180 protein-coding genes, 3 pseudogenes and 1 riboswitch (2 of these 184 cut by a window edge) are annotated in these 230,686 nt (G+C 70.7%); of the genes and pseudogenes, 93 read left to right on the top strand and 90 right to left on the bottom strand.

Features of this window, described 5'->3' with window-relative positions; genetic code table 11:
* The 4 genes from ACFYNL_RS34655 to ACFYNL_RS34640 all read left to right on the top strand — a co-directional run.
* Positions 1–800, top strand: the 3' portion of a protein-coding gene (locus tag ACFYNL_RS34655) for a diaminobutyrate--2-oxoglutarate transaminase family protein (RefSeq protein ID WP_388810760.1). It extends 952 nt beyond the left edge of the window; the window shows 800 of its 1,752 coding nt (coding positions 953–1,752); the start codon falls outside the window, past its left edge; the stop codon is at positions 798–800.
* A 308-nt stretch (positions 801–1,108) separates the two neighbouring features.
* On the top strand, positions 1,109–3,394 hold the full coding sequence (locus ACFYNL_RS34650; protein ID WP_388810757.1) for an IucA/IucC family protein: 2,286 nt from the start codon (positions 1,109–1,111) through the stop codon (positions 3,392–3,394).
* Between the two features lie 109 nt (positions 3,395–3,503).
* Positions 3,504–4,361 (top strand): GNAT family N-acetyltransferase, encoded by an 858-nt coding sequence (locus ACFYNL_RS34645; protein ID WP_388810755.1) that lies wholly within the window; start codon positions 3,504–3,506, stop codon positions 4,359–4,361.
* Between the two features lie 609 nt (positions 4,362–4,970).
* Positions 4,971–6,947 (top strand): ATP-dependent DNA helicase, encoded by a 1,977-nt coding sequence (locus tag ACFYNL_RS34640; protein WP_388810752.1) that lies wholly within the window; start codon positions 4,971–4,973, stop codon positions 6,945–6,947.
* Positions 6,948–7,204: 257 nt separating this feature from the next.
* On the opposite strand, the gene lexA is transcribed toward ACFYNL_RS34640, so the two are convergent.
* Positions 7,205–7,984: a transcriptional repressor LexA gene (lexA, locus tag ACFYNL_RS34635; RefSeq protein WP_059198553.1), complete on the bottom strand. Its 780-nt coding sequence runs from the start codon at positions 7,982–7,984 to the stop codon at positions 7,205–7,207.
* A 562-nt stretch (positions 7,985–8,546) separates the two neighbouring features.
* On the opposite strand from lexA, the gene nrdR reads away from it, so the two are divergent.
* Both nrdR and ACFYNL_RS34625 read left to right on the top strand, forming a co-directional pair.
* Positions 8,547–9,116 (top strand): transcriptional regulator NrdR, encoded by a 570-nt coding sequence (nrdR, locus tag ACFYNL_RS34630; RefSeq protein WP_388810750.1) that lies wholly within the window; start codon positions 8,547–8,549, stop codon positions 9,114–9,116.
* A 163-nt stretch (positions 9,117–9,279) separates the two neighbouring features.
* Positions 9,280–12,174: a vitamin B12-dependent ribonucleotide reductase gene (locus ACFYNL_RS34625; protein WP_388810748.1), complete on the top strand. Its 2,895-nt coding sequence runs from the start codon at positions 9,280–9,282 to the stop codon at positions 12,172–12,174.
* Positions 12,175–12,275: 101 nt separating this feature from the next.
* On the opposite strand, the gene ACFYNL_RS34620 is transcribed toward ACFYNL_RS34625, so the two are convergent.
* Entirely contained in the window at positions 12,276–13,460 is a 1,185-nt protein-coding gene (locus ACFYNL_RS34620) for a hypothetical protein (protein WP_388810745.1), read from the bottom strand.
* 496 nt (positions 13,461–13,956) lie between these two features.
* Positions 13,957–14,490, bottom strand: coding sequence for a TerD family protein (locus ACFYNL_RS34615; RefSeq protein WP_388810742.1), 534 nt, complete (start codon positions 14,488–14,490; stop codon positions 13,957–13,959).
* A 155-nt stretch (positions 14,491–14,645) separates the two neighbouring features.
* Here ACFYNL_RS34615 and ACFYNL_RS34610 point away from each other — a divergent pair, with 155 nt between their 5' ends.
* From ACFYNL_RS34610 to ACFYNL_RS34600, 3 genes are all read left to right on the top strand, one after another.
* The gene (locus ACFYNL_RS34610) at positions 14,646–15,251 is read left to right on the top strand and encodes a YdbC family protein (RefSeq protein ID WP_388810739.1); all 606 of its coding nucleotides are present in this window, start codon (positions 14,646–14,648) and stop codon (positions 15,249–15,251) included.
* Positions 15,252–15,368: 117 nt separating this feature from the next.
* Positions 15,369–16,028 (top strand): histidine phosphatase family protein, encoded by a 660-nt coding sequence (locus ACFYNL_RS34605; protein ID WP_388810736.1) that lies wholly within the window; start codon positions 15,369–15,371, stop codon positions 16,026–16,028.
* A 12-nt stretch (positions 16,029–16,040) separates the two neighbouring features.
* Positions 16,041–16,946: an ADP-ribosylglycohydrolase family protein gene (locus tag ACFYNL_RS34600; protein WP_388810734.1), complete on the top strand. Its 906-nt coding sequence runs from the start codon at positions 16,041–16,043 to the stop codon at positions 16,944–16,946.
* Positions 16,947–17,299: 353 nt separating this feature from the next.
* Here ACFYNL_RS34600 and ACFYNL_RS34595 read toward each other — a convergent pair whose 3' ends face one another.
* Positions 17,300–18,847: an MFS transporter gene (locus ACFYNL_RS34595; RefSeq protein WP_388810731.1), complete on the bottom strand. Its 1,548-nt coding sequence runs from the start codon at positions 18,845–18,847 to the stop codon at positions 17,300–17,302.
* Between the two features lie 193 nt (positions 18,848–19,040).
* Here ACFYNL_RS34595 and ACFYNL_RS34590 point away from each other — a divergent pair, with 193 nt between their 5' ends.
* The 3 genes from ACFYNL_RS34590 to ACFYNL_RS34580 all read left to right on the top strand — a co-directional run bounded on the left by ACFYNL_RS34590 (position 19,041) and on the right by ACFYNL_RS34580 (position 21,158).
* On the top strand, positions 19,041–19,664 hold the full coding sequence (locus ACFYNL_RS34590; RefSeq protein ID WP_388810730.1) for a TetR/AcrR family transcriptional regulator: 624 nt from the start codon (positions 19,041–19,043) through the stop codon (positions 19,662–19,664).
* 82 nt (positions 19,665–19,746) lie between these two features.
* Positions 19,747–20,448: a ribonuclease HII gene (locus tag ACFYNL_RS34585; protein ID WP_388810727.1), complete on the top strand. Its 702-nt coding sequence runs from the start codon at positions 19,747–19,749 to the stop codon at positions 20,446–20,448.
* Between the two features lie 68 nt (positions 20,449–20,516).
* A complete protein-coding gene (locus ACFYNL_RS34580) occupies positions 20,517–21,158 on the top strand; it encodes a hypothetical protein (RefSeq protein WP_388810724.1) in 642 nt (213 codons plus the stop codon).
* Between the two features lie 347 nt (positions 21,159–21,505).
* Here ACFYNL_RS34580 and ACFYNL_RS34575 read toward each other — a convergent pair whose 3' ends face one another.
* Entirely contained in the window at positions 21,506–22,141 is a 636-nt protein-coding gene (locus ACFYNL_RS34575; RefSeq protein ID WP_388810722.1) for a hypothetical protein, read from the bottom strand.
* Between the two features lie 415 nt (positions 22,142–22,556).
* Between ACFYNL_RS34575 and ACFYNL_RS34570 the strand changes: the two genes are divergently transcribed.
* The 8 genes from ACFYNL_RS34570 (at position 22,557) to ACFYNL_RS34535 (ending at position 37,410) form a co-directional block, all read left to right on the top strand.
* The gene (locus tag ACFYNL_RS34570; RefSeq protein WP_388810720.1) at positions 22,557–24,716 is read left to right on the top strand and encodes a RecQ family ATP-dependent DNA helicase; all 2,160 of its coding nucleotides are present in this window, start codon (positions 22,557–22,559) and stop codon (positions 24,714–24,716) included.
* A gap of 507 nt (positions 24,717–25,223) precedes the next feature.
* Positions 25,224–27,086, top strand: a complete 1,863-nt coding sequence (locus ACFYNL_RS34565; RefSeq protein ID WP_388810717.1) for a DUF4192 domain-containing protein — start codon at positions 25,224–25,226, stop codon at positions 27,084–27,086.
* 1,181 nt (positions 27,087–28,267) lie between these two features.
* Positions 28,268–30,187 (top strand): glycogen debranching N-terminal domain-containing protein, encoded by a 1,920-nt coding sequence (locus ACFYNL_RS34560; protein ID WP_388810715.1) that lies wholly within the window; start codon positions 28,268–28,270, stop codon positions 30,185–30,187.
* 129 nt (positions 30,188–30,316) lie between these two features.
* The gene (locus ACFYNL_RS34555; protein WP_388810712.1) at positions 30,317–31,075 is read left to right on the top strand and encodes an NUDIX domain-containing protein; all 759 of its coding nucleotides are present in this window, start codon (positions 30,317–30,319) and stop codon (positions 31,073–31,075) included.
* A gap of 175 nt (positions 31,076–31,250) precedes the next feature.
* On the top strand, positions 31,251–33,194 hold the full coding sequence (locus tag ACFYNL_RS34550) for an ATP-binding cassette domain-containing protein (RefSeq protein ID WP_388810710.1): 1,944 nt from the start codon (positions 31,251–31,253) through the stop codon (positions 33,192–33,194).
* A 163-nt stretch (positions 33,195–33,357) separates the two neighbouring features.
* Positions 33,358–34,245: a FadR/GntR family transcriptional regulator gene (locus ACFYNL_RS34545; RefSeq protein WP_388810707.1), complete on the top strand. Its 888-nt coding sequence runs from the start codon at positions 33,358–33,360 to the stop codon at positions 34,243–34,245.
* Between the two features lie 427 nt (positions 34,246–34,672).
* The gene (locus tag ACFYNL_RS34540; protein WP_388810704.1) at positions 34,673–36,205 is read left to right on the top strand and encodes an RNA polymerase sigma factor; all 1,533 of its coding nucleotides are present in this window, start codon (positions 34,673–34,675) and stop codon (positions 36,203–36,205) included.
* 827 nt (positions 36,206–37,032) lie between these two features.
* Positions 37,033–37,410 (top strand): hypothetical protein, encoded by a 378-nt coding sequence (locus tag ACFYNL_RS34535; protein WP_388810702.1) that lies wholly within the window; start codon positions 37,033–37,035, stop codon positions 37,408–37,410.
* 171 nt (positions 37,411–37,581) lie between these two features.
* On the opposite strand, the gene ACFYNL_RS34530 is transcribed toward ACFYNL_RS34535, so the two are convergent.
* From ACFYNL_RS34530 to ACFYNL_RS34515, 4 genes are all read right to left on the bottom strand, one after another.
* Positions 37,582–38,193 carry a hypothetical protein gene (locus tag ACFYNL_RS34530; RefSeq protein WP_388810699.1) on the bottom strand — a complete coding sequence of 204 codons (612 nt, stop codon included), beginning with the start codon at positions 38,191–38,193 and terminating at the stop codon, positions 37,582–37,584.
* Entirely contained in the window at positions 38,190–40,082 is a 1,893-nt protein-coding gene (locus ACFYNL_RS34525; protein WP_388810697.1) for an alpha/beta fold hydrolase, read from the bottom strand. The genes ACFYNL_RS34530 and ACFYNL_RS34525 overlap by 4 nt, the downstream gene beginning before the upstream one ends.
* Positions 40,083–40,161: 79 nt before the next feature.
* Entirely contained in the window at positions 40,162–40,338 is a 177-nt protein-coding gene (locus tag ACFYNL_RS34520) for a hypothetical protein (protein WP_388810694.1), read from the bottom strand.
* 224 nt (positions 40,339–40,562) lie between these two features.
* The gene (locus ACFYNL_RS34515; protein WP_388810691.1) at positions 40,563–41,756 is read right to left on the bottom strand and encodes a Glu/Leu/Phe/Val dehydrogenase dimerization domain-containing protein; all 1,194 of its coding nucleotides are present in this window, start codon (positions 41,754–41,756) and stop codon (positions 40,563–40,565) included.
* Here ACFYNL_RS34515 and ACFYNL_RS34510 point away from each other — a divergent pair.
* Together ACFYNL_RS34510 and ACFYNL_RS34505 are read left to right on the top strand one after the other, a co-directional pair.
* The gene (locus tag ACFYNL_RS34510; RefSeq protein WP_388810689.1) at positions 41,755–42,084 is read left to right on the top strand and encodes a hypothetical protein; all 330 of its coding nucleotides are present in this window, start codon (positions 41,755–41,757) and stop codon (positions 42,082–42,084) included. The two genes, ACFYNL_RS34515 and ACFYNL_RS34510, sit on opposite strands and share 2 nt — an antisense overlap.
* A 156-nt stretch (positions 42,085–42,240) precedes the next feature.
* Positions 42,241–43,014, top strand: a complete 774-nt coding sequence (locus ACFYNL_RS34505; protein WP_388810686.1) for a LuxR C-terminal-related transcriptional regulator — start codon at positions 42,241–42,243, stop codon at positions 43,012–43,014.
* 7 nt (positions 43,015–43,021) lie between these two features.
* Here the strand turns inward: ACFYNL_RS34505 and ACFYNL_RS34500 are convergent, their stop codons facing one another.
* The 7 genes from ACFYNL_RS34500 to ACFYNL_RS34470 all read right to left on the bottom strand — a co-directional run bounded on the left by ACFYNL_RS34500 (position 43,022) and on the right by ACFYNL_RS34470 (position 51,023).
* Positions 43,022–44,491, bottom strand: a complete 1,470-nt coding sequence (locus ACFYNL_RS34500) for a phytoene desaturase family protein (protein ID WP_388810683.1) — start codon at positions 44,489–44,491, stop codon at positions 43,022–43,024.
* Positions 44,488–46,275 (bottom strand): ABC transporter ATP-binding protein, encoded by a 1,788-nt coding sequence (locus ACFYNL_RS34495; protein WP_388810680.1) that lies wholly within the window; start codon positions 46,273–46,275, stop codon positions 44,488–44,490. The genes ACFYNL_RS34500 and ACFYNL_RS34495 overlap by 4 nt, the downstream gene beginning before the upstream one ends.
* The gene (locus ACFYNL_RS34490) at positions 46,272–47,036 is read right to left on the bottom strand and encodes a class I SAM-dependent methyltransferase (protein ID WP_388810677.1); all 765 of its coding nucleotides are present in this window, start codon (positions 47,034–47,036) and stop codon (positions 46,272–46,274) included. Before ACFYNL_RS34490 ends, ACFYNL_RS34495 begins: the two co-directional genes overlap by 4 nt.
* A 14-nt stretch (positions 47,037–47,050) precedes the next feature.
* Positions 47,051–47,644, bottom strand: coding sequence for a hypothetical protein (locus tag ACFYNL_RS34485; RefSeq protein WP_388810675.1), 594 nt, complete (start codon positions 47,642–47,644; stop codon positions 47,051–47,053).
* Complete coding sequence (locus tag ACFYNL_RS34480) at positions 47,641–49,515, bottom strand: alpha/beta fold hydrolase (protein ID WP_388810674.1); 1,875 nt, start codon at positions 49,513–49,515, stop codon at positions 47,641–47,643. The genes ACFYNL_RS34485 and ACFYNL_RS34480 overlap by 4 nt, the downstream gene beginning before the upstream one ends.
* 268 nt (positions 49,516–49,783) lie before the next feature.
* Positions 49,784–49,954 (bottom strand): hypothetical protein, encoded by a 171-nt coding sequence (locus ACFYNL_RS34475; RefSeq protein WP_158751434.1) that lies wholly within the window; start codon positions 49,952–49,954, stop codon positions 49,784–49,786.
* Between the two features lie 115 nt (positions 49,955–50,069).
* Entirely contained in the window at positions 50,070–51,023 is a 954-nt protein-coding gene (locus ACFYNL_RS34470; protein ID WP_388810670.1) for an acyl-ACP desaturase, read from the bottom strand.
* Positions 51,024–51,263: 240 nt separating this feature from the next.
* Between ACFYNL_RS34470 and ACFYNL_RS34465 the strand changes: the two genes are divergently transcribed.
* Positions 51,264–51,917: a flavoprotein gene (locus ACFYNL_RS34465; RefSeq protein ID WP_388810667.1), complete on the top strand. Its 654-nt coding sequence runs from the start codon at positions 51,264–51,266 to the stop codon at positions 51,915–51,917.
* A gap of 870 nt (positions 51,918–52,787) precedes the next feature.
* Here ACFYNL_RS34465 and ACFYNL_RS34460 read toward each other — a convergent pair.
* Both ACFYNL_RS34460 and ACFYNL_RS34455 read right to left on the bottom strand, forming a co-directional pair.
* The gene (locus tag ACFYNL_RS34460) at positions 52,788–53,054 is read right to left on the bottom strand and encodes an acyl carrier protein (protein WP_388810665.1); all 267 of its coding nucleotides are present in this window, start codon (positions 53,052–53,054) and stop codon (positions 52,788–52,790) included.
* 57 nt (positions 53,055–53,111) lie between these two features.
* Positions 53,112–53,774, bottom strand: coding sequence for a LuxR C-terminal-related transcriptional regulator (locus ACFYNL_RS34455; RefSeq protein ID WP_388810662.1), 663 nt, complete (start codon positions 53,772–53,774; stop codon positions 53,112–53,114).
* A 265-nt stretch (positions 53,775–54,039) separates the two neighbouring features.
* On the opposite strand from ACFYNL_RS34455, the gene lanKC reads away from it, so the two are divergent.
* The 14 genes from lanKC (at position 54,040) to ACFYNL_RS34385 (ending at position 72,364) form a co-directional block, all read left to right on the top strand.
* On the top strand, positions 54,040–56,691 hold the full coding sequence (lanKC, locus tag ACFYNL_RS34450; protein WP_388810659.1) for a class III lanthionine synthetase LanKC: 2,652 nt from the start codon (positions 54,040–54,042) through the stop codon (positions 56,689–56,691).
* A 79-nt stretch (positions 56,692–56,770) separates the two neighbouring features.
* Entirely contained in the window at positions 56,771–56,863 is a 93-nt protein-coding gene (locus tag ACFYNL_RS34445; RefSeq protein ID WP_019757305.1) for a class III lanthipeptide, read from the top strand.
* A 204-nt stretch (positions 56,864–57,067) separates the two neighbouring features.
* Positions 57,068–57,160: a class III lanthipeptide gene (locus ACFYNL_RS34440; protein WP_388810657.1), complete on the top strand. Its 93-nt coding sequence runs from the start codon at positions 57,068–57,070 to the stop codon at positions 57,158–57,160.
* A gap of 148 nt (positions 57,161–57,308) precedes the next feature.
* Entirely contained in the window at positions 57,309–58,802 is a 1,494-nt protein-coding gene (locus ACFYNL_RS34435; protein WP_388810654.1) for a class I adenylate-forming enzyme family protein, read from the top strand.
* Complete coding sequence (gene fabF, locus ACFYNL_RS34430; protein ID WP_388810651.1) at positions 58,786–60,048, top strand: beta-ketoacyl-ACP synthase II; 1,263 nt, start codon at positions 58,786–58,788, stop codon at positions 60,046–60,048. The genes ACFYNL_RS34435 and fabF overlap by 17 nt, the downstream gene beginning before the upstream one ends.
* Positions 60,048–60,686: a GNAT family N-acetyltransferase gene (locus ACFYNL_RS34425; protein WP_388810648.1), complete on the top strand. Its 639-nt coding sequence runs from the start codon at positions 60,048–60,050 to the stop codon at positions 60,684–60,686. Before fabF ends, ACFYNL_RS34425 begins: the two co-directional genes overlap by 1 nt.
* A gap of 54 nt (positions 60,687–60,740) precedes the next feature.
* Positions 60,741–62,516, top strand: coding sequence for a fatty acyl-AMP ligase (locus tag ACFYNL_RS34420; protein ID WP_388810646.1), 1,776 nt, complete (start codon positions 60,741–60,743; stop codon positions 62,514–62,516).
* Positions 62,513–68,149 (top strand): SDR family NAD(P)-dependent oxidoreductase, encoded by a 5,637-nt coding sequence (locus ACFYNL_RS34415; protein WP_388810644.1) that lies wholly within the window; start codon positions 62,513–62,515, stop codon positions 68,147–68,149. Before ACFYNL_RS34420 ends, ACFYNL_RS34415 begins: the two co-directional genes overlap by 4 nt.
* Positions 68,150–68,233: 84 nt before the next feature.
* Positions 68,234–68,695, top strand: a complete 462-nt coding sequence (locus ACFYNL_RS34410; RefSeq protein WP_388810641.1) for an SET domain-containing protein-lysine N-methyltransferase — start codon at positions 68,234–68,236, stop codon at positions 68,693–68,695.
* A complete protein-coding gene (gene fabG / locus ACFYNL_RS34405) occupies positions 68,695–69,399 on the top strand; it encodes a 3-oxoacyl-ACP reductase FabG (protein ID WP_388810639.1) in 705 nt (234 codons plus the stop codon). The genes ACFYNL_RS34410 and fabG overlap by 1 nt, the downstream gene beginning before the upstream one ends.
* Before the next feature lie 39 nt (positions 69,400–69,438).
* Positions 69,439–70,200 carry an enoyl-ACP reductase FabI gene (gene fabI / locus ACFYNL_RS34400; protein WP_388810637.1) on the top strand — a complete coding sequence of 254 codons (762 nt, stop codon included), beginning with the start codon at positions 69,439–69,441 and terminating at the stop codon, positions 70,198–70,200.
* 5 nt (positions 70,201–70,205) lie between these two features.
* Entirely contained in the window at positions 70,206–70,661 is a 456-nt protein-coding gene (locus tag ACFYNL_RS34395) for a MaoC family dehydratase N-terminal domain-containing protein (protein WP_388810635.1), read from the top strand.
* 117 nt (positions 70,662–70,778) lie between these two features.
* Positions 70,779–71,327, top strand: a complete 549-nt coding sequence (locus ACFYNL_RS34390; protein ID WP_388810632.1) for a hypothetical protein — start codon at positions 70,779–70,781, stop codon at positions 71,325–71,327.
* A 191-nt stretch (positions 71,328–71,518) separates the two neighbouring features.
* Complete coding sequence (locus ACFYNL_RS34385; protein WP_388810630.1) at positions 71,519–72,364, top strand: serine protease; 846 nt, start codon at positions 71,519–71,521, stop codon at positions 72,362–72,364.
* Between the two features lie 108 nt (positions 72,365–72,472).
* Here the strand turns inward: ACFYNL_RS34385 and ACFYNL_RS34380 are convergent, their stop codons facing one another.
* Complete coding sequence (locus tag ACFYNL_RS34380; RefSeq protein ID WP_301996277.1) at positions 72,473–72,703, bottom strand: hypothetical protein; 231 nt, start codon at positions 72,701–72,703, stop codon at positions 72,473–72,475.
* A gap of 444 nt (positions 72,704–73,147) precedes the next feature.
* On the opposite strand from ACFYNL_RS34380, the gene ACFYNL_RS34375 reads away from it, so the two are divergent.
* The 3 genes from ACFYNL_RS34375 (at position 73,148) to ACFYNL_RS34365 (ending at position 77,587) form a co-directional block, all read left to right on the top strand.
* Positions 73,148–75,271, top strand: coding sequence for a type IIA DNA topoisomerase subunit B (locus ACFYNL_RS34375; protein ID WP_388810627.1), 2,124 nt, complete (start codon positions 73,148–73,150; stop codon positions 75,269–75,271).
* Positions 75,272–75,533: 262 nt separating this feature from the next.
* Positions 75,534–75,995 carry a DUF485 domain-containing protein gene (locus tag ACFYNL_RS34370; RefSeq protein WP_388810877.1) on the top strand — a complete coding sequence of 154 codons (462 nt, stop codon included), beginning with the start codon at positions 75,534–75,536 and terminating at the stop codon, positions 75,993–75,995.
* Positions 75,992–77,587 carry a cation acetate symporter gene (locus ACFYNL_RS34365; RefSeq protein WP_388810625.1) on the top strand — a complete coding sequence of 532 codons (1,596 nt, stop codon included), beginning with the start codon at positions 75,992–75,994 and terminating at the stop codon, positions 77,585–77,587. Before ACFYNL_RS34370 ends, ACFYNL_RS34365 begins: the two co-directional genes overlap by 4 nt.
* 106 nt (positions 77,588–77,693) lie before the next feature.
* Here the strand turns inward: ACFYNL_RS34365 and ACFYNL_RS34360 are convergent, their stop codons facing one another.
* The 6 genes from ACFYNL_RS34360 to ACFYNL_RS34335 form a co-directional block, all read right to left on the bottom strand.
* Positions 77,694–78,374: a response regulator gene (locus ACFYNL_RS34360; protein ID WP_388810623.1), complete on the bottom strand. Its 681-nt coding sequence runs from the start codon at positions 78,372–78,374 to the stop codon at positions 77,694–77,696.
* On the bottom strand, positions 78,371–80,047 hold the full coding sequence (locus ACFYNL_RS34355; protein ID WP_388810620.1) for an ATP-binding protein: 1,677 nt from the start codon (positions 80,045–80,047) through the stop codon (positions 78,371–78,373). Before ACFYNL_RS34355 ends, ACFYNL_RS34360 begins: the two co-directional genes overlap by 4 nt.
* Positions 80,048–80,147: 100 nt before the next feature.
* Positions 80,148–81,095, bottom strand: coding sequence for a sucrase ferredoxin (locus ACFYNL_RS34350; RefSeq protein WP_388810617.1), 948 nt, complete (start codon positions 81,093–81,095; stop codon positions 80,148–80,150).
* Between the two features lie 215 nt (positions 81,096–81,310).
* Positions 81,311–81,544 (bottom strand): hypothetical protein, encoded by a 234-nt coding sequence (locus ACFYNL_RS34345; protein ID WP_388810614.1) that lies wholly within the window; start codon positions 81,542–81,544, stop codon positions 81,311–81,313.
* Between the two features lie 309 nt (positions 81,545–81,853).
* A complete protein-coding gene (locus ACFYNL_RS34340; RefSeq protein ID WP_388810612.1) occupies positions 81,854–82,090 on the bottom strand; it encodes a hypothetical protein in 237 nt (78 codons plus the stop codon).
* 144 nt (positions 82,091–82,234) lie between these two features.
* A complete protein-coding gene (locus tag ACFYNL_RS34335) occupies positions 82,235–82,786 on the bottom strand; it encodes a DUF6082 family protein (protein ID WP_388810609.1) in 552 nt (183 codons plus the stop codon).
* Between the two features lie 321 nt (positions 82,787–83,107).
* On the opposite strand from ACFYNL_RS34335, the gene ACFYNL_RS34330 reads away from it, so the two are divergent.
* Positions 83,108–84,190, top strand: coding sequence for a CobW family GTP-binding protein (locus ACFYNL_RS34330; RefSeq protein WP_388810606.1), 1,083 nt, complete (start codon positions 83,108–83,110; stop codon positions 84,188–84,190).
* Here ACFYNL_RS34330 and ACFYNL_RS34325 read toward each other — a convergent pair.
* Positions 84,187–86,643 (bottom strand): DNA topoisomerase (ATP-hydrolyzing) subunit A, encoded by a 2,457-nt coding sequence (locus ACFYNL_RS34325; RefSeq protein ID WP_388810603.1) that lies wholly within the window; start codon positions 86,641–86,643, stop codon positions 84,187–84,189. The genes ACFYNL_RS34330 and ACFYNL_RS34325 overlap by 4 nt on opposite strands.
* Positions 86,644–87,166: 523 nt before the next feature.
* Here ACFYNL_RS34325 and ACFYNL_RS34320 point away from each other — a divergent pair.
* The 4 genes from ACFYNL_RS34320 (at position 87,167) to ACFYNL_RS34305 (ending at position 91,988) form a co-directional block, all read left to right on the top strand.
* Positions 87,167–88,546 (top strand): M16 family metallopeptidase, encoded by a 1,380-nt coding sequence (locus tag ACFYNL_RS34320; protein WP_388810600.1) that lies wholly within the window; start codon positions 87,167–87,169, stop codon positions 88,544–88,546.
* On the top strand, positions 88,543–89,931 hold the full coding sequence (locus ACFYNL_RS34315) for a M16 family metallopeptidase (RefSeq protein WP_388810598.1): 1,389 nt from the start codon (positions 88,543–88,545) through the stop codon (positions 89,929–89,931). Before ACFYNL_RS34320 ends, ACFYNL_RS34315 begins: the two co-directional genes overlap by 4 nt.
* A gap of 212 nt (positions 89,932–90,143) precedes the next feature.
* Positions 90,144–90,306: riboswitch (cyclic di-AMP (ydaO/yuaA leader) on the top strand.
* A 12-nt stretch (positions 90,307–90,318) separates the two neighbouring features.
* Positions 90,319–91,104, top strand: coding sequence for a M23 family metallopeptidase (locus ACFYNL_RS34310; protein WP_388810596.1), 786 nt, complete (start codon positions 90,319–90,321; stop codon positions 91,102–91,104).
* A gap of 188 nt (positions 91,105–91,292) precedes the next feature.
* On the top strand, positions 91,293–91,988 hold the full coding sequence (locus tag ACFYNL_RS34305) for a GntR family transcriptional regulator (protein ID WP_388810593.1): 696 nt from the start codon (positions 91,293–91,295) through the stop codon (positions 91,986–91,988).
* 331 nt (positions 91,989–92,319) lie between these two features.
* On the opposite strand, the gene ACFYNL_RS34300 is transcribed toward ACFYNL_RS34305, so the two are convergent.
* A complete protein-coding gene (locus tag ACFYNL_RS34300) occupies positions 92,320–92,601 on the bottom strand; it encodes an HPr family phosphocarrier protein (RefSeq protein WP_388810591.1) in 282 nt (93 codons plus the stop codon).
* Positions 92,602–92,780: 179 nt separating this feature from the next.
* On the opposite strand from ACFYNL_RS34300, the gene ACFYNL_RS34295 reads away from it, so the two are divergent.
* From ACFYNL_RS34295 to ACFYNL_RS34280, 4 genes are all read left to right on the top strand, one after another.
* Positions 92,781–95,627, top strand: coding sequence for a GNAT family N-acetyltransferase (locus ACFYNL_RS34295; RefSeq protein ID WP_388810589.1), 2,847 nt, complete (start codon positions 92,781–92,783; stop codon positions 95,625–95,627).
* Positions 95,628–95,670: 43 nt separating this feature from the next.
* Positions 95,671–96,267 (top strand): DUF5998 family protein, encoded by a 597-nt coding sequence (locus ACFYNL_RS34290; protein ID WP_388810875.1) that lies wholly within the window; start codon positions 95,671–95,673, stop codon positions 96,265–96,267.
* On the top strand, positions 96,267–97,514 hold the full coding sequence (locus ACFYNL_RS34285) for an alkaline phosphatase family protein (protein WP_388810586.1): 1,248 nt from the start codon (positions 96,267–96,269) through the stop codon (positions 97,512–97,514). Before ACFYNL_RS34290 ends, ACFYNL_RS34285 begins: the two co-directional genes overlap by 1 nt.
* A gap of 65 nt (positions 97,515–97,579) precedes the next feature.
* Complete coding sequence (locus tag ACFYNL_RS34280; protein WP_388810584.1) at positions 97,580–98,230, top strand: thymidine kinase; 651 nt, start codon at positions 97,580–97,582, stop codon at positions 98,228–98,230.
* Between the two features lie 178 nt (positions 98,231–98,408).
* Here the strand turns inward: ACFYNL_RS34280 and ACFYNL_RS34275 are convergent, their stop codons facing one another.
* Positions 98,409–99,212: a VOC family protein gene (locus ACFYNL_RS34275; RefSeq protein WP_388810582.1), complete on the bottom strand. Its 804-nt coding sequence runs from the start codon at positions 99,210–99,212 to the stop codon at positions 98,409–98,411.
* Between the two features lie 296 nt (positions 99,213–99,508).
* Between ACFYNL_RS34275 and ACFYNL_RS34270 the strand changes: the two genes are divergently transcribed.
* Positions 99,509–100,360, top strand: coding sequence for a sulfurtransferase (locus ACFYNL_RS34270; protein ID WP_388810579.1), 852 nt, complete (start codon positions 99,509–99,511; stop codon positions 100,358–100,360).
* Positions 100,361–100,469: 109 nt separating this feature from the next.
* Here ACFYNL_RS34270 and sepH read toward each other — a convergent pair whose 3' ends face one another.
* From sepH to ACFYNL_RS34255, 3 genes are all read right to left on the bottom strand, one after another.
* Positions 100,470–101,498, bottom strand: a complete 1,029-nt coding sequence (gene sepH, locus ACFYNL_RS34265; protein ID WP_388810577.1) for a septation protein SepH — start codon at positions 101,496–101,498, stop codon at positions 100,470–100,472.
* Between the two features lie 424 nt (positions 101,499–101,922).
* Positions 101,923–103,242, bottom strand: coding sequence for a D-arabinono-1,4-lactone oxidase (locus ACFYNL_RS34260; protein ID WP_388810574.1), 1,320 nt, complete (start codon positions 103,240–103,242; stop codon positions 101,923–101,925).
* The gene (locus ACFYNL_RS34255; protein WP_388810572.1) at positions 103,202–104,440 is read right to left on the bottom strand and encodes an MFS transporter; all 1,239 of its coding nucleotides are present in this window, start codon (positions 104,438–104,440) and stop codon (positions 103,202–103,204) included. Before ACFYNL_RS34255 ends, ACFYNL_RS34260 begins: the two co-directional genes overlap by 41 nt.
* 279 nt (positions 104,441–104,719) lie before the next feature.
* Here ACFYNL_RS34255 and ACFYNL_RS34250 point away from each other — a divergent pair, with 279 nt between their 5' ends.
* Together ACFYNL_RS34250 and ACFYNL_RS34245 are read left to right on the top strand one after the other, a co-directional pair.
* Positions 104,720–105,847 (top strand): ferrochelatase, encoded by a 1,128-nt coding sequence (locus tag ACFYNL_RS34250; protein WP_388810569.1) that lies wholly within the window; start codon positions 104,720–104,722, stop codon positions 105,845–105,847.
* Positions 105,848–105,855: 8 nt separating this feature from the next.
* Positions 105,856–106,671 (top strand): inositol monophosphatase family protein, encoded by an 816-nt coding sequence (locus tag ACFYNL_RS34245; RefSeq protein WP_388810567.1) that lies wholly within the window; start codon positions 105,856–105,858, stop codon positions 106,669–106,671.
* A 102-nt stretch (positions 106,672–106,773) separates the two neighbouring features.
* On the opposite strand, the gene ACFYNL_RS34240 is transcribed toward ACFYNL_RS34245, so the two are convergent.
* Positions 106,774–106,947: a hypothetical protein gene (locus tag ACFYNL_RS34240; RefSeq protein ID WP_167348321.1), complete on the bottom strand. Its 174-nt coding sequence runs from the start codon at positions 106,945–106,947 to the stop codon at positions 106,774–106,776.
* Positions 106,948–107,364: 417 nt separating this feature from the next.
* Here ACFYNL_RS34240 and ACFYNL_RS34235 point away from each other — a divergent pair, with 417 nt between their 5' ends.
* From ACFYNL_RS34235 to ACFYNL_RS34220, 4 genes are all read left to right on the top strand, one after another.
* Complete coding sequence (locus ACFYNL_RS34235; RefSeq protein ID WP_007385219.1) at positions 107,365–108,018, top strand: response regulator transcription factor; 654 nt, start codon at positions 107,365–107,367, stop codon at positions 108,016–108,018.
* Positions 108,019–108,024: 6 nt separating this feature from the next.
* The gene (locus ACFYNL_RS34230; RefSeq protein WP_388810564.1) at positions 108,025–109,278 is read left to right on the top strand and encodes a sensor histidine kinase; all 1,254 of its coding nucleotides are present in this window, start codon (positions 108,025–108,027) and stop codon (positions 109,276–109,278) included.
* 405 nt (positions 109,279–109,683) lie between these two features.
* Positions 109,684–109,980 carry a DUF4193 domain-containing protein gene (locus ACFYNL_RS34225; RefSeq protein WP_005481602.1) on the top strand — a complete coding sequence of 99 codons (297 nt, stop codon included), beginning with the start codon at positions 109,684–109,686 and terminating at the stop codon, positions 109,978–109,980.
* Positions 109,981–109,993: 13 nt separating this feature from the next.
* Complete coding sequence (locus ACFYNL_RS34220; protein WP_388810562.1) at positions 109,994–110,920, top strand: hypothetical protein; 927 nt, start codon at positions 109,994–109,996, stop codon at positions 110,918–110,920.
* Between the two features lie 152 nt (positions 110,921–111,072).
* Here ACFYNL_RS34220 and ACFYNL_RS34215 read toward each other — a convergent pair whose 3' ends face one another.
* Entirely contained in the window at positions 111,073–111,534 is a 462-nt protein-coding gene (locus ACFYNL_RS34215; protein WP_388810560.1) for a DUF3093 domain-containing protein, read from the bottom strand.
* Between the two features lie 58 nt (positions 111,535–111,592).
* On the opposite strand from ACFYNL_RS34215, the gene ACFYNL_RS34210 reads away from it, so the two are divergent.
* The 6 genes from ACFYNL_RS34210 to ACFYNL_RS34185 all read left to right on the top strand — a co-directional run bounded on the left by ACFYNL_RS34210 (position 111,593) and on the right by ACFYNL_RS34185 (position 116,220).
* Positions 111,593–112,177: a PaaI family thioesterase gene (locus ACFYNL_RS34210; protein ID WP_388810558.1), complete on the top strand. Its 585-nt coding sequence runs from the start codon at positions 111,593–111,595 to the stop codon at positions 112,175–112,177.
* Positions 112,174–112,725, top strand: a complete 552-nt coding sequence (gene dut, locus ACFYNL_RS34205; protein ID WP_388810555.1) for a dUTP diphosphatase — start codon at positions 112,174–112,176, stop codon at positions 112,723–112,725. The genes ACFYNL_RS34210 and dut overlap by 4 nt, the downstream gene beginning before the upstream one ends.
* 1 nt (position 112,726) lies before the next feature.
* Complete coding sequence (locus tag ACFYNL_RS34200) at positions 112,727–113,485, top strand: DUF3710 domain-containing protein (RefSeq protein WP_388810552.1); 759 nt, start codon at positions 112,727–112,729, stop codon at positions 113,483–113,485.
* 160 nt (positions 113,486–113,645) lie between these two features.
* Entirely contained in the window at positions 113,646–114,812 is a 1,167-nt protein-coding gene (locus ACFYNL_RS34195) for an alginate lyase family protein (protein ID WP_388810551.1), read from the top strand.
* 211 nt (positions 114,813–115,023) lie between these two features.
* Positions 115,024–115,422 carry an OB-fold nucleic acid binding domain-containing protein gene (locus ACFYNL_RS34190; protein WP_388810548.1) on the top strand — a complete coding sequence of 133 codons (399 nt, stop codon included), beginning with the start codon at positions 115,024–115,026 and terminating at the stop codon, positions 115,420–115,422.
* Between the two features lie 3 nt (positions 115,423–115,425).
* Positions 115,426–116,220: a DUF3159 domain-containing protein gene (locus tag ACFYNL_RS34185; protein WP_388810546.1), complete on the top strand. Its 795-nt coding sequence runs from the start codon at positions 115,426–115,428 to the stop codon at positions 116,218–116,220.
* Between the two features lie 71 nt (positions 116,221–116,291).
* Here the strand turns inward: ACFYNL_RS34185 and ACFYNL_RS34180 are convergent, their stop codons facing one another.
* Both ACFYNL_RS34180 and ACFYNL_RS34175 read right to left on the bottom strand, forming a co-directional pair.
* Positions 116,292–116,969 carry a potassium channel family protein gene (locus ACFYNL_RS34180; RefSeq protein WP_388810543.1) on the bottom strand — a complete coding sequence of 226 codons (678 nt, stop codon included), beginning with the start codon at positions 116,967–116,969 and terminating at the stop codon, positions 116,292–116,294.
* On the bottom strand, positions 116,969–117,640 hold the full coding sequence (locus ACFYNL_RS34175) for a potassium channel family protein (protein WP_388810540.1): 672 nt from the start codon (positions 117,638–117,640) through the stop codon (positions 116,969–116,971). Before ACFYNL_RS34175 ends, ACFYNL_RS34180 begins: the two co-directional genes overlap by 1 nt.
* 882 nt (positions 117,641–118,522) lie before the next feature.
* Between ACFYNL_RS34175 and ACFYNL_RS34170 the strand changes: the two genes are divergently transcribed.
* Both ACFYNL_RS34170 and ACFYNL_RS34165 read left to right on the top strand, forming a co-directional pair.
* Positions 118,523–120,571, top strand: coding sequence for an APC family permease (locus tag ACFYNL_RS34170; RefSeq protein ID WP_388810538.1), 2,049 nt, complete (start codon positions 118,523–118,525; stop codon positions 120,569–120,571).
* A 121-nt stretch (positions 120,572–120,692) separates the two neighbouring features.
* On the top strand, positions 120,693–122,021 hold the full coding sequence (locus ACFYNL_RS34165) for a class I SAM-dependent RNA methyltransferase (RefSeq protein WP_388810535.1): 1,329 nt from the start codon (positions 120,693–120,695) through the stop codon (positions 122,019–122,021).
* Between the two features lie 481 nt (positions 122,022–122,502).
* On the opposite strand, the pseudogene ACFYNL_RS34160 reads toward ACFYNL_RS34165, so the two are convergent.
* The 3 genes and pseudogenes from ACFYNL_RS34160 to ACFYNL_RS34150 form a co-directional block, all read right to left on the bottom strand.
* A pseudogene (locus ACFYNL_RS34160) lies at positions 122,503–122,627 on the bottom strand (sugar hydrolase); the annotation flags it as partial.
* Positions 122,628–122,717: 90 nt separating this feature from the next.
* Positions 122,718–126,062 carry a glycosyl hydrolase gene (locus ACFYNL_RS34155; RefSeq protein WP_388810532.1) on the bottom strand — a complete coding sequence of 1,115 codons (3,345 nt, stop codon included), beginning with the start codon at positions 126,060–126,062 and terminating at the stop codon, positions 122,718–122,720.
* A gap of 383 nt (positions 126,063–126,445) precedes the next feature.
* A pseudogene (locus ACFYNL_RS34150) lies at positions 126,446–126,864 on the bottom strand (nucleotidyl transferase AbiEii/AbiGii toxin family protein); the annotation flags it as partial.
* 820 nt (positions 126,865–127,684) lie between these two features.
* Here ACFYNL_RS34150 and ACFYNL_RS34145 point away from each other — a divergent pair.
* Positions 127,685–128,131 (top strand): alpha/beta hydrolase, encoded by a 447-nt coding sequence (locus tag ACFYNL_RS34145; protein WP_388810529.1) that lies wholly within the window; start codon positions 127,685–127,687, stop codon positions 128,129–128,131.
* Between the two features lie 110 nt (positions 128,132–128,241).
* Here the strand turns inward: ACFYNL_RS34145 and ACFYNL_RS34140 are convergent, their stop codons facing one another.
* The 4 genes from ACFYNL_RS34140 to ACFYNL_RS34125 all read right to left on the bottom strand — a co-directional run bounded on the left by ACFYNL_RS34140 (position 128,242) and on the right by ACFYNL_RS34125 (position 132,431).
* Positions 128,242–129,264 (bottom strand): LacI family DNA-binding transcriptional regulator, encoded by a 1,023-nt coding sequence (locus ACFYNL_RS34140; RefSeq protein WP_388810527.1) that lies wholly within the window; start codon positions 129,262–129,264, stop codon positions 128,242–128,244.
* A gap of 63 nt (positions 129,265–129,327) precedes the next feature.
* Positions 129,328–130,164: an ATP-binding cassette domain-containing protein gene (locus ACFYNL_RS34135; protein WP_388810524.1), complete on the bottom strand. Its 837-nt coding sequence runs from the start codon at positions 130,162–130,164 to the stop codon at positions 129,328–129,330.
* Positions 130,161–131,183, bottom strand: coding sequence for an ABC transporter permease (locus ACFYNL_RS34130; protein ID WP_388810522.1), 1,023 nt, complete (start codon positions 131,181–131,183; stop codon positions 130,161–130,163). Before ACFYNL_RS34130 ends, ACFYNL_RS34135 begins: the two co-directional genes overlap by 4 nt.
* Before the next feature lie 231 nt (positions 131,184–131,414).
* Positions 131,415–132,431 (bottom strand): sugar ABC transporter substrate-binding protein, encoded by a 1,017-nt coding sequence (locus ACFYNL_RS34125; protein ID WP_388810519.1) that lies wholly within the window; start codon positions 132,429–132,431, stop codon positions 131,415–131,417.
* 245 nt (positions 132,432–132,676) lie between these two features.
* On the opposite strand from ACFYNL_RS34125, the gene ACFYNL_RS34120 reads away from it, so the two are divergent.
* Positions 132,677–133,639 carry a carbohydrate kinase gene (locus ACFYNL_RS34120; RefSeq protein WP_388810517.1) on the top strand — a complete coding sequence of 321 codons (963 nt, stop codon included), beginning with the start codon at positions 132,677–132,679 and terminating at the stop codon, positions 133,637–133,639.
* A gap of 52 nt (positions 133,640–133,691) precedes the next feature.
* Positions 133,692–133,994 carry a putative quinol monooxygenase gene (locus ACFYNL_RS34115; protein WP_388810515.1) on the top strand — a complete coding sequence of 101 codons (303 nt, stop codon included), beginning with the start codon at positions 133,692–133,694 and terminating at the stop codon, positions 133,992–133,994.
* 6 nt (positions 133,995–134,000) lie between these two features.
* On the opposite strand, the gene ACFYNL_RS34110 is transcribed toward ACFYNL_RS34115, so the two are convergent.
* Entirely contained in the window at positions 134,001–136,565 is a 2,565-nt protein-coding gene (locus ACFYNL_RS34110; protein WP_388810512.1) for a GH32 C-terminal domain-containing protein, read from the bottom strand.
* A gap of 308 nt (positions 136,566–136,873) precedes the next feature.
* Entirely contained in the window at positions 136,874–138,142 is a 1,269-nt protein-coding gene (locus ACFYNL_RS34105; RefSeq protein ID WP_388810509.1) for a DUF418 domain-containing protein, read from the bottom strand.
* 214 nt (positions 138,143–138,356) lie between these two features.
* Here ACFYNL_RS34105 and ACFYNL_RS34100 point away from each other — a divergent pair, with 214 nt between their 5' ends.
* Together ACFYNL_RS34100 and ACFYNL_RS34095 are read left to right on the top strand one after the other, a co-directional pair.
* A complete protein-coding gene (locus tag ACFYNL_RS34100) occupies positions 138,357–138,560 on the top strand; it encodes a hypothetical protein (RefSeq protein WP_388810507.1) in 204 nt (67 codons plus the stop codon).
* Between the two features lie 75 nt (positions 138,561–138,635).
* Positions 138,636–140,411 carry an ABC transporter ATP-binding protein gene (locus ACFYNL_RS34095; RefSeq protein WP_388810504.1) on the top strand — a complete coding sequence of 592 codons (1,776 nt, stop codon included), beginning with the start codon at positions 138,636–138,638 and terminating at the stop codon, positions 140,409–140,411.
* Between the two features lie 67 nt (positions 140,412–140,478).
* Here the strand turns inward: ACFYNL_RS34095 and ACFYNL_RS34090 are convergent, their stop codons facing one another.
* The 4 genes from ACFYNL_RS34090 to ACFYNL_RS34075 form a co-directional block, all read right to left on the bottom strand.
* On the bottom strand, positions 140,479–141,597 hold the full coding sequence (locus ACFYNL_RS34090) for a sensor histidine kinase (protein ID WP_388810502.1): 1,119 nt from the start codon (positions 141,595–141,597) through the stop codon (positions 140,479–140,481).
* Positions 141,594–142,253, bottom strand: coding sequence for a response regulator (locus tag ACFYNL_RS34085; RefSeq protein ID WP_388810872.1), 660 nt, complete (start codon positions 142,251–142,253; stop codon positions 141,594–141,596). Before ACFYNL_RS34085 ends, ACFYNL_RS34090 begins: the two co-directional genes overlap by 4 nt.
* A 324-nt stretch (positions 142,254–142,577) precedes the next feature.
* Positions 142,578–143,879, bottom strand: coding sequence for an RICIN domain-containing protein (locus ACFYNL_RS34080; protein ID WP_388810869.1), 1,302 nt, complete (start codon positions 143,877–143,879; stop codon positions 142,578–142,580).
* Positions 143,880–143,979: 100 nt separating this feature from the next.
* On the bottom strand, positions 143,980–145,410 hold the full coding sequence (locus ACFYNL_RS34075) for an endo-1,4-beta-xylanase (RefSeq protein WP_388810500.1): 1,431 nt from the start codon (positions 145,408–145,410) through the stop codon (positions 143,980–143,982).
* Between the two features lie 1,245 nt (positions 145,411–146,655).
* Here ACFYNL_RS34075 and ACFYNL_RS34070 point away from each other — a divergent pair.
* The gene (locus ACFYNL_RS34070; RefSeq protein ID WP_388810498.1) at positions 146,656–148,083 is read left to right on the top strand and encodes a non-reducing end alpha-L-arabinofuranosidase family hydrolase; all 1,428 of its coding nucleotides are present in this window, start codon (positions 146,656–146,658) and stop codon (positions 148,081–148,083) included.
* Between the two features lie 62 nt (positions 148,084–148,145).
* Here ACFYNL_RS34070 and ACFYNL_RS34065 read toward each other — a convergent pair whose 3' ends face one another.
* The 8 genes from ACFYNL_RS34065 to prcB form a co-directional block, all read right to left on the bottom strand.
* Positions 148,146–149,003 carry a PhzF family phenazine biosynthesis protein gene (locus tag ACFYNL_RS34065; protein ID WP_388810495.1) on the bottom strand — a complete coding sequence of 286 codons (858 nt, stop codon included), beginning with the start codon at positions 149,001–149,003 and terminating at the stop codon, positions 148,146–148,148.
* Positions 149,000–149,287, bottom strand: a complete 288-nt coding sequence (locus ACFYNL_RS34060; protein ID WP_388810492.1) for a DUF1330 domain-containing protein — start codon at positions 149,285–149,287, stop codon at positions 149,000–149,002. Before ACFYNL_RS34060 ends, ACFYNL_RS34065 begins: the two co-directional genes overlap by 4 nt.
* 26 nt (positions 149,288–149,313) lie before the next feature.
* On the bottom strand, positions 149,314–150,303 hold the full coding sequence (locus ACFYNL_RS34055; RefSeq protein WP_388810490.1) for an ornithine cyclodeaminase family protein: 990 nt from the start codon (positions 150,301–150,303) through the stop codon (positions 149,314–149,316).
* A gap of 37 nt (positions 150,304–150,340) precedes the next feature.
* Positions 150,341–150,940 carry a hypothetical protein gene (locus ACFYNL_RS34050; RefSeq protein WP_388810487.1) on the bottom strand — a complete coding sequence of 200 codons (600 nt, stop codon included), beginning with the start codon at positions 150,938–150,940 and terminating at the stop codon, positions 150,341–150,343.
* Positions 150,937–151,983 carry an aminotransferase class IV gene (locus ACFYNL_RS34045; protein ID WP_388810484.1) on the bottom strand — a complete coding sequence of 349 codons (1,047 nt, stop codon included), beginning with the start codon at positions 151,981–151,983 and terminating at the stop codon, positions 150,937–150,939. Before ACFYNL_RS34045 ends, ACFYNL_RS34050 begins: the two co-directional genes overlap by 4 nt.
* On the bottom strand, positions 151,980–153,401 hold the full coding sequence (locus ACFYNL_RS34040; RefSeq protein ID WP_388810481.1) for a phenylacetate--CoA ligase family protein: 1,422 nt from the start codon (positions 153,399–153,401) through the stop codon (positions 151,980–151,982). The genes ACFYNL_RS34045 and ACFYNL_RS34040 overlap by 4 nt, the downstream gene beginning before the upstream one ends.
* 35 nt (positions 153,402–153,436) lie before the next feature.
* Positions 153,437–153,733: a Dabb family protein gene (locus ACFYNL_RS34035; RefSeq protein WP_388810479.1), complete on the bottom strand. Its 297-nt coding sequence runs from the start codon at positions 153,731–153,733 to the stop codon at positions 153,437–153,439.
* A 776-nt stretch (positions 153,734–154,509) separates the two neighbouring features.
* Positions 154,510–155,361 (bottom strand): proteasome subunit beta, encoded by an 852-nt coding sequence (gene prcB / locus ACFYNL_RS34030; RefSeq protein ID WP_388810477.1) that lies wholly within the window; start codon positions 155,359–155,361, stop codon positions 154,510–154,512.
* Positions 155,362–156,154: 793 nt separating this feature from the next.
* On the opposite strand from prcB, the gene ACFYNL_RS34025 reads away from it, so the two are divergent.
* The 6 genes from ACFYNL_RS34025 (at position 156,155) to ACFYNL_RS34000 (ending at position 168,927) form a co-directional block, all read left to right on the top strand.
* Positions 156,155–158,032 carry a non-ribosomal peptide synthetase gene (locus ACFYNL_RS34025; protein WP_388810475.1) on the top strand — a complete coding sequence of 626 codons (1,878 nt, stop codon included), beginning with the start codon at positions 156,155–156,157 and terminating at the stop codon, positions 158,030–158,032.
* A gap of 275 nt (positions 158,033–158,307) precedes the next feature.
* A complete protein-coding gene (locus ACFYNL_RS34020) occupies positions 158,308–159,609 on the top strand; it encodes a cytochrome P450 (protein WP_388810473.1) in 1,302 nt (433 codons plus the stop codon).
* Positions 159,609–159,818 (top strand): MbtH family protein, encoded by a 210-nt coding sequence (locus tag ACFYNL_RS34015; RefSeq protein ID WP_388810471.1) that lies wholly within the window; start codon positions 159,609–159,611, stop codon positions 159,816–159,818. The genes ACFYNL_RS34020 and ACFYNL_RS34015 overlap by 1 nt, the downstream gene beginning before the upstream one ends.
* Before the next feature lie 38 nt (positions 159,819–159,856).
* Positions 159,857–165,856 (top strand): acyltransferase domain-containing protein, encoded by a 6,000-nt coding sequence (locus ACFYNL_RS34010; RefSeq protein WP_388810468.1) that lies wholly within the window; start codon positions 159,857–159,859, stop codon positions 165,854–165,856.
* A 72-nt stretch (positions 165,857–165,928) separates the two neighbouring features.
* A complete protein-coding gene (locus tag ACFYNL_RS34005) occupies positions 165,929–167,713 on the top strand; it encodes a beta-ketoacyl synthase N-terminal-like domain-containing protein (RefSeq protein WP_388810465.1) in 1,785 nt (594 codons plus the stop codon).
* 518 nt (positions 167,714–168,231) lie between these two features.
* Positions 168,232–168,927 carry a formyltransferase family protein gene (locus ACFYNL_RS34000; protein ID WP_388810463.1) on the top strand — a complete coding sequence of 232 codons (696 nt, stop codon included), beginning with the start codon at positions 168,232–168,234 and terminating at the stop codon, positions 168,925–168,927.
* A gap of 50 nt (positions 168,928–168,977) precedes the next feature.
* Here ACFYNL_RS34000 and ACFYNL_RS33995 read toward each other — a convergent pair whose 3' ends face one another.
* From ACFYNL_RS33995 to ACFYNL_RS33950, 10 genes are all read right to left on the bottom strand, one after another.
* Positions 168,978–169,910, bottom strand: a complete 933-nt coding sequence (locus ACFYNL_RS33995; RefSeq protein ID WP_388810460.1) for a LysR family transcriptional regulator — start codon at positions 169,908–169,910, stop codon at positions 168,978–168,980.
* A gap of 375 nt (positions 169,911–170,285) precedes the next feature.
* The gene (locus ACFYNL_RS33990) at positions 170,286–171,542 is read right to left on the bottom strand and encodes a pyridoxal phosphate-dependent aminotransferase (protein ID WP_388810458.1); all 1,257 of its coding nucleotides are present in this window, start codon (positions 171,540–171,542) and stop codon (positions 170,286–170,288) included.
* Entirely contained in the window at positions 171,539–172,402 is an 864-nt protein-coding gene (locus ACFYNL_RS33985) for a class I SAM-dependent methyltransferase (protein ID WP_388810456.1), read from the bottom strand. Before ACFYNL_RS33985 ends, ACFYNL_RS33990 begins: the two co-directional genes overlap by 4 nt.
* A 16-nt stretch (positions 172,403–172,418) precedes the next feature.
* The gene (locus tag ACFYNL_RS33980; protein WP_388810453.1) at positions 172,419–173,459 is read right to left on the bottom strand and encodes a hypothetical protein; all 1,041 of its coding nucleotides are present in this window, start codon (positions 173,457–173,459) and stop codon (positions 172,419–172,421) included.
* Positions 173,460–173,461: 2 nt separating this feature from the next.
* On the bottom strand, positions 173,462–174,718 hold the full coding sequence (locus ACFYNL_RS33975; RefSeq protein ID WP_388810451.1) for an MFS transporter: 1,257 nt from the start codon (positions 174,716–174,718) through the stop codon (positions 173,462–173,464).
* The gene (locus tag ACFYNL_RS33970) at positions 174,715–175,881 is read right to left on the bottom strand and encodes a hypothetical protein (protein WP_388810448.1); all 1,167 of its coding nucleotides are present in this window, start codon (positions 175,879–175,881) and stop codon (positions 174,715–174,717) included. Before ACFYNL_RS33970 ends, ACFYNL_RS33975 begins: the two co-directional genes overlap by 4 nt.
* Positions 175,871–176,365, bottom strand: a complete 495-nt coding sequence (locus ACFYNL_RS33965) for a hypothetical protein (RefSeq protein WP_388810446.1) — start codon at positions 176,363–176,365, stop codon at positions 175,871–175,873. Before ACFYNL_RS33965 ends, ACFYNL_RS33970 begins: the two co-directional genes overlap by 11 nt.
* A gap of 37 nt (positions 176,366–176,402) precedes the next feature.
* Entirely contained in the window at positions 176,403–177,434 is a 1,032-nt protein-coding gene (locus tag ACFYNL_RS33960; RefSeq protein ID WP_388810443.1) for an LD-carboxypeptidase, read from the bottom strand.
* Positions 177,431–178,444, bottom strand: a complete 1,014-nt coding sequence (locus ACFYNL_RS33955; protein WP_388810440.1) for an asparagine synthetase A — start codon at positions 178,442–178,444, stop codon at positions 177,431–177,433. Before ACFYNL_RS33955 ends, ACFYNL_RS33960 begins: the two co-directional genes overlap by 4 nt.
* Before the next feature lie 57 nt (positions 178,445–178,501).
* Positions 178,502–179,995, bottom strand: coding sequence for an ATP-grasp domain-containing protein (locus ACFYNL_RS33950; protein WP_388810437.1), 1,494 nt, complete (start codon positions 179,993–179,995; stop codon positions 178,502–178,504).
* 262 nt (positions 179,996–180,257) lie between these two features.
* Here ACFYNL_RS33950 and ACFYNL_RS33945 point away from each other — a divergent pair, with 262 nt between their 5' ends.
* The 10 genes from ACFYNL_RS33945 to ACFYNL_RS33900 all read left to right on the top strand — a co-directional run bounded on the left by ACFYNL_RS33945 (position 180,258) and on the right by ACFYNL_RS33900 (position 192,198).
* The gene (locus ACFYNL_RS33945) at positions 180,258–181,046 is read left to right on the top strand and encodes an ABC transporter ATP-binding protein (RefSeq protein ID WP_388810435.1); all 789 of its coding nucleotides are present in this window, start codon (positions 180,258–180,260) and stop codon (positions 181,044–181,046) included.
* Between the two features lie 32 nt (positions 181,047–181,078).
* A complete protein-coding gene (locus tag ACFYNL_RS33940) occupies positions 181,079–181,792 on the top strand; it encodes an ABC transporter permease (protein WP_388810434.1) in 714 nt (237 codons plus the stop codon).
* Positions 181,789–182,535, top strand: a complete 747-nt coding sequence (locus tag ACFYNL_RS33935) for an ABC transporter permease (RefSeq protein WP_388810431.1) — start codon at positions 181,789–181,791, stop codon at positions 182,533–182,535. The genes ACFYNL_RS33940 and ACFYNL_RS33935 overlap by 4 nt, the downstream gene beginning before the upstream one ends.
* Positions 182,536–182,567: 32 nt before the next feature.
* Positions 182,568–183,641: an ABC transporter substrate-binding protein gene (locus ACFYNL_RS33930; protein WP_388810429.1), complete on the top strand. Its 1,074-nt coding sequence runs from the start codon at positions 182,568–182,570 to the stop codon at positions 183,639–183,641.
* Positions 183,642–183,710: 69 nt separating this feature from the next.
* A complete protein-coding gene (locus ACFYNL_RS33925; protein WP_388810427.1) occupies positions 183,711–184,742 on the top strand; it encodes an iron-containing redox enzyme family protein in 1,032 nt (343 codons plus the stop codon).
* Positions 184,743–184,752: 10 nt separating this feature from the next.
* A complete protein-coding gene (locus tag ACFYNL_RS33920; protein ID WP_388810425.1) occupies positions 184,753–185,430 on the top strand; it encodes a 2OG-Fe dioxygenase family protein in 678 nt (225 codons plus the stop codon).
* Positions 185,420–187,447, top strand: coding sequence for a radical SAM protein (locus ACFYNL_RS33915; protein ID WP_388810422.1), 2,028 nt, complete (start codon positions 185,420–185,422; stop codon positions 187,445–187,447). The genes ACFYNL_RS33920 and ACFYNL_RS33915 overlap by 11 nt, the downstream gene beginning before the upstream one ends.
* 93 nt (positions 187,448–187,540) lie before the next feature.
* Entirely contained in the window at positions 187,541–190,006 is a 2,466-nt protein-coding gene (gene leuS / locus ACFYNL_RS33910) for a leucine--tRNA ligase (protein WP_388810419.1), read from the top strand.
* A 93-nt stretch (positions 190,007–190,099) separates the two neighbouring features.
* Entirely contained in the window at positions 190,100–190,936 is an 837-nt protein-coding gene (dapF, locus tag ACFYNL_RS33905) for a diaminopimelate epimerase (RefSeq protein WP_388810867.1), read from the top strand.
* 68 nt (positions 190,937–191,004) lie between these two features.
* Positions 191,005–192,198: a cytochrome P450 gene (locus tag ACFYNL_RS33900; RefSeq protein WP_388810416.1), complete on the top strand. Its 1,194-nt coding sequence runs from the start codon at positions 191,005–191,007 to the stop codon at positions 192,196–192,198.
* A gap of 78 nt (positions 192,199–192,276) precedes the next feature.
* Here the strand turns inward: ACFYNL_RS33900 and ACFYNL_RS33895 are convergent, their stop codons facing one another.
* Positions 192,277–193,047: a thioesterase II family protein gene (locus ACFYNL_RS33895; RefSeq protein WP_388810414.1), complete on the bottom strand. Its 771-nt coding sequence runs from the start codon at positions 193,045–193,047 to the stop codon at positions 192,277–192,279.
* A 666-nt stretch (positions 193,048–193,713) separates the two neighbouring features.
* On the opposite strand from ACFYNL_RS33895, the gene ACFYNL_RS33890 reads away from it, so the two are divergent.
* The 3 genes and pseudogenes from ACFYNL_RS33890 to ACFYNL_RS33880 form a co-directional block, all read left to right on the top strand.
* Positions 193,714–195,072 (top strand): MFS transporter, encoded by a 1,359-nt coding sequence (locus tag ACFYNL_RS33890; protein ID WP_388810411.1) that lies wholly within the window; start codon positions 193,714–193,716, stop codon positions 195,070–195,072.
* A gap of 141 nt (positions 195,073–195,213) precedes the next feature.
* Entirely contained in the window at positions 195,214–195,639 is a 426-nt protein-coding gene (locus ACFYNL_RS33885; protein WP_388810408.1) for a hypothetical protein, read from the top strand.
* 162 nt (positions 195,640–195,801) lie between these two features.
* Positions 195,802–196,461 (top strand): annotated as a pseudogene (locus ACFYNL_RS33880) (phosphatase PAP2 family protein); the annotation flags it as partial.
* A 94-nt stretch (positions 196,462–196,555) separates the two neighbouring features.
* Here ACFYNL_RS33880 and ACFYNL_RS33875 read toward each other — a convergent pair.
* The 23 genes from ACFYNL_RS33875 to ACFYNL_RS33765 form a co-directional block, all read right to left on the bottom strand.
* Positions 196,556–197,875 (bottom strand): glutamate-1-semialdehyde 2,1-aminomutase, encoded by a 1,320-nt coding sequence (locus ACFYNL_RS33875; protein ID WP_388810405.1) that lies wholly within the window; start codon positions 197,873–197,875, stop codon positions 196,556–196,558.
* A gap of 7 nt (positions 197,876–197,882) precedes the next feature.
* Positions 197,883–198,434, bottom strand: coding sequence for a dTDP-4-dehydrorhamnose 3,5-epimerase (rfbC, locus tag ACFYNL_RS33870; RefSeq protein ID WP_388810403.1), 552 nt, complete (start codon positions 198,432–198,434; stop codon positions 197,883–197,885).
* The gene (locus tag ACFYNL_RS33865; protein ID WP_388810401.1) at positions 198,431–199,678 is read right to left on the bottom strand and encodes a polysaccharide pyruvyl transferase family protein; all 1,248 of its coding nucleotides are present in this window, start codon (positions 199,676–199,678) and stop codon (positions 198,431–198,433) included. The genes rfbC and ACFYNL_RS33865 overlap by 4 nt, the downstream gene beginning before the upstream one ends.
* Positions 199,675–200,622 carry a glycosyltransferase family 2 protein gene (locus ACFYNL_RS33860; RefSeq protein WP_388810398.1) on the bottom strand — a complete coding sequence of 316 codons (948 nt, stop codon included), beginning with the start codon at positions 200,620–200,622 and terminating at the stop codon, positions 199,675–199,677. Before ACFYNL_RS33860 ends, ACFYNL_RS33865 begins: the two co-directional genes overlap by 4 nt.
* Positions 200,619–201,917 (bottom strand): hypothetical protein, encoded by a 1,299-nt coding sequence (locus ACFYNL_RS33855; protein ID WP_388810396.1) that lies wholly within the window; start codon positions 201,915–201,917, stop codon positions 200,619–200,621. The genes ACFYNL_RS33860 and ACFYNL_RS33855 overlap by 4 nt, the downstream gene beginning before the upstream one ends.
* Positions 201,914–203,221 (bottom strand): DUF4910 domain-containing protein, encoded by a 1,308-nt coding sequence (locus ACFYNL_RS33850; protein ID WP_388810394.1) that lies wholly within the window; start codon positions 203,219–203,221, stop codon positions 201,914–201,916. Before ACFYNL_RS33850 ends, ACFYNL_RS33855 begins: the two co-directional genes overlap by 4 nt.
* On the bottom strand, positions 203,209–204,234 hold the full coding sequence (locus ACFYNL_RS33845; RefSeq protein ID WP_388810391.1) for an NAD-dependent epimerase/dehydratase family protein: 1,026 nt from the start codon (positions 204,232–204,234) through the stop codon (positions 203,209–203,211). Before ACFYNL_RS33845 ends, ACFYNL_RS33850 begins: the two co-directional genes overlap by 13 nt.
* A gap of 3 nt (positions 204,235–204,237) precedes the next feature.
* Positions 204,238–204,885, bottom strand: coding sequence for a PIG-L deacetylase family protein (locus ACFYNL_RS33840; protein WP_388810388.1), 648 nt, complete (start codon positions 204,883–204,885; stop codon positions 204,238–204,240).
* Positions 204,882–205,676 (bottom strand): glucose-1-phosphate cytidylyltransferase, encoded by a 795-nt coding sequence (locus ACFYNL_RS33835; RefSeq protein WP_388810386.1) that lies wholly within the window; start codon positions 205,674–205,676, stop codon positions 204,882–204,884. Before ACFYNL_RS33835 ends, ACFYNL_RS33840 begins: the two co-directional genes overlap by 4 nt.
* Positions 205,673–206,923 carry a class I SAM-dependent methyltransferase gene (locus ACFYNL_RS33830; RefSeq protein ID WP_388810383.1) on the bottom strand — a complete coding sequence of 417 codons (1,251 nt, stop codon included), beginning with the start codon at positions 206,921–206,923 and terminating at the stop codon, positions 205,673–205,675. The genes ACFYNL_RS33835 and ACFYNL_RS33830 overlap by 4 nt, the downstream gene beginning before the upstream one ends.
* Entirely contained in the window at positions 206,920–208,131 is a 1,212-nt protein-coding gene (locus ACFYNL_RS33825) for a glycosyltransferase (protein WP_388810380.1), read from the bottom strand. Before ACFYNL_RS33825 ends, ACFYNL_RS33830 begins: the two co-directional genes overlap by 4 nt.
* A gap of 2 nt (positions 208,132–208,133) precedes the next feature.
* Positions 208,134–209,366 carry an O-antigen ligase domain-containing protein gene (locus tag ACFYNL_RS33820; RefSeq protein ID WP_388810378.1) on the bottom strand — a complete coding sequence of 411 codons (1,233 nt, stop codon included), beginning with the start codon at positions 209,364–209,366 and terminating at the stop codon, positions 208,134–208,136.
* Between the two features lies 1 nt (position 209,367).
* The gene (locus tag ACFYNL_RS33815; protein ID WP_388810375.1) at positions 209,368–210,891 is read right to left on the bottom strand and encodes a right-handed parallel beta-helix repeat-containing protein; all 1,524 of its coding nucleotides are present in this window, start codon (positions 210,889–210,891) and stop codon (positions 209,368–209,370) included.
* Positions 210,882–212,870, bottom strand: a complete 1,989-nt coding sequence (locus ACFYNL_RS33810) for an alginate lyase family protein (protein ID WP_388810372.1) — start codon at positions 212,868–212,870, stop codon at positions 210,882–210,884. The genes ACFYNL_RS33815 and ACFYNL_RS33810 overlap by 10 nt, the downstream gene beginning before the upstream one ends.
* Positions 212,867–215,053, bottom strand: a complete 2,187-nt coding sequence (locus ACFYNL_RS33805; protein ID WP_388810370.1) for a bi-domain-containing oxidoreductase — start codon at positions 215,051–215,053, stop codon at positions 212,867–212,869. Before ACFYNL_RS33805 ends, ACFYNL_RS33810 begins: the two co-directional genes overlap by 4 nt.
* An 18-nt stretch (positions 215,054–215,071) precedes the next feature.
* Positions 215,072–217,006 carry an asparagine synthase (glutamine-hydrolyzing) gene (gene asnB, locus ACFYNL_RS33800; protein WP_388810367.1) on the bottom strand — a complete coding sequence of 645 codons (1,935 nt, stop codon included), beginning with the start codon at positions 217,004–217,006 and terminating at the stop codon, positions 215,072–215,074.
* Positions 217,007–217,009: 3 nt separating this feature from the next.
* Positions 217,010–218,527: a Wzz/FepE/Etk N-terminal domain-containing protein gene (locus ACFYNL_RS33795; protein WP_388810365.1), complete on the bottom strand. Its 1,518-nt coding sequence runs from the start codon at positions 218,525–218,527 to the stop codon at positions 217,010–217,012.
* Entirely contained in the window at positions 218,524–219,894 is a 1,371-nt protein-coding gene (locus ACFYNL_RS33790) for a Wzz/FepE/Etk N-terminal domain-containing protein (protein ID WP_388810362.1), read from the bottom strand. Before ACFYNL_RS33790 ends, ACFYNL_RS33795 begins: the two co-directional genes overlap by 4 nt.
* Complete coding sequence (locus ACFYNL_RS33785) at positions 219,891–221,171, bottom strand: glycosyltransferase family 4 protein (RefSeq protein ID WP_388810359.1); 1,281 nt, start codon at positions 221,169–221,171, stop codon at positions 219,891–219,893. The genes ACFYNL_RS33790 and ACFYNL_RS33785 overlap by 4 nt, the downstream gene beginning before the upstream one ends.
* Entirely contained in the window at positions 221,161–222,486 is a 1,326-nt protein-coding gene (locus ACFYNL_RS33780) for a nucleotide sugar dehydrogenase (protein WP_388810357.1), read from the bottom strand. The genes ACFYNL_RS33785 and ACFYNL_RS33780 overlap by 11 nt, the downstream gene beginning before the upstream one ends.
* A gap of 73 nt (positions 222,487–222,559) precedes the next feature.
* Positions 222,560–224,038 carry a sugar transferase gene (locus ACFYNL_RS33775; protein WP_388810355.1) on the bottom strand — a complete coding sequence of 493 codons (1,479 nt, stop codon included), beginning with the start codon at positions 224,036–224,038 and terminating at the stop codon, positions 222,560–222,562.
* 646 nt (positions 224,039–224,684) lie between these two features.
* Positions 224,685–225,302, bottom strand: a complete 618-nt coding sequence (locus ACFYNL_RS33770; RefSeq protein ID WP_388810352.1) for a hypothetical protein — start codon at positions 225,300–225,302, stop codon at positions 224,685–224,687.
* Between the two features lie 1,045 nt (positions 225,303–226,347).
* Positions 226,348–226,578, bottom strand: a complete 231-nt coding sequence (locus ACFYNL_RS33765) for a twin-arginine translocase TatA/TatE family subunit (protein WP_388810349.1) — start codon at positions 226,576–226,578, stop codon at positions 226,348–226,350.
* A 198-nt stretch (positions 226,579–226,776) separates the two neighbouring features.
* On the opposite strand from ACFYNL_RS33765, the gene ACFYNL_RS33760 reads away from it, so the two are divergent.
* The 4 genes from ACFYNL_RS33760 to ACFYNL_RS33745 form a co-directional block, all read left to right on the top strand.
* Complete coding sequence (locus tag ACFYNL_RS33760) at positions 226,777–227,166, top strand: BlaI/MecI/CopY family transcriptional regulator (protein ID WP_388810346.1); 390 nt, start codon at positions 226,777–226,779, stop codon at positions 227,164–227,166.
* A gap of 319 nt (positions 227,167–227,485) precedes the next feature.
* The gene (locus tag ACFYNL_RS33755) at positions 227,486–228,892 is read left to right on the top strand and encodes an LCP family protein (RefSeq protein ID WP_388810343.1); all 1,407 of its coding nucleotides are present in this window, start codon (positions 227,486–227,488) and stop codon (positions 228,890–228,892) included.
* A 238-nt stretch (positions 228,893–229,130) separates the two neighbouring features.
* Entirely contained in the window at positions 229,131–230,468 is a 1,338-nt protein-coding gene (locus tag ACFYNL_RS33750; protein ID WP_388810340.1) for a hemolysin family protein, read from the top strand.
* Positions 230,465–230,686, top strand: the beginning of a protein-coding gene (locus ACFYNL_RS33745; protein WP_388810337.1) for a hemolysin family protein. Its footprint extends 798 nt past the window's final position; the window shows 222 of its 1,020 coding nt (coding positions 1–222); its start codon is at positions 230,465–230,467; the stop codon falls past the right edge of the window. The genes ACFYNL_RS33750 and ACFYNL_RS33745 overlap by 4 nt, the downstream gene beginning before the upstream one ends.

Here is a 230,686-nt window from a genome sequence, read left to right as displayed (position 1 = left end):
TCCGCGGCAACCAACTCGCCATGGCCGCAGGCACGGCCACACTCGCCTACGTCCGCGAGAACCGGCTCGCCGAGCGGGCGGCCGAACTGGGCTCGCAGATGCTGCGCCAACTCTCCGCACTGGCAACGGACTTCGCGTGCATCGGCGATGTACGTGGCAGGGGGCTGATGATCGGGGTCGAGGTGGTGAAGCCGGAGGGCGGTCCCGCACGTGCGGACGAGCTGCCTGCGGCCTTCGCTGCCATCGAGGACACCGGCGAGGGCATGACCGAAGGCCAGGGGGTGCGTGGCGCTCGTGAAGGGAGCGGGGGTGTCCCCGACCTGCAGGGCCGGGGTGCCGCCGGAGCCGGGTGGGCCGAGGGCGAGAGGGGCGTGTCGGCAGGGCTCGACCCCGACGGGAACGCGCACGGCCTGTCGACGGACCTTCCTGCCGCCCCGCGACAAGCAGGCACGGCGGATGGGCGGGGCCCGGAACATCGCCCTCGTCCGGCAGCACCCGAACTTGCGGCTGCCATCCAACAGGAGTGCCTGCGACGTGGCCTGATCGTCGAGCTCGGAGGCCGCCACTCCAGCGTCATCAGGCTGCTGCCACCCCTGACCATCAGCGACGAACAGGCCGCCGCGGTACTGGACCGGCTCGCCGACGCGGTGGACGCGGTGTCCCGCGCCCACGCAGGTCCGGACAGGACGCTCCAGCCAAGCCGACACCGACCGCGGCACGGTGACCGGGTGGACGGAGGGGACCCGGCGGATGGGTCGGGTCGGGCGGGCCGGGCGGTCCGGGCGGATCGGGCGGGGTAGCACGGCGGCTGCCGGGGGCGCCAGCGTGCGCGTACCGGCCGACGCCCTTGTATCGGTGCTGATGGCCTCAGTCTCACGTCGGGCGAGGTCAAGTGACACTCGGCCAATGGATGCGAGGAGGTCAGGTGACCGAGGTCTGAGTGACGGGAGGCCCTGGGACGGATGGCTGCGGGAGGCCATGGGACAGAGGCTGAGTGACTTGGGCCCGAGGCACAGCTTCATCCAGATGACACCGCACCACCCTCCCCACCACCGTCTCGACCTGACACACCTCTCCAACTGCTCTCCCCATAAAGCGCGCAAGGCCCATGCCCGCCCACCTCCAGAAACCACCGCCGCACGAGCCGAACCACCTCAGAGGACCAGCCTTGATCACCAGCCCTGTATCCGACGGACAAGCCGACCTCCGCGCACGAGGTTCCTCCGAGGCACACGCCCCTCAGCAGGAGCCGCCCGTATCGACGATCGCGTCGGCTGCACCCGGTCAGGGAGCCGGTCACGGAAACGCTCAGGCGGGGTCCTCCGTCCCTGCGGGTACGCCTGTACCCGCACAGCCGGCCGCAGGCGTGCAGCCTCGCGCGCACCCGCCGACAGACACTCCGGCGCCAGTGGGAGGCGCGCAGCAGCGAAGCGTCCCTGAGCAGGGGACTGTCGGGGGGCAGTCGCCGGTCCGAACGTCGGCGCAGGCCTGTGCCCCGGCCAGCGAGCACGCCGCCCTGCACGGTGACCCCGCCGACCTTCTGGAGCATCCGGACCCGAACACCGCAGCCCAGGCCGCCGCCATGGAGAACCTGCTGCGCTGCTGGGTCCGGGAGACCAACGCGTCGGCCCCTGAGGACGGGCTCCTCCGCATCCCCACTCCTGCCACCGGCACGGCCCTGCTGGTCCCGGTCCACTACTGGTCCCCGACAGGGTGGCATCGGTTCGGCCTCCCGCGACTGGCCAATGCCGCCGACCACACGCCGCCGATCGACGCAGTCACGCTCACAGCACTGCTGGCCCGGGAGAGCCTTGTCGAGTGCGCCGAAAGGGACGCGGGCGTCCGCGCGGGATCAGGTGCGGAGACAAAGGCGGTCACGGACGCGGCACCAAGGCCTGACGCGGAAGCGAAGGCCACGTCCGCCACTACCGACCTCGTCGTACGCGTCGCCGACTCCCTCCGACGAACCGTCATTTTCCTCACCGAGCGCCGGAACGACCCCGACGAAGGCGCCGACCTCTTCCTCACGGCCGAGCAGGCGCTCATGCTCGGACACCCGTTCCACCCCACCCCGAAGAGCCGCGAGGGACTCTCCGAGGTCGAAGCACAGCTGTACTCACCTGAGTTGCGCGGCTCCTTCCCTTTGCACTGGCTCGCTGTCGCTCCTTCCCTTCTCGCCACCGACTCGGCATGGACCGAGCACGGGCGCGTCGTGCCCGCGGTCCAGCTCACGGCCCGACTGGCATCGCATGACCTGCCGTTGCCCGACGGGTACGCCGCACTGCCTCTGCATCCCTGGCAGGCACGCGAGGTCCGCCAACGTCCCGAAGTCGCGGCGCTGCTCGAAGCCGGACTGCTCCGAGATCTCGGCTCCCACGGTGCCCCGTGGCATCCCACCTCCTCCGTGCGTACCGTTCATCGGTCCGACGCCGCCGCCATGCTCAAACTGTCGCTGGGCCTGCGCATCACCAACTCCCGACGGGAGAACCTGCGCAAGGAGTTGCACCGTGGCGTCGAGGTCCATCGACTTCTGCGCAGCGGCCTCTCGGCCGAGTGGCAGGCCGCCCACCCGGCATTCGACATCGTTCGTGACCCGGCCTGGCTCGCCGTTGACGCGCCGGAGGGTGCCCCAGTGGCCGGCCTCGACGTGATGATCCGGCACAACCCTTTCCGGTCGAGCGACGACGTGTCATGTGTCGCCGGACTCGTCTCGCCCCGTCCTCAGACGCATACCGGAGGAGCCCCGGACGAGCCTGGGTCGGACAGCCGGCCCCTGCGGTCCCGTCTTGCCGACGTGATCAAGGGGCTTGCCGCCAGGACGGGACGCCCGCGTGGAGCGGTCACCGCGGAGTGGTTCCTGCGCTACCTCGAACACGTAGTCCGGCCGGTGCTCTGGCTGGACGCCGAAGCGGGCGTTGCGTTGGAGGCACATCAGCAGAACACCCTGCTTCTCCTGGACAGCGACGGCTGGCCCTCGGGCGGCCGGTACCGAGACAACCAGGGCTACTACTTCCGTGAATCCCGGCGAGCGGAACTCGAAGCCCGGATGCCCGGAATCGGCAGGGCCAGCGACACCTTCGTCTCGGACGAGGTCACCGACGAGCGCTTCGCGTACTACCTCGCGATCAACAACGTGCTCGGTCTCATCGGCGCGTTCGGCTCCCAGCGACTCGCCGACGAACGGCTGCTGCTCGCCGCATTCCGCCGATTCCTGGGAGAGGTGGCCTCCGGTCCCGCCCGTCTGCGCACGTCCTTGCCTGCCCTCCTGCTCGACTCACCGGTCCTGCGCTGCAAGGCCAACCTGCTGACGCGCTTGTACGGCCTCGACGAACTCGTCGGCCCGGTAGACACCCAGTCCGTCTACGTCACCATTGCCAACCCCCTGCATTCCTGACCGTGCGTCCCTGACCGTCACTGCCTCGCTTCACCAACCGCTCTCCACCGACCCACGAAGTCGCCGAGGAACATGCCCCGCGCGCCCACCGCCCGAGAGGACTGCCGCCGTGCCGCCGACCGACTCGACGAGTGCTGATACCGGTACCGCCCCCGTCACCGATATCGGCGGCGTCACGACAGCGGGTGATCTCGGGTCCCCCGTCGACAAGACGGACGACACGGATGCGGACACCGAGGACACGCTGGATCTGGGGTTGCCCGAAGAACTTCTCGCGCTCCTTGCGGAGACCTCCGACGCCGACGGGGGGCGGAACCCAGGCTATTCAAACGAGGCCGCACCCTCATCCGCCCTTCGGCACTCCGCCCTCCGGCCCTCTGCCCTTCGGTACACCGACGATCTACTCGACACCGTGGCCGACTGGGGGCCGATCAGCACACCGGCGGGGCTGCTTCACCTGGTCCCTGTCGGCCTCGTCAGCGATCTCCCGCTCGTCAGCCGATGGATGAACGACCCTGCGGTCGCGGCGTTCTGGGGGCTTGCCGGCCCGCCGAACGTGACCGAGGCTCATCTGCGGTCCCAGCTCGCCGGCGACGGCCGCAGCGTTCCGTGTCTCGGCATGCTGGAGGGCACGCCGATGAGCTACTGGGAGATCTACCGAGCCGACCTGGACCCCCTGGCCCGGCACTACCCGGCACGTCCCCATGACACCGGTCTCCATGTCCTCATCGGTGCCGTAGGCGATCGGGGACGAGGGCTCGGGGGAACCCTGCTGCGAGCCGTCGCCGATCTCGTACTCGACAGGCGGCCCGCCTGTGCTCGCGTTGTTGCCGAACCGGACATGCGCAACACCCCTTCCGTCGCCGCGTTCCTCAGCGCCGGCTTCCGGTTTTCTGCCGAGATCGAGCTGCCCGCCAAGCGAGCCGCTCTCATGGTCAGAGACCGGACCCTGCGCCATCTGCTGTGACGCCAAGTCGCAGCAGCATCACTTTTGGTACACCGCTCGCGTCGATCCGGTTCCCGTCATCGACGAACCAAATTCGAGTCAAGCCATCTCGGTGGTGACCAGGGTGTTCCGCTGGCCGAGTCGAGCAGCCGACTCGGAACCAGCCGAAACTGGCCGCGCGCCTTCTTCCCGGACCCGTTCCCCTCTGCCCACGGCCGACCTCCTCCGCAAGTGCCAGCCCTACGAGCGGGCCCTGACCGCACCCCCCACTGCCTCCTAGGCCGGCCAAAGTCCGCGCCGCACTGCCCCGCACGGACCCGGACAGGACCGGCCCGGCACGCCCGGCTCGGCACGAACGAGGCCCGGCCCGGCGCGAACTTGGTCGACCCCGTGCGAACCCGAGCTGACCCCTCACGACCCGAACCGACCCCGTACCAAACCGAACCGGCCCCGCCACCAACCCGAACTTGCTCGGCACTCACCCGACCCAGCCGCGCGCCCGCCCGAACCGATCCCACTCACATCCGAACCACTCCGATCTCCACTCAAGGAACCCCCGGTCTTGATCCCACCCCCCGTCCCCACCGCGATCACCCGTTTGTCAGTGCAGAGCCGTAGGGTGGTCGCGCTATGACAAAGCCCTCACTCCCCGAACTCCTGCATGCTGCCGTCGCTGCCGTCGGCGGCACGGAGCGCCCTGGCCAGGTGACCATGGCCGAATCCGTCGCTGAGGCGATCGACGGCGGCTCCCATCTACTGGTCCAGGCGGGCACCGGCACCGGAAAGTCGCTCGGCTACCTGGTGCCGGCGCTCGCGCACGGGGAGCGCGTCGTCGTGGCGACGGCCACCCTGGCTCTGCAGCGCCAGCTCGTGGAGCGGGACCTGCCTCGCACCGTCGAGGCACTGCATCCCCTGCTACGCCGCCGCCCCGAGTTCGCGATGCTCAAGGGCAGGTCGAACTACCTGTGTCTGCACCGTCTGCATGAAGGCGTGCCACAGGACGAGGAGGAGGGACTCTTCGATCAGTTCGAGGCGGCCGCGCCCACCAGCAAGCTGGGGCAGGATCTGCTGCGGGTGCGCGACTGGACGGACGAGACCGAGACGGGTGACCGTGACGACCTGACGCCCGGAGTGTCCGACCGCGCCTGGGCTCAGGTCTCGGTTTCGTCCCGGGAGTGCCTCGGAGCCTCGAAATGCGCGTACGGCGCCGAGTGCTTCGCCGAGATGGCTCGGGAGCGTGCCAAGCTCTCGGAGGTGGTCGTCACCAACCACGCGCTGCTCGCGATCGACGCAATCGAGGGCGCGCCCGTCCTCCCTCAGCACGAGGTGCTGATCGTCGACGAGGCACACGAGCTCGTCTCACGGGTCACCGGAGTCGCCACCGGCGAACTCACTCCGGGCCAGGTCAACCGGGCGGTGCGCCGCGCCGCGAAGCTCGTCAACGAGAAGGCCGCGGACCAGCTCCAGACCGCTGCCGAGGGCTTCGAACGGCTGATGGAGCTGGCTCTGCCGGGCCGCCTGGAGGAGATCCCCGAGGACCTCGCCTACGCGCTCATGGCACTGCGGGATGCCTGCCGCACGGTCATCTCCGCGATCGGCGCCACCCGCGACAAGTCCGTGCAGGACGAGGACGCGGTCCGCAAGCAGGCGCTGGCCTCGGTGGAGACGGTCCACGACGTGGCGGAGCGGATCACCAACGGTTCCGAGTGGGACGTCGTCTGGTACGAGCGTCACGACCGGTTCGGTGCGTCGCTGCGGGTGGCTCCCATGTCCGTGTCCGGGCTCCTGCGGGAGAAGCTTTTCGCGGACCGTTCCGTCGTGCTGACCTCCGCGACCTTGAAGCTGGGCGGAGACTTCAACGGCGTCGGCGCGTCCCTGGGCCTCGCCCCCGAGGGCACGGAGGGTGACGATCTTCCTCAGTGGAAGGGCGTGGACGTCGGCTCGCCCTTCGAGTACCGCAAGCAGGGCATCCTCTACGTAGCCAAGCACCTTTCCCGCCCCGCGCGGGACGGCGATCGCGCCGACATGCTCGACGAGCTGACCGAACTGATCCAGGCAGCGGGTGGCCGCACGCTCGGCCTGTTCTCGTCGATGCGGGCCGCCCAGCTGGCGGCCGAGGAGCTTCGTTCCCGCATCCCGGAGTACCCGATCCTGCTTCAGGGCGAGGAGACGCTCGGTGAGCTGATCAAGAACTTCGCTGCAGATCCCGAGACGTGTCTCTTCGGCACGCTGTCTCTCTGGCAGGGCGTCGACGTCCCCGGTCCCAGTTGCCAGCTGGTCGTCATAGACAAAATTCCGTTCCCACGACCGGACGACCCTCTGATGAGCGCTCGACAGAAGGCCGTGGAGGACGCGGGCGGCAACGGCTTCATGGCAGTCGCCGCCACTCACGCCGCGCTTCTCATGGCCCAGGGCGCCGGCCGGCTCGTACGGGCGTCGGGGGACCGCGGCGTGGTCGCCGTGCTGGACCAGCGGCTGGCGACGGCCCGGTACGGGAGCTACCTGAAAGCGTCACTGCCCGACTTCTGGTACACGACGGACCGTAACCAGGTGCGTAAGTCGCTGGCGGCCATCGACGCCGCGGCGAAGCAAGCGGAGGCGGAGTAGGCGAAGTGAGCGAGGGTGGGTCCGGCGGACGGCAGCCGGGCCGGCCCTCGATCACGTTCCACTGACGTGGGTCCTTGTCCCACGGCGTGTCACATGTCATCGAACGGGGCCGAGACCCAGGGAAGCGGGACCGGGACACAAGGAACGGGGCCAGGACCCAACGAACGGACCCGGACAGCACAGGGCCCCGGAACCGGCGCAGGGGTCCCGGGGCCCGGTTCAGGGAGCGACGCCTTCGGCTTCGCTCGCCGCGGCCGTCAGACGCGGCGCAGCACTGCCACCACCTTGCCCAGGATGGTCGCGTCGTCGCCCGGGATGGGCTCGTACGCAGCGTTGTGCGGGAGGAGCCAGACGTGGCCGTCCTCGCGCTTGAAGCGCTTGACCGTGGCCTCACCGTCGAGCATCGCGGCGACGATGTCGCCGTTCTCGGCGACCGGCTGGCGGCGGACCGTGACCCAGTCGCCGTCACAGATCGCGGCCTCGATCATCGAGTCTCCGACGACCTTCAGGACGAACAGCTCGCCGTCGCCGACCAGCTGCCGGGGGAGGGGGAAGACGTCCTCGACGGACTCCTCCGCGAGGATCGGGCCACCGGCGGCGATGCGGCCGACCAGCGGGACGTACGACGCGGCGGGCTTGCCGGCGGTGTCCGTGGGCTGCACGGAGGCGGCCTGGTCCGAGCCGCGGACCTCGTAGGCGCGCGGGCGGTGCGGGTCACGGCGAAGGAAGCCCTTGCGCTCCAGTGCCATCAGCTGGTGTGCGACCGAGGACGTGCTGGACAGGCCGACGGCCTGACCGATCTCCCGCATCGACGGCGGGTAGCCACGCCGCTGCACGGAATCCCTGATGACTTCGATCACTCGGCGCTGCCGGTCGGTGAGTCCCGAGCTGTCCGCCCGGATGCCGGGAGGTCGGCCTGGGAGGGAGCGCTTGTGTCCCTCGGGATTCACGGCTTCGTTCATCGCATGCACCGGCTCGAGTCGGCCCTGGGAGCGGTCCTGGGCGGTGATGGTGGCACTGTCTGCGGTGGTGGTCACGTCGGCCCCTCTCGATGGTCTCCCTGCTGCACAACGGTAGTTGCTTTCGAAAGGTTGCGCCAAACACACGTTCGAGTGAAATTTCGCGAATCGGCTGACGCGATCATGTGTCTGGGTGTATGGCTGACGCGCAGTCCGGCAGGCAAAAGGGTCGATTGTTGTACTCTTCACCGTCGGTGTGCGGCCTCGTGGGCCGTCGCCTCAGTCTGCCATCCGTCGGTGGATCGACCGCGATCCGACCCTCCATCTGTGCGGGAGTCCCACGTCGCCTTCGTGTGGCGCTCGCGGTATCTCCCTATGTGGCGCAGTGGTGCGGCCGTGCCTTCATGAGGTCCGCGTGCCGGGCGGGTTCTGTGGAGCGCTGCGTCCGAACGCGACACGCGCGTACTGCCTGTGTGTATGAGCCAATCCCCACATGTAGTGGTTGGATTGCGGCAGCAGCCCAGAAGTTGTGGTCCCCCGGGTCTTCGGGCGTTCGGAGATCGCCTATGCTTGGGGCTGCTTCGCGGGGCCCATGAGGCCGGCGAGGCTATTGAGTCTGCTGTGAGGAGGGTTGGGAGTTATGCACTGCCCCTTCTGCAGGCACCCCGACAGCCGTGTCGTCGACAGCCGTACGACCGACGACGGCACGTCGATCCGCAGGCGCCGCCAGTGTCCTGACTGCTCCCGTCGTTTCACGACCGTGGAGACTTGCTCACTGATGGTGATCAAGCGGTCCGGAGTCACCGAGCCGTTCAGTCGTACCAAGGTCATCAACGGTGTGCGCAAGGCGTGCCAGGGGCGACCTGTCACCGAGGACGCTCTGGCCCAGCTCGGCCAACGGGTCGAGGAGGCGGTGCGGGCCACCGGAAGCGCCGAGCTGACCACCCACGACGTGGGACTGGCCATACTCGGCCCGCTGCAGGAGCTCGATCTCGTCGCCTTTTTGCGGTTCGCCTCCGTCTATCGGGCGTTCGACTCGCTCGAGGACTTCGAGGCCGCGATCGCGGAACTCAGGGAGGCGACCGGACGCCCCGCCGCGGACGACGACGACCGCGGAGACGACGCAGGAGCTGTGGCGGGGGGCCGGGAAGACGACCGCGGGTCCGGAGGGGCTGCACAGGTCCCCGTGCCCGCAAGCGCCGCCGACTGAGGCGAGCCGGATCCGTTCTCGGAGTGCGGATCCGGACGTGAGGCGGCGGCACAAGACCTGTTGCGGGTGGCGATCAGAGGGTGCCCGCAACACCAGACAGAACACCGTGCCACGGGGAACATCGGGGCACTTCAGGGCGTTTTAGCCCGAACAGGGAGGCGGCATGACAGAGACGGCGAGCGGTCCGGCACGGAGTTCCCGCGCCAAGGGCACCAAGGCGACCAAGGGGCTGCGCATCGAGCGCATCCACACCACCCCCGGCGTGCACCCGTACGACGAGGTGGCCTGGGAGAGCCGTGACGTCGTCATGACCAACTGGCGCGACGGCTCGGTCAACTTCGAGCAGCGCGGCGTCGAGTTCCCCGACTTCTGGTCGGTGAACGCGGTCAACATCGTCACCAGCAAGTACTTCCGCGGTGCGGTCGGCACCCCGCAGCGCGAGGTGAGCCTGAAGCAGCTCATCGACCGCATCGTGAAGACGTATCGGAAGGCCGGCGAGGACTACAAGTACTTCGCCTCGCCCGCCGACGCCGAGATCTTCGAGCACGAACTGGCCTACGCCCTCCTGCACCAGATCTTCAGCTTCAACAGCCCTGTCTGGTTCAACGTCGGTACGCCCCAGCCGCAGCAGGTCTCCGCCTGCTTCATCCTGTCCGTCGACGACTCCATGGAGTCGATCCTCGACTGGTACAAGGAAGAGGGCATGATCTTCAAGGGCGGCTCCGGCGCCGGCCTGAACCTCTCCCGCATCCGTTCCTCCAAGGAACTGCTGTCCTCCGGCGGCAACGCCTCCGGTCCCGTCTCCTTCATGCGCGGTGCCGACGCCTCCGCAGGAACGATCAAGTCGGGCGGTGCCACCCGCCGTGCCGCCAAGATGGTCATCCTCGACGTCGACCACCCCGACATCGAGGACTTCATCGAGACCAAGGTCAAGGAAGAGGAGAAGATCCGCGCCCTGCGTGACGCGGGCTTCGACATGGACCTGGGCGGCGAGGACATCACCTCGGTCCAGTACCAGAACGCGAACAACTCGGTCCGCGTGAACGACGAGTTCATGAAGGCCGTCGAGCAGGGGGGCAAGTTCGGCCTGCGCGCGCGGATGACCGGCGAGGTCATCGAAGAGGTCGACGCCAAGTCCCTGTTCCGGAAGATGGCCGAGGCCGCCTGGGCCTGCGCCGACCCGGGCATCCAGTACGACGACACCATCAACCACTGGCACACCTGCCCGGAGTCCGGCCGTATCAACGGTTCGAACCCCTGCAGCGAGTACATGCACCTGGACAACACGTCCTGCAACCTCGCCTCGCTGAACCTGATGAAGTTCCTGAAGGACGACGGCAAGGGCAACCAGTCCTTCGACGTCGAGCGCTTCGCGAAGGTCGTCGAGCTCGTCATCACCGCGATGGACATCTCCATCTGCTTCGCGGACTTCCCGACGCAGAAGATCGGTGAGAACACGCGCGCGTTCCGCCAGCTCGGCATCGGCTACGCCAACCTCGGCGCCCTGCTGATGGCGACCGGACACGCGTACGACTCCGACGGCGGCCGCGCCCTCGCCGGCGCCATCACCTCCCTGATGACCGGCACGTCGTACCGGCGCTCCGCGGAGCTCGCCGCGGTCGTCGGCGCGTACGACGGCTACGCCCGCAACGCACAGCCGCACCTGCGCGTCATGAAGCAGCACGCCGACGCCAACGCCGAGGCCGTCCGCATGGACGACCTGGACACGCCGGTGTGGGCCGCCGCGACGGAGGCATGGCAGGACGTGCTGCGCCTCGGTGAGAAGAACGGTTTCCGTAACTCCCAGGCGTCCGTCATCGCCCCGACCGGCACCATCGGTCTCGCGATGTCCTGCGACACCACCGGCCTTGAGCCCGACCTCGCACTGGTCAAGTTCAAGAAGCTGGTCGGCGGCGGTTCGATGCAGATCGTCAACGGCACCGTCCCGCAGGCCCTGCGCCGCCTGGGCTACCAGGAGGAGCAGATCGAGGCGATCGTCGCCCACATCGCCGAGCACGGCAATGTGATCGACGCCCCGGGCCTCAAGCACGAGCACTACGAGGTGTTCGACTGCGCCATGGGCGAGCGCGCCATCTCCCCGATGGGCCACGTCCGCATGATGGCCGCGATCCAGCCGTGGATCTCCGGTGCCCTGTCCAAGACGGTCAACATGCCGGAGTCGGCGACCGTCGAGGAGGTCGAGGAGATCTACTTCGAGGCATGGAAGCTGGGCGTCAAGGCGCTCGCCATCTACCGCGACAACTGCAAGGTCGGCCAGCCGCTCTCCGCGAAGACCAAGGAGAAGGAGAAGGCCGAGATCACGGAGAAGGCCGAGGCCACCATCCGTGAGACGGTCGAGAAGGTCGTCGAGTACCGCCCGGTCCGCAAGCGCCTCCCGAAGGGCCGCCCCGGCATCACGACGTCCTTCACGGTCGGTGGCGCCGAGGGCTACATGACCGCCAACTCCTACCCGGACGACGGTCTCGGCGAGGTCTTCCTGAAGATGTCCAAGCAGGGCTCGACGCTCGCGGGCATGATGGACGCCTTCTCGATCGCCGTCTCGGTGGGTCTGCAGTACGGCGTGCCGCTGGAGACGTACGTCTCGAAGTTCACGAACATGCGCTTCGAGCCGGCCGGTATGACGGACGACCCGGACGTGCGGATGGCGCAGTCGATCGTCGACTACATCTTCCGCCGCCTGGCGCTCGACTTCCTGCCCTTCGAGACGCGCTCCGCCCTCGGCATCCACTCCGCCGAGGAGCGCCAGCGTCACCTGGAGACGGGTTCGTACGAGCCCGCCGACGACGAGGTCGATGTCGAGGGTCTGGCCCAGTCGGCGCCCCGCGCCCAGGAGCTGAAGGCCGTCGCCACCCCGAAGGCCGAGGCGTCGGTGGCCACGCCCGCTCCGCAGCAGGCCCACACCAGCGCCGAGCTGGTGGAGATGCAGTTGGGCATCCAGGCCGATGCTCCGCTGTGCTTCTCCTGCGGTACGAAGATGCAGCGGGCCGGCTCCTGCTACATCTGCGAGGGTTGCGGCTCGACCAGCGGCTGCAGCTGATCCCGGGCGCCTTGAGCGCCAGTGCGTGACGTGATGCGGGGAAACCTCTCGGAGGTTTCCCCGCATCACGCGGCTTTCGGTTCGTGGCGCATTGTGCGGTTTCACAGGCGCCGGGCCGTCTGCACCATTTCCTCACTCAGCTCGGGAACGGGCTCTCTTGCCGCGGCGGCAAGGAGGATCTGGCGCGCGGCAGAGGGAAGGGATTCGGCAGGCCATGCCCTGAGCGCTCGGAGCGCCATACGGCGGTTCCTGGTCGTCCGGTTGTGGAGCGCTGTTTCGATCAGTTCCCAGCCGTGGCCGGGATGCTTTTCCAACCGACTCACGATGAAGTCGAGGATGCGGTCGACCTCGAACTCCGTTCCGAGACCCAGTTCGGCTGTCGGACCGGTGCGCAGATCCTGAAGGGGCAGCAGGCGTACCGCCGCGTCGACGACAGCCGCGATGTGCTCACTCGGACAGCCGTCGATGAGCAGGAACCAGCTGGTGCTGTCGCAAGGGTCGGCCTCCACCCTTCGCAGCAGCGCTGGGCGGGCGTCGATGTCCATGAGCCCAGCCGCCCAAGCCGCTGGACGGAACGTCGCCGGGTCCTCGTCGGTGAGGCCGGCGAGCACGACTACCCGTGAGGCCGGATCGGCGACCAGATTCCTGTATCGGTCTCGAATGCGCTGCCACTCCGGATCTTCCCGCCGTGGCCCGCTCATACAGAGGTCGTTCAGACATCGGCTGATCGACAGGAGAGTCCAAAGCCGCCGCACAGTGAGGGCGCCTGCCGTCCAGTGGAACAGAAATCCGTCCAGAGCAGGTACCGCGTCGGTGTACGACGCCAGCGCCGGGCCCGGCCCGTCGACATCGGTGAGCGCTTCGAGGAGTCTTGCCGCGCCGCCGAGAGTTTCCTCGTCCAGCGTTTCGCAGGCCAGGGCACCGGCTAGATCACCGACTTCGGCGGCCGTCAGCGCGAAGTAGCTGTCCAACACGTCGCCCGTGCACGACTCACGAATCAACCACCTGCTGATCCTGGGGTCCGACGCACCTTTGAGCAGTCCGATGGCGTCGACGCGGGCCCACCCTTCCGCCCGCCGGGCCACTTCGAACACAGCCTGATGAGGGTGGGTGTGGGACCGTACCAGGGCATGACAGGCCTCACTGGAGAACATCGAGAAGGTGCCCAGCGTCATCAGGACGTCACTGTCTTCGTCGGTTCCGGTCATGCCCAGCAGCAGGATGCCGAACTGAACGGCGTTGGGGTGCTCGCCGTGCGTCGCGAACCACCGGCCCAACTGGCGCATCCCGTCGGAAGGGAGAAGGCGCCTTCGAAGTTGTGCTTCGAGGGCACGCTCATGGTCCCGCCACACAATGCGCCGAAGCTGTCTGTCCAGGACGGACGCTGTCGAGCGGTCGGTACGAGAACGGATCAGACGTGAGGTGGTGGCGGCTATCCGCGCGGCCGCGTCCTTCGAACGGTTGGCGCGGCGGCTGGTCTGCGGCCACGTCCGAGGGAGCCGCCGGCACTCGGGCTGCCCTGGAGGCTGTTGCTCGACTGCGAGGGCGTGGCTGTAGAGGGAGGGCTGACCACTGAGAGTGCCGCCCAGGTCCCAGGTCTGGGGGAGGCTCACCGGACGGGGGCCCGGGTGTCCTTTCGCTTCGTCATGCGCTGATCTTCGCGCATGGGCTCGGCGCGGGCAAGAGTCGTACCGCCGGTGCACACGTCGCCCATGAGGAGGGGCGCCGACCACATGTCGGCGCCCCCGACTGCCGTACGGCCCGCGAGCGTGCGGGCGATCCTCAGTGCGGCTGTGGCCTTCCCATGGCGGACGTGAACGTCGCCGGGTCGTCCTCGAAGCCGTGAACTCCGGGGTGGAAGACCCACGTACTCGATCCTTCGCGCACGAACTCCGCGACCGTCGCCGCCGTCGATCCCAGAACGCCGCCGAAGTCGTCCTCGGCCAGCACGGTGTAGCCCTCGCGGATACGCAGGGCGGGCTGGACCACGCTGACGAAGGTGCGCTCAGCGGGACGCTGCTGGATGACGACTCCGACGACCACGCGCGCGTACCGGCTGTCGAGCCTGTCGAGTTCCACGGTCAGGACCTCGTCCCAGCCGAAGCCCTTGCCGTCCTTGCTGTCCCGGTTCAGAGTGATGGTCCCGTCCGGAGAGCGGCTGTCGAAGTGCACCACGTAGGCCGGATCACCGTACGGATCGTCGGTCAGGTAGGTCGCGGCGATCAGGTCCAGATCGGTGGGTGGCTGCCCGGCGGGACTCGGGTCCCACTTGACCGAGATCTCGACTTTCCGGATCCCTTTGTTGATGGCGTTCACCAGGCGTCCCCTTCCCCGTTCCGCGAATGCCGTCGGCCCGAACTGCCCAGCAGACGAGACCGGTTGCCCATCCTGCCATGCATGCGGGGGCGTGCGCCGGTGAGCTCTGCGCCCGACAGTGACCGGCGCCACGCTGGTGGCCTTACCATGGCGCGGTGCTGGTCAAGTGGATTCGCTGCACCGTGGTGGACCGCCGCGGCTTCGAGCGCGGGCAGCGAAAATGGGCGGGGCTTCTGGGGGAGCCGGGGTTTCGGGGGCAGGGTGGTGGGTGGAGTCGGGGGCGGCAAGGGGTGGTGCACATCTTCTCGTTCTGGGAGAGCCGTTCCTTCTACGACTCCTTCATGGCCCGCTCCCACGGCAGGCTGGCGGCGGCCCAGTCGGGCACCTTCAAGGACCTCCAGGCGAAACTCTTCGACTACCGCTTCGACGTGAAGACCGGCTTCGAACCGCGCTTCACCGACGCCGACCTCGTCAGGGTGGCTCACTGCCGTGTGCACGAGGACCGCGCCGAGCACTTCACGCTGATGCAGGAGAAGGTGTGGAACCCGGCCATGGCGGGTTCTCCCGGCATGATCCGCGGCCTGTTCGGTGAGGCGCCAGGTCATGAGTTCCTGGTGCTGTCGATGTGGCGGTCCGCCGCGGAGCACGGCAAGTACCGCACCGAGCGCGTGGAGCGACTGGCCCTGCGGGCTCAGACGGAGGCGGACATCGCGGCCCTCACGGGTGACATCGTGGAGCTCGAACCCACCTGGATAGTTTGAATTTCAAACCGTCGTTGGTGTGGCTGGTGTGCCCAATGGTGCAGGAAATGTGTGACCTACGCCGTATAGCGTCCACACGAGTGCTCGAAGAGCCGTCACCCGATCTAGGGTTTTGGCATGGCACGACCACGGCGCATCGTCCTTGTCCGGCACGGGGAGTCAACGGGCAATGTTGATGACACCGTCTACGAGCGTGTGCCCGACCACGCACTGGCCCTGACCGAGCGGGGCCGGCAGCAGGCCGAGGAGACGGGCAAACGGCTGCGGGAGGTGTTCGGCCGTGAGCGCGTCAGCGTGTACGTCTCTCCCTACCGTCGCACGCACGAGACGCTGCGTGCCTTCCACCTCGACCCCGATCTCGTACGGGTGCGCGAGGAGCCCCGCCTGCGTGAGCAGGACTGGGGAAACTGGCAGGACTGCGACGACGTACGCCTCCAGAAGTCCTACCGGGACGCCTACGGCCACTTCTTCTACCGCTTCGCCCAGGGCGAGTCCGGCGCCGACGTGTACGACCGGGTCGGCGGCTTCCTGGAGAGCCTGTTCCGCAGCTTCGAGGCGCCCGACCACCCGCCGAACGTGCTGCTGGTGACCCACGGCCTGGCCATGCGGCTGTTCTGTATGCGCTGGTTCCACTGGACGGTCGCGGAATTCGAGTCACTGGCGAACCCCGGGAACGCGGAGATGCGGATGCTCGTTCTCGGGGACGACGGCAAGTACACGCTTGACCGGCCGTTCGAACGCTGGCGAGATCCGGAGCCGTACGGGGTCACCGGATAGAGTGGCAGGGCGATGACCGCTGATTTCTCTCTCGAAGGGCGCTTGGACCGCGCCCTCGCCAGCCTGCGTGGACTCGCGGTGGGGGACGCGCTGGGTTCGCAGTTCTTCGTGCCGGTGAACTATCCGCTGTTGAAGCGCCAAGAGCTGCCGTCCGGGCCTTGGCAGTGGACGGACGACACGGAGATGGCCTGTTCCGTGGTGGCCGTCCTCGCGGCCCACCACCGCATCGACCAGGACGCTCTGGCCCGCTCCTTCGCCGAACACCACGACTTCGACCGGGGCTACGGTCCGGCGGTCAACCGGTTGCTGCGGCTGGTCCGCGAGGGGGGCGACTGGCGCGAACTCTCCGCCGCACTCTTCAAGGGGCAGGGCTCCTGGGGCAACGGCGCGGCGATGCGTATCGCGCCCCTCGGCGCCTGGTACGCGGGCGACCCCGAGCAGGCGACCCACCAGGCCGAGATCTCGGCCTATCCCACGCACCAGCACCGTGAGGCCGTGGTCGGAGCCATGGCCGTCGCCGCGGCCGCCGCGCTCGCCGCAGCGCCCGGGGGAGCGCCGAGCCCTGAGGTACTTCTCGACGAGGTCATCGCCCTCGTCCCCAAGAGTGCGGTGGGGGCCGGCCTGCGACGGGCTCGGGACATGCTGGACTACGGTGACGCGGCCACCGTCGCGGCCGTGCTCGGCTGCGGGCGGCGTACGACGGCTCACGACACCGTGCCCTTCGCGTTGTGGTCGGCGGCGCGGGGTCTGGGTGACTACGAGCATGCCTTCTGGACGACGGCGCAGGTCGGCGGCGACGTCGACACCACGTGCGCCATCGTGGGCGGGGTGATCGGTGCCGGGAAGGCCGGGGCGGTGCCGGTCGAGTGGTCGGAGAGGACCGAGGCTCTCCCGGAGTGGGTGCCGACGTCCGTGTAGGCCCGATTCCGGCGGCAACTGGAACCGTCGATGACTTTCTGCACCTGTTTGGGAACTCTGCGTAACCGGCCGTCCGTTGTCATGGCAGTCGAGGTGCGGCCGCCGAGGCCGGACGCTCAGGTGATACACGAGGGGTGCGGGGGTGTGCAGCCATGGGGCTCATGTCGGTGCTGGGTGCACTGATCGTCCTCGCGGCATCAGCCTGGAGAGGATCACGACGAGCCTGTCCCCGCGTTGCCCGGGTCTCCCCGAGGCCGGTGGTGTCGGGAGCGGTGCGGATGGCCGGCTCGTCGTACTCACCGGGTGTCCTCCAGACGCGATCCGGCCATCCACTGCCCTTCGAGGTCTTGGCCTCAGCCGGCCATGGGGCCCGCCGTCCCGGCCAGAGCCTCCAGGTCGCTCTTGCGGACCCGGATCACCAACCATGCGGTGGCCAGGGCGAGCACGGCCATCGCGGCGGCCGCCACGAAGCCCATCGAAATGCCCTGGGTGAGCACCTCATGCCCCCACGGGCCGGGCAACTGCTGGGTCCTGGCGAATTCCGCCTTCTGTTCCGCCGATGCCTCAGCCATGAAGGCCGGCACCTGCTTCTCCGCCTCGTCCTTGCTCGCCGAGCCGAACACGGTCGTCAGGATGGACAGGCCGAGCGAGCCGCCCACCTGCTGGGTCGCGTTGAGCAGTCCGGACGCGGCGCCGGCCTCGTGCTGGGCCACTCCGGAGACCGCTGTGATCGTCAACGTCACGAAATTCAGGCCCATACCGAAGCCGAACAGCAGCATCGGCCCGAGAACTCCGCCCGCGTACGAGCTGTCGGCGCTGATGAGGCTCTGCCAGGCCAGACCGATCATGGTGAGCGCGGAGCCCACGAGCATGAAGGGCTTGGGGCCCAGAGTGGGCAGGAACCGCTGCGACAAGCCCGCGCCGAGCGCGATCACGACCGTCACCGGCAGGAAGGCCAGACCGGCTTCGATCGGGCTGTACTCCAGCACGTTCTGCACGAACAGCACGATGTAGAAGAACATGCCGAACATGGCCGCGGCCAGGCTGAGCATGATCACATAGGTGCCCGAGCGGTTGCGGTCGGCGAACATCCTGAGCGGGGTGATGGGCTCCTTGGCCCGCGACTCGATGAGCGCGAAGGCCAGCAACAGGACCACCGCAGCGACGAAGGACCCGATGGTCAGGTTGTCCCGCCAGCCCTCGTCCGCCGCGCGGATGAAGCCGTAGACAAGGGACGCCATGCCCACGGTGGAGGTCAGGGCACCCGCTATGTCGAAGCGGCCGGAATGTCGTTCGGACTCGGTGATGAAAAGCGGGGTGAGCACGGCGATCACGATGCCGATGGGGACGTTGACGAAGAGCACCCACCGCCAGTCGAGCCACTCGGTCAGCATGCCGCCCGCGAGCAGGCCGATGGCGCCTCCTCCGGCGGAGACGGCGGCGAAGACGCCGAACGCCCGGTTGCGTTCCGGACCTTCGGGAAACGTCGTGGTGATGAGCGCCAGCGAGGTCGGCGACGCGATCGCGCCGCCGACGCCCTGCAGGATGCGCGCGGCCAGCAACTGCCACGGTTCCTGGGCGAGTCCGCCGAGCAGCGACGCGAGGGTGAAGAGCAGGATGCCGGTCATGAAGACTCGGCGTCGGCCCAGGATGTCACCGGCACGGCCGCCGAGAAGCAGCAGGCCGCCGAAGGTGAGCGTGTAGGAGCTCACGACCCAGGTGAGGTCGGTGGTGCTGAACTTGAGTGCGTCTTGAATGTGCGGGAGCGCGATGTTCACAATCGTCGCGTCGAGTACCACCATGAGTTGGCAGGCCGCGATGACGGCGAGCGCGATGCCGGGATGCCCCTCCCGGCGAGCCGCACCTGGTTTGTGATCCTTGGTCAACTGAGAGGTTGTCACTATGGGTCCCCCACAAGAGCGTTAGTGAACGCTCGCGTTCACTGTCGCGTCAACCGTAGTGAATCGCCGGTAGTGAACGCAAGCGTTCACTCACGTTCTTGCCCTGCGGTGAGCCCTGTCCCCGTCGGTCGCCGCACGGTGTTCCCCGGTCCCCGTAATTCGCCCGCTTCACCTGCCCGTTGGAGACGTACAGATGGTTACCTCGCGCTGGACGGCCACCCCTGCTCGGACGGCCTCCCCTCGCCGGCGCGGCGCCGTGCTCGAACGCGCGATCCTCGACGCCGCGCTCGAGCAGCTCAGTACCGTCGGCTGGAGCGGCCTCACCATGGAGGGCGTCGCCACCGGCGCCCAGACCGGGAAGGCTGCCGTCTATCGCCGTTGGCCCTCCAAGGAGGACCTCGTCGCCGACGCCCTGCGTGCGGGGCTGCCGCGCTTCGAGGCGGCTCCCGATCATGGAAGTGTGCGCGAGGATCTGCTCGACCTGTGTCGGCAAGTGCGCGAGGCGATGTTCTCGCGCTCGGGTTTCGCGCTGCGGTCGGTGATTCACGAGTGCGACAGTCTGCAGGCCGAGCGCTTTCACGGTGTGATCTTCAAGGGGGTCGTCGAGCCGACGATCAAGCTGCTCCAGGAGGTCATCACACGAGGAATCGAGCGGGGAGAGGTGCGGACCGACGCGGCGAACGGTTACGTTTTCGACGCCGTTCCAGCGATGATGATGTACCGATCAAAGATGTGCGCGAGCGAATGGAGCGATCATGAGCTGGAGGAGATGATCGACCAGTTGATGGTCCCGTTGCTGCGTCCGACCGGCATGTGAATCATGCCTCTGCCGGGCCGGTCGCCGGTTCGGTGAACCGGGGTGTCGAAGCGGGTTCCCGGCGGCGTACGCTAAGGGCGCCATGCCGTACGAACCGCCTACCCACACCGTCGAGCGCTCCCTGCGAGCCACGACCGGAGCGAAGATCATTGCCGGTGTCGACGAGGTGGGGCGCGGCGCCTGGGCCGGCCCCGTCACTGTCTGTGCGGCGATCACCGGACTGCGCCGGCCTCCCACGGGTCTCACCGACTCCAAACTGCTCACCGTCAAGCGGCGCACCGCGCTCGCCGAGGAACTGCGGACGTGGGTGACGTCGTACGCCCTGGGGCACGCCTCCCCGGAGGAGATCGACGAACTGGGGATGACGGCCTCGTTGCGGCTTGCCGCCGTGCGGGCCCTGGAAGGTCTGCCGGTCCGCCCCGACGCGGTGATCCTCGACGGGAAGCACGACTACCTCGGGGCCCCCTGGCGGGTCCGGACCGTGATCAAGGGCGACCAGTCGTGCGTGGCGGTCGCGGCGGCCTCGGTGATCGCCAAGGTTCAGCGCGACAAAATGATGGCCGAACTGGGTATCGACCATGCAGACTTCGGTTTTGCGGACAACGCCGGGTATCCATCGCCCGTGCACAAGGCCGCGCTGGCGGAGCGGGGGCCCACCCCGCTCCACCGGTTGTCGTGGGCGTATCTTGATGCGCTGCCCCAGTGGCGGCACCTCAAGAAGGTCCGCACTTGGATGGAAGGAAGCGTTCCGGAGGTCGAAGGGCAGCTCGGCTTCGATTTCTGACGATTCCACTCGCACTTGTGTGCCACCCGCTGGCGCGAGCCGCACCAGCGTTTGATAAACATCAGCTCATGCCTCTCATTCCCGAGGAGCCTCAGATTCACGAGAGTGCCCAGGGTCCCCGCGCCACTCCGGCCAGCGGCCGTACCGCGCCGACCCCCCGTCCCGTACCCGGCCCCCGCCCCGCGGCTCCGTCGCGCCCCGGCCGACCCGGGCCCCCGCGGCCCGCGCCGCCGGTGCAACGTACGCCGCGTGACACGGCCCTGGCCAAGCCCGGTCCTGCCGGCCCGGCTACGCCTGCCGCCTCTGCCGAAGCCGTGGCGACTCCGCAGATCCAGCTGATCCCGGCCTCACCCGAGGGCGCGCTCGACGCTGCCGAGGAGGCCGTCGACCTGCTCCTGGATTCGGGACGAGCCCCCGGCGACGTATTGGTGATCACCACCGGTGAACAGCACCCGTGGGCCGCCCACGAGCTGTCCTTCGGCGAAGCCGCCTACTGGGCGCAGCACGACGCCGGCGACGACGTCTTCTACGCCGACGCCTCCGCCGCGGCACGCTCCACTGGGCGCCCGGTCGTCGTCGTGGCGGTCAACGGCGGATCCGACACCACCGCGGCCACCGTGCTGCCTCTGGCCCTCAGCCAGGCACGTGCCCTGCTGATCGTCTGCGGTGATCCGCAGCGGATCAACTCGGTGCTCGGCGCAGGCGTTTGAGCCCTACCGCTTGTCCCGGGGCACGCGCCGCGGGACGGTGGGGGGGGCAGGACGCCACCGTAGTGGCATCTGCACGGAGAAGCCTTCGCCGTGCGCGGATACGTGGGGAAGTACGACGTGCCCGGCCCGGTTCACCGAGTGAGCTGATCGAGCCCTGGCGCGTCGCCTCGCCTCACGTCGTGCAGCTCCGGCGGGCGCGCTGCGGGCCGGTTCGACGGCGCGATGCCCCCGGCGGGCGGTAAGGCAGCGCTGTCGGCCGCGCTCGGCGTCGTACGCGGATGCCAGACCACCGTGGCGCATGGGCGCTCCCGCGCGAGGCCGCCGGGCCGCTGATCCCGACGGCGTCCTCAGCGGGCGGCCGCGCGTCGCATGACCTCCGACGCCGCGCCGCCGGTGCGGGGTATCGGAAGTGGTGCCTCGGAGGTGGCGAAGGGCTCCGGCGATGAGTCGGCGTTGGGGCGGCGGCCGCCGCGGTTCTCGCCGAGGACCTGCCAGCCGTCGCGTGTCAGCGTGATGTACGCACCGCAGCGCAGACCGTGCAAGGTGCACGCGTCACGCAGCCCCCACATCCACGCACCGTCCTCTTCCGTCCAACGACCGTCGCCCTCACGGCAGTAGAGCAGCACCGCGGTGCGAACCGGGGTGCGGCGCCGCAGGTCGTGCGGGATGACGCGACGCAGCTGCGCGAGCAGCGCGTTGCGGAACGTCCAGCCATCGGCCGGAGCCGGGCGGCGAGTGAACGATGCGCTGGCCCGCAGCCGCTCGTCAGGGTCGAGTACGGCCACGATCGCGGTCGCCGGTCTGGGGCGGTGCCGTGAGTGCAGACCGCTGACGACCTCGCGTGGGTTGCGCAGCAGGGGGATTCCCGCAGCGGCCCACTCGGCGGGTTCGAGCATGCGGGCCAGGGGGTTGGCGGACGCGGCGGGCAGGTCGACTGAGGTCGACATGGATGCCGCGGAGGACGGAGCGAATCCGAAGGTCACGGTCCTCCCTTCGGCTACGCGCCCACACTGCGGGGCGGGGTCGGAATCGGGGGAGCGCGCACCGCAACAGAGCCCTACCGGATCACGAGTGGGCCGTGCGGGGAGCGGACTTCAATTCTTCCTGTCGAACCTGGTTGCGGCAACGAGCAATTGGGCCCGCCGCCCGATATCTGATGCTGTGCGGGTTATATCCCTACCCAGTGCGTCACGGTGCGATGCACGGGACGGCCTCGGCCGGTGCCCCGCGACCTTCCCCGTACGGGGTGCCCGTGCCGGACGCGCCCAATCGGCAGCCTCGCCGGCCGGCCCCTGACCTGGGCGAACGCCTGGATCATGAGGCCTGGTGGGGGAGCACTTCGCCCAGGACGAGGGCCGTGAGTGGGCGATTGTCAGTGCCGTCGGGTTGCATGGGGGTATGGACGTTACGGAGCTGCGTGCCGAAGCCGATGCCATCCTCGCCGAGCTCGTCGGTGCCCCCGGCGGTCCTGCGCGGTTGCGGGAGGACCAGTGGCAGGCGGTCGCGGCTCTGGTGGAGGAGCGCCGACGTGCGCTGGTCGTGCAGCGCACCGGCTGGGGAAAGTCGGCGGTGTACTTCGTCGCCACCGCGCTGCTGCGCCGACGTGGCTCCGGGCCCACGGTGATCGTCTCGCCGCTGCTCGCGCTGATGCGCAACCAGGTCGAGTCCGCGGCGCGGGCCGGTATCCGCGCACGCACCATCAACTCCGCCAATCCGGAGGAGTGGAAGGTCATCTACGACGAGGTCGAGCGCGGCGAGACCGACGTCCTCCTCGTCAGCCCGGAACGCCTCAACGCCGTCGACTTCCGCGAGCAGGTACTGCCCAAGCTGGCGGCCACGACAGGCCTGCTGGTGGTCGACGAGGCGCACTGCATCTCCGACTGGGGCCATGACTTCCGCCCGGACTACCGGCGGCTGCGGGCGATGCTCGCCGAGTTGCCCACCGGTGTGCCGGTCCTGGCCACCACCGCGACCGCCAACGCGCGGGTCACCGCGGATGTGGCCGAGCAGCTCGGGACCGGTGGCGGCGAGGCTCTGGTGCTGCGCGGACCGCTGGACAGGGAGAGCCTGCGGCTGGGCGTGGTCCGGCTGCCGGATGCCGCGCATCGTCTGGCCTGGCTCGCGGAGCACCTGGACGAGCTGCAGGGCTCGGGCATCATCTACGCCCTCACGGTGGCCGCGGCCGAGGAGGCCACTGCCTTTCTGCGGCAGCGTGGCTTCAGGGTGGCCTCCTACACGGGGCGCACAGAGAACGCCGACCGACTGCAGGCCGAAACCGATCTGCAGGAGAACCGGGTCAAAGCCCTGGTCGCGACGTCGGCGCTGGGCATGGGATTCGACAAACCGGACCTGGGCTTCGTCGTGCACCTCGGCTCACCGTCCTCGCCGATCGCCTACTACCAGCAGGTGGGGCGTGCGGGGCGCGGCGTAGAGCACGCCGATGTGCTGCTCCTGCCGGGCAAGGAGGACGAGGCCATCTGGCGATACTTCGCCGAGACGGCCTTCCCTCCCGAAACGCAGGTGCGCGAGACCCTGTCGGCCCTCGCCGACGCGGGACGGCCACTGTCCGTGCCGGCCCTCGAAGCCCTGGTCGACCTCCGACGCACCCGGTTGGAGAGCATGCTCAAAGTGCTCGACGTGGACGGGGCCGTGAAACGGGTGAAGGGCGGCTGGATCTCCACCGGCGCGCAGTGGGTCTACGACTCCGAGCGGTACGGCTGGGTCGCCCGGCAGCGGACGGCGGAGCAGCAGGCCATGCGCGACTACGTGAGTACGTCCCAGTGCCGGATGGAGTTCCTGCGTCGGCAGCTGGACGACGAAGGGGCGGCCCCGTGCGGCCGGTGCGACAACTGCGCGGGGGCGTGGGTCGAATCCCATGTCTCGGCGGAGACGCTGAGCGGGGCGGAGAAGGAGCTGGATCGCCCAGGGGTGGAGATCGAGCCGCGCCGGATGTGGCCCACGGGAATGCCCGCGCTGGGCATCGAACTCAAGGGCCGTATCCCGGCCGACGAGCAGTGCTCCACCGGGCGGGCCCTGGGCAGGCTCTCCGACATCGGCTGGGGCAACCGCCTGCGCCCGCTGCTGGCCGACAACGCGCCCGACGGGCCTGTCCCCGACGACGTCCTGCGGGCCGCGGTCGCGGTCCTCGCCGACTGGGCCCGCTCGCCGGGTGGTTGGGCGCCGAACGTCCCGGACGCCTCCGCCCGGCCGGTGGGGGTCGTCGCCGTACCCTCCATGACCCGCCCGCAGTTGGTCGGCTCGCTGGCGGAGGGCATCGCGTCCATCGGCCGCCTGCCTTTCCTGGGCACCCTGACGTACAGCGGAACGAGCGGCGCCCACGCGGCACGTCGCAGCAACAGCGCCCAACGCCTCCGCGGGCTCTTCGGCGCCTTCACCGTTTCCGAGGAGCTGTCCGAGGCTCTGGCCCTATCCGGTGGTCCGGTCCTGCTCGTGGACGACTACACCGAAACCGGCTGGACACTCGCGGTCGCAGCGCGACTGCTGCGACAGGCCGGCAGTGAACGGGTGCTCCCGCTGGTACTGGCAGCCGCGGGCTGACCTACGAGGAGTCCTGAAGGCGGCCACCGCTGTCTGGCGCCCCGACTGTTGTTTCGGTCGGCGGTCTGGTGGGCGACACCCTTAGTCATCCAGGGCAGGAGGGGCGGCCTGAGGGTGGCCTGAGGGCGGTCTCGGAGTGTGCGCTCCTTGAGCGTCGCGAAGTCCCCGCAACCCGCCGCCACCATGCGTCGAGTCGGTGAGGATGTCGAAGATCACCGATCGGTCAGAGACATCCAATGAGGTGGCGCTCGCTGAAGGGGTCGAGGGACGAGGCCGTAGCCAGTGGGCCGGCGCGGTTCCGGTGCGCACGCGTCATGTCCAGATCGAACCTGTCGGAACCAGCGTGCATGCCCCGGCCCGGTCCTTCCGTTCGGCTTTTACTGAACTGGCCTCTGTTCGCGGGAAGTTGCTCACTGCCGTGCCTGTGGATCACAGGGTTGTCGTGTCCCTGGTCGGACTTATCCACAGGGGAAAGCGGAGCCTCGCGATCCGCGAGATCGTCGGTGCATGACGAAGCACAGCGAAACGACCGGATCTTCTGAGAACGAGGACATCGTGGACTCTGAACGGCAGTCCGCCACGGGGGCGGCCGATCGGGACCGCGCGCATGAGGAGGTGGGTCAGCGCTCTGAGGACGCGTCCGCTGGAGCGCTCGACGGGCATGAGCCGAGTAAGTTCCACGAGGGCGAGGGGCATGAGCCCAATGAGGGCAATGAGGCGCAGGGTTGTGACAAGTCCCCCGGGTGCTCCCGACCAGCCGAGCAGCCCGACGTGGCCGCATTCGGCGAACACCCGGCGGAGCATCAAGTCACCCTGCGCACCCCGGACGAACTGGCCGACGCGCTGCCGTATCTCCTCGGATACCGCCCCGAGGACAGCATCGTGCTCGTCGCCCTGCACGAGCGGGACGGCCGCGGCCGGTTCGGCGGTCGCGCCCGGCTCGGCATCCCCGCGAACGCGGACGACTGGGAGTCTGCTGCCCGGCAGTTGGTTCACGGACTGATGAGGGGAAGCGAGCGCAGAGGAGCCCGACCTGAGCAGATGGTCGCCTTCCTGTGTCAGGAACCACCGCAGGGCCGAACCGGCCGACAGGTCATGGAGCGGCTGCGCCCGTTGGCCCAGCAGATGCGCATCGCGTGCGGCAGCCTTGATGTTCCGGTGATCGAGGCGCTGTGCATCTCGGACGGCCGTTTCTGGTCCTACTGCTGCGACAAGGTCGAGTGCTGCCCGCCCGAGGGGCGGCCGATGGGCCTACCCGGTACGTCCGTGCTGGCCGCCGCAGCCACATACGCCGGACTTCAGGTGCGGGGTACATTGCGCGAGTTGCGGGCCAGGCTGATGCCCTGGGAGACCGCTGCCGCCCTGGAACAGGAAGTCGCCCTCGACGCTGCGGGCATGGCGCTGGTCCCCAGGATCCTCGATGACTTCGCACGGATGGGTGTGGCGGAGGAGACGCTGAGTCTGGCCGAGCGGCTCATGAGCCGGTTTGCCGCGGCCACGCCCGTCTCGGGGACCCTCGCCGCTGATCTGCGCGACGACGAACTACTCACGCACGACGAAGCCGCGAGGCTCATTCTGGGCCTGCAGGATCGTACGACCCGCGACCGCGCGGCCGAGTGGATGGAGGGCGACGAGGCCGGGCCGGCCCTGCGACTCTGGCGGGCCCTTGCGCGCCGTTGTGTCGGACCGTACAGCGAGCACGCAGCGCCGCCACTGACGCTCGCGGGCTGGGTCGCCTGGTCCACCGGTGACGAACTGGAGGCCAGGGAAGCCCTTGCCATGGCGCTCGGCGCCGACTCCGAATACCTCTTCGCCCGCCTCCTGCACCAGGCCTGCAACGAGGGGCTCGATCCGGAGTCGATCCGCCGCTGCCTGCGCAGGGAACGCCTGAGCCGCGAGGGGAACGAGCCGGCTCAGCGGACGGACGCCGGGCGTACGACCGCGGAGTCGACGACTGTGGTGGCAGCGCGTGCGGGGCGGACCGAAGCCGAGCGACCGGACGCTCAGCCGGCGGGTGAGAGGCGGCTCGATGAGGTGGAGGACGCCGAAGAGCCCGTACGGGGCCGGGCAGTGAAGGCCACGCCCGCACCGTGCGAGGAGAGTGGTCGTCCACGGTCCGTGCAGCTCTCGGCCTCGACCGGCGGTTCCCCTCGCCCCGCCGGGGCAGCCGGGCGGGCGCGGGCCGCGGGTGTCACTCGCACGCGTGCCTCGGGTACGCGTCTCGGAGCACAACGGCCGGGTGCCGGCACCGCTCCACGCGCTTCCAAGAACCCGGCTCAGCGTAGCCCGAAGAAGGGGCCCGAGCGCCGGCGTCAGGCGCGATCCGAGGTCATCCGTCCCGAAGCGCTCAGCGACGAGGGGGAGACGTGAGTCGGTATGAGCGGACAGTTGACGAACTTCCGCGCCATGACGTCTGCCGCAGGCGGTGGCTTGGTCGGTACCTCACCCGGTGGGGCGGCCGACACACCCTGCGGCAGCCTGGTCGACACCGCACGCGGCGGCCCGATCGACAGCACACGTGGCGACTTGACTCAAACCGCACGTGGTGGCTGTGGGGCGACGCGTCGGCGCGGGCCGAGAAGCGGCGGCCGTTGTTCCGGCTTGTGCAAGGAGCCCTCCTCGTGGAGCGGCTCCGGCACGGCGTCCGCTCTCCCGGGCGCCACGGCCAGCTGCGTGCGCAGGGGTCACTCCGTCCCGCCCGTGACCTGGAGGAGTTCCTCCCCGTTCACCTGAGTGGCGGAACGCCCGGACCGGCCGTGCCGCCTCACAGCCCCTGTCACTCCGGATCCCCCAGCCGGCGCCGCGGACGCCCGAGGCGCGACGAGCGCAGAGGAAGCCGCCCCATGCCACAGCCGACTCCCGCCTCCCCTGCCGCCGACGATCGCGAGACGACCGGCGGATCGATGACCCCCCGCAGGCTGGATACGGGGCACCTTTCGGCCGGGGGCTCCCCAGCGACGCTCCCGCCCAGGTCGCCGAGCGAGCCGTCGCAGGGTTCGGCGCCGAACGGCCGGGGCTGGTCCCTTCAGGCTTCGGCGGCGCACGGGCAGCGACCTGATGAGGAAACCGAGGAGCCACGGTGGCTCGCGGCCGGATCGACGGAACCAACGCCCTCTACGGTCTGGCGTCCGTCGGCCGGTCAGGACGCTCGCCCATACTCGCGGCAGGGGCGCGCCACGCTGCCGCTGCAGCCGACAAGGCCCACAAGCCCGGCGAGGTCGCCAACATCAATTACCGCGGTCTCTCCAACCCCTCATGCCTCTCAAGCTCCTCCTGCCTTTCCAAGCGCCGCGGCCTCTCCAGCCCCTCCTGCCATCTCAGCGACCTCGCCCAACCCCGCCACCCTCCCGGCCCCGAGTCCCCCTCCGAGCCCCCCGTGCCCCCCGAGCCTTCCGAAGCCCCCGACACCCCGCTCATCCCCGAGCCAGGGCGACACATCACCACCGCAGGCCCGCTACGACTGGGGCTCCTCCCCACCGACAAGCGCGCCCTCGCCTCGTCCACCGTCGAGCTTTCGGCGACCCGCTTCCTTGCCCTCAACCCACGACGCGATGATCTGCGTCGCCCTACCGGGTCTCGCCATCTCCACGCATTCGGGGCAGTTGACCGGACACGGGTTGGACGGGTTCTATCGCGCGGGGCGTCGCGTTCTCTCGCGCTGCCGGGTCCGGGTGGCCGGGCGAGAACCACTCCCGGTGCAGGCACGGATGATGTCGGCCGACTGCGCCAGATTCGTGGGCACCTTGAGCGTTTCTCCGCAGGCCGGACCCGACCCGGACGTCGTCGTCGAGCGAACCCGACACGCCGACGGCAGCGAGCGAATCGTGCTGCACAGTACGGGCCTGCGTCCGCTGCGCGTGCCGGTAGAGATCTCCCTCGGCACGGACCTGGCCGATCTGGGCGCGATCGCCTGCGGCAACACGGGGCCGGAACTGGCCGCCACCGTCCATGACTCCGGTCTGCGCTGGACGTCCTCGGTGGGCTGCGCGGCGGTGACGGCCGACCCGCCCCCCACCGACGCGCTGGCCTCCGCGGGGCTGCTGCGCTGGGAGTTGGCCCTGACCCCGGGCGGCAGCGCGACCATCGAGCTGCGCGTTCGCCAGGACGGGGCGGGCCCCGTGCGGGCTGTGGGCCGGGCGGCGACCAGCCCGCTGGCGCCCGCGCGGGCCACCGGTGACGACCCCAGGGTGGAGGCACTCCTGCGGACGAGTATCGAGGACCTCCAGGCCCTTCTGCTGCGCGACCCCGCGCACCCCGCCGACATGCATCTGGCCGCCGGGGTGCCCTGGCGCTGCGGCATGGCTCCGGCTGAGGCCCTCGCCGCGGCCCGGGTGGCCCTGCCCCTGGGTACCCGGCTTGCGGTGGGCACGCTGCGCACCCTCGCCCGCAGCCAACACCGAACGCAGGGGCGCAAGTTCGGGATGATTCCCGGCCCGATACGGGACGCCGGCACGCATCTGCCGCCGAGCTGCACGGGTACGGAGGCCACGCTGCTCTTTCCCACGCTGCTCGCGGAGGCCCGACGCTGGGGCATGTCCGACGCCGACACCGAGGAGCTCCTCCCCGTGGCCGAGCGATGCCTGAGCTGGCTGCGGACGACCACGGGCGACGGCACGTATCTGCGCGACCCGCACCCCGATGGTCCCGTCCGCTGCGAGACCCAGGCCCACGCCCACCGTGCGGCCCTGCTCGGTGCCGACCTCCTCGACGCCTGCGGAAGACCGGGCGGTGCCGAGCTGCGCGCCTGGGCAGGTGCGCTGCGGTCGGCGTTCCGCGAGGACTTCTGGATCGACGACGTGGGCGGCGGGCGCCCCGCGGCTGCCCGAACCCCCGACGGACGCCTCGTCCCGCATCTGGGCGCTGCCGCCGCCCATCTCCTCGACACCGGTCTGCTGGGCGGGGGAGAGCAGGCGCCCGGCTTGCTCGACAGGGTGCGGACGGAACAGCTCGCCCGGCTGCTCGGCGGTCCGGCCATGGATTCGGGTTGGGGCCTGCGCGGACTGGGTGCCAAGGAGCCGGGCCACAACCCGTTCGGTCATCGCACCGGTGCGGTGCGGGTCCACGAGACGGCCCTCGCCGTGGCGGGCCTGGCCGCCGCCGACTACGAGAAGGAGGCGAGCGCACTGCTGCGAGGGGTGCTGGCGGCGGCGGAGTCGTTCGACCACCGGTTGCCCGAGATGTACGCGGGGGAGCAGCGCACCGACGGGAGTGCCCCGCTCCCGCATCCCGCGGCCTGTCGTCCTGCGGCCACGGCGGCGGCAGCCGGGGTGCTGCTGCTGATGACGCTCGCGGGCATCCGCCCGGACGTCCCCGGGGGGACGGTGACGTTGCGGCCGATGCGCAGCGCGCCTGTAGGGGAGATCGTCCTGACGGGCTTGCGGGTGGCCGGTGCGCCCTTCGCCGTACGCGTCAGCAGGCTGGGTCTCGCCATGGTCGAGGAGGCGGCCGACGGGCTGCAACTGCGGGTCTGACCTCGGACGACACCACACAGCGCAGCACAGGACGAGAGGGCGGGGCGCATACCGGACGGAAATGGATCAGCCGCCGCTGAGGCCAGTGAAGGGAGTGTTTATCGTCAAGCAGACGACTATGATCGCGGCATGCCCTACGACCCGTCAGCCTTTCCGCCCTTTGCCGTCACCGTGGACCTGGTCGTGCTGACCGTGCGCCGCCATGCTCTGTGCGCGTTGGCGGTACGCAGGGGCGAACCGCCGTTCCAGGGGCGCTGGGCACTGCCCGGCGGGTTCGTGAGGGCCGACGAGGATCTGGCGCAGGCGGCGGCGCGCGAGTTGGCCGAGGAGACCGGGCTGCGCGCCCACGACCCTTCCGTCCCCGTGCAGGACAACGGCGCCCACCTGGAGCAGCTGGCGACCTACGGTGACCCCAAGCGGGACCCGCGGATGCGTGTGGTCAGCGTCGCCCACCTCGCGCTCGCGCCAGACCTGCCCGCTCCCCGGGCGGGAGGCGACGCCAGCAATGCCCGCTGGGCGCCCGTGGACGAGTTGTTGCAGCAGGGCGGTTACGGCCGCGACGGCGAACCGGTCGCGCCGCTCGCCTTCGACCACGCCCAGATCCTGGCCGACGGGGTGGAGCGAGCCCGCTCGAAGATCGAGTACTCGTCGCTGGCCACTGCGTTCTGCCCCGCCGAGTTCACCGTGGGGGAGCTGCGCCGGGTCTACGAAGCGGTGTGGGGTGTGGCCCTTGACCCCCGCAACTTCCACCGCAAGGTGACCGGCACGCCGGGCTTCCTCGTCCCCACCGGAGGTACGACCACGCGCCAGGGCGGCCGCCCCGCCCAGCTCTTCCGGGCCGGTGGAGCGACGCTGCTCAACCCGCCGATGCTGCGCCCCGAGGTCTGACACCGCAGCCCAGAACCCACGCCGGGCCGGATGGAAGAGTGCCGATCCGGGCCCGCGAAGGGCGTCGTCGGGGGCGAACAAGGCCGGGCAGGGATCCGGCCGGACAGACCTGCCGTCCGGGTAGCGGGCCTTGCGCTGCCCGGAAAAACGGACATAACGCGCTATCTTGCTGAGGGTGATCCAGGCCATCGGGTTGACCAGCGACCCTCGCAAGGAGCTTCCTCCCGCCGTCGACGACGTCTCCTTCGAGGCGCGCGCGGGGCATGTCACCGCGCTGCTCGGGGCGTCGGGTGCGGGTAAGTCGACGGCGCTCAGACTCATGCTCGAACTTCAACGGGGCCGTGGGATCACCTACTTCAGGGGGCGCCCCTTGCACCGCATCGCCCATCCGTCGCGTGAGGTCGGCGTACTGCTGGGGGACGTCCCCGGCCACCCGGCCCGCACGGTCCGCGGCCATCTGCGCATGCTGTGTGCCGCCGCGGGCGTTCCGGCACGCCGCGCCGACGAAGTCCTGGAGGTGGTCGGTCTCGTCAGTCTGCGGGACGAGCGCCTCGGGACCCTCTCGCGCGGCATGGACCGCCGGCTGGGCCTGGCCTGCGCCCTGCTGGCAGACCCGCACACCCTCGTCCTCGACGCCCCCGCGGACGGGCTCTCGACACGTGAGAGCCGTTGGTTGTACGGCATGCTGCGGGCGCACGCGACCCAGGGCGGCACGGTCCTGCTGACCACTACCGACCCCAAGGAGGCCGCACGCACCGCCGACCGGGTCGTCACGCTGGAACGGGGCAGACTCGTCGCCGACCAGGAGGCCGCCGACTTCGCGCGAACCCGGCTGCGCCCCCGTGTCGCCGTCCGCACCCCGCATGCCTCCCGCCTCGCCGCCCTGCTCACCAAGGAGGCACGCGCTGCACGGCGCAGCGTCGAGGTGGTGCGCGAGGGCGGCAACCGGCTCTCCGTGTACGGCAGTACCTGCGCCGCCATCGGGGAGATCGCGTTTCGGCACGGAGTGCTCGTGCATCAACTGGCGGACGAGATCGGCGACATGGGGCCGAGCCGCCCGGCGGACGCCCCCACGGAGGCCGGGGTCGACGAGCTCACGGCCACAGCGACGGCCACGGTCAAGGCCGACCCGATCCCCGCCAAGGCCGAGCCGATCCCCGCCAAGGCCGAGCCGATCCCCGGCGAGACCGAGTCGACTCCGGACGAGTCGGCGACCGATGCGGGGACGGACACGGCGGGACGCTGCGCAACAGGCACCGCGACAAAGACCCAGACCTCCGGCTCACGCTCGTCGACCTCCTCCGCCGACCGCCTTCCCGATCTGCCGCCTCCCATCTCCGTCCGCTCCGCCCCCAGCCCCCTGCGACCCCTGCGCTACGAGATCCGTCGCGCCGCCGGTGTCGGTACGGGTTTTCTCACCTGTGCCGCCGTGCTCGTGGTGTCCGCCGTCACCGCCGTCCTGCTGGCCCGGGTCGGACACACTCCGCGGCCGCGGCTGTACGTGGCGTGGCCGCAGGAGCTGCCGTTGCCGCCCGCGGCGCTCGGGGCCGGGCTGCTCGGTGCGATCGCGTTCGGCGACGAGTTCCGCCACCCCGCCCTGGCCGCGGATCGCGGCACCGTGCCCCGCCGCCTGGGGTTGCTCGTCGCCAAGCTGCTCGTCACCTCCGTCGCCGCGCTGGTGCTGGCCGTCCTCACCGTGGGCTGCGACATCGAGATGCTCTACCTCGTCTACGGACGGGAGCTCGCGGAGGTTCCCGCGGACTGGCTTTCGCTGAGCGTCAGTTGGATCGGGCTCATGGTCGGCTGCGCGTGGGCCGGCGTGCTGGCGGCGGGCCTCTTCCGCTCGACCACGGCCGGGCTCGCCGCGGTGGTCTCCGTGCCCGTCCTCCTCGTACCCCTGGTGCAGAAGATCATGGAAGGGCCGTCCGTGCGGACGGCGGCGGGGTTCCCGCTGCGGGTGCGAGAGGTGCTGCTCTCCCAGTGGCCCTTCGGGGGCGAGCGCTACCTGGCCGCCGTCGCACGCGTGATCGCCCAACCCGTCGGTGGTGCGCTGACGTTGTCGCTGGCCGCCCTGCTCAGTGCCTATCTGCTCACGACCCTGCGGAGCAGGGTCCGATGACGACCGTCCCCGCCCCTGCCTGATTCCGTCCTGCGCACAACTCCCCGGGAAAGCCCAATTCTTTCCGATAAGGCGTCAATTGCGACGGGGTGAGCGATCACCCTTTCGTGTGCTTTTCACCAAAGACCTCAAGGGAGTTGGAGACGGCGCCGACAAAGGATCCGTGAGTACCCTTGCGCACACCATGATGACCGCCGCCCGCGCCACCGACTCCGGTCTTGCCGGCCCGGGCGATCTCGACCGCTACCCCTACGCCGAGGCATCCGTCGCCGACCGCGTCGGAGCATCCGCCTGGGAGAGCGCGGACCCGGAGCTGGGCCGTGTCGGCCGGCGTGCCGCGGGCAGCCGCGGACGCGGGCTGCACGGCCAACTCGTTCAGCAGCTCGGCCAGATGATCGTTTCCGGCGACCTCGGTGCCGACCGTCCGCTCGTGCCCGAGGAGATCGGGCAGCGATTCGAGGTCTCCCGCACCGTCGTCCGCGAGTCGCTCCGCGTCCTGGAGGCCAAGGGCCTGGTCAGCGCCCGGCCGAACGTCGGCACGCGCGTGCGCCCCGTCAGTGACTGGAACCTCCTCGACCCGGACATCATCGAGTGGCGGGCCTTCGGGCCGCAGCGAGACGACCAGCGCCGGGAGCTGAGCGAGCTGCGCTGGACGATCGAGCCGCTGGCCGCCCGCCTCGCCGCCGGGCACGGGCGCGACGACGTCCAGCAGCGGCTGGGCGACATGGTCGAGATCATGGGTCACGCGATGGGGCAGGGTGACGTCCTCACCTTCTCCCGCGCCGACGCCGAGTTCCATTCGCTGCTCATCCAGGTGGCGGGCAACCGCATGCTGGAGCACCTGTCGGGAATCGTCTCGGCCGCCCTCCAGGTCTCCGGCGGCCCTGTCACGGGCTGCGACCGGCCGAACGAGACCTCGCTGGCGCTGCACGGCAGGATCGTCGACGCCCTCGCCACCGGCGACGGAGCGGCCGCCGAGACCGCCATGCGTCAGCTGCTCACGGTCCACCCCGAGGTCGAGCGCGTGGTGCCCGCACCCCGTGAGCACTGACCTCACCCCCGGGGTGCGCGACTGAAGGACGCCTCCCCCCTCCTGGGGTGTCGATCGGTTTGCGTACCCTCTCCCGTCGGACCCGCAGGATCCAGCACGGATCCTGCGGGTCCGACGGCGCGACGAGGCGGTGGATCGCCGTACAGTGCATGGGGCAAACTGTGAATGACCGGGTATGTCTACGTCTGATCGTTTTTGATCGGTTACGGGATGTGACTCGGGCCACGCAGATTGGGCGTAACGCTCGGGGAAACAACGCGATGACCTAAGAGGTGACAGCCGAGGAGGGAATACGGACGCCGCTCAAGGCGCTGTGCATCTTCCCGGCCCCCGCCCGCGCCGTCGGCCCATCCCCAGGTCGGTGGTCGGCTCCTGTCCATCGTGGACGGGGCCGGAAGCCGTTTTCCAACGTTCCGAGAGGTTGTTCGTGTCGGCCAGCACATCCCGTACGCTCCCGCCGGAGATCGCCGAGTCCGTCTCTGTCATGGCTCTGATCGAGCGGGGAAAGGCTGAGGGGCAGATCGCCGGCGACGATGTGCGTCGGGCCTTCGAAGCCGACCAGATTCCGGCCACTCAGTGGAAGAACGTACTGCGCAGCCTCAACCAGATCCTCGAGGAAGAGGGTGTGACGCTGATGGTCAGTGCCGCGGAACCAAAGCGCACACGAAAGAGCGTCGCAGCGAAGAGTCCGGCCAAGCGCACCGCCACCAAGACGGTCGCGGCCAAGACGGTGACCACCAAGAAGGCCACCGCCGCCGCCACCCCTGCGGCGCCCGCCGCCGAAACCGCCGCCGAGGACGAGACCCCGGCCAAGAAGGCCGCCGCCAAGAAGACGACCGCCAAGAAGGCGGCCACGAAGAAGACGACGGCCGCGAAGAAGACGGCGGCCAAGAAGACCACCGCCAAGAAGGACGACGTCGAGCTGATCGAGGACGAGGTCCTCGAGGACGCCAAGCCCGGCGAGGAGCCCGAGGGCACCGAGAGTGCCGGTTTCGTGCTCTCCGACGAGGACGAGGACGACGCGCCCGCGCAGCAGGTCGCCGCGGCCGGCGCCACCGCCGACCCGGTCAAGGACTACCTCAAGCAGATCGGCAAGGTCCCGCTGCTCAACGCCGAGCAGGAGGTCGAGCTCGCCAAGCGCATCGAGGCGGGTCTGTTCGCCGAGGACAAGCTGTCCAACGCCGACAAGCTGGCCCCCAAGCTCAAGCGCGAGCTGGAGATCATCGCCGAGGACGGCCGCCGCGCCAAGAACCACCTCCTGGAGGCCAACCTCCGTCTGGTGGTCTCCCTGGCCAAGCGCTACACCGGCCGCGGCATGCTCTTCCTGGACCTCATCCAGGAGGGCAACCTCGGTCTGATCCGCGCGGTCGAGAAGTTCGACTACACCAAGGGCTACAAGTTCTCCACGTACGCCACCTGGTGGATCCGCCAGGCGATCACCCGCGCGATGGCCGACCAGGCCCGCACCATCCGTATCCCGGTGCACATGGTCGAGGTCATCAACAAGCTCGCGCGCGTGCAGCGCCAGATGCTCCAGGACCTGGGTCGCGAGCCCACCCCGGAGGAGCTGGCCAAGGAACTCGACATGACCCCCGAGAAGGTCATCGAGGTCCAGAAGTACGGCCGCGAGCCCATCTCGCTGCACACCCCGCTGGGTGAGGACGGCGACAGCGAGTTCGGTGACCTCATCGAGGACTCCGAGGCCGTCGTCCCGGCCGACGCGGTCAGCTTCACGCTCCTCCAGGAGCAGCTGCACTCGGTCCTCGACACCCTGTCCGAGCGCGAGGCGGGCGTCGTCTCGATGCGCTTCGGTCTCACCGACGGTCAGCCGAAGACCCTCGACGAGATCGGCAAGGTGTACGGCGTCACGCGTGAGCGCATCCGCCAGATCGAGTCCAAGACCATGTCGAAGCTGCGCCACCCGTCGCGGTCGCAGGTACTGCGCGATTACCTGGACTGAGCCAGATTCGCTCCGGCGCCCCTGACCTGCTGCTTTGCGGGTCGGGGGCGCTTTGCTGTGCCAGCACGGCGCTGCCACTCCCGATATCAGCCCTGGCATGCTTGCGGTGCGTTCGTATATCCGGATAGAGCCTCACGCCTCGACTTCTGGCCACGTCACCTCGCCGCTGAGCGGAAGAGTGCGCAGACCCTGAGGGTCTACGGGCGACGGGGTGCGTGCCTTCCTGTGGTGGTGCGAGGAGGCAGAGGCAGACCGCGCCCGGTTCGCGAGCGGCCAACGGCCAGCGTCTTCGCGACAGCGACCAGCTCCTGAACCTGAAGCCGCCCGAGCTCGATCACAAGGCGATCCCAGAGCTGGATGGTGACCAGCTTCGAGGGCTGATCAAGGCATGCAAAGACGCCTAAATCCTGGCGATCTGCAAGAGGCGGCCTGCCGGCTCGGAAAGAGGAACACGACGCCTTCCGCCGGCAATGCTCGGCATCGCGCGCCTGCGCAACCTCACCCTCACCGGGTGACGGAGAATCCAGCAGGTGATGCGGTACGTCAGAGATCATTTTCGGGACGACGCTCAGGGACGATACGGCTGTCTCAAAGCAGCTTGTGTCTGCAGCAGATTCAGATGCTCGCCGATCCTGTCGTTGGTCGTCGGTCTGCTCGTGGTGCCTGAGGTGCGAGAAGTCGATCTCGCCCGCCGATGTCCCAAGCGTCGCTGTTCTGCCCTTAGTTGACAGGCCGTCAAGGGCGCGGCTTAGATCATTTCGATAGTGATGAGCTGCCATGAAAAAGGGGAACATTTCGTGACGCGCAGCATGTGGGCAAAGGTTGGTATGAGTATCGCGGCGAGCGTCGTCATCGCCGTCGGAACGACGGGCTCGGCCTACGCGGACGGGCCCGATGTGACCGCCACCGCCAGCTGGGGCACGGCAACCTTCAAGACCCATGGCGACTATCTGTGGGTGAAGGACAAGAGTGCGGACGGCTACTCCGTGAAGGCCACGCTCTGGCGGGACCTCCCTGGGGAGGGGTCTCGGGATGACATCCGGACCTGCTCGGACTCGACCACCACGCAGGACACGTCTGACGGCTACTCGATCTGCAACTTCGACGTGTCGGAGGACTACTGGGTTTCGGTCACCATCCAGCGTTACAAGAACGGCATCCCCTACGGGAGCCTGGTCGCCAGCGGCTACTCTTCGCAGGCCTGATCCCGTCGCGCCTACGGGACTGAGCCAGACCCCACTCAGCGCCCCTGACCTGCTCCTTTGCAGGACGGGGGCGCTTTGGCGTCGCGTCGCGGTCGCAGTAGCTGCGCCCAGGGCCCCTACGCCCTGGGCGGCGTGTTCATCGGGCCCGGTGGTCGGGCCGACAGGCGGTGCTCAGGTGTACGCGCGGTCCTTCGGGGGTGCCGACGCGGCGCCGGCCGGGTCGGGGCTCGTCTCCAGGTACGGGGAGACGAAGATGATCTCCGGTTCGTGTCCGGTGTCGAAGCCGGTGGCCTGGGTGAGCGCGAACTGGAATCCCTTGGCCGCGGGTGTCCCGTCGGCGCGGATCCACCTGCGCAGGTAGGCCACGAGCACCTGGTAGGCGGGCGCCTTGCTCAGCTGTGTGAAGCCCTGGTCCAGTACGGGCAGCAGTTCGCTGCAGAGGTCGAACACCGCCTTCTCGGGGCGGCGGCCGGGGAACCAGACGATCTGGTGCAGCTTCCGTCCCTCGATGACGTCCACCGACTTCCACGACGACGTCCGGCCCTGCAGGTCCAGCGTCCGGTAGAGGAGGTGGAAGTCGTGCATCGCGGGGGTCGGTGCGAAGAAGCGCCAGTTCGGGAGCAGCGAGAACCTGTCCCGCAGGATGACGCGGCTGAAGGCGGAGTTGGGGTGCTGTACGGCGAGGGTTGCGACCAGCGCCGCGGCGCCGACCGCCCGCGCGACACCGCCAGGGGTGGCGAACGCGGTCCGGGCCAGGGACCTGAGCGTACGAGGCTGTTTCATGGCCGGGGCTCCTTCTCCGCGTCCGTGCCGGCGTGGTGGGGCGACGGGGCCGTGCTGTTGAGGAAATCGACCACGTGGCGGCCCGCCTCGGTGGCGAACCTGCCGTGCGTCAGCATCGAGTCGTGGGTCGCCCCCTCCAGGACGACGGTCCGGGCGTGGCGGCCCTCACCGCTGTGCGCCCCGGCCAGCTCGTGGTGCATCAGCAACTGTTCCGGATCCCGGTCCACCGTCTGCTGGGCGGAGATCACCAGGGCGTGCACCGGCGTGGGTCCGACGGGACCGGTGAAGCCGCGGAAGTCCTCCTCCACGGCACGCCACTCGCGTCGGCCCGCCTCCCACAGACGGCTGTCGGCGTACTGGTCGAAGACACGTCGCCGGCACCTCGGCGGCAGGTCCTGGAGCCACTGCGGGCGCGACAGGAGCACACCGAGCCCGCAGCGCAGCGACCAGATCATCAGGGACAGCGAGGCACCGAAGCTGCGGGCCGTCGCGCTCTGCTGCGCCGAGCGGTTCAGCTGGTCCGGGTGGGAGGGGTCCAGGTAGACGATGCCGTGCAGTCGATCGCCGAGCTGGACGGCGGCACGCCGGGCGAGTTCCCCGCCGAGCGAATGACCGACGAGGACGACCTTGCGGTGCGGGGGCACCGCGCTTCGTACGAGGTCGACGAGATCGTCGACCGACTCGCTCAGCCGGAAGGGGGTCGTGGCGCCGCGTCTGCTTCCGGCGTACCCGGCGCGGGCGTAGGTGACGGCCTCGCAGTCGACCTCCGCGACGATCTTCTCCACGAGCCATGCGAAGTGCTCCGGCGTCGAGGCCATGCCCGCGGCGAAGACCAGGACGGGACGCTCCTGGTTCGCCTCGCCGCCCACGGACTCGTACTGCAGCCGGTTGCCGTGACGCGTCGTGACATGGCGGGAGGAGCCGGACCCGGCGACCACGCGCAGGCGCCGATGCACACCGACGGCGACGGCCCCCGCGGTCGCTCCCGCCATCAGCAGGGCGTTGGCGAGCATCGCGCGGTCGTCGCGGCCGGCGACGGCCGGGTGGTCCTTCGGAGCCGAGGTGTAGGCCACCGCAGGGTGCATCGACAGGAACGACGTGACGAAGCGGCCCAGTCCCATCACGAAGCCGTTGGTGACGTGGAACGCGGCCGCGCCGCCGATCACCGGCCGGGCGAGCCGGCCGCCCCCCAGGTAGGCCAGCGGGAACAGGCACTCCAGCGCGAGTACGCCGTGGGTGAGCGCCTTCGACGCGCGCGGGTACCTGCGGGTGAGCCGGTAGGACGGCTCGTGTCCGTACGTCCTGGTCCGCAGGATCCCGGGCAGGGCCGAGCCGTCCCGCCAGGACTCGCCCACGAGCTTGAGCCACCCCGCGACCACGTACGACAGGTTCGACTGGGCCGCCAGATACCAGAGCAGGGCGTCCTGGGTCTGCGGGGATCGGGAGGTCCGGGCCAGGCCGGTGCACAGCTGGGTGAGGATCGCCACCTGGTCGGAGCCGTCCGTGCCGTACCGGTGCCGGGGGTACAGCGCGACCGAACTCAGGCCGAGGAAGAGGTTGCCCGCACCGCGCCAGCGGCTGTTGCCGGGGTGCAGGAGGAGACCCGCGCTGACCGCGGTGCGCGCCAGGTGCAGGGCGGTCGTCGTGCGAGGCGAGGCGACCAGGTCCAGCAGCCGACGTGTGATCGGCGAGGACTCGGCGTTCACCTGCCGTATGACGTCCCAGTGGTTGAGCCCACCCTCACGTATCTCTTCGCGCTGCGCCAGGAATTCGACCGACGACGTGAGAGTGGTGGCCGCGGCGAGCCGTTCGGAGATGCTGATGGCGCGGTCACGCGACACCGGGATCGGCCCGAGAAGCAGTGAGCCGAGTCTTTTTACGAGTTTCACGGAATTCTCCCCGGCCCGTCGGGCCGGAAGCCTTTTCCGCTTCCGGCCCGACGGATTGTTCATGAGCGGACGCCGCCTGCTAGCCGATGTGGTTCCTGGTGACGGTGTACGCGGCGACGGTCGCCAGGACGGTCCGCGCGACGACGGCCGGGGTGGCCAGGACCGGCAGCATCTCGGTGCGGACGGCACCGTCGGCGTCGACGATGTCGCCCTGGAGGTCGGGGTGGTTGTTCATGTACTCGGCTATGTCCTGCATGAGCGCATGGTTCCTTTCTCGCACTGTGTCGTGTCCTTTGGGTGCGGTGCCGGGATCTTCATCCGTGGGGCCGCGCCCGGGAATTGTCGTCCGGCTCTCCGGAGAAAGCCGAAGGCTTAGACGAGGACGCGGCAACGCTATCCGTCTCGTGATTGCGACGTCAGTGCTGCGGAGAGAGATCGTAAAGAGGTGTGAGTGGTCCTGGTTCTAAAGTTGACCCGGAATTACCCGTCGAGCGGATCGGCCGGTTCCAGGGCCCGCAGGGCGGCGTCACGCTCCTCGGCGAGGGCCGTGGCGGCCTGGCGGGCGGTGAGGCCGGTGGTACGCACGACCGAGAACACCTCGTGCGCGAGCCGGTGCATCGTCGACTCGATCTTGGCCAGGGCCTGGTCGGGGTCGGCGGACACGTCACCGAACAGCGTCCACCACCACCAGCTGTTCGCCGCCGAGTTGGCCAGGAAGTCCGGTACGACCGTCACCCCACGCGCGGTGATGGCGGCCTCCGCCTCGGGCACCACGGACACGTTGGCGGCCTCCACGAGGTAGCGGCAGGTGAGACTGTGGTGGTTGGAGGCATCCACGGCGTACGACGTCGCGGCGGTGACCAGGATGTCGCTGGGCACCGCGGTCCAGTGATCGAGCGGCAGGGTGGAGGAGCCTGCGGGCAGCGCCGTACGGGGAATGACACCGTCCGGGGTGCGGACGGCCAGCAGCCGCTCGACGTCCAGCCCCCGGTCGTCGTGTACGACACCCAGCCGGTCGACCACCGCGCCGACCCTGACCCCGGCACGCGCGAGATGGCGTGCGGCGGCGCCTCCCATGGATCCGAAGCCGTGGACGGTCGCCGTCTGGCGACCCGGGTCCGCCCCGTACTCGGCGAGCGTGGCGAGGGTCGCCTGGGCCACGCCGTAGCCACCGACCGTGTCGCCGAGCCCCAGGCCGTCCACCTGGGCGGCGAAGGCGTCCTCCACCCTGCGCAGAGCGATGTCCGGGCCGTCCGGTACGAGGGGCAGGACGGCCTGCACACAGGAGCGCAGACCGACCGCCGTCACGGCCTTGTCGATCTGCGACTGCCGGGTCCCCAGGTCCTCTCCGGTGGCCCAGTGACTCTCCACCAACGGGCGTACCGCCCGCAGGAACCGGCGCAGGACTCCCTCGGCGGCCGGATCGGCGGGGTCGAAGTCGATCCCGCCCTTCGCGCCGCCGAACGGGCGGTAGCGGTCGTCCGGGTGGTGGACGAGAGCCTCCTTGAGGCTCATGGTGGCCGCTAGATCGCTCACCTCGGCAAGGGTGCACCCCGGGCGCATCCGCAGCCCGCCACTGGCGCGGCCGCGTCGAAGGCGGTCGATGACGAGCCAGCCCCGAGCACCCGTGACCGCGTCCGACCACTGGACGGTCAGATGGTGGGCACGTGTCATGCCAACTCCCTTGCGCATCGTGTACCGGCCCGACCGCAGCCGGTTCGAGGTGCTCGAGCCGTCGCACGGACGTCGACAGACGACGGGCGTGGCGCAGGCACGGGCGGCCGCGGCCGACGGGGCGATCACTGGCCGACGGAGGCGTGCGGAGCGAAACGTACGCGTGGGGCGAGCGCCCCCTCTCACCGGCGTGCGCGCCCTGCCCTCCTGCTTCCCCCCGGATCCGGTCGAAGTGCCGCAGCACGGTCCGGACGTACGGGCCGCCACCCTCTTCGTCGACCTCAGCCTCTCGGCACGGGACGGCCGCCGGCATCCCTCCGACCAGTGAACTTTTCTAATTCTTTGGATTACCCGGGGGGTCATCCTCAAGGTGGATCACGCGGGCACCGGGGCGTGTTGGGATGAACATCGCACAGTGCGGAACGGCCGCGGCGAGTGACCATCGCCTCCAGGCGCGAACCTACATCTGACAGGTCAACGGGGTATGACAATCCAAGTGCTGGTCGCGTGCGCCGGAGGCCTCGCGCGAGCCGGAATCGTGCGGATACTCGACAGCGCGGCGGACCTCTCGGTGATCGGCCAGGCCGCTCATGCCGCACAGGCGGCCCGACTGAGCCGACAGCTCGCACCGCAGGTCGTCGTCTTGGAGGGCACGAGCGCGGAGCTCGAACAGCCCGCCGTGGTCCGGTCGATCACCGAACCCGCGTCGACGGACGTACTCCTGCTGACGCCCGCCGACGCCGACAGTGCCACCCTGTGGCGTGCCCTCTCCGTCGGCGTCGTGGGCCTTCTCCCGATGGACGCGGCGGCCGACCAACTCCTGCACGCCGTCCGGCTGATCGCCCAGGGCGGCGGCTTCCTCGACTCGACCGTGGTCCGGCCACTGGTCCGGGCCGCGGCTCGGCACACCCCGCCCCGGGCGGACTCCCTCGGCGAAGAGTTCACCGGGGTGCTGACGCCTCGGGAACAACAGGTCCTCGTGTGCGTCGGGCAAGGGATGTCGAACATGGACATCGCCAAGAAACTGCTGGTCTCCGAGAACACCGTCAAGACCCACGTGAGCCGCATGCTCACCAAACTCGGCCTGCGCAGCCGCGTCGAGGCCGCGCTCACCATCCGCGGCACCTGGTCCGCTCAGGTACCCCCCTTCCGCGCCCGGCTCGACCAGGAGCTCCAGGCCGCCCCGGCCCGCCGCGCGCCGGAACCTCTCCGGCACGGTCGCCGCGCCGCTCACCGCCCCTGCCCCGGGTCCCACTGAGGTCCTCTCACCGGTCCGCGGGCGGCACAGGCGCCAGCGAGGGCCGCCGGCGTACACCGTGGGTGCGGCGCAGGGCGGACAGGGCTGCCAGATGGCCGCTCATCCCGTGCACCCCGGGCCCCGGTGGCGTGGAGGCGGAGCAGAGGTACACACCCGGCAGAGGCGTGCGGTAGGGGTCGAGCCGGGCCGTGGGACGCAGCAGGCTCTGTCGTACGGTCATGGCTCCCGCGCCGATGTCCCCGCCGACGTAGTTCGGGTTGTAGGCCTCGAACTGCCGGCCGGTGACCGCTCGACGCGCGATCACGGTGTCGCCGAACCCCGGGGCGTAACGCTCGATCCGCCGTGTGACGAGCGTCGTCGGATCCCGGTCGTCGCCGTGGGGGACGTGCGCGTACGCCCAGACCGGGTACTTCCCGGGCCGGGCACGGCCGGGGTCGGTGGCCGCGGGCTCCACGACGAGGACGAACGGACGATCGGTGGGGGTGCCGCGGGCGGTGAGCGTCTCCTGGCGGTCCATCTCGGCGCGCGTACCCCCGAGATGGACGGTGCCGGCCCGGCCGACCTCCCGGTCCCGCCACGGAACGGGCCGCGAGACCAGGAAGTCCACCTTGGCCGCCGCCGGTCCGTACCGGAACGACCGGAGCCCTCGGACATAGCCCGGCGGCAGCCGGTCACCTGCGATGCGCAGGAATTCCTTCGGGCTCGTGTCCAGCAGCACCAAGGGCACGGCGCCCAGGTCCCGCAGGTCGTCGACGCGTGTGCCGGTGTGCAGGACGCCGCCGTGCGCCCGTACGTCGGCCGCGAGGGCGCGGGCGATCGACGCGCTGCCGCCGCGTGGGAGGGGCCAGCCCGAGCTGTGGGCCAGATGACCGAGCAGCATCGCGACGCCCGCCGAGGAGGGACTGGGCAGGGGGCCGACGGCGTGCGCGGCCACCCCGGTGAGCAGGGCCGCGGCCCGCTCGGTGGTGAACCCGTCCGGGACGAACCGCGTCGCGTGCGCGAGGACCCGGGTGAGCAGCCTGGCCGCGGCGACCGGATCGCCCGGCAGCGCGCGGCCCCCCGCCAGGACCAGGTCGACAACGGCGGTTCCGCGCTCCACCAGCGGTGCCATGAGCCGGTGCCAGCGCTTCCCGTCGGGGCCAAGACCCGCGCAGGTGCGCGCCAGGTCGCGGTGGGCGATCCCGGGCGGACCGTCCGGCAGGGGATGGGCGTAGGAGATGTCCGGCCGCAGCAGTTCGACGTCACGAGCGGCGAGGTCGAACTCGCGGAAGAACCGCGAGGCGAGGGCCATCGCGTGGACGGCGGAGCAGATGTCGTGCACGACGTCCGAGTCGAAGAGCGGGCGCGTCCGCAGACCGCCGCCGATCTCGTCGGCCCCCTCGTACATCTCCACCCGCAGCCCGGCACGGGCCAGCGTCACCGCGGCGGCCAGCCCGTTGGGACCCGTGCCCACGATCGCGGCGTCCACGGCGCTCACCGGACCGCCTCCGCGACGGCAGCCCCGGCGCCGGCGGCCGGGTCGTCACCGCCGACGGCGAGCCGCGTCCCGGCCAGACGGCGGTACAGCGGGTCGTCGGCCATGAGTGCGCCGTGCACGCCGACCGCCCGGACCCGGCCACCCTCCAACAGGACGATCTGGTCGGCGTCGGTCACACTCGACAGGCGGTGGGAGATCGTGACGACCGCGCAGTGCCGGGCGAGTTCGGCGACGGCCCGGCGCAGCGACTCCTCCGTCTCCCCGTCGAGGTGGGCGGAGGCCTCGTCCAGCAGGACGACCGAGGGCTGCTGCAGCAGCGTCCGGGCGATGGCGAGCCGCTGACGCTGCCCCCCGGACAGTCCGGTGCCGCGGTCGCCGAGTTCGGTGTCGAGCCCGTCGGGCAGCCGCGCGACGAGCTCGGTGAGCCCGGCCCGGTCCAGGGCCAGGGCGATCGCGGCGTCGTCGGCGTCGGGTGCGGCGTAGCGCAGGTTCTCGCGGATGGTGCCGCTGAGCAGGGCATGCTCCTGCTCCACGTAGCCGACCGTGCCGCGCAGGGTGTCCAGGGGCAGGGTGGACACGTCCGCGCCGCCGACGCGCACCGTGCCGGCATCGGGCTGGTGGAAGCGCTCGATCAACTGGAAGACGGTGGTCTTCCCCGCGCCCGACGGGCCCACCAGCGCGGTCAGTCCGCGTGCGGGCACCGAGAACGACACCTCGTGCAGCACGGGTTCGGCGCCGTACCCGAAGGTGACGCCGTCGAACTCGACCGCCGAAACCTCCGAGTCGGCGGGCGGCGCGGGCGCGCCGCCCCGGTCCGTCGGATCCGGGTGGCTTCCGTGCCGCGGATCCTCCTCCTGTTCGATCTCCGCCAGTTCCGTGAGCCGGTCGACGGCCGCCCGCCCCTGCTGGAACTGCCCGATGGCCATGAACAGGGTGACCAGCGGGGAGATCAGGTAGAAGAGGTACATCATGAACGCGGTGAGGTCGGCCGTGGACAGGTGTCCGGCGGCGACCCGTGTCATGCCCCAGCCGATCACGGCGGTCAGGGCCACCTGGGTACCGACGTTCATGGCAGGGGTGAGCAGCGCGGAGTACGCGCTGACCCGTACGCCGGACCGGTGTGCGTCGCGGGCCAGGCCGGCGATGCGCTCGGTCTCCCGTTCCTCGGCGCGTGACGCCTTCACGGTGGTCAGGGCGCCGAGCGCCCGCTGCAGTGCGGAGCCGAACCGTGAGGTGTCCTCCCGGTTGTCGGTCGCGGCGACCCGGACCCGGCGGGCCAGCAGCAGTGAGACGGCGGCCGCCGCACCGAGGCACAGCAGGGTCAGCAGCAGCAGGGGAAGGTCGATCCACCCCATCAGCACGATGCCGCCCACGACCATGAAGGCGTTGGTGGTGATCTGGGACAGCGACTGGGTGATCGCGATCCTGGCGAGGGCGGTGTCCGCCACCATGCGGGTGAAGACGTCGCCGGGGTCGAAGCGCCGGTAGTCGGACAGGGTCGCCCGCAGCAGCCGCGCCGTCAGCGTGCGGCGTATCACGAGGACCGTGTTCTCGCCCGCCCGGCCCACCAGGTACGCCTCCAGCGCGGCCAGGGCGGCGTCGGCGCAGAACAGGGCGGCGACCAGGGCGATCACCGGGGCGAGGGGCCTGCCTCCGCCCGCGGCGTCGATCAGGTCGCTGATGACCAGCGGCTGCGCCAGCGAGGCGGCGGTCCCGAGCAGGCCGACGGCGACCCCGAGAGCCAGCAGGCGCCCGTGCCGTCGGGCGAGGGCCCACCCGCTCATGCCGGGCGCTCGTAGACGTTGACGAACAGGGCGCCGCCCCCGTCCCAGGGTGTCCCCAGCCAGTCGGACCACCGGTGGGCCGGGCGGAGCCCGGCGGCCGTCGCGTACGCGTCGACCTCGTCCGGAGTCGTCAGCCGGCTCGCCTCGGTGCCCACCCGGGTGGTGCCGTCCTTCTCGTGCCAGATGTGGGAGACGTGCCACAGGCCGGCGTCGGGGACCAGAGTCGAGTAGGTCTGCAGACCGGTGCCCGGCTCCGGGTACGGGACGAAGTAGCTGATGTTGCGCTGTCCTTCGTGCAGGTCGGCGACGGCGGCCGGGTTGTGCGTCTCGATCACCAGCCGGCCGCCCGGGGCCAGCCGGGCGGCGGCGTGCCCGACCGCGGCCCGCTGTTCCTCCGCGGTCAGCAGCATCGAGAGGGTCGCGCAGACGCAGTACACCAGCCCGTACGTGTCGTCACCGGTCGGCCTGCGGATGTCGCCGACGACACCCGTCACCGCGGCGCCGGCTCTTTCGGCCTCCCGGGCCAGGACGGCGAGCATCTCGGGGGAGGAGTCCACGCCGGTCACCGGCCCGGCGAGTCCTGCCAGCGGGATGGCGATCCGGCCCGTGCCGACACCGAGTTCGAGACAGGCCGCGCCGGGCTCCGGGTGCAGCTCGGCCAGGCGCTGTGCCGTCAGCCGGGCCGACTCGTCGCGCGGGAAGATCCGGTCGTACCAGCCGCTGAACTGCCGGCCGTAGCCGATGTCGTCGATGGTGCTCAAGGCGTGCTTCCCTCTCAGGCGTGCGCGGCGGGGGCTTCGGGGCGCACGCGCGGGGGTGTGGGGCGGGGGTCCATGGGGGTGAACGGCGATACGAAGATCGTCTCCGGCTCCGTCTCGGCGAATCCGGCGGCGCGGGCCAGGCCGAACTGGAAGCCCTGGACGCTGTCCGGGGCGTTCTCGGCGCGGATCCGCTCCCGCAGGTGGGCGACGAGCACGGCGTAGCCGGTGGTCTCGGTCATCGCGTCGATGCCCGCGTTCATGGGCCCGAGCAGTTCGGAGCAGATGTCGAAGACGGCCTTCTCCGGCCGCCGCCCGGGGAACCAGAAGATCTGGTGCATCTTGCGGCCCTCGATCACGTCGACCGTGCGCCACTCGGACGTCGTACCGGAGGAGTCCTGGGTGCGGTAGAAGAAGTGGTAGTCGTACGTCGCCGGATTGGGCGCGAAGAAGCGCCAGTTGGGCAGGAGGGAGAACCGGTCCCTGGCCTCCAGGCGGTTGAAGGCCGAGTTGGGGTGCTGGATCGCCACGGTTCCGAGCAGCAGCGCGGTCCCGGCGATACGAGCCGCCGCACCAGGGCCGCGGAAAGCGTCGACGAGGATCCTTTTCATGCGGTCTGCTCCTTCCTCTCGGAGGTCTTCGCCGGTTCGGCCGTGCGCGTCACGAAGTCCAGGAGGAGACGGCCGACCTCCACGCCGTACCGGCCGTCGGTCAGCAGGGAGTCGTGGTCGGCCCCTTCCAGCACGACGGTTTCGACCGTGCGCCCGGCACCGCGGTGCGCGTCGGCGATCTCGTGATGCATGAGCAGATGCTCGGGATCCTTGTCGACGGTCCGCTGCGCCGAGACCACCAGGGCGTGGCTGGTCACGGCAGCCAGTTCGCCTGTGTGGGCCCGGAACTCGCTTTCCACGGCCTTCCATTCGCGGTGTCCGGCCACCCACATCCGGGCGTCCGCGTACTGGTCGAAGACCCGCTTGCGGAACATGGCGGGGAGGGCCTCCAGCCACCCGGGCCGGGCCAGCAGCACGCCCGCGCCGCACCGCAGGGACCACACCATGAGGGAGAGGGAGGCACCCAGCGGCTTCGCCGACGCGCTCTGCTGCTGCGAGCGGTTGAGCTCACCCGGGTGAGAGGAGTCCAGGTAGACCACCGCCCGCACCCGCTCGCCGAGCCGGGCGGCGGCGCGCCGCGCCAGTTCGCCGCCCAGGGAGTGGCCGACCAGCACCACGTCGCGGTCGGCCGGGACGGCGGCGCCGACCAGGTCGACCAGGTCGTCCACCGCTTCGGCGAGTCGGTAGGGGGCCTTGCTCCGGTACCGGCTGCCCGCGTACCCGGCGCGGGCGTAGGTCAGGAACCCGAACCTGCCGTCGTGACGGATGGTGTCCGTGATCCAGCCGAAGTGCTCGGAGGTCGAGAGCATGCCGGTGGCGAACACCAGGACCGGCCGGTCCGGCTCCCCGGGGTTCATCTCGTACTGGAGCTCGTTGCCGTGCCGGGTGGTCGCGCGAAGGGAACGCGGCCAGCCCTCGATCGCCCGCAGCCGCCGGTGCACGGCGACGGCTCCGGCCGCGGACACGGCCGAGGCGAACACCACGGCCGCGGTCTTCAGGACCCGGTCGTCGCGGCCGGCGACGGACGGATGGTCCTTCGGCGCCGACGTGTAGGCGATCGCCGGGTGCATCGCGACGAACGCGGTGACGAAGCGGCCGAGCCCCATGACGAAGCCGTTCGCCAGGTGGAAGCCGGCCGCCGCGCCGATCACCGGCTTCGCGAGTCGGCCACCGGCGAGGTAGGCGACCGGGAAGAGGCACTCCAGGGCGAGCACCCCGTGGGTGAGGTACTTCGCGGCTCGGGGGTGCTTCTGCGTGAGCGCGTACGTCGGGCCGTGCCCGTACGTACGGGTGCGCATGATGCCGCCCAGGGCGGTGCCGTCCCGCCAGGACGTGCCGAGCAGCTTGGCCCAGCCGGCGACGACGTAGGAGAGGTTCCCCTGCAGGGCGACGTACCACATCAGGGCGTCCTGCGTGGTCGGGGAGCGGGACAGCCGGGCGGCGCCCATGGCGGTCTGCACCAGCGTCGAGACCTGGTCCGAGCCGTCGGTGCCGTAGCGGTGCCGGGGGTACAGGGCCAGGGCCGTCGCGCCGAGGAAGAGACTGCCCGCGCCGCGGAGCCGGCTGTCGCCCGGCAGCAGCAGGCCGGCGCTCACCGCCACCCTGGCCATGTGCAGGGCGGTGGTGGTCCGTTCGCCGCTGACGAGGTCCAGCAGCTTGCGGGTGACGGGGGACGAGTCGGCGTGGGCCCGGCGGGCCACGGACCAGTCGTTGAATCCTCCCTTGCGGATCTGCCTGCGCTGGGAGAGGTACTCCAGGGAGGAGGTGAGGGCCGTCGCGGCGGCCAGCCGTTCCGAGGTGCCCAGTGCGCGGCCCCGGGACACGGGTATCGGCCCGAGGAACGCCGAGGCGATCTTTCTGGCAATGCTCACAGGGTGGCCTCCGGAACCACGAGCGGTGAAAAGGGGAAACGAGGGGCCGCACGCGTTGCCCCGCCCCGCCGGGCCGGACCAGTGGCCCGGCCCGGCGGGGTTCACCCGCGGTGGAGGCCGCGGGCGAGGTCAGCCGATCGCCTGGGACCCCCGGGGAGCGGTGCGCACACCGGCCCCGGCCGCCACGGCGACCCGCACGGTGACCGACGGCTCGGCGAGCGGCGGGTCCACGGGGCGGCCCATCGAGGTCGTTCGTCGAGCGACGGGCTCAGCGGCGTGCCGTGTAGACGAGGGCCGTGGCCACGGCGACACGGGCGGCCATGATGAGGGTGGGAGTGGCGAGCACCGGCTCCTGGCGGCTGAAGACCACGCCCTCCTCGTCGTCGATGGCCACGCTGCGGAGTTCGGCCTGCTTGTTCAGTTGGGTGGCTACGTCCACGGATATCTCCTCGGAGTCGGATGCGGATATGTGTGAGAACGGCGTGCAGTACGTCGCCGTGCGCACGGTGAACACGTGACATGGGGATCTCGCATTCACGTCTGAAAGTGCCGGCCTACCGGCCCTGCTTTTCCCGGTCCGCCATGCGGGCCAGCACGGTGGCCCGCTTTTCGTCGAAGCGGATCGCCTGCGCGTCCACCGCCTCCAGATGTCGGCCCAGTTCGTCCTGGAATCGCCGGCCCTCGGCACCGAGTCCATGGCGGTCGAGTACGTTCAGATGGCGCAGGACCGGCTGAAGCACCTCATCGTGGTGGATCCGGATGTTGTAGATGTCTCCCACGGCCATGCGCGCCGCGGCCCGGGTGAATCCCGGAATGCCGGCTCCCGGCATGGCGAAGGACGACACCACGTTGGTGATCGCTCGCATGGTCTCGTCCGGAGCGAGATCCAGCGCCGCCGCCAGGACGTTGCGGTAGAAGACCATGTGCAGGTTCTCGTCCATGGCGACCCGGGCGAGCATCCGCTCGCAGACCGGATCACCCGACACCCGGCCGGTGTTGCGGTGCGAGATCCTGGTGGCCAGCTCCTGGAAGGCGACGTAGGCGACGTTCTCCAGCACTCCGACGTCGTTGCTGGGCGGGGCGGTGGACATGTGCGCCATGCGGGCCCGCTCCAGGTCGACCGGGTCGAGGGCGCGTGAGGTGAGCAGGTAGTCGCGGATCACCACCGAGTGCCTGGCCTCCTCGGCCGTCCATCGGTGCACCCAGGTGCCCCAGGCGCCGTCCTCCCCGAAGAGCGTCGCGAACTGGTGGTGGTACGTCGGAAGGTTGTCCTCGGTCAGCAGGTTCACCTTGAGGGCGACGGCGGCCAGTTCACCGACCGGGGACTGCTCCGCAGACCATGGCTCGCCGCCGGGCAGGCTGTCGAAATCACGGCCGCGACTCCATGGAACGTACTCGTGCGGAAACCATTCCCGGGTCGCCGAAAGGTGCCGGTTGAGCTCCTTCTCGACGACCTCCTCAAGCTCCCATAAGATTCGGGAATCCCCTGCGGAATCAATGGAATTCATTGGTGACCGGTCTCATTCCTGACATGTGCTGAACGGATTCATCTGGCCCGGTGCACTCGAACACTAGGCCGGTCGGCGCGCAACGGGCAAGCCGTCCCCCGGTCTTCGGCGACGAATCATAGAAAGGTTGGCGACAGGTAGTTCCAAAGGTGACGCCGGAGTCATGCGTGCGAGGGATCCGGGGATTATCTGCCTTTCGATGGAATGGGGCGGAACAATCAGGGAGTCCCGAGGAGTGACATGGCCGCAGAACCGGAAAAGAGCCGCGCCGGCACCGTGAAGGCGGGTCCTCCCGTCATCGACCTGCCCCGCTCACGGCTCCTGCTCGTGGGCTGTGGAGCGTTCGGGGTCACGGCTCTGCCGAGCTGGGCGGTGCTGATGAGGATGTGGTACGGCTGGGACATCCGGGCCTGCCTCACGCATGCCGCGTCCCAACTGGTGTCCTCGCAGGCCCTGGCCGCCGCCACGCAGGCTCCGGTCGAGGGCCCCGACTGGGACACCGCCCGTGGCGTGACACCGCACCAGGAACTGGCGGAGTGGGCCGACCTCGTGATCGTAGCCCCGGCCACGACCAACTTCGTCGCCAAGTGCGCGCTCGGCATGCCGGACAGCCTCGCCCTGAGCACCGTACTGTCCACGCGGGCGCCCGTGGTGCTGGCGCCCAGCATCCCCGAAGGCGCCTTCGAGCGGCCGTCCGTGCAGCGCAACCTCAGCCGGCTGGCGGAGGACGGCTTCCATGTGGCCCCCATGCAGCCGGGCGTCTCCGTCCACAAGGCCAAGGTGGGGGTGGCCGCAGGTATGCCGGACATCAACACCACGCTGCGTTTCGCCGCCGCCGTTCTGCGGCCCGATGCTGCGGCGGCGCGCGGCGCGGATCCCTCCGTATTGGCCTAGGTGCGCTGTTGGGGCAGCCCTGTGCGATGACCGCGGTGTCCGGCGCGTGCTTTGGGGTGCCCCGCCGAAGGCCCTCGCACCGGACGTACGCGCTGTTTCGGCCGGTGCGGCCAGAGGGCGTGCCGGGCGCCGTGCGTGCTGAGCGGGAACTTCGAGACACCCCCTGGACCGGCCCACAGGCAGGGTGCGGGCCCGGTCGAGGGCGCCGGGCCCCCGAGCCGATGGTCGGTCGGTTCGGGGGCCGGGTTCGAAGTGCAGACGTGCCCGGGTTTCAAGTGCAGGCGTGCCCGGGTTCAAAGTCCGGGCGTGCCCGGGTTCGAAGTCAGGGCGTGCCCGGACCCGAAGTGCAGGCGTCCGTGCTCGGGTTCGAAGTCCAGGCGTCCGTGCCACGCCACGTGCCGGGCGAGGTGGCCGCCGCGGTGCGCTGCCTTGCCGTGGCGTGCCGTGGGCTGCGGTCCGGGGAGGTGCGAGGTTCCCCACGCCTCCCATGGGCCGGCCGGTCCCGTGGCGTCGGCGTCGTGCGGGCCGCCCCCCGTCGAGCGGGTGGGACGGCCGTGTCACGGAGGTCGGCCGGCGTTGCGCAGGCGAGGCGGTGCCGGTCGGTCGGCGCGGTCTGCGTCAAGGAGGTCGCGCCCGACGGCCGCGGTGGTGGCAGCTGTACGGACGCCTCGCCGGCGAACTCGTCGACAGCGGGCGTCAGTACCGCGCGGCGCACCTCGTGGCGTGACCGCCCGGCGGGCACTCGGATCCGCGGGCGCCTGCCGGGCGGACACCCGCGGAGACCGTGGCAACCCCGGCCGGGCGGACACCCGCGGACCGTGGCGACCCTGGCCGGGCAGACACCCGTGGACCGCGGCAACCCCGGCCGGGTCAGGCGGACTTGTGCCGCTGGACGAAGGCGACGAGTTCACCGACGGTGTGCAGCTGGGTGAACTCCTCGTCGGGGATGGCCACTCCGAAGCGGTCCTCGATGGACACGCCGAACTCCACCATCAGCAGGGAGTCGACGTCGAGGTCGTCACGGAAGCGGGCCTCGGGCGTGATGTCCCCGGCGGGGATCTCGGCTATCTCCACGAGAAGGTCGGCGACGGCACCGAACAGTTCCTGGTCGAGGGTCTCGGTGGACTGAGTGGTCATGTTTTCGTTCCCATCTTTTCGTGCGTCGGTTGGGGCGCTGAGGTTCCTGCGGGGTGGTCAGCTGGCCCGCTGTCTCACCCAGCTGTCACGAACGCTGAGTGCCGCCTCCACCCGGCTGCGCAGGCCGAGCTTTCCCAGGACGCGGCTGACATGGGTCTTGACCGTGTTCTCGGACACGGTCAGGAGGGCGGCGATCTCAAGATTGGAAAGGCCCTGGCTCACGTAGGCGAGTACCTGTTGCTCGCGTGGGGTCAGCACGCGGGCGAACCGGTCGTCCAGCGTGACCAGGTCCTCGGGTCCCACGTTGGCCGCGGCGTTCACCAGGGCCCTGATGACTGTGGGATCCATGAAGCCCAGTCCGTCGGCGATGAGCCGGATGACGTGGATCAACTGCTGGGCGTCGGTGTCCATCGGCAGGAAACCGACGGCACCGGCGCTCAGTGACTGGAGGATGGCGCCGTCCACCTGGTTCGGTGTCAGCACCAGGACATCGGTGGTACCGAGGTCGGCGATGTCTCTGATCACGTCCGGGCTGCCGAGTCCCAGCCGGCCGCCGTCGATGATGGCGATGTCCGGTCGAAGACGTCGAGTGAGGTGCACTGCCTGGCTGCCCGACGCGGCCTCGGCCACGACGCTTATTTCCTCGTCGCTGTGGAGGATCCGGACGATGCCGGCTCTGGCGAGTCCTTCTGTGTGCGCCACGAGTATGCGAATGGTCATGTACTGAACTAACCCCCGAGTCGAGGGCCCACCGTGAAGCCCCGTGTGGGGTGGAGGGGTCCGGTGCGCCCATCTCTGATCATCACAACATGATCTTTCGGTGAAGGGATCCTCCTTCCGGGTGACCCGGAATGTAAACCTAAGAACTAGCCGACTTCACTGGCCGGAATGACGCGCCCAGCCCCCGCGAAACTGCAGGCTATGTCTGCCTGGAAAACAGAGGCGCCGGAACGCGGTCCCCATCGCGCAGCCGGGGGAATGCGTCATGGACCTGTCAGGAGGCCAAGTGATCGAGCAGCGCCAGCTGTACGGCTGGGCGGACCTCGTCTTCTATGAGACGCCCGCTCAATGGGCTGCTGACCAGGACCGATTCGCTGCGGCTGACCGTGAGCCGCCGGCCGGTTGGGCCCGCACCGGGCAGGACGTCTGGGTGTCCCTCAAGCCGGAGGGTGTCGAGCTTCCCGCGCAGGGATGGAAAATTCACATCTCCGCGGTGGCGGCCGATGCCGAACGGATAGTGGAAACGACCTGGTCCTATTGCGTCGAGCGGGAAATACCCTTCAAATTCCTGCGCGACCGACACCTGTTTCGGATGTACAACTCGAAGTACATGCCGCGCCAGGCGAGCGGGAAACTCGTCACTATTTACCCTGCGGACGACGAACAGCTCCGGCGCACGCTGGAAGAGCTGGCGTCATTGCTCCAGGGCACCTCTGGACCTTACATCCTGAGCGACCTGCGCTGGGGAGAGGGCCCGCTTCATGTCCGGTACGGAGGGTTTCGCACGCGTTTCTGTACCGATGCCAAGGGCGATCGGGTCCTCGCCATCGAGGACGCCGACGGAACGCTGGTACCGGACGAACGCCGCCCCGGGCACTACGCCCCACCGTGGGTGGAGGTCCCCGACTTCCTCCGTCCCCACCTGGAGCGCCGCAGGTCCGGCAGCGGCAGCTTCCCCTACCGGGTGCTGCGCGCCCTGCACTTCTCCAACGGCGGCGGCGTCTACCTCGCCGAGCGGCTGTCGGACAACCGGCAGGTCGTGCTCAAGGAGGCGCGCCCCGGGGCCGGCCTGGACATGTCCGGACGGGACGCCGTCGAGCGGCTGGAGCGCGAGCGCTGGGCCCTCGAACGACTCGCCGGCATCCCCGGCATCCCGCGGCTCCACGACAGCTTCCAGGCCGACGGCCACCATTTCCTCGCCATGGAACACATGGCGGGCGACGTGCTGTGGCTGTGGCTGGCCACCTACCACCCCATGGTCCACTTCGGGACCGGGCGTGCGGAGGAGGCCGCGTACACGGCCAGGGCGGTGGACGTCGCGGACCGCCTCGAAGCGCTCCTCGCCGCCGCCCACGAGCGCGGCGTGGTCTTCGGGGACCTGCACCCGGGCAACGTCCTGATCACCCCCGACGGTGAGCTGTCCCTCATCGACTTCGAGGCGGCCTTCGAGGCGTCCGAGGAGTCCGCACGCCCCGCGCTCGGCGCCCAGGGCTTCCTGGCGCCCCCCGGCGTCACCGGAACCGCTGTGGACCGCTACGCCCTCGCCATGCTGCGGCTGTGGCTGTTCCTCCCGGTCAACCGCCTCTTCCCGCTGTCGCGGACCAAGCTGGCGGAGACCATCGACACCGTCGAGCGACGCTTCGCCGACCTGCCGGACGGCTTCATCGCCCGGCTGCGCGAGGACACCGCCGTACCCGCCCGACCCGGCACGGCCCCGGCAGCCTCACCACTGCCCGCCGCCCTGGTGCGACGCCGCAGCGAGCTGCTCGACGCACCGCTCGACGTGGATCTCGACGCCCCCGAGCCGGACTGGGACGCCGTCGGCAGGTCATTGACCGAGGCCATCCTGCTCAGCGCGACGCCGGAGCGGACGGACCGGCTGTTCCCGGGCGACGTCCAACAGTTCCTGCACGACGGGCTCAACCTCGCGCACGGCGCGGCCGGAGTGCTCTGGGCCCTGCACGCCACCGGAGCGGGACGGTTCCCCGAGCACGAGCGCTGGCTCCTGGACGCCCTCGCCCGGGGACCGGTACTGCGGCGCGGGTTCTACAGCGGCCGGTACGGCATCGCCTACGTCCTGGACCAGCTCGGGCATGCCGACGAGGCGGCCAAGCTGCTCGCCGACGCCGGCGACGCCCCGCCCACCGTCGACGCCGGACTGTACGGCGGCACGGCCGGAGAGGGCCTGACCCATCTGTACTTCGCCGACCGGTACGACGACGCCGGGCACCTGGAACAGGCCCGGCTCCGCGCCGGGCGGATCGAGCGCCTGCTGAACGAGCCCGGCCATCCCGCCGCTCCCACGGCGGCCCGAGCGGGACTGATGCACGGCTGGTCCGGCTGCGCACTGTTCCTGCAGCGCATGTACGAGGCCGACGGCGATCCCCGCCACCTCGACCTGGCGTTCCAGGCGCTGCACCGCGACCTGGAGGTGTGCGTCACCCGGTCCAACGGCAGCGTGCAGGTGGCCGACCGCGGGATCCGCACGCTGGCGTACCTGGAGGTGGGCAGCGGCGGCATCGCCCTGGTGGCGGACGAACTGCTCACCGCGCGGCCCGACCCCGGCATCGAGGAACTTCTCCCCGCCGTCCGGCGCGCCTGCCAGACCGAGTACGTGGCCGAGCCGCACCTGCTCAACGGCCGCAGCGGGCTGATGGCGACCGCCGCACGGCTGGCACACCGGGACCCCGGCACCGAGGCGCGGGACGCGGTGCGCCGCCACCTCAAGGCGCTCACCTGGCACAAGCTCGCCTACCGGGGGCGGCTCGCCTTTCCCGGCGACCAGACGTACCGCCTCTCGATGGACCTGGCGACCGGGAACGCGGGAGTGCTCCTCGGTGTCCGGGCCGCGGTGGACGGCACCGGCCCCTTCCTGCCCTTCTTCACTCCCCGCCCGGTGGTGGACGGGTCCGCGTGAGGGCCCCGTCCACCGACCGCCCACAGACCTGCCGCGCCGGCCGGCTCGGCACCCATCGGCATGCGAAAGGAGGTGTGACATGACCGAGTCCGTTCTCGACCTTCAGGAGCTGGAGACCTCCGAGGAGGAGACCGCCCTGATGGCGGCCAGCGCGTCCAGCTGGCACTGCTGAGTCGCCGCGGTGACCCACCGCGGCGGCACGGCCCCGGAGGGAGGCGCACGACCGTGACCGAGCCCGTTCTCGACCTTCAGGAGCCGGCGACCTCTGACGAGGAGACCGCCCTGACCACGGCCGACGCCACCAGCCGGGAGTGCTGAGGCAGGCCGGGCCGCCCGCCCGGCACGGACCACCGAGACCCGTGAGGAGGTGTGTGACATGACCGAGTCGATTCTCGACCTTCAGGAGCTGGAGACCTCCGAGGAGGAGACCGCCCTGATGGCGGCCAGCGCGTCCAGCTGGCACTGCTGAGCGACAGCTCACTAGCAGGACCGCGGGATGGCGTGAGCCGGCTGCACTTCGGCTCACGCCATCCCTACAGGGCGGGATACCCGCCCGCCCCTTCAGCATCCCCGTCATCCGGCCACGTACCACCCAGGAAGCAGGAAGCGACCGCCCCATGGCCACCACCAGGATCGTCGATCCCCTCGCGCCCCACGCAAGCGTCGACGCCGAGGCGTACGCCGCGGCCGTGGCGCGGGCTCTGCGCGACCGGGGTGTGCGGCGCGGCGACCGGGTCCTGGTCAAGGCCGGCAACTCCGCCCTGTACCCGGCACTGCTGTTCGCGCTGATCCACCTCGACACCTCGGTCGTCCTCCTCGACGGCCAGCAGACCCCGCAGGCCACGGAGCGATTCGCCGCCCTGGCCCGGGTCCGGCACGCCGTCCTCGACTGCACGGACCCGGCACCCGCGGGCGTCACCGCCGTGTCGACGGCGCAGCTGGCGGCCGACGCCGCGGCGCGCCTGCCCTCCGCCCCCGTGACAGCGCTGTCGGACAGCGACTGGCGGACGCGCGAGGACGCCCTCGTCCTGTGGTCCTCCGGATCCACGGGCGAGCCCAAGGGCATCGTCAAGTCCGGCCGGGCCGTCCTGGAGAACCTGGAACGCACCCGGCGCCTGATGGGCTACGGGCCGCAGGACGCCTTCCTGCCGCTGCTGCCCTTCTCGCACCAGTACGGGCTGTCCCTGCTCCTGCTCGCCCGCATGGCCGGCGCCGACCTGCTGATCACCCCCTACACCCGTCTCGACCGGGCGCTCCGGCTCGGCGCCGAGCACGGGGCCACCGTCGTCGACGCCACCCCGGCCACCTACCTCAGCATGCTCAACCTCGACGACCGCCGGCCCGGTCTCCTCGCCGCGCTGGACCGGGTCCGGCTCTGGTGCACCGGCGGCGCTCCGATGGACGGCGGCCTCGGGAGGCGTTTCGCGGCCACCGTCGGCGCGCCCCTGCTCGACGGCTACGGCAGCACGGAGGCCGGCAACGTGGCCTTCGCGACGCCCGGTAACCCGGTCGGCTGCGGGCGCGTGCTGGACGGCGTCCAGGTGCTCGTCACCGGCGAGGACGGCACCCCGCTGCCGCCCGGCGAGATCGGGGAGATCAGGCTGCGCACCCCGGACCTGATGGCCGGCTACCTGACCACGGCGGGAACCCTCGACCCGCCCGCGGCCGGGCCGTACCGGACCGGCGACCTCGGCCGGCTGGACGCGGACGGCAACCTCTTCGTCCTGGGCCGCGCGTCCGCCGTCCACCGGCTCGGCCACACCCTGTACCCCGAGGTACTGGAGCACCGCGCCGCCGCCTGCGGACGGCCCGTGAAGATCATCCCGCTGGAGGACGCACGGCGCGGGCACGAGCTGGTCTTCGTCGTCGCGGATCCCGCGGGCGGGGACGCCCGGCACTGGCGGGAACGCATCTGCGCCCTTCTGGCCCCCTTCGAGCAGCCCAACCACCTCCTGGTGGTGGACAGCTTCCCCGTCACCCACCGCGGCAAGGTCGACGTGCCCGCCCTGACCGCCCGCGTCGTCGGAACCCTGGAACAGCGGATCCGGGTGCCGGCGGCCCGTCCGGACCGGAACGAACGAAATGGAAGGTCCCATGTCACGCAACGCTGAGGGTGTGCCGCGCCGGCGCGTCGTCATCACCGGCGCGGGAGCGGTCACGGCGACCGGCTCCACCGTCGACGAGTACTGGTCGGCGCTGGTCGACGGGCGCAGCGGCGTCGGGCCGATCACCGCATTCGACGCCTCGGACCTGCCCACGCGCATCGCCGCCGAAGTGACGGGCTTCGACCCCACCCGGTACATGACCGGGATCGCCGCCCGGCGCATGGACCGCTTCGCCTGGTTCGCCGTCGCCGCCACCGCGGAGGCCATGGAACAGTCCAAGCTCACCGCGGAACACGGCCTCGGCCCCCGGATCGGCGCCCTCGTCGGCTCCGGGTACGGGGCGAACATCGCCGGCATCGACGCGGTCGACCGCCTGCGCGAGCGAGGCCCCCGCGGTGTGCCCACCGGCTACGCCATCGGAGGCTCCCCGGACAACCCGTCCGCCGAGATCGCCATGCGGTACGGCGTCGAGGGCCCGACCGGTGCCATCATCACCGCCTGCGCCACCGGCACCACCTGTGTCGGCGAGGCCGTGGACATGATCCGCTCGGGCCGGGTCGACGCCGTCATCGCCGGCGGCACCGACGACCCGATCACCCGCCTCGACGTCGCGGCCATGTCCAACGTGCGCGCCCTGTCGCGGCGCAACGACGAACCCACCCGCGCCAGCCGCCCCTTCGACCGGGGCCGGGACGGGTTCGTCTTCGGGGCCGGCGCGGGGATCGTCGTCGTGGAGGAGGCCGAACACGCCGTCCGACGCGGCGCGCCGATCCTCGGCGAGATCATCGGCTACGGCGCCACCACCGACGCCTACCACGCCACCGCCCCGCACCCCGAGGGCCTCGGCGCCCAGCGCGCCCTGCGGATGGCGCTGGACGACGCGGGGATCGGGCCCGCGGACGTCGACTACATCAACGCCCACGGCACCGGCACCGCGCTCAACGACGCCACCGAAATATCCGCCGTACGGGGCGTGTTCGGCGACCACGCCCCGCGCATCCCGATCAGCTCGCAGAAGTCGATGATCGGTCACCTCATCGGCGGGGCCGGCGCGGTGGAGCTCATCGCGACGCTGCGCACCCTGGCCACCGGGATCGTGCCGCCCACCCTCAACTGCGACGACCCCGAGGACCCGGAACTCAACTTCGTGCCCAACGAGGCGCAGCGGCACGACGTACGCACGGCGCTGACCAACTCGTTCGGGTTCGGGGGCCACAACGCCGTACTCGCCGTGCGCCGCTGGGAGCCGTGATGCGCGGCGACCTCGTCTCGCTGGAGGCGTGCACCGGCGACGACTTCCAGCTCATCGCGGACTGGTCCGCGAGCACGGTGAGCACCTACTCCTCGGGGTCACCGCAGTTCCTCTCCGCCGACCAGCTGCGCCAGGCCGTCCAACAGGGCGGCATGCACTACCTGATGATCGCCACCCTCGACGGCACCCGGGTCGGCGCGGTCAACTGGGGCCCCCTCGCCTACGAGGGCAGCTACACCATCGGCTCCGCGATCGGCGCCAGCGGGCTGTGGACGCAGGGCCACGGCGTCGAGGCCAACGTCCTGCTGCTCAACTACCTGTTCCACGCGAAGAACGCGCACCGCGTCCAGCTCACCCTGGGACTGCACAACCGGCAGATGGTGCAGATCATCGCGCACGGCGGCTTCACCCTCGAAGGGGTGCTCAGGGACTACTTCTTCCTCGACGGCCGGTACTGGGACGCCGTCGTCTGCTCCCTGCTGCGCGACGAGTTCTACGCCCTGGCCCGCACCTCCGAACTCGGCCTGGCCGCCGACGTGGTGCCGGCCGACGAGAAGGACGAGGCCCGGCGGCTCTTCCTGGAGCACCTCGACCGTACCGAAGCCCGATACCTGCGCGACGTCTTCGAACGCCGCTGAGCCGCGCCGGAACGGGCGCGCACCGCAGCATCCCGGATGAAAGAGGCCCCACCCATGCCCTCCCACGCACCGGTGACCGCCGTCCGCGGCACCGGGTTCCACGACCTGCCACGCGCCGTCCGGCACTGGGCGTGCGACCGAGGTGCGGCCCCGGCGCTGACGTTCGTCGACCACGGAACCGACCGCAGGGGCGTGGCCACCACCCTGACCTACGCCGAGCTAGACCGGCGGGCGTCCGCCGTCGCGGCGGCCCTCGCCGTGCACTGCCGCCCCGGCGACCGGGTCGCGCTGACGGCACCGCACGGCCTGGACTACGTGGTCGGCTTCCTCGGCTGCCTGTACGCCCGTACGGTCGCCGTGCCGCTCTACGCCCCGGAACTGTTCCGCAGCAACGACCGGCTGGAGGCCGTGCTGCGGGACGCCGGACCGTCCTGCGTGCTCACCACCCGGGCAGCCGCCGACGGGGTCACCGCGCTGACCCGCACCACCTGCGGCGAGGCCACGACCGTACTGCTCCTGGACGACCTGGGGACGGCCGACGGCCGGGCCGCCGAGGCCGCCGGGCCGACCGGCCCCTTCGACATCGCCTACCTGCAGTACACCTCCGGATCCACCCAGTCCCCGCGCGGCGTGCTCATCGGCAACGACAACCTCGTGGCGGCGGCCCGGCAGAGCGCCGAGCAGTCGAGCCTGACGGAACAGGACGTCATCGTCTCCTGGCTGCCGTACTTCCACGACATGGGCCTGATCACCGGCATCGCGATGCCCCTGCTCGCGGGCGCCCGTGCCGTGCACCTGACGCCGATGGCCTTCGTGCAGCAGCCGTACCGCTGGCTCCGCCTGATCAGCGACTACGGCGGCACCTGGACCGCCGCCCCCAACTTCGCCCTCGACCTGTGCGTACGCCGCATCACCGGCGACCACATGACGTCCCTGCGCCTGGACACCCTGCACACCCTGTGCAACGGCAGCGAGCAGGTCCGCTCGCAGAGCGTGCGGGCCTTCGCCGAGAAGTTCGCGCCCTGCGGCTTCGCCCTCTCCGGCCACGCCCCCGGCTACGGCCTCGCGGAGGCCACCCTGGGCGTCACCTCCGCCCTGGACGGCGCCACGATCCTCACGTTCGACCGCGCCGAGCTGGCCGAGGGCCGGGTCCGCCGCTGCCCGCCGGACGCGCCCGAGGCCTGGCAACTCGTGGGCTGCGGCACACCCCTGCCCGGAGTGCAGGTGCGCATCGCCGACGACGGCACCGAGCAGCCCGCCGACCGGGTCGGGGAGATCTGGGTCAGCGGCCCCAACGTCTCGCCCGGCTACTGGGGCCGTCCCGAGGAGACCCGGCGGTCCTTCGGGGCCGAGCTGCTCGGCCGGGACGGCACCCGCACCGCACCCGTGTGGCTGCGCACCGGTGACCTCGGCTTCCTCCACGAGGGCGAGCTGTTCGTCACCGGACGGATCAAGGACCTCGTGGTCATCGACGGCCGCAATCACTACCCGTCCGACATCGAAGCCACCGTGGGCACCGCCCTCGACGGCATGCCGGTCGCGACCACCGCGGCCTTCCCGGTCACCGACGAGCAGGGGGAACGGCTGGTCGTCGCCGTCGAACTGCGCCGGGCCGCGGGAGCCGACCTGCCCGGCACCCGCGAGGAGGCGGTGCGGTCCGTGCGCCGCGCCGTCGGCGAGCACCACGGCGTCGAACCGCACGAGGTCGTCTTCCTGCGGCCCGGCGCCCTGCCCAAGACCAGCAGCGGCAAGGTACGACGCCACGCCTGCGCGGAACGCCACCGCCTCGGGACGCTGGACTACCTGGAAACGGAGCGGTGGACCGCATGAACGAGCAGACCCTGCGCTCCTGGCTCGTCTCCTGGCTGGCGCAGCACCTCGACGTCACCGAGGACGACATCGACGCCGACCGGCCCCTGGCCGGCATGGGCCTCACCTCCCGGCAGATCGTGGAACTCTCCGGGAACCTGGAAGACCTCCTCGACCGCGCCCTGTCGCCCGCCCTGGTCTACGAGGCACCGACCGTGCGGGCCCTCGCCCGGCGGCTCCTCGCGACTGGCCCCGCCGAGCGGACGGAGCCGGACGCTCCGGCCCTCCCGGAGCGGCCCACCAGCGGACCGGAGGCCGAGCCCATAGCCGTCATCGGGCTCGGCATGCGCCTGCCCGGAGGGGTGGCCACGCCCGAGTCGTTCTGGGAGCTGCTGAGCGACGGCCGGGACGCCGTCGGCGACCCGCCCCCCGGCCGGTGGGAGCTGCTGGGGGCGCTGGACCCCGCCGCCCGAACCGTGCTGGACCGCACGCCGGCCCGCGGTGGCTACCTCAGCGACGACCTGGCCGCCTTCGATCCCGCCTTCTTCGGCATGTCCGACCGTGAGGCCGCCGCCACCGACCCCCAGCAGCGCCTCATGCTGGAGGTCGTCTGGGAAGCGCTGGAACACGCCGGAATCCCGCCGCGCTCCCTCGCCCGCTCCCGGACCGGCGTGTTCGTCGGCGCCTCGGCCTCCGACTACGGAGCCGTGCAGATGAGCAACCTTCCGGAGATCAACGCCTGGAGCGGCGCCGGCTCCGCGCTCGGGGTCATCGCCAACCGGGTCTCCTACGTCCTGGGGCTGCGCGGCCCGAGCCTGGTCGTCGACACGGCCTGCTCCTCCTCGCTGGTCGCGGTGCACCAGGCCGTCGGGAGCCTGCGGTCGGGAGAGAGCGACCTGGCGCTGGCCGGCGGGGTGAACCTGCTGCTCTCGCCCGCCGTGACGGTGAACTTCGAAGAGGCCGGGGTCATGGCCGCCGACGGCCGCTGCAAGACCTTCGCCGCCGGCGCCGACGGCTACGGCCGGGGCGAAGGCTGCGCGGTGGTGGTGCTCAAGCCGCTGTCCGCCGCCCGACGCGACGGCGACCGCGTGCTGGCGGTGATCCGGGGCAGCGCGGTCAACCAGGACGGCGCGTCCAACGGCCTGCTCGCCCCCAACCCCGAGGCGCAGGAGGACCTGCTGCGCACGGCGCTGGCCGCGGCCGGACTGACCGCGCACGACCTCGACTACGTCGAGGCGCACGGCACGGGGACCGCCCTGGGCGACCCCATCGAGGCGGCCGCCCTGACCGCCGCCCTCCTCGACGGACGCGACCGGGACCTCCTCATAGGCTCGGTGAAGACGAACATCGGCCATCTGGAGGCGGCGGCGGGCGTCGCGGGCCTCATCAAGGTGGTCCTGGCCCTCGGCCATGACGCGCTGCCGGCCAGCCTGAACTTCGACCGCCCCAACCCGCTCATCCCCTTCGACGAGCTGAGGATGCGCGTCGTCACACAACGCACACCGTGGCCGCGCGGCGAGCGCCCCCGCCGGGCCGGTGTGAGCAGCTTCGGCTTCGGCGGTACCAACGCGCATGTCGTCATGGAGGAGGCGCCGCCCGAGGAGCCCCGCCCCCGCACCGGCCCCGCCCGATCCGATGAGGTCCTCCTGGTGCCGGTCTCCGCCGGATCGGCGGACGCCCTGGACGACCGGCTGCGCCGGCTCGGGGACTGGCTGGCCGGCAAGGGCGCGGACGTGCCCTTCGACGACGTGGTGCACACCCTCGCCCTGCGCCGGTCCCACGAACCGGAGCGGCTCACCGTACCCGCCCGGGACACGCACGGGCTGCGTCGGGCGCTCGCCGACCACCTTGCCGGCACCGCCGTGCCCGGACTCACCCGCGGCCGGGCCGCCACCGAACCGCCGGGCGCCGTCTGGCTGTTCTCCGGCCAGGGCTCCCAGTGGGCCGGCATGGCTCGCACGCTGCTGGACACCGCTCCGGCCTTCCGGCGGGTCATCGACGAGCTGGAACCGATGATCGCGGCCGAGTCGGGCTTCTCCCTGCGCCGGGTGCTCGACGAGCCGGAGGTGCCCACCGACGTCTCCGTCGTGCAGCCGCTGATCTTCGCGGTGCAGCTCGGCCTCGCCGAGCTGTGGCGGGCGCACGGACCACGGCCCGCCGCCGTCGTCGGGCACTCCATGGGAGAGGTCGCCGCGGCCGTCGTCGCGGGCGCCCTCGACGTCCGTGACGGCGTCAAGGTGATCTGCCGGCGGTCGAGGCTGCTGCTGAAGGTGGCGGGCCAGGGCGCCATGGCGGTGGTCGAGAGTCCTGCCGAGGAGGTCGCCGCCCGGCTGGACCGGACGGCTCAGGCGGATGCGGTCACCGTGGCCGTCGTACCGAGCCCGCGCTCCACGGTGATCGCCGGTGACCCCGAGGGCGTCCGGCGCGTCGCCGACGCCTACGAGGCGGAAGGGGTCAACGCCCGACTGGTCCAGGTGGACGTGGCGTCCCACTCGCCCCAGATGGACGTCCTGCTGGACCCGCTCGTCGCGGAACTCGCCGACCTCGCCCCACGCCCGCCCCACACCCCCTTCTTCTCCACCGTCGAGGGGCGAGCGGACCGTACGCCGGTCTGCGACGCCGCGTACTGGTGCGACAACCTGCGTGCCCCGGTCCGCTTCGCCGACGCCGTACGCACCGCCTTCCACGCCGGACACACCGCCTTCGTGGAGATCAGCGCCCATCCGCTGCTCACCCGCGACACGGCCGCCACCCTCGGCGACCACGACGGCGTGCTGGTCACCGGCACCCTCGTCCGGGACCAGGACGCCCAGGAGAGCTTCCTCGCGGCCGTCGGGCGCCTGCACTGCCACGGCCTGGAACCGGACTGGGCGCACCTCGCCCCCGACGGACGCACCGCCGACCTCCCGTTCATGTCCTGGCGGCGGACCCGGCACTGGACGGCCGTCCCCACCGTGGCCGTGAGCGGTCCCGCCACGGCCATGAGCAGTCCCGCCACGGCCATGAGCGGTCCCCCCACCGGGGCCCCGGCCCCGTCCGGCACCGGACTGCTCGGCCCGGTCACCACCCTGGCGGCCCATCCCGGCACCCGGCTGTGGCAACCGCAGCCGGCCGGGCCCGCATGGGATCCGCTGCGCGCACACCTCCTGCACGGCCGCGAGGTCATGCCGCTGTCCGGCTACGCGGCCCTCGCCCTGGCCGCCGCCGGGGAAGCCGGCCTCGATGCCCCGGACGTACGCGACCTGACCGTGCACAGCCCGCTCGTCCTCGACGGGACGGTCCGCTCCCTGCAGATCACCCTGCGCACCGGGGACGCCCCCGGCGAGCCCGCCGACCTGGACATCCACGCCCTGGACCCGGCCGGGCACTGGCAGCGGCACGCCTCGGCCCGCATCCACGACGACCCGGGCGCCCCGTTCGACGAGGCACCCGGCGCGGACGTCACCGGGCGGCCTGCGGGGACCGGTGGCGACGAGGCCGCCGAGGCCGCCGAGGCCGCCGAGGGAGCCGAGGGAGCCGACACCGTCGAGTACTACGCACGCCTGACCGAGGCGGGCCTCACCTACGGCCCCGCTCTGCGCGCACTGCGCCGACTGCGCAGCGGCCCGGGCCGGGCCGTCGCCGTCGCCGAGGCCGAGCCGCACACCGCCGCCGGGTCCCTGCCCGAACTCGACGCGGCCTTCCAGGCGCTGCCCGCCGTGCTGCCGCCGTCCACGGGTTGGACCGTCACGGGGTTCGACAGCCTGGTCCAGCGTCCCGGCGGTCCCTCCGGGCCCCTCACGGTCCGGGCCAGGATCTCCGGCGACCCGGCCGGGCCGGCCCTCGTGGCGGAGCTGGACTGGTACCGCTCAGGCACCCGGGTCGCCCGCGCCCGCGGCGTACGTGTGCGCCGTACCGACGCGCGGCCCGCTGCCCCGCAGCCGGCCTGGCTGCACGGGCTGCAATGGCAGTCGGCGCCGCAGCCCGACGGTGTCCCGGAGGGCCCGGTCGTCGTCGTGGGATCCGGTGAACTCGCCGACCTGCTGGCGCGGCGCCTCGCGGACCTCGGTGTCACATGCCGGTCCGTGCCCGGTCCGGGCCCCGCCGACCTCACCGGCGCCGCACTGCGCCGGCACCTCGGACTGGACGACGGCGTCCGGCACCTGGTCCACCTGCCCGCTCCCGGCACCGGACCGGAGTCGGCCCTCGCGCTGACCCTCGACGCGGTCCGGCTGGTCCGCGCCGTCACCGAGGCCGACGGACCTCGGCTGTGGTTCGCCACCGTGGGGGCCCAGGCCACGGGCGGCGGCCCCGTCGACCCCGCCCACGCGGCCCTGTGGGGCATCGGCCGCAGCGCCGCACTGGAGCACCCCCGTGCATGGGGCGGCCTGGTCGACCTGGAGGCTCCCACCGGAGCCGACGCCGCCGCCGCGGCGCGGGCGCTGGTGACCGAACTGGCCGCAGCGCCCGGTACCGGGACGCAGAGCGCCTACCGCGCCACCGTGCGCCACGTCCCCCGGCTCACCGCACGACCGCCCGCCCCGCCCCGCGGCCCTGCCGCCCGGCTGGATTCGCACGGCGCACATCTCGTCGTCGGCGCCACCGGCCGAACCGGCCCCGCACTGCTGACCAGACTCGCCGCCCTCGGGGCCCGGCACCTGGTGCTGCTCTCCCGGCGCGGCGTGACGGGGGACGCGGCCCGGACCGTGGAGCGGCTGCGGGCCACCGGCACCACCGTGCACGAGGTCGCCGCCGACGTCGCCGACGAGAACGCCCTGCGCGCGCTGTTCGACCGCTTCGGCGACGAACTTCCCCCGCTGCGCGGCATCTTCCAGGCGGCGTTCGTGGAGGACGTCACCCCCCTCGCGGACCTCACCCCCGAGCGGGTGACGGCCGTGCTGCGGCCCAAGGTCGCGGGCACCGCCCTGCTGCACCGTCTCAGCGCAGGCCACCCGGTGGAGCACTTCGTGTGCTTCTCCTCCACCACGGCCCTGCTCGGGTCGCAGGGCCTGGCCCACTACGCCGCCGCCAACTGCTACATGGACGCGCTCGTCCACGCACGCCGGCGTACCGGAACGCCCGCCCACGTCGTCAACTGGGGACCGTGGCGCGACGGCCTGGATCCCGCGGTCCACGAGGCCATCACCGCGACCGGCATGCGCCTCATGCCGGGAGAGCGGGCCGCCGCCGCCCTGGACCACGTACTCGGCGCGGACACGGCGCAGTTCGTGATCGCCGACGCCGACTGGCCCGCCGTCGCCGCCGCCTACGCCCTGCGCACCCCGGTGCCGCTGCTGGCGGACCTCCGCCAGGAGACCGGTCCCGACCTGCCGGGTCCGGCGACGGCCGAGGACACCCGACCGCAGCCCCTGGCCGAGGACGACGTGGCGGCCCTGCTGGCCGCAGCGCCAACCGCCGAACGCCGCCGCGAGATCGTCGTGGCCCATGTGCGGGCCACGGTCGCCCGCGCCCTGGACCTCGAAGGGCCGCAGGCGCTCGACCCCGACGCCGACTTCCACGCCCACGGCATGGACTCGCTGATGACCATGACCGTCCTACGACGCCTCAAGGCACTGGCCCCCGGTCTCAACCTGGCCGCGATCAGCCCGCACCGGACGGTGACCGCCCTGGCCGACGCCGTGCTCCGGCACCGGGAGGAGACCGGAGCCGCCTGACCCCGCCGTCTCCCGTCGCCCACTCACCCACCTCGCACACAGACCGCGGGCACGTCCGCCCGTGGAGGGAAGAAGGAAACCGTCATGTCCGAGAACGCCTTCGTCGTCGTCCACGACCGTCCGTACGGAGCCGGTGTCGTCGCCGCCCGAGCGCTGGCCGAGGGCGAGGCCGTCGCCGACCTCAGTGAATGCGTCATCGCCGACGCCCCGTCCGTCTACACCATCGACGTCGGCGGCGGCCGGCACATCGACGGCCCCCAGGTCCGCTACCTCAACCACTCCTGCACGCCCAACGTGTACGTGGACGCCGAGCGGATGGACGTACGCGCCCTGCGGCCGGTCGCTGCGGGGGAGGAGCTGGCCTTCTTCTACCCCTCCACCGAATGGGACATGGTCGCCCCGTTCGACTGCCTGTGCGGCGCTGCCGACTGCCTGGGCACCGTCGCGGGAGCGCGCGCCGCCTCCCCGCAGGCGCTGCGCGGCCACCGGCTGAACCGGCACGTGGCGGAGCGCCTCGCCGCGGTGGAAGCGATCCGGAGCGCCTGATGCCGCGCTCCTGCCTGGTCGTCGGAGGGAGCCGCGGCATCGGCCGGGCCGTGGCGGAGGAACTGCGCGCGGCCGGTGACCGGGTCGCCGTCACCTACCGCAACGGCTCACCGCCCGACGGACTGTTCGCCGTGCGCTGCGACGTCACCGACACCGCGGAGGTCGACGCCGCCTTCCGCGCGGTCGAGGCCGAGCAGGGCGCGGTGGAGGTCCTGGTGGTCAACGCGGGCATCGTGCAGGACCAGTTGCTGGCCGCCATGCCGGAGCACCGCTTCACCGAGGTCCTGGACACCAACCTGACCGGCGCCTACCGGGTGGTGAAGCGCGCGGTGCGCGGCATGCTGCGCCGGCGTGGCGGACGCATCGTCCTGGTCTCGTCGGTGGTCGCGCTGCAGGGGTCCGCCGGGCAGGCCAACTACGCGGCGTCCAAGGCGGGTCTGATCGGCTTCGGCCGCAGCCTCGCGCGCGAGCTGGGGCCGCGGAACATCACCGTCAACATCGTCGCACCGGGCCTGACCGAGACCGACATGACCGCCCGGCTGGCTCCGGAACTGCTGGCGGAGTACCTCCGCCAGGTCCCGCTCGGCCGCATGGCGCAGCCCGCGGAAGTGGCCCGCGCCGTGGGCTTCCTGGCCTCGCCCGGCGCGGGCTACGTCACCGGAGCCGTCGTCCCGGTCGACGGCGGCTCCTCGATGGGGCACTGAGCGGGCACCGAGCCCCCGTAACAACCGCAAGGAGACTCGATGGGCATCCTCGAAGGCCGGCGCGTCCTGGTCACGGGCGTCCTCACCCAGGCATCCATCGCCTTCCACGTGGCGCGCGTCGCGCAGGCCGAGGGCGCACGGGTCGTGCTCACCGCGCACGGCAGGCCCAGCCTGGTGCGGCGCATCGCGCAACGCCTGCCCGAACCGCCCCCGGTGATCGAGCTGGACGTCACCGACGCCACCCAGCTCGCCACCCTCGCCGACCGGGTGGGGGAGCACGTGGACGGCCTGGACGGGGTCCTGCACTCGATCGGGTACGCCCCGCCGTCCGCCCTCGGCGGCAACTTCCTGTCGACGCCGTGGGAGGACGTCGCCACCGCGGTCCACGTCTCGACGTACTCCCTCAAGTCCCTGACCACGGCGGTGCTTCCGCTGATGGGCGAGGGCGGCTCGGTCGTCGGCCTGGACTTCGACGCCTCCCGGGCCTGGGAGGGGTACGACTGGATGGGCGTGGCCAAGGCGGGGCTGGAGTCCTGCGCCCGCTACCTCGCCCGCGAGCTGGGACCCCGCGCGATCAGGGTCAACCTGGTGGCCGCCGGTCCTCTGGCGACCACCGCCGCCCGCAGCGTCCCCGGGTTCGACGGCGACTTCTGGGACCGGGCCGCGCCGCTGGGGTGGGACGCGGCGGACGCGGAGCCCACCGCGCGGGCCTGCGTCGCGCTGCTGTCGGACTGGTTCACGGCCACCACCGGCGAGATCGTGCACGTCGACGGCGGCGCACACGCCGTGGGCGGCGGCTGATCCCGGTGGCGGTCAACAGGGCGTATCTCGGCCGAAGTTTCCCCGCTGCCGAGCCGTACGAGGTCACCCGCGCCGCGGTGCGCGCGTTCGCCGACGCCATCGGCGACCCGCACCCCGTCTACCACCGTCCGGAGGCCGCCCGGGAGGCCGGCCACCCCGACCTGGTCGCCCCACCGACGTTCGCCGCGCTGGTCGCCGGGAACGCGTACTGGCCGCTGCTGGAGGACCCGGCCTTCGGGTTCGGCACCGAGGGCACGGTGCATCTGGCGCAGCGGTTCGAGTACGTCCGCCCGATCCACGCCGGTGACACCCTCCGGGCCGAGGTCACTCCGGAGACCCTGGACACCCAGGCCGGCCGCGACCGCGTCGTCTTCCGCAGTCTGCTGCGGGACGCCCGCGGCGCGCCCGTGGCCACGGTCCTGACGACTCTGCTCGCCCCGGAAGCGGCGTCAGCGCCCTGAACCGGGCCGGCCGCTCTGGCCGAAACCGAATATCGGACGGGGCGGCGCCCGGGACAATGACGATCGAACTTTCGCGCAAGGGAGCCTGTCATCCTCTATCTGATTCTCGCTTGTGACGTGCTGTTCTGGGTCTTCCTCGTCGGCGGCCTGGCGGCGCGCTACGCCGCCGGCCGGCGGCTCCTGGGCGGCGCACTGCTGGTCTGTGTCCCGCTGATCGACGTCGTACTCCTGACCGCCACCGTCCTCAGCGTCCGGGACGGGGCGGAGCCGACCGTCTGGCACGGCCTGTCCGCGGCCTATCTCGGCATCACCGTGGTGTACGGCCACCGGACCGTGCGCTGGGCCGACGCCAAGTTCGCGCGCCGCTTCGGCGGGGACGCCCCCGCGCCGCGCCCCAAGCTCTACGGTCGCGCGGCCGTGGCGGACGCGTGGAAGTCCTGGTTCAGGTTCCTGCTGGCGTACGCGATCAGCGTCGGCATGATCTTCGGTCTGGTGGTGCTGGTCGGTGGTCTGGAGGAAGGTGCTCCGCTGCTGGTCTGGCTCAACCCGCTCACCAAGGTCCTGGTGTACAGCTTGATCTGGCCCGTGGTGACCACCATCTGGCCCGGCAAGGCCCCGGAGTCGGAGCCGGAGCCGGTGCGGGACAGGGCCGGCGGGGGCGGCTGAGCCGGCGCCGCGGCGGCGGGCCGAGGAGCGGCGGACCGCGAAGATCGTCGCCGCGCCCCGTGCCGCGCCCCGTGCCGCGCGGCGGACCAGCAGGTCGCGGCAGCGGCGATCGCGCTGTTCGCGCGGGTGCGGGTCGCGGCGGGCTGAATCACCCTGGGTGTCCCATGACCACCCCAGAGTGAGGAGGGTCCATGCGTCGTTCCTTTGCCCGGCCGCTGACCCGGCCCCTGGCCCTTGCGGCCGTCGCCGCCGCCATACCGCTGGTCTCCGCCGCTCCCGCGGCCGCCGACAGTGTCGTCGTCGGGGGGTTCGCGGTCGACGTGTCACAGAGCCCGTGGACCGTGGCGCTGTCCAGCCGTGACCGGTTCGGGGGTACGCGGGCGGGGCAGTTCTGCGTCGGCGTGGCGGTGGGCCGCTCCACCGTGCTGACCGCGGCCCACTGCATGAGCGAGGAGGTCCTCGGGGGTGCTCCGGAGCGCATCCGCGACCTCAGCGTCATCGCGGGCCGTACGGATCTGCTGTCGAGCCAGGGACAGGAGATCCGTGTCCGCACCACCTGGGTGAACCCGGCCTACGACAGCGCCACCAACGCCGGAGACTTCGCTGTGCTCTCCCTCACTCGGCCCCTCCCCGCCGGCTCGGTGATCGGCATGGCGGGCACCGGTGACCCCGCCTATGCGCCGGGGACGGCGGCGCTGGTCTACGGCTGGGGGGACATCACGGGCGCGGGCGACTACGCGCGGAGCCTGCGCGCGGCACGCGTGCGTGTGCTGTCGGACGCCTTGTGCAAGGAGGCCTATCCGGGCGGCGGCGACGGCAGGTACCTCGCGGACAGCATGGTCTGCGCGGGGGAGCCGCAAGGGGGCAGGGACGCCTGCCAGGGGGACAGCGGAGGGCCGCTGGTCGCTCAGGGGAAGTTGATCGGCCTCGTGTCCTGGGGGAGCGGCTGCGGTCGCGCGGGCAGTCCGGGCGTCTACACGCGGGTGTCCGAGGTCGTGCGGTCCCTGCGCTGGCGCAGTGCTCCCACGGGGGCCTGACGGGACCCGAGGGCTCGCGGGTAGAGCGCGGGCGGCCGCCCCTGCTCTTCAGGGGCGGCCGCCCGTCAACCGGCCTGTGCCGGGGCTGGCTCGTCGTGGTGCGAGAGGTCAGCGCTCTTCTTCGGACGTGGATGCCGGAACGGACGTCAGCCGCTCCGTCTCGTCCTGTATCTCAGCGGCGATCTTCTTGAGTTCCGGCTCGAACTTGCGGCCGTGGTGGGCGCAGAAGAGCAGTTCTCCACCGCTGAGCAGGACGACACGCACGTATGCCTGTGCGCCGCAGCGGTCGCAGCGGTCAGCGGCCGTCAGCGGGCTCGCGGGGGTCAGAACAGTAGTCACGTCGCCTCTTCTCTAGCTCGACGAGCTGTCGTACCAGGGTCAACATCCAACCAGCCCCAAAACGTTCCCGCTCGTGGCTTCTCCCTCAGTGAAATTTTCCGAGGGGGCTGGCTGCTGCCGGTGTGGCGGCGAATGTGCCGTAGTGCGTCTCTGTCTTGCTTACGGTTTCGCGCTGTCGGTCAAGGTCAGGTCCTCCCGGCTGGCTTGCCGGTTCGTTCATGAGGACGTGCCCGGAGCCTAAATGGTTCATGCCCCGAAGGGAACGTGATATGTACTTCACCCCATCGAGGGATCGAACAGGTATGCGAGCCTGGACTAGTCTGTGATTCGCACGAGGGTGGCGTTACAACGGCTCTACCAGGCCTCGGTACCCTCTTGACGGCGACCGAAGCCGCGCCCTTACCCATCAGGGCGTCATCTGAAATTCAGCGAGGAGCGAACCGCGTGACCGCCGAGACGTCCGTGCCGTCCACAGCGCTGCTGGCAGGAGCAGACCGGGACGGTTCCAACTACACCGCGCGGCACCTGCTCGTCCTTGAGGGCCTCGAAGCCGTGCGCAAGCGCCCGGGCATGTACATCGGCTCCACCGACAGCCGCGGTCTCATGCACTGCCTGTGGGAGATCATCGACAACTCCGTCGACGAGGCACTCGGCGGCTACTGCGACCACATCGAGGTGATCCTCCACGACGACGGCTCCGTGGAGGTCCGGGACAACGGCCGGGGCATCCCGGTCGACGTCGAGCCCAAGACCGGACTGTCCGGCGTCGAGGTCGTCATGACCAAGCTGCACGCCGGCGGCAAGTTCGGCGGTGGCTCCTACGCCGCCTCCGGCGGTCTGCACGGCGTGGGCGCCTCCGTGGTGAACGCCCTGTCCGCCCGGCTGGACATCGAGGTGGACCGGGCCGGTCACACCCACGCCATCAGCTTCCGGCGCGGTGTCCCCGGCGTCTTCGCGGGGGACGGCTCGAACGCCAAGTTCGAGGCCAAGGGCGGCCTGCGCAAGGCCAAGAAGATCCCCAAGACCCGCACCGGCACCCGCACGCGCTACTGGGCCGACCGCCAGATCTTCCTCAAGGACGCCAAGCTCTCCCTGGACACCCTGCACCAGCGCGCCCGGCAGACCGCGTTCCTGGTGCCCGGACTGACCATCGTCGTCCGCGACGAGTTCGGCCTCGGCGAGGGCGGCAGCAAGGGTGAGGAGTCGTTCCGCTTCGATGGCGGCATCAGTGAGTTCTGCGAGTTCCTGGCCACCGACAAGCCCGTGTGCGACGTCCTCCGCTTCTCCGGCCAGGGCACCTTCAGGGAGACCGTCCCGGTCCTCGACGAGCACGGTCAGATGACCCCCACCCAGGTCACCCGCGAGCTCGACGTCGACGTGGCGCTGCGGTGGGGCACGGGCTACGACACGACCCTGAGGTCGTTCGTGAACATCATCGCCACCCCCAAGGGCGGCACCCACGTCGCCGGCTTCGAGACGGCGGTGACCAGCACCATGAACGAGGTGCTGCGCGCCAAGAAGCTGCTGAGGGTCGCCGAGGACGACATCGTCAAGGACGACGCCCTGGAAGGGCTCACGGCGGTCGTCACCGTGCGCCTGGCCGAGCCGCAGTTCGAGGGGCAGACCAAGGAGGTCCTCGGCACCTCGGCGGCCCGCCGCATCGTGAACACCGTGATCTCCAAGGAGCTCAAGGCGTTCCTGACCTCCACCAAGCGCGACGCCGCCGCCCAGGCCCGGGTCGTCATGGAGAAGGCGGTCGCCGCCGCGCGTACGCGTATCGCGGCTCGCCAGCACAAGGACGCGCAGCGCCGGAAGACGGCACTGGAGTCGTCGTCGCTGCCCGCCAAGCTCGCCGACTGCCGCAGCGACGACGTCGACCGCAGCGAGCTGTTCATCGTCGAGGGGGACTCCGCGCTCGGCACCGCCAAGCTCGCCCGGAACTCCGAGTTCCAGGCGCTGCTGCCGATCCGCGGCAAGATCCTGAACGTCCAGAAGTCGTCCGTGACCGACATGCTCAAGAACGCCGAGTGCGGCGCGATCATCCAGGTCATAGGAGCGGGCTCCGGGCGGACCTTCGACATCGACGCCGCCCGCTACGGCAAGATCATCATGATGACCGACGCCGACGTGGACGGCTCCCACATCCGGACCCTGCTGCTGACGCTGTTCCAGCGCTACATGCGGCCGATGATCGAGGCGGGCCGGGTGTTCGCCGCGGTGCCGCCGCTGCACCGGATCGAGCTCATCCAGCCCAAGAAGGGCCAGGACAAGTACGTCTACACGTACTCGGACCGCGAGCTGCGCGACAAGCTCATGGAGTTCCAGAGCAAGGGCATCCGCTACAAGGACTCCATCCAGCGGTACAAGGGCCTCGGTGAGATGGACGCCGACCAGCTGGCCGAGACGACCATGGACCCGCGCCACCGCACGCTGCGCCGGATCAACCTCTCCGACCTGGAGGCCGCCGAGCGGGTCTTCGATCTGCTGATGGGCAACGACGTGGCCCCGCGCAAGGAGTTCATCTCCGGGTCGGCGGCGACGTTGGACCGGTCCCGTATCGACGCGTAGCCGCTGCGCCCTGGCCCAGGCCGGTTCTCCCGGCCTGGGCTCGCGTGCTGTCCGGGTTTCCCACCCGCACCGTCCGTGCGCCGTTCGTCGCCGGGTGCGGGTGGCTCGCGGGCTATGTGCCCGCCGTCCGCCAGCGGTATGTACGCGGAGTACGGACGCAGCAGGGACGACATATGCGTGCTTCAGCGGGTGAATCACCTGATGGGGTGAAGCGTGCGAAGAAGCCGAGTCCGGGATCCTTCCGTTCTGTCCATGCTTGGACATGTACTCAAGCGACGGTCGTCCCCGCGACGCCAGAGACATGCGGTACGACGATCCCTGGTACGACGCCCTGGCGGCCGGGTGGGGGGAGTCGGACGGTGCGGACGCTCCCGAGGAGGCGCCGCCGGTCGCGGGCGATGTGTACCTGGAGGTACAGCGCAGCGCGGCCTTTCAGGAAGTGCGCCGCCGCTACCGCCGGTTCGTGGTTCCGGCGGTCGCCGTGTTCCTCTCCTGGTACGTGGCGTACGTCGTGGCCGCCACCACCGCGCCGGCGCTGATGGCCCGGCCCGTGGCGGGCGCCGTGAACGTGGCGATGCTCGCGGGGCTCGGACAGTTCCTCACCACCTTCCTGTTCACCTGGGCCTACGTCCGTCACGCACGGCTGCGCCGGGACCGCGCGGCCCTCGAACTGCGCTGGGACACCCAGGAGTTGACGCGCGTCACACAAGGCGGTGCCTCGTGACGGGAGAGCATCAGAGGCTGGCGCTGATCCTGTTCAGCGTGTTCGTCGCCGTCACCCTGGCGATCACGACGTGGGTGAGCCGCAGGAGGCAGGGTTCGGCGGAGGAGTTCTACGCGGGCGGCAGGCTCTTCTCGCCCATGGAGAATGGTTTTGCCCTCGCCGGCGACTACATGTCCGCCGCCTCCTTCCTCGGCATCTCCGGACTCATCGCCCTCTTCGGCTACGACGGACTGCTGTACTCGGTGGGCTTCCTCGTGGCCTGGCTGGTCGTGCTGTTCCTGGTCGCCGAACTGGTGCGCAACTGCGGCCGGTTCACGCTGGCCGACGTGGTCGCCGCGCGCATGAGGGAGCGCCCCGTACGGATCGCGGCGGGAACCTCCTCGGTCACCGTGTCCGTTCTGTACCTGGTGGCGCAGATGGTGGGGGCCGGCACCCTGGTCGCGCTGCTGGTCGGGGGTGCGGGCGAGGCGGTGCGGACCTGGGCCGTCGTCGGCGTCGGCGCACTCATGGTGATCTACGTGTCGCTGGGAGGGATGCGGGCCACCACCTGGATCCAGATCGTCAAAGCCGTCCTGCTCCTCGGCGGGACCGTCGCCCTGACCGCGCTCGTCCTGGTGCGCTTCCACGGCGACTTCGACCGGCTGCTGCTCACGGCGGCCGAGCGCAGCGGCCACGGTTCCGCGTTCCTCGCGCCCGGGCTGAAGTACGGCGGTGACTGGACGGCCCGGCTCGACTTCATCAGCCTGGGCCTGGCGCTCGTCCTCGGCACCGCAGGGCTGCCGCACATCCTCTCCCGCTTCTACACCGTGCCCACGGCCCGCGCGGCGAGGCGCTCGGTGGTCTGGGCGATCGGACTCATCGGCGGCTTCTACCTGATGACGATCGTCCTGGGCTTCGGGGCCGCCGCGATCGTCGGGCCCGAGGCCGTACGGGGATCGAACGCGGCCGGGAACACGGCGGTACCGCTGCTCGCCCTCGATCTGGGCGGCGGCGCGGACTCCACCGGCGGAACGGTTCTGTTCGCCGTGGTCGCCGCCATCGCCTTCGCCACCATCCTCGCGGTGGTCGCCGGCATCACCCTCGCCTCCTCGGCCTCCGTCGCCCACGACCTGTACGCCTCCCTGCGGCGCCGACGACACACCGAGCCCCGCAGCGAGGTGGCCGTCGCGCGCGTCGCCGCGGTCGGCATCGGCGTGGTGGCCATCGCCCTCGGGCTCCTGGCCCGCGACCTCAACGTCGCCTTCCTGGTCGGCCTCGCCTTCGCCGTCGCCGCGTCAGCCAATCTGCCGGTGCTGCTCTACTCGCTGTTCTGGCGGGACTTCACCACGCGCGGGGCCGTCTGGGCCGTGTACGGGGGCCTGGTCCCGGCCGTGCTGCTCGTGCTGCTCTCACCGGTGGTCTCGGGCAGCCCCGACTCCCTTTTCCCGGAGGCCGACTTCCAGTACTTCCCGCTGCAGAACCCCGGCCTCGTCTCGATCCCGCTGGGCTTCGCCGCGGGCTGGCTCGGCACGGTGACCTCCGCCGAGCTGCCCGACGAGGCCAAGCACGCGGAGACGGAGGTGCGGTCGCTGACGGGTGCGGGAGCGGCCTGACGCAGGCGGCTCGGGCAAAGCGTCGCGCGGTCGGCTGACGATTGCGCCGCCTTCATCCGTATGTAGAGGAGGCACGGTTCCTTCCCCCGCCCCCACGGGCCGTGCCTCAGGCGCGGGTCGCCCACACATAACGGTGTTCCGGGCGACCCGCGTCGCCGTACTTGAGGGTGAGGCGGGCCCGTCCGGTGCGCTCCAGGAGCTTGAGATAGCGCTGGGCGGTCTGGCGGCTCACCCCGGTCCGCTCGGCGATCTCCTGGGCGGACAGGGGGCCTTCCGCGTTCATCAGCGACTGGCGGACCAGTTCCGCGGTCGTGGGGGAGTGCCCCTTGGGCAGGTCCGGCTCGGACGGCGCCGACAGGGCGCCGAAGATGCGGTCCACCTCCGCCTGCTCCGCCTCGCCGCCGCCGTCGAGGGTGCGGCGCAGCTCCGCGTACGCCTCCAACTTGGCGCGCAGGCCCGCGAAGGCGAACGGCTTCACCAGGTACTGCAGGGCGCCGTACCGCATCGCCGCCTGCACGGTCGACACGTCCCGGGCCGCCGTCACCATGATCACGTCGGCCTGGTGGCCGCGCCGGCGCATCTCCTGGACGACCGACAGTCCCGTCGCGTCGGGCAGGTAGTGGTCCAAGAGGACCAGGTCGAGGCGGGGCAGCAACTCCATCCGGCGCAACGCCTCCGCCGCGCTGTGCGCCTCACCGGCCACGTGGAAGCCCGGGACCTTCTCGACGTACGCGGCGTTGACCCGCGCGACGCGCGTGTCGTCGTCCACGACCAGGACCTCGATCATCGCGACTCCTCCTCGGTGACGGTGTGCGGATCCGACGGCACGGTGAGGACCGGTGCCGGATCCGGCTCCGCCAGCGCCTCGGGCAGGACGACGATGAACTCCGCGCCCCCGCCGGGCGCTTCACCCACTGCCGCGCTGCCACCCTGCCGTTCGGCGAGCCTGCGCACGAGCGAGAGCCCGATGCCGCGCTCGCGGTGGGCGGGCGGCTGCTTCGTGGACCACCCCTCGGTGAAGATCAACTCGCGGTGCTCCTCGGGGATTCCCGGCCCCGTGTCGCGTACCCGGAGGATCGCGGTCCGCCCTTCGGCCCGCAGTTCGACCTCCACGCGCGCGTGGGGTGTGCCCGCGACGGCGTCCAGTGCGTTGTCCACGAGGTTGCCGACGACCGTGACGAGCCCCCTGGGGTCGATCAGCCGGTCCGGCAGCCCCGTCCGGTCCGCGAGGCGCAGCGCGACGCCACGCTCGGCCGCCACCGTCGCCTTGCCGACCAGCAGGGCGGCGAGCAACGGGTCCTGGATCTTCTCGGCGACCTGCTCCGCGGTGGCCCGGTGATCGCCGACCACCTCACCGACGAACTCCACGGCGTCCTCGTACATCTCCAGTTCCAACAGACCGAGCAGGGTGTGCATGCGGTTCGCGTGCTCGTGGTCCTGGGCGCGCAGGGCGTCGATCAGCCCGCGGGTGGAGTCGAGTTCCCGGCCGAGCTGCTCCAGCTCGGTGCGGTCGCGCAGGGTGGCGACGGCACCACCGTCGTCGGTGGGCATCCGGTTGGCGACCAGGACCCGCTGCCCCCGGACCGTGAGCAGGTCGGTGCCCGTCACCCGGCCGGCCAGCACATCGGTCGTACGGCCCTGCCCGAGCGCCTCGTCGAGGGACCGGCCGACGGCCTCGTCGCCGATGCCCAGCAGCCGCCGCGCCTCGTCGTTGAGGAGCCGGACCCGGCCGTCACGGTCGAGGGCGACGACGCCCTCCCGGATGCCGTGCAGCATCGCCTCGCGCTCCGCCAGCAGCGCCGAGATGTCCGAGAAGGCGAGGTCGCGGGTCTGTCGCTGGACCCGGCGGGAGATGATCCAGGCGGCCAGCGCACCGACCGCCAGGGCACCGCCGGCGTACGCGAACAGCCCGGGGATCGCGTGCAGCAGCCGGGCCCGCACACTGTCGTACGCGATACCGACCGAGACCGCCCCGACGATGTCGCCGTCGCTGTCGCGCAACGGCACCTTGCCGCGGGCGCTGCGGCCCAGGGTGCCGTCGTCGATCTGCATGACCTCGTGACCGGCCAGGGCCCGGCCCGGGTCGGTCGAGACGAGCCTGCCGATCTCAGCGGGGGTGGGGTGGGACCAGCGCACCCCGCGCCGGTCCATCACGACGATGTACTCGGCCTTCGTCGCCAGACGGATCCGTTCGGCCTCCCGCTGGACCGGTCCGTCGGCGGTCGCGGGCGTGCTCACCAGGTCCTCGGCGATCTGCGGCTGGGCGGCGGTGGTCTGCGCGATCGACAGGGCGCGGCGCATCGCCTGGTCGTCGAGCTGGTCGCTGAGTGGGGCGAGGAACAGTCCGGTCGCGAGCACCGCCACTCCCGCGGCGATCGCCACCTGCATCAGCAGCACCTGCGCGAACATCCGCCGGGGCAGACCGAGGCGCAAGCGGCGTGCGGGGGGAGTGGGGCTCATACCCACGAAGGTACGTGGACGTGCGGGAACCTCCGTAGAGGGGTGCGGCGGGTATGTCCCGGTCCATGTGCCGCGGCCCGCCCGGCCACGGCGCGCCCCGTCAGCTCGCGAGCGCCGGCGGGGCCAGGGTGAGCTCGCGTACCGCCACCACGTCCATGCGCGCGGGCGAGCCGAGCACCGAGACCCCGCAGCTCTCGGGGCGGGGCGGCAGGGAGGCGCCCTGGGCCACGACGACCCGCCAGTGCCGCCCGTCCACGTGGGCGACGGTCACGTCCCAGCGAGGGGCCGCGCCGTCCGTCCGTACGACGCGCAGAGCCTGCGCGGCGTCCTCGCCGGTCGCCGTGCGCACGGCCAGCTCGGCGGCCTGGCCGGGCCGCTCCCAGGCAGAGTTCCCGCGGCACCCGTCGAGGACGATGCGGCCCTCCTGCACGCTGTGCAGGAGCTCCTTGACGGCGTGGGCCTGGACACGGCCGTAGGCGTAGCCGTACGGCAGCACGAGCAGCGTCGGTGAGAACCGATGTCCACCCAGATGGGTGACCTCCCAGACGCCGTCCACGCCGGAGGCGCTCAGCTCGGCCGCGAGCGGGCGGCCGAGGAGGGCGCAGCAGCGGTCCCGCTTGCCGTTGGTGCAGACCAGGGCGAGCGGATCGCCGGTGTGGGGCCGCCCCTGGAGCACCGCGTCGAAGGAGCGGTGGTCGCCCGCGCCGAGGGCGGCGAAGTCCAGGTCGAGCAGCCGCTCGGGCTCATGGGTCGTGGCGGTGCGCAGCCACACCCGTCCGGGCACGGTGTGGGCCACGTAGACCGTGCGTTCGGCAGCGGTCTTGCAGTCGGCGTGCCGCCCGGGACGGCGGATCAGCGCGACGCGGACGCCCGTGCCCTGCGCGGCCGCCTCCAGGGCACGCCCCAGGGCGGGGTCCAGGTGGCTCTGGGTGAGCGCCTTGGCACCCCACGGACCGGGCTGCTCCAGCAGCAGCCAGGTCGTCGCGGTCGCCGCGGTCCCCGCGATGGGCTCGTCGAGGTCGCGCGAGACGGTTGAGCACGTACTCACAGAGGTGAGCCTAACCTGACTTTAGCGGCGATGCCGTATGAGGGGGGCCACGGCGGAGAACGCCTTACCCCCGGTATTGGGCTGGAGCGCCGACGCCCTCGGGCGCCGGTGCGGGTGCCGGAGGCGGCCTGAGGGCATGGGCCCGGCGCCCCGTACGCGGCGCCGAGCCTGGTGACCGTCACCGTCGTCCCTGGTGAGGTCGCCCCGCAGGGGGATCACTTACGGGTCAGATTGATGTTCACCTTGGCGGCGGCTTCGCCGAGGAAGGCGGCACCGCCGAACGCGGCCACGGCGCTGACGTGCTCCGTCTCGCCGGTGACGATCAGCAGAATGATGCCGACTGCCGCCAGCAGAGCGACGACTCCAGGCAGCAGTCGGAAGACCCGCCTCGCGGGTGGCTGCTGCGTCGGGTCTGCTGGGGTACCGTCTTGCGGCGTCGGACTGGGCATGAGGATCTCCTTCGACTGGTGTTCTCGTGATGTCCGGGTTCGGCCGTGGGAGCCCCCTGTGCGGTACTCGTCGCTCGCCAAAGTCATCGAGCACCGCTGTCCAAGGGGGCTTCCTCGTTTGTGGCCTTGGGGAATGCGGTGCGGCAGCGTACTGGTCTTCTGCCGCGGTGGCAGCGGGTCACCCGACTGAGGTGAGTCGTGTGCCCGGCCTGATGGGGGCGTCCTCCGTGCCTGGGGATGAGGGCCGGTGACAGACGCGCGCCCACGTGCTGCTGAGGGCCGCGAGTGTGAGCGGACCCGGGCGCAGCGCTACGCGTCGGGAATGTCGCCCTTCGCGCGGATGAGGGTTTCGCGGCTGACGACCACGATGCGTTCGTAGTCGGCGCGGGAGGCGTCAGCGGGCAGTTCCCGCTCCAGTGCTTCGGTGGCGTCCGTGCCGATGACGGCGAAGTTACCGTCGCTCAGCTCGAACACGTCCGGGCAGTTGGCTCCCGAGGCACTGCCACGGGCAGAGGGAGGCACACCGATGCGGCGCACGATCTTCAAGGGGCTTACCGGTCCTTACGAGGGTTTGGCAGGTGGTTCGGACGGCAGAACGTTAGCGGTGCCGCAGGGGCAACTGGGCTGCGTGAACCAAAAGTCACTCAGCTCGTGTCGGTGTCCGGTTGATTGCCGGCTGTCACGCATCGATCAGGCGGGCGGCGGGTTGCCCACCACCCACCACTCGTCCGTGTCGGCCTCGTCGAGGTCCTTGATGAGACCGTCGACCATGCGTCCGATCCGCGCCTCCTCCGACGAGTGCTTCAAGGTCGCGCGCTGGCCTTTCGACGCCTCCCAGTACTCCCGCATCAAAGGGTTCTGGAACAGCTCGCGCGCGTGCCCGTAGAACTCCTCCTGATCGAGGATGCCCGCTCGATACAGGTGGTACAGGTTGATGTACCAGGCGTTGGCATAGAAGTACTGCCGCCGCTTCTCCGCCGGGATGGCCGGGTCGTACGTGTCGATCACGGCTGCCAGGGTGGGGTTGTCGATGGCCCGGGACAACAACTCCCAGTGCATGCGCTGCTGGTGTGCCAGGGCCCTGCGCCGCGAGGCGAGCTCTTCGAACTCCAGACGCCTCAGTTGCAGCAGTTCCGCATCGAGCCGTCGCCTGCGCGAGGCCAACGTCATCCCGGCGGTGGCGAGCATCAGACCGGCCGCTGCCGAGCCCAGCCTCACCGCGGCGTTTTTCTTTGTGGCCATGTCAACCCCCGAATCAGGCGGCCGTCCGCCGGTCGTCGGAAGGTGGGTCGACTGGAGGGGACCGGCGGGGCGTGGGCGGCGCTTGCCGTCTCCCAGGGTGCCGAGCGGCTCTGATCGGCGGGGAGGCGGAGAGGAGGCGCACGGAGGGAAGCGAGGGTCGCACACTCCGGCGCCTTGCCCAACGTCTGCCCAGCAAGTGCTGCTAACAATCGTTCACTTCGCGATGTTTCCTGCGGTTCGTATCCTGGGTCGGCAGTCATTTTTCGTAAGTGCGCCGGGGCCGAGAGCCGGTGCACGCACAGGCGTGAGAGAGGTCGCACGTTGGGGCACAGCCGCACCGCGCAGCAGATCCCGGTCGTCGTCCTCGCCGGATTCCTCGGTTCCGGCAAGACGACTCTGCTCAACCACCTCCTGCACCGCAGCGGAGGCACCCGCATCGGCGCCATCGTCAACGACTTCGGCGCCATCGAGCTCGACGCCATGGCCGTCGCGGGCGCGCTCGGCGACTCGACGGTCTCCCTCGGCAACGGCTGTCTGTGCTGCGCCGTCGACGCCAGTGAGCTGGACGTCTACCTGGAACGGCTCGCCCGGCCCGCCACCGGCATCGACGTCATCGTCATCGAGGCCAGCGGGCTCGCCGAGCCCCAGGAACTCGTGCGCATGGTGCTCGCCAGCGAGCACCCGGGAACCATGTACGGCGGGCTCGTCGAGGTGGTCGACGCCGTCGAGTTCGACGACACCCGGGCCAAGCACCCCGAGATCGACCGGCACCTCGCCCTCGCCGACCTCGTCGTGGTCAACAAACTCGACCGCGCGGCGGACGGCGATCGCGTCCTCGAACTGGTCCGCGGCCTCGCCGACAGCGCCGCCGTCGTCCCCGCCACCTACGGCCGGATCGACCCCGAGTTCCTGTTCGACTGCCGACCCGGCGAGGAGCGCATCGGGCAGCTGTCCTTCGACGACCTGCACGAGCACGACGACGATCACGGCGACCATCTGCACACCGGCTACGACAGCCTGCCCTTCACCTCCGACGTCCCGCTCGACCCGCGCCGGCTGATGCGGTTCCTGGACAGCAGGCCGCAGGGGCTGTACCGGATCAAGGGATACGTCGACTTCGGCCCGCACGACGCCGCCAACCGCTACGCCGTGCACGCCGTCGGGCGGTTCCTCCGCTTTCACCCGGAGCCCTGGGGGCCCGCCGAGACCCGCCTGACCCAGCTCGTGCTCATCGGCTCCGGCATCGACACCGAAGCCCTCGCCAAGGAACTCGCGTCGTGCAAGAGCGACGCCCCGCACGCCGACGAGCACGGCATGTGGGGCGTCCTGCGCTACGTACGAGACCCCGACGAGGCGGACCCGACCGGTCCGCCGCCCCAGGATCCCTACGATCCGTCGGCCTAGACCGGTCCGGCCACCACCGCCACCGTCTTCGGCAGCGAGACCCCCGAGCCGTCTCGGCGCGGGTCGATGTCCGGGAGCTCCGCCGGAGTGCCGTTCTTCTGCGCGGCGCGCGCCGGGAGGGCACCCGCCCAGGCCACGGACAGACAGTTCTCGCCCTTCAGGAAACGCTGGCAGCGCACGCCGCCGGTGGCGCGGCCCTTGCGGGGGTACTGGTCGAACGGGGTCAGCTTGCCGGTCGTCTGCACGGAGTCGTCCAGCGTGCCGCGCGAGCCCGCGACCGTGAAGACCACCGCGTCGGCCGCGGGGTCCACGGCCGTGAAGGAGATGACCTTCGCGCCCTGCGCGAGCTTGATGCCGGTCATGCCACCGGCCGGCCGGCCCTGCGGACGGACCTGGGACGCCTGGTAGCGCAGCAACTGCGCGTCGTCCGTGATGAAGACCAGGTCCTCGTCACCGGTGCGCAGCTCCACCGCGCCGACGATCCGGTCGCCCTCCTTGAGGGTGATGACCTCCAACTCCCCCTTGTTGGACGGATAGTCGGGCACCACCCGCTTGACCACGCCCTGCTCGGTGCCGAGCGCCAGGCCGGGGGAGGACTCGTCGAGGGTGGTCAGGCAGACCACGGTCTCGGTGCCCTCCAGGGACACGAACTCCGACAGGGGCGCCCCGCCCGAGAGGTTCGGCCGCGACGCCGTCTCCGGCAGCTGCGGCAGATCGACGACGTTGATCCGCAGCAACCGCCCCGTGGACGTCACCGCGCCCACCTCGCCGCGAGCCGTGGCCGGCACCGCCGAGACGATCACATCGTGCTTGACGCGCCTGGCCTCGCCGTCATCGGGGAGGGGGCCGCCGTTCGCCGTACGGGCCAGCAGGCCCGTCGAGGACAGCAGCACCCGGCACGGGTCGTCCGCCACCTGGAGCGGAACGGCGGCCACCGGGGCACCCCCGGACTCCAGCAGGACCGTACGGCGCTCGGTGCCGAACTTCTTGGCCACCGCGGCCAGTTCGGTGGAGACCAGCTTGCGCAGCTCCGCGTCCGAGTCCAGGATCCGGGTCAGCTCGGCGATCTCCTGGTTGAGCCGGTCCTTCTCCGCCTCCAGCTCGATGCGGTCGTACTTGGTGAGACGGCGCAGCGGCGTGTCCAGGATGTACTGGGTCTGCACCTCGGACAGCGAGAAGCGCTCCATCAGGCGTTCCTTCGCCTGCGCGCTGTTCTCGCTGGACCGGATCAGGCGGATGACCTCGTCGATGTCCACCAGCGCCGTGAGCAGACCCTCGACCAGGTGCAGACGGTCGCGCCGCTTGCTCCGGCGGAACTCGCTGCGCCGCCGTACGACCTCGAAGCGGTGGTCGAGGTAGACCTCAAGGAGCTCCTTCAGGCCCAGGGTGAGGGGCTGGCCGTCGACGAGCGCGACGTTGTTGATCCCGAAGGACTCCTCCATCGGCGTCAGCTTGTACAGCTGCTCCAGGACGGCCTCCGGCACGAAGCCGTTCTTGATCTCGATCACCAGCCGCAGGCCGTGCTCGCGGTCGGTGAGGTCCTTGACGTCGGCGATGCCCTGGAGCTTCTTCGAGCCGACCAGGTCCTTGATCTTGGCGATCACCTTCTCCGGGCCGACCGAGAAGGGCAGTTCGGTGATCACGATGCCCTTGCGGCGGGCGGTCACCGACTCCACGGACGCCGTCGCGCGGATCTTGAAGGTGCCACGGCCCGTCTCGTAGGCGTCCCGGATGCCGGCGAGGCCGACGATGCGGCCGCCGGTGGGCAGGTCGGGGCCCGGGACGTGCTTCATCAGCGTGTCCAGATCCGCGTTCGGGTGGCGGATCAGATGGCGGGCGGCCGCGATGACCTCGGCGAGGTTGTGCGGCGGCATGTTCGTGGCCATGCCGACCGCGATGCCGGAGGCGCCGTTGACCAGGAGGTTCGGGAAGGCGGCGGGCAGCGCCACCGGCTCCCGCTCCTGGCCGTCGTAGTTGGGGACGAAGTCGACCGTGTCCTCGTCGATCGACTCGGTCATCAGGCTCGTCGCCGCGGCCTGGCGGCACTCGGTGTACCGCATGGCGGCCGGCGGGTCGTCGTTGCCCAGCGAACCGAAGTTGCCGTGGCCGTCGACCAGCGGGAGCCGCATCGAGAAGGGCTGGGCCATGCGCACCAGGGCGTCGTAGATCGACGCGTCGCCGTGCGGGTGGAGCTTGCCCATGACCTCGCCGACGACGCGGGCGCACTTCACATAGCCGCGGTCGGGGCGCAGGCCCATCTCGTTCATCTGGTAGACGATGCGGCGGTGCACCGGCTTGAGGCCGTCGCGGGCGTCCGGCAGGGCGCGGGAGTAGATGACCGAGTACGCGTACTCGAGGAAGGAGCCCTGCATCTCGTCGACGACGTCGATGTCGAGGATCTTCTCCTCGTACGAGTCGTCGGGCGGCGGGGTTTTCGTGCTGCGGCGGGCCATCGCTGCCGGCTCCTCTTTTTCTGGTCGCTCGAGCGTTTGACGGATCTGACGCGGACCATTGTGGACCGTGGCACTGACAACCACCGACCAGGACCCGAATGTCGGCCTCCCGCCCGGCGTCCGAGAAGTGTCGCCGACGCCGGCCGCCCATGGCGACCGGGGGGGACGGATCGGCACCAACGGCCGTGGGCCGTGAGCGGTTCCGCCGAGGCAAACGCGCGCCGCGGAACCGTTCACTCGCCGGAGTGATCTCGTTCCGGACGATCGTCGAGGCGGCTCGGCCGGGGCGCGAGCACGACGGGAGCGGGCCGGGCGCCACCGCCCGCCGGGGGCGCGGCACGCGGTGACGAGCGATGCCGCGGCGCCGCCCGCGCGACCTCCCCGGCCCTCGTCGGCCACCGTCCGGACACATCGTTCTGACCGGGAACTTCGCCGACCCTTCGGACGCTGCATACAGTGGCAGGAACTGAGCACGACATGTTCGACACAACGCAGTGCACGCGACCGGAAGGACACCTTGCCCATGGGTCACACGGCCACACCGGAGGCACAATCCGGCGGCCTCACCGCGACGGAGCACCGCCTGGCCAACGGCCTGCGCGTGGTGCTCTCCGAGGACCACCTCACGCCGGTCGCCGCGGTCTGCCTCTGGTACGACGTCGGCTCCCGCCACGAGGTCAAGGGCCGTACCGGACTCGCCCACCTCTTCGAGCACCTGATGTTCCAGGGCTCGGCGAGCGTGAAGGGCACGGGCCACTTCGAGCTCGTCCAGGGCGCGGGCGGCTCGCCGAACGGCACCACGAGCTTCGAGCGCACCAACTACTTCGAGACCATGCCCGCCCACCAGCTGGAGCTCGCGCTGTGGCTGGAGGCCGACCGCATGGGCAGCCTGCTGGTTGCGCTCGACGAGGAGGGCCTGGAGAACCAGCGCGACGTCGTCAAGAACGAACGCCGCCAGCGCTACGACAACGTCCCCTACGGCACCGCCTTCGAGAAGCTGACGGCGCTGTCGTACCCGGACGGCCACCCGTACCACCACACGCCGATCGGCTCGATGGCCGACCTGGACGCGGCCAGCCTGGAGGACGCCCGCGCGTTCTTCCGCACGTACTACGCGCCCAACAACGCCGTTCTCACCGTCGTCGGCGACATCGACCCGCAGCAGACGCTCGCCTGGATCGAGAAGTACTTCGGCTCCATCCCGTCGCACGACGGCAAGCCCGAGCCGCGTGACGGCTCGCTGCCCGACATCATCGGCGAGCAGCTGCGCGAGGTCGTCGAGGAGAACGTCCCCGCGCGCGCGATGATGGCCGCCTACCGCCTCCCGCAGGACGGCACGCGCGAGTGCGACGCGGCCGACCTGGCGCTGACCGTCCTCGGCGGCGGCGAGTCCTCCCGCCTGTACAACCGGCTCGTCCGGCGCGACCGTACCGCCGTCGCGGCCGGGTTCGGCCTGCTGCGCCTGGCCGGAGCGCCCTCCCTGGGCTGGCTGGACGTGAAGACCTCGGGCGATGTCGAGGTCCCGGCCATCGAGGCCGCCGTCGACGAGGAGCTCGCCCGCTTCGCGGCGGAGGGCCCGACGGCCGAGGAGATGGAGCGCGCCCAGGCCCAGCTGGAGCGCGAGTGGCTGGACCGGCTCGGCACGGTCGCGGGCCGCGCCGACGAACTGTGCCGCTATGCCGTCCTGTTCGGCGACCCGCAGCTCGCGTTCACCGCCGTGCAGCGCGTCCTCGACGTCACCGCCGAGGAGGTCCAGGCGGTCGCCCAGGCCCGTCTGCGCCCGGACAACCGCGCCGTGCTCGTGTACGAGCCGGTCGCCGGCGAGGCCGAGGACCTTCAAGCCGCCGCCGACGGGGCCGCCCCCGCCGGGACCACCGACGAGAACGAGGAGTCGGCGCAGTGACCGAGCTCGCCAGCATGGAGTTCCACCCGCAGCCCCAGGCCGGCGAGGCCCGGCCCTGGGCGTTCCCGGCGCCCGAGCGCGGCGAGCTGGACAACGGCCTGACGGTGCTGCGCTGCCACCGCCCCGGTCAGCAGGTCGTCGCCGTCGAGGTGCTGCTGGACACGCCCCTGGACGCCGAGCCCAAGGGCCTCGACGGCATCGCCACGATCATGGCGCGCGCCTTCTCCGAGGGCACCGACAAGCACACCGCCGAGGAGTTCGCCGCCGAGCTGGAGCGCTGCGGTGCCACGCTCGACGCGTACGCCGACCACCCCGGCGTCCGTGTCAGCCTCGAAGTGCCGGTCTCCCGGCTCCCCAAGGCGCTCGACCTGCTCGCCGACGCCCTCCGGGCACCCGCGTTCCACGACGCCGAGGTCGAGCGCCTGGTGCGCAACCGGCTCGACGAGATCCCGCACGAGCTGGCCAACCCCTCCCGCCGCGCCGCCAAGGAACTCGCCAAGGAGCTGTTCCCGGCGAGTTCGCGCATGTCGCGCCCGCGCCAGGGCACCGAGGACACGGTCGCGGGCATCGACTCTGCGGCCGTACGCGCCTTCTACGAGCGGCATGTGCGCCCCGCGACGTCCACCGTGGTGGTCGTCGGCGACCTCACCGGCGTCGACCTCGACGCCCTGCTCGGCGACACCCTCGGCGCCTGGACCGGTTCCACGGCCGAGCCGCGGCCCGTTCCGCCGGTGACCGCCGACGACACCGGACGCGTCGTCATCGTGGACCGCCCCGGCGCCGTGCAGACCCAGCTGCTGATCGGCCGGCTCGGCCCCGACCGGCACGACCGGGTATGGCCGGCGCAGGTGCTCGGCACGTACTGCCTGGGCGGCACCCTCACCTCCCGCCTGGACAAGGTCCTGCGCGAGGAGAAGGGCTACACCTACGGCGTGCGCGCCTTCGCGCAGGTCCTGCGTTCCGCCCCGGACGGCACGGGTGCGGCGATGCTCGCCATCAGCGGCTCCGTCGACACCCCCAACACCGGCCCGGCGCTGGACGACCTCTGGAAGGTCCTGCGCGGGGTCGCCGACGAGGGGCTGACCGACGCCGAGCGCGACTTCGCGGTGCAGAACCTGGTGGGGGTGGCGCCGCTGAAGTACGAGACCGCCGCCGCCGTCGCGAGCACCCTGGCCGACCAGGTCGAGCAGAACCTGCCCGACGACTACCAGTCGACCCTGTACCAGCAGCTCGCCGCCACCGGCACCGTCGAGGCCACCGCCGCGGCCGTGAACGCCTTCCCGGTGGACCGCCTGGTGACGATCCTCGTCGGGGACGCGGCCGAGATCCGGGAGCCCGTCGAGGCCCTCGGCATCGGTGAAGTCACCGTCGTGGCAGCCGAGTAGAGGAACCCGAGCGGCGCGGGCGAGCGCACGCGCGTAGGTGCCCTGGTGACATCGAAGCCACCAGGGCACCTTTATGCCCGAATTGAGGGAGAGGTTGCCTGTCTGGCCTGTGGGATGCGCTACAAAAGCCGCGATCCGTTTGGGGATTGAAAGTCCTCCCGCTTAGCGTCTTCCGGGCTGTTCGTCAGGCAGTGCGCCGCGCCCGCGGCACCGGACAGTCATCGCCGAGTCCCCGTACGGCGCGAGCCAGGGGAGCCGGGGACCCAGTAGTCCCTGGGGTGAATCGGACGCCCGCGCGAGCCGCGAGGGGGTCCGTAGGAGACCTTCCTGCTCCGAACCCGTCAGCTAACCCGGTAGGCGAGAGGGAAGGAAAGGACCAGCCACTACATGGCGTTCACCTGCGCCACGGGGAAGAACCGCCCCGCCGGGAAACACCGCAAGCCCAGCCGGTTCGAGCGCACCACGGCCCGCGCGGCCGGCGTCGCCGCTCTCACCGCCACCGGCGTCATCGGCACCCTGGCCGCCCCGGCCCTCGCCGCCGAACCCGCTGTCGAGCAGACCGGGCTCATCCCCGTCATCACCGTCGACGACTCGATCGCCGAGCAGATCGACGCCCAGGCCGACGCGCAGGAGCAGGCCGCCCAGGAGGCCGCCGCGGCGAAGAAGGCCGCCGAGGAGGCCGCCCGCAAGAAGGCGGCGGAGAAGGCCGAGAAGGAGCGCGAGGCCAAGGAGCGCGCCGCCCGCGAGGCCGAGCGCAAGCGCCTGCTGTCCTACGTCGCCCCGATCTCCGGCTCGTACGTCTCCACCGGCTACAAGTCCGGCGGCGCCGTCTGGTCCTCCGGCAGCCACACCGGCGTCGACTTCCACGCCGCCAGCGGCACCTCCGTCCACGCGGTCGGCGCCGGCACCGTCGTGGAGGCCGGCTGGGGCGGGGCGTACGGCAACAACGTCGTGATCAAGATGAACGACGGCACCTACACCCAGTACGGCCACCTGTCGTCCATCGGCGTCTCGGTCGGCCAGAGCGTCACCCCCGGCCAGCAGATAGGGCTGTCGGGCGCCACCGGCAACGTCACCGGCCCGCACCTGCACTTCGAGGCCCGCACCACGGCGGAGTACGGCTCCGACATCGACCCCGTCGCCTATCTGCGCGCGCACGGCGTCAACCTCTGACGGCTCCACCCCGCTTCCAGAAGCCCCGGCTCACCGAGCCGGGGCTTTCGGCGTTTCCGGGGTGCTCGGCTGTCCAAAAAATATCCATGGATTCCGGCTCCCCGTCGGAAATTCCCGCTGTTTGCAATAGAGTCACTGACCACGCGTCGTTCGTCGACGTTTCACGGGGATTAAAGCGGAGGTCGGTCATGCGTATTCCGGCGCACTCGGTATGCACCGCGATCCGGGACGACATCGTCGCCGGGGTCCATGAGCGCGGCAGCCGGCTCACCGAGGAACTCCTCGCCCGCCGCTACGGCGTCTCCCGCGTCCCCGTGCGGGAGGCGCTGCGCACCCTGGAGGCGGAGGGTTTCGTGGTGACCCGGCGGCACGCGGGCGCGTGCGTGGCCGAACCGACCGAGCTGGAGGCCGCGGACCTGCTGGAGATGCGCTCCCTGCTGGAGCCGCTCGGCGCCTCCCGGGCCGCCCAGCGGCGCACCGAGGCCCATCTCAAAGTGCTGCGCGGCCTGGTCAAGTTGGGCCAGGAGCGGGCCAGAAGGGGCAATAGCGAGGATCTGCGCTCGTTGGGCGGCTGGTTCCACGAGACGCTGGCCCAGGCCTCCGGCAGCCCTGCCCTGACCTCGATGCTGACCCAGCTGCGTCACAAGATCGCCTGGATGTACGCGGTGGAACCGCCGGTCGACCCCATGGAGTCCTGGACCGAGCACGGCGCGATCGTGGACGCCGTGGCGCGCGGCGACGGCGAGCGGGCCCGGTCGATCACGGCGTTGCACACCGAGCGCTCGCTCTCCGCGCACCGGCTGCGGTTCGGCTCCGGCGGTGAGCGCAGGGAGCGTGTGAGGAATTCGCAACATCCCGTAAACATGCAGAGCCTGCGGCATTAACACGGGCGCCGTATACAAAGAGGAGATATTTGGGGCGGTGTATTTCTGCTGCCCTTTTCGCGGGCGCTGCCCCTTTCTCGCGCGTCCGGCGGTGAAAACGCGGGCGCTCCTATAAAACAGCCGCCCCTGAAAACGGCCGTGCCCCGACCGGGGACAGGTGACGCCCGGGCCGGGGAACCGGCGCGGCCCTGCCCCGTGAAGAGGTGCGCCCCGCCCGGAAACAGCGGAGCCCGCCCGGAAGCAGCGAAGCCCGCCTGGAAACAGCGAAGCCGCGCCCGCCGGAAAGGCGGACGCGGCTCCACCGCATGCTGCGGAGACCCGCTCAGGCCGTTCAGACCGTCTCGGGCAGCTCCTCAAGGCCCTCGGAGACCAGCTTCGCCAGCCGGTCGAGGGCGGCGTCCGCCCCGTCGGCGTCGGAGGCGAGGACGATCTCCTCGCCGCCCTGGGCGCCCAGGCCCAGGACGGCCAGCATGGAGGCCGCGTTGACGGGGTTGCCGTCGGCCTTGGCGATCGTCACCGGGACGCCTGTGGCCGTGGCGGCTCGGACGAAGATGGAGGCGGGGCGGGCGTGGAGGCCCTCGGCCCAGCCGACGTTGACGCGGCGCTCAGCCATGTGTTGCTGCCCTTCGGTGTTCAGGGTTGTCTAGACCAGTTTCCCACACCCGTGAAGCACGCCGGGAGAGGACAAAGCACCCCTCCTGAGGTGACCGTCGGGTCGCGGCCTCGACCCCACGTACGTCCCGGACGGACTGCCTCGCGCCGTTGTCGGACGCGAGCCGTACTCTGGGCCCCATGCAGAGCGCCTCGGACCGGCACGAGTACCCCGCCCACTGGGAAGCCGACGTGGTGCTGCGCGACGGCGGCACCGCACGCATCCGCCCCATCACCGTTGATGACGCCGAGCGTCTGGTCAGCTTCTACGAGCAGGTGTCGGACGAGTCGAAGTACTACCGCTTCTTCGCGCCCTACCCGCGACTGTCCGCCAAGGACGTCCACCGCTTCACGCACCACGACTTTGTGGACCGGGTGGGACTCGCGGCCACGGTGGGCGGCGAGTTCATCGCAACCGTACGCTACGACCGGATCGGCGCCGACGGAATGCCCGCGTCGGCACCCGCCGACGAGGCCGAGGTCGCCTTCCTCGTCCAGGACGCCCACCAGGGCCGCGGCGTCGCCTCCGCCCTGCTGGAGCACATCGGCGCCGTCGCGCGCGAGCGCGGGATCCGCCGGTTCGCCGCCGAGGTGCTGCCCGCCAACACCAAGATGATCAAGGTGTTCACGGACGCCGGGTACACCCAGCAGCGCAGCTTCGAGGACGGGGTCGTACGCCTGGAGTTCGACCTGGAGCCGACGGACCGCTCGCTCGCCGTGCAGTACGCGCGCGAGCAGCGCGCCGAGGCGCGGTCCGTGCAGCGGCTGCTGGTACCCGGCTCCGTCGCCGTCATCGGCACCGGTCGCACGCCCGGCGGGGTGGGCCGCAGTGTCCTCGGCAACATCAGGGACGCCGGCTACACGGGGCGGCTGTACGCGGTGAACAAGGCGTTCGGGGACGATCTGAAGGAACTCGACGGGGTACCGGCCCACCGCTCCGTGCGGGACATCGACGGGCCGGTCGACCTCGCGGTGGTCGCGGTGCCGGCCGAGCACGTCCCCGACGTCGTCGCCGAGTGCGGTGAGCACGGCGTGCAGGGGCTGGTCGTGGTCTCCGCCGGGTACGCCGAGAGCGGGCCCGACGGGCGGCAGCGGCAGCGCGAACTCGTCCGGCAGGCGCGCGCGTACGGCATGCGGATCATCGGGCCGAACGCCTTCGGGATCATCAACACCTCGACCGGCGTGCGGCTGAACGCCTCGCTGGCTCCCGAGATGCCCCGCCCCGGCCGGATCGGGCTGTTCGCCCAGTCCGGCGCCATCGGGATCGCGCTGCTGTCCCGGCTGTACCGACGCGGCGGCGGGGTCACCGGGGTCACGGGTGTGTCGACCTTCGTCTCGTCCGGCAACCGTGCCGACGTGTCCGGCAACGACGTCCTGCAGTACTGGTACGACGACCCGGACACCGACGTCGTCCTCATGTACCTGGAGTCCATCGGCAACCCGCGCAAGTTCACCCGCCTCGCCCGGCGCACGGCGGCGGCCAAACCGCTGGTCGTGGTGCAGGGCGCGCGGCACGGCGGCGCCGCCCCGCAGGGGCACGCGGTACGGGCCACGCGGTTGCCGCACGCCACGGTGTCCGCGCTGCTGAGGCAGGCCGGCGTGATACGGGTGGACACGATCACCGAGCTGGTGGACGCGGGGCTGCTGCTCGCCCGGCAGCCGCTGCCCGCCGGGCCCCGGGTGGCGATCATGGGCAACTCCGAGTCCCTGGGGCTGCTGACGTACGACGCCTGCCTGTCCGAGGGGCTGCGCCCGTTGCCGCCGCTGGATCTGACCACCGGGGCGTCGGCCGAGGACTTCCGGGCGGCCCTGGCGCGCGCCCTGGCGGACGAGTCCTGCGACGCGGTGGTGGTGACGGCGATCCCGGCCATCGGGGAGGTCTCACCGGGGGACGCGGAGCTGGCGGAGGCCCTGCGGTCGGCGGCCGAGCGGGTCCCGGGCAAGCCGGTGCTGGTGGTGCACGTGGAGCTGGGCGGGCTCGCGGAGGCGCTCTCGGCAGCGGCCAGCACGGCACCCCAGGCCGGTGCGACACCACCCGGCAGGCCGGGCCGTTCCCACCCCTTCCGCCCCTTGGACGTCCCAGCCGAGCCCAGGCCCGAAGATCAGCAGACCGCTGAGCACGCCCCCCGCCTCATCCCCGCCTACCCCGCCGCCGAGCGTGCCGTCCGGGCGCTCGCCGAAGCCGTGAAGTACTCCCAGTGGCGGCGCGAGGCGGCCGACCCGGGGAAGGTGCCCGAGTACGACGACATCGACGAGCGGGGTGCCGCCCGGCTCATCGACGGGCTGCTCGCCCGCGGGCAGGGGCTCACGCTCGGCACGGACGAGACCGCCGACCTGCTCGGGAAGTACGGCGTCCATGTGCACCGAGCCCTGCACGCCCCGACCCCCGACGCCGCCGCCGACGCGGCCCGCACCCTCGGCTACCCGGTCGCCCTCAAGGCCACCGCCCCGCACCTGCGGCACCGCGCCGACCTCGGCGGCGTACGGCTCGACCTCGCGGACGAGGAACAACTGCGGCGGGCGTACACCGAGTTGACGACACTGTTCGGCAAGCCGGAGGAGCTGCGGCCGGTCGTGCAGCGGATGGCGCCACGCGGTGTCGACACCGTCGTACGCGCCGTGATCGACCCGGCCGCCGGTGCGGTGCTGTCCTTCGGGCTCGCCGGAGCGGCCTCTCAGCTGCTCGGGGACACGGCCCACCGGCTCATCCCGGTCACCGACCGCGAGGCGACCTCGATCGTCCGGTCGATCCGGACGGCGCCCCTGCTCTTCGGCTGGCGCGGTTCCGCGCCCGTCGACGCACCTGCCCTGGAGGAACTGCTGCTGCGGGTGTCGCGGCTGGTCGATGACCACCCCGAGGTCGTCGCCGTCACCCTGGAGCCGGTCGTCGTCGCCACCCACGGCCTGAGCGTGCTCGGCGCCTCCGTACGCCTCGCCCCGCCCCCCGCCCGCGACGACCTCGGCCCGCGGACCCTGCCGGCGTACTGAAGACCACCACGACCGTGCCTCGCAGTCGGTGCGCCCCCGTAGGATGGGCGTCATGGCCAAGACCAGTACGACGACCCAGGGGCTGCGTGCGGCGATCGAACGCAGCGGCTACTACCCGGCCCTCGTGGCCGAGGCGGTGGAGGCCGCCGTGGGCGGCGAGCCCATCCGGTCGTACCTGGTCCATCAGGAGACGACGTTCGACCAGAACGAGGTACGGCGGCATGTGACCGTGCTCGTCCTCACCGGCAACCGCTTCATCGTCAGCCACACCGACGAGCAGGCCGCCGACAGCACCTCCCCGACGCCGTACGCCACGACGTCCACCGAGTCCGTGAAGCTCGGCCGGATCTCGTCGGTCGTCGTCAGCCGTGTCGTCGCCAACCCGGAGCAGTACACGCCGGGCACCCTGCCCCGCGAGGTCGTGCTGACCATCGGCTGGGGTGCCGTCTCCCGCATCGACCTGGAGCCCGCCGCCTGCGGCGACCCCAACTGCGAGGCGGACCACGGCTACACGGGCAACTCGACGGCCGACGACCTCAGCCTGCGCGTCAGCGAGGCCGGTGACGGCCCGGAGACGGTGCGCCAGGCGCTCGCCTTCGCGCAGGCGCTCTCCGAGGCGACCGCGGACGTCGCTCGCTGATGTCCCACCCGTCGCCACCGGCCGCCCACGATCGAGGGCGCTCCACGCCCACCCCGTCCGCCTCCACCGCCTGGGACGCGCATCCGGAGCCCCTCGCCGTCGCCTCCGCGCCGGTCCCCGAGTACGGCGGCGGATCGCTCGCCGATCTGCTGCCCACGCTGGCCGCGGGGATGGCCGTACCGGACATGAGCGCGGCCATCACCGAGCTCACCCCCGCTGATCGGAACTGCGTGTTCCTCATCGACGGTCTCGGCTGGGAGCAGCTCAGGGCGCACCCCGAGGACGCGCCGTTCATGACCTCCCTGCTGGGCAGCTCGCGCGGCGGCACCGGCCGCCCGATCACCGCCGGCTACCCCGCGACCACCGCGACCTCCCTCGCCTCGGTCGGCACCGGCCTGCCGCCGGGCGCGCACGGCCTGCCCGGTTACACCGTGCGCAACCCGGAGACCGGTGAGCTGATGAACCAGCTGCGCTGGAACCCGTGGACGGCACCGAGGGCGTGGCAGCCGTACCCCACCGTCTTCGACCTGGCGCACCGGGCGGGCGTGCATGCCGCCCAGGTGTCGTCGCCGACCTTCCAGAACACCCCGCTGACCAAGGTCGCGCTCAGCGGCGGAACGTTCCTCGGGCGGCTGACCGGCGAGGAGCGTATGGACCTCGCCGCCGAGCAACTGGCCGCGGGCGACCGCTCCTTGGTGTACACCTACTACGCCGAGCTCGACGGCGCGGGCCACCGCTACGGCGTCGACTCGGACACCTGGCGCGGCCAGCTCATGTACGTCGACCGGCTCGTCCAGCGCCTCGCCGAGCAGCTCCCGCCGCGCAGCGCGCTCTACGTCACCGCCGACCACGGCATGCTCGACGTGCCCTTCGACGAAGAGCACCGCATCGACTTCGACGAGGACTGGGAGCTGCGCGCCGGTGTCGCCCTGCTGGGCGGCGAGGGCCGAGCGCGACACGTCTACGCGGTGCCGGGCGCGGCTCAGGACGTGGTGACCTGCTGGCGCGAGGTGCTCGGCGAGCAGTTCTGGGTGGCCTCCCGGGACGAGGCGATCGCCGCGGGCTGGTTCGGCCCGCGGATCGACGAGCGGGTGTACGACCGTATCGGGGACGTGGTCGCGGCCGCGCGGGACGACGTCCTGATCATCGCGTCCGAGCGAGAGCCGAAGGAGTCGGCGATGGTCGGCAACCACGGTTCGATGACCCCCGCCGAGCAGCTGGTCCCCCTGCTCGAAGTACGCTCCTGACCGTCCGGCCCGGCGGCGCCGGGCCGATCCACGCCCCTCTTTCACCGAAAGGTGCTCAACTCAACATGCCCGAGCTGGTCTTCTTCTCCGGAACGATGGACTGTGGGAAGTCGACGCTGGCGCTGCAGATCGCGCACAACCGGTCGGCGAGAGGGCTGCAGGGCCTGAACTTCACCCGGGACGACCGAGCGGGGGAGGGCAAGCTCTCCTCGCGACTGGGCCTGGTGACCGACGCCGTGGAGGCGGTTCCGGGCCTGGATCCGTACGCCTACGTCGTCGACCGGGTCTCGCAGGGCGGCAAGGTCGACTACGTGATCGTGGACGAGGCGCAGTTCCTCACGCCGGTGCAGATCGATCAACTGGCGCGGATCGTGGACGACTTGGACCTGGACGTCTTCGCCTTCGGCATCACCACCGACTTCCGCACGAAGCTGTTCCCGGGGTCGAGACGGCTGATCGAGCTGGCGGACCGGATAGAGACGCTCCAGGTCGAGGCGCTGTGCTGGTGCGGAGCGCGTGCCACCCACAATGCCCGTACCGTGGGCGGCGAGATGGTGGTGGAAGGCGAGCAGGTCGTCGTCGGTGATGTGAACGGACTCACCGCGGAGGTCGGCTACGAGGTCCTGTGCCGACGGCACCATCGCCGCCGTATGACGAGCGCCTCCGCCCATGCGGGCGTGCTCTCGCCGGACGTCCTGCCGGTGCCTTCCGACTGAGGGATGCCGGGCTGCCGGGGAGCGGTTTCCCTTGCGTCGCGGACAGCGCGGCCGAACTCCGACGGTTTTGACAGGTTCATGATCTCACGGGGCCCCGGCGTCCTCCTGCCGGCTCCGGCCGTTGCGGTCGTACCGAGGGCGCGGCCCTCCATCGAACCGGCGTTCGCCCCGGTGGCCGTCAGCTTCGCGTCCGGATCAGGGCGAACCGGGCGCCCTCCGGGTCCGACACCGTTGCCACGCGACCGTGCGCGCCGTCCTGGGCCGGTCCGAGGGCGTGACCGCCGAGTTCGACGACCCGGGCCAGCGTCTCGTCGGTGTCGGCGACTTCGAAGTACGTCATCCAGTGCGGTCCCCGGTCCCGGGGCAGCGCCGTGCCGACCCCGCGGATCCCGGCGACCGGGCGGCCGTCGACGCACAGGGTGACGCAGTCGGGATCGGCGGAGACCTCGGCGTCCTCCTCGTAGCCGAACACGGTCTCGTAGAACTTGGCCACGTTCACGGACTCGAAGGTCAGCAGTTCGTTCCAGGCGGGGGTGCCGGGCACGCCCGTGACGGCCGTGCCGCGGTGGGCCGCCGTCTGCCAGATGCCGAAGACGGCACCGGAGGGATCGGAGCAGATCGCCAACCGGCCCGCCTCGGCGGCGTCCAGCGGGCCCACGCCGACGGTGCCGCCGCACAGCCGTACCGTGTGGGCGGTCTGGTCCGCGTCGTGCGAGGCGAGGTAGGGCGTCCAGGCGATGGGGAGGTGACGGTCGGGCGGCAGCTGGCCGATGCCGGCCACTTCCTCGCCGTTCAGCAGGGCCCGCACATAGGGGCCGAGTTGCTGGGGGCCGGGCTGGAACTCCCAGCCGAACAGTGCTCCGTAGAACTCCTGGGTCGCGGCCAGCCCGTGCACCATCAGGCTCACCCAGCAGGGCGTGCCGGGCGCGTGCCGGGCGGGCGTCGCGCCGTTCGGGCCGGCCGACCCCCGTGCCTCCGTCATCCGTCACTCTCTCCTCGGCCCTCGTGGCGGCCGTGTCGTCTCCGCTGTCCGGACCCCCGTGCCGATGCTCGCACCACCCGTGGCCGCGCGGGCTGCGGGCGCGCCGCCGCACTGCGGCCGGCGCCCGGAGGGTGTCCGGTGTGCGATTTACCGCCCGTTCCCGTGCGATCGGCCACTGATGTCGCTCACGAGTACAGCACGTGCCCGATCCCGTACGCCTCGTGATCGGGCCTGTCCGGCGGGCAGAGTAACCGGCGCCGGCCGCTGCGGCCACCCCATGCGCAAGGATGGTGACCATGAACGCCATCATTTCCGCATCCGAACTCGCGAGCGAACTGACGGGCGCGAACCCGCCGGTGCTGCTCGACGTCCGCTGGCAGCTGAGCCTGGCCAAGGCGTCCGGGGAGCCGCCGTTCGACGGCCGGGCCGCGTACGAGGCAGGGCACATCCCCGGCGCGGTCTACGTCGACCTGGACCGGGAACTGGCCGGCGCTCCCGGCCCGCGCGGACGCCACCCGCTGCCGGACCTGGCCGAGTTCGGCGCGGCGATGCGGCGCGCGGGCGTGTCGTCCGGGACGCCGGTCGTCGTGTACGACGGCGGGCAGGGCTGGGGAGCGGCCCGGGCGTGGTGGCTGCTGCACTGGACGGGCCACCCGAACGTGCGGGTCCTCGACGGCGGGCTGCCGGTCTGGGCGGGGCCGCTGGAGACGTCCGCACCGGACCCGGCGGAAGGGGACTTCGAGCCGGCTCCGGGGCCGACGGGGTTGCTGGACGCCGACGGGGCGGCGGCGCTGGCCCGGGCCGGGGTGCTGCTGGACGCGCGGGCCGGGGAGCGCTACCGCGGCGAGGTGGAGCCGATCGATCCGGTCGGCGGCCACATCCCGGGCGCCGTCTGCGCACCCACCACCGAGAACGTGACGGCGGACGGCCGCTTCCGGCCCGCGGAGGACCTCGCGGCCCGCTTCAAGGCGCTGGGCGCGGCCGAGGACACGCAGGTCGGCGTGTACTGCGGTTCGGGCGTCTCCGGTGCGCACGAGGTGCTGGCGCTGGCGGTCGCGGGCATTCCGGCGGCGCTGTACGTGGGTTCGTGGTCGGAGTGGTCCTCGGATCCGTCGCGTCCGGTGGCTGTGGGGCCGGATCCGCAGTAGGGCCACGGGGCCCGCTGGCGGCGGTGTCCTCGTCCCGTACGGCACGAGGGCCGCGTCAGGTCAGACGCGGCCCTCGTCCTCGTACGGCCGCGCACAGCCGTACGACCGGCTACTCCTGCTTCTTGCGGCGCGTCCCGAACACGATCTCGTCCCAGCTCGGGACGGCGGCCCGGCGGCCGGGGCGGACGCCGTCCGCTTCGGCCTGGCGGTCGGTGGCACCGATGAGACGGTCACGGTGGCTGCCGACCGAGCGGGGCATCAGGACGTCCGCGTAGGCGGAACCCGCCGAGGCTGCGGGAGCGGGCGGCTCCTCCGCGGCGGGTTCGTCGGCGGGCTCCTCCGTGTCCGGCTCCGACGGGCGTTCCGGCACCACGAGATCACCGCGGAAGCTGGGCACCGCCTCCAGCAGGCTGGTCAGCGAGTCCCGTTCCTCCGTGGTCTCCTCGTCCGGCTCGGAGGCCTGGGCGGGCAGACTCGGCCGCTCCAGGGCGCGGTCCAGCGACCGCTCGCGCGGAAGGCGTGCGATCCGCGGCACGAACGGGAAGCTGGGCTCCGGCGCGGCGAGGTCGTCGGACTCGCCGATCAGCGAGCGCGCCTCGTCGTCGACGGCCTGGACGAGCCGCCGGGGCGGATCGTAGGTCCAGCTGGCCGAGTGCGGTTCACCCGCGACCATGTAGACGAGCAGCACTTCCCAGGTGCCGTCGTCGCGGCGCCACGAGTCCCACTGGACGGTGTCCTTGTCGGCACCGCGCAGCAGCAGGCGCTCCTGGACCGCTTCGCCGAGCTGCGGCCCGGCGTTCTCACCGGGGCGGCGGACGGGGGTCTTGCGTGCCCTTTCGGCCATGAACGCGCGTTCGGCGAGGACGGGGCCCTCGAAGCGGCGTACGCGGTCGACGGGGATGCCGGCGAGTTGGGCGACCTCTTCCGCGGTCGCACCAGCGCGTATACGCGCCTGGATGTCGCGGGGGCGGAGATGGCTCTCCACCTCGATCTCGATCTGGCCGAGACGGGGACGGTCGCCGCGCACGGCGGCGCGCAGGCGTTCGTCGATAGGAAGCGTGTACTCCGTCGAGTCGGCAGCCTTGAGCACCAGCCGTGTGCCGTCATTCGAGACGGCCACGACACGCAGTTCGGGCATGGGGACCTCCCGGGTGGTGCCTGCCGACGTCACGTGCGTCGCTGCTTCCGCTAGTCGAGTGTGGCCTGCCCGGGTGCAGCCTGCCACAACCTTGCCGAGTTGCCCGGCGTGTCGGGCACGGGCCCTGGATCGCCGTTATGGCACGGTTACCTATTCGCAACGCTAAGTGACCAACTCGGTCACCCTGTGCAACTAGCCCCCTCCCGGCGGTCCTTGAAGGCCACGGACGCCCTGGCGGGAGACCGGACCCAGGGCTCGCAACAGTACTCCATTCGGGCCACGTGCGTGGATTGGCGCGCCGCCCATCTTCTGGCAAGAAGTGCGACTCGGCCGTATGTTGCGCGGTTCGGGGATCTTGAACGTGGCGTACTTCACGCAATCCGCAGAAACGGAACTAATGGATTTCGCCCCTGAGTCGCGCCGGCTATGCCCCCAACACCCTGCGCAGGTAGTCGTTCTGGAAAAGGCGGTCCGGATCCAGCCGGTCCCGCAGCCGTGTGAACTCCTCGAAGCGCGGGTAGACCTGGGCGAGGTACTCGGCGTCCCGCGTGTGCACCTTGCCCCAGTGCGGGCGGCCTTCGTGCGCCGTGAAGATCCGCTCGGCGGCGGTGAAGTACCGCTGGTACGGCGTGCCCTTGACCATGTGGACCGCGATGTACGCGCTGTCGCGGCCCGAGGCGGTGGACAGCGTGATGTCGTCGGCCGGCGCGGTGCGCACCTCGACCGGGAAGCTGACCCGCACACCGGAACGGTCGACCATGGCCTTCAGTTCGCGCAGCGTCTCGACCACGGCCTCGCGCGGAACGGCGTATTCCATCTCCATGAAACGCACCCTGCGCGGTGATGTGAAGACCTTGTAGGGGATGTCGGTGTATGTCCGCGCGGACAGGGCCTTGCTGGAGACCTGGGCGATCGCCGGGATCGCCGCGGGCACCGCGCGGCCCACCCACTGGGCCACCTGGAAGACGCCGTTGGAGAGGAACTCGTCCTCGAACCAGCCCTGGAGCTGCGGCACCGGTTTCTCGGGGCCCGCGCTGCGGTTGTTGCGCTTGGTGTTGGTGTTGCCGGTGTGCGGGAACCAGTAGAACTCGAAGTGCTCGTTCTCCGCCCACAGTTCGTCGAACGCCGCGAGGACCTTCTCGAACGGCATCGGCTCCTCACGCGCGGAGAGCAGGAAGACGGGCTCCACGGCGAAGGTGATCGCCGTGACGATGCCGAGGGCGCCGAGGCCTATGCGGGCCGCCGCGAAGACATCGGGGTTCTCCTTCTCGGAACAGGTGAGCACCGAACCGTCGGCCGTCACCAGCTCCAGGCCCTTGATCTGGGCGGCGATCGAGGCCGACTCGCGGCCGGTGCCATGGGTGCCGGTGCTGATGGCGCCGGAGACCGTCTGCTCCATGATGTCGCCCATGTTCGTGAGCGACAGGCCCTCGCGCGCCAGGGCCAGGTTGAGCCTCTTGAGCGGGGTGCCGGCCTCGACCGTGACCGTCATGGCGTCCCGGTCGATGCCGCGTATGCCGGTCAGGAGTTGAGGGCGGATCAGCACACCGTCGGTCGCGGCGATCGACGTGAACGAGTGCCCGGTGCCGACCGCCTTCACCCGCAGGCCGTCCTCGGCGGCCCGGCGCACCGCCGCGGACAACTCGTCGACGGAGGCCGGAGTGACCTCCCGCGCGGGGCGGGCGGCGACATTGCCACCCCAGTTACGCCACGTTCCGTTCCTGCCGCTCGCTGTGCTGCTCAACGGTGCCTCCCCGACGCGGAGCCGGCCTGCTGAGCCGGCGGTACCCCAGGAAACCGACCGCGACCGCGACGGCCCCGGACACCGCCGGAACCCCGTACCCGGCCTTCGCGCCGGCCGCGTCGATCACCCAGCCGGCCATGGAGGAACCGAGCGCGACCCCGACCGCGAGCCCCGTGCTCACCCAGGTCATGCCCTCGGTCAGTTGCGCGCGTGGTACGTGCTCTTCGATCAGGGACATGGTGGTGATCATCGTGGGAGCGACGGCCATGCCCGCAACGAACAGCGCCACGGCCAGAAACGGCAAGTTTCCGACCAGTAGGAGGGGGATCATACTCACGGCCATGGCGCATATGCCCAGCAGCCAGCGAGGTTCCGGCGCCCCCTTGAAGCGCAGCAGCCCGAAGACGAGCCCCGCGGCGCAGGAGCCGGCCGCGTACAGCGCGAGGACCACGCTCGCGGCGCCCTTGTGGCCCCGCTCGTCCGCGAAGGCCACGGTGACCACGTCGACGGCCCCGAAGATCGCCCCGGTCGCCACGAAGGTGGCCACCAGGACCTGCAGTCCGGGGGCGCGCAGCGCCGAACTGCCGCCGCGGCGCTCGCGCGGGTGAGGCGCGGGCTCGGTGTCGCGCTGTGCGGTCAGCCAGAAGACACCGACCGCGAGGAAGCAGCCGGCGAGCAGGGGCCCAGCCTCCGGGAACCAGGCCGTGGACAGGCCGATGGAGATGATCGGCCCGAAGATGAAGCACACCTCGTCCACCACGGACTCGAAGGAGTACGCGGTGTGCAGTTGCGGCGTCCCCCGGTACAGCGCGGCCCAGCGGGCGCGGATCATCGCCCCGACGCTCGGCACGCAGCCGATGCCGACACAGGCCACGAACAGCACCCAGTCCGGCCACCCGTAGTGCGCGGCGAGCAGCAGCACGGCCCCCGCCACGAGCGAGATCAGCGTCGCGGGACGCAGCACCCGCCGCTGCCCGTACTGGTCGACCAGCCGGGACACCTGGGGACCCGCCACCGCGGCGGCCAGCGCGATGGTCGCCGACAGGGCGCCGGCGAGCCCGTAGCGTCCGGTCAGCTGGGAGATCATCGTCACCACGCCGATGCCCATCATCGACAGCGGCATCCGGCCGAGGAGGCCCGCGGCGGAGAAGGCCCTGCTGCCGGGGGCGGCGAACAGGGCGCGGTAGGGGCTGGGCACGGAGGTCTCCGGTCGGGTGGGAGCACCGGGGGCGGCGGCTCGGGGCGGGTCGAGGGGGCGGGGCGGCGCGCGCAGGGCGCGAGGTGCGCGGTGGGGCGCGGAGTGGTGCGTAAGGCGTTCGGTGGTGCGTAGAGGCGTGCGGTGGCCCGGTAAGGCGTATGGATGGCCGATACAGCTTACGAGTTAGGCGACCCTAACGCACCTGTTCGGACGAACCGGGAACCCGGGTGGCCACCCCGCCGTTTCCCGGCTGTCAGCACCGGATGACAGGATCGACCCATGCCAGACGCGCGCGATGCCAGTCCCTACGACGCCCTGCTCCTGCTCTCCTTCGGCGGCCCCGAGGGCCCCGACGACGTGATCCCTTTCCTGGAGAACGTCACACGCGGGCGGGGCATCCCCAAGGAGCGCCTCAAGGAAGTCGGCGAGCACTACTTCCTGTTCGGCGGCGTCAGCCCCATCAACGCCCAGAACCGGGCCCTGCTCGACTCCCTGCGCAAGGACTTCGCCGAGCACGGCCTGGACCTGCCGATCTACTGGGGCAACCGCAACTGGGCGCCGTACCTGACCGACACGCTGCGCGAGATGGTGGCCGACGGCCGCCGTCGTGTCCTGGTCCTCGCCACCAGCGCCTACGCCTCCTACTCGGGCTGCCGCCAGTACCGCGAGAACCTCGCGGACTCGCTCGGCGCCCTGGATGCCGAGGGTCTCGCACTGCCCCGGATCGACAAGCTGCGGCACTACTTCAACCACCCCGGTTTCCTGGAGCCGATGATCGAAGGCGTGCTCGCGTCCCTCGCCGACCTTCCCGAGGACGTGCGGGACGGCGCCCACATCGCCTTCTCCACCCACTCCATCCCGGTCGCCGCCGCCGACACCTCCGGGCCCGTCGAGGACCACGGCGACGGCGGGGCGTACGTCAAGCAGCACCTGGACGTCGCGCAGCTGATCGCCGACGCCGTGCGCGAGCGCACCGGGGTCGACCACCCCTGGCAGCTCGTCTACCAGTCCCGCTCCGGCGCCCCGCACATCCCGTGGCTGGAGCCCGACATCTGCGACCACCTGGTGGAGCGGCACGCGGCCGGGGCCCCGGCGGTCGTGATCTCGCCCATCGGCTTCGTCTCCGACCACATGGAGGTCCTGTACGACCTCGACACGGAGGCCAGGGCCAAGGCCGAGGAACTGGGCCTGCCGATGCGCCGTTCGGCCACCGTCGGCGACGATCCGCGCTTCGCCGCCGCGATCCGCGACCTCGTCCTGGAACGCGCCGCCGTGGAGCGAGCGCAGGAGGTCACGCCGTGCGCCCTCGGCGCGCTCGGCGCCAGCCATGACCTCTGCCCGGTGGGCTGCTGCCCGTCCCGTGCGCCCAGGCCCGCCGCCGCGGGCGCCGACAGCCCCTACGCGTGAGGAGCCACGTGACCGACGCCCAGCATTCGGACCTGCTCGCCCTGGCCCAGGAGGCCGCCCGCCGCGCGGGCGAGCTGCTGCGGGACGGCCGCCCCGCCGACCTCGCGGTCGCCGCGACCAAGTCGAGCCCGATCGACGTGGTCACCGAGATGGACATCGCGGCGGAGAAGCTGATCACCGGCCTGATCTCCGAGTACCGCCCGGACGACGGCTTCCTCGGCGAGGAGGGCGCCTCGACGGACGGCACGAGCGGCGTCCGCTGGGTGATCGACCCCCTGGACGGCACGGTCAACTACCTCTACGGGCTGCCCACTTGGGCCGTTTCCATCGCCGCCGAGCAGCACGGGGAGACGCTCGTCGGGGTGGTGGCGGCCCCGATGCGGGGCGAGACGTTCCACGCGGTCCGGGGCCGGGGTGCGTGGGCCAGGGGCGCGTGGGCCGGGGAGCGCAGGCTGCGCTGTCGGCCGGCCACTCCGCTGGACCAGGCGCTGGTCTCGACCGGCTTCAACTACGTCACCGAGGTCCGCACCCACCAGGCCGACGTCGCCCAGCGGCTGATCCCCCTCCTGCGGGACATCCGGCGCGGCGGCTCGGCCGCGATCGACCTCTGCGACCTCGCGGCGGGGCGGCTCGACGGCTACTACGAGCGGGGGCTGCACCCGTGGGACCTCGCCGCGGGGGACCTCATCGCGCGGGAAGCGGGCGCGGTGACGGGTGGGCGGCCCGGAGAGCGTCCGTCACGTGATCTGACGGTCGCGGCCACACCGGAGGTCTTCGAACCCCTCCAGCGGCTCCTGGAGGACTTCGGGGCCTGGCACGACTGACCGGGTGCGCGGGTGCGCGGCGAGGCCGCCTTGCGGCACCCCGGACGCGCGAACGGGCCCCGGTGCTGGATCACCGGGGCCCGCTCTGTGCTGCCGTGCTGGTCAGACGCTAGACGCGCCGACTTCCACACCGTGCTCGGCGGCGAGGCGGCGCAGGTCGTCGAGCTCGCCCTGCTCGACCTCGACGAGGAAGTCGTCGCCCTCGTCACGAGCCCGCGTCAGGTCGGACTCGGTCGCCTTTATGCGCTGCAGAAGTCCTGCGGTGAATGCGTCCATGCTGCGCCCCCTCGTCCTGGGTCGTGGGTCGGTGGCACGGGGGTGTGCCGTTCGGAAGGGGCGATCACGTCTCCGGTAGGTGCCCAGCGCTGCCCTGCCGGGCGGCGACGGTGCCGGACACCCACGCCCGCCCTGCGGGAAGCGGATCGCTGCGTACCGGATGGTGGTGCGGCACAAGCAGAGCGTGATCGCGGGGTGTACATGCCGTCCTCCCCTCGCGCCGTTCCGCGGAAACCTCAACCGGACGAGAAAAATTCGCATCCCCGCGCCCCACAGCCGTCGTCCATGGTCCGCACACCCCTCTTACCGCCGACTTATGACGGAAAAGGGCAGGATGGAGGCCAGAACCCAACCAGGACCCTGCCCGCGCGCGGAAGATCAAGCGCTACGCGGGTGGACACAGGAAGGACAAGCGACGTGCGCGTACTCGTCGTCGAGGACGAGCAACTGCTCGCCGATGCGGTGGCCACCGGACTGCGCCGGGAGGCCATGGCCGTCGACGTCGTGTACGACGGTGCGGCCGCCCTGGAGCGCATCGGCGTCAACGACTACGACGTGGTCGTCCTCGACCGCGACCTCCCGCTCGTGCACGGCGACGACGTCTGCCGCAAGATCGTCGAACTCGGCATGCCCACGCGCGTACTGATGCTCACGGCGTCCGGCGACGTCAGCGACCGCGTCGAGGGGCTGGAGATCGGCGCCGACGACTACCTCCCCAAGCCCTTCGCCTTCAGCGAGCTGACGGCGCGCGTGCGCGCCCTCGGCCGCCGTACGAGCGTGCCGCTGCCACCCGTCCTGGAGCGCGCAGGCATCAAGCTGGACCCCAACCGCCGCGAGGTCTTCCGCGACGGCAAGGAGGTGCAGCTGGCGCCCAAGGAGTTCGCCGTCCTGGAGGTCCTCATGCGCAGCGAGGGCGCGGTCGTCTCGGCCGAGCAGCTGCTGGAGAAGGCCTGGGACGAGAACACCGACCCGTTCACCAACGTCGTGCGGGTCACCGTCATGACGCTGCGCCGCAAGCTGGGCGAACCGCCGGTGATCGTCACCGTGCCCGGCTCGGGCTACCGGATCTGATCGACCATGGCAACGACTCCCGCGCCTCCTCAGGCGCCGCCCAAGCCCACCTGGGATCCCCGCAGGGTAGAGCCCCCGTTTCCGTGGCTGCGCCCCACCATCCGCATAAGGCTCACGCTGCTGTACGGCGGCATGTTCCTGATCGCCGGCATCCTGCTGCTGTCGATCATCTACCTGCTGGCCGCCCAGGCCATCCGCACGGGCAACCAGCCGCCGTTCAAGATCTTGAGCGCGACCGACGAGCTCAAGATCGCCAACGGCGACTGTCCCGTGGTCAACGGCGCGGACGGCCTGACACTCGCGCAGTTCAACGAGGCCATGAGCGCCTGTATCGATCACCAGCGCGGGATCGCGCTGGACCATCTCCTCAGCCGCTCCCTCCTGGCTCTCCTGGGCCTTGCCGTCATCGCGTTCGCCTTCGGCTATGCCATGGCCGGCCGCGTGCTGTCGCCGCTCGGCCGGATCACCCGCACCGCCCGCGCGGTGGCGGGCTCGGACCTGTCCCGCCGTATCGAGCTGGACGGCCCGGACGACGAACTCAAGGAACTGGCGGACACCTTCGACGAGATGCTGGAGCGGCTGCAACGGGCCTTCACCGCCCAGCAGCGCTTCGTCGGCAACGCGTCGCACGAACTGCGCACCCCGCTCGCGATCAACCGCACGCTCCTCGAAGTGCATCTGTCTGATCCGAACGCGCCCATGGAGCTCCAGCAGCTCGGCAAGACGCTGCTGGCCACCAACGAGCGCAGCGAGCAGCTCGTCGAGGGCCTGCTGCTGCTCGCCCGCAGCGACAACCAGATCGTCGAGCGCAAACCGGTCGACCTCGCCGAGGTGGCCGAGCAGGTCGTCGACCAGGTGCATGCCGAGGCCGAGGCCAAGGGTGTGGTGATCCGGGGCGCGCGCAAACCCGTGGTCGTCCAGGGCAACGGCGTGCTGCTGGAGCGGATCGCGCTGAACCTGGTGCAGAACGCGGTCCGGTACAACATCGCGGAGGGCGGTTGGGTCGAGGTCACCACCGAGGCCCAGCACGGGCAGGCGGTGCTGGTCGTGTCGAACACCGGACCGGTGGTGCCGGCGTACGAGATCGACAACCTCTTCGAGCCCTTCAGAAGGCTGCGCACGGAGCGCACGGGCAGCGACAAGGGAGTCGGCCTCGGGCTGTCGATCGTGCGGTCCGTCGCCCGGGCGCACGGCGGGCACATCTCGGCGCAGCCCCGGGAAGGGGGAGGGCTCGTGATGCGTGTGGCGCTGCCGATCTGAGATCATGTGCGCCGAATACCTGCCGCGACGTGGGGATGTTCGCTTTGCGCGGAATTTTCTGGGCACTCGTCGAGCAGTTCCATGTGTGATCGATCACAAGGGCGAATTTCCGGCCATCTACTCTCCGTGATCATGCAACCTGTCGGAAAGCCGGGAAAATCCGGGTTTTCGGGGGTCTTGATCACGGGAAGTACACGGTGAGACGCCTTTGAACTGCGGCATTAGGACCGTGTACGGTCCCGTTCGCCATCCAAGCCGATCACTCTTGAGGGGTCCGGTTGGGTGTCGATTGAGTAACAGACCTTGATGTGAGGCAAAATCTCCGCCTCGGGTCGGGCACAAGTCCGGCCTCTCACGCGTTACGTGCGCTGGAGACACCGCAGACACCCAGAGGGGGAGAGCGACATGGCAACGGATTACGACACCCCACGCAAGACCGACGACGACGTCGACTCGGACAGCCTTGAAGAGCTGAAGGCCAGGCGGAACGACAAGTCGACCTCCGCTGTGGACGTCGACGAGTTCGAGGCCGCCGAGGGCCTGGAGCTGCCCGGAGCCGACCTCTCCAATGAGGAGCTGGCCGTCCGGGTGCTGCCGAAGCAGCAGGACGAGTTCACGTGCATGAGCTGCTTCCTGGTGCACCACCGCAGCCAGCTGGCCCGGGAGAAGAACGGTCAGCCGATCTGCCGCGACTGCGACTGAGAGCGGGTCGGGCATGACAGGCTCGACCCCTTCTCGGAAGCGCCGCTTCTCGTTCAGGGGAGCGGACCAGGGGCCGTCGGAGGGCCCCCACGGCGTGCGTGACGACGAGCGGGGCTCAGCCGGTACGGGAGCCTCGCTCGAACCGGCGTCCGGCCGGGCCGACCTCCCGGACCAGGCGGCGGTTCCGGTACCGGTCGCCCGGCGAAGGGTCGCGGCGATCCGGCAGAAGGCGCAGGAAGGGGTCCGTAAGGGCGGCAGCCGCGCTCGGGCGGGTCTCGGGTACCTCGCTGACCGGATCATCGAGAACGCCCCGCGGATCCCCGTACGGGACCTCGCGACGCTTCGCCGGCAGTTCCCGGGTCTCGGGCCCGAGCAGATCGCGGACAAGCTCGTCGCGGGCGCCGCGAACGCGAGCTCGACCGTCGGCGCGGGAGTCGGTGCTGCGGCGATGCTGCCGGTGCCGCCCGCGATGCCGGCCGAGCTGGCCGCCGAGATCACAGGGGTGGCCGCGATCGAACTGAAACTGATCGCCGAGCTGCACGAGGTGTACGGCGTACGCCCGCCCGGCGGTCTCAAGGACCGCAGTGCCGCGTATCTGTCCTCGTGGTCGGAGGAGCGCGGCATCGACCCCATGAAGCCCGCGACGTTGAACGCAGCTCTCGGCGGGCAGATGAAGCGCGAGCTGCGTCAGCAGATCATGAAGCGCATGGTGCGCAACCTGCCGAACCTCATGCCCTTCATGGTGGGCGCCGCGGTGGGTGCGCTCATGAACCGCAGGGACACGAAGAAGCTCGCCGCCCGGATCCGTGCGGATCTGCGCAAGATGCAGGTGCCGTGGGAGGAACTGCCGCCGCAGCAGCCGCTGGAGCGGCCGGCGGACGCCCTGGAGATCGAGGACGTCGTGAAGTGGCGCGGGCGCAAGAGGCTCGGGCGCGGCTGAGCTCGCGGCGCCGGGCCGCCGGAGGGGCGCGGGAGGGACCGTGGGGCGCCCGGAGAGCTGCGCGTGTTTCTTCGGTGACCGAGGCTTTCGGCGCGCGGCGAAGTCGTCGCGGCCGGCGGAACAGGGGGCCGGTATCGGCCCGCTCGGGTGTGCTAGGCCGAGGCCTTCGCCGCCCTGATCGCCTCCGCCAGGCGCTCCGGCTCCCGGGTCGACAGGTACAGGTAGGGGGTCGGGTCCTCGGGGTCCGAGACCTCCACGCGCAGGGCCCCGGGGATGTAGGCGCGCAGCAGCAGGAACGCCCGGGTGTCGGCCTTGTAGGTGCGCCAGGCGCGGGCCTCCTCCGCGTCCAGGACGTGCGTCTCGCCCAGCGCCCGCAGCGGAATCCTCGCCTCGCCCGCGATCAGTGAGTCACCCACCACGCGGATGCGGACCGAGCCGTAGGAGCTGGCCATGACGGCCGCCGCCGCGGTGCCGCCGACCAGGGCGGTGAGCATGGGGAGAGTGCCGAACGGCAGGACGATCAGGGCGAGGGAGACCCCGACCAGGAACGAGATCAGCCACCACGAGCGGGGGGCGGTGAGACGTTCTTCGTAGGGGGCGGCGGAGAGCTGCATGGAGCCAAGCTTGGCACGGTGTCCGACAGCTGCCGACGCGCGGGTAAGGTCTGCGGCTGTGAGTGGTACTTCAGCAGCGCTCAAGCCGCCGGTCGACGCCGTGAAACCGACCCGTCACCCCGACGCTCCCGCACCCGGGGAGCTTCTCGGCGCGCACTACGGCGAGTGCTTCGGCTGCGGCGGGGAGCAGGCCCACGGGCTGCACCTGGAGGCGCGGGCCGGGGAAGGCGTCCGGATCACCGCCGAGTTCACCGTGCAGCCCGCCCATCAGGGGGCTCCGGGGCTCGCCCACGGTGGTGTGCTGGCGACCGCACTCGACGAGGCCCTCGGATCGCTCAACTGGCTGCTGCGGACGATCGCCGTGACCGGACGGCTGGAGACCGACTTCGTGCGGCCGGTGCCGGTGGGCACGGTGCTGCACCTGGAGGCGGAGGTGACGGCGGTGGCGGGCCGCAAGATCTACTCGACCGCCATCGGGCGGATCGGCGGTCCCGACGGGCCCGTGGCCGTCCGCGCCGACGCCCTCTTCATCGAGGTCAAGGTCGACCACTTCATCGACAACGGCCGTCCGGAGGAGATCCGGGCCGCCATGAACGACCCGGACCAGGTCCGGCGTGCCCGTGCCTTCGAGGTGAACCCGTGAGCCGTGAACCCCTGGACGTGCTGATCCGGCGCGTCGACCCGGACGTACCGCTTCCGGCGTACGCGCATCCCGGTGACGCCGGAGCCGATCTGCGCACCACTCAGAGCCGTGAACTCAAGCCGGGGGAGCGGGCCGTGCTGCCGACGGGGGTGTCTGTGGCACTGCCGGAGGGGTACGCGGCCTTCGTGCACCCGCGCTCCGGTCTCGCCGCCCGCCTCGGTGTCGCTCTCGTGAATGCCCCGGGGACGGTTGATGCCGGGTACCGTGGGGAGATCAAGGTGATCGTGGTGAATCTCGACCCGCACGAGACAGTGCGGTTCGAGCGCTTCGACCGGATCGCCCAACTGGTCGTCCAGCAGGTCGAGAGGGTCCGCTTCCAGGAGGTCGCGGAGCTTCCCGGCTCGGCGCGGGCCGAGGGGGGCTTCGGGTCCACCGGGGGCCATGCCGCGGTGGGCGGTACAAGCAGCACAAGCGGTCAGGCCGCCGCCGGCGGCCGGGCGGGTGGGAATCGATACGCTTCGGTCGTATCCGACCGGGAAGGACAGTGACGTGTTCGGACGTCGCAAGAAGAAGGGTGCCGCCGAGGACGCGGCCGGCGAGCCCGAGCAGGTCGTCGACATCGACACTGAGGCGGACGACGACGGCACGCGCGAGCGCGTGAGGCTCGAGCCGGAACCGCGGCCCGACGGGCCCTGGGACAGCTCCGAGGTGCGCGACCCCGGCGAGGGACGGGTGGACCTGGGCGGCCTGTTCGTGCCGGGCGTCGACGGCATGGAGCTGCGCGTCGAGGTTGCGGGTGACGCGATCGTCGCGGCGACCGTCGTGCTGCGCGACAGCGCCATCCAGTTGCAGGCCTTCGCCGCTCCCAAGCGCGAGGGCATCTGGGGCGAGGTGCGCGAGGAGATCGGCTCCGGCATCACCCAGCAGGGTGGCATCATCGACGAGGTCGAGGGCCCGCTCGGCTGGGAGCTGCGGGCCCAGGTGCCGGTGCAGCTGCCGGACGGCACGGGCGGCTTCCAGGTCGTGCGGTTCGTCGGCGTGGACGGCCCCCGCTGGTTCCTGCGCGGTGTGATCTCGGGGCAGGGCGCGGTGCAGCCGCAGGCGGCCGGTCTGCTGGAGCAGATCTTCCGGGACACCGTCGTGGTCCGTGGTGACGGCCCGATGGCGCCCCGCGACCCGATCGTCCTGAAGCTGCCGAACGACGCCCAGATGGTCCCCGAGGGCGTTCAGCAGGAGGAGGCCGGTTCGCGCTTCTCCGGTGGCATGGGCCAGCTCCAGCGCGGGCCGGAGATCACCGAGGTGCGCTGAGCACCGTAGAGACACCAGGGCCGCATCCCGTAGGGGGTGCGGCCCTTTCTCGTGCGCGGGCCCTTGACGGCGTATTGGTCTGTACCTACCGTCTCCGGCCGAGGCGTCTGTTCATGAAGGCGCTCCACGTTCACATACATGAACGAAAGGCCCCCCACGTATGCGCAGAACAGCGCTCCTCGCCGCCGCGGCCGCCCTCGTCGCCGGCGCACTCGCCCGGCCCGCCGACGCCGCTCCCGCCGCCTTCGTCCACCCCGGAGTCACCGTCTCCCAGGGGCAGTTGGACTTCACCCGCGCCAAGGTCGACGCCGACGCCCAACCCTGGAAGGGCGCCTTCGATCGGATGATGGCGAGCAAGTACGCCGATCTGAACCGCACCCCCAAGCCCCGCGCGGTCGTCGAGTGCGGCTCGTACTCGAACCCCGACCACGGCTGCACCGACGAACGCGAGGACGCGATCGCCGCCTACACCCAGGCCCTCGCCTGGTACGTCACCCGCGACGAGCGGCACGCGAGGAAGGCCATCGAGCTGATGGACGCCTGGTCCGCGGTGATCAGGGACCACACCAACAGCAACGCGCCCCTGCAGACCGGCTGGGCCGGCTCCTCCTGGCCCAGGGCCGCCGAGATCATCAAGCACACGTACCCGGGGGGCTGGGCGAACTCCGGCCGGTTCGCCACGATGCTGCGCACCGTGTACCTGCCCGAGATCATCAACGGCTCGAACTCCAACGGGAACTGGGAACTGTCGATGATGGAGGCCGCCGTCGGCATCTCCGTCCTCCTGGAGGACAGGGCGTCGTACGACAGGGCCATGGCGAAGTTCCGCACCCGCACCGCCGCCTACGTCTACCTGTCCTCCGACGGCGAGGTGCCCAGGACCGTGCCGAGCCAGAACCTCGACACCCGCGACAAGATCGTCAGGTACTGGCAGGGACAGTCCACCTTCGTCACCGGCCTCACCCAGGAGACCTGCCGCGACCTCACCCACACCGGATACGGCATCTCCGCCATCTCGCACATCGCGGAGACCAGCCGGATCCAGGGCCAGGACCTGTACGGCACCGACGTCGGCGAGCGGCTGCGGCACGCGCTCGGGTTCCAGGCCAGGTACGAGCTCGGGGCGTCCGTACCCGGCTGGCTGTGCGGTGGCTCGCTGCACCGCGGACTCGGTCCGGTCACCGAGGTCGGGCACAACGCCCTGGCCAACCGGCTCGGCCATGCCATGACCAACACCGGGACGCTCAACGCCCGCAACCGCCCGGCCGGCAGCAACAACCTCTTCGTCGCCTGGGAGACCCTCACCCACGGCGACAACCCCGGCTGAGCCCCGGGCACGGCGGCGCGGGAGCGTCAGGGCCGCGCGAAAGCGCCCCCGCCGCCGCATCGGCCCCGGCCGGGCGGAGGCGACGCCCTCGTCGGTCGGAGACGGCCGCTACAGGGCGCTCCCGGGGGAAACCGGCTGGTCGAAAGGGGTCGGTTCGAGCGTCGGTACGGTGGGTACGAAGGTGTCGGCGGGCCCCGGTACGCTTCAAGACATGAGTGCTGTTCCTCGTTCCGAAAAGTCGGTGGGCCGGTTCCGGCGCATGCTCGACCGGCTCTCCTCGTCGCAGGAGGACCTGGAGTCCGAGGAGCTGCGTGAGGACGCCGAGACGGCCGGCTGTATCAAGATCGGTGACTGCCATGACCGACAGGTGGTGACGGTTACTGGTACCTTGCGCACGGTCACGCTGCGGCCCCGTGCGGGAGTCCCGGCCCTGGAGGCCGAGCTGTTCGACGGTTCCGGCGCGCTGGACGTGGTGTGGCTCGGCAGGCGCTCCATAGTCGGGATAGAGCCGGGGCGCCGGCTGATCGCATCGGGCCGGATCGCCATGAGCCGGGGCCGCCGGGTGTTGTTCAACCCGAAATACGAACTGAGACCCCTCGGACGGGAGTAGCCGGTGACGTCGCTCGACAAGCCGACCGAAGACACCACCGCAGACGCCGAGCACGACGCCCGGGCGGTGACCGAGGCCGCGCTGTTCGAGGCCTTCGGCGGCATGCGCGGCATGATCGAGACGGTGCTGCCCGGCCTGCTCTTCGTCACCATCTACACGATCAACAAGGACCTGCACCTGTCGGCGATCGCCGCGCTCGCGGTGTCCCTGGTGCTCGTGGTGGTGCGCCTGGCGATGCGGGACACCGTCAAGCACGCGTTCAGCGGGGTCTTCGGCGTCGCCTTCGGTGTCGTGTTCGCGATGATGACGGGCAACGCGAAGGACTTCTACCTGCCCGGCATGCTCTACACGCTGGGGCTGGGACTCGCGTACATCATCACGACCCTGTGCGGCGTACCGCTGATCGGACTGATCCTCGGGCCGGTGTTCAAGGAGAACCTCTCCTGGCGCACGCGCAACCCCGGCCGCAAGAAGGCCTACGCGAAAGCCAGTTACGCCTGGGGCGCGATCCTGCTCGCCAAGTGCGCGATCCTCTTCCCGCTGTACTGGTGGGCGGACACCACGCAGCTGGGATGGGTGCTGGTCGCCCTGAAGATCCCGCCGTTCCTGCTGGCCGTGTGGCTGACGTGGGTGTTCCTTGCGAAGGCGCCCGCCCCGATCGACGTGTTCGCGGAGATGGAGGCGGCGGAGAAGGCCGAGGAGGAGCGCAAGGCGGCGTCGTCCGCGGAGCAGTCGTCCAAGGAGCAGTCGTCCTCGGAGCAGGAGGCCGCCGGCGGGCGGCACCGCCGAGAAGGCTGACGGACCCTACGACGACGGAGGGCGCCCCCGAACACTCGGGGGCGCCCTCCGTCGTCACAGCCCGTGAAGGCTCAGCCCCTGGTGCCCTCGCGGCGCACCGACAGCAGGTCCTCCAGCTGCTCCTCCCTCGCCTGGGCGGCGACGAAGAGGAGCTCGTCGCCAGCTTCGAGGGAGTCCTCGCGGGACGGGGTCAGTACCCGGGTGCCGCGGATGATGGTGACAAGGGAGGTGTCCTCCGGCCACTCCACGTCGCCGACCTGGGTGCCGGCCAGGGCCGACTCCTCCGGAAGGGTCAGCTCGACCAGGTTGGCGTCGCCGTGGCTGAAGCGGAGCAGACGGACCAGGTCGCCGACGCTCACCGCCTCCTCGACCAGGGCCGACATCAGACGGGGGGTGGAGACCGCGACGTCCACACCCCAGGCCTCGTTGAACAACCACTCGTTCTTGGGGTTGTTCACTCGGGCCACGACGCGCGGAACGCCGTACTCCGTCTTCGCCAGGAGGGAGATGACCAGGTTGACCTTGTCGTCTCCCGTCGCGGCGATCACCACGTTGCAGCGCTGCAGGGCCGCTTCGTCCAGCGACGTGATCTCGCAGGCGTCGGCCAGCAGCCACTCCGCCTGCGGGACGCGCTCGACCGAGATGGCGGTCGGCGCCTTGTCGATGAGCAGGACCTCGTGGCCGTTCTCCAGCAGTTCGCCCGCGATGGAGCGGCCCACCGCGCCAGCACCGGCAATGGCGACCCTCATCAGTGACCGCCCTCCTCTTCGGGACCCTTGGCGAACGCCGCCTCGACCTTGTCGATCTCCTCGGTGCGCATCATCACGTGCACCAGGTCGCCCTCCTGCAGCACCGTCTGCGACGAGGGCAGGATGGCCTCGCCCAGCCGGGTCAGGAACGCGACGCGAACGCCCGTCTCCTCCTGCAACCTGCTGATCCTGTGACCCACCCAGGACGGGGACGTGTGCACCTCGGCGAGCTGGACGCCGCCGGTGGGGTCCCGCCACAGCGGCTCGGCGCCGGACGGCAGCAGACGGCGCAGCATCTGGTCGGCCGTCCAGCGGACCGTGGCCACGGTGGGGATGCCCAGGCGCTGGTAGACCTCGGCGCGGCGGGGGTCGTAGATACGGGCCGCGACGTTCTCCACGCCGAACATCTCGCGGGCGACGCGCGCGGAGATGATGTTGGAGTTGTCACCGCTGGAGACGGCGGCGAAGGCGCCCGCCTCCTCGATGCCCGCTTCGCGCAGGGTGTCCTGGTCGAAGCCGACCCCGGTCACCCGACGGCCGCCGAATCCGGGGCCCAGCCGGCGGAAAGCGGTGGGGTCCTGGTCGATCACGGCGACCGTGTGCCCCTGTTGCTCCAGGGTCTGGGCAAGAGCGGAGCCCACCCTTCCGCAACCCATGATGACGATGTGCACGGCGCTTACCCCGCACTCCTCGTTAGGCGTCTGACTTGCGTGAACGTGGTGCTCATAACCTTCTCTCGGCTCGCCGGGCAACACTCGCGGCCCGATCCGGGACCGCTGGGAAACATCATGCCGGGGAAACCCCTCGATGATCCCTCGTGGTCGGATCGTGGGCTCGGATGTGCCTCAGTCCACCGTAACGTCAGGGTCCGACAGCCCTGACGGGGCATCCGTACCGGCCGGATCGCGGTTGCGGGCACGGCGACCGAGGGCGGGCCCACCGAGGCGCCGCGGGCGTGCCGGTGACCTGCCGATGGCGGCGGCCGGAGTCGGCGGCCGGAGGCGGCGCCGACGTGCTCGGGGCGTCGCGGGTTCACCGTCTTCAGCGGCGTCGACCTTCGAGTCGGCCGCAACCCCACGGTGGCGTGTGTGGCGTGGTGCCGCGTTCGCAGGCTTCGCAGGCTTGTGCGGGCCGACATCGAGCAGGCGGCCCAGGCTGCCGGACGGCGGGAGACGGTGGGAGACGGCGGGAGACGGCGGGAGACGGTGGGAGACTGCGGGAGATGGCGCGAGACGGCGGTGCTCTCCCCGTGGACGCGGCGGTGAGCGGGCCGCCATCGGCCCGCCTCTCAGCGGCGGTTGAAGCTCCGGACACTGGCCAGTGCCAGAGCGGCCAGTCCGGCGAGCGCGACGAGGGCACCGACGAGCTGGGCGGTCGCGTGCGACATGAGGTCTCCCGGATGTGATGAGCCGAACCGACGCAGGTCATGGAGGCACGCGCCTGCCTCCCGGGCCGACGCCCGGCGCGAGCGCGACGGTGAATTCACCCCCGCGCCGCGCGAGATTTCACCCGGATGTGCTCCGCCCCAGGCAGGGGGCCTACGATTCTCTGTTGTGTCCAAACTGACCGACGTGCCCAAACGGATTCTGATCGGGCGCGCGCTGCGCAGTGATCGGCTGGCTGAAACGCTCCTGCCGAAGCGCATCGCCCTGCCCGTGTTCGCCTCCGACCCGCTGTCCTCCGTGGCATACGCACCCGGAGAGGTGCTGCTGGTCCTGTCCATCGCGGGCTTGTCGGCTTACCACTTCAGCCCCTGGATCGCGCTCGCGGTCGTCGTGCTGATGTTCACCGTCGTCGCCTCCTACCGGCAGAACGTGCACGCCTACCCCAGCGGCGGCGGCGACTACGAGGTGGCCACCACCAACCTCGGTCCCAAGGCCGGTCTCACGGTCGCCAGCGCCCTGCTCGTCGACTACGTCCTGACCGTCGCCGTCTCCATCTCCTCCGGCATCGAGAACCTCGGTTCCGCGGTCCCCTTCGTGGTCGAGCACAAGGTCGAGTGCGCGGTCGCCGTGATCGTGCTGCTGACCCTGATGAACCTGCGCGGGGTCAGGGAGTCCGGCAGCCTCTTCGCGATCCCGACGTACGTCTTCGTCGCGGGCGTCTTCACGATGATCGCCTGGGGGGCGTTCCGCACCCTCGTCCTGGACGACACCATGCGGGCACCCACGGCGTCGTACGAGATCAAGCCGGAGCACGAGGGACTTGCGGGCTTCGCGCTCGTCTTCCTGCTGCTGCGCGCCTTCTCCTCCGGATGTGCCGCGCTCACCGGCGTCGAGGCCATCTCCAACGGCGTCCCCGCCTTCCGCAAGCCCAAGTCGAAGAACGCCGCGACCACCCTCGCGCTGATGGGCCTGCTGGCCGTCACCATGTTCTGCGGCATCATCGTGCTCGCGCTGGTGACCAAGGTCCGCATGGCCGAGAACCCGGCCGTCGACCTGCTCAAGGACGGCGTCGCGGTCGGTGCGGACTACGTCCAGAACCCGGTGATCACCCAGGTCGCCGAGGCGGTCTTCGGCAAGGGCAGCTTCCTGTTCATCGTGCTCGCAGCGGCCACCGCGCTGGTGCTGTTCCTCGCGGCGAACACCGCCTACAACGGCTTCCCGGTGCTCGGCTCGATCCTCGCCCAGGACCGCTATCTGCCGCGCCAGCTGCACACCCGCGGCGACCGGCTCGCCTTCTCCAACGGCATCGTGCTCCTGGCGGGCGCGGCCATCCTGCTGGTGTGGATCTACGGCGCGGACTCCACGCGTCTGATCCAGCTCTACATCGTCGGCGTGTTCGTGTCCTTCACGCTCAGCCAGATCGGCATGGTCCGCCACTGGAACCGCCATCTGCGCACCGAGACCGACCAGGCCAAGCGCCGCCACATGATCCGCTCCCGCGCGATCAACACCTTCGGCGCCTTCTTCACCGGCCTGGTGCTGATCGTCGTGCTCGTCACCAAGTTCACGCACGGCGCCTGGGTGGCCCTGCTCGGCATGGTGATCTTCTACGGCACGATGACGGCGATCCGCCGCCACTACGACCGCGTCTCCGAGGAACTCGCAGCCCCCGAGGGCCCGAGCGACGACATCGTGCGGCCGTCCCGGGTGCACTCCGTCGTCCTGGTCTCCAAGATCCACCGCCCCGCCCTGCGCGCCCTCGCCTACGCCAAGCTGCTGCGCTCGGACACCCTGGAGGCGCTCAGCGTCAACGTCGACCCGGCGGAGACCAAGGCGCTGCGCGCGGAATGGGAACGGCGCGGCATCGACGTGCCGCTGAAGGTGCTGGACTCGCCCTACCGCGAGATCACGCGGCCGGTCATCGAGTACGTGAAGAGCCTGCGCAAGGAATCCCCGCGCGACGCGGTGTCGGTCATCATCCCCGAGTACGTCGTCGGCCACTGGTACGAGCATCTGCTGCACAACCAGAGCGCGCTGCGCCTGAAGGGCCGGCTGCTGTTCACGCCGGGCATCATGGTGACCTCGGTGCCGTACCAGCTGCAGTCCTCCGAGGTGGCCAAGGCCCGTGCCCGCAAGCAGCAGGAGTGGAACGCGCCGGGCGCGGTGCGGCGCGGGCCCGCTCAGGAACGGGCCAAGGAGCCCGACGCCCAGCGCTGACCGGGGCCGGGGCCGGACGGGGAGCACGTAGACTGGTGGGCTGTTGTCGGGCCCGGCCCGGCTCCTCACGGCCCCTGTTCAGGGCCGTTCCGTCACCCTCTCGATCTGGAGTCACCCCACCATGCAGGCAGAACAGAAGAAGTCGCTGGTGGGCGAGGAGTACGAGGTCGAGATCGGCCCCGTCGCCCACGGCGGGCACTGCATCGCCCGCACCGACGCCGGCCAGGTGCTCTTCGTCCGGCACACACTGCCGGGCGAGCGGGTCGTGGCCCGGGTGACGGAGGGCGAGGAAGGCGACCGCTTCCTGCGCGCGGACGCCGTCGAGATCCTCACGGCCTCCAAGGACCGCATCGAGGCGCCCTGCCCCTTCGCCGGCCCCGGCCGCTGCGGCGGCTGCGACTGGCAGCACGCCAAGCCGGGGGCGCAGCGCCGGATGAAGGGCGAGGTCGTCGCCGAGCAGCTGCAGCGGCTCGCGGGACTGACGCCCGAGGACGTCGGCTGGGACGGCACGGTGATGCCCGCCGAGGGGGACAAGCTGCCCGCGGGCCAGGTACCGCAGTGGCGCACGCGGGTGCAGTACGCCGTCGACGCCGACGGCCACGCCGGACTGCGCCGGCACCGCTCGCACGAGGTGGAGCCGATCGACCACTGCATGATCGCCGCCGAGGGTGTCAGCGAGCTGGGCATCGAGAAGCGCGACTGGACCGGCATGGCGTCGGTGGAGGCGATCGCGGCGACCGGTTCGCAGGACCGGCAGGTGATCCTGACGCCGAGGCCCGGCGCGAGGCTTCCGATCGTCGAACTGGACCGACCGGTGTCGGTGATGCGGGTCGAGGAGAAGGACGGCGGCGTCCACCGCGTCCACGGCCGGCCCTTCGTCCGCGAGCGCGCGGACGGCCGCACGCACCGCGTCGGCAGCGGTGGCTTCTGGCAGGTCCACCCGAAGGCTGCCGACACCCTGGTGACCGCCGTCATGCAGGGCCTGCTGCCCCGCAAGGGCGAGACGGCGCTCGACCTGTACTGCGGAGTCGGCCTCTTCGCGGGCGCGCTCGCCGACCGCCTCGGCGACCAGGGCGCGGTCCTCGGCATCGAGTCCGGCAAGCGCGCGGTGGAGGACGCCCGGCACAACCTGGCCGACTTCGACCGGGTACGCATCGAGCAGGGCAAGGTGGAGACGGTTCTGCCGCGCACCGGGATCACCGACGTCGACCTGATCGTCCTCGACCCTCCGCGGGCCGGGGCGGGCCGCAAGACGGTGGCGCATCTCGCGTCCCTGGGAGCACGGCGCGTCGCGTACGTGGCATGCGATCCGGCGGCACTGGCCCGGGACTTGGGGTACTTCCGGGACGGGGGGTACCGGGTGCGGACGCTGCGGGTGTTCGATCTGTTTCCGATGACCCACCATGTCGAGTGCGTCGCGATCCTTGAGCCCGCCACAAAGGGGCTCTGAACTGCGATTTTCTCGAGTTCCTCATGAGTGGCCGGATGTGCTCGACCTGTTTCCCGAAGTGCACAAGGTGAACATGGCGCGTGCTCATCGACGTTGCTGACCTGCTGTTTCGCCGCCTGTGCAGAGGTGGTGGACGCGCCTCCCCAGCCAGCTCTTGCGGTCGGCGGGGTGTCTTGACGCTCCGGTGACGCTCGTTCTGATGGCCTGTCAGTTATGTCGCTGGCGAGGTCGTCGCCGAAGTCAGGGCTTACAAAGCCCGGCGAAATGGCCGGATGCCGTTCCGCTCTTCCCCCGGCGTCGTCGCCGTACGGGCCGTGGCGGGAGATTGCAACACGTCGGGGCCCGCGACGGGGGCCTCGTGAGACGGTCTGTCGTCGCTCGCGGGGGCCGCGTCTCGGCGGGTGGAGGCGTCGACCGCGCTGATGGCCTCGCGCATCTCGTGCTCGGTTTGTCCCTGGGCCCGGGTGCGTTCGATGACGGCAGGCTCGGCCCACGAGGCGTCCGGCGCCGGGACGGGCGGGACGGTTCCGCCGGCCAGGGGTGGCAGGTGCCGCTGACGTCGGCCCGGCCCTGGCGGCCCGTGGACATTTCCGTTCCGAGGTCGTACGGGGTAGCGGGTTCCTCGACGGCCGTACCACCGGACGAGCCCGGCCCGCGGAACGATCCGCCACAGGCCGGGCGGGGCCCGATCGGCTGTCAGCCGAACGGGATGGTCAGGACGGATCCCGTGCCCACCTGGAGGGTGGACGGACCGTTGCCCAGGGCGCTCCAGACCTCGACGCGGACGGTGCCGCCGTCCAGGTCGCCCAGGGTGCCCGACGCGGAGTGCGTCCCCTGCCGGGCGGAGGAGTAGTCCTCCCAGCCGGTGGTCGGATCGGTGGCGAAGTAGCGGAACGTCTCGACACGGTCGAAGGTGCCGTCACCGGTCAGGTCGTAGGAGACCCGAGCCTGCTGGGCGTAGCCGACGTGGGTGCCGGCGTCGACCTTGAAGGTGAAGGCCGTGCCGGAGCCCGCCTTCAGGGCGCCGTTGACGTTCTTCACCTCGTAGACGAGCGGGTTGTACGGGGTTCCGTCATGGTTGGCGCTGCCCGCGGACGGGATGGTGTCCGAGGAACCGGACGTAGCCGCCTCGGTGCTCAGCTGCCCGCCGGAGCGCAGGTAGAAGGTGTCGCCCGTGACCGGCGGGGGGCCGGAGGTGGTGACGGTCACGGTGTCGCTGGCCGGGCCGACCTGATCGGCCGTGTCCCGGGCCTTGACGCTGTAGGTGTACTTGGTGCCGGCGGTCAGGCCGGTGTCGGTGTGGGTGGTGCCGGTGACGGTGGCGACCTTGGTGGTGCCGCGGTAGACGTCGTAGTCCTTGACGCCCTTGTCGTCGGTCGCCGCCTCCCAACTCAGCTTCACCGAACTGCTGGTCACATCGCCGGCGACCGGGGTGCCGGGCGCGCTGGGCACCTCGTCCGGCGGAGGCGGGTTGCCGGTGGTGGTGACGGTCACGGTGTCGCTGGCCGGGCCGACCTGGTTGGAGGTGTCGCGGGCCTTGATGCTGTAGGTGTACTTGGTGCCGGCGGTCAGGCTGGTGTCGGTGTGGGTGGTGCCGGTGACGGTGGCGACCTTGGTGGTGCCGCGGTAGACGTCGTAGTCCTTGATGCCCTTGTCGTCGGTCGCTGCGCTCCAGGTCAGCTTGACGGAGTCGTCAGTGACGTCACCGGCGACCGGGGTGCCGGGCGCGCTGGGCTTGTCGTCGCCGGGGGCGCCGCACAGGGTGCCGAGTTCGGTATCGTCGCCCGCTCCGGACGCTGTCGACTTCGCCGGGACGTTCAGCACGCCGCCGTCGGAGAAGAGGACCGAGCACGCCTCACTGGTGTAGTTGTGCGCGGCGTACGTCTTGGTGCCGTTCTTGTCGAAGGCGACGGCGGTGGGCGAGTTGGCCGTGACGGTCATGTCCGGCGATCCGATGGAGTTCATCGTGGCGACCCAGTGGTAGGTGTGGGCCTTGGTCTCGCCGGCCTCTGGGACGTAGCCGCCGTTCCACTGGTTCCAGTAGCTCATGGCCTTGGCCGGGTCGTAGAGGGCCTGGACCTGCCAGAAGATGTCCTTCCACTCGACGGCCGGGCCGCCGTTCTCCCGCTCCATCTCGGCCACGCTGCGGTTCAGCATGGCCTTCTCGCGGGCCAGGTGGAGCGAGCCGCCGGTCATGGGCAGGAAGTTGATGCCGTGGATCTCCTCGGGGTTGGCGGTCCACCAGGTCGCGTAGGCGCCGCCGCTGCTCCAGACCATGCCCACGACGTCGTGGGTGAAGTCCTGCGGGTAGACCTGCTGGTCGGCGTCGAACCAGTACTGCGCGATCGACTCCGACTCGGTCGTCATCATGTAGACGCCCTGGTCACGCAGTGCCTTGTCGCCCATGGCCGAGCCCCACATGATCAGGCCGGCGCTGAGGTTGATCGACTCCGAGGACGACTCCTGGTTGTTGCCGGCGGCGAACGCCTCGTGGCCGGCGGCCCAGCTGTGGCCGGCGTAGACGTCGAAGCCGCGCAGGAACGGGTACTTGCCGTCGTTCCTCGCCGGGTTGGCGGCGTCCTTGATGAGCTCCTTGACCATGCCGCCCCACTCGGAGTCGGCGGCCCACTGCGGGTCGTACTGCGCCACGATGGCCGCGGCCATCACGTAGTACGAGTAGTGGAAGTGGTGGTCGTTGAGCTCCTGGTCGCTTCCGTACGAGGCCGGGTATCCGATGAGGGTGCGCCAGTCCTTGTCGTAGGAGAACTCGGAGGGGCCACCGACCGTGAACCATTCCTCCATACGGCCCTTGATCAAACTCAGCAGTTTGTCGCGGTTGACGGTGTCTCCGACCTGGTCCGCGAGGGGGACGAGCTGGGCGAGCTTGCCCAGGGCCTTGCCGGTCCAGTAGGTGTCGATCGCGCCGCTGAAGGGGTCGCCCTGGGTCAGCACGTCGTTGATGTAGCCCTTGAGCTTCGCCTTGTCGACGCCCGCCGCGCTCGGCAGGCCGGGCAGCACGCCGTTCACCTTCTGGGTGGTCGTGAAGGACGTGCCCTCGCGCACCTTCATCGCACCGCGCGAGGAGACGTAGCGGTAGGCGGTCAGCGGGTCGCTGCTGTGCAGCCACTGGTGGCGGTAGAGCGCCTGGAAGGTGCCGGTCTCAGTCCCCTCCTTCGGCTCGGTGGTCAGCGAGTAGGTCGCCGTGACCTCGCCGTCCCCCTCCTTGTACTCCCAGTCCACCTTCGATCCGGTCACGAAGCTGAAGGCGTACTTCTTGAAGTCGGCCAGCGCTGCCTTGTCCGGGAGGACCGCCAGGGAGAAGTACTCCTTGGAGCCCAGGTCGGCCCGGAGCTCGTTGCCGGAGACGGTCCAGTCGCTGCCGCTCGGGGCGAACAGCGCGTAGTCATGACCCGAGATGGTGACGCCGAGGACGTTGCCCTGGTCGGCGAAGACGGTCGGCGGAGCCGCCGCGCTGATCTGCGCCGCCCCTCCGGTGCCCTCCGCGTACACGTACGGCAGGCCGTGGCCGATGGTCGTCCGCAGACTGCGCGCACCGTCGTTCCAGTACGGGCTGACGGTCCAGTCGCTCCACCCGTCCGCCTTCGCGTCGGGCGAGTTGAGGCCCGAGAGCCCCAGGGTCAGGTCGGCTTTGTGCGGAAACTCGTACTGGCGGCCGCTGCCCACGATCTGGTGCGTGGTCGGGTAGCCGACCTCCAGGCCACCGGAGACCGCCTTGTAGGTGAGGGGATGGCCGTACATGTTCTCCGACCACGGATTGCTGGAGAAGCGTTGGAAGGCCAGCGACGACCACCAGTCGTTCGTCGGGACGGGGACGTCCGCCATGGCGGGAGTGACCTTCGGCTTGACCGCCTGGCCACCGCTGTTCGACGGCCCCTGGCGGCCGGCAGGGCGAACGTCGCTGTAACTGCCTTTCCCCACCTCGATGGTGGCGGCCGAGGCGACGCCGCTGCCCAGCGTACCGAGGGCGGTGGCGGCAAGAGCTGCTGTTGTCAGCAACGACACGTATCTTCGAGATTTCATGCCCAGCCCCTTTGAGAGCGCTCTCACGTCGCCGACAACGTAGGGCGGCTCCGTAAGGCGGTCAACACTTCGAGTCGAAATCCTTACGGGCTGTCGCACCCCTTCAAGACTTGAACGATCCGCAGCGCTGCTGGGCGTCGGCGGCCACCACCCACGCGACGTGCGAAGAAGCCGTCCAAGGCACTTGTCGTGCCATGACCTGCTCGCGTCGTCTCGTATGCGACGGGAGGTCGTCATCGCGCCGGGGCTGTACTTGGGACGAGGGCCGCCCGGCGGTACTGGGAGCGCTCTGACGCAAGCCGTACGTGTTTCGGTGGCCGCCCCCTACGTGGACTGCAACAACAGGGGAGGTGCGCGCGCGGCTGTCGCACACCTCGTTTCCGCAGGTCGCGGGGCGCTCCGCGGTCGGCGAGTGCGCGGACCTTGGTCCCGATCACGTCCTTCTCTGCGAGAACGAGCCCGTACGGGCTCTGGGCGACCGGCCGCCAGAAGATCTCCTTGAGGATGTCGACTTCGCATTCCTGCTCGGTGGCGGGCTCGGTCACGGTGAAGCGGGCGGACAGCGGCGCCGCCTCCAGTGCGTGCACCTTCCAGCAGCGGGCTTCCAGGCCGGCGCGGAGCGTGGCGGCGATGTCGGCCAGGGCGCCGGGTTCTCGGTGGCGACGTCGAGGTCCTGGCTGGGGCGGTTCACGAGGCGGTGCGCCCGCACGGCATAGCCGCCGGTGAGGACCAGGGGGTACGGGGAGCCGAGGGCGATCACATCCGCCCGGAGCCGCGTGTGCAGCTCCGGCATGTCCGTCATGCGGCTGCCTGGGTGCGGGAGGTGAGCTGGGGGAAGGCGTCTTCCCGGACGGAGCGAATGGAGGAGCAGGTCCCGCTTGAGGTAGCAGGGCAGGTCGTCGCGCAGGCTCTCGTGCAGCACGGTGCGGTACAGGCCCGTGCGTTGGCGAGGCTTGCTCATGTCGAATGAGGTCATCCCGGACCAGGCCATGTGCAGCGGCAGATCCACGACACCGTGGGTCGGCCCGTGCAGCTCGTCCAGCGACTCCGGCACACGGCGGCGGAACTTCTCCCGGTACAGCGCGAGGTCCTCGGCGTCCGCGCCTGGGACGTCCCTCGGGGGGATGCTGTGGGCTGGAGGGCATGACTCCTTTATGGCGGCCGGGGACATTGCGAGGGCCATGACGGGCGAGCCGGTGTCCGGAGCGAGCGGAGGCGGATCCCCGGGTGAGCTAGTTGCCGCAGGCTGCTCATCCCTGAGCAGGACGGGTTCTCGGCCCTGACGCTCGTTTGACGCTCTGGTCGTCTGCACGTAGGGCGATGAGCCGAGAAACTGGCTCTGACCAGAGCTTTTGTGGCATCCGTTCAGGCCGACATCGTCCCGATGACTCATCATGTGGAGTGCGTGGCGATCCTTGAACCGGCCGCGAAAGGCTCCTGACCTGCGGTTTTGCCCGTGCGCATGATGTGCGGTGTGGGCGTTACGGGCGATATCCTGACGCTGATATGACGCTCGTGACGCTCGTCCTGATGGGGTGTCAGGTTGTTTCATCGCCCAGCAGTGGGCGTCCGCCTGGCTTCCGGGCTCGCAGGGGAAGTTCGCTCACGGGTTCTCGCTTAGCGTGTGGTGCAGTGAGTGGGTTCCGTTCGAGACCCCCCAGGAGCAGCTCGCCAAGGGTCGGCGGGCCTTCCCCGAGCTCCCCCGCTCGGTCCTGGCCCAGGCGCCCCAGCTGCCGTTCCTGCGCCAGGCGTGTCAGGCATGGAACGTCCCGAAGGCACCCGACTCCGTACGTGAGGTCACTCGGAGCAGCATTCCCACGCTTGCCATCTCCGGGAGTTTCGACGCGCAGACCGGGGCGCAGTGGGGACGCTACGCGGCCCGGACACTCTCCCGCTCCACGGTGGTGACGCTGGCCGGTGTCGCCCACGGCACGTATGACACGCCGTGCGGGGCGAAGGTGATCACCTCCTTCTTCGACGACCCCGAGCACCCCGACACCCGCTGCGTGAAAACCGTGAAACCGGCGCCGTTCGCCATCGGCAGCGAGGGAGCCGACACCGGTGAATGAGGATCTGCTGTCGGCCGGCTCCGGCGCTCCGCGCTCCGCTGGGTCGCGTGGACGCACAGGGGACCCACGGTGGTCCCGTCCGTTCGGAGACCGGTGAGCCTCCTCCGTCTCTACGGCTCGGGAACGCGTTGCTCGCCCGAACCCCGGATGATCAGCCGGGTGGGAACGGTGATGGTGCGAGCCCGGGAGCGGTCGCCGTCGAGGCGGGACAGGGCGGTGGCCGCGGCGACGCGGCCGAGTTCCTCGGGGTTCTGGGCGACGACGGTCAGGGCCGGTTCCAGTGCCTCGGCGAGTGCCACGTCGTCGAAGGCGACGACGGCGACGTCCTTGCGCTTGCTGCGGGCGAGTTGGGCGACGATGCCGAGCGCCATGATGTTGTTGCCGGCGAACAGGGCCGTGGGGGGATCGGTGAGTTCGAGGAGTTGGGCGGTCGCGGCCTCGGCGCCCGGCTGGTCGTGGGCGTTGGCGACGAGCGAGCGGTCGTAGGGGAGGTCGGCTTCCTGCAGGGCGGCGCGGTATCCGGCGAGGCGTTCGCGGCGGGTGTACAGCTTGACGGGCAGGTCGCCGACGAAGCCGATGCGGCGGTGGCCGTGGGCGATCAGGTGGGCGACGCCGTCCTCGGCCCCCGCACGGTTGGAGCTGACGATGCTGTCCGTGGACAGACCCACTCCCGGTCGGTCGAGGAAGACGATGGGCAGTCCCGCCGTGCGGTGCGACTTGAGGTGGGAGTGGTCGGCGCCGACGGACGGCACGACGATCAGGATGCTGACGCGCCGGGCGAGGAACTTGTCCGTCAGGGCGCGTTCGCGGTCGGGGTCGTCCGCGGAGGAGCCCATGAGCAGGGTCAGTCCGCGTTCGCGGACGGCGTCCTCTATGGCCCGGGCCACGGCTCCGAAGAAGGGGTTGGCCAGGTCGGGGATGACCAGGCCGATGGTGGTGTCCGGGCCGCCGACGCGGATGTTGCGGGCCATGAGGTTCGGCTGGAAGCCGAGCTTGGCCACGGCGGCGAGGACCTGTTTCCTGGTCTGCTCCGAGGCGTATCCGTCCTCGTTGAGGACCCGGGAGACGGTCTTGGCGCTCACGCCCACTTCTCGGGCGACGTCTGCCAGGGTCGGGCGGCGGTTCGCTGCCATGGAGGAAACGGTCTCCTGTCTCGTCGGTTCCGGCCGCGGCCTCGGCCGGAACCTGTGAGTGCTTCAGTTGGCCTGGACTCCCGCGGCCTTCGCGGCCTCGGAATCCGCTACGACAGTACCCCCGGCCTCGTCGACGCTGAGCGCGCCGGTCATGATGGCGACGACCTCCGCCATGGAGTAGTCCGAGGGCTTGATCACGGCGGCACGCCGGCCGAGGCGGTGGACGTGGATCCGGTCGGCGATCTCGAAGACGTGCGGCATGTTGTGGCTGATCAGGACGACCGGCATGCCCTTGTCGCGGACGCGGCGGATGAGGTCGAGGACCTGTCCGGACTCCTTGACGCCGAGGGCGGCGGTGGGTTCGTCCATGACGACGACGCTGCGGGCCCAGGCGACGGCGCGGGCGACCGCGACGGCCTGCCGCTGACCGCCGGAGAGGGTCTCGACGGACTGGGTCAGGGAGCGCAGACCGATCTTCAGGTCGGCCATGTGCTCGGCGGCCTCCTGGCGCATGCGCTTCTTGTCGAGCATGCGGAAGGCGCTGCCGAGGATGCCGGGGCGGCGCAGTTCGCGGCCGAGGAACATGTTGGACGCGATGTCCATGGAGGCGGCCACGGCGAGGTCCTGGTAGACGGTCTCGATGCCGTGGGCGCGTGCGCTCTGCGGGCCGGAGAAGGCGATCGGCTTGCCGTTGAGGCGGATCTCGCCCGCGTCGGGGACCAACGCCCCCGTGAGGGCCTTGATCAGGCTGGTCTTGCCGGCGCCGTTGTCGCCGATGACCGCGAGGACCTCGCCGGGCAGCAGGTCGAAGTCGGCGCCGTCGATGGCGGTGACATGGCCGTAGCGCTTGACCAGACCGCGGGCCTGCAGGACAGGGGTGGGGGAGCCGGTGCTGGTCATCGGGCCTTCTTCCGGGAGATCTGGTCGACGGTCACCGCGAGGATCACCAGGACGCCGGTGATCAGGGTCTGGTAGATCGAGGCGACGCCCATCAGCTGCAGGCCGTTGCGGAACACCCCGACGATGAGGACGCCGATGAACGTGCCCAGCACCGAGCCGCGTCCGCCGAAGAGGCTGGTGCCGCCGAGGACCACGGCGGTGATGCTGTCCAGGTTGTCGGTCTGCCCGGCCTGGGGGTCACCGACTCCGGTGCGGGAGATGAGCAGCAGGGCGGCGATGCCGTACAGCAGACCGGCCACGGTGTAGACGCCGATGGTGAGGCGGGAGGTGCGGATGCCGTTCAGCCGCGCCGCCTCCGGGCTGTTGCCCAGGGCGTAGACGTGCCGGCCCCAACTGGTGCTGCTCAGGGCGTAGGCGAGGAGCAGGAACAGGGCGATCGTGACCAGCGAGCCGTAGGTGATGTCGGTGTTGCCGAGCGGGAACGTCTGCCCCAGGGCCGTCAGCGGGCCGGGCAGGTTGGTGACCGTCTGCTCCTCGGAGTAGATGTGGGTCAGTGCGAACGCCACGTTGAGCATGCCGAGGGTGACGATGAACGGCGGCAGCGGGATCTTCTGCACCAGCGCCCCGTTGAGCAGGCCGAAGCCGCCGCAGACGACCAGGCCCAGCGCGATGGCGGCGAGCGGTGGCAGGGAGCCCTCGGCGGCCATCTTGGCGATCATGATGCTGCCGAACGCCATCACGGCTCCGCAGGACAGGTCGATGCCCGCGGTGAGGATGATCAGCGTCTGACCGATGGCGAGGGTGCCGACGACCATGACCTGCTGCACGATCAGCGAGAAGTTCCCGCCGGTGAGGAACTGGTCGGTCGAGACGGAGAAGAAGACACAGGCCAGGAGGAGGGCGGCCAGCGGGCCGGTGGTCGGCTGCGTGAGCAGTCTGCGGACCGTGGTCGGTGCCTTGAGGTCGGCGTACGCCTTGGACGTCGAGGGTGTCGAGGGCGGCGTGGACGTGGCAGTCATGCGAGGTCCTTGTCGGAAGACTCAAGTCCTTGCCGTCCCTTGTCGGACGGCAGGAGGACGAGGGGGCGGCCGGCCCCGGTCGGGGAGGGGCCGGCCGCCCACTGAGGGGTGTCGAACGGCGGCAGCCACCGGGTTCGAACGGCGGTAGCTGCGGGCCGTCCAGCGGCGGCAACCGCAGTGCTTCGAACGGCGGCAACTGCGGGGTTTCGAGCGGCGGCTGGGGGCGGCGGCTCAGCCCCAGCAGTTCTCCAGGCCGTAGGCGGTGTCCTTGGACGTGACACCGTCCTGTGCCTTGTCGGTGATCAGCGTGACGCCGGTGTCGGTGTAACCGGACGCCTTCTTGCCGTCCTTGGCGTATGTCGCCACGGCCTTCACGCCCTCCGCGGCCATCTTCAGCGGGTACTGCTGCGAGGTCGCGGCGATCTTGCCGTCCTTGACGGCCTGGGTGCCGGTGCAGCCGCCGTCCACGGAGACGATCAGCACGTCCTTCTCCCGGCCCTTCGCCTTCAGCGCGGTGTACGCGCCGAGCGCGGCCGGTTCGTTGATGGTGTAGACGACGTTGATGTCGGGCGCCTTCTGCAGGCAGTTCTCCATGGCGGTCTGGCCCTTGGCCTGGTCGCCTCCGGTGTCCTGGGCGCAGACGACGTCCTTGTCGGTGGCGCCGAAGCCCTTCAGGAAACCGTCGTGCCGCTGGACGCCGACGGAGACGCCCGGCGCGAGGTCGAGGGTGGCTATCTTCGCCGTCTTGCCCTTCATGGCGGCCTTGGCGTACTCGCCGATCAGCTCGCCGGCCTTGAGGTTGTCGGTGGCGAAGAGGGCGTCGACCGCGCTCTCCGGGTCGGTCGGGGTGTCCAGGGCGATGACCAGGACACCCTTCGCCTTCGCCTTCTCGATCGCCGGCACGATCGCCTTGGAGTCGCTCGGTGTGATCAGGATGCCCTTCACCCCGGCGGCGACCATGTTCTCGATGGCGGTGACCTGGCCGGCGTTGTCTCCGTCGAACTTGCCCGCCGCGGTGGACAGTTCGACGCCGTGCTCCTTGGCGGCCTTCTCCGCGCCCTCCTTCATCTTCACGAAGAACGGGTTGGTGTCCGTCTTGGTGATCAGACCGACCTTGACGCTGCCCGATCCGGCGTTCGCCGAGTCCGATCCGGATCCGGATCCGCAGGCGGTCAGAGCGAGGGCCGCGACGCCCGTGCAAGCGGCGACTCTGAGCAGGGAGGAGGGCAGACGAGAGATGCGTGACATGAACGACTCCTGCGGGATTGCGGGCGAGCGGCCGGCATCGAGGCATGCCGTCCAAAGTGTCATCGTTGACTTATGTCATCGTTGACACTGCTTGGCGAGGATGATGGACTCCGTCTCCAGGCAACGTCAATGCCCTGGACCCGTCACAAATCGGCAACGCCCGCGGCGGTCGCCCGCCCGAACCCTCTCGGCGACTGCCCGCAACGTGCCCGTTCGGCCCGCGCGTTTCGAGAGAAGAGCAGCCCATGACCCCGCCTCGGATCACCGTCCTGGGAGAGTGCGTCGCCGACGCGTTCGCCGAACCCGCACACGCCCGGAACGAACTCGCCCTGCGAGTGCTGCCGGGCGGCGGACCGGCCAACACGGCCGTGTCCCTGGCCCGGTCGGGCACGCCGACCCGCTTCCTCACGCGGCTGTCGGGCGATGTGTTCGGCCGCCTCTTCCGCGCCCACCTGGAGGCATCCGGGGTCGATCTGTCGTACGCCGTCGAGGCCGCCGAGCCCAGCACGCTGGCCGTGGCCGAGCTGGATGCCCAGGGCCGGGCCACCTTCTCCTTCCATGCGCAGGCCACCGCCGACTGGCAGTGGACGAGCGCGGAACTGGCCGGGGTGGACCTGTCCGACACCGCGTGCGTGCACACCGGATCCCTGGCCCTGGTCAAGGAACCCGGAGCGGCTGCGGTGGAGGACTTCCTGGCAGCGGCCGCCCCCGGGGCGACCATCAGCATCGACCCCAACGTCCGCCCGCTCCTGGTGCACCCCGAGGTCTACCGCGCCCGGCTGGCGCACTGGTGCGGCCTCGCGGACGTGCTGCGGCTCAGCGAGGACGACCTGGGTTTCCTCCTGCCCGGAACGCACCCCGAGCAGGCGTGCGACACCTGGCATGCGGCCGGGGCGCGGCTCGTCGTGATCACGCGGGGTGCCGACGGCGCCCTGGCCTCGCTCGACGGGGAGCGGGTGCGGGTGCCCGCCGTGTCGACGCCGGTCGTCGACACGGTCGGTGCCGGGGACTCCTTCACCGCCGGTCTGCTGCACCACCTCGGCACTCACCGGCTCCTCGGCGGCCGGCTCACGGACGTACGTCTCGGCGATGTCGAGGCAGCCTGCCGGTTCGCGACCACGGTCGCGGCCCTGACCTGCTCGGTCGCCGGCCCGAACCCGCCGTGGGAGGGCCGGACGGCCCCGTCGGCGACCACCGCCGACGCCTGACGGACCGCATGTCGTCCACCTCGACTCCACCCACTGACAAGGACCCGAACCCATGACGAAGACCCTGCTCGCCGAGTTCACCGCCCGAGAGGGAGCGGAGGACGAGGTCGCCCGCCTGATCCGGGACTACGCCCTGAAGGTGCGCGAGGAGGAAGGAAATCTGGCCTTCGACGTCTACACCAAGGCCGCCGCCCCGCGCGCCTACTGGATCTTCGAGGTCTACCGGGACGAGGACGCCTTCCGGGCACACCTGGACGCCCCGTACGGCGCCCCGTTCAACGCCGCCCTCACTCCGCTGATCGAGGAGGACGCCTCCGTACTGACGTTCCTCGATCCGCTGGCCACACACCCGTGACCGGCGTCACCGCCAGATGGACTTCAGCTGCCACGCCCGCAGGCTGTCGAGGGTGGCGGTGCCGCCTTCGGCGAAGACCTCGACGCCGGTGCTGGAGGGGTCGGGGAAGATCTGGTCGGTGATCACGGCCTCGCCGTTGCCGCCGAACACCTCGACGGACGACCGGTCGACGAGGATGCGCAACTCGACCTGGCCGTTCCTGGCCTTCAGGGGGGCGGTCTGGACGCCGGTGGAGAAGGCGTTGTGGAAGTCGGCGGCTCCGGAGCGGGTGCGGTCGACGTACAGCTCCTGGGTCGTGGCGTCGTAGCCGATGACGGTCTCCTCGCCGCGCGCGCCGGTGCGGACCTTCAGGCCGAAGCGTTCGGCGTCCTTGAGGGAGAAGGTCGCTTCGATGTCGAGCGCCCCGCCCTGGGGCGTCCGGCTGATCAGGGGCTTGGAGGTGTTCTCGACGGTGACGCCGTACGCCGTCGCCGGGCGCTTGTTCCGCAGGGCCGTCAGGCTGCTCACCGGCGTGCTGGTCAGCCGGATCCGGCCGTCGACGGTGCGCAGGGCCATCTCGCGGGGGATGCTCTGCGCGCCGCGCCAGGGGGAGGTGGGGACGGAGCCGGCGTAGTCCCAGTTGCTCATCCAGCCGATCATGTAGCGCTTGCCGCCCGGCGCGTTCTCCCAGGACACCGCCGCGTAGTAGTCCTTGCCGTGGTCGGCCCAGTCGGCGCGCTGTACGACGGAGAGGGCGGGCTCGTCGGCGGCGGTGAACCGGTCGGCCAGGATGTGGCCCCAGCCGGCGGTGTTCCTGTCGACGACCTGGATCCGCGCCTGCTTGCCGAGGTACGGGCGCATGTCGAAGGACGCCCAGTCCAGGGCCTCGCTGTCGGTGCCGGTCGCGCTGCGGACGACCTCGCCGTCGACGAGCAGGTTGACGGACGTCTCCTGGGAGACACGCTGGGCCTTGGTGTCGGACAGCACGATGTGGTCGACGTTGAGATGGCCCCAGCCGCCGGTGTTGTCGTCGACGATTCTGATCCGCGCCTTCTTGCCGGCGAGGTCGCCCACGTCCCAGGAGGCCCAGTCGAGGGCTTCGGCGTCCTTGCCGGTGGCGGTGCGGACGACTTGGCCGTCGACGAGGAGTTCGACGGCGGTGGGGTTGTCGGAGCCGGCCGGGTGGTTGCCGCCGCCGATGAGGAAGTTGACGTACTTCTTGTCGATGGTGAACTCGGGGGAGGTGAGGGTGCCGGTGGTGGCGTCGCCGTTCAGGAAGGTGTTGGCCAGCCCGTCTCCCAGGTGTCCGGACACCTGTTGTTGGCCGGGGAGGGTGCCGGTGGCGGGTGCGGTGCCGAAAGCGTCGCCGGTCGCCGTCCAGTCGCCGTACGTTCCGCCTTCGAAGTCGGCGAGGACCGTGCCCTCGGGCGGAGTTGTGTCCATGACGGTTCCGGCCTCGTGGGGATGGCGCCCGCCACCGATCTTGAAGTTCAGGTAGGGGCTGGCGACGGTGAAGGAGGGGGAGGTGAGGGTGCCGGTGGCGCCGTCCCCGCCGTGGAAGCTGTTGGCGAGGCCCTTGCCCTCGAAGCCGGACACCGAACTCTGCCCGTCCACCGCCCCGGTTGCCGGTCCCTGGCCGAACGCGGTGCCGGTGGCCGTCCAGTCACCGAAGCCGGCATCCTCGAAGTCCTGCACGACCGTGCCGGTGGGCGGGGTGTAGGTGCCCTTGTCCTCGGCGGTGAACTTCGTGCCGTCGAAGTCGCCGATGAAGTACTGGGCGGCCGAACCGCCCGCGATGCCACCGGGGTTGAGGTTGACCACCAGCACCCACTTGATGGTGTTCTTGTCCCCGTCGACGGCGAGGGGGAACAGGTCGGGGCACTCCCACACGCCGCCCGTCGCGCCGGCCGGCCCGAACTCGCTGAGCTGCGTCCAGTCCTTGAGGTTCTTCGACGAGTAGAACCGCACCTTGCGCTCGGCGGACAGCGAGACCGTCATCAGCCAGCTCTTGGTGGGCGCGTACCACTGGACCTTCGGGTCGCGGAAGTCCTTCGACCCGATGTCGATGACGGGATTGCCCTCGTACTTGGTCCACGTACGGCCGCGGTCGGTGCTGTACGCGAGCGACTGTGCCTGCTTGCCGCCGTTCTTGTAGGCGCTGGTGTAGATCGCCACCATGGGCGGGTTCTTCTCCGTGCCGAACCCGGTGGTGTTGTTCCGGTCGACGACCGCGCTGCCGGAGAACACCATCTCCTCGTCGTCGTGCGGCAGGGCGAGCGGCAACTCCTCCCAGTGCACGAGATCCCGGCTCACCGCGTGCCCCCAGGACATGTCGCCCCAGGAGTTGCCGTTCGGGTTGTACTGGTAGAAGAGGTGGTACTCGCCCTTGTAGTACACGAGGCCGTTGGGGTCGTTCATCCAGTTCTTCTGCGGGGTGAAGTGGAACTGGGGCCGGTGGGTCTCGGTGTACGTCGGAGTGTCGGCCGCGAGTGCCGTCCGGGGGGCGAGCGGGGCTGCGGACAGGGCGCAGACGGTCGCCACCGCCGCCAACATCCGTATGCGGGCAGGCCGAAATACGCGTACAGAGCTCATGGTGTCTCCTGGTCCCGCGGTCGTCCGGGCAGCGGTGACTGCGGCCCTGGCCCGGACGGACCGATGAGTGACGCCTCGGGTCGGCGTCGACGTCCACGCCGCCGAACCGAGGTGTCATCGTTGACTTGTGTCATCGATGACATCGAGTGCCCGATTATGAGCCGCAGTCAGGTGACCGCGTCAACGGTGCGGACGTGATCGGGTCCCGTCGGCCACCCGTCGGCCGGGGCTCGTCGTCGTGGTGCGCCGGATCCATGAGCGGACCGGGCCGGGGTGGAGCGCGGCGGCGCCGCACCCCGGCCCGGGGTTCATCGGATGTGCTTCGCCGGCTTGGTGGCGGCGTTGAGCAGGTACTCCAGGGGGCCGCGGCGGAAGAAGCGGGACCAGACCGCGGCGAACACGATCGCTCCGAGGACGTACATGAGCAGCGGTCCCCATGACTGCTGGGTGCTGGTGCCGGCGGGCGTGGACAGCGCGGACTGCGCGAGGAAATGGCCGACGTAGGCGGTCAGGGACATGGTGCCCACGGCGATGACCGGTTTCGCCAGGCGGCGCAGCCGCGGCAGGCGGTCCATCAGCACCGTCGCGCCCACGATCACGAGGATCGCTACTCCGACGCTGCCGATGATGTCGAACGTGGTGCCGCTGTGCGGCCCGGCCGTAAGGAGCGACGACGCCGGCATCTCGGGGAACGACCCGCCGTCGAGGGGCATCGACCCGCTGCCGGGGGGCATCGAACCGGAGCTGCCGGACGACGACCCGTCCTCCGCCATGCTCCTCAACGCGTCCTTGCCGGCGAGCAGCAACGACATGCCGTACGCGGCCGCGGTGAGGGCGGCACCGAGCGCGGCCAGGCGCCGCTGCACCGTGCCCGAGGACAGGTCGAGACGGCCCAGCGCCATGCCCGCGATCACGAACGACATCCATGTGAGCGCCGGATAGAAGCCGCTGAGCAGCAGATCGAGCACTCCCACGTCGCTGAGCCGATGGAGCGGGTCGTAGGCGTTGACGCTCCGCCGGATGGGGTCGGTCACCAGCGAGTTCAGGACGAACGCCAGCTGCGGTGCGACCAGGGCGAACGTGGCCGCGATGATCGCGAGTGTCCTGGCGCGCAGCCGCACCAGGGGCAGGGCCAGCAGGAAGTAGACCCCGTAGAAGCCGAGGATGATCACTCCCCCGTACTCCATCGCCATCACGGTGCCCAGCGCCAGCAGCACCACGGCACGGATCGCGATGCGGGCTCTCGCCTGCCGCCCGGCCAGGCCGGTCTTGGGCTCGCGGCGGCCGGCGAGCAGCATCAGCGAGAACCCGGCGAGGGTGGCGAACAGGACCGACGAATGGCCGTCCGATAGGTACCGGATCCAGCGGGCGACGCCGGACGTGGCCGACAGCGGGGGGCCGATGTGCACGACGTACATGCCGAACACCGCCAGCGCGCGGGCCAGGTCCACCCCGACGAGGCGTCCCATCGAGGGCCCGGGCGACACCGCAACAGCGGCCTCGGGGGAGGTTCGGGGTGGCGGAGGCGCGTTCTCCCGCGGGGCTGACGTCTCCTGCGGCGGCTGTGTCTGTGTCATGAGGAGAACCTCGCGCGGACGTCAGGGGGCGGACCATCCGTCAGCCTTCGGTAACGCCCCCGCCGGGCGGCGGGCCCCGCCCTGCCGACCGGCGGAGACCCGTCCGTCGCCGGGTCCGGTGCGACCGAGTGGCTGTCTTCTTCAGCCACTCGGCGGGGGTGGACCCGAAAGGTGCCGGATGGGCGCGGGGCGGACGGGCTTCCAGGCTGAAGGCATGACACGCCGTGCGCGACACAACGAGCGCGAGCACCTCCCCGGAAAACCGGCCGACCTACCGGGCCGCGACGCCCGCCCTGGCAGGAGCGAGTTCCTGGAGTTCCTCGGTCTGGCGGCGGCGGCGGGCGCCTTCGTGCTGTTCGCCGTCCGTCCTGAGACCTCACAAGCGCTGGCGCACAGTCTCGCCGCGCTCGTCCCTTGATCCGACACCTGCTCACACCCCTGGTACGCCGGGCCGCTGATGCGTGCCCGACAGGCCACAGAGGAAAGGAACTCCGTGCACACCGCATCCGCCCCGACGACGGATGAGACCCCCCTGTCCCCCCGAGAAACGGCGGAGGCACTCTACGCGTACGTCCGGCCGCACCGGTGGGCCGTCGCCCTCGGCCTGCTGTGCGCCCTGGTCGGGGCCGCCGGAGGGCTGCTGCAGCCGCTCGCCACGAAGGCACTGGTGGACCGGCTGGCGTCCGGTGAGACCATCGCCGGGATCCTGATCGGGCTCACCGTGCTGGTGCTGCTGGGCACGGCCGTCGAGGCGTTCGGCGCGTATGTGCTGGAGCGGACGGCGGAGTCGGTGGTCCTGGCCGCGCGGCGCACCCTGGTGGGGCGCTTGCTGCGGCTGCGGCTCGCGGAGTGGGAGCGGACCCCGCCGGGTGATCTGATGTCCCGGGTCACCTCGGACACGACATTGCTGCGGGCGGTCAGCACCCAGGCGGTCGTCTCCGCGGCCACCGGTGCGGTGGCCTTCGTGGCGGCGATCGTGATGATGGCGTACCTGGACGTCGTACTGCTGGGTGTGACGCTCGGGGTGGTCGTGCTGGTCGGTGGGGCCGTCGCCCTCGTGATGCCGAAGATCGCCCAGGCCACCGAGCGGGCGCAGGAGGCGGTCGGGGAGATCTCCGTCGCACTGGAGCGGTCGCTCGGAGCGTTCCGTACGGTCAAGGCGTCCGGCGCCGAGGCGCGGGAGACCGCTCGGGTGGAGGCGGCGGCACGGCGGGCGTGGCGGCACGGTGTGAAGAGCGCGAAGTGGGAGTCCGTGGCGGGCACGGCCGACGAACTCGCCGTCCAGCTGGCCTTCCTCGCCGTGCTCGCGGTCGGCGGGGCGCGCGTGGCGTCCGGGGACATTCCCGTGTCCACCCTCATCGCCTTCCTGCTGTACCTCTTCTACCTGATCGAGCCGGTGTCGACGCTGATCGAAGCCGGGTCCTCCTATCAGGAGGGGGCTGCCGCGCTCTCCCGGATCGCGCAGGTGGAACGCCTGGCGACGGAGCAGGACGGTGCCCTGCCCGAGCAGGGAGCAGCGGCCCCTGGTCCGGCGTCGGTTCGCTTCGAGGAGGTGTCCTTCCGCTACCGTCCGGGCCTGCCGTACACCCACCGGCAGGTGAGCTTCGACATTCCGGGAACCGGGATGACGGCCTTCGTGGGCCCCTCGGGGGCCGGCAAGTCGACCGTGTTCGCGCTCATCGAGCGGTTCTACGAGGCCACCGGCGGCCGCGTGCTGGTCGACGGCAGGGACGTACAGCACTGGCCGCTGCCCGCGTTGCGATCCGCCATCGGTCATGTGGAGCAGGACGCCCCGGTGCTGGCCGGCACGCTGAGAGAGAACCTCGTCTTCGCCGCCCCCGGCGCCACGGACGACGACATCCGCGACGTCCTGTCCCGGACGAAACTCGACACCCTCGTCGAGCGCCTCCCCCATGGCCTGGACACCCCGGTCGGACACCGCGGCTCCCAGCTGTCGGGCGGCGAACGGCAGCGCGTCGCGATCGCCCGCGCCTTGCTGCGGCGGCCGAGGCTGCTGCTGTTGGACGAGGCGACGTCGCAACTCGACGCCGTCAACGAGCTGGCGCTGCGTGACGTCATCACGGAGGTGGCCCGCGAGACCACCGTGCTGGTGGTGGCCCACCGCCTGTCGACGGTGACCGGCGCAGACCGGATCGTCGTCATGGACGGCGGACACGTCCGGGCCGTCGGCACGCACGAGGAACTGGTGGCCCGGGACCCGCTGTACGCGCGGTTGGCGGCCACCCAGCTCCTCGCCCCCGCGCGATGACACCTCACCCGCCGGGTCGTCCGGTCGTCCCCCGGCTCCACTCCCCGGATGCGCAGGAGGGGCTCGGTCAGTCCGCGTCGAGGGGAATGCGCAGCCGCACCCGGTAGCCGCCCTCCGCGGTCGGACCCGCGTCCAGGGCGCCGTGCAGGATCTCGGCCCGTTCCCGCAGGCCGACCAGGCCCTGCTGCGAACCGGGCAGGGGCAGGGAGGGACGCGTGGGCGCGGTGTTGGTGACCGTCACTCCGACGTCATCGCCGTCCTGCCACAGCTCGACGCACGCGGTGGCGCCGGGGGCATGCTTGCGGACGTTGGTCAGCGCCTCCTGGACCGTACGGTAGAGGGCCCGTTGTGCGGGTGTGCCCACGGAGGCCGGCAACGCACCCGACAACTCCACCTGAGTGCCGCTGGACTCCACCAGTTTGCGCAGGTCGGCCAGGGTGGGCTGCGGGGTCAGCTCGGTGGCGTGGCCGCCGGAGGCGCGCAGCAGCGTGACCATGGTGCGCAGCTCGTCGAGCGTGGTGACGCTCAGCGAACGGATCGTGCGGGCGGCATCCTTGGCGTCCGCGTCGTTGGTGGCGACCTGCAGGGCTCCGGCCCGTACGGCGATGAGGCCGACCTGGTGGGAGACCACGTCGTGCATCTCGCGGGCCAGCTGGGCGCGTTCGCGGGCGAGGACGGCCTGGGCGTGCAGGGCCCGTTCGTGCTCCCTGGCCTCCTCGATCTCGGACAGCCGCCGCGCCAGGTCCCGGTGCGCCTGAAGAAGCTGCGCGAAGAGGACCGGTGCGCCGGCGGTCGCCAGGCTGTACACGAAGGTGACCAGCGTCATGGTCCGGCCGACCTCGGTGAGGCCGGCCAGGGGCCACGGAGTGCTGTTCGCGACGGCGGTCAGGGCGACGCACACCGCGAGGAGAGGGCGGTTGCGGGAACGCTCGGCCAGCGTGAACAGCGCCACGAGCGGAGCGACGGCGACGGGCTGCGTCAGCGCGATGGGCAGGGTGAGCACGAAGACGCCGAGCGGGAACCGGCGCCGGAAGATCAACGCGGCGCAGCCGAGCGTGGCCAGCGCGACACCGAAGCGCGTGTCGTCCCACAGGTTCAGCCACACCTCAACGGCCGCGACCGTCACCAGGACGAGGTCGACGACCGGCGCGGGCACCCGCCGCCACAGCGCGCGGGCGCGATTCACCGCCCGGCCTCCGACCGGGGGTGCTCGTCGAGCAGCCCGGCCCGCTGCGCCAGCAGCGCGGCCTGCACCCGGCTCGTGACGCGCAACTTGGTGAGGATGGCGCTGACGTGGTCCTTCACCGTGCCGGCACCCAGGTGGATGCGTGCCCCGATGTCGGCGTTCGACAGCCCCTCCGCCACCAGGACGAGCACATCCCGCTCACGCGCGGTGAGCAGCCGGACCCGGGCGGCCTCCTCATCGACGGCCGTCCCGGTGCCGGGGTGACTGTGCAGCAGGGTCCGCGACGCCTTGGGGGAGAGCACCACGCCGCCGGCGGCCAGGGTGCGCACCAGGTGGGCGAGCTGCTCCGGCTCGGTGTCCTTGAGCAGGAAACCGGCCGCACCGCAGTGCAGCGCGGTCACGATGTACTCGTCGGCGTCGAACGTCGTCAGCATCGCCACCACCGGCGGATCCGGCATCGTCCGCAGCTCGCGCAGCACGGTGAGCCCGTCGACGTCCGGCATCCGGATGTCCAGCAGCACCACGTCGGGCCGCTCCCGCCGGACGGTCTCCACGGCAGCGCCGCCGCTCGCGGTCGCGACGACGTCGATGTCCTCGGACGCGCCCAGGATGAGTTCGAAGCCCGAGCGGACCAGTGCCTCGTCGTCCACCACCACTACCCGGATCACGCGCTCCGCCTCACGTTCGTTCGTGCCGTCCGACCTCTGCCGTCTCGACCCTAAAGCCATGCGGAGCCCGCGCGGCCCGACGAGCGGCGCCTCCAGCCACACGGCGGGGTAGCACCCACCGGTCGGCAGGGACGCCGCAGTCTCCTGCCGGACGGTCCATGATCGCCCCCGTCTGCGGGCGGAGTGGCATGACACGGCGCCCGGGCTCCCCGCCACTCCCGGCCGAGGTGCCGCCCCCTGCTCGCGCGCCCTGACATGGGACGGCGGGGTGGAGCCAGGATCGTCCTGGCTCCACCCCGTGGTGCGGACGTGTCACTGGAACTGTGCGAAGAACCTCCAGATCTCTGCCTTGGTCCACGTGGTGACGCCGCTCTCGTTGGGGGAGCCGTCGACCGGACCGGGTATGTGACCTCCGTCGAACGCGGCCCACTGGACCGGGTATCCGGCGCGGCAGCCCGAGTAGGCGGTGGTGATGTGCGTGCGGCTGCCCTGCGCGGGCTCACGCGGGCTCTGGGGGGTGCAGCCGTTGTTGCTGACGAACTTGTCGCGCAGGGACCGTCCTTGCCCGATGTTGAGGACGTTGTCGCTGATGCCGTGGATGCCGAAGTAGGCGATGGGCTGGGTGCCGCCGCTGCATCCGCTGATCTGGGCGCCGGAGATGACCGCGACGGCCCGGAAGACGTTGGCCCGGCTGCACGCGAGTGCGTAGCTCATCCCGCCGCCCCAACTGAACCCGGTGGCGAAACGCTGTGCCGGGTCGACACAGAGGCCGCCCTCGATGCGCCGGATCATGTCGTCGACGAAGGTGACGTCCTCACCGCCGGAATTCGCCCAGCCGTTGCCGAGGCCCTGGGGGGCGACGAGGATCGCGGAGTTGTTCGACTGTTCCTGCTGCCCGTAGTAGGACCAGGCGCTTCCGCTCGTACCGCCGGAGGCGACGTCGCCGGCTGTTCCGCCCCGCCAGTGGAACGCGAAGATCAGCCGGTAGCGGTGGCTGCTGTCGTAGTTGGCGGGAACCCTGAGGATGAAGCTGCGGCTCTTGCCGCCGCTCTGGATCGTGTGCGTACCGCTCGCCAGGGTCGGGGCGCTGCCGCAGGCTCCGCCGCCACCGGACGACAGCTTGACCAACTGCCACTGCTGGTTGGCGCCGCCCCAGTCGGCGTACTGGACGACGTTGCCGCCGTCGGCGGTGGAGGCGCCCTGCACCTCCACCGCCTTGCCGCTGGTGCGGTTGATCAGCCGGACGTGGCCGGCGGCGGAGTCCGCCAGGCGGAACTGCTGGTTGGCCCCGTTGTGGTCGGCCCACTGCTGGATCGCGGCACCGTCCGCGGTCGAGGCGCCGGCCACGTCCAGGACCTTGCCCGAATGCCGGGCCTTGAGGCGGTAGAAGCCGTCGCCGGAGGCCACGAACTGCCACTGCTGGTTGGCTCCGTCGCCGCGCGTCCACTGGCTGACCCGCGCGCCGTCGGCGGTGGAGGCGCCGGAGACGTCCAGTGCCTTGCCGCTGTTGCGGTTGACCAGGACGTACCAGGCATTGGTGTCCACCGTCGCCGCCTCGGCAGGCGCCGGACTCACCACGGTGAGCATGCCGACCGCGAGGGTGGCCGCCACCACGGCGGCGATCCGGGACCACCAGCGATGTCGTCCCGCAGGGGCGGGGGACACCGCACCGTGAGTCTTCATCGATTCGCCCTTTCGTTCGTGGCAGGGCCCATCAGGTGCGGGTCCAGCGCTGGTTGCCGCTGTTCGAGCAGGAGTAGAGCTGGATCAGGGTGCCGTTGGCGGTACCGCCCGCGACCGCGTCGAGGCAGAGGCCGGACTGGACGCCGACGATGGACCCGTCGGAGTTGAGGCGCCATTTCTGGTTGTCGCCGCCCCAGCAGCTGTAGATCTGGACTTTGGTCCCGTTGCCGGTGCCGGCGGCGTCCAGGCACTTGTTGCCATAGACCCTGAGCTCGCCTGCGGCGGTGTGCGTCCACTGCTGGTTGGTGCCGTTGTGGCAGTCCCACAGGTGGAGCTGGGTGCCGTCCGTGGTGCTGGTGCCCGGCACGTCCAGGCAGCGGCCCGACCCGACGCCCTTGATCTGTCCGGAGCCCGAAGGCGGCGTGGAGGAGCCGCCGTTGAGTGCGTCGAGGACGGCGGTGTAGGCGGGCTTCTTGCTGCCGTCGCGGTTGAACAGCAGCGGCGTGTGCTCCGGCCGCCAGGAGTCGGAGTCGCGCACACCCCAGACGGTGATGCCGAGGCAGCGCGGGACGGCCAGGCAGTCGTTGGTCACGGCTGCGTAGGTCGAGGCCGGGGCACCCTGGATGTCGAGTTCGGTGACGGCCACGTCGACGCCGAGGGCGGCGAAGTTCTGCAGGGTGGTGCGAAAGTTGCTGTTGTAGGGGCTGCCGCTGTTGAAGTGCGCCTGGAAGCCCACGCAGTCGATCGGCACGCCGCGCTGCTTGAAGTCGCGGACCATGGCGTACATGGCCTGGGTCTTGGCCCACGTCCAGTTCTCGACGTTGTAGTCGTTGTAGCAGAGCTTGGCGGCCGGGTCGGCGGCGCGCGCGGTGCGGAACGCGACCTCGATCCAGTCGTTGCCGGTGCGTTGCAGGTTGGAGTCGCGCCGGGCGCCCGAACTGCCGTCGGCGAACGCCTCGTTCACGACGTCCCACTGGGCGATCTTGCCCTTGTAGTGGCGCATCACGCCGTTGATGTGGTCGATCATCGCCTGGCGCAGCGAGCTGCCGCTGAGGGCCTGCATCCAGCCGGGCTGCTGGGAGTGCCAGGCCAGGGTGTGACCGCGCACCTGCTTGCCGTTCTGCACGGCCCAGTTGTAGACGCGGTCACCGGCGGCGAAGTTGAACTGGCCCCGCTGGGGTTCGGTGGCGTCGATCTTCATCTCGTTCTCGGCCGTCACCGAGTTGAACTCGCGGGCCGCGATCGCCGTGTACGCCGAGTCGCCCAGCCTGCCCGAGGCGATGGCGGTGCCGAAGTAGCGGCCGCTCTGGGCCGCCGCGGCGCCGAGCGTGCTCTCGGCCGCGTGTGCGGTCGGCGGCGCGGCCAGTGCACCGACCGTACCGAGGGCGCCGATGACCAGGGCCGACAGCACGCTGCGGATCCTCAGGCGGACAAGGTGTCTGGGAAGGGCATACGAGCCCATGTGCGTGCCTCCAAGGTAGACATCACGGAAGGACTGAAGGGCGGGGGATTGCACCGTCCGCTCCCGTGCGGCAGGCGGACGGAGCCGGTCGGAGCCCGGACAGCGCCACATCACCGGACACCGCGGTCACGGGACCGGGACGGCCCCGGCCGGCCCGGGCCGTACCCGGTCGACCGTCGGGTGACGTACGGCGGGCGGCGGCGGTGTGCCGACACAGGCATGGGGTACTCCATCGCGGCTCGGCCGGGGGACCGTCACGCGGCGTCGCGTACCTCTCCACCTGGGCGAAGAGCCAGGATGCGCTGGTGCGAACCTCACCGGGACAACAACGGGGTGGCGCAGGTGCGTTGGTGCGCGATCTGTCGTGCGGCTGTGCAGGGATCTCCGTGCGGCACGGATCGGCCGGGGCCGAGGGGATTCGATGCGATTCGACATATCGAACAGCGGCCGCTTCTCAGACAGGGAGATTGAGGGATTGACGATGCATCGTCAATACTCTTCGCGGAAAAAGTTTCCGCTTCTACTTCGCAACTTTCGAAGTCCCGTTGTACCGGGTGGCGGACTCGCGGCGCCGTCGCGCGGCGGATGTGGGGTGCTGGGGCCGAGGGTGTGCGGGCGGATGGATCGGCGCTGTACTGACCAGGGCCTCTTTCATGGTGCCGCTCGGGGCGTCGCGAACGGACCGCATTCAGGTTCGGGTGGCGATCCTCAAGAGGGTCACCGGGGTGCCTTCCGGTGTCTCGGCCGGCGATCCGGCCGAGTGAGTGGCATTAAATGCCTCGAATGTTTCGGCCAATATAGCGACACATGCGCGAGGTATTGACGCCGCGCACCTGTTCCTTATCATTCAGATCGCTCGACACCTCGACCTTTGTTCGAAATTGCGAATGCATCTGAGTCGCTCCCTCGCACGGTGGGGCAACTCCGGATCACTGCCCGAGCGTGGAGCCGCACGGGGGCCGTGTCGCGCACGTGTGTCATGGCCTCGCCAAACCCCTCCGTGGCCAGGAGAAGCATGAACCCGCTCCCACGCTTCGGACGTCGCTGAGCAACGGTCTCCACCCCGGCGCCCACCCGCCCGAAGGCGCCGAGTGCCACCGGTCTTTCGAAGGTCGCGAAGGGCCGGAAGCCATACGCGGTCTGCCGTGGTGTTCACAGGCCGCCGCACGCCGTACCGCACCGACAGTCCGGACCACCTCTGACGAGGCCGACCGGAGCCGCCTACTCAAGGTTGAGGAAGTCCCCATGCATACAGCGAGTTTCAGCCGCAGGCATCCGTCTGCGGTGCTGGCCGCCGCGGTCGCGGTGCTGGCCGCGCTGGCGGCGATGCTCGTCGCCACCCCGGCCCAGGCGGCTTCCACCGGCGCCTTGCGCGGTGTCGGTTCGAACCGGTGTCTCGATGTGCCCGGCGCCAGCCAGACCAACGGCACGTACCTGCAGATTCATGACTGCTGGGGCGGGACCAACCAGCAGTGGACGCTGACGGACAGCAACCAGCTCACCGTGTACGGCAACAAGTGCCTGGATGTTCCGGGCCACGCCACCACGTCCGGTACCCGGGTGCAGATCTGGAGCTGTTCCGGCGGTGCGAACCAGCAGTGGCGGGTCAACGCCGACGGCACCGTCGTCGGCGTGCAGTCCGGGCTCTGCCTGGAGGCTGCGGGCGCCGGTACGGCCAACGGCACAGCGGTACAGATCGGGACGTGCAACGGCGGCAGCAACCAGAAGTGGACCGGCCTGTCCGGGACCCCGACCCCGCCGGACGGCACGTGTGCTCTTCCGTCGACGTACCGGTGGACCTCGACGGGTGTGCTGGCACAGCCGGCGCACGGGTGGGCCTCGGTGAAGGACTTCACCACCGTGACGCACAACGGCAGGCACCTGGTCTACGCGTCGAACTTCTCCGGCTCGTCGTACGGCTCGATGATGTTCAGTCCCTTCACGAACTGGTCGGACATGGCGTCGGCCGGTCAGACCGGTATGAGCCAGGCCGCGGTCGCGCCCACGCTGTTCTACTTCGCGCCCAAGAACATCTGGGTGCTGGCGTACCAGTGGGGTGCGTGGCCCTTCATCTACCGCACGTCGAGCGACCCCACCAACCCCAACGGCTGGTCCGCCCCGCAGCCGCTGTTCACCGGGAGCATCTCCGGCTCCGACACCGGCCCGATCGACCAGACCCTGATCGCCGACGGCCAGAACATGTACCTGTTCTTCGCCGGTGACAACGGCAAGATCTACCGCGCGAGCATGCCGATCGGGAACTTCCCGGGCAACTTCGGATCGTCGTACACGACGATCATGAGCGACACGAAGGCCAACCTCTTCGAGGGCGTGCAGGTCTACAAGGTCAAAGGCCAGAACCAGTACCTCATGATCGTCGAGGCGATGGGCGCGAACGGGCGCTACTTCCGCTCCTTCACGGCCTCCAGCCTCAACGGCTCGTGGACCCCGCAGGCCGCCACCGAGAGCAACCCCTTCGCGGGCAAGGCCAACAGCGGTGCCACCTGGACCAACGACATCAGCCACGGCGACCTGGTCCGCAACAACCCCGACCAGACCATGACCATCGACCCCTGCAACCTGCAGTTCCTCTACCAGGGCAAGTCCCCCACCGCGGGCGGCGACTACAACCGACTGCCGTGGCGGCCGGGTGTCCTCACCCTGCGGCGCTGACCTACCTCACCGCTCCGAGGAACCCCAGCCGTGCGGCGGCCGGGGTTCCTTGTCGCCCGGGATCACACATCGACGGTGCCCCGGACACAGGTGAGGGAGCGGCCACCGACCCACACCTCTGCCTCGTGGGCCTCGATGGTCACCACGCCCTGGCGACGGACGCGGCCGCCCTGCCCGGCGCGGTAGCTGCGGGGGGCGGCGCCGGCGCGGATGAGCCACTGGGCGATACCGGCGTGCAGACTTCCCGTCACCGGATCCTCCCGTACACCCGCGGGCACGGCGAAGGCTCGGACCTCGAACGCGACGGGTGAGCCCTCGGGGTGGGCGCCGACCACGCCGAGCATCAGGTCGCCCATGTGACGGTCGTCCGGATCCAGCGCCAGGACCTCCTCGGCGGTGGCCAGTCGCACGGCCGCCCAGCCCGGCCCGTTGTCCACCCACTGGTGGTCGACGATCCGCTCCCTGCCGATCCCGAGCCCCCGGGCGATCCGGTCGAGGTGCGCCGAGTCCAGCGGGCCGTCGCGCTTGAGGTCGGGCGCACGGAAACTCAGACCGCCGTCGGACCGCCGTATGTCGATCAGCCCGAGCGGACACTCCTGGACCAGCTTCCCCGGCGACTTCGGGACGCCACCCGCCTCCAGCCACGCGTGGGCGGAGCCGAGCGTGGGATGACCGGCGAACGGGATCTCGCCGCCCGGGGTGAAGATGCGCAGACCGTAGTCGGCCTCACCGGAGGTGGGCGGTACCACGAAGGTCGTCTCGGAGAGATTGGTCCACCTCGCGAGCCGGGCCATGTCCCGGTCGCTGATCCCGTGGCCGTCGAGGACGACCGCGACGGGATTGCCGAGAAAGGGCTCGTCGGTGAACACGTCGACCTGGGAGAAGGCCCGGGTGCGCGGGCCGTGCGCGGCTGAGGTCACTCGCCCTCCACCAGGATCAGGTCCATATGGGTGCCGTCACGCAGCGGGACGATGTCCCGGTACTCGGGCGAGGAGTACCACTGTCTGGCCTGGTCGGCCGTCGGGAACACCATCACCGACAGATGCGTGGGCTTCCAGTCGCCCTCCAGCACCTCGAACTCACCACCACGGATCATGAATCCGCCGCCGTACAGTTCCAGCGTCCGGAGCACCTTCGCGCGGTATTCCGCCATACGTTCCTCGTCGCCGATGACTCCGACGTTGCCGATCAGCAATGCGGTCATACGCCCACTCCCTCGTCTCCGGTGGTTCAGCAGGTGAAGTCGGTGACCGTGCCGATGCCGAGGCGCCGGGCAGCCCGTACGACGGCGAAGCCGGACGCGACGTCCTGGGCCGCCATCCCCAGCGACTTGTAGAGCGTGCGCTCGGCCGGGTCCGTACGGCCGGGGTGCTTGCCGAGCAGCACCTCGCCGATCTCGGTCAGCGGCCGGTCGGCCGGCACGAGGCCCGCCTCCACCGGAGCAGCGAGTTCCGAGGACTCGCGCAGAGCGCCTTCCCTGCTGTCCACGAACACCGTGCAGGACGCCACCGCGGCCGCGTCGAGTTCGCGCTTGCCGGGCACCGAGGATCCGACCGCGTTGACATGCGTTCCCTCGGCCAGGTCCCCGGCGCTCACCACGGGCTCGGTCGTGTCCACCGTCGTGCACACCAGGTCCGCGCCGTACAGCGCCTGGGCAGGCGTGCCCATCGTCTCCACCGCGACGCCGGCCTCCGTACGCGCCCACGCGACGAACTCCTCGGCGCGCGCCGCCCCCCGGTTCCACAGCCGTACCCTGCGCAGCTCCCTGATCTCGCGCAGCGCCAGGAGATGAGCGCGGGCCTGGGTGCCGGCCCCGATCAGAGCCAGGTCGCCGGCGTCGGGCAGGGCCAGCGCGTCCGTGGCGACGGCCGACGCGGCAGCCGTACGCAGCGCGGTCACCGCCGCCCCCTCCAGCATGGCCAGCGGCTGACCGGTCTCGGGGTCGAACACCACCACCACACCCACGTGCGTCGGCAGTCCCCTCGCCGCGTTGCCAGGAGCATGCAGCACGGCCTTCAGCCCGTAGCCGGAGTCGGACTCACCGCCGACATGGCAGGGCATGGCGGCGAACAGCGAGGTGTCACGTCCTGACGACAGGACCGTGCGCACCGGCTGGACGACTTCGCCGGCGCTGTAGCGGCGCATCACCTCGGCCACCACCCGGTACGCCTCCGCCACCGGGAACGCCTCGCGTACCTGGTCTCCACTCAGCAGCAACATGGAGTCCCCTCCTGACTCGTCTGGTGTGTCATGGTGCTCATGCCGTCCGGGCGGGCCGCTCGACCCGGGTGAACACCGACCAGACCATCAGGATCGGCCGGGTGTCCGAGATGAACTCCAGGCCGTTCAGCTCGGCCGACGGAACGGTGGTGAGCGCGAGGTCGGCGATGCCGTCGGAGGCCGCCTGAGCGGCGGCACTGGTCGAGGTCGAGTGGATCACCTTGTAGGTGCTGTGTCTGCGGGGCAGCAGCTGGTCGATGATCGGTTCGGGCGCGGGGTGCGTCGCGATGGTGGGGGCGTCCGGCACCGCGGCGTTGGGCGGCACGGCGATGCCGTACAGCGGGGTGTCCAGGACGAACACGTTGGCCAGTGCCAGGTCGGGGTCCATGTAGAACTGGTTGACCGCACTGTAGGCGTTGGCCACGATCACGTGCGTGACCCGGCCGTCGCGCAGGGCCGCTCCCGCCTCCTCGTAGGTGTCGAACAGGTGGATGGGGGGCTGGGAGCCGTCGGATCCGGAGAGGCGTATGAAGTGTCGCGCGGCGGCCTCGCTGCTCGTGCCCTGCGGTCCGAGGGTGCCCACGGCCGACACCTGGTCCGAGCCACGTAGGAGGGCCGTGAAGCTCAACAGCGTCATGCTTTGCTCCTTGAGGGCTGGCGATGAGGTGAGGCGGGAGTGGCGCGGACTTCCGGTACGTCCACGGGAAGGCGCCATTCGGGATGGGGCCCGTCGGCATGCCGGGTGACCGCGTCGTAGAGCGCGGCGAGCCGGCGGGTGACCTCGCCGACGGTGCCGTCCGCGATGACTCGGCCCGCGAGGCTGACCACCGGGACCACGCCCTTGCCTGTGGAGGAGAGGAAGACCTCGTCGGCGGTGAACACGTCCGACGGGCTCAGCTCGCGTTCGACGACCTCCGTACCGGATTCCCGGCACAGCGTGATCAAGGTGTCCCTCGTGATGCCCGGCAGTATGTCGCTGGTGCCGGGCGGGGTGAGGACCTGGCCGGCGGTCACGGCGAAGACGTTCGCGGTGGTCGCCTCGGCCACATGTCCCGAGCTGTCCAGCAGCAGTGCGTCGTCGTAACCGGCGGCACGGGCCTCGTCGGAGGCCAGCGCGCTGACCACATAGCCACCGGTGATCTTGTTCTGGGAGGGCAGTGCGTCGCGGGGCGGGCGCCGCCATGTGCTGAGTCCGCAGTGCGCCGCCTTCGCGATCCCGTAGGACGGGAAGCCGAACGTCGTGATGGACAGCCCGTCGGAGACGCCCGACAGCGAGACGCCGGGGGGCGTGTCGGGAAGCAGGGCGAGCTTGTGGGCCAGCGGCCGTACGTAGACGTCGCCCTCGTGGTTGTTGCGCCGGATCAGCTCGACGGTGAGGGCGATGAGGTCCTCGACATCGGTGGGGATGTCGGTGATACGCAGGATCCGGCAGGCACGCAGCATGCGTGCGTAGTGGTCGCGCACCCTGAACAGCTGCTGGGGGCCCTGGTCGCAACGGTAGGCGCGGATGCCCTCGAAGGTGCCGGTGCCGTAGTGCAGCGCCTGGGTGGACAGCGGCAGCCGTGGCTCGGCCGCCGGGACGAACTCGCCCCGGTCATAGGCCCATGCCCCGAGTGCGATCCCCGATGCCGGGCGCTTTTGCGGGCCGGTCGCGGTGTGGTCCGGGTGATGAGTGGTCATCGAGCCCTCGCCGCCGCGATGCGCTCGGCCGACGTGTTCTCCAGCGAGGACTCGGCGCGCAGATCCACGACCCGGGCGGCCTTCCAGCTCACCATGGCGCCGGTGCTCGTGATGGGGCCGGGAGAACCGGTCGTGACCGTCACAGGGGTGTCCAGCTCCCGGTTGCAGTCCTCGACGGCGGCTTCGACGGCATCCCAGTGGTCGCCGGCGGGGCCGGCCTGCAGGGTCAGCGACAGCACGTCCTGGCCGATGGCGTTCCGGTCCACGGTGACCTGGTAGTCCAGATAGCCCCGGAACCGGCGCAGCAACAGGTCTTCCAGGTCGTATCCGTTGACGAGGTGCCCGTTGAGGATGAGCCGGTCCCGGACCCTTCCGATGGCCTCAAGCGCCGGGGCCGGTACGGCGGCATCGGGGCCGGGGTCGGTCATCCGGACCATGTCGCCGGTGCGGTACCTGATGAGCGGTTTGGCGCCCGCGTAGAGGTTGGTCACGACGAGTTCGCCGCACCGGACGCCGTCCGCGTCCGGGGCCACCGGCTCGGTGCCTTCGGGCTCGATCACCTCGTAGTGGTTGATCAGGGGGGCGGTGCGGAGCGAGCCGTCCGCGGTGGCCGCCGCGAGCACCGACGCCTCCTGCGAGGCGTAGAGGCAGTTGCGTGCCTCGGCCCCCCACAGCTCGCCGATGTTCCGCAGCAGGCTGGGTGACATCAGTTCACCCGTGAGCATCAGGATGTCCAGCGAGAAGTCCCGCTTGAGGTCGAACCCCGCGTCCAGCGCCTTCTGCGCGAGGCTCATGGCCATGCCCGGGGTGCAGAACAGCCCGGTCAGGGGCAGGGAACGCATGAGCTCCAGCGCACGGTCGAAACCGACCAGCGGCGAGTGCGGCCACATCTTGGCCACCCCGTGGCCCAGGTTGCGGCAGACATCGCCGAACGTGTCCCCGGTCGCGTGCAGTTCGGTGGGGCCCGAGACTCCGATGACCTGGCCGTCCCCGTGCCGGCCGAGTACGTCGCGGTAGTACGCGGTGAGAACGGTGTTGTTGTGAATGGAGTCGGAGTTGGTGCGCGGGCACGGCGTCGCCGCTCCGGTCGTGCCGGTGGTCTCGTAGAAGATCCACGCCTGGGAGACCGGCAGGGACAGGATGTCGAGCTGGGCCTTCCTCAGGTCCTCCTTGGTGGTGAACGGAAGGGTCCGCAGGTCGTCGATGCTCAGTGCCGAGATCTCGTCGTCCGTGAGAGTCGACAGCCTTTCCCGGTAGAAGGGCGATCTGGCCCGTGCGTACGCCACGACCTCGCGCAGGCGGCGCGTCTGATGGTCCGTCAGTCGCGCGGCGTCCCACTCTCCGGAGGCAAAGGCGTCGAACTGGTCACGTAACTCCCTTGTGAGAGCCCCTGCTTCGGGGTCGTACTCGGTGAACACCCGGGTCTCCAATCGCTCGACTCGTAAGGAAGCGGTCACGCGTCGTTCAGATCGATTACCACCCAGTCGGAGATGGCTCGCCACAGCTCCACCGAGGCGCGGTGAAAACTATTGACCTGATACCTTTCCAGGGCTGCCAAATCGGGCAATACGCCGATGATGGCAAAGTCGTAGGAAATGTCGCGGTCGACTGTGTTCCAGCCCGTGCGCCAGGTGAGAAGCTCGGGAACGTTGCGCCCGACGTCATTCGCGAATTTCTCGGCCTCGATCACCGCCGGTGAGCTCCGCTCGAATCCGTCCTTGAGTTTGAAGAGAGCTATGTGCGTGATCATCGACACCCTTCACGCACGCCCCCGCAGGGCACTCGGGGAGTGTGCGGTTTAGTCGTTGTGGAGCGGAGGCCCCGACGGCACTTCCTGTGGAATCCCCTTGCAGCGATCATGCCGACACATCGGGTGCCGATCAATCGCACATTGTCGATGGTGTGTATCGAGGGATTGGATGAACCGCACGTTCGGACAAGCCCGGAGAGGGTGCATCCTGGAGAGGGAAGCCCAGCCGATATCCGTGCCCTACCGCAGGTCTCGTCCAGGGGCACAACATGCCGTCCCGATCAGCGATTTGACGAGTGCGGTGCGGTCCGCAAGGGCCGACGGGGAGGTCGGCCGGCGCCGTTGAAGGCGTGCCGAAGGAGTAGGGCGGAGCGAGCGGTTACAGGGCGGGGTGCCGAACCGCCATATGGTGGCGCGATGTTGAGGGCGGCGTCGGTTTGCGCCGCGCCGGGCTCGACCGGCCGTCCGGGCGCTCGCGGCGTGCATCGGACGGGCTTCAGGCGAGAGATGGTGCCGGTGCCGGGCCGCTGCAGGGCCTGTGCCGGGCCTGTGCCTTGTCGTGCGCGACGACGCACCGGAGGGTGCGGGCCCGGCTGCTGAGGCGTGGTTTCACCATGGCCAGGCCGACGGGTCCCGTGCAGGCGTGCTCGCGCGGGAGACCCGCCGCTGTCAGAGCATGACCAGAAACAAGGCGCGAAGGGCCGGAACTGGCTCCTCTACGGACACCCCGGAGAGCAGATGGTCACCCGGCCCCCGGGGACGCCGATGAGGAGCGCTCACAGTGAGGCGACCGGGCCGTCCGGCTGCCTCTGGCGTTGCGCGATCATCTCGCGGCTCAAGTCCTCCGTCTCCTGCTCGGAGAGGCGCTCGAAGCCGTCCTCGGTGATCACCGAGACGATGGGGAAGATCCGGCGGCTCAGGTCCGGGCCACCGGTGGCCGAGTCGTCGTCGGCCGCGTCATACAGAGCCTGCAGCGCGGCGAGCGCCGCCTCGCGGCGGGACATGTCCGGACGGTACAGCTTCTTCAGCGAGCCCCGGGCGTACGGGGATCCGGAACCCTCGGCGTAGAAGTCGGGCTTCTCGTACGGACCGCCGGTGACGTCGAAACTGAAGATGCGGCCGCGCTTTCCCTCGGGGGCGGACGGCTCGTACCCGGCGAGCAGCGGAACCACGGCGAGCCCCTGCATGGCCTGGCCGAGGTTCTGCCGGATCATCGTGGCCAGCCTGGTCGCCTTCGCGTTGAGGGTCATGGGGATGCCCTCGATCTTCTCGAAGTGCGTCAACTCGACCTGGAACAGCTTCACCAGGTCGATGGCGAGACCCACGGTGCCGGCGAACGCGACGGCGGTGTAGTCGTCCGTCGGGTGGACCTTCTCCAGGTCGCGCTGGGCGATGAGGTGCCCCATCGTCGCCCTGCGGTCGCCGGCGATCATCACTCCCTCGCCATAGGTGAGTGCCAATACCGTCGTGCCGTGCGGCACTTGGTCCGGCGCGGCCCGAACTCCCTCGGGCAGGACCGGGTGCAGGCTGAGCAGCTCAGGTCGGTAGGCGTGGACGAACTCGGTGAAGGAGCTTCCCGGGGCGAAGAACTCCGCGCCCAGGCGGCCTGCGGACTCGTGCCCAGTCATGTGTACCCTCCCGAAGCCCAGCGGACGATCAACTACTACCATGAACGGCTCTTCGGAAAACGCCGTCCGCCGCGAACGGCTTGTCCGAGAACCGCCGTCCCCTTGAACGGCTTGTCCGAGAACCGCCGCCCCCCTGAACGGCTGGTCCGGGAACCGCCGTCCGCCGTGAACGGCTCGTTGCCGACCGCGCCGACGAGGACGACGGCAGGGCCATGTCCCTTGTCCTGCAACACCCTTGCGTGCGGATCGCGGAGATCGAGGACGGCGATCCATGACCTGCTTCGCGGCCCCGCGTATTCCGCGTGGCGGCGCGCAGAACCCGTAGCCCTCCGGCCCCGCCGTTTCCCGCTTCCGTCCGCCGGCCGCGGGCGCGGAACCGGGCGTGCGCACGTGGCGGCGGGCGTGGCCGGGCATGCGCGAAATACCGAGCCAAATGGCACTGATTCAGACGCCTGTCGTCCCAGTGCATGCGTTGGATCATGGATCACATAAGGCGTTCCTGTGCATCGACAAAGCACGTTTGGAGATCGACTCCGGCTGTCGGATAGTAGGTGGACCAGCCCCCATTCCCATGTTCGGCATTGTGCTGGGCGCCTGCCTGTCCCCTTGAGACGGGGTTGACGGGTGGGTGCGGCTTCAGTCGCAAAATGTGGTGCAAGCCAAGCGCCCTGGAAAGGGAGATCGTGGCTCCATTGCTCGCTTATTCCGACTCCGTGCTCTTCCAGGTGGTCGACAATCCGGATCTCGAACTCCGTTGCAGCGCTGCGGAGTCGGAGCAGAAAGGAATCGAGCTGTGACGGTCACCACAGGAACATTGCACGGAAGGTTGCTGGAGTACGCCACCCAGGCCCCGGACGCGCCGGCGATCTACTCCGCCGCGGGCGTGATGACGTATGGAGAGCTTGACCGGCGATCCGCGCATCTGGCCGAGCAACTGGTGAGGGAAGGTGCGGGGCCGGGGGTACCGGTCGGCATCTGCGTGGAGCGGACACCGGATCTTTTCGTCGCCATTCTCGCGACCCTCCGCTCGGGCGCCTGCTACCTGCCGCTCGACCCCAAGTACCCGGACGAGCGACTGGCCTTCATGGTGGAGGACAGCGGCACGCGTCTGCTCCTGTCCACACCCGCGTCGGCGGACCGCTGCCCGGCCGGCCCCAGAACGCTGGTGCTCGGGGAGTCCGGCACCGCCGAGACGCGGTCCAGCGCCACGCGGGCCCCGGCCGCCACGGCTCCCACCGACACGGCGTACGTCATCTACACCTCCGGTTCCACGGGCCGGCCCAAGGGCGTCCCGATCAGGCACAGCAGCTGCGCGGCGATGCTGTCCGAGGCGGACCGGATCTTCGCGGAGTGCGATCTCAGTGGTGTGGCCGCCGTGAGCTCGATCTGCTTCGACCTGGCGGTCATGGAGTTCTTCGTGCCGCTCTCTCGTGGCGGCGGTGTGGTGTTGCTGGAGAGCGCGGTCCACCTTCTGGAGAGTCCGCATCTGCACCGGGTGACGCACATCAACTCCGTGCCGTCCGCGATGACGAGCCTGCTCGACGGGGGCAGCATGCCGACCGGGCTGCGGTCCGTGGTGCTCGGGGGCGAGCCGGTGCGCCGCCAACTCGTGGACCGGGTGTACGCGGAGTCGAAGGTGGAGCGGGTCTTCAACGGGTACGGCCCCACGGAGGGCACCGTCTTCTGCACCTTCAAACTGGTACCGCGCGACGAGGCCGGCGAACCGTCCATAGGCAGCCCCAGCTCCACCGCCCGGATCTACGTCCTGGACGACAGGCTGCGACCCCGGCCGCAGGGGGAGCCCGGGGAGCTCTATCTCGGCGGTGAAGGCCTGGCCTGGGGTTACCTCAACCGGCCGGGGCTGACCGCGGAACGTTTCGTACCGGACCCGCAGCTGGCCGGCGAGCGCATGTACCGCACAGGTGACATCGGCCGCTACCTGCCCGGCGGTGAACTGGAGTTCATCGGCCGCGCGGACCACCAGGTGAAAGTGCGCGGGTACCGCATCGAACTGGAGGAGGCCGAGGCCTGGCTGTCCGGATGCCCCGAGGTACGTGCGGCGGCGGTCGCGGTACAGGCGCGCGACGGACAGCCGCACGCGGGTTCACTGGTGGCGTACGTGGTGCCGGAGGAGCCTTGGGCGCGGGACGCCGAAGGCAAGGACCCCTGGCTGGACGAAAGCCTCCAGGGCCGTATCACCAAAAAACTGAGCGGGTCGCTGCCGGACTACATGGTCCCCGAGAAGGTGGTGTTCCTCGCCGAGCTTCCGGTGTCGCCCAACGGCAAACTCGACCGGGCGGCGCTGCCCGAGCCACCCGCGTCGGTCGCCTCGGCGACGAAGGAACCCCCGGGCACCCCGACCGAGGCCGCTCTCGTCGAGCTGTGGGCGCAACTCCTCGAACGTGACCCGCGGACGATCGGCGTCCACGACACGTTCTTCGACCTCGGCGGAGACTCGCTGCTGCTGATCCGGCTGGCCAAGCAGATGACCCGGCGGTTCGGAAAGAGGGTCGGGGTCTCGGACCTCTTCCGGTTCCGCGAGATCACCGCACTCGCCGACTGGCTGGACAACGGTGACGGTGCGGAGTCCGAAGCGATCACCGAGGCGAAGCGTCGCGCCTCGAACCGCCGCGCCGTCGTACGCGGCCGGGGCCGACCGTCGGCCGGCTGAGCCGATCCCGTGCACGACCACTGGCACGCACAGGAGGATTTCACGCCGATGCGGAACCCGTCAGAGCGAGACCACGGCGGAATCGATCCCGTCACCGTTCGGATCCCGACCCGATCTCCGGGAGCGGGCGACGAAGAACACGGCAAAAGGGCTGTGGCCGGCCCGGACCGGAGTGCTGCCACGATGTCGCTGCGGCACCGCCTCCGCAGGGGCGGCGGCCGACACGTGCATGGAGACTCCGGACGCTGTCCGGACCGGGCCCGGGAGACGGACCGGTGAGCACGGAACGCGTCGGCTCCTCCTCGGCCCGGGCCGTCCCGAGGGACGGAACGGGACCGGCTGATGTCACCTTCGACCTGGGCGATCCCGCCACGTTCGCGGAGCACGATCTCTCCGAGTTCTGGCGCGGGCTGAGGGACACCCACCCCGTCCACTGGAACCCGCCCACGCGACACCGCCGCGGATTCTGGGTCCTGTCCCGCCACGAGGACATCATGGCCGTCCACCGCGACGACGAGACCTTCACCTCGGAGCGCGGAAACGTCCTCGTCACCCTGCTGGAAGGCGGCGACGCGGGGGCGGGCAAGATGCTCGCGGTCACCGACGGCCCGCGGCACGAGCAGCTGCGCAAGATCCTGCTGAGATCCCTGGGACCACGGGTACTCCAACCCGTGGCGGACGCCGTACGGGCGAACACCCGTCAACTCGTCCGGGAGGCGGTCTCGCGTGACGAGTGCGACTTCGCCCTGGACATCGCCAGCCGTATCCCCATGACCACCATCTCCAATCTCCTCGGCGTCCCCGAGAGCGACCGCGACTTCCTGCTGAAGCAGACGAAGACCGCGCTGAGCGCCGATGACGACGACGTCGACGAGATGGAGTCGGCGATGGCGCGCAACGAGATCCTGCTCTACTTCATGGACCTGGTGGAGGAGCGACGAAGCGCCCCCGGGGACGACCTGATCAGCACGCTGGCCGCCAGCACGGTCGACGGGGCCGGGCTCAGCGACGAGGACGTCGTGCTCAACTGCTACAGCCTGATCATCGGCGGCGACGAGACCAGCCGGCTGACCATGATCGACAGCGTGTACTCGCTCGCCGCGCACCCGGAGCAGTGGCGGCGGTTGAAGGACGGCGACTGCTCGATCGACACGGCCGTCGACGAGGTACTGCGCTGGGCGTCCCCCTCGATGCACTTCGGCAGGAGCGCCGTGCGGGACACCGAGATCCACGGCGTCCGTATCGCCAAGGGGGACATCGTCACCCTGTGGCACATCTCGGCCAACCACGACGAACGGGTCTTCGACCGGCCCGACGTGTTCGACCTGGGACGCCGACCCAACAAACACATCTCGTTCGGCTACGGACCCCATTTCTGCGTCGGCTCCTATCTCGCCAAGATCGAGATAGCCGAACTCCTCATGGCCCTGCGGGACTTGGTCGCCGATGTCGAGCAGGCCGGCGACGCGCTGAGGATCCACTCGAACCTGCTGAACGGCTATCACAGCCTGCCGGTGCGACTGCGGCCGAACCACGTCGGACTGGCACGCGACGACGAGCTGAACGGAGCGAAGTGATGACGGGCAATCCGTTCGACACGGATGAAGGTGACTGGCAGGTGGTCGTCAACCACCAGGGACACCACGCGCTTTGGCGGCCTTTCCTGGATCTTCCGGCCGGCTGGGACATCGTCTTCTCGGACACCGGCCGGGAGGGCGCGCTGAACTACATCGAGCGGAACTGGAAGAGCCTCGGCCCGGTGGATCGGCCGGGGGAAGCGCCGTAAGGGGAGCTGGAATGTCGAAAGAGCGTGTAGCGCCGGACTTGCATGCTGTAACAGAGTTTCTGCTCTCTCGGGTCGTCGAGCTGCTGGACGTGTCCAGGAGCGAGGTGCATCGGGGGGTACCGGTCCATCGGTACGGACTGGACTCGATGAAGTCGGTGGCCCTTGCCGCGTCGCTGTCGGAGTTCGTCGGCTGGAAGGTCCCGGCCACGTGGATGTGGCAGTACCCGACCGTCGACGAGCTCGCCCGTGCGCTTGTCGACGGTCCTGGTACGGCCGAGCCCGCCCCGAGCGTCGACCGCCGCGCGGGATCGCATGAACCCATCGCGATCGTGGGCATCGGCTGCCGGTTCCCCGGCGGAGCGGACCCGTCCTCGTTCTGGCAGCTGCTGGTCGAGGGCGGCGACGCCGTCGGACCGGTGCCGCCCGCGCGCCGCGAGCTCCTGAACGACAGGGTGCGCTGGGGCGGGTTCATCGACGGAATCGACCAGTTCGATCCGCTGTTCTTCGGCATCTCACCCCGCGAAGCCGTCCAGATGGACCCGCAGCAGCGGCTCATCCTGGAGCTGTCCTGGGAGGCGCTGGAGGACGCGGGGATCGCGCCCCACAGCCTCGTCGGCAGCGACACCGGCGTCTTCATGGCCTCCTGCTGGGGCGACTACGCCGCCCTGGCGCACTACCGCGGCCCCGACAGCCAGATCACTCCGCACACCGCCACCGGCATGCACGACGGCATCATCGCCAACCGCGTCTCCTACATCCTCGGCCTGCAGGGCCCGAGCATGGCCATCGACGCCGCCTGCGCCGGATCGCTGGTCTCGGTGCACGTGGGATGCCAGTCGCTGTGGTTGGGCGAGAGCGATCTGGTGATCGCCGGTGGCGTGAACCTGAGCTTCGTCTCCGACTACTACACCGCCATGGACGCCATGGGCGCGCTCGCCCCGGACGGCCGCTGCAAGTCGTTCGACGCCCGCGCCAACGGCTACGTCCGCGGCGAGGGAGCCGGGGTCGTCGTCCTCGCCCCGCTGAGCGTGGCGCTCGAACGTGACCTACCGGTGTACTGCCTGATCAAGGGCAGCTCCTCCAACAACGACGGCCTGAGCAACGGCATGACCGCGCCGAACCCCCAGGCGCAGGAGAAGATGCTCCGTACCGCGTACCAGCGGGCCGGCATCGCACCGCACCTCGTGGACTACATCGAGTGCCACGGCTCCGCGACGCCCCTCGGCGACCCGATCGAGGCCAACGCCATCGGCGCGGTCCTCGGCGGTGACCGCGCCGAGCCGCTGCGGCTCGGTTCGGTCAAGTCCAACGTCGGGCACCTGGAGGCGGCGGCCGGCATCGTCGGCCTGGTCAAACTCGCGCTGTCGATGCGCAACGGCGTGCTCCCGCCGAGCCTGCACTACACCGCCCCCAACCCGCAGATCATGTTCGACGAGTACAACCTCACCGTCCAGGACCGGCTGACGCCGTGGCCGCGACGGTCCGACGCGCGCAGGGGCGGCGTCAGCTCGTTCGGCTTCGGCGGCGCGATCTGTCACGTCGCCGTCGAGGAACTGCCGCGTCCCGAGACCTCACTCCTCCTGCTGGCCGCGGACTCCCGCGAGGCGCTGGCCGAGCGGGTCGAGGCGCTGCGCGACGAGACCGACCTGCGCGCGATCTGCAGCCGGACACCTGGCGACGGAACCTTCCGGCTCGCGGCCACCGCCCGCGACATGTCCGAACTCAGGACACGGCTGGACGCCTTCACCGGCGGTACGACGGTCGCCGGGCTGAGCGTCGGGGAGAAGGCCGCGCGCAAGCCGCGGGTGGCGTTCCTGTTCTCCGGCAACGGTTCGCAGTGGGTGGGCATGGGCAGGCAACTGCTCGCCGGCATGCCCGTGTTCCGCCGGTCCATGATGCGCTGCGACCAACGGATGCGGGAGCTGCTGGGCTTCTCGCTCGTCGACCAGATGCTGGCACCTGACGGCCGTATCGACGACATGGACGTCTTCCAGCCGCTGCTGTTCTCCCTCCAGGTCGCGCTGGCCGAGGCCTGGCGCTCGCTGGGGGTGGAACCGGACGTCGTCGTGGGACAGAGCGTCGGTGAGTTCGCCGCCTCCCACATCGCCGGCGCACTCGACTTCGAGGACGCCTCCCACCTGGCCGCCCACCACGGCCGACTCCTCCAGCAGCTGGCCGTCGGACGCGGCGACGGCATCGTCGTCATGACCGGCGCGGACGAGGTCGAGCAGTACCTGACCGGCCGGCTCACGGTGTCCGGCTACAACGGCCTGAACTCCACCCTGGTCACCGGCACACCGCAGGAGATCGACGACCTCGTCCAGCGGCTGACCGACAAGGGCGTCACGAACCACCGGGTGCGGATGGGCCACGCACCGCACTCGCCCCTGATCGACCACGTCCTCGCCCCTTTGAGGGCCGAACTCGAAGGGCTCACGCCCCGTTCCACCCGCATCCCGATGATCTCGACGGTCACCGGTGAACCGGTCGAGGGCACGGAGCTCGGACCGGACTACTGGGCGAGCAACCTGCGCCAGGAGATCCGGGTGGTCGACGCCCTGAAGAACCTGCGGGGCCACGACATCGACGCGGTGATCGAACTCAGTCCGCACCCCGTCCTGCTGAAGTCGGTGTCGGAGATCCTCACGGCGGCCACCCTGCCCTCGCTCCGGCGCGGCGCCGACGAGGCCTCGACCCTGCTCGGCTCGCTCGGCGCCCTCTACACCGCCGGCCTCCCGGTGCCGGCCAACCCGTTCCTCGCGGGTGACCGGGGACGTCATGTCACGCCGAGCCGGTGCGACGTCGTCGCGGACGAGCAGGTCCACCTCGTCCCCGTCTCGGCGCACACGCCGGCCGCCCTGGCGGACACCTGCCGTGAGTTGTCCAACCACGTCGAACGCGACACGGGTTTGCGGGTCCGCGACCTCGCCTACACGCTCGCGACCAGACGCACCCACCACGGGCGACGGCTCGCGCTGCTCGCCCGCGACCGTCAGGACGTCCTGGACCAATTGGCCCGGGTCGCCGCCGGTCAGTCGCATCCGGACGTCGCCACGGGCTCGGTCTCCGGCAACGTCGACCGGCGGGTGGCGCTGGTGTTCTCCGGCGGCGGAACCCAGTGGGTCGGCATGGGGCGGGAGCTGATGCGCACGCACCCAGGGTTCCGCGCCTCGATGGAGGCGTGCGACGCCGCCGTGCGCCTGGCCGGCGGCTGCTCGGTGCTCGACCAGCTCGCCGCCCCGGCCGACGAGGCCAGGTTCGAGGAGATGGACTTCCAGCAGCCCGTCCTGTTCGCCCTGCAGGTCTCGCTGGCGAAGGTCTGGCTCGACCTCGGCATCGAACCGACCGCCGTCGTCGGGCACAGTCTGGGCGAGGTCGCCGCCGCGTGTGTCGCCGGAACACTGTCGCTGGACGACGCCGCCCGCGTCGTCGTGGCCCGGTCGCACCTGCTCGAACGGAAAGCGGCGCCCGGCGCCATGATCTCGGTCGACCTGCCGGAGCAGGAGCTGCTGCCGCGGCTCGCCCCGTACGCCGAGCACGCGGCCGTCGCCGTGGTCAACAGCCCCACCAGCGCCGCGGTCTCCGGCTCACCCGAAGCCGTACGCGCCCTGGAGGCCGACCTGCGGCGGGACGGCATCTCGACCAGGAACATCAGGGTCGAACGGCCGGTGCACAGCCCCGGCATGGATCCGCTCATCGAGCCGCTGCGCGAGCGCATCGACGGCATCACCCCCCTGGCCAACACCATCGAGTTCCGTTCCACGGCGCTGGCCGACACGGTGAACCCGGTCACCGACGTGGACTACTGGGTGCACAACCTGCGCAACCAGGTCCGGTTCGCCGAGACCATCGGTGCGCTGGTCGACGAGGGTGTCAGCACCTTCATCGAGATCGGCCCCCACGAGACGTTGCGCGGCGCGGTCGAGGAGATCGCGCTGACCCGCGGCGCCCAGGTGCACGCGATCAACTCGCTGCGCCGCGACGAGAGCGACGTCCGCTGCCTGCTGGCGGCCGTCGCGTCGCTGCACGTCAGGGGCATCCCGCTGACCTTCGACTCGTTGTTCGCCGACGACGTCGAGGTCGTGGAGACACCGCTCGTGCAGTGGCAGAAGGACCGCTACTGGCTGGACACCGCACCGCGCCGCGACCTCGCGCCGGCCGCTGCCCCGGCCGCCGAGACCGTGGCCCAGGCCCAGGCCGAGGCCGAGGTCGAGCCGGTGGAGAGTCGACCGGCCGCGGACAGGCCGGTGGCGGAGGTCGTCCTCGCCGAACTCGCCGACGCCCTGGGCGTACCGGTGAGCAGGTTCGACGGGAACGCCGGCCTGCGCGAGTTCGGCCTGGACTCGATGCTGGCGATCCGCCTCGTCAACAGGTTGCAGGCGCTGTTCGGGCAGCGGGTGTCGCCGGTGGTGTTCCTGGACGGCCGGACGATATCCGAGGTCGTCGCCCATGTCGTCGGGACCGTCGAGGGGACGACGCCGACCGTGGCGGCGCAGCCGGCCCCGACACCGGTTCCCGAGGTGGTGGCCGAGCCGACGCCCAGCGCCGAGCCGGCACCGGCGTTCCTCGACGACCTGTCCGAGCTGGATGCCGAGGAACTGGTGGAGGAACTGGCCGCGCGCGGTCTGCTCGACCCCACCGACGCCCCGGCGTCGGAGCAACTGCGCGCCGACGGTCTCGGGTTCGAACTGGCGCCGGCGTCGCACGGCCAGGCCTCGCTGTGGTTCATGCAGCAGGTCGATCCGGACGCGGTGCCCTACAACTTCATGGTGGCCGCCCGGATCAGGACCTCGGTCGACCAGGAGTCGCTCGACGACGCCGTACGGTCCGTGATGGAGCGGCACCCCGCGCTGCGGACGGTCTTCGTCGAGGTGGGCGGCCACCCGTACCAGGTCATCCTGGATGAACCGGTGTACGAGTTCATCGTGGTGGACAGCTCGGACCTGGACGACGAACAGGCCCGTGAGGAACTGGCCGAGTACGGGCACCAGCCCCTGGACATGGACAACGGGCCGCTGGTGCGGGTCGTGCTGATGACCCGTGGGCCGGCGGACCACTATCTGCTGGTGCTGGTGCACCACATCGCGTCCGACGCCGCGTCGGCCGATGTGATGATCCGTGAACTGCAGGAGTTCTACGAGGGCGCCGACCCCGCCGCGAGCGATCCGGTCCCCCCGTACACGGACTTCGTCGAGTGGGAGCGCCAGTGGCTGGCCGGTCCGGCGGCCGACGTGGCACTCAACTGGTGGTCGCAGCAGCTGGCCGACCCGCCCGCGCACGTCGATCTGTCCGCCGCGCAGCGCCCACCCGGGGTCACCTACGAGGGGCGCGACCTCACGTTCCGCTGGAGCGCCGAGGAGACCCGTCGGCTCAGGGAGTTCGCGGTGCGCGAGGGTGTGTCGATCAGCACCGTGGTGCTGGCCGGCTTCTTCGCCACGCTCAACCGCGCGGCCGGCGTCAAGGACTCCGTACTGGCCACCGCCATCGCCCAACGCGGCGAGCCCGGCTGGGAGTCGGCCATCGGCTACTACCTGAACACGGTGCTGGTGCGGGCGAAACCTGCCGGTGACCGCACTTTCCGGGACCTGCTGGGTGAGGTCCACGCCTTCTCCCTCGGTCTGCTCGAGCACATGAACTACCCGCTCGACCGGCTGGCGTCCGTCCTGAAACCACCCAGGTCCGAAGGGCGACCCCCGTGGTTCGACGTCGCGGTGAACTGGCTGTCCTCGGACGCGTTTCCCCGCTCCACCAAGCTCTTCCACGGCCGGGGCGACACCATCGCCCCCGACAGCGCACTGCCGCTCGAACCGATGGCCGTGCGCCGGCACATCGCCAAGTTCGACCTGGAAATCTCGATGGCCGACATCGACGGCGAGGCGTTCGGCCACGTCCAGTACAAACCCCGCTACCTGGAGAAGGAGACCGTGACGGAGCTCCTCGCGCTGTACCGCACGGTGCTCTTCGCATCGATGGCCCAGCCCGACCTGGCACTGGAGGACATCGCGCCGAGCAGCGGTCCCGAGGGGACGGGCCGGTGAAGGAGTCCCCGTACGCCGAGTTCCTCGATCGAGCGGCCAAGAAGACCGAACCCGTCAAGGCAGGAGCCTTCCATGTCCGACAGCCCTGAGCAGAGCTACGACCCGGGTGACGTGGCCGTCATCGGTATGTCCGTGCGGGCGCCCGGGGCCCGCACCAAGGAAGAGTTCTGGGACAACCTCGTACACGGCAGGGAGTCCGTGTCGATCCTCGACAAGGACGACATCCACGTCGACGAGACCCTGATCCACAGCCCGTTCTACGTCCCGGCCTGCGGCGTGCTCGACACCTACGACAAGTTCGATCCGTCGGTGTTCGGCATCAGCGACCGGATGGCCGCCGCGATGACCCCGGAGAACCGGCTGTTCCTGGAGAGCGCGTGGGAGGCCCTGGAGGACGGCGGGTACGACCCGGATCGCGTCGAGGGCGAGGTGGGCATCTACGGCGCCAACAACGCGCAGACCGCCGCGCTCTACAGTTCCCCGCCGGACCGCGTGTCCGTCGGCCCGGAGGCGATGGAGGCCGGCGCGGCATGGTCGCCGGACACCATGACGTCCAACGCGCTGTACTACATGGGGCTGAAGGGCGAGGCCGTCACCCTCGCGGCCGTCTGCGCGGGCTTCCACTATTCGGTGCACATGGCCTGCCAGTCGCTGCTGCTCGGCCAGACCGACATGGCGATCGCCGGTGGCGCGATGGTCCGCCTGCCGCACCCTCGGGGGCATCTGTGGGAGGAGAACCGCATCCTGTCCAAGGACGGGCACTGCCGTCCGTTCGACGCCAACGGCACCGGCACCGTGCTGTCCAGCGGCGTCGTCACCGTGCTGCTCAAGCCTCTGGACGCGGCCGTCACGGACCGCGACCACATCTACGCCGTGGTCAAGGGTTCGGCCGTCAACAACAACGGCGTCAGCGCGGTGGCCTACGGTCTGGCGCAGCCCGAACGGCTGAGCGCGTGCATCGCCAACGCCATGCAGGTCGGTGGCGTCACCCCGGACACCGTCTCCATGTACGAGGCCAACGGGCTCGGTCTGCCGATGACCGACGAACTGGAGGTGCACGCGGCGAGCATGGCGTTCGGCAAGACCAACGCCATCACCTCGATCGGCGGCGTCAAGGGCAACGTGGGCCACGGCGGTGTCGTGTCGGGCGGCTTCGGCGCGATGAAGGCAGCGATGGCCCTGTACCACAAGACGCTGCCGGCGACGATCAACCTGACCGAGGTCAACGAGGACATCGGCTTCCCCAGCACCCCGTTCGTGCCGCAGATCGAGGCGGCGGACTGGGAGACGGAGTCCGGCATCCGCCGTGCGGGCATCACATCCATCGGCGGCGGTGGCTACAACGCGCACCTGGTGCTGGAGGAGCCGCCGAACGGCGTCGAACGCGCTCCCGAGGCCGAGGGAAGGCCGCGACTGGCCACGCTGTCCGCCCTGGACGACGAAGCGCTGGCTCGTCAGCGCGCGCGGCTGAAGGACTGGCTCGTCGCCAACCCCGACCTGCGCCTGGACGACGTCTGCTTCAGTCTCACCATGGGCCGCAAGGTGATGGACCGCCGCTGGGCTGCCGTGGTCCGCAGCCGCGCGGAGCTGATCGCCGCGCTGTCCGACGACGCCCCCCGCGGCCTGGCCACCGAGACCGCGGCCGCGCCGCAGGCGAACGTGGATTCCCTGCAGCGCAACGACAACGGGATCGTGCCGTCCGGAAACGACGGACTGGCGCTGTCCGATCTGGCCGCCGCCTGGGTGACCGGCCGGCGCGTGGACTTCGCCTCCCTGCACCTGGGGGAGGACAGCCACCGCGTGCCGCTGCCCACGTACCCGTTCAGGCCGCGCAGGTTCTGGCGCACGGACTGGTGACATGAGCACACCGGCGCCGGCCGTGCCGGACCCGGGCGACCCGACCCCATGGGCGGGCCGCGGCCGCAAAGGGTCCCGGCGCATCCATCGGGTCGCCGCCCCCGTACACCGGAGGTGTCGTGCCGGCGGACGCCGGGGCCCGGTGCTTGCGCTGCGGTGACGTCACGGCGGTCCGCCGGAACGCCCTGAACCGTTCTCGATCCCCGATCGGCTCAGAGCGTCCGACCCCGGCGGCACCCGGGACAGGCACATGGCCCTTGGTCACGGCCCCGCTTCCGCTGCCCACCCGAGACGAACGCCGCCGGCGCGAGCCCGCCACGCCGGCGGCGGGCCCGCCAGGCCGGACGCGGGGCCGCCGCCGACCGGTGCGAACGCGGCGACACGGCGCGGGAGTTGCCCCGGGTCACGTACCACGGTCGACCGAGCCGTCCTCGATCGAACCGGTCCTGCGCCTCGGACGAGCGCTCGTGCCCGTACCGAAGAGACACCTACCCGACCAGCGACCACCGGGAGCGCGAGTGAACATCTACATTTCAGGACAGGGGGGATTCGCGGTGGAGGTCGCGGATGCCCTGCTGGACGAAGGCCACAAGATAATCGGCGCAGCCGCCCCGCGCCTGCGCAAGGGGCACTCCGACGAGAGCAACGCGATGTCCTGGGACCGCCTGCGTGCCTGGGCGTACCCCAGGGGTATCCAGTGGACGGACTCGGCCGAGCTCCGCGCGATGCACATCCCGGACGGGGTGGACATCATCGTCGCCGCGCATTCGCACGCCTTCATCGGCCGCCGGACGCGCGCGAGGGCCGCCGTCGCCACCATCGGCTATCACCCCAGCCTCCTGCCGCTGCACCGCGGCCGGGACGCGATCCGCTGGACGATCCGCGACGGCGACAGGGTGACCGGCGGCAGCGTCTACCACCTCACCGAACGTACGGACGCCGGCCCGCTCGCCGCCCAGGAGCATGTGTTCGTGCCTCCCGGCTCGACCGCGCAGAGCCTGTGGCGCGACCACCTGGCTCCCCTCGGCGTGCGGTTGCTGGTGCGCGTGGTCGCCGACCTCGCCGAGGGCAGGCGGATCGAGGTGCCGCAGGACGAGAAGCTTGCGACCTGGGAGCCTGCGATGGACTCGGCGCCGCTGTTCAAACCCGAACTCATCGCGCTGCCCGGAGCGACGCCCGTGGACGGCAGCAAGTGGGCGCTGCACGCACAGTGAAGCCACGAGCGCGGAGCACGCGTCCGGTGCCGTCCAGGACGCCGGCCGGCTCAGCCGGTCGTGATCGGAACGTAGATCTGCTGGGCGGTCGTACGGAGGGCTGCCACGAAGTCACGCGCACGCCGGGTCGGCTTGCTGTCCCGCAAGGTCTGTACGCCGATGGACAGGTGGGGGAGGTCGTCGGTGATCTCCACCAGGGCGGTCCGGCTGCCGTCCGGAGTGTCCAGTGACTGGGGTCTGTGATGGGTCAACACGAATCCGACACCGGCCCCCGCCAATGCGCGCATCGTCTCCATTCCGGTTGCGGAAATGATCTGGGGCATGGGGATTTCGGCTTTCCGGAAGGCGCTCTCCACGTATGTGTAGTAACACGAGGAGGGTATGTCCGCCATCAGGATGGGATCGCTCGCCAGATCGGCCAACGAGATCATCTTCGCATCGGCCAACGGATGACTCTCGGCGATGAGCGCATACAGCTTGGGCCGGATCAGTTCTGTGAACCTGGTCTTCTCCGACGAAGTGGTGCTGTATGTGACGGCTAATTCACACGTGCCGTTCAAGAGCAGGTCTATCGGCGAGTGGACGTCATGGACGTTCACCGTCAGCCGGGGGTGGGAATCGGCGACCCGGGACAGGGTTCTCGGCATCAGGAACGAGGTGATCGAGTAATAGGATGCGATGTCGAGGCACCCTGCGGACTCGCCCTGGAGCCTGCTGCTGTAGTGATTCAGGGCATGAGCCTGCCTGAGGATCGCCCGCGCGTCGTTGATGAGCAACTTCCCGACCGGGGTCAGGCTGACACCTTTGGCGTGGTGGCGCACGAGCAGCTGGTTCGCGAGCTGTCTCTCCAGTCGCTGGATCGCGGCGGACACCGCGGACTGGGAGGCGTGGAGGCGCTCGGCGGCCTCGGATATGTTTCCGGTCTCGGCGATGGTCACGAAGTAGAGAAGCTGTGTGAGGCTGAACTCCGGCCGACGGCCCATCCGAGGTGGTCCTTTCGTTCCCGAACAGAACTTGGACCGCTGCTTTCCGTGAACGGAAAGGACAGCAGCCTTTGCGAGATATCCGTGGAATCCAACTATCAGGATTTTTGGTGTCTACCGGGGGAGTCCTGGGCGGCGTCCTGCTGAAATTTGCCTACGTGCGGGCGGGTGAGGTGGCTGTGTATGTGGCGGGTCGAGACTCCCCGTTGTGGGCGCGGTGCTGATCAGCACGGCTCGGCGGTTTCCAATTTTTATGAACGTGGCGCACGGCTGACGAGAAGTGAGCCGGGGCGGAGCGCGAGCTCCGCCGGCGGGCGGTCATGAGCGAGGCGACGGAAGGGCGGGTGGACGAGGGGCACCGGAAACGTTCAGGGATCACGCTTCTGGCAGGAGCTGGTTCTTCCTGAGTCGCTCGACGCCCTCCGTCAGGGTGGTGAGGTCCGGGCCGAGGTACATACGGGCGTACCCGCTGCCCGACAGCCGTGTCACCCGTGCCACCGGCCAGGCCGGGGACAGGAAGACCCCGGCCCGGACAGCACACGCGTGCAGGTACTCGCGCTCGTCGTCGGCGTAGGACCGCGGGACGGGGAACAGCGCGTACGGAGCCGCCGGACCCGCCACGACCCCGGGCCGGCCGGGTGGCAGAGCGAACTCCCGGACCACGGCCGCACGCTTCTCCTCCAGGCCCGACCGCTCCGCGGCCAGGTACCTCTCCACCGCCGCGCCGTCCGCCAGCCACTCGGCCATGGCGTACTGGAGATGGCCCGCGTAATTGAATGTGTGCCGGGGACGCAGCTCGTTGACGAAGTCGTCGAGGAAGCCCGGTTCGGCCAGCACCGACCCGATGCCCCAACCGTTGCAGTGGAACTGCTTGCCGAACGAGCGGACGCTCAGCCACGGCAGGGACGTTCCCGCCTCGCCGAGGGTCTGCAGGAGGACGGCGGTGGCGGAGGTGGCGGTGACGCCGTCCGCGCACAGCCCGAAGTAGGCGTCGTCCACCAGCACGGCCGCGCGCGCCTCCACGGCGATCTCGACCAGGGTCCGGACGACGTCCTGCGACCAGTTGTGGCCGGTCGGGTTGTGCTGGGCGTTGATGACGACCAGGGCCAGGTCGTCGGCGGACGCGGCCGCCTCGCGCAGGCCGGCGACGCTCGGCAGGAACCCGTCGTCGGCCGACGTCTCCGCGTAGCGGGTCCGGAAGCCCAGGGGCTCAAGGAAGCCGGCGTAATCCCACGCCGGAGCCACCGCCAGGGCGGACGGCCGGTCCCCGGCCGCCTGGTGCCTCACCCACTCCGCGAAGTCCCGCATGGCGCTGCGCGTGCCCGTCCATGTGACGGCGAGCTCCCACGTCCCGTCGTCGGCGAGACGCTGGGAGTCGGCCACGTACCGCTTCATACGGCGGCGCAGGGACGGCAGCCCGTACATCGACATCTGGTAGCCGTGCACGTCGTGGGGGACGTGGCGCAGGGCGTCGAGCAGCGCCCGCGGGGTGTCGTCCCAGGTCTCGCCGAGGGCCAGCAGCACCGGGGCGCCCGCGGGCTCCCCCAGCTCCCGGTACTCGCGCAGCCAGGCGACGTCCGGCAGACGGTTGGGCCGGACGTCGTCGTCGAGCATCCTGTCCAGGAGCGTCACGAGCCGGCCCCGACGACGCGACGGGACTCGTGGAGCACCGGCTCGGGGTTCGGGTGGGCCCGGCGGAACAGCAGGATCGAGTAGCCCGCGTAGGACAGGTTCTCGTCGAACAGCTCGTAGAAGTAGGTGAGCCGCTTGCGCAGGGCCGTGCGCTTCTCCTCGGGCTGCTGCTCCAGGTGCGGCTGGCGGAACACCGAGTCCACGTACCCCTCGATGCGCTCCGCGGACTGCCGGACGTACTCGTAGGGCTCCTCCACGATCAGCGTCGCCTCGGGGTGCGAGAAGACGTCGATCCAGTAGTCCAGCGAGGTCACCGGCAACGGCGCGGCGATGGCCTTCTCCACCCGGCGCCGCAGGTCCTCCGGTGGTGTCGTGCGGTAGTAGATCGGGACCGCCGCGAGGACGCCCCGCTCGGCCAGCACGCGGTAGTACTCGGCGGCGGCCCGCCGGTGGTCGTCCATGAAGGACGTCACGTTGCTGCAGAACACCAGCTCGAACTCGCCGTTGTCGTAGGGCAGGGACCGGCCGTCGCCGAGGTCGAAGGTGACGTTGTCGATCCCCGCCGCCGCGGCCTTCTTGCGGGCGAACTCGTTGGAGACCGGGTTGATGTCCAGGCCCACCACGGGGTTGTCGACCCAGCTGGCGATCTCGATGCTGGTGTAGCCGGTGTTGCTGCCCACTTCCAGCAGGCGCCGGCCGGGCCTGGGCCGCGTCAGTTCCAGCACCCGGCGGACCGTCCGGCCGCCACCCGAGGGCATGTTCGGCTCGTTGACCAGCCCCACCAGCCGGGAGAAGTCGAGCTCCCGGATCTCGGAAACCGTGATGTCGTTCAATGCGTCGAGTACGGGTCGGGAAATCAAGAGCGCTCCTGAAGGGTCAGTCGGAGATACGGAGGGTCGGCATGCCGAGCTCGACCGAGACGGCGCTGACGGTGGCGGGGGCGACTCCGAGGTCGCCGAGTTTCGCCAGCGCCTCGTCGCGGCCCAGCGCACCGAGCCGGACGTGATGGGCCATCTCGTAGACGTAGGGATGGAAGCCGTGACGGTTGATGTGATCGACGATCAGCAGACTGTTGAGCCGGCAGTTCGTCGAGCAGGAGTCGGTCTCCTTCGGTGGCACCCAGCCGAATTCACGGAGTTGCTCCAGCGCCCCCGCCTCGGTGTAGTCGGTCGCGTAGAGCGGGTTGATGAGGCCCAGGGGCTCGTTCACGGTCGGTCCGGTCCACAGGTCGAGCCCGGGGCCGAGCTGTGGATCGGCCAGTTTGACCGGGTCGAGGTTGCGGTCCGCCACCTCCCGCAGGAAGGAGGTCGGGACGAAGGCCGATGTCGTCATCTGGCCGGGTGTCCACCCTCCGGCCAGCAGGGGCACCCGGTGGGCCGACGCGATCTGGATGCCCACGGAGAAGACCAGCCCGATGCACGAACCGCAGGCCGCGGTCGAGTACTTGATGGTCTCCGGACCCATCTCCGTGGTCATGGCGGTCCGGTAGACACCGCTCATCAGCTTGCGGTGCGGCCGGAAGAGCAGGTGATCGGCGCCCACGGCGTCGACGACCGCGCGCATGTTGTGGGTCGTGGCCTGGGCGAGGAAACCGTTGTCGAGTGTCATGGCCAGCACCCGCAGACCGTGGTCCCGAGCCAGGGAGACCAGGGCCAGCGAACTGTCCTTGCCGCCGCTGTACAGCAGCACACAGTCGTACGACCGGTCGTCCCACTCCGCTCCGGTCGCCTTGCCGAGGGCCGCGTCGAGCACGGACCTGCTGTTGTCGATCCGCTCGCCCTCGTCCAGGCAGTAGCTGCACACTCCCGACTCGCCGAAGGCGATGCCGGGAAACGACTCCGGCAGGACACACCGGGTGCACACCCGCTGCTCACCCGTGACGAGCAGCTTCCCGTCCACTGTCTCCACACGCACCATGTCTAGGCACTCTCCTGGACTTCCGCTGGGACTTGCCGGTCCGATTCATGGGATTCGCCCCGCCCGCGGGAGGTCGGGAAGGCGAGCAGCACGGCGCTGAGCACCACGGTCGCGAGGCCGCCGACGAGCGCCGCCTCGTGCACGCCCCACCACGAGCCCACGGCCGCCACGGCCGTGATCGCGACGGGCCGCAGACCCAGGGAGATCAGTCCGTCGATGGCGAACACGCGGCCCAGGAACTCACCCGGGAGCCACCGCTGGATCACGCTGTGCCACACCGTGTCCGCGTAGCTGATGGCCACGCCGTACAGGCCCATCAGGACGAGGGGCACGGCGAACGAGACGGCCGCGCCGAGCGCGACCAGGACGGGTCCGGCCAGCGCGGCCGAGACGAACACGGCGGCGAGAGGGCGGGAGGGAGTCACCTTGACCGCCATGAGCCCGCCGACCAGATGGCCGCAGGACGCCACGGACAGCAGCAGCGCCCAGTCACCGGAACCGCCGTAGTCCGCATGCGAGATCAGCGGCCCGAGCACCTGGTTCGGCGCCACCGCGAAGCACTGGAAGAGGGCCGCGTGGCAGAGCCCGAGAGCCAGCCACCGACGTGCCCGCACTTGCGCGAACCCGCCGAAAGCCTCCTTCCACATCGAACCGGAGGCGGATGCGGAGCGCGGTCGGCGCACCCCGAGACCGCTGATCAGCACCGCGCTGAGCAGGAACGAGAACGCGTCGAGCGCGATGGCCGTCCCCGGCGACCACCAGGCCACGGCCAGTCCTCCGGCGAGCGGACCCAGGATCATCGCCGTGCTGTAGGTGATCGACAGCAGGGCCGTCGCGGACTGCACGGCGTCCTTCGGCACCAGTTGGGTGATCACGGCACGGGAGGTGGGGAAGTGGAACGCCGAGGCCGCGCCGTGCACGGCGTAGACGACGGCCAGCGCCCAGACGCTCGCGGTGCCGGTCAGGACCAGGGCGGCCGCGGCGGCCTGGGTGCAGACCCGGACGACGTCCGTCAGCAACAGCGTGGCGGTGGGGGACCGCCGGTCGCCCACCAGGCCGCCCGGCAGCATGAACACCACCAGGGCGACGGTGTGCGCCGCGAGCACGATGCCGAGCGCGGACGGGGCGTCGGAGATCTCCAGCACCGCGAACGGCAGGGCCACGAGCAGGAACGCGTCGCCCGCCGCGGAGACCAGGGTGGACAGCAGCAGCCGGCGCATGCCGGGGTGGGTGAGCGGAGCGAGCTTGGTCGACGTCACGGCTTGCCTCCCTGTCCCTCTTCGTGGTGCACGGACGGTTCCGCACCCTCCGGCACCGCGACGAGACGTCCGTGGCCCCTCAGCTCGGTCCCGCCGTCGGCCGCAAGGACCAGCTGCCCCTCCAGCAACTCCCGCAGCCGCTGCTGCTGCGACCTGCGGAGGTCCTCGTCCACCAGCGCGAGGATCTCCGGGATCGGCCGGTCGACCGGGTGGCGGACGCGGTAACCGTCGGACAGCCGGGCGTAGCTGCGGCCGTCCGCGGCCAGCAGCACGGGGGCGGCGCCGGTCCGGGTGAGAGTGCGGGCGCCGCCCGCGGTGTCCGGCGGGGGCGCGGTGCGGAAGTCCGCCAGCGCGGGGTCGGGGGACTCGGTGAAGATCTGCGTGGGCGTCACCGCACTCGCGAACTGTGCGGCCTGCCCCTGCTGCAGCTGCGCTCCGAACGCCATGACCCGTTCCGAGATGCCGACTTCCATGATCGCGTGTCCCGGCAGGTCCAGGTACTTCTCGTAGGTCTCGCCCAGGCGGTAGGCGAGCATCCACGGTTCCCAGCGGCCGGGCGCGGTGCTGAGCAGGGCGGCCACGCAGCGCTTGGCGTAGTGCTCGGGCGCGGGCGTCTCCACCAGGAGCAGGGGGACACCGACGTCCCGGGCCACACCGGCCAGCAGTGTGCCGATGTGCTGCCAGGCCTCGTCCTCCCGGGACTCCTCGATCGCGATGTGCAGCCCGATCGCCGGTGAGATGAACTCGTCGCGCACCAGTGGGCGCGGATTGGGCACGGGCCGGTAGGTGCCCTCCGGCGAGGCGATCGCGGCCGGGAGTTCGCCCTGCCGCACACGCCCGCGCAGATGGTCGATGTGGGCGGGGTTGGTGTCGTACCACAACACGCTGCCGTCGGGCATCCGGAAGCAGTCGAAGTTCTCGGAGATCTCCGAGGAGAACTCCAGGGACCAGGGATCGGCCAGGACCGGCGGATGGGCGTGCACCTGCAAGGGCCACAGCCGCCCCGCGTGCTCCAGCACCCGCTCGACGATACGGTCGCCGAGCTCCAGCCCGGCCCCCGTCAGGCTGGGCACGCCCGACGAGACCGGATGCCGGCTCAGATAGCCGGCGGTGACGAGACGCCTCTGATACGGCGGGAACTGCTTCGACGCTTCACGCAGCAACGCGCAACCCCCTCGCGCACGCGCGGAAGTGCCGCAGTGTCCGGTGGGGCGCGCTCAGCCGCCACTCGACGTCGGTGAAGAACCGGTCGACGACCTCCAGGAAGCCGTCGACGTCGGTCGAGCGGGCCCGGGTCCACGACTCGGCGAGCAGGACGTCCGGCTTCACCTCGTCGCCGTCCAGGGCGTACCCGAGGGAGAGCAGCCGCTGGTCGAGGCCGTCCCGCTGCAGTCGCGGGCCGGTGACGAGAGTGAAGTCCAGCCCCACCGACCGCAGGGTGAGGGCTCGTTCGCCGGTGAGGGTGTGCGCCCGGCACACGGTGCCGTAGCGCACGTGCTCCGGGATCCGGTGGTCGCGCCACGACCTGACGGCCTCGTGGCTGCGGACCGCGAAGGCGGGCGTCTGCCGCTCCCAGCCGTGGGCCGTCAGCTCCCGGAACAGCAGCAGCCGGGTGCCGCGCACCTCCGCGGGCTCCGGGACCAGCATCGCGTCCTGGTGCCCTTTTCCCGGGTGAAGCGTGGATCTAAGCACCATCTCGCTCTTTCAGTGTGATGGCCAATGGGTCGGTGTCCAGCCGGACTTCGGCGCCCAGCGGTAGGGACAACATCGGTTCGGTGTGACCGAAGTCGACGTCGGTCACGATCGGCACGTCGATCCCGTCGAACGCCCGCAGCACGGTGTCGTCGAAGTCCGCCCAGCCGCTCGCCGCCCGGCCCGGCCTCGCCCGGCGGGCGAAGACCACGCCGGCGACGGACTCCAGCTGCCCGGAAAGCCGCCACTGCGCCAGCAACGGCACCAGTTGGTCCGGTCCGGTGCCGAAGTCCTCCAGGAAGAGGACCCGCCCCGAGACGTCCGGCCAGTACCGCGTGCCGAACAACGAGGTCACCGAGAACAGACAGCCCGCCAGCAACCGCCCCTGTGCGACGCCGTGCCGCAGTACCCGCCACGGTGTGGCGGTGCGCATGGTGAGCGGGCGCTCGTCGTCCCGGTCCCACCACGGGTCGTCGTCGGTGTACTCGGACGGCGGCCGCAGCACGGTCGTCCCGTGGCCGCGCAGGGCGCCGCGCAGACTGTCGAGCGCGTAGGGGAACGGCCCGCCGAAGTGCCCGAACTCGGAGACGGCCATCGGACCGTGGATCAGCGACCGCACGCCCTGGGCAGCCATCGCCCACAACACGCAGCTGACATCGCTGTACCCGATCACCGGAACGTTTCGGCGGCGCACCAGCCCGTAGTCGATCCACGGAAGGACCTCCATGGCGGTGTATCCGCCCGTCGTGGCCATCACCGCACCGACCGACGTGTCCCGCAGCAGCCGGTGCAGGTCTTCGGCCACCTCGGCCGGCTCGGCCGCCCCCATACGGTGACTGCCCAGCGTGTGCGGGGCGGTGACGGGCTCCCAGCCCGCGGCCCGCAGCGCGGCCGTCGCCCTCGCCATCCGCTTGGGGAACAGGTGCGGGGCCGGTGAGGACGGCGTCCACAATCCGATGCGCCCGCTCTCACCGGCGCCCGGTCGGGCCGACTCCGGCCGGGTGGCCGGCCTGGTGGCGCTCACGGAACGATGTCGGCCCCGTGCGCACGGGGCAGCAGCTGCATGTCCCGGATGTCGTCGTGGTCCAGCAGCCACATGAAGAACCGCTCCAGGCCGATGCCGAACCCGGTCGTGCGCAGCGGCACGGTGTCCCTCATCTCGCAGTACCACTCGTACGGTTCGGAGGAGACGTCGTGCACTGCGAGCGCCCGGCGGACGTCCGCCGAGGTCTCGTGCCGCTCACCGAGGCCGACGACCTCACCGATACCGAAGAGCAGGTCGGCATTGCACGCCCGCTGCTCGGAGCCGTCCGCGAACGCCTGGTAGAAGGGCACCGAGAGGTGGTCCCAGTGGGTGATCCAGGTGAACTCGCCCAGCTTGTCCATCACGGCCCGCTCGCCCTCGCGGGTCAGCGTGCGCCAGCCGGCCTCCTGCTGTACGCCCTGACCCTCCACCAGTTCGGCGGCCTCGTCGAAGGTGATGCGGCGGAAGACCGGGTCGGCGGCGAAGGACTCGATCTTCGCCAGGTCGCCGCCGGCTTTGGCGAGGGCGTCCGCCTCCTCCTCCAGCACGCGGCGCACGAGATGAACCAGATACTTCTCGGCCACCTGTATTCCGGTGTCGAGATCTCCGGCGACCTCGGCCTCGCTGTGGAAGAACTGCGACAGATGGGAGGTGTCCGGCTGCTCGCCCCGGAACGACGGCATGATGTAGTACACGCTCTTGCCGGTGAGGCGACAGCCGTACTCCAGCATGAACTGCATGGAATCGGCCAGGTAGGTGGGCGTGCCGCCCAGTTCCACCTCGACGGGCAGTGAATCGCTGCCGAGGCCCATGGGGCTGGAAATCGACCCCGTGGTCAGCGGCAAGTGGATGGTTTGTCCACCGTTGCTCGTCCAGAATTCCGTGGTGGCGCGTGACACGACGTCCTGGAGTCCGGCGACAAGCCGGTACCAGGGATTTTCAAGAGCGAGTAGGTGGTGTTTCCCGGGATGGCGCCAGATTGCAGCAGGAGAGTAAAGGGATTCGGGCACGAAGGAACCTCGCTTCAGGAGTTCTACGGAACGTGCTCGGCGCTCTCGCGGCAGAGATCAGCGGGCGCTGGTGGGATCGGCGGAACCAGCGGGCTCGGTCGCCACGCGGTACTCCGTCATGACCTTCTTCATGGCGGCGTCGAATTCTGTGCGGTCGTCGGATCCGAAGATGACGATGTAGCAGAATTCCGCGCCATGGCTGAGGGAAAGGGTGTCCCCGACCTTGGCCACGGGCCAGACCCGCGCGACCCCGGGAATGGCCGCGACCTCGTCCACGGGCGGCAGCGTCGTGATGACGCCGGGCTTCTCCGGAGAGAGGTTGACAAATCCGACGTGGCGCCGGACCACCTCGCGCGGGTGGGCTCGGTCGGAGAGCAGACCACGGCCGATGATGTGCCACACGGGCTCGCCGAGGTGCTCGGAGACCATGGGCACGACGGCGCTGCCGCCCAGTCGCGTGCACATCTCGGAGAAGACCAGCTCGCCGTCGGCGGTCTCGAACAGCTCGACCTCGGTGACGGCATGGGTGACGTGGAAGGCGGCGTTCACCCGCCGACAGAAGTCCAGCAGCCGCTCGTAGAGCTGTGCGTTCTCTTCCCGCGGCAGCAGAACCGCCCCGTCGGGAAGTTGCGTGGTGCCGCCGGTGCGGCTTCCGATGCTGGCCAGGCGGGGTTCCAGATAGCTGCCGGCCACGAAGAACTCCGGCTCGCCGTTCACCCAGAGGCCCTCCACCAGCATCTCGCGACCGGTGACGAACTCCTCGACGGTCAGCTGGCGGGAGGGCAGGAGCGGTTCGTAATGGAAGTCGTCCAGGATCCGGTCGAACTGCTCCGGGGTGTCGGCCCTGCGGGTGCTCATCGTCCCGAAGCCGAGTGCGGGCTTGACCACCACGGGGAACCGGAGCGTGCGTTTGATGTGCTCGCGGCGCTCCCGGTCGTTGGGGTCGGGGAGCGAGAGTGAGGCCGCGGTGCGGATTCCGGCCGCCCGCACCCGCTCCTTCATGAGCCGCTTGTCGCGGACGGCCACCCAGTCCAGCAGGTCGGTGGGCTGTGCGGCCACGAGGCTCTGCAGGTAGCCGGCGCCGAGTTGGCTGAATTCGGTGAAGCTGATGACCTGGTCGATCCGCTCCCCGCGGAGCCGAATGTCCGCGGCGACCGCGGAAAGATCACTCAGCGCGTCGAAAGAAGAAACGCGGTAAACCCGTTCGGTGCGCTCGATCAGCTCGGGCTCCAGATGGTGGTGCTCGGCGTCGAAGTCGTCGAGGACCAGGATCACATCATTGCCCGAGTCGAGCAGGGTGGCTAAGAGCTCCCGCTCCCACTTGCACATGAGCAGCTTTTTCAGTTGCGTCAAGTTACTTTCCCCCGGTGCGGTTTCAGGTAGCCGGACGGCGGCTTCCCGAGACGATAGACCGTCCGTCGTGCACAGATCAACGGTGTATTGCTGGAAGTCCGGGACGGGAATGTCCGAATCTCCCGGATTAGTCGAAGTGTAGGAACTCGCGAAAGCTACGCACGCGATGGCGGAGGGCAGGGCGAGTGCTTGTGCCATCCTTGAACCGGCCAAGCTCCTGTGTACTATGGCCGCTGGTATGTGCCAGACGCAAGTAGTGGTCTGAGTATGTTGTTGCCCGTGTGGTGGCCGAAAGTGGTCCGCCCCTGCCTGCGGCACCGTATCGCGGAGGATTCGCTCCGCTTGATCAAAATGTTTGTGCAGTTCCGGCGAATCGGCCGGATGTTTCCGAGACCTGGCTCAAAACCTTCTGGAGACCTTTGTGCGCAAGCCTGCCATCCCATCGCCATCCTTATCGGGGGTGATAACCGGGCCCGACGTCGCGCCCGCGATCGTCCTGAGTCAGGTGTCCAAGGACTACACGCTGGCCCGGGGGCGTGCGGTGCAGGCTCTGGCGGACATCGATCTGACCGTCGCACCCGGCGAGTTCGTCGCGCTCATCGGCCAGTCCGGCTGCGGCAAGTCCACCGTGGTGCGGCTCATCGCCGGCCTGGAGGAGCCGACTTCGGGAAGCGTTCTGGTCGGCGGTGGCCCGCCCGCGGCCTTCCTCGCCGAGCGCAGACTCGGGGTGGCGTTCCAGGAGCACGCGCTGCTGCCCTGGTCCTCCGTGCGGGACAACGTGGCCCTCCCCTTCCGTATCGCCGGGCGGCCGGTCGACCGGGAGAAGGTCGGCCGACTGATCGACCTGGTCGGACTGGGCGGCTTCGCGGACGCCCGGCCCAGCCAGCTGTCCGGCGGGATGAAGCAGCGCGCCGCCATCGCCCGCGCCCTGGTCATGGACCCCGACGTGCTGCTGCTCGACGAGCCCTTCGGCGCCCTGGACGCCGTCACCCGGCGGCGGATGAACCTGGAACTCGCCCGCATCTGGGCGGAGCGGCGGATCAGCACCCTCCTGGTCACCCATGACGTGAACGAGGCGGTGCTGCTCGCCGACCGGGTCGTCGTCCTCAGTGCCCGGCCGGGCCGGGTGCGCCACGTGGAGACGATCGACGTGCCCCGTGAGAAGCGCGCCGCGGCCGGCCACGCCTCCGAAGTGCAGGACGTGGCACTGCGGTTGCTGGAACAGCTGGACCGGGACGGGACCGCATGAGAAGCGGAGTACGGACCCTCGCGCTCGGCACCATGGGAACGTTTGTACTGATCGCCGCCTGGGAAGTGATCGGGCGCGGCCGGTGGGCCGGCGCCGGCTGGCCCGCGCTGACCGCCGTCGTCGACTACGCGGACCAGCCGCAGATCCGGGACCTGCTGCTGCGCTCCCTGTCCGCCACGGCCGCCTCCGCGCTGAGCGGACTGGTGGCGGGGGCCCTCGCGGCCCTGGTCCTGGCGGTGCTGGGCGTGCTGCTGCCACTCCTGCAGCCGGGACTTGACCGTCTGGTCACCGTGATCAACGCCCTGCCCCTGATCGCGCTCGGTCCGCTCTTCGTCTCGACCGTCGGCAGGGAGGGCACGGCAACCGTCGTCGCGGCCCTGGCATCCTGCTTCGCCGTGTTCGTGGCGGCCACCGCGGGGCTCGCCGCCGCGCCCAAGGTCCACCGCGACCTGCTCACGACCCTCGGTGCCGGCCGTCGCCGGCAGCTGCTGCACCTGCGACTTCCCTTCGCCGTACCACTGTCGCTCGACGGACTGGCCCAGGCGGCGCCCGCGGCGGTGCTGGGGGCGGTGATCGGAGAGTGGTTCGGCGCCGACCGGGGGCTGGGCGTGCTGCTCGTCGGGGCCATGCAGAATCTGCAGACCGAACTGCTGTGGTCGGCCGGTCTCGCCACCACCTTGCTGTCCTTCGTCGCCTATGCGGTGGTCGGTGCCTGCCGCACGGCGGTGCGCGGGAGGTTCCTGTGAACCTGGTCAAGAGGTGGCTGATCCGCTACTGGCTGATTCTCGGAGTATTGGCCGCGTGGGGGACGTGGGTCCATGTCGGCTCTGTCAACGCCATCGTGGCCCCGAGCCCGGCCGCCGTCTTCCAGGACCTCCTCACGCACGCCCCCGCATACCTGCCCGACCTGCTGTGGACCGTCCTGATGAGCGTGGCCGGGCTGGTTCTGGGCATGGCGCTGGGCGCCTTGCTGGCTCTCGCCGTATGGGCCTCGCGCCTGGTCACGGGTGTCGTGACACCCGCCGCCCTGGTCATGCGGTCGGTACCGGTCGTCGCCCTGATCCCGGTCATCGGACATCTGGTGGGGTACGGTCAGAGCGCCGCGCTCGTGGTGACGGTGGTCGTCTCCTTCTTCCCTGCCTTCGTCCTCATCAACTCGGCGCTGCACAGCGTGCCCCGGGCCACCGCGGACCTCTTCACCGTGCTGGGCGCCGGACCGCTGAAGCGGTTGCGGCTGCTGCACGCGCCGCACGCCGTGGGCGCCCTGCTCGTCGCCCTGCGGACGACCGCGCCGAGCGCCGTGCTCGCGGCCATGCTGGCCGAGTACCTCCTCGGACAGCACGGCCTGGGCCGGCTGTTCGCCACCTCCGTCACCTACATGGACACCGCCCGCGCCTGGGGCACCGCGCTCGTGGCCATCGCCTTGTCGGTCGCCTTCTCGGTGCTGGCCCAACGACTGGAACGCGCCACGGCCGGTCGCTTCCACTGAAGTCGCCACAACCAACGGGGAGTTATCGCTTCATGGGCATGCCTGACCTCACACGACCCGCTCCGACCCGCCGTCAACTACTGCGCGCCTCCGGCGCGGCAGGGCTCGCCCTCACCGGTCTGCTGGCCGGCTGCGGCACCGGGGAGGCGGACTCCGGCGGCGGACAGACCATCAAGGTCGCGCTGGGCTGGATCAAGAACGTCGAGTTCGCCGGATACTGGATCGCGGCGGACCGCGGCTACTACGCCGACGAGGGCCTGACGGTCGAGTTCCAGGCGGGCGGCCCCAACGCGCCCGACCCGACGCAGTCGGTCGCGACCGGCAACGCCCACATCGGAATCCACCCCAACCTGCAGACCGTCGTCCAGGCCATAGCCAAGGGCAACGACTTCAAGCTCGTCGGTACCCAGTTCCAGACCGGACCCGGCGGCATGCTCTCGCTCGCCTCCGACCCGGTGCGGACACCGGCCGACCTCGTCGGAAAGAAGATCCTCGGCCAGCAGGGCACCCAGCCCACGATCGACGCCGCGCTCAAGGTGGCGGGGCTGCCCAAGGACTACACCTTCGTCCCGGTCGGCTTCGATCCCGCGCCGCTCGTCGAGAAGAAGGGGGCGGTGTACACCTGCTTCGTCACCAGCCAGCCCATCACCCTGGAGCAGAAGTACGGGATGAAGGAGGGGACGGACTACGTGTCCGTCACCACCAGTGACCTCGGCATACCCGGCTACGCCTGCCTGGTCTTCACCGGGAACTCGTTCCTGGACAAGCACCGAAAGGCAGTGGAGGGATTCCTTCGCGCCTCCGTCCGCGGGTGGCAGGACAACGCCCGGGACCCCGAGATCGCCGCCCGGCTGGCCGTCGAGAAGTACGGCGTCGACCTGGGGCTCGACCTCAAGCAGCAGATCCGCGAGAACGAGCTGCAGACCCCGCTCACCCGCAGCGCGCTGACCGAGTCCAGCGGACTGTTCCGCATCGACACCGAACTGCTCGGCGGAAAGATGTACGAGGCGTTGCGCGCATCGGGCGTCCAACGCCTCCCCGATGCCTCCGAGATCGTCGATCAGACAGTCCTGGACGCGGTGTTCAAGGGAAAGTCCGCCGTCTGACAAGTCATGTCCGCGGACGCATGGCCCCATGCTCCGCGAGCCATCCCAGGGAGACGCGATCGCGTGAACATGTCCCACACATCCCTGCTGTCCTCACTGACGAGGGCGGAGGACAGAGACGACTGGCACGCACTCAACACCGACCTGGACTTCCGCAAGGAGGTCGTCCTCGCCTGCCGCGAACTGGTCGACACGGCGTACGGACAGGGCGACGAGCTCGCCCTGTGGAACCTGCACGACATCCTGGCCCGGATATACGACGACGATTTCGGACCGCCCGGCGTGGACCGCGCCGACAAGGAGACCCAGCCGATCCACCGGGACATCGCCGCCGTCCTGGAGAAGGCCGTGCTGGAACGCGAACTCGCCGACATCACCGACGACGAGGTGTCCTCGTACCCCGAGGACCCGGACGCCTACGTGACCTGGCTGAAGGCGCGCATCGGGGACCACGGCAGCCGACGGCATCCGCTGTACCGGGAGTACCTGAGGAACGAGGCCGGCGTCGAGGAGTTCCGGTTCTTCCTGGCCCAGGAGTCGAACCTCGACCCCCGGTTCGACGACATCCTCGCCCTGATGCAGCTCGGTGTGTCCGGGCAGCAGAAGCTGGAGCTCGCGGCGAACTACTGGGACGAGATGGGCAACGGCGACCCGGCCGACGTCCACACGGCCATGTTCGCGCGGGCGCTGCGCACGGTGGGCGCGGACGACGCGTACATCGCCAAGAACCAGTTGCTGGAGACCAGGATCTCCGGCAACCTCTCCGCCTGCCTCGCCCTGTCGCGCCGGCACTATCTGAAGGCCGTCGGCTTCATGGGTGTGACGGAGTACATGGTCCCCATACGGTTCCGGGACTTCGTCGACGGCTGGCGCCGGGCGGGCCTGCCCGAGGACGGCGTCCGGTACCACGAACTGCACATCGGCATCGACGCGCAGCACGCCTCCGGTTGGTTCAAGAACGTCGTCAAGCCGCTGATCCGCGACGACCCGCGCAGCGGCAGGGAGATCGCGACCGGAGCCCTCATCCGCCTGAACTCGTCGCTGCGGTACCTGGACGCCGTGCTGGCGCACCTGCGCACCGCCACCGAACGCCCGAACTGAGGAGCCGACCATGGCGCTGAACGAGCTGGGATTCGACATCATCGACCTACCGGAAGCCACCCCGGAGCTCCTGGAGTCCTTCGACGACCTGAAGTTCGACGAGTACATGGGGGACAACCGCTACCGCCGCTTCGCCCAGTTCCGCATGTACCGGCAGGACGGGCAGTGGGAGTTCGAGCGGCTGCCGCTGCGTCCCTATGTGACGTTCTCCAAGTTCAACCCGGTGGCCGGCGGCATCCGTCGCCACTACGAGCCGATCGTCGCGGACTTCACGCCGCACATCCGGGCCGGCGCCATGGCCGTCCCGCTCGACACCGGCCAGGACTGGCAGGTGAACGTCCACCAGTTCCGGATCGTGACCCGCCCGGACACCTCCGGCACGATCGTCCCTGAGGGACCGCACTCGGACGGCCGGGACTACGTGCTGATCGGTGTCTTCGGCCGGCACGGCATCACCGGCGGCGAGATGACGCTCATGCCGCACGGCGGGGGAGAGCCGTTCTACCGGGGCACGCTGCGGGCCGGTCAGGCCGCGCTGCTGGCCGACCGGGACATGTGGCACGACGTGTCGCAGATCGAGCCGGTCGAGGAGCAGGGCCACCGGGACACGCTCATCGCCACCTGGGTGCCATGGGCCGACAAGTGGTACGGCGACGACTTCGAGGAGCGGGCCATCAGTGAGGGCTGAACACGACGTCTTCGGCGGCCGGCCCCTGGTGGCCGCGACCCGCCCGCCCCGAGCATCGGCACCAGGCCGGCGGCTGTGCCATCTGATCGAGATCACGGCGATGCCCGATGTCCGCTACAGCCTGATCCTGGGCTCCCTCCAGGCATCCGCACAGGCAGATCCGCAGGTGGCCGGCGCCTACCGGTTCCACAAGCACGTCCTGTTCCAGTCCCCCGATCTCATGGGGCGCCTCCCTCAGTGGGTGGAGGGGCTGGAGCGGCCCGACGTGGTCGCCCTCAGCGTGTACTTCTGGAACCGCGCCGGCGTCATGCTCGTCGCACGGGAGGTCAAGCGACGCTGGCCGGGGTGCACGGTCGTGCTCGGCGGAAACGATGTCAGCTATCAGACCGAGTCCGTCTTCCGTGAACCGGCGGTCGACGTCCTGGTACACGGCGAGGGCGAGCTGACCTTCACCGCGGTGCTGTCGTCCCTGGCCGGAACCGGCCGGCCCCTGGCGGACCTGCGGGGCATCAGCTACCGCGAAGGGGACCGCGTGATCACCACCGCTCCCGCGGACCGCATCAGCGATCTCAGCCTCATCCCGTCCCCGTTGCTCAGCGGGGTGTACGCGGAGGAGGACCTCGCGGCCTCCCGCACCATCATCCTGGAGACGAACCGCGGATGTCCGTACTCCTGCGCGTTCTGCTACTGGGGCGGGGCCACGAAGTCCAAGGTGAGGCCCTTTCCGCTGGAGCGCGTCAAGAAGGAGATCAGCCACGTCGTCGCCCACGCCCCGGAGAACGCGACCCTCTTCCTCGCGGACGCCAACTTCGGAATTCTGCCGCGGGACGTGGAGATAGCGGAATGGCTGGTCGAGGAGCTCCAGCGGCACGAGAAGCGGATGTTCCTCTACACGAACTGGGCCAAGAACACCAACAAGCGTGTCATGGAGGCGGCCCGGATCCTGTACTCGCACCGGCTGATATCCGCGGTGACGCTGTCGGCGCAGTCGTTCACCCCGGAGGTGTTGGAGATAGCGAGACGATCGAACATCAAGACCTCCTACTACCGGACGCTGCAGGAATCCTTCCAGAACCAGGGAATTCCCACCTACACCGAACTGATCTGGGGTCTTCCCGGAGAGTCCCTGGATTCTCATCTGGCCAGTGTGGAAGAGGTGATCGAAGCCGGCGGACACCCCGTGGTGTATCCGCTGCTGCTCCTCAACAACACCGAGTACTCGACCGAGCGGTTCCGCGGTGAGCACGGCCTGGTCACCAAGCGGCTGCCCTACCAGGTCTCGAATCCCGAGATGGAAGCCGAATTCGTCATCGAGCACAGCCGGATGACACAGCAGGAGTGGCAGCACGGCCTGGAGATCCGGCTGGCCGGGGCGGTGTTCCACGGCTGTCTGCTGCGCAGCGTCCTGTACCACCTGCACACGCGTGCCGGGCTGCGCGTGGTCGACCTGTACAGCCGTCTGGTCCGCTATCTCCACGAGGAATGCCGCATTCCGGAGGTCCGCGAACTCACCCGGAACCACCGGGCGTCGCTGCTCGACCCCGCGGCGCTGGACTCCGCGCTCATCGGCCGGTTCGTGACCGCGGGTTCCGTCCCGGAGCACCTGCACTATCAAGCCATCGTCCGCATGCTGGCGCACACCGGCGGCATGGCGCAGGTGGTACAGGAAGCGGCGGAATACCTGTACGCCGGGCTGCCGGAACCGGCCATGGTGCCCCGCGAGGAGTTCGACGCCATGGTCGACGTCCAGATCGCGATCGCTCGTTCCCTGGCCTGCGCCGTGCGCGGGGAAGCGGTGCGCACCACGGTGCCGCTGCCGGACGGGGTGCGCCGCGTGCTGGCCGCAGCAGGCCATCTGCCACCTGCGGATTCCTCGGAAGGCAACACGGTGGGCGAAGAGTTGGAGCTCGACAGTTCGGCGCTCGCCGAAACACCCTCCGACACCATGTTGCTGGCGATCTATCACGGCAGCATCCGGCTGCCACGCGCCCTGCAAGCAGCGAAAGCGGGTGTGTGAGCGATGTATCCGCGACCGAACTGCCGCACGTTAGCCGTACAGTACACTTGCCGCTCATTTAGCCGGTCGAGAGCTGCATAGCCAAGGAAACCGATGACCGAAAAGATTGCGCCAAACCAGTACGACCCGCGCCGCGTCGAAGCCCACTGGCAGGGCGTGTGGAACGAGCAGCGGACCTGGGAGGTGTCGAATTCCCCGGCACCCGGCGGTAAGTCCGCCTATGTGCTGGAGATGCTTCCTTACACCAGCGGAGAGCCGCATGTCGGTCATCTCAAGAATTACTCCGTGGGCGACGCGGTGGCGCACTTTCTTCGGCGCCAGGGGTACTACGTCCTGCATCCCATGGGCTACGACGCCTTCGGCCTGCCGGCCGAGAACCATGCCATCCGTACCGGCCAGCATCCCCGGGTCTCGACCGAGGCGTCCCTCGCCTCGTTCCGGGAGCAGTTCAAGCAGTGGGGCGTGTCGATCGACTGGACCCGCGAGGTCAGTACGCACGAGCCGTCGTACTACCGCTGGACCCAGTGGATCTTCGTTCAGCTGCTGAAGGCGGGCCTCGCCTACCGCAAGCAGTCGGCGGTCAACTGGTGTCCGACGGACGCCACGGTGCTCGCCAACGAGCAGGTGGTGGACGGCGGTTGCGAGCGCTGTGGCACGCCGGTCGAACTCAAGCAGCTGGAGCAGTGGTTCTTCCGCATCACCGACTACGCGGAGCGGCTGCTGGGAGACCTGGACGGCCTGGACTGGCCGGAGCACGTGAAGACCATGCAGCGCACCTGGATCGGACGGTCGGCCGGTGCCGAAGTCGTCTTCCGGGAGGCCGAGTCGGAAGGTGAGATCAAGGTCTTCACCACGCGCCCCGACACGGTCTTCGGTGTCAGCTTCATCGCCCTGTCGCCCGAACACCCGGAGCTGGAGCGGTTCGTCGCCGACTCACAGGCCGACGCCGTACGGGAGTACGTGAACGCCGCCCGGCGCGCCGGCCACAGCGACCGGGGCAACGAGCAGCGGCCGAAGACCGGTGTCCTCAGCGGAGTGCACATGGTGCACCCCTTCACCGGCGAGAAGATCCCCGTGGTCGTCGCCGACTATGTGCTCATGGAGTACGGCAGCGGTGCCGTGATGGGTGTCCCCGCGCACGACGAGCGGGACTTCGGCCTCGCCCAGGCGCTCGGCCTGCCCATCGTCCCGGTCATCGGCCGACCCGACGGCGAGGAGACCGAGCTGCCGTTCACCGGCAGGGGAGTGGCGGTCAACTCGGGCGCCTTCGACGGTCTGCCGACCGAGGAGGCGGCGACTCGGGTCGTCGCCGCCCTCGCCGAGAACGGCCAGGGCGAGTCGGTCGTCAGCTACAAGCTGCGGGACTGGCTGGTGTCACGGCAGCGCTACTGGGGCTGCCCGATCCCCGTCGTCTACTGCGACGGCTGCGGCATCGTGCCGGTGCCGGAGGAGCAACTCCCGGTGGAACTGCCGGACATCGAGGACTTCGCCCCCAAGGGCAAGTCGCCGCTGGCCGCCGCGGAGGACTGGGTGCGCACCCAGTGCCCCGACTGCGGCGGTGCGGCGCGCCGGGAGACCGACACCATGGACACCTTTGTCGACTCCTCCTGGTACTACCTGCGCTACTGCGACGCCCGCAACGACCAGGCGCCGTGGAGCCAGGAGGCGGTCCAGGCGTGGATGCCGGTCAACCAGTACATCGGCGGCGTGGAGCACGCCATCCTGCACCTGCTCTACTCCCGCTTCCTGTGCAAGGCCCTCGCCGACCTGGACCTGCTGCCGGTGCAGGAGCCTTTCGGCACGCTCTTCACGCAGGGCATGATCACGCGTGACGGCGCCAAGATGTCCAAGTCCAAGGGCAATGTGGTCTCGCCGCGGACCATCGTGGAGAAGTACGGCGCGGACACCGCGCGTGCGTACATCCTCTTCATGGCGCCGCCCGAGGCCGGCGGCGACTGGTCGGACGAGGGTCTCGAAGGCGTCTACCGCTTCTTCAAGCGGGTCTGGCGGTACACCGAGACGATCGAGGCCGCCGAGGGCGAGGTGATCGGGGCCGCCGCGGACCCCGAGCGCGACCTGGCGCTGCGTCGCAAGACGGCCTGGGCCATCACCAAGGTCACCGAGGACATGTCCGGCCGTTACGCCTTCAACACGGCGATCGCCGCGTTGATGTCGCTGTCCAACGAGTGCAGCCGCGCGCTGCAGGACGGTGTGTCGACCGACGTGGCCCGTGAGGCCGTCAGCACCCTCGCGTCCCTGCTCCAGCCGTTCGCCCCGCACATCGCGAGCGACGTCTACTGGCGGCTGACCGGGAAGTACGTGTGGCAGGACCCCTGGCCCACCGCCGACGAGGAACTGCTGCGCACCGAGACCGTGACCCTCGTGGTCAAGGTCAACGCCAAGGGCCGCACCGAGCTGACCGTGCCCGCCGAGGCCTCGGTCGAGCAGATCGAGGAAGCGGCGAAGAACCTGCCGGTGGTCCAGGAGGCCGCGAAGGGACGCACCGTCAAGCGCGTCATCGTGGTCCCCGGAAGGCTGGTGAACGTGCTCGTCGACTGACCGGCACCGAGCTGGGCGCGGTCCGGTCCGACCTGGTCGTCGGCCGGACCCGGCCGCCCCTGTCCGGGCACCTCGCAGCGTGAACGGGTGGAGATGACTGCCGAGTTCTTCAAGTACGAAGCTCTGGGAAACGACTACGTCGTGATCGACACCACCAGGTCCTCGCTCGCGGCGGACGGCGAGGTGGCCCGGCGGGTCAGTGACCGGCGCCGGGGAGTGGGCGCCGACGGGGTGATGTTCGGACCGCTCGACGCCGAGGGCCGACCGGGTCTGCGGGTGTTCAACGCGGACGGCAGCGAATGTCCCGGCAGCGGGAACGGGCTGCGGATCTTCGCCCACTTCCTGCGCGAGCGCGGCCACGTCGGCCAGGACCGGTTCAGCCTGCGCACGGTCTCCGGCACGGTCGAGGTCCGGGTGCTGGACCTCGCACGCGGGCTGGTCGAGGCGTCGCTCGGCCCGGCGGCCGTGCGGCCCGTCCAGCCGCTGCCCGTGGGCGACCGCACCTTCGACGTCAGCCTGGTCACCGTGGGGTCGCCGCACTGCGTGGTCGTGGTGCCGCAGGCCACGCGGGACCTGGCCGAGCGGTGGGGCCCGCTCATCGGCGGTCACCCCCGCTTCCCCGACCGGGTGAACGTGGAGTTCGTGACCGTCCTCGACCGCTGCGCCCTCGCCGCCGAGGTGTGGGAGCGCGCGGCGGGATACACACCGGCCTCCGGAGCGGGAGCCTGCGCCGCCGCCCTCGCCGCGCACCGCCTCGGCCACGTGGACTCCGAGATCGACGTCAGGATGCCGGGGGGCCGCCTTGAGGTGACCATCGGCGCCGCCGGTGACGTCGCGCTCCGCGGTGGCGTACGCAGGATCGTGGAGGGCGTTTTCAGCGACGCCTTCCGGCAGGACCTGGCCGAGGTCGCGGTGCCCGGAGGGCTCTGACCTCCTTCCGTTCATGCATGTGTGCCGAGAACCCGTTCTCTTCCGTCTGCGTGCCCTCAAGGAGCCGGATGACCAGCCCGACCGTCCCTGCGCACGTCCGGGGCCTGGACCCCTTTCACCCTGACGTCCTGCGGGACCCTCACCCCGTGTACGCGTCCCTGCGCGACGCGGGCCCCGCGACATACCTTCCCGACCGGGATCTCTGGCTGGTTCCCCGCTACGAGGAGGCGTCCGCCATCCTGCGGAACTACCGGGAGTTCATCTCGGGGCTCGGCGTGGGCTACACACGGGTGCCCGACCACGGTTACCGCTACCCCCTCGTCGACACGGATCCGCCCGACCACACGCGGATTCGCCGGGCCGTGCAGGGATGGTTCAGACGAGCGGAGATGGCGGAACTCCGGCCGGGCGTGCATGCCGTGGCCGAGGAACTCGTGGCGGCGGCCGTCGACGCCGGGGAGGTGGACGCGGTCGCCGCGCTGGCCCGGCCATTGCCCGACCTGACGATCCGGCTGCTCACCGGAATCGTCCCCCCGAGCGCCGAGACGATCGCGGCGTGGGCGGATGCGGTCGGTCAGCTCGCGGCGCCGGATCTGGAGCCGCGGCACGCGGAACTCGCGGCGCGGTCCCTGGAATGGCTGAGCACGGAGGGCATGGAGGCGTTGCCCCCGCACTGCATGGCCCGGGCCCTCATGGAGACGGGCGGACACGATGGCGGGCTGGAGGCGGACGGCCCCGAACGGCTGATGACGCTGGACTCGATCTGGCTCGCGGGCATCGACTCCTCCAGCAGCCTGCTGGGCAACGCGGTGCACGCCTTCTGCCGGTTCCCGGAGGAGTGGGACCGCGTCCGGTCCGATCCCGCGCTGATACCCAACGCGGTGGAGGAGCTGATGCGTTGGGACTCGCCCTTCCGTGCCTTCTACCGGCGTACGGTGGCCCCGGCGGTCATCGGCGATGTGCACATTCCTGCCGACGCCGACGTCTGCGTCATGCTGGGCTCCGCGAACCGGGACCCGCGGCGCTTCGACCGGCCCGACCGGTTCGACGTCACCCGAGCTGACGCCAAGGCGCACCTGGCGCTCGGCGCCTCCGTCCATCTCTGTCTCGGAGCGCCTGTGGCCCGCCTGGAGACCGTCGAGTTCCTCACCGCGCTCGCCGGGCGCGTCCGCCGTTTCGAAGCGGCCGGAGAACCGGTGCGGGCCCGGAGCCAGACGATGCGCAAGTTCGACACCCTGCCCGTCCGGTTGGTACCTGCCTGACCCCGCGTCCGCGTCGCGCCGGCTCGCCGCCCCGGCCGGCGCGCTCGCCCTCGCGGTGTCGCAGTGTGCCGGGCGACTTCACCCGGCCGGCCGGCCCTGCCGTGTTCGGGCCGGCATCTCGGCCGAGATCCTCGCGATGACGTCCGTGGCGTGCGTGTCCAGGTAGAAATGCCCGCCCGGCCAGATCCGCAACTGGAAGGCGCCGTCGGTGTACTCCCGCCAGGCGGTGGCTTCCTCGGCCGACACCATCGGGTCCGCGTCGCCGATCAACGCCGTGATCGGACAGGTCAGTTTCGGCCCCGGCGCGTAGACGTAGGTCTCCGCGGCCTTGTAGTCACTGCGGATCGCGGGGAGCACCATCGCGGTCATCTCGGGGTCGTCGAAGACGTCGGGCGCCGTTCCGGCCAACGACCGTATGTGCGCGACGAGTTCGCGGTCGCCGCGCTCGTGGAGGTGCTCATTGCGGTTGAGGGCGGGGGCCCGCCGCGACGACACGAACAGGTGCTCGATCTTGGTGCCGGCCGCTTCCAGGCGCCGCGCCACCTCGAAGCCCACGGTCGCGCCGAGACTGTGGCCGAACAGATACAGCGGCTGGTCCGTCAGCGGTCGGATCACCTCGGTGACCTCGTCGGCCAGCTCGGCGACCGTCTCCCGGCGCCGTTCCGCCAGGCGTTCCTGCCGCCCCGGATACTGGATCGCGAGCACTTCGACGCCTGGCGCCAGCGCCTTCGACACGGGCATGTAGTAGCTGGCCGCACCACCGGCGTGCGGCAGGCAGACGAGTCGGGCGGGCGCCGGGCCCGCCGGGTGAAAGCGGCGGATCCACAGGTCGGGGTCGACAGCCTGCATGCGATCGCTCTCCTTGTCAGAGTGTCAGGGGTGAGGTCGTGTCCGGGACGTCGACGTCCGCCGGTCTTGGGGTCGTTCACGAATGGGTCGGGGTCGTCCGGAATGCCGAAAGACCGTCAAAGGCTGCGCGTCGGCCAGACTGTCCGAAAACTCGCGGGACTTCACGGACTCGATTCGAGGAACAGGGAATGAATGTGGGTGGGGAATGCCTGGCGCCAGCAGCATGACGGTCCGTCAACTCCCGCTCAGAATAGGCAGAACGCGCTTCGACGCAACTGAGTTCGGGCGGTCTGGACAGCGGGCGAGTGACACTGCAAGAGTACTCGGTATGAAGATCATGTACCACGAGCCCCCACGGTCTGTTCCCCTCCCTCTGGCGTCCGGCAATGAGCGCCTGGAAAACAACACGACACGGCATGGCCATTTCGCGGATACCGGCGCCGCCTTATCCGAATACCCGCCACACCTTCTTGTGCCCGCGTTACCCGATATGCCTGCAGAGGGTGAGGTGTTCACCCCATCATGGCTCGCAGGACACCTCCTTCGGGCGTCGGTCGGCCGGAAGCATGACGGTGGAACGGCCGGCCCGCTGTCCTCCCGCGGCGGCACCCGGGTACGCCCCGGCGAGCGTCGGCCGGTCGACGGCGATCTCCCCGGGGTGCCCGCATGACCAGTACCGAAGTGACGCCACGACACAAGCCCGGACTGGCACTAGTGGTACTGGCCGGGGCGCTGGCGCTGGATGTCAGTGGCCTCGGGGTGCTCAACGCCGCCCTGCCGTCGGTCGGAGCACGGTTCGACCTGGACGACACCACGCTCCAGTGGGTCATGATCGCCTACGCCGTGACGTTCGCCGGCTTCCTGCTGGTGGGTGGCCGGCTGGCCGATGTCCTCGGCCGACGACGCGTGTTCGAGTTCGGTATCGCCCTGTTCACGGTGGCCGCGTTGGTCGGGGCCGTCGCCCCCGACATCGGGGTGCTGCTCGGCGCGCGGGCGGTCCAGGGCATCGGTGCGGCCTTGTCCGGTCCGGCCGCACTGGCCCTGCTGACCGAGGTGTTCGAACCCGGCCCGGCGCGCAACAGGGCACTCGGCGTGTACGCGGCCGTCGGAGCGGCGAGCTTCAGCGGCGGGGTGCTGCTGGGCGGCGTACTGACCCAGTTCCTCGGCTGGCGGTCGGTGCTGTGGTTCTCGGTCGTGGTGGGAATGGCCGTGCTGGCCGCGACACGCGCCGGGCTGCCAGGCGGAGTCGGGCGCGGCGGCCAGTTGGACCTGCCCGGTGCGGTCTCCGGCACGGCCGGCCTCACCCTGCTGGTCGTCGGCGCGAGCACCGGCGGCACATTGGCCTTGTCCTCACTCGGCCTGGCAGTGGTGTTCCTGCTGCTCTTCGTCGTGCGCGAGCACCGCACCACGGATCCGGTGCTCCCTCTCGACCTCTTCCGGGTCACCTCGGTACGCACCGCGAGCCTCGCGGCGTTCCTCCAGTACATGGCCTCGGTCGGGATGCTGTTCTTCGCGCCGCTGTATCTGCAGGGGATGCTGGACTACTCCCCGTTCGAGTCCGGTCTCGCGCTGGTGCCGATGTCGGCGGGCGTGTTCCTGACCGCCAACTTCGTCACCGGGCGCCTGCTCACCAAGTACACGCCGCGCATGCTGATGACCGTCGGGCTCGTCCTGATCGGTGGCGGAACAGCGCTGTGGATGAGTACACCGCCCGACGGCGACTATCTGTTGCATGTGCTGCCCGGCATGGTGATCAGCGGTATCGGTCAGGGACTGAACTTCCCCGCGATGACGTCCGCCGCGCTCACCGGCGTCGAGCCCGAACGGCACGCGGTCGCCGGGGCGGTGAACGTGGTGGCACAGCAGATCGGCGCCAGTATCGGGGTGGCGGTCATGGTGCTGATCGCGGCGACCGGCGACGACCAGCTCACCGGCTACCATCTCGCCTATCTCGCAGCCGGTGTCGGCTGTGCGCTCGGAGCGCTGGTCATCGCCATGGCGGGCCGACGGACCGGCACGGCCTGAGGAGCTCACATGGGGAACGGCTCGCGGGGCGACAGGCCACTCGGCGCGGTGGCCCCGCGAACCGCCGATCGTCGCGAGGTGGCCGGGAGCCCGGGGTCCGGGCGTACGGGCCCCACGAGGCCGCGCCGGCGCAGGTGGCCGGTGTGGTTCCTGGCCCTGTGCGCGGCGTGGGCGCTCGGTGCGCTCGCCTGGGCGGCCGTCACGCTGCTCACGCCGGCCGGTGACGGCCCGCAGGAGGCGGTGGAGCGCAAGGCGGGGATGCACCATGAGCAGCATCGACCCGCGGGGCGCTACTACATACCGACCCACGCCGAGGTGACGGAGGACGGCACCGCCGTGCTCCGGTACGAGGTGGGCGACAGCCAGGACTCCGGCGTCGAGGACTTCCTCCGTACGTACGGCGTCGACGCCGAGCCGCAGCGCACCGGCCCGGCCGAGGTGACGTACTCCGACCGCTTCGGCGACGTACGGCGAACGTTCACGGTCACGTACAACCCCTCGCCCGAGCCCGGCGGGTACGACTACGCGCGGATCACCGTCAGAGCCAGGGGCACCGACACGAGCTGAAGGGCCATGGCAGCGCTCTCCATGGCTCATCATGAGCAGAGCGCGGCGCATCACGGAGCCTGCGAACGAGCGTGTCCGACCTGTGGGGGGGGAGCGGAGGTGTGTCGCATCCGCCGGATGGTCCGCGACGGTGTGCGGGGGGTGGCGCACGTGTCAGGCGGCGTGGCCCGCCGGCCGGCCTCCCCGGTGCTGCACCCGCCGCTGCGCGTATGGCTCGGGCTGATCGCGGCCGTCGGCGCGCTGGCGGTCGTCGTGTTCGGCGTGCTGTACGCCGGCCACAGCGAGCCCGCCCGGGTGGACAGGTGGATCGTCCGGCCGACCGCGGACAGTGCGGGGCCGCCGTGGCGGTACCTCGCCCTGGCCGTCGACTTCCTGGGGGAGCCGGTGGGAGCGGCGACGCTGGTCGTGGTCACCGTGACCGGCTGCCTGCGGCTTCGGCACCCGCGCGCGGCGGTCCTCGCCGTCGCCGGTGCCGGCCTGGCCGTGGCGACGACGAAGGTGCTCAAGCCCTTGGTGGGGCGCACCATCCACGGCGACGGCAACCTGTCCTACCCGAGCGGGCACACCGCCTTCCTCACCGCGCTCGCCGTCGTGGTGGCGCTGCTCGCGGCCGGCCGGGCCGGCCTCGGCAGGACGGCCGGCACGCTGGTGGTGCTCACCGCGGCACTGGTCGCCGGCGGCGCCATGGGGTGGGCGCAGGTCGCCCTGGGTGCGCACTACCCGACCGACGTCCTGGGCGGCTGGTGCACCGCACTGGCGGTGGTACCGGTGACCGCGTGGCTGGTCGACCGGACGGCCGACCGGACGGCCGACCGGACGGCCGACCGGACGGCCGACCGGACGGCCGACCGGACGGCCGATCGGCCGGTCGACCGGGCGGCCGACGCCGGCCGGCAGGAGCTGCGCTGACGCCACGTCATACCGAGCGGCGGAACACGGGCTTCACCGGTCGCCCGCCCGTCCAGGGGGTGGGGTCGGCGGCGTCCAGTGCCTTCCGGTACACCGCACACGCCTGGGCCACCACCTCGACGGTGTGGTCGATGTCGGCGTCGCTGAGCGCGCTGCTCACCACGAACGACGGGGCGAGCACCCCGCCCGCGAGAAGTCGGCGCAGGAAGAGCGTGCGGTACCGCTGCGACGGCCGCAGGTTCTCGTCGAGGGTGGCGAAGACCAGGTTGCTGGCCCGGCCCCGGACGACGAGGTGGTCGCCGACGCCCATGCCGGCCGCGGCGGCGCGGACCCCGGCGGCCAACCGCTCGCCGAGGGCGTGCAGTTGCGCGGTGACGCCCTCCTCCACGTAGGTCCTCTGCACGGCCATCGCGGCGGCCAGGGAGTGGGTCTCCGCACCGTGCGTGGTGGACAGCAGGAACACCCGGTCGCCGGAGTGACGCAGCCCGCCCCGCTCCATCAGTTCGCGGCGGCCGGCCAGCGCGGAGACGGCGAACCCGTTGCCCAGCGCCTTGCCGAAGGTGGAGAGGTCCGGGACGACGCCGTACAGGCCCTGGGCGCCCGCCTCGGACCAGCGGAAGCCGGTGATCATCTCGTCGAAGACGAGAACGCAGCCGTGCCGGTCGGCCAGTTCGCGCAGGCCTGCGAGGTACCCAGGCGGCGGCTCGGTGTGGGTGGCGGGTTCGAGGATCAGGCAGGCGACCTCGTCCTGGTGGCGGGTGAGCAGCTCCTCAACGGCCGCCAGGTCCCCGTAGGGGAACGCCACGGTGAGTTCGGTGGTCGACTCCGGGATGCCGGCGGACATCGGTGTGGTGCCGATGAACCAGTCGTCGACGGAGAAGAACGGATGGTCCGCGCAGAGGGCCACCCGCGGGCGCCCGGTGGCGGCGCGGGCGAGACGCACCGCGGCTGTGGTGGCGTCGGAGCCGTTCTTCGCGAACTTCACCATCTCGGCGGTCGGCACCGTCGCCAGGAAGCGTTCCGCGGCCTCGACCTCCACGACGGACGGCCGGACGAAGTTGCTGCCGCGGTCGAGTTCCCGCCGCACCGCCTCGGTCACCCGCGGGTGGGCATGGCCGAGGCTGACCGACCGCAGGCCGGAGCCATACTCGACATAGCGGTTGCCGTCGACGTCCCACACATGGGCGCCGCGGCCGTGGCTGATGACCGGGGCGAGGTTCTCGGGGTACTGGTCGTCGCCCTTGGCGTAGGTGTGCGCGCCGCCGGGGACCAAGGCGTGCAGCCGTTCGTTCGCCGCCTGCGACCGGGGGAGGAGGAGCTCTTCCACGCCGACTTCATCCTTCCTGCTGCTTGAGGACCTCGGCGAGGCTCGGCGCCTCCCGGTCCCGCTGGGACATCGAGGTGACCGGCAGCGGCCAGGGGATCGCGAGCTCCGGGTCGTCGAAGGCGATCGTCACGTCCTCGGCCGGGTCGTGCGGGCGGTCGATGCGGTACGAGGTGTCGGCGGTCCCGGTCAGCGCCTGGAAGCCGTGCGCGCATCCCGCCGGGATGTACAGGGTCGCCTGTGTCTCGCCGGACAGTTCGAAGAAGGTCCAATTCCGGTACGTCGGTGAGGTCGGCCTCAGGTCCACCACCACGTCGAAGATCCTCCCGTACGAGCACCGCACCAGCTTGGCCTCGCCCGCGCCGGAGCGCAGGTGCAGGCCGCGCAGCACGCCCCGGACCGAGCGGGACAGGCTGTCCTGGACGAAGGCGTCCGGGTCGAGGCCCACCGAGCGGACCACGTCGGCGTCGAAGGTGCGGCAGAAGAAGCCGCGTTCGTCGGCGTACGGCGTCGGCTCGAAGAGGAACGCGCCCGCGATCTGCGGGACTTCGGTCGCTTTCATGGAGTCTCCTGCCGGGGGCGGCGGTGGGCGTGGGCTCGGGCTCGGGTGCGGTCGGGCGAGCGGAACAATGCCGCGGTCAACTCGGTGAACTGCTCCCTCAGTTCCGCGGCGGCGACCAGGTTCCGCTCGGCGAGGGCCAGCCGCAGCTCCGCCGATCGCTTCTCCAGCTCCCGGAACTGCTCCCACAGCCGGTCGGCGTCCATCTCGCGGGCCGGATGGCAGTACGGGCCGAGGCCCATCCGGTCCATGAGCGCGTCGCTCTTGGCCGCGTAGCTGAGTGCGAGGGTCGGCGTTCCGGCCTTCAGCGCGCAGACCAGGTTGTGGTACCGGGTCGCCACCACGGTGTCGGCAGCCGCCGTCTCCCTCATCAGGTCGGCCAGCGAGGCCGCCTCGGCCGCGGTGACCAGCGGTGAGTCCACCGCGTCGAGGATGGCGGCGACCACCGGCGCGTCGCACTCGTCCCCGGTGAGCAGCCGGACCGGCCTGCCGTCCGCCACCAGCGCGCGGACGAACCGGGTGGTCCCGTCGAGGTAGCGCCGGTGGATCTCCTCGGCCAGGGCGCGGTCGTCGTTGCCGCCGTGGAAGTCCATGACACCGACGCAGACCAGGCCCGGCGGGCCGTCCGGGGGCGCGCTCGCCTCCGGCGCCGGCAGGGCGAACGCCAGGTCCGGGTGGACCTCGTCGTGCACGGTGTCAACGCCCATCTCCCGCATGGCGTCGCGGGACCGGTCGTCACGGTAGGACCGGTACGCGGCCAGCCGGGCGGACCAGCGCACCAGCGCCCGGGTCGGCCGGTCGCCTATCGGGGCGGCGCCCACACCGACCAGTGCGACCCGGGTGCCGAACAGCCGGCCGGACGCGCACAGCAGGAACAGCGAGTACGGGAAGCCCCACGGCCGCAGCGGCAGCGTGGCCTCCAGGACGCCCATGCCGGGCACGATCACCACGTCGTGGCGGCGCACCCAGGCCGCGGTGCGGACGACGTCGACGAGTTTGCCCAGCCCCTTCGCCGCGATCGCGCCCGCACGTGACGCGGTCCGGTACTCCCCGCGGTACCAGTGCAGCCGGGTCGCGGGGATCCCGTACCGGGCCGTGACGACCTCGGGTCCGCCGCACAACGCGTCCACGACCGCCTCCGGGTGCTCGGCGCGGAGGTAGCCGAGCACGGCCTCCAGCGACCCGTCGTTGCCGAGGTTGCCGGAGCCGAGCAGGCCGAACATCCCGACGCGTACGGCAGGTCTCATGTCCGCCGCCCCTCGCGTCCCGCGACGAGGTCGTCGAGGCGGACGGCGAGCTCGGCCGGGTCGACCGGGGCGCGGTCCTCGACCCGCTCGCCGGCGCCCGGCCGGACCCGACTCGTCATCCACTCGCCCAGGTGGCGGTAGCAGGCGCGCCGGTCGGCCGCGGACAACGGCGCCCGCCGGATCGCCGAGACGAACCCCAGTACGTACTCGGCGAGCAGCCGCGGCGTCGGGTGCAGCGGGCCCGCCCGGCGCGGGTCCAGATTGACGCACCGGGCACGCTTGCTCGGGTTCGCCCGCTCGGCGCGCGTGGGGTGGTCGCGGCGGAAGTACAGCAGCTCCGGCACCTGATGGAAGGGCCCCTGGAGGACGAGCTGGGCGACGAACGTGCGGTCCGCGTGGTGGTAACTGTCGTGCGGGCGCACCCGGCGCAGCATGTCGGCGCGCATCACCCCGTAGAAGTCGTCGCCACCGGGCTCGAACAGGAAGCTGCGGAAGCGCTCCGGCGCGTGCGGGGAGTCGGTGGCGAGCCCGTACTCGTACGGGACCTTCACCTGGCCGTCGCCGTCGATGACCGCCTGGCCGGAGTGCGCGAGGACCACGTCGGGCCGCTCGTCCAGTGCCTCCACACAGCGCCGCAGCAGGTCCCGGGCGTAGAGGTCGTCGTGCGAGGCCCACTTGAACAGCTCGCCGCGGCACTCGGTGAAGACGTGGTTGTGGTTGGGGGCGGCGCCGATGTTCCTCAGCAGCCGTATGTACCGGATGCGCGAGTCCCGCGCGGCGTACTTGCGGCAGATCTCCTGGGTCCCGTCGGTCGAGGCGTTGTCGGAGATGACCAGCTCGAAGTCCTCGTAGGTCTGGCCGAGCAGGGCGTCGAGCGCCTCGGCGAGGTACTCCTCGCCGTTGTAGACGGGCAGGCCGATGCTCAGCCGGGGACGGTCGGTCATGGAGTCCTCACTTCGGGGATGGAATCGTGGTGGCGCTCGCGCAGGGCGGACCGCAGGTGCAGCCACCACACGGCCGAGCCGCCGACGGTCGCGGCGGCGACGCCCCAGGCCGAGCCGACCGTGCCGGCCGCGGCGGCCCCGCCGAGCCCGCCGGTGACGTAGCAGGCGGAGGCGAACAGCTGGCTGCGCAGGCTGCGCCGGGCCGCGCCGAGCGCGCGCAGCCCGGCCGCCGCTCCGGTGCCCAGACCGGCGCCCGCGACGCCGAGCGTGGCCGGCACGATGAGCTCGGAGGCGGCGTGCCAGACGTCACCGAGCACGAGCTCACCGGCCCGGTCCGGCACCAGCAGCAGTGCCGCGCCCCACAGCAGCGCTGCGACGGCCTGCGCGCCGCCCAGCACGAGGCAGAACCTGCCGAGCCGGTGCGGGGCTTGCCGCAGCACCCGTGCCGCCTCCGCGACGGTGACCAGCGAAAGACCCATCAGGACCGCGAGGAAGGGCCCCAGCAGGAGTTCGGCGCCCCGGATGACGCCCACCGCGCCGACCCCGACGATCGCGCCGAGCCCGTACGCCCGGAGCTGGCTCGCGCCGCTGACGGATGTGTTCTCGACCAGGTACCGGTAGCCCAGGTCGCGGTGCTCGCGCACCCACTCGCGCGCTCCGGTCCACCGGGGCCGGACCCCGGACTGGAAGCAGCCGTACACCGCGGCCACCGCGGCGGACGCGCCCCAGGCGAGCACGAACGCGGCCACACTGCCCACGCGGGCCGCCACCACCATGGCCGGGACGAGCGCGAGGCCCCACACCAGGTCGTTGACGAACGCCTTCCGGCCGGCGCCGGCGGCGAAGAACGCGTACCGCCAGGCGTCCTGCAGCAGCAGCCCCGGCAGCATGACGCCGAGGCAGACGAACGCGGGTCCCACGGCTCCGCCGACAGCAAGGCCGACCACCGCGCACGCCCCGCCGACGGCCGCACCGACACCGAGCGCGGTACCCGACGACCGGGCCACCGCCCCGCGCCAGGACCAGTCCGGCACACCGCTGAAGCGCACCACGAGCGGGTCGGTGGCCAGCCCTCGGGAGACGCTGAGGACCACGCCGTAGGTCACCCAGGCCAGGCTGAACACGCCGAACGCGGCCAGCCCGAGCGAGCGTGCCACGTAGATCCCCACCGCGAAGTTGGTCATGCTGGAGGCCGCCTGGTCCGCCAGCCCCCAGGACAGCCGGCCGACGACGGCCCGCCGGGCCGACCCGGCCGGTCCCGTCGTCCTCCCGCCCCTGGTGGTCATCGGCGTCATGCCTTGATCAGCGCGGCGCCGTGCAGGGCGTCGGCCGCGGCGGCGACGGTCTCGAACGGCAGCCCGGACCGCTCGGCGACGTCCAGCAGACTGTGCTCGCCGTCGGAGAGGCTGAGCACCCAGAGCATGGCCATCTGGGCCTGCTTGGTGTCGCTGCGGCCGCCGAGCGCGTCGTACAACCCACGCCGTCCCAGCTGTGGTTCGCCGTACGGGCTGAGGTTGACGTACCGCCGGTTGCGGTCCAGGACGGCGAACGCCTCACGGCAGACCGCGAGGGTGTCCGCCATCGCCTCCGGGGAGACGAAGTCCAGGTTGTCCGCCGAGGTGTGGTACTCGGGGTAGCCGGCGTACGGGGTCCGGCTGAGCGAGCCCACGCCGAGATCGAACCCGGGTGAGCAGAACTGCCGCTCGTCGTAGCCGTACGGAGTGAACTCCGTGACCTGGTGGGGGCGTTCGGAGGCGGCCAGCACATGCCGCATCACCCGGTCGATCTCCGCGTCGCCGCGCCTGCTCCGCTTGTACGTCAGCCGGCCCGGATCGCCCGCGCAGGCCAGCACCAGGCCGTGCCTGACCCGGTCGACCCGCTCCGCGTTGCGGGCCAGCCAGGTGATCGCCCCGATGGTGCCGGGCGCGAACAGGAACCGGTACGTGTAGTGCGGCGTCCGCTCCGCCAGAGCCCGGGCCAGGAACGTCGCCACCGCGATGCCGGCCAGGTTGTCGTTGGCCAGCGACGGATGGCAGACGTGGCAGGAGACGATCACCTCGTCCGACACCTGACCGGGGACCACATGCTCGGCGTAGGTGAGGTGGCCGTCCGCGAGGGTGGAGTCGACGCACACCTCGTAGTCGCCGTCCGGCATCGCGTCCAGGGTCTCCTGGGACAGGCAGAACCCCCACTCCGGCTTGTAGTAGCTGGTGCGGTACGGCACCCAGGACGGGTGGTCGGGCAGGGTGTGCAGGTGCGCGCGGAGTTCGGCCAGCGGCATGGTCCGCGACACCGGCACGCTGTAGCCGAGCACGTGCAGGCTGGAGGCGGCGAAGTCGACGACCCGGTTGCCGGCGCTGTCGGCGATGTACGCGTCTCGGATGTTCCACTCCTGCGGCACCGTCCAGTCGAGCACCCGGGTCCCGGTCGGCACCTCGCGCACCTGGAGCGGGATGTACTCGCCGATGATGTCCAGGGTGGCGCGCACACCGTCGCCCGTGATGCTCCGGCACAGCGGGTACAGCCGCTCCACCAGCGCGTACATCTCCTCGCCCGGCGGGGGCGTCGACGGGTCGCCGGCCGCGGTCACCGGCGCCACCGCAGGGTGTCGTCCACGGCGCCCGCGTCGGACGCCGTACGCAGCACGGCCAGCCGGGTGAAGCGCCGCTCGAAGTCCTCCCGGGTCAGCCCGTGTGCGCGGTAGGCGTCGGCGAGTTCGAGCGCGCCCTGCTTCACCGTCCACTCGCAGTCGAAGCCGGGCACCGCGGCGCGGAACCGGGAGAAGTCCACCCGGTACGAGCGCGGATCGGCGCCGGTCTCCCCGGTGATCACCACCCGCGAGCCGGGCACCGCCTCGGCGACCTGCTCGGCGATCTCGGCCACCGTGACGTTGTTGGTCTCGCTGCCGATGTTGAACGCCCGGTCGTGCACCGCCTCGCGCGGCGCGCTCAGCGCGGCCGTGAAGGCCCGTGCGATGTCGGCGGCGTGCACCAGCGGGCGCCAGGGCGTGCCGTCGGAGAGCACGAGGACCTCACCGGACAGCAGCGCGTGGCCCACCAGGTTGTTCAGCACGATGTCGGCGCGCAGCCGGGGTGAGAAGCCGAAGGCGGTGGCGTTGCGCATGAACACCGGGCTGAAGTCGCCGTCCGCGAGCGCATGCAGGTCGTCCTCCACCCGCACCTTGGACTCCGCGTACGGCGTCACCGGGCGCAGCGGCGCGTCCTCGCCCACCAGGTCGTCGCCGCCGGCGGCCCCGTAGACCGAGCAGGTCGACGCGTACACGAAGCGCCGCACCCCGGCGTCGCGGGCCAGCCGGGCCAGGCGCACGGAGGCGTGGTGGTTGATGTCGTAGGTGAGCTCCGGCGCCAGCGATCCCAGCGGGTCGTTGGAGAGCGCGGCCAGGTGGATCACGGCATCGACCCCGGCCACGTGTGCGGCCGTGACGTCACGCAGGTCCACCCGGTGCCCTCGCGGGTCCGCGGGCGACGGGCCCAGCACGCAGTCGGCGAACAGGCCGGCGTCGAGGCCGACGACCTCGTGCCCGGCGGCGGCCAGGACCGGGGCCATGACGGTGCCCAGGTATCCCTGGTGTCCGGTCAGAAGTACGCGCATGGTTCAACCCCCCAGGTTGAGCGTGAGTTTGGTGACGGCGAACGCCTCGGCGTATCGCTCGTGGCATTCGATGCCGCGGATCCGGGCAAGGCCGAGGAAGGCCTCCCGGTCGTACCAGGGCCGGTGGCGCTGCGAGGGGTAGTGCTCCTGCAGCAGCCGTACCTTCTCCTCGGCGATCTCCGGCGACAGCGGCTGGTACGCCGTCGGACGGCCGAGATCGCCCTCCCACTTGACGATCTCGTAGCCGAGCACCAGGTGGTCGCGGAAGGCGGTGGGTATCAGCTGCGCCAGGCCACGGTGATCCTGGTGCGCGTCCTCGGTGCGCGGGGCGAGGATCAGGTCCGGGTCGCTCTGCGCGCGCAGTTCCTCGACCGCGGCCTTGGCCTCCTCCCAGTGCGCGGGCAGCCGGCCGTCCGGCAGCTTGTGCACGGTCAGTCGCAGGTCGGCGCCCGGGCAGAAGGCGGCGAGCGCGGCCTGCTCCTCCTGCTCGCGCTCGGTGCCGCCGCCGGAGAGCACCAGCGCGTCGACACGGACACCCGGCCGCGCCAGGCACAGCGTCAGCAGCGTGCCGCCGGCCCCGATGGCGATGTCGTCGCAGTGCGCGCCCACGGCGACGATCCGCTCCGGCTGCCCGGCCTTGAGCCGGATCACCCGCTCACCCCCGCGCCCTCCCGCTCCCACACGGCCCATGGACGCTCGCCCCGTGCGTAGGCGGCGTCCAGCGCGGCCCGCTCCTTCACGGTGTCGGTCGGCTTCCAGAAGCCGCGGTGGCGGTGCGCCACCAGTCGGCCGCGCTTGGCCAGCTGGGCGCATCCGTCGGCGACCAGGTCCCCGTTCTCCGGAATGTGGTCGAAGACCTCCTGGCGGAGCACGAAGTAGCCGCCGTTCTCCCACAGCGGCAGTTCGCTCACCGCGGTGATGCCGCCCACCAGGCCGTCCTCGCCCAGCTCGACGCAGTGGAACGAGGACTGCGGCGGCACCACCATCATCGAAGCCCCGGCGTCACGCCGGGCGAACCGGTCGATCATCTCCGGCAGCGGGGCGTCGGTGAGCACATCGGCGTAGTTGGCGAGGAACATCTCGTCGCCGTCCAGGTGGTGTCGCACCCGGCGCAACCGCTCCCCGATCGGCGACTCGACGCCGGTCTGCGCGAACGTGATCGTCCAGTCCGAGATGTCCGTGGACAGCAGCTCGGTCCGCCCGCCCCGCAGCACGAAGTCGTTGGACGTCGTCTCCTCGTAGTTGAGGAAGAAGTCCTTGATGTGATGGGCCCCGTACCCGAGGCACAGGATGAACTCCGTGTGGCCGAAGTGCGCGTAGTAGCGCATGACATGCCAGATCAACGGCCTGGGGCCGACCATCGCCATCGGCTTGGGCACGTCGTCGGACGCCCCGTTGCGCATCCGCATCCCGTAACCGCCGCAGAACAGAACGACCTTCATGCTGTGACCTTTCGGGGCGCGACCTCGACGATGCTCAGTTCCGGAATGGGAAAGACCAGCCGGCCGCCCCACTCGTGCACGAACGACAGCTGCTCGACCAGCTCGGTCCGCAGGTTCCACGGCAGGACGAGCACGTAGTCCGGCTTGTCCGCGGCTATCCGCTCGGGCGGCAGGATCGGGATGCGGGTGCCCGGGGTGAACCGGCCGTGCTTGTAGGGGTTGCGGTCGACCGTGTACGGCAGCAGGTCGGGCCGGACGCCGCAGTGGTTGAGCAGGGTGTTGCCCTTGCCCGGGGCGCCGTAGCCGACGACCGTCTCACCGCGTTCGGCGGCCTCGACGAGGAACTTGAGGAGGTCCCTGCGCACCTTCGCCACCCGGGCGGAGAACTCGGTGTACCCGGACAGCTCCTGCAGCCCGGCGGCCTTCTCCCGGGCCAGCACGTCGGCCACCTGTTGCGTCGGCTCTCCCGCCACCTCGGCCGGTCGGGCCCACAGCCGGATCGAGCCGCCGTGCGTGGGCAGCAACTCGACGTCCACGAGGGCGAGTCCGCCACTGGCCAGGGCCCGGGAAGCGGAGGCGACCGTGTAGTACTGGAAGTGCTCGTGGTAGATCGTGTCGTACTGGTTCTCCTCGATCAGGGTCAGCAGGTGCTGCACCTCGACGCTGACCCAGCCGTCGTCGGCGACCAGGGCGCGCAGCCCCTGCGTGAACCCGATCACGTCCGGGATGTGCGCGTACACGTTGTTGGCCACGACCAGGTTCGCCGGTCCGTGCTCCTCGCGGACGGCGGTCGCGGTGTCCGGGTCCAGGAACTCGGTCAGCGTGGGCACACCCGCCTCCCGCGCCGCCGCGCCGACGTTCACCGAGGGCTCGATGCCCAGGCAGCGGATCCCCCGGTCCACCACGTGCCTCAGCAGATACCCGTCGTTGCTGGCGACCTCGACCACGAAGGCGTCGGGGCCGAGACCGAGGCGCTCCACGGCGCCCGTGACGAACGTCCGCGCGTGCTCCACCCAGGACGTCGAGTACGAGGAGAAGTACGCGTACTCCTTGAACGTCTCCTCCGGCGTGATCAGCGGTGGGATCTGCGCGAGCCAGCAGTCGGTGCAGACCCGCAGGTGCAGCGGGTACGCCGGTTCCGGCCGGTCCAGTTGGTCCGCGGCGAGAAAACTCTCGCACGGTGGCGTCGCCCCAAGGTCGACGACGCTCGCCAGCGCCGCCGAGCCGCAGAGTCGGCATCGTGTCATGTACTGCCCCCCATTGATTCCGTCCGATCCGCGATCGCGGTGCGGTACTCCTCCACCAGGCGCTCCAGGCCGACGGCCGGGCTGAAGCCCCGCTCGTACCGGCGCCGGGCCGCCCGGCCCATCTCCCGGCCCAGGGCCGGCTCGGCCGTGATCCGGCGTATGCAGGCCGCGAGCGAGGCGGACTCGCCCGGCCGGTGCAGCAGCCCGGTCACGCCGTCCTCGACGAGTTCGACGAAGGCGCCGTGCCCGGCGGCGACGGCCGGGACCCCGGCCGCCATCGCCTCCACGACCACCAGCCCGAACGCCTCCAGCCACGTCGAGGGAGCCACCACGGCGACCGACCGCGCGACCGCCTGCCGGCTCCGCGCGGGGTCCAACAGGCCGACGTACCGGACGTCGTCGCGGCCCGCCGCCCAGGCGGTCACCTCTCGTTCCAGTGGCCCCGCGCCGGCGACCACGAGCGGCACGCCCACACCGCCCTGCGCGGCGATCTCGTCCCACGCGGCCATGAGCAGCCGCACGCCCTTGGCCTCCGCGAGCCGGCCCAGGTACAGCAGGTGCTCACCGGTGCCCGACCGGCGGTCGTCCGGGTCGGGGACGAAGTTGTGCTTCACCACCAGCCGCTCGGGCGGCATGCCGGACCGCACCAGGACATCGCGCTGCGCCGCGGAGATGCAGAAGAACCGCCGCACGCCGGACCACCACCGCCGCCGGTTGACCGACAGGCTGACCGCGAGCGGCACCGTCGCGAGGCGGGAGCCGCGGTAGCAGCCGTGCCGCACCGCGGGCAGCGGCGCCGCCGAGCCGACGCACTCGGTGCACGGCCGGCCGTCCCGCTGCAGCGTGCCGGGCGGGCACACCTGGGTGTAGTTGTGCAGCGTGGCGACGGCGGGCACGCCGGCGTCCGCGCAGGCGGCGAGGACCGCGGGCGACAGCAGCGGGAAGACGTTGTGGACGTGCACCACGTCCGGCCGGTCGGAACGCAGCCGGGCGGCGAGTTCGGTGCGGACCGCCGGGTTCCACGGCACGAGGAGCGGTACCGCGACCTTGCCGAGCAGGGACCGGGCGGCGATGTCGTCGCTGCGCCGCTCGAACACCTCGACCCGGTGTCCGGCCCCGCGCAGCAGCGCCACCTCCTGGTCGACGACCTTGTTCTCCCCGCTCGGCTGCGCCGAGGCGTAGCGGTTGTGCACCACGAGGACGTGCATGCTCAGGCCACCTCCGATCGTCGGGCCCATCGCGGGACGTGTCGTGGGGGGACTTCGGGCGCCGAAGGGGGAGCGGCCGCGGCGGGCGCCGCCAACAGCGAGGCCGCCACGGCCAGATGCAGCAGATACGGCGAAGCGTCGCCCAGCCCGGCCTCCGTGTACGACGCGATCGCGCAGTAGCTGATCAGGAAGATCGCGCAGGCCCTCGACAGCGACGGTGGCCGAAGCAACGCGACGCCGCCCAGCACGACGACGAACGCCGCCACCAGGGTGACGCCGGTCATCCCCTGCTCGTGGTAGACGGCCAGCCAGCTGTTGTCGATCGGCAGCCCGTCGAACGACTTGTCGCCCAGCCCCACGCCGAACAGGTGCTCCGAGGTCGTCCGGGGCGCTGCCAGCAGGGCGTCCCAGACCTTGGCCCGACCGGTGAGGTTGGAGAAGTTCTCCTTGCTCTGTCCCCGCAGGAACCACGCTTGCAGCGCGGAGGCGAACCCCACCGCGGCCACGGCGGCGCACACCACCGCCCAGCTGAAGAACCGGCGGGCGGCGGCGCTGGTCAGCACGAGCGAGCCGATCGCCAGCGTCAACCCGATGAGCAAGCCGATCGTGGCCGTGCGGGTATGGGTCAACGCGAGCAGGGCGAGTGACGGCACGATCACCACGGCCGCGCTGCCCCGGTCGGTCCGGCGGCCCAGTACGAGCAGCACGGTCAGCCCGGTGATCACGGCGGCGTACTGGCCGATCTGCGGCGGGGTCAGCGGCCACAACGCTCCGACCAGCCGTCCGCCGTAGAGCTCGGGCATGGCCGCGCCCGGTGAGATGGCCAGCCCGGCGGCCACCGACCCGAGCACCGCGAAGTACATCCGGATGTGGTGCCGTACGAACGTCGCACTGCCGTCCCACCAGCGGCTGAGCAGCCACAACGTGCTGACGAACAGGGCCAGCCGGGCACAGCGGAACAACGCGCCGACCCCGGACTCCAGACTCGCGCTGGAGATCAGGCTCGGGACCAGCAGCAGGGTGAGCAGGAACAGGAAGGCGCCGGCCCGGATGCGCAGCCGCGGATTGACCGCGAGCGCCAGTGCGAACGCGGCGACCAGCGCGCCCATGGTGACCATCTGGATGAGGGAGCGGGGCAGCGGGACGATGGTCCTCGCCCCGGCCGAGCCGAGCGTGTTGAGGACCAGCAGCCCCCAGGCCGTCCCGACGATCTTCGACGTGTGGTCCGCGCGCACCTCAACCACCGTCCCGTGCACGCAAGGTGCTGCCCGCGTCCTGCCGGTACGGCGTGCCCCGCCAGCCGCGGAAGCTGAGCACCCGGCTCGGGTCGTGGGCGACGAACTTCCAGGGACCGACGTACACGTTGTCGTGCCAGCGGTTGTGCTGCCTGCGGGTGATCGCCTCGGCCACCCGCTCGCCCTGGTACGGCGACCAGTCCGGGTAGGTGCCGTAGTTGGCCAGCACCGCCATGCGGTCGCACTTCGCCGTGCACTTGACGACGGACTTGTCCAGCACGAAGCGGTTGTCGTGGATGTCCACCCGCTGGGTCTTCCACCGGCAGTCGGCGTAGAGCGGTGGCTCGGCGATCGCCGGTCTCGCGCAGCGGTCGGTGTCCCGCACCAGCAAGGTGCACTCGCCGGAGGAGGTGTTGGCCGGGCTGTTGCAGAACCGGTCGGCGTTCTCCCACAGGGTGATCCCGGACCAGTTGTCCTCCAGCACGTTCCGGTAGATCTCGATCTTGTCGGTGCGGGCCTCGATCCGTGGCTCGCCGCCGGACTCGGACAGGTAGAGCGTCGCGTACGGGAAGGTGTCGCCTCGCTCGGCCCGCCTACGGCCCTCGACCCAGTTGTTCCGCCGGATCGTGTTGGTCCGGATGACCGCGTTGTAGCTGGTCTCATAGATCAGGGCGGCGCCGTCGTTGGCCTCGATGACGTTGTTCTCGATGCGGAAGTCGTTGTTGTTGGTGTCCGCCCACAACCCCGTCCCGCGGTTGTCGTGCACCCAGTTGCCGCGCACCTCGGCGCCGTCGACGGCCCAGAACTTGACGCCTCCGGTGCAGCCGCAGCCCTCGCGTCGCCGCTCCCAGTCGTCGGTGTTGTTGCCCACGATCTCGTTGCCCTCGACCACCAGGCCGGTGATACGGCCTGTGGCCTTGTACGCGTTCATGCCGTACTGGCCGTTGCCGCGCAGGCAACTGGCCCGGATCCGCTGGCGGGCACCGGCCATCAGTCCGGCACCGGAGTTGTGCTGGATCGTCGCGTGCTCGATCACCCACCCGTCGGCCGAGTCGTGGTTGACCACGCCCTCGTCCGGCGGCGCGACGAAACGCTGCACGGTCAGATGGCGGATGCTGACGTCGCGGGCACTTCCGCCGAACGCGTACCGGTTCTTCTTCCGGCCGTCGAGCACCGCGCCCGGCGCACCGAGGTAGCGGTTCCCCTCCTTGGGGACGACCTGGGCGTAGCGGTCCGGGGCGAGCCTGTGCCTGCCCGGCCGAAGCCAGAACGTGGTGTTCGGTGGGCTGTTCCGGGTCTTCGCCGCCAGGTCGCCGACCACCGCCGGGTCGACCGTCACCGCGCCCGCCGGTGCCTGCGCCGGCCCCGCCGCGGGCTTGGCGCACACCCGGGCCACGGGGGTGGACGCCGGCGCGGCGGTCGGCCCGGCCTCGGCGTCCGACGTGCCGTCACAGCCGGTCGCCGCCAGCAGGGCCAGCGCCAGCGGTGCCGCAGCCGACGCCCAGTGCCTCTTGCTCACCCCCACGCGCCCCCCTCGGGGGCGTCGAACCTGAGCAGGGTGGCGAAGCCCGCCGAGCCGTCGGTGAAGCCGGTGCCGACCAGCGTGGTGGCGGGCTCCCTGCGCCCGAAGCCCGCGGAGTACCAGCCCAGCGGCGGGTCGGTCTCGCCGCGATGCGCCCGCCAGTCGAGCTGCCCGGGCAGGTCGAGCACCGCGGAGCGCCCCTCGCCGTCCCGGGTCCAGGTGAGCACGGCCCGGTTCCCCCTCAGGTCCGCGGTGATCGCCGGACCCAGGTGGAACGCCAGTCGCACGGCCCGGCGCGGACCGCGCACCTCGTCGACCACCTTCAGTTCCCGGCTCGCGGCCGTCAGCTCCACCAGGCGGCGGTGCACCGAGCCCTGGTAACCGTCGTGCTCGGCGCACCAGCTGGCCGTCCCCCCGTCAGCGGCGCCGGAGGTGTCCACGGCAAGGACGCGGCTGCGGGCATGCCGCGTCCACAGGAACGGGCCGCCCGAGACGGACTGGTCACCGTCGTCCAGTTGCAGGGTGTTGTGCCCGAGCGTGGACCGGAAGTACCGCCGCCACACGGGCTGCCCGTGGTAGCAGTACGTGCCCGGGTCGGCGAGCACGTCGACGCCGTCGTGCCGGACCTCCACCGACAGCGCGTCCGCGTGGGCGTGTGCGGCAATGGACAGGAATCCGTGCGGACCGCCGTCGCAGCGACACCAGATCTCTCCCGGACCGCGCAGGACGGTGAGCCCCGCGTCGGCGAAATGGGCCGGCCGGCTTGCCGGGCGGGTCACGGACGGTGCGCCTGCGCCCTTCCCGTACGGCTCGATGAGCGCGGCCAGCAGCGAGGTGCGCACATCGGTGCCGGTCACCGCCGGCCACCAGGCGAGCCGGCCGAACACGGCGTCCCCGGTGGCCAGCAGCGAGGCCCAGCGGTCGGTGCCCGCGCCGTCCACGACCAGACCGTGACCGTCGTCCGCGTCCCCCTGGCGTGGCGGCCGTAACCGGCTGTCCACGACGGCCGCGAGCGCGTCGGTCATCCGCAGCAGCACCAGCCGGACGGACCCGGGGACCGGCACGCGGGCGGCATCCGCCTCGGCCAGCGCCGCCAGGCCGAGTTCCAGCACGAGGCCGTGGTACTCGGTGGCCAGCTCGCGGTTGAGACCGGAGGCGAAGGTGTTGCTCCGCAGATGCCGCTCCAGCGACCGCAGCGCGTCGGCCCGCCAACGCGGCGAGGCGGGGAACCACCCGAACGCGCAGGCCGCGGCCAACTGCCCGGCGGCCTCGGCGATGACGTGGTTGTTCGCCGAAGACCCCCGGCTGGGAAAGGCGGCCAGCCAGCGCTGGTGGTGCCAGATCTGCCGCAGCGCCACCGGGTTGCCCTCGAACAGCCCGGCCGCGCCCGGCCAGCCGTCGAGCAGCCGGCGGATCCACACCCAGGACAGCAGCCGGATGCCCAGCTCGATGCCGCTGATCCAGTGCACACCGCGCAGCGGCGGGTTGGCCGCCCACCAGGACCGCAGATGCCGGGCCACCCGCTCGGCGTACCGCTCGTCCCCGGTGATCGCGTAGGCCGCGGCGAGCACGGTGAGGTACTGATGCCGGGACAGCTCCCAGATCTGTTTGATGTCCCCGACCGCTTCCTCGCTGCGGTACGGCACGTCGAAGGCGTAGCCGAAGGGAGCGCGGCGCCCGGTCTTCGGGTCGTACCACCAGTCCGGGTCGGTCAGGTCGTCGCGGACCACCCCGAAGTACTCGACGTGCCCGTACATCAGCCGGTCCGCCTCGGCGACGAGACGTTTCGCCGCGTCCGCGGGGACGGCGGCGATCGCCTCGGCGGGCAGGACCGCGGTGAAGCGGGCGCCGGTCACGGTCGGGCAGGTGGGCCGCGCCGACCGCCACCGCCGCCTGCGCACCGCGTCGCCCACCCGGCCGGCGACCTCCTGCGGCCCCATGCGGGACAGCCGCCGCAGGTACCAGCCCGCGCTCATGCTCATCGAGGCCCCGCCAACGTCACCGGGGCACCGGTCGCCAGGCCGGTCTGCACGGCGAGGGTGGCCGCCGTGGTGGCGACCAGCGACTCAAGCGGCACCGGCATCGGCCCGCCGGTCCGCACGGCCTTGACGAACGCGGCCAGCTCGGCGTTCTGGCCCTTGTCCCGGGCCTTGGGCAGCCGCGAACTCACCCACCGCTTGGAGCGGCCGTCGTAGACAGTGGCACGGACGAAGTCGTCGAGCCGCAGCGCACGGCCGTCCGCGACGAGGTCCAGCGTCTCCTTCGGGAAGCCGCCCGGGCCGGTGGTGACGTAGCTGATGGTGGCGGTGGACCCGTCCGGGTAGCGCAGCACGACCTGCAGGTCGTCGTTGCCGGGCGTGGCGACCGCGTACACCGAGACCGGGTCGGCCTCCAGCAGCCAGCCGGCCGTGTCGATGAAGTGTCCGCCCTCGCCGACGAACCGCGAGCCCTGGGTGCCCTGTTGGAGGTACCAGCTGCCGTGGTCGAGGCGGCCCGCGTTCACCAGATAGCGCAGGTTCGCCGGACCGCTCCGGGCGCCGAACCGCTGCTTGGCGTCCCGCAGCAGGGGCGCGAACCGGCGGTTGAAGCCCACCTGCAGCCGGTCGTTGCCGGACTCCTCGACCGCCGCGAGCACACCGGCCAGTTCGTCCTCGGTGAGCGCCAGCGGCTTCTCCACGAACACCGCCTTGCCGGCCAGCAGCGCCTTCCGGGTCAGTTCGGCGTGCGAGCTGTGCCGGGTGACGACGAACACCGCGTCGACGGACGTGTCACCGAGCACGGCGTCGAGATCGGTGGTCGCCTGGGCGAAGCCGAACTTCCGCTGCGCGTTGGCCGCGGACAGCGCCGTAGTGGTGACGACGGTGGACAGCTCGACGCCGTCGCGCTGGGCCAGGTGCGGCAGCAGCATCGAGCTCGCGTAGTTCCCCGCGCCGACGAACGCGAGGCGCACCGGAGTGCCGGCAGCCCGTGCCGGACCCCGCTTCACGTTCACGGCGGGCACGGTCACCGCCGGGGCCGCTGCCTCCTGCGCTCCGCCCGCCGGTTCGGGGTAGCGGAACAGCACCGCAACGGCCTTGAGGTCGCCGTCCTTCAGGCTCCGGTACGTCTCCACGGCGTCATCGAAGTCGGCCACGTGGGAGACCAGCGGCTCCACGTCGACGCTGCCGCGGGCGAGGAGGTCGAGGAAGCACGCCAGGTTGCGCCGCTCGGTCCAGCGTACGTAGCCGATCGGGTAGTCGCGCCCCTCCAGCTCGTACTCCGGGTCGTAACGGCCCGGGCCGTAACTGCGGGAGAACCGGACGTCGAGCTCCTTCTCGTAGTACGCGTTCCAGGGCAGGTCCAGGCGGCACTTGCCGATGTCGACGACCCGGCCGCGGTCCCGGCAGAGCCGGGCGGCAAGCTCGACGGGCTCGTTGCTGCCGCCGCCGGCGGCCAGGTACACCTGGTCCACGCCGTGACCGCCGGTGAGTTCGGCGACGGCGGTCTCCACGGCCGCGGACGCGGGATCGCCGCAGGCCGCGGCGCCCAGCCGCTCGGCCAGTTCGCAGCGCACCGGGTCGGGGTCGACGCCGACGACACGCACCCCCGAGGCGGCCAGCAGCTGTACCACCAGCTGCCCGATCAGCCCGAGGCCGATGACCAGCGCCACTTCGCCGAGCTGCGGCTCGCCCTGGCGGACGCCCTGCAACGCGATCGACCCGACGGTGCCGAAGGCCGCGTGCCGCGGCGCGAGGCCGTCCGGCACCGGGGTGTAGAGGTTCTTCGGCACCCAGTTCAGCTCGGCGTGCAACGCGTGCTCGTTGCCGGCGCAGGCCACGAGGTCGCCGACCTTCACGTCGTCGATGCCCGGGCCGACCTGCTCGATCACCCCGCACAAGGAGTAGCCCAGCGGCGTGTACGAGTCCAGCTTGCCCATCACCTTGCGATAGGTGGCGGGCACCCCGTTGGTGGCCACGCTCTGCATGACCTTGGCCACCTGGTCCGGCCGTGAGCGTGCCTTGCCCAGCATCGACATGCCGGCCTCGGACACCTTCATCAGCTCGGTCCCCGTGGAGATCAGCGAGTAGGCGCTGCGCACCAGCACACCGCCCGGCTTGCACCCCGGCACCGGCACGTCGAGCACCGCCAGCTCGCCGCTCTTGTAGTTCTGCACAACCTGCTTCAACCCGAACTCCTCTGATTCCTAAGCCGATGACCGAGTGCTCTGGCCGGACCCAGAGGTCGCGTCGCGATACCAGTACTCGAGGGTCAGCACATGCCACAGATGCTTGGAGTAGTCCCGCTGCCCGGCGGCGTCCTCGGCGACGAGCCGCCGCAGCGCGTCGCGGCGCAGGAACCCGGAACGGACGAGCTCGCCGTCGTTGACCACCTCGCGCACCAGCGGTGCCAGGTCCCGGCTCATCCAGGCCCGCAGCGGGGCGCTGAACAGGCCCTTGGGCCGGTACACGATCTCCCGGGGCAGGATGGAGGTGGCCGCCTCCTTGAGGACGGCCTTGCCCTGCCGTCCGACGATCTTGCGGTCGCCGGGCACGGCGAACGCAGCCCTGACCACCTCGACGTCCACGTACGGCACCCGCACCTCGGTCGACGCGGCCATGCTGGAGCGGTCCGTGTAGGCGAGGTTCAGGCCCGGCAGGAACATCCGCGCGTCCGTCAGGCACATGCGGTTGACGAAGTCGTCGAGCTCGTTGTCCGCGTAGGTGTCCGCATGCTCGGTCAGCACGTCGTCGACCGACCCGGCCAGGTCCGGATCGACCAGGGCGAGCAGCTCGCCTCGGTCGTACATGGTGTAGCTGCGCCGGAACGCGGTCTCCTCCGGCAGATCGGCGAAGGAGAGGAACCGCTTCGCGAACCGCACCGACCGGTAGCCGCGGCGGGAGGTGGCGACCGGCAGCCGGTCCACGGCCGCGGACACCCCGCGCCGCAGGGGCCGCGGAACGCGCTGGTAGCGCAGCGCGAGCAGATTGGCCAGGTGCTTGCGGTACCCGGCGAACAACTCGTCGGCGCCCATGCCCGAGAGCATCACCTTCACCCCGGCCTCCCGGGCGGCCGAGCAGATCAGGAACGTGTTGATCGCGGCGGGGTCGCCGATCGGCTCGTCCAGGTGGTACGTCATCCGCGGCAGCAGGTCGAGCACGTTCGGGGCGATCTCGATCTCGTGCAGGTCGACCCCGAACCGCTCGGCCACCCGCCGGGCGTAGCGCAGGTCGTCCGGCATCGCCTCGAACCTGGCGTCCTCGGCGCGGAACCCGATCGTGTACGCGGAGATGCCGGGCCGGTGACGGGCCGCCAGCGCGGTCAGATAGCTGGAGTCGAGGCCGCCGGAGAGGAAGGTCGCCACGGGTACGTCGGAGAGCAGGTGCCGCCGGGTCGACTCCTCGACCGCGGCGGCCAGGTCCGGCTGCTCACCGCTGCGGGCCCGCTCGCGCCCCTCGGCGGCGACGTCCTTCAGGTTCCAGAACCGGCCGCGCTCCACCCGGCCGTCCGGCAGGCACCTCAGCCAGCTCCCCGGCGGCAGCTTCTCCGCCTCGCGGAACGCGCACCGGGAGTCCGGCACCCAGTAGTACAGCAGGGAGGCCACCAGTGCCGCATGGTCCACCTCCAGGGACCCGCCGGTCGCGGCTGCGAGCGCCTTCAGCTCGGAGGCGAACGCGAGGCCCTCGCCGCGTCGGAGCAGGAACAGCGGCTTGATGCCCAACTGATCGCGGGCGAGCACCAGTTCACCGGTGCGTTCGTCGAAGATCCCGAACGCGAACATGCCGCGCAGCCGGGGGAGGCAGTCGGTGCCCCAGCGCCGCCAGGCCTCCAGGAGCACCTCGGTGTCCGAGGTGCCGCGGAAGCGCACCCCGGCGGCCGCCAACTCGGCACGCAGCTCGGGCGCGTTGTACAGCTCGCCGTTGTACGTCAGGGCGAGGCCGTCCGAGACCATCGGCTGCGCGCCGGTCTCGGACAGGTCGATGATGGCGAGCCGGCGGTGCCCGAGGTGCACTTCGCCGTCACCGACGGCGTGGCCGTACCGGCCGGCCCCGTCCGGGCCGCGGTGGGCGAGGGTCTCGGTGAGCCGGTCGGTGACCGGCTTCCCGTCCGGCCATCGATACGTACCCGCGATGCCACACATGTCCTACCGGCCTTCCTGGTCGTTGTCCGGGACCCGTGCGGCCCACACCGGCTGCCGATCCGAGGGCCGCCGGCCCGCCCCGTGCTGCAGGGCCGTCCCCTCGCTCCGGGCGCGCAGCGCGGTGTGCAGCCCGTCCCACAGCGTCCCGTCGGTCCGGTCGCGCGGATCGGGGTCGATCAGCACCACACCGATCACCGCGATGTTCTGGTCCGCGAGTTGCCGCGCCACCGTGTGCAGCCATGCGGCGCTGCCGTGCCCGGCGCGCACCACGAGCACCGTCCGGGTTCCGAGGTACTGGAGGTCGGTCCACGCCGTGCCGGGTGCCACCGAGCCGACCCCGATCCGGCGCTCCTGCCGCGTCACGGCCGCGGCACGCTCGCCGCTGACCACGGGCGCCTCTCCCGGTTTCGGGCGGCGGCCCGCGAGGTGCGGTCCGGGCAGGCCGTCGACGACGACCACCGGCCCCTGCGGTGCCAGTGCCGAGGCGAGGTCCAGGGCGATGACGCTCGTGCCGCGCGCACAGCCCAGTTCCAGCAGCGACACCCCTTCCGCGGAGCCGCGCACGGTGCGGGCCAGGGTCGTGGTGAGGCGGTCGCGTGCCGCCCGGGTCCGACGGCGCTGCCACGGCCCGCCCGACCGGTGGGGAAGCTCCGCGATGACCGAGGCGCCCAGGTTGGCCGCGATGTCCCGGCGCAACACGGGCCGGTCCGCCACCACCGTGCCGACCGCGGCCACCGCGAGCCCGAGGACGAGCCCGAGGACGAGCCCGATCGCGGCGTCGGTGGCAGCGGCCTTGGGCAGGGAGTGCCGCACCGCGCGCGGCGCGTCCACGATCTGCGTGCCGGCGGCCACCTTGGGCGTGCCGGTGCGCGCCTCCGCGGCACGCTGGTCGAAATCGGCGATACGCGAGGTGAGTTCGGCCCGGCGGGCGAAGAGCGACTCGATGCCGGCCGACGCTTCCGGGCCGCTCGACGGCGATCCGTTCCCGATCGCCTCGTTGACCCCTGCGAGTTCGTCCTTCATGCGGTCACGCTGGTCGAGCAGGGCCTTGGCCTCGGCCTTCGCGGTCTCCTGCATCCGCCGCACGTGGTCCGCGACGAACGCGTCGGCCAGCGCCCGGGCCCGGGCCACCGCTTCCGCGTCGCTGCCGGCGGTCACATCGATCTGCAGCAGGTTGTTGGTCAGCCCGGTTCCCCGGTAGTCCCGCATGAAGTCCTCAGGGTCTTCCGGCGAGTCGAGGGCCCGCAGGGCCTTGCCTGCGATCCGCGTGGTCTGCAGCAGCTCGACATCGGTACGGATCAGCGTTCCGGTGTCGTTGGGCTGGTCCTCCTTGTGCACGACCAGCACCTTGGTCACCGCGCTCGGCGGCGGCGGCATCAGGACCGCCACGGCCGCGCCGGCCAGCAGGCCGAGGAGTGCCATGGCGCACCACAGCCGACGGCGCCTGCGCACCGCCACCACCAGCGCCTGCAGGTCGAGGAGCGGAGCGGCGGCCGACTCCGCGGTGGTGCTCGTGGTCACGCTGAACCTCCCGTCACCCGGCCGCGCACCGCGAGCGCCTCGGTGAAGTCGTCCGGTGAAGGGCCGGCGGACCGCGTCGGACGGTCCCGGACGGCGTCGGCGACGACGACGCCGACGACCTCGTGCCTGCCGTCCGCACACGCCTCGGCGATGCCGGCGAGTTCCTCCGCGGTCCAGTTGCCCGTGCCGAGCACGACCAGGGCGCCGGACTCGCCGTCGCGGTCCGGCACGGTCGGCCGGTCCACCGAGACCTCCACCACCCGCAGCAGCGGATCGCTCCCGGCCTCGGCGACGAGTTGTCCGGCGGCCCGGCGGGCGATCTCGTCACCGGCCGGCACCAGGGCCAGCAGCCGCCGGGGGGCGGGCAGCCGGTCCCGGAGGCGGGCGCACACCCGCCGGTAGCGGATCCGCCTGCCCGCCTCGTCTCCCGACCGGTGCGCAACCGGTGCGTCCCAGCGGGTGTCGACGCCCAGGAACCGGCGGATCCCGGCCCGCGGGCCCCCGCCTGAAGGCCGGTGCGTGCCCGGTTCGTCGGATACGTCGACGGTGCCGAGGAGGACCGAGCCCAGCGCCGCGGTGATCTCCGGTTCGGTGCGCAGCCGACGGTTGGTCCGTGCGGCGACGAGATGACCGATGACCGCGAGGAGGAAGAACAACAGCGCCCCGGCGACGACGAGTTGCGTCCTCGTCGGAGGCGCCTCACCGGTCGGCCGGGCGGCCGGCCCCATGACGACCATGCCGGCCATGCTGGTCGCCGGGTCGGCCTGGTCCAGCTTCGTCATGGCCTCTTCCAGCGAGGTGCGCAGCTTTTCGAGCGTGGTGCGGGCCTGCACGCTCTCCACGGTCTTCCCGGGGTCCGCGGCATCGGCCAGGTCGCTGATGCGGCGGTTGGTCTCCTCGACCTTCTTCCGCAGCGCCTCGGGCGCCGCGCCCGCCTCACCGTCGGTGCCGCCGCCCGCGATCCGCGCGGCGAACGCGACGAACTGCTGGGCCATCCGGTCGGAGAGCCGCTGTGCGCGTTCCGGGGTGTCGGCCGTGCCGGAGATCTTGACGATGTTCCCGTCGGCGGCCTCGGCGCTGACGTGCTCGCGCAGTTCGGCACCGCTGACGCCCGGCCACCCGAGCTCGGCGGCCGCCCGGTCGACCACCGTCGAACTGGTCGCGATGCCGACCTGGGTCAGCAGCTCGCGCTCCTCCCACTGCCCCGGCAGCAGGACGGAGGTGGACGCCGTGTAACGCGGCGGGAACACCACCACCGAGGTGCCGTAGCCGACGAGGGCGCCCACCACGGCGAGGACGGCGAGCAGGCGCCACCTCCGACGGAGCATCCGCCCCACGGTGACCAGGCGGATCGTGTCATCGCTCAACGACGAGGCCTCTTCCCTGCCCGTACCGTGGTGCCCGCCGAGACCGGAGTGTGGTCACGGCACGCGGCGTCGTACGCGGCGAGCAGCGACGCCTGCGAGTTCCGCCACGAGAGCCGCCCGCTGATCCGCTCCTGGCCGATCGCGCCCATCCGGGCCCGTCTATCCGGATCGTCGAGGAGCAGCGTGATGAGCTTGGCGAACTCCGCCTCGTCGTCGGCGGGCGCGTAGACGGCCGCGTCACCGGCGGAGACGCGCGCCTCCTTCAGGTCGAACGAGACGATCGGCCGGCCCATCGCCATGTACTCCAGGACCTTGTTCATGGTCGACACGTCGTTGAGCGGATTACGCGGGTCGGGGGAGAGGCACACGTCCGCGGTGGACAGGTAGCGCACCAGGTCGGCGTCCGGGACGCGCCCGGTGAACTCCACCTGCTCGCGCAGCCCGAGCCGCCCGGACAGCTCCACCATCGCGTCGAAGGCGTCGCCGGCTCCGACGAACACCGCGTGCCAGTCGGTCCGCCCGAACTCGTCGCGCAGCTTCGCCAGCGCCCGCAGGGCGTAGTCGACGCCGTCCTGCGGCCCCATGACGCCTAGGTAGCACAGCAGATGAGGCTTGCCGCGCTTCAACTCCGGCTCGGGCGGCACCGGTTGGAACCGGTCGACCTGGGGCGCGCTGCGCACCACGAACACGTCCTCAGGGCGTCGACCGCCACGGCGCACCGCGACGTCCCGGTAGCTCTCGTTCGTGGCGAGCACGATGTCCGCGGTCCGGTAGGTGAGCCGTTCCAGCGCACACACGGCCCGGTACAGCAGGTCCTCGCCGCGGTCGAACCGGGAGAGGTACAGCTCGGGTACCAGGTCGTGCTGGTCGAAGACGAACCGCGCGCCGCGCCGCTTCAGCCACAGCGCCGGCAGGAACAGCAGGTCGGGCGGGTTGCAGGCGTGCACCACGTCGACCGGACCGACCTTGCGGGCCAGCCGGGCGGTGTGCCACAGCGCGGATCCGTACTCCCGCAGGTAGCCGGCCGGTCCTCCGGTGGCCGCGCGCAACGGGTAGCGGTGGATGCGCACCCCGTCGATCACCGCCTCCGGTTCCGTGTCCCGCTTCTCCCCCCGGGGGCAGATGACGTGCACCTCCCAGCCCGCGTCGCGCAGCGTCGTGCACTCCTGCCACACGCGCCGGTCGAACGGCACGGACAGGTTCTCCACCAGGATCAGCGCGCGCCGGTCCGGCCGGTCGCCGCCGGCTGTGTCACTCGAAGACGTGTCACCAAGCAAGGCCCATGTACCCCGGTTCGGCCCGGCGCGCCTCGGCGTCGGGAAGGCGGATGAGGTCGACGATCACCGGGCCGCCGCCGTGCGGCAGCGCCGCGAGGACGGCCGGGTCCCTGGTCCCGACCAGGCACACCTCGGCGTGCTCCAGCACCTCGTCGACGGAGTCCGCGAGCAGTTGGGCGAGGTGCGGCAGCCGGTTCTCGATGTACTCGCGGTTCGCGCCGAGCAGCCGGGACAGGCTCACGTTGGCGTCGTGGATCCGCAGGTCGTACCCCTTGCCGTGCAGCCTCTCCGCCAACTCGACGAGCGGGCTTTCACGCAGGTCGTCGGTGCCGGGTTTGAAGGACAGCCCGAACATTCCCACCCGGCGCTTGCCGGTGCGCTCGACCAGCTCCACCGCGCGCTGCAGATGGTCGGAGTTGGACGGCAGCACGTGGGAGAGGATGGGTACCGAGACGTCCGCCCGCCGCGCCGCGTGGACCAGGCTGCGCAGGTCCTTGGGCAGGCAGGACCCGCCGAAGGCGAAGCCGGGCCGCAGGTAGGCGGGGCTGATGTTCAGCTTGCGGTCGGCCAGGAACACGTCCATCACCTGGTGCGAGTCCACCCCGAGCGCCTGGCACACCGCGCCCAGCTCGTTCGCGAAGCCGATCTTGAGGCCGTGGAACGCGTTGTCCGCGTACTTGATCGCCTCGGCCGTCGGCACCGGCACCCGGAACACCTCGCCGGGCAGGCCGTCGTACAGCGCCGCCACCGCATCGCCGCTCGCCGGGTCGAGTTCGCCGATGACGGTCTTGGGCGGGTCGAAGAAGTCCCGCACGCTCGTGCCCTCGCGCAGGAACTCCGGGTTGACCGCGACCCCGATGTCCACCCCGGCCGTGCCGCCGACGTACTTCTCCAGGATCGGCACCAGCAGGTTCAGACAGGTGCCCGGGAGCATGGTGCTGCGGTAGACGACGGTGTGCCGGCCCCCCTGCTCGGCCCCCTCGGCCAGCGCGGCGCCGATCTCCTCGGTGACCCGCTCCAGGTACGTGGTGCACAGGCTGCCGTTCGGTTCCGACGGCGTGCCCACGCAGACCAGTGACACCTCGCTGCCCGCGATCGCCTCACGGACATCGCCGGTGGCCCGTAACGATCCCGCCCGTACGACATCGGCTATGAGCTCACCGATCCGCTCCTCGACCACCGGGGCCCTGCCGTCGTTGACCAGGTCGACCTTCACCTGGTTCACGTCGACCCCGATGACCTCGTGACCCATGCTGGCCAGGCACGCGGCCGACACGCAGCCCACGTAGCCGAGCCCGAAAACGCTGACTCTCATGAAGCGTCCTTCCCCCCAGGCAGGCCCTTGTGGCCTGCGGTCCGCGCCTCGGCCGGACGTCGGCCCCCGCGCATCAATAGGCCCCCCGGCCATGGATCACCGCACGCAGCGTCTTCCACAAGATCACTGCGTCCAGGGCGAGCGACCAGTCCTCCACGTACCGCAGGTCCAGGCGGACCGCCTCCTCCCACGGCAGGTCGCTGCGTCCGCTGATCTGCCACAGGCCGGTGAGTCCGGGCTTGACCAGCAACCGCCGCCGGATGTCCGGGCCGTACGCGGCGGACTCCTCCGGCAGCGGAGGCCGCGGACCGACGAGCGACATCGATCCGGTGAGCACGTTGAAAAGCTGCGGGAGCTCGTCGATCGAGTACCGGCGCAGGAACGCTCCCACCCGGGTCACCCGCGGATCCCGGCGGAGCTTGAACAGCAGCCCCGCACCCTCGTTGCGGTCGGCGAGCTCGGCGCGTGCCCGGTGGGCTCCGTCGACCATGGTGCGGAACTTGAGAATGGTGAACTCGCGGCCGTCCTTGCCGACCCTGCGCTGGCGGTAGAACGCCCCACCCCGGCTGTCCACCATCACGAGCAGCGCGACGAACACCATCAGCGGCGCGAACAGCATCAGCAGAAACGTTGCGCCTATGCGGTCCACGACCCCTTTGACCGCCCGGCGGCCCCCGGTGAAAGCCGGCATGCTGACCCGCAGCAGCGGAATCCCCAGTACCGCGTCCACATGCAACCGCGGGCCGGCCACCTCCATGAGCACAGGGGCCACGACCATCTCGGCGTCGCTGCCTTCGAGATTCCAGGCCAGCCGCTGCAGCCGGTCCGGTGACCAGTGCGGGTCCGGCGTGATCGCGACGACACGGTAACCGTCGTGGCTCACGTGCTTGGCGACGTCCGCCAGTCGGCCGACGACCGGCACTCCGTCCAGTTGGTCGCCCTCGCTCCCGCGACCGTCCGTCGTGCACACCGCCTCCACCCGCCAGCCGATGTGCGGGAACTTGCGGGTACGGGTGATCAGGTCGCGCACGGTGTCCGGACTCCCGGCAGCGAGGACCGGTCTCAGGCACCGCCCTTCCTTGCGCTGCTTGTGCAGCCAGAGGCGGAGCAGATACCGCGCGGTCATGGTGACGAGCGCGATCGCGGGGATCGCGACGAAGATCCAGAGCTTGATGTTGCGCGAGGTGAGAGCGATCCCGCCGAGTGCCAGTACGACGGTCGCCGCGAACAGCGAGCGTCCGAGCCGGCGGAACTCCTCAGCCCCCTGGCCGAGTACGGCCGGAGCCCACGACCGGCTCACCGCAAGCGCGCCCAGCACCAGCAGTTCGGTGCCGAATGCGAGGATCCCCCATTTCTCGTGCCAGTCGGCCGCGTCCCGGGCCCCGAAGAAGTTGCCGATCGCCGCCACCACGAAGGCGGTGGCCACGGTGTCGCTCATGATCACGGTACGGCGGTACCGCTGCTCCCAGTCGGTCGCAGTCTGGCTGATTGCCCCGTTCGCCAGACGCCCGCGCGCCGACGGAAACGGGTCGACTAATTCCCCCTGTTGCACAGGCCCCCCAGGTCGCCAGTGGTTCGACGCGTTCGCCTGACACTGTTACTCCCCCGGGAGGCACCCCCGCCTCCCGCGCCGCGCTGTTCCTCCCCGCGAGAGGCCCAGCCCCCCGCGCATGACATCCCTCATCGCTTCAGCGCTACCCGGACAACCCACCCCGGCGGCAGCGGACTCACACGTCCTGCCAGACCCTCAAGGTGCGTGGCAACCGATCGAGACCTCGTGTGCTCCCCGCACCCGAGCCCCTGTCGGCCACGAACTGATCACCCCCACGTCCGGCGCCGGGGATGCGACTGCCTGCGTTCCGATGCGCCGGACCTATAGATCATTACTGGTCGCCTCGTGCCCGAACAGCTGAAGCACGGTCAATCTAGACCATGGGCGCCAGTATGAAGAGAGGTTGTGTGGAATTTGTGCTCAAGCTTTGAGCCGTGTTCTCCGATGGGTGGCCGCCTATGGTCGATCTTCCGCCACAACCCGCTTCAGCGGCCCGTCCGGTCCGGCCCGTACCCTGCGCGGCAGTGCTCGACGAGCCGCGGCGGGAGCCCGCACCGCACCCGGTCGCGCGACGGCTTCCCACGGTGGGCCCCGCGGATCCGCACCCCGCGCAAGGACCGTCAACTCCTCGCGCGAGACAGGGCGTTCATGACGGGGGCGAGTCTGCGTCCGGGCTCCCGACGCACGCGGCCACTGCTTGCGGCAGGCCGGCGAAATCGGCCTTCCGGGGCCCGAGGCGCAGCAGGCTGGAGAGCCTGAGGGTCTTCTGGTGCGGGCAGCGTGCGTCCAGGACCGGGGTGGGCAGGACGTAGAAGGACCACTGGTCGAGGTCCAGGGGGTCGAGGGTCTGCTTGTCCAGGTGGTGCAGCAGACAGAAGACGTACACGTCCGAGCGGCGCAGTACTTCGGTCGAGGTGGCATCGGTCTGCGCGTCCCAGCCGGCGGCCGGTGCGATGTCGAAGGAGAGCTTCGACGGCTCGGACTGTGCCCAGGACTGCAGATACGCCGTCGACTTCACCTCGACGCGCCACTTCTCGGGTGTCCGGATGTCAACGGTGTCCCATTCGACGCGGGTGCCCGTGGCGGCGCCCAGTGCCGTCGCCACGAGGTACTCGGCGAGAACGCCGCGCATGGTGTTGTTCGCCAGGTCGGAGCACGCCCAGCTCCAGAAGTCGGCGAGCCGGGCCACGGTCTCACCGCCCGTCCTTATCGGCTCACTTCCGCTGCGGCGCGTGATGACCAGCGGGCCCAGACCTGAGCTCATGGTGTCCTCCGGGTGGCGATGCGAGCTGACACCGAGTCTGGCAGCCGCGGCCGTACCGGAGTTGTGCCGACGAAGCGGCGGCGACTCGGGCGTGTGGGGCCGCGTCTTCGCTCGCAGCGCGGACGAGGAGGCCCTCGACCGTCCCGCAGCGCCTCGTCGATCGCGCCGAGCGAGTGGGTCAGCCGGTCGTGGTCGTCGCGGTCCCCAGCTCATCGCGCCCACGCCCGACGGCCTCGGCCGTGTCCTGGGCACCGGTCGGCGGGCCGCGCTGAAGTGGGCGGACCCGATCGGCGCGTCCGACACCCTGGAGCTCTACCAGCAGCCCGAGCCGGACATCGTCGGCTGCTTCCCCGTCGTGGAGCCCGCGTGCCTGAGCGCCGTCGATGCCGCGTCGGCACGCGTTCCGGCGGACGGCACGGCGAGCCCCGACCCGGTGTTCCTGCGCACCTTGAAGGCCGACCGGGAAGCGTTCACGGCACGCCGCCCGCGGATCACGGCGGACGCCGACGGCGCCCGCATCCTGCGCAGCGTCCTGATGAAGCCGGAGTCCGAACACCATGTGGAGCGCATCCACGACCGGGTGGAACGGATCACCCCGTCCCAGCGTCCCGCGGCCCTGCGCGTCTTACCGGCACGGCGGCCGATCGGTCGCCGTACGCGACAGGGTGGCGCCGTGCCCGGCCGTGGACGTGAACCGCCCGGCCATGACGCCGCCTTCGACGTCCCGGACGGCGCCGGCGCCCCGGTGCGCCACCGCGGGGGCGCCGAATCCCGACGCCGCGGGGGCGCCGTCCTCGACGGAGTGCCCGGGTCCAGCCCCGGCGGTGAGTACCGCCGGGCGGGACTTGATCCGCGGGCCGGCACCACGGAGCCGAGGAGCGGCTCGGCGCCGGATGACGCCGGGCCCTCGCCCGGTCTCCCCCCGCTCCCGTCTGCCGCGGCCTTTGCGCGGCCACCCGCCGGTGCCGCCGCCGGACCCCGCCGATGTGACGCCGTGGGTGGGGCGGCCGTGGCTCACGTCGCCCAGGGGCCGCCGGTCGCGCCGCTATCGCTGATGCGGCCGCGCGCCCTGGGGCCCCGGCTCGTTCGGGGTGACGGTCTCGCCGGGGATCACCCGTGGTGCCGCCGGGTCGGGCTCGTCCTTCATGGCCCTGGCCTCGGACTTGAGAATGCGTGCGGACTTGCCCGCGGAGCGGGTCAGTTCGGGGAGCTTCTTGACGCAGAGGACGGCTATGACGACAAGGAGGATGATCGCGAGTTCGCTCATTCCGAACATGAGGGTCCTGCCTTCTGGTGGCTGGGGGACGTGTGGCCGCAGAGAGAGCAGCATCGCACGGCCGAGCGACACGCCGGTGAAATCTACAGTGCTGTAGAAACAAAGGTGGGCGGACCCCGCCCGCGATGTCCGCTCTCCTTGAGATGGGCCGCTCGACGTGGCGCAGGGGACGCGCGGGTCAGCGGAAGGAGACAGGGCGTGGCGGAACACCGGCAGCGCACCGGGCGCCGGAGGCAGGGCGAGCTGGAGGTGCTGGTCCTGTCGGCGCTGCGGGAGGCGGACGGCCCGGCCACGGCCCGCTGGGTGCGGGAGCGGCTGGGTGGGGACCTCGCCCATACGACGGTGATCACGATTCTGACCCGGCTGCTCGCCAAGGGCGCGGTGACCCGTGAGCGCGCGGGCCGCTCCTTCGCATGGACCCCGGCCTCGGACCGGGCTGGCCTCGCGGCGCACCGGATGCGCAAGGTGCTGGACGCCGAGAGCGACCGGGGGGCCGTGCTGGCCAGCTTCGTCACGGGCCTCGGGCCGGACGACGAGCGGCTGCTGCGCGAGCTGCTGGGGCAGTCCCCGAGCGAAGGGGAAGACTGACACCCGCTGTTCACTTCGGTGGGCCTGGCCGCCTGGTGCGCGGCGGCGGGGACGGCCGTGTCGGCGATGCCGTCGGCGATGTCGTCGGTGAACTCGGCGGTGACGATGGTCCTCGTCCTGAGCGCGGCCACCCCGCTCGGAACGGGCGCCGCCCGAGCGGGCGTTGGACGCGGACTGCCGGCGGTCGCCGCGGCCCGTGCTCCCGGTCACCGATAAAATTCGTGTCTTCGTTCGGTCCGAAGCAACGGAAGTTGCGAGGATCGTGGTCTGTTCACGGTGGGGCGTCCGGGCTCGGCCCGGCCGTACGTCTACAGACCGTATGTCTACAGAGGGGGCGCGGGTGAGCGGTTCGGGGAAGCGACGACGTGAGTCGGGCGGCACGGGGAAGGCCGTGCTCACGCGGCGCGGGCGGATCCTGGCGTGGAGCGCCGGGGTGACCTCGGTGGTCGTCCTCGGTGTCGCCGGGGTGGGCGCCTGGGTCTACCAGGACCTCGACAACAACATCAGGTCCGCCGACGTCGACGACAAGATCGGCGGGGACCGCCCCGAGAATCTCAGCCCGGGATCGAAGAACATTCTGGTCGTCGGCTCCGACAGCCGCGACGGCGCCAACGCCGCGTACGGCAAGGACCTGGACACCATGCAGTCGGACACCCTGATGGTGCTGCACGTCCCGGCGAACCGGAAGTGGGCCGCGGTCGTGTCGTTCCCGCGTGACTCCTGGGTGCAGATACCGGCCTGCGACCGCGGTGACGGCAGCGACTCCTCGCCGCACCGCGCCAAGATCAACGAGGCCTTCGCGATCGGCGGCACCAGCGGCGAGGTCGCCGGTGCCGCCGCCTGCTCCATCAAGACCGTCGAGGCGAACACGGGTCTGCGGATCGACCACTTCATGTCCGTCGACTTCCAGGGCTTCAAAGGCATGGTCGACGCGCTGGGCGGCATCGAGGTCTGCCCCGAGCAGGCCATCCGCTCCAAGAAGGCCAAACTGCGGATCGACAAGGGCTGCCAGACCGTGGGCGGGGAGAAGGCCCTCGGCTATGTGCGCGTCCGCTACGGCGTCGGCGACGGCTCCGACATCGGGCGCATCGGGCGCCAGCAGGAGTTCATGAACGCCCTGGCCGAGAAGGCGCAGGACAAACTGACCAGCCCGAAGGCGCTGTACGGGTTCCTGAAGTCGGCCACCGGATCCCTGACCACGGACCCCGACATGGCCGGCATCAAGCCGCTGTACGGGCTCGCGTCGGAGCTCAAGGGCATTCCGAGCGACCGTCTCAGCTTCCTCACCGTGCCCAACTACCCGCGCGAGGCGGACGTGCCGTCCGACCTGGCCAACGTGGCCTGGCAGTACCCCCTGGCCAGTGACCTGTTCGCCGCCCTGGCCAGGGACAAGGAGGTCGACAAGAAGGAACTGGACGCCGCCGCGAAAACCCCTCTGTACGCCTCCTCCGTGCGTGTCCAGGTCCTCAACGGCGCGGGCGTCCCGGGACTTGCCGCGACGGTCGCCGACAAGCTCCGCAGGGCCGGTCTCACCGTGACCGGCACCGGCAACGCCCCGCAGGACTCCGGCACCACCACGGTCACCTACCCGCAGGGCCTGGAGAAGCAGGCCAAGGCGGTGGCCGCCCGGCTTCCCGGGTCCCGTGTCGCGCAGGAGGCGGACGCCGCGCCCGGCGTGGTCACCGTGGCCGTCGGCAAGGGCCTCGACCCCGACGACATCCGCTGAGCGCCCGTGCCGGGCGGGTCGGGTTCTGAGCGGTCCGTGGATCGGCTGCCGCAAAGATCTTGACCAGCGGGCTTTGCTTGTCCTTTACCATAGGGCGGAAGGGTGTCCGCACGGGCGCCCGGACCGCGAAGCCCCGCCGACCGAGAAGGAGACACGAGCCCGCGATGGGTGAGCCTCCCAGTACCAGCCGTGCCATGCCCCGCACGCCCGACGCGCACGAGGGAGCGGGGGTGGCACGGTGACCGAGATCCTGCTGCTCCTGCTGGCCCTCCTCCTCATCCTGGCCTGCGCCCTGTTCGTCGCGGCCGAGTTCTCCCTGACCACCGTCGAGCGAGGTGAACTGGAGCGGGCCGCCGCGGCAGGCGAGCGCGGCGCCGCGGGCGCGCTGAAGGCCGTACGCCATCTCACCCTCCAGCTCTCCGGCGCCCAACTCGGCATCACCGTCACCTCCCTGGTGATCGGCATGCTCGCCGAGCCGTCCCTGGCCGCCCTGTTGCGCGGCCCGCTGACGGCGGCCGGCCTCGGCGGGGCCGCCGCGTCCGTGGCGACCGTGCTGGGCGTGGTCGTCTCCACCGTCGTCCTGATGGTGATCGGTGAACTGGTGCCGAAGAACTGGGCGATCTCCCGGCCGCTGGCGGTCGCCAAGGTCGTCGCCGGCCCGCAGCGCGGATTCACGACCGCCTTCGGCCCGTTCATCCGCCACCTGAACAACACCGCCAACCGGTTCGTACGCCGCTTCGGCCTGGAGCCCGCCGAGGAACTGGCGGCCGCCCGCAGCCCCGAGGAACTCGTCGCGCTCGCCCGGCACTCCGCCGCCCAGGGCGCCCTGGAGGCGGACTCCGCCGAACTGTTCGTGCGCACCCTGCACCTGGCCTCGCTGACCGCCGAGAACGTGATGACCCCGCGCGTCGATGTCAAGGCGCTCGAAGCGCAGGCCACGGCCGCCGACGCGGCCAACCTCAGCCACGCCACCGGACTTTCCCGCTTCCCGGTCCACCGCGGCGGCCTCGACGAGGTCATCGGCACCGTCCACATCCGTGACGTCCTCGCGCTGGAGCCCGCGAAGAGGCTGGTCACACCGGTCACGGAACTGACCACCGCCCCCCTGCTGGTCCCCGACAGCCTCACCGCCGACCGGCTCCTCGAACGACTGCGTACCACCCGCACCATGGCCGTCGTCATCGACGAGTACGGCGGCACGGCGGGTGTGGCCACCATGGAGGACATCGTCGAGGAGGTCGTCGGCGAGGTCCGCGACGAGCACGACCCCGTCGAGGTCCCCGACCTGCTGCCCGGCCCCGCGACGCCGGACGGGCGTGCCGTCTGGGAGGCGGACGGCGGCGTACGCCTCGACGAACTCTCCGCCATAGGACTGACCGCACCGGACGGCCCGTACGAGACGGCCGCCGGACTCGTCGCCACCCGCCTGGGCCGTATCCCCGCCAAGGGGGACGTGCTCGACCTCGACGGCTGGCAGCTGGACGTCCTCGACGTCGAGCACCACCGCGCCGACCGCATCCGCATCACCGCACCGGCCGCCGTCCGGCGGGCCCAGCTGGCGGAGGAAGCCCGATGACCGCCCTGCAACTCGCCATCGGCGCCCTGACGCTGCTGACCAACGCCTTCTTCGTCGGCGCCGAGTTCGCCCTGATCTCCGTACGCCGCAGCCAGATCGAGCCCCGCGCGAAGGAGGGTGACAAGCGGGCCCGGATGACCCTGTGGGCCCTGGAGCACCTCTCCGCGATGATGGCCACCGCCCAACTGGGCATCACCGTCTCCTCGCTGGTGCTCGGC

This window comes from Streptomyces sp. NPDC007808 (assembly GCF_042868655.1).
Taxonomy (GTDB): domain Bacteria; phylum Actinomycetota; class Actinomycetes; order Streptomycetales; family Streptomycetaceae; genus Streptomyces.
Note: the sequence above shows the minus strand (reverse complement) of the source record. Positions and strands in the feature narration are given on the sequence as shown.

Excerpts from the sequence above, each read along its gene's own strand:
- ACFYNL_RS34650 (WP_388810757.1), top strand. The coding sequence starts at position 1,109 with ATGCCCGCCCACCTCCAGAAACCACCGCCGCACGAGCCGAACCACCTC.
- ACFYNL_RS34640 (WP_388810752.1), top strand. The coding sequence starts at position 4,971 with ATGACAAAGCCCTCACTCCCCGAACTCCTGCATGCTGCCGTCGCTGCC.
- nrdR (WP_388810750.1), top strand. The coding sequence starts at position 8,547 with ATGCACTGCCCCTTCTGCAGGCACCCCGACAGCCGTGTCGTCGACAGC.
- ACFYNL_RS34625 (WP_388810748.1), top strand. The coding sequence starts at position 9,280 with ATGACAGAGACGGCGAGCGGTCCGGCACGGAGTTCCCGCGCCAAGGGC.
- ACFYNL_RS34620 (WP_388810745.1), bottom strand. The coding sequence starts at position 13,460 with ATGCGCCAGTTGGGCCGGTGGTTCGCGACGCACGGCGAGCACCCCAAC.
- ACFYNL_RS34605 (WP_388810736.1), top strand. The coding sequence starts at position 15,369 with ATGGCACGACCACGGCGCATCGTCCTTGTCCGGCACGGGGAGTCAACG.
- ACFYNL_RS34600 (WP_388810734.1), top strand. The coding sequence starts at position 16,041 with ATGACCGCTGATTTCTCTCTCGAAGGGCGCTTGGACCGCGCCCTCGCC.
- ACFYNL_RS34590 (WP_388810730.1), top strand. The coding sequence starts at position 19,041 with ATGGTTACCTCGCGCTGGACGGCCACCCCTGCTCGGACGGCCTCCCCT.
- ACFYNL_RS34585 (WP_388810727.1), top strand. The coding sequence starts at position 19,747 with ATGCCGTACGAACCGCCTACCCACACCGTCGAGCGCTCCCTGCGAGCC.
- ACFYNL_RS34580 (WP_388810724.1), top strand. The coding sequence starts at position 20,517 with ATGCCTCTCATTCCCGAGGAGCCTCAGATTCACGAGAGTGCCCAGGGT.
- ACFYNL_RS34570 (WP_388810720.1), top strand. The coding sequence starts at position 22,557 with ATGGACGTTACGGAGCTGCGTGCCGAAGCCGATGCCATCCTCGCCGAG.
- ACFYNL_RS34565 (WP_388810717.1), top strand. The coding sequence starts at position 25,224 with ATGACGAAGCACAGCGAAACGACCGGATCTTCTGAGAACGAGGACATC.
- ACFYNL_RS34560 (WP_388810715.1), top strand. The coding sequence starts at position 28,268 with ATGATCTGCGTCGCCCTACCGGGTCTCGCCATCTCCACGCATTCGGGG.
- ACFYNL_RS34555 (WP_388810712.1), top strand. The coding sequence starts at position 30,317 with ATGCCCTACGACCCGTCAGCCTTTCCGCCCTTTGCCGTCACCGTGGAC.
- ACFYNL_RS34535 (WP_388810702.1), top strand. The coding sequence starts at position 37,033 with ATGAGTATCGCGGCGAGCGTCGTCATCGCCGTCGGAACGACGGGCTCG.
- ACFYNL_RS34530 (WP_388810699.1), bottom strand. The coding sequence starts at position 38,193 with ATGAAACAGCCTCGTACGCTCAGGTCCCTGGCCCGGACCGCGTTCGCC.
- ACFYNL_RS34520 (WP_388810694.1), bottom strand. The coding sequence starts at position 40,338 with ATGCAGGACATAGCCGAGTACATGAACAACCACCCCGACCTCCAGGGC.
- ACFYNL_RS34510 (WP_388810689.1), top strand. The coding sequence starts at position 41,755 with ATGCCAACTCCCTTGCGCATCGTGTACCGGCCCGACCGCAGCCGGTTC.
- ACFYNL_RS34515 (WP_388810691.1), bottom strand. The coding sequence starts at position 41,756 with ATGACACGTGCCCACCATCTGACCGTCCAGTGGTCGGACGCGGTCACG.
- ACFYNL_RS34505 (WP_388810686.1), top strand. The coding sequence starts at position 42,241 with ATGACAATCCAAGTGCTGGTCGCGTGCGCCGGAGGCCTCGCGCGAGCC.
- ACFYNL_RS34495 (WP_388810680.1), bottom strand. The coding sequence starts at position 46,275 with ATGAGCGGGTGGGCCCTCGCCCGACGGCACGGGCGCCTGCTGGCTCTC.
- ACFYNL_RS34485 (WP_388810675.1), bottom strand. The coding sequence starts at position 47,644 with ATGAAAAGGATCCTCGTCGACGCTTTCCGCGGCCCTGGTGCGGCGGCT.
- ACFYNL_RS34470 (WP_388810670.1), bottom strand. The coding sequence starts at position 51,023 with ATGAATTCCATTGATTCCGCAGGGGATTCCCGAATCTTATGGGAGCTT.
- ACFYNL_RS34465 (WP_388810667.1), top strand. The coding sequence starts at position 51,264 with ATGGCCGCAGAACCGGAAAAGAGCCGCGCCGGCACCGTGAAGGCGGGT.
- ACFYNL_RS34460 (WP_388810665.1), bottom strand. The coding sequence starts at position 53,054 with ATGACCACTCAGTCCACCGAGACCCTCGACCAGGAACTGTTCGGTGCC.
- ACFYNL_RS34455 (WP_388810662.1), bottom strand. The coding sequence starts at position 53,774 with ATGACCATTCGCATACTCGTGGCGCACACAGAAGGACTCGCCAGAGCC.
- lanKC (WP_388810659.1), top strand. The coding sequence starts at position 54,040 with ATGGACCTGTCAGGAGGCCAAGTGATCGAGCAGCGCCAGCTGTACGGC.
- ACFYNL_RS34445 (WP_019757305.1), top strand. The coding sequence starts at position 56,771 with ATGACCGAGTCCGTTCTCGACCTTCAGGAGCTGGAGACCTCCGAGGAG.
- ACFYNL_RS34440 (WP_388810657.1), top strand. The coding sequence starts at position 57,068 with ATGACCGAGTCGATTCTCGACCTTCAGGAGCTGGAGACCTCCGAGGAG.
- ACFYNL_RS34435 (WP_388810654.1), top strand. The coding sequence starts at position 57,309 with ATGGCCACCACCAGGATCGTCGATCCCCTCGCGCCCCACGCAAGCGTC.
- fabF (WP_388810651.1), top strand. The coding sequence starts at position 58,786 with ATGTCACGCAACGCTGAGGGTGTGCCGCGCCGGCGCGTCGTCATCACC.
- ACFYNL_RS34425 (WP_388810648.1), top strand. The coding sequence starts at position 60,048 with ATGCGCGGCGACCTCGTCTCGCTGGAGGCGTGCACCGGCGACGACTTC.
- ACFYNL_RS34420 (WP_388810646.1), top strand. The coding sequence starts at position 60,741 with ATGCCCTCCCACGCACCGGTGACCGCCGTCCGCGGCACCGGGTTCCAC.
- ACFYNL_RS34415 (WP_388810644.1), top strand. The coding sequence starts at position 62,513 with ATGAACGAGCAGACCCTGCGCTCCTGGCTCGTCTCCTGGCTGGCGCAG.
- ACFYNL_RS34410 (WP_388810641.1), top strand. The coding sequence starts at position 68,234 with ATGTCCGAGAACGCCTTCGTCGTCGTCCACGACCGTCCGTACGGAGCC.
- fabG (WP_388810639.1), top strand. The coding sequence starts at position 68,695 with ATGCCGCGCTCCTGCCTGGTCGTCGGAGGGAGCCGCGGCATCGGCCGG.
- fabI (WP_388810637.1), top strand. The coding sequence starts at position 69,439 with ATGGGCATCCTCGAAGGCCGGCGCGTCCTGGTCACGGGCGTCCTCACC.
- ACFYNL_RS34385 (WP_388810630.1), top strand. The coding sequence starts at position 71,519 with ATGCGTCGTTCCTTTGCCCGGCCGCTGACCCGGCCCCTGGCCCTTGCG.
- ACFYNL_RS34370 (WP_388810877.1), top strand. The coding sequence starts at position 75,534 with ATGTACTCAAGCGACGGTCGTCCCCGCGACGCCAGAGACATGCGGTAC.
- ACFYNL_RS34360 (WP_388810623.1), bottom strand. The coding sequence starts at position 78,374 with ATGATCGAGGTCCTGGTCGTGGACGACGACACGCGCGTCGCGCGGGTC.
- ACFYNL_RS34355 (WP_388810620.1), bottom strand. The coding sequence starts at position 80,047 with ATGAGCCCCACTCCCCCCGCACGCCGCTTGCGCCTCGGTCTGCCCCGG.
- ACFYNL_RS34345 (WP_388810614.1), bottom strand. The coding sequence starts at position 81,544 with ATGCCCAGTCCGACGCCGCAAGACGGTACCCCAGCAGACCCGACGCAG.
- ACFYNL_RS34335 (WP_388810609.1), bottom strand. The coding sequence starts at position 82,786 with ATGGCCACAAAGAAAAACGCCGCGGTGAGGCTGGGCTCGGCAGCGGCC.
- ACFYNL_RS34325 (WP_388810603.1), bottom strand. The coding sequence starts at position 86,643 with ATGGCCCGCCGCAGCACGAAAACCCCGCCGCCCGACGACTCGTACGAG.
- ACFYNL_RS34320 (WP_388810600.1), top strand. The coding sequence starts at position 87,167 with ATGGGTCACACGGCCACACCGGAGGCACAATCCGGCGGCCTCACCGCG.
- ACFYNL_RS34310 (WP_388810596.1), top strand. The coding sequence starts at position 90,319 with ATGGCGTTCACCTGCGCCACGGGGAAGAACCGCCCCGCCGGGAAACAC.
- ACFYNL_RS34305 (WP_388810593.1), top strand. The coding sequence starts at position 91,293 with ATGCGTATTCCGGCGCACTCGGTATGCACCGCGATCCGGGACGACATC.
- ACFYNL_RS34300 (WP_388810591.1), bottom strand. The coding sequence starts at position 92,601 with ATGGCTGAGCGCCGCGTCAACGTCGGCTGGGCCGAGGGCCTCCACGCC.
- ACFYNL_RS34295 (WP_388810589.1), top strand. The coding sequence starts at position 92,781 with ATGCAGAGCGCCTCGGACCGGCACGAGTACCCCGCCCACTGGGAAGCC.
- ACFYNL_RS34290 (WP_388810875.1), top strand. The coding sequence starts at position 95,671 with ATGGGCGTCATGGCCAAGACCAGTACGACGACCCAGGGGCTGCGTGCG.
- ACFYNL_RS34285 (WP_388810586.1), top strand. The coding sequence starts at position 96,267 with ATGTCCCACCCGTCGCCACCGGCCGCCCACGATCGAGGGCGCTCCACG.
- ACFYNL_RS34280 (WP_388810584.1), top strand. The coding sequence starts at position 97,580 with ATGCCCGAGCTGGTCTTCTTCTCCGGAACGATGGACTGTGGGAAGTCG.
- ACFYNL_RS34275 (WP_388810582.1), bottom strand. The coding sequence starts at position 99,212 with ATGACGGAGGCACGGGGGTCGGCCGGCCCGAACGGCGCGACGCCCGCC.
- ACFYNL_RS34270 (WP_388810579.1), top strand. The coding sequence starts at position 99,509 with ATGAACGCCATCATTTCCGCATCCGAACTCGCGAGCGAACTGACGGGC.
- sepH (WP_388810577.1), bottom strand. The coding sequence starts at position 101,498 with ATGCCCGAACTGCGTGTCGTGGCCGTCTCGAATGACGGCACACGGCTG.
- ACFYNL_RS34250 (WP_388810569.1), top strand. The coding sequence starts at position 104,720 with ATGCCAGACGCGCGCGATGCCAGTCCCTACGACGCCCTGCTCCTGCTC.
- ACFYNL_RS34240 (WP_167348321.1), bottom strand. The coding sequence starts at position 106,947 with ATGGACGCATTCACCGCAGGACTTCTGCAGCGCATAAAGGCGACCGAG.
- ACFYNL_RS34230 (WP_388810564.1), top strand. The coding sequence starts at position 108,025 with ATGGCAACGACTCCCGCGCCTCCTCAGGCGCCGCCCAAGCCCACCTGG.
- ACFYNL_RS34225 (WP_005481602.1), top strand. The coding sequence starts at position 109,684 with ATGGCAACGGATTACGACACCCCACGCAAGACCGACGACGACGTCGAC.
- ACFYNL_RS34220 (WP_388810562.1), top strand. The coding sequence starts at position 109,994 with ATGACAGGCTCGACCCCTTCTCGGAAGCGCCGCTTCTCGTTCAGGGGA.
- ACFYNL_RS34215 (WP_388810560.1), bottom strand. The coding sequence starts at position 111,534 with ATGCAGCTCTCCGCCGCCCCCTACGAAGAACGTCTCACCGCCCCCCGC.
- ACFYNL_RS34195 (WP_388810551.1), top strand. The coding sequence starts at position 113,646 with ATGCGCAGAACAGCGCTCCTCGCCGCCGCGGCCGCCCTCGTCGCCGGC.
- ACFYNL_RS34190 (WP_388810548.1), top strand. The coding sequence starts at position 115,024 with ATGAGTGCTGTTCCTCGTTCCGAAAAGTCGGTGGGCCGGTTCCGGCGC.
- ACFYNL_RS34180 (WP_388810543.1), bottom strand. The coding sequence starts at position 116,969 with ATGAGGGTCGCCATTGCCGGTGCTGGCGCGGTGGGCCGCTCCATCGCG.
- ACFYNL_RS34165 (WP_388810535.1), top strand. The coding sequence starts at position 120,693 with ATGCAGGCAGAACAGAAGAAGTCGCTGGTGGGCGAGGAGTACGAGGTC.
- ACFYNL_RS34155 (WP_388810532.1), bottom strand. The coding sequence starts at position 126,062 with ATGAAATCTCGAAGATACGTGTCGTTGCTGACAACAGCAGCTCTTGCC.
- ACFYNL_RS34140 (WP_388810527.1), bottom strand. The coding sequence starts at position 129,264 with ATGGCAGCGAACCGCCGCCCGACCCTGGCAGACGTCGCCCGAGAAGTG.
- ACFYNL_RS34135 (WP_388810524.1), bottom strand. The coding sequence starts at position 130,164 with ATGACCAGCACCGGCTCCCCCACCCCTGTCCTGCAGGCCCGCGGTCTG.
- ACFYNL_RS34130 (WP_388810522.1), bottom strand. The coding sequence starts at position 131,183 with ATGACTGCCACGTCCACGCCGCCCTCGACACCCTCGACGTCCAAGGCG.
- ACFYNL_RS34125 (WP_388810519.1), bottom strand. The coding sequence starts at position 132,431 with ATGTCACGCATCTCTCGTCTGCCCTCCTCCCTGCTCAGAGTCGCCGCT.
- ACFYNL_RS34120 (WP_388810517.1), top strand. The coding sequence starts at position 132,677 with ATGACCCCGCCTCGGATCACCGTCCTGGGAGAGTGCGTCGCCGACGCG.
- ACFYNL_RS34115 (WP_388810515.1), top strand. The coding sequence starts at position 133,692 with ATGACGAAGACCCTGCTCGCCGAGTTCACCGCCCGAGAGGGAGCGGAG.
- ACFYNL_RS34110 (WP_388810512.1), bottom strand. The coding sequence starts at position 136,565 with ATGAGCTCTGTACGCGTATTTCGGCCTGCCCGCATACGGATGTTGGCG.
- ACFYNL_RS34105 (WP_388810509.1), bottom strand. The coding sequence starts at position 138,142 with ATGACACAGACACAGCCGCCGCAGGAGACGTCAGCCCCGCGGGAGAAC.
- ACFYNL_RS34100 (WP_388810507.1), top strand. The coding sequence starts at position 138,357 with ATGACACGCCGTGCGCGACACAACGAGCGCGAGCACCTCCCCGGAAAA.
- ACFYNL_RS34075 (WP_388810500.1), bottom strand. The coding sequence starts at position 145,410 with ATGGGCTCGTATGCCCTTCCCAGACACCTTGTCCGCCTGAGGATCCGC.
- ACFYNL_RS34070 (WP_388810498.1), top strand. The coding sequence starts at position 146,656 with ATGCATACAGCGAGTTTCAGCCGCAGGCATCCGTCTGCGGTGCTGGCC.
- ACFYNL_RS34060 (WP_388810492.1), bottom strand. The coding sequence starts at position 149,287 with ATGACCGCATTGCTGATCGGCAACGTCGGAGTCATCGGCGACGAGGAA.
- ACFYNL_RS34055 (WP_388810490.1), bottom strand. The coding sequence starts at position 150,303 with ATGTTGCTGCTGAGTGGAGACCAGGTACGCGAGGCGTTCCCGGTGGCG.
- ACFYNL_RS34050 (WP_388810487.1), bottom strand. The coding sequence starts at position 150,940 with ATGACGCTGTTGAGCTTCACGGCCCTCCTACGTGGCTCGGACCAGGTG.
- ACFYNL_RS34045 (WP_388810484.1), bottom strand. The coding sequence starts at position 151,983 with ATGACCACTCATCACCCGGACCACACCGCGACCGGCCCGCAAAAGCGC.
- ACFYNL_RS34035 (WP_388810479.1), bottom strand. The coding sequence starts at position 153,733 with ATGATCACGCACATAGCTCTCTTCAAACTCAAGGACGGATTCGAGCGG.
- prcB (WP_388810477.1), bottom strand. The coding sequence starts at position 155,361 with ATGACTGGGCACGAGTCCGCAGGCCGCCTGGGCGCGGAGTTCTTCGCC.
- ACFYNL_RS34015 (WP_388810471.1), top strand. The coding sequence starts at position 159,609 with ATGACGGGCAATCCGTTCGACACGGATGAAGGTGACTGGCAGGTGGTC.
- ACFYNL_RS34005 (WP_388810465.1), top strand. The coding sequence starts at position 165,929 with ATGTCCGACAGCCCTGAGCAGAGCTACGACCCGGGTGACGTGGCCGTC.
- ACFYNL_RS33995 (WP_388810460.1), bottom strand. The coding sequence starts at position 169,910 with ATGGGCCGTCGGCCGGAGTTCAGCCTCACACAGCTTCTCTACTTCGTG.
- ACFYNL_RS33980 (WP_388810453.1), bottom strand. The coding sequence starts at position 173,459 with ATGGTGCGTGTGGAGACAGTGGACGGGAAGCTGCTCGTCACGGGTGAG.
- ACFYNL_RS33965 (WP_388810446.1), bottom strand. The coding sequence starts at position 176,365 with ATGCTGGTCCCGGAGCCCGCGGAGGTGCGCGGCACCCGGCTGCTGCTG.
- ACFYNL_RS33950 (WP_388810437.1), bottom strand. The coding sequence starts at position 179,995 with ATGGCACAAGCACTCGCCCTGCCCTCCGCCATCGCGTGCGTAGCTTTC.
- ACFYNL_RS33940 (WP_388810434.1), top strand. The coding sequence starts at position 181,079 with ATGGGAACGTTTGTACTGATCGCCGCCTGGGAAGTGATCGGGCGCGGC.
- ACFYNL_RS33930 (WP_388810429.1), top strand. The coding sequence starts at position 182,568 with ATGGGCATGCCTGACCTCACACGACCCGCTCCGACCCGCCGTCAACTA.
- ACFYNL_RS33925 (WP_388810427.1), top strand. The coding sequence starts at position 183,711 with ATGTCCCACACATCCCTGCTGTCCTCACTGACGAGGGCGGAGGACAGA.
- ACFYNL_RS33920 (WP_388810425.1), top strand. The coding sequence starts at position 184,753 with ATGGCGCTGAACGAGCTGGGATTCGACATCATCGACCTACCGGAAGCC.
- leuS (WP_388810419.1), top strand. The coding sequence starts at position 187,541 with ATGACCGAAAAGATTGCGCCAAACCAGTACGACCCGCGCCGCGTCGAA.
- dapF (WP_388810867.1), top strand. The coding sequence starts at position 190,100 with ATGACTGCCGAGTTCTTCAAGTACGAAGCTCTGGGAAACGACTACGTC.
- ACFYNL_RS33900 (WP_388810416.1), top strand. The coding sequence starts at position 191,005 with ATGACCAGCCCGACCGTCCCTGCGCACGTCCGGGGCCTGGACCCCTTT.
- ACFYNL_RS33895 (WP_388810414.1), bottom strand. The coding sequence starts at position 193,047 with ATGCAGGCTGTCGACCCCGACCTGTGGATCCGCCGCTTTCACCCGGCG.
- ACFYNL_RS33890 (WP_388810411.1), top strand. The coding sequence starts at position 193,714 with ATGACCAGTACCGAAGTGACGCCACGACACAAGCCCGGACTGGCACTA.
- rfbC (WP_388810403.1), bottom strand. The coding sequence starts at position 198,434 with ATGAAAGCGACCGAAGTCCCGCAGATCGCGGGCGCGTTCCTCTTCGAG.
- ACFYNL_RS33865 (WP_388810401.1), bottom strand. The coding sequence starts at position 199,678 with ATGAGACCTGCCGTACGCGTCGGGATGTTCGGCCTGCTCGGCTCCGGC.
- ACFYNL_RS33860 (WP_388810398.1), bottom strand. The coding sequence starts at position 200,622 with ATGACCGACCGTCCCCGGCTGAGCATCGGCCTGCCCGTCTACAACGGC.
- ACFYNL_RS33855 (WP_388810396.1), bottom strand. The coding sequence starts at position 201,917 with ATGACGCCGATGACCACCAGGGGCGGGAGGACGACGGGACCGGCCGGG.
- ACFYNL_RS33845 (WP_388810391.1), bottom strand. The coding sequence starts at position 204,234 with ATGCGCGTACTTCTGACCGGACACCAGGGATACCTGGGCACCGTCATG.
- ACFYNL_RS33835 (WP_388810386.1), bottom strand. The coding sequence starts at position 205,676 with ATGAAGGTCGTTCTGTTCTGCGGCGGTTACGGGATGCGGATGCGCAAC.
- ACFYNL_RS33830 (WP_388810383.1), bottom strand. The coding sequence starts at position 206,923 with ATGACACGATGCCGACTCTGCGGCTCGGCGGCGCTGGCGAGCGTCGTC.
- ACFYNL_RS33825 (WP_388810380.1), bottom strand. The coding sequence starts at position 208,131 with ATGCACGTCCTCGTGGTGCACAACCGCTACGCCTCGGCGCAGCCGAGC.
- ACFYNL_RS33810 (WP_388810372.1), bottom strand. The coding sequence starts at position 212,870 with ATGAGCATGAGCGCGGGCTGGTACCTGCGGCGGCTGTCCCGCATGGGG.
- asnB (WP_388810367.1), bottom strand. The coding sequence starts at position 217,006 with ATGTGTGGCATCGCGGGTACGTATCGATGGCCGGACGGGAAGCCGGTC.
- ACFYNL_RS33780 (WP_388810357.1), bottom strand. The coding sequence starts at position 222,486 with ATGAGAGTCAGCGTTTTCGGGCTCGGCTACGTGGGCTGCGTGTCGGCC.
- ACFYNL_RS33770 (WP_388810352.1), bottom strand. The coding sequence starts at position 225,302 with ATGAGCTCAGGTCTGGGCCCGCTGGTCATCACGCGCCGCAGCGGAAGT.
- ACFYNL_RS33765 (WP_388810349.1), bottom strand. The coding sequence starts at position 226,578 with ATGTTCGGAATGAGCGAACTCGCGATCATCCTCCTTGTCGTCATAGCC.
- ACFYNL_RS33755 (WP_388810343.1), top strand. The coding sequence starts at position 227,486 with ATGTCTACAGAGGGGGCGCGGGTGAGCGGTTCGGGGAAGCGACGACGT.